The sequence below is a fragment of the Bradyrhizobium vignae genome (assembly GCF_900324035.1).
GTDB classification, from domain to species: Bacteria; Pseudomonadota; Alphaproteobacteria; order Rhizobiales; family Xanthobacteraceae; genus Bradyrhizobium; species Bradyrhizobium vignae.
The window spans coordinates 5,647,474-5,869,410 of sequence record NZ_LS398110.1 but is presented as its reverse complement, the minus strand read 5'-3'; the positions used below and the strand labels follow the sequence as shown (position 1 = coordinate 5,869,410).

The following is a 221,937-nucleotide window of genomic DNA, read 5'->3' as shown; positions in this document are numbered from 1 at the left end:
CCACCAATTACGACCGCAACCTGGAAACCGCGTTCGACGTGCTGAAAAAGCCTTTTGCGAAGATCAGCAACGCGAAGGAGATCGCGAGTGCGCGTGCCGGTGTCACCCACATCATCAAATTCCACGGCGACTTCGACGACGATGCCTCGCTGGTTCTGACCGAGACCGACTTTCTCAACCGGCTCGCCTTCAATTCCCCGCTCGACATCCGGTTTCGCGCCGATGCGCTGGGAAGCACGCTCCTGTTCGTCGGATACAGCATGTCCGATCCGAACATCCGGCTGCTGCTGCACCGGATCTGGCAGATCTGGGACGAGTCCGGGCACAGCCAGGACCGGCCGAGATCCTTCGTGTTCGTCGCGCAGCGCAACCCGGTGCAGGAGGCCGTACTCGCGAACTGGGGCATCACGACCATCGCCCCGCCTGACGTCATGGCTGCCGATGACGGTCTCAGGCGGCTGCTGCGCGACATTCGCGAGCGGCTCGGCGGCAGGACAACGCGCAGCTCGGGTCCTGACACCAAGAGACGTTGCCAGAGCATGATCCGGAAAAGTGTGTAGCGGTTTTCCGAAAAGATCATGCTGAAACAATACCTAAAGCGCGATGACGACTCATTCTAATCGCATGGCGCTTTAGGTTCGCCGCACGCTGTAGATGTCGTTCGGGTCTGGTGTGAGGCTTGCGGCATATTGCACGTCGAAAGGCGAACGCATGGCCGCCCGCGTGCGGCACGTCGGCGGGATTGCTTGGCGCATGCCAATAGCTGCGCAGATTCCACACGATCGTCACGCGGGCTCCCCCGCGATCAGCGCGGCGGTGATGGCTCCTCGACGAACCGGTCACCCAGTCGATCGGCAGCAGAAGAGAGGTGAGTGCTTCGAACACCGCCATGATAGGCCGAGGCCAACACCGCCGGAGAACGCGATAGCGGTGAGAGGGCGGTCGGCTGCGCTCGTGCCGCCCGGTCCAACTGCACGGTCAGCCAAGATGGGCGCCGGTTGCCAGTCTGGAGGTCCGGGTGCACCGGTAATCCCTGTGTTGGTGTGCATAGCGGCAGCGGAGATTGACCACGAGAGCGGCGGTAGCTGTGAGCAATCGATATCTCCTCTTAAATCTCCAATTTCGACATTGAAATCGGCTCTCAATGCGGGTGTTCCAAGGGCTGAGGCGGCACGCATTTTCGCCTTTGCGGCGAGCCGTTAACCTGTGTGAAGCCGGCTGCCGCGCATCGCGGCTAAGCTGAGGGCTGCGCCATCTTCGATCGGAAGCAGGATGCCAGAACAATCTCCGAGCCTCAGAAACTTCACCATCAATTTCGGTCCTCAACATCCCGCCGCGCACGGCGTGCTGCGGCTGGTGCTTGAGCTGGACGGCGAGGTCGTCGAGCGCGTCGATCCGCATATCGGCCTTCTGCACCGCGGCACCGAGAAGCTGATCGAGGCCAAGACCTATCTCCAGGCCATTCCCTATTTTGACCGGCTCGACTACGTCGCCCCGCTGACGCAGGAACATGCCTTCTGCCTCGCCATCGAACGTCTCATGGGAATCGAGGTGCCACGGCGCGGCCAACTCATCAGGGTGCTCTATCACGAGATCAGCCGCATCCTCTCGCACCTTCTAAACGTCACCACTCAGGCCATGGATGTCGGCGCCTTGACCCCGCCCCTGTGGGGCTTCGAAGAGCGCGAGAAGCTCATGGTGTTCTATGAGCGTGCCTCGGGCAGCCGGATGCATGCCAATTACTTCCGGCCCGGCGGCGTGCACCAGGATCTGCCACCCAAGCTGATCGATGACATCGAAGCCTGGTGCGAACCGTTTCTGAAAGTCGTTGACGATCTCGACCGTTTGCTCTCTCTCAACCGGATCTTCAAGGCGCGTAACGTGGACATCGGCAGGGTGACGCTCGAGCAGGCCTGGGCCTGGGGATTTTCGGGCGTGATGGTGCGCGGCTCGGGGGCCGCCTGGGATTTGCGCAAGGCGCAGCGCTATGATTGCTATGCGGAAATGGACTTCGACATTCCCATCGGCAAGAACGGCGACTGCTACGACCGTTATCTCATTCGCATGGAAGAGATGAGACAGTCCGTCCGGATCATGAGGCAGTGCATCGACAAGCTGAAGGCGCCTGACGGCGGAGGCCCGGTGCTCGTACAGGACAACAAGGTCGCGCCGCCTCGGCGTGGTGAGATGAAGCGCTCGATGGAAGCGCTGATCCATCACTTCAAGCTCTACACCGAGGGCTTCCATGTTCCTGCCGGCGAGATCTACGTCGCGGTCGAGGCGCCGAAGGGTGAATTCGGCGTGTTTCTCGTCGCAGATGGGACCAACACGGCCTACAAGTGCAAGATCAGGTCGCCCGGTTTCGCCCATCTGCAAGCGATGGATTTCCTCTGCAAAGGACATTTGCTGGCGGACGTCTCGGCCATTCTGGGCTCCTTGGACATCGTGTTTGGCGAGGTAGATCGTTAAGAGATCGTGTTGCATTAGAACGAACGTCTTGAGCCAGTGCCTTGTCGAATAGATATCGCTTTGGCCTTCACTTGGATACGACATCACTTTGAGCCAATTCCGATCCAAAGGATTCTCGTGTTGCGAAAGGCTCCCGAACCTTCTTCGGCTCGTTGTTCCGAGCAGTGAAGTCGCCGGTCTCTGTCGAAGTCCTTAGCCATTTCGTCACGTCGCCGATCGCTTCCCGCGGCGAGCGGCCGAACTTGCGCAAGCCGCGGAAATATTCGAGCTGAAGGTGTGCCGACGTGCCGCGCTTGGGGATCGACATCAGATGCTGGATGTCGTCCTCGATGCCGAGATGATCGACGTGGGGTGCCACCATGGCGATCACCGAATCGAGCCAGCTTCTGAATGAGACCGGCTCGAACGACACCAGATCGATATAGGTGCCGTCGGTTCCGTAGCGCTGGGCGCGCCAGCGGTTCTCCTCGACCAGGGCGCGGTGCACGGCCGAATAGGTGGCGTTCAGCTCAGGATGGTGGATGGCGTGGCGGACCAGCGCGCGGAACAGCGCCGCGATCGCCACCGAATCCGCAATCGCCGTGCAGCAATCGGTGATGCGCAGCTCGAGCGTCGGATGCTGTAGCGAGGGCCGCAGCGCCCACCAGACATAGGTGGCGTTGGGGACAATTCCGGCATCGACCAACGTCTTCACATAGGTCTCGTATTCGGAAAGGTTCCGAAACATTTCGGGAAAGCCCGTTCGGGGCAGGGCGTCGTTGGCGGCATTGCGGTAGCCGAGCAATCCCGTCGGGTAGCCGCACCAGAACGGCGACGAGGTCGAGAGCGCCAGCAGCAGCGGCAGGAACGGCACCAGGCGGTGCATGATCTCGACGCGCAAATCGGGCTCGGGCACCTCGACATGGACGTGCAGTCCGCTGATCGGATTGCGGAGGCCGACCATGCCGAGGTCGCTGATGACCTTGCTGTAGCGGCGCTTGCGCGTCATGCGCTGCTGCTGCGGCTGCGCCAGCGGGTGTGTGCCGGCCGCGATGATGCCGACGCCGTGGTCCCTGCCGACCTCGGTGAGAACCGAACGGTAGCGCGCGAGCTCGGCCAGCGCATCGGCTGAAGACGTCAGCGGCGGGGTTGCCACCTCGATCTGCGATTGCAGGATCTCGGTGGTCAGGCGTTCGCCGAGCCGCTTCTGCGCCGCCGCCATGTAGGGCTTGGGCAGCTCGGATCGCGGCGCCGCGGACTGGCGGTTGACCAGAAAATATTCTTCTTCGATCCCGAAGCGGTAGCGATGCATGCCTATGCCGCCCGTTGCGCCTTGGCGTGGTGGCGAACCGCGTCGCCAAAGGCCGACAAAATCCGCGCCGATGCGTGGTCGGAGCTTGCCCAATAGTCCGGATGAAAAAGCGTGCCGAGCGCAAACGCGCTCGCGCCCTCGACGCTGGCGGCCTCGATCGAGCCGTCCTCGGCCACGGCTTCGGCGATCAGCCCCGGCGCGAGATCGGCGATCAGGAAGCTGTGCAGCGAATTCACGGTGATGGAGTCCGCGCCGCAGATCTGTTGCAGCACGCCGCCCTTGCGCAAGGTCACCTTCTGCCGCAGACGGTAGCGGGCGTCCTCGTTGTCTGCCTTGGGCGTGCCATGGCGCCGGTCCTCCGGCAAATCATCCGGCTCCTTCGCCAGCGTGCCACCGAAAGCGACGTTCAGCTCCTGGAAGCCGCGGCAGACGAAAAGAGCGGGGATGCCGCGCGCCAGCGCCGGCGGGATCAGGCGCAGCGCGACCTCGTCGCGGAATTCATCGAACGGGCCATCGCGCTTCTCGTCGACCGTTTGTCCATAGCGGGACGGATGGACGTTGGTCTGTCCGCCGCCGACAAAGAGGCCGTCGAGCCCGTCCAGGTAGGCATCGATATCAGCCTCGGGCGCTGCGGGCAGGATGCGCGGCACGGCGCCGGCGACGAGGCCGATCGCGTTGACGCAGACCATCGAGACCGAGGCGAGCTGCTCGCCGCGCGCGACCATGGAATCGGAGAGAATGCCTACCTGCGGTGCGCCGCTGCGGCCTTGCCACTGCCCGCGCGAGGCGCTGCGCCGCCACTGCTGCAGGCCGTACGCCACGGCATCCGCCGCGCTGCCGAATTGATGAATCGCCGCCTTGAGCTCTTTGACGTTTGTCCCTAATCGAAGTGCCCAGCGGCTGCAGGCAACGGGATCGTACGGATCAATTCTGGAGCGGGGCTCGTGCAATTGCTTCGGCTGCTTCTATTCGTGTGTCTGTGCTTGATAAAACAGCAATTGGGCAGAATGGTTGCTCTGCTCAAGTCTATTGCTCTGTCACGACGTTAACTTTTGTTATGAAGCGGATGTTCGGGCAAAGCCGAGGTACGCTCAAGGACTCCAAAGACGGGGCCAGCTCGTCGGAGCAGGCTGAGTAAGCAACTGAACACGCCCAAGATGACCGACAGTCCTCGCGAGTCGTCTGCCGATTCATCAATCGTGCGAGATTAACCTTTGTTGTGGGCGCCTCCTGCCCAATTGCATATTTTCATCTGATCAAGAAAAGGAAAACGCGATGGGATTGAAGCGCAGGCGGATCAAGCACACAACCTCTCTGGAAGATCGCTTGGCTCAATTCGCGGAGCACATGAGGAAGCGAGCCGACGACAAGCCGATCGGCGCTGAGAAGAACGAACTTCTCAAGAAGGTCCGCAACGCAGAGCAGGCTTTGGACATAGAGCGGCAGCTCCGGCAGCCGCACTGAAGTTCACTCGGGCGGATGTACGCCAGTGAGCCAGAAGGCCTCCGGTCCGAGCCCGGAGGCCTTTTGCTAGTGTTTAAGTTGAAGCAGATCAGCGGCCCGCTATTGGACTTCAGCTCAGCGCATTCGTCACGGGCGGCTCGTTCATCTGCTCCACCTGAGCGCCGCTGTCTGGCCGTGCGGGTCCAAGCACCGGCTCCTGGCCCAGCGGCTCGAACCCGCCGCGGAGCGTGAACGTCCCCTTGCCGTCGAGGGAAGGTCCTTCGCAGTAGCGACCCGTCTGCAGCGAGAGGCCGCCATAAACATGTTAGCTGAACTCGGTCGCTTCCTTGCTGCGATCGAAGCTGTTCGGGATCGGCAGCGACGCCTCGGCTCGCAGCTCCTCAATCACGGCGAGCCATTGCTGCTGATGCATGGTGTCGCGTGCGATAAGGTAGCTGAGCATGTCCTGCATGCCCGGTCTCTCGTCGAGTTGTAGAGACGTACGGATACCGTGCGTCCGGTGGATTCGAGTGCGACGTTGCCGTACATGTCGACCACAAGATTGTCGCTGGCGTAGATGCATTCTAATTTGCGGAGAAGCATTTTGCAGAAACGAATGCGGCCCCGGCGCAAGGGAGGGTCTCGCCGGGGCCGCTCGCGCGCACGTCTGGAAGGAAACGGCCCGAGGCGCGCGTTGACGTCTTTAGTGCCGCGGGAGGTTGCCATTCTATGGTGGGGCCGTTTTCGCCATGAGGACTACCAGACTTGTCTTACGCATGTCGCTCTCCCGAGGTTCGGCTCGGACCAATTACCTGTGGCCTTCACCCTTCCTCGCGGTTGCATCATCAGCGGCAATGTTGTGGGGAACGGCGACATCGTCAAAACGCGCGGCAAGCGTCTCCAGCGCGCCCCGCATCTCAGGCCCCTGCATCGCAGCGCCATGTCCCGTGATGACGATGTCCGGCGCGAGCGCGGCCAGTTTACACACCGAGGCCTTCGCGCTGGTCCAATCCGGCGTGAAATACATAGGAGGCCCGTGCATCTCCGGCGCTTGCGTCACCGCCGAGTAAACGGACTCCTGGCGCGTGGTGATGAACGCGTCGCCCGCGATTAGCACACGATCGCGATCTCGCCAGAGCGAGACGTGTCCCGGCGTATGGCCGGGCGTGTGGATCCATCGCCAGCCTTGCATGAATGGCACGCTTTGATCGCCGGGAAGATCATACAGGTGCGATGCGACGTTGACTGGCCTGGTCGGAAACAGCGGCGAGATCAGCGCGAGCAACCCGCCACCGACACCCGGATTTGCCCGCGGATACGAGCGACTGCCATCGAGATAGGGATGTTCGGCTCCATGCGCGTAGACCGGCACGTCCCATTCGCTCGCAAGCGTCTCGAGCGCGCCGACGTGGTCGAAGTGACCATGCGTCATGACGATGCAGGCGGGCCTGCCGCTGCCACCAAAACGTGCGCTTGCCGCGGAGCGGATCGCCTGGGCCGAGCCCCGGATACCCGCATCCACCAGCACCCATTTGCCGTCCCCGGCATTTTCACAGCCGACGAAAATCACATTGACGATGGCAAGCTGTTTGTAGGCGATGTCGGCGACGATCTGACGCGTATTGTCGTCGCGGTCCAGATCGAATTTTGGGTGCTCGGCGCTTGCCTCGGACGGTAAGGGAATTTGCGTCATTTCTTGCCAACCTGCTGTGGATCGTTTTATCGCTCGATGGTACCCATCCGCCGGATTTTCTTCTGAAGCAGCAGGACGCCATAGAGCAGTGCTTCGGCCGTCGGCGGGCAGCCGGGGACGTAGATGTCGACGGGAACGACGCGGTCACAGCCGCGTACGACGGAATAGGAGTAATGGTAGTAGCCGCCGCCATTGGCGCAGGACCCCATCGAGATCACGTAGCGAGGCTCCGGCATCTGGTCATAGATCTTGCGGAACGCCGGGGCCATCTTGTTGGTCAATGTGCCGGCGACGATGATCACGTCCGATTGTCGCGGCGAGGCGCGTGGCGCGAAGCCAAATCGTTCCGCGTCATATCGCGGCATCGACATCTGCATCATCTCAACGGCGCAGCAGGCGAGTCCGAACGTCATCCACATCAGCGAACCCGTGCGGGCCCAAGTAATCAGTTCCTCTGCTGTGGCCGTGAAAAAACCCTTGTCGGCGAGATCGTCACGAATTTGCATGAAGTACGGATCGGACGCGTTCGCTGGCGACCCGTCGCCAGGTCGCCTCAGATCGTGGCGAATATCGGTCTGCGGAGGAGTGTCACTCATTGGGCCCTCGGCAGGCAGTCGGCGCCAAACGCAAGTCACGCTGCGGAAAACAGGCGTTCCGCAGGGGGGTTCCTGCATCCGCCAATGTGTTTGATGTTCGGCTATCGCAGGTTAACCGCCGGGTCCTGCTTCAGAACGCGGAGGCTAACGGGCAGATCAGGGAGCGAATGCGGCTTTGGAACGATCGCTGCGGGCCGCGGTTGCGGCAAGGAAGCCAGTCAAAAGGAGGATTGCCCATGGCGAACGCCGCACGCGACACATTCGTGGTTGGACTACGCAATGCACATGCGATGGAGGTGCAGGCGAGGGAGCTGATGGAACGGCAGTCGGAGCGGCTGGACGAGTATCCGGAGGTCAAGGCGAAGGTTGCAGCTCACCTTCAGGAGACCAACGAGCAGCTGAAACGGCTCGAGCGGTGCCTCCAATCCTGTGGCGAGAGCACCTCCAGCCTCAAGGACACCGCGCAGTCCGTCATGGCCAACATGCAAGCGATGGCGCACTCGGCCGCCAATGACGAGATCCTCAAGAACACCTTCGCCAACAATGCATTCGAGAACTTCGAGATCGCGGCTTACAAGTCGCTCATTGCGCTGTGCGGCGCCGCCGGAGTCACCGAGGCCAAGGCGGAACTGGAGGCATCTTTGAAGGAAGAGCAGCGTATGGCTGCGTGGATCGACTCAAACGTCGAAAAGGTGACGATGGAGTTTCTGGCGCATCAGCGGCAGGCCGCATAGCAGCACGGCAGCGGTGAGATCGCCCGTTTACCTTGCGCCGATCGAGATCTCGTCATCTCCGCCCCGCCTCAGCAGCAGATCTCACCCGCTGCATTGTCCATCCCACTGCACGGAGATGACTTTCAGCACCCCGTCCAATTTCGGCAGTTGTCTCGAACGGGTACCTGCCTCCATATCCTTTCGGATGGAGAACCCCTACCGATAACAGACGAAGAGCTACGGCAGCATTAGCAATCGCTTCATACGCTTTGAAACCGAGAAATCCTTTGGAACGGCTCAGACGGCCGACGAAAACTTTAGAGTAGAGGTCAACAGAGGCAATGACGGTCGACCGCTATCGCGAACATTCATGGTGGAAATCCGCCGTCATCTACGAGATCGCGCTGATCTCCTTTCAGGACTCGAACGGCGACGGCAAGGGCGACCTTGCCGGTTTGATGTCGCGCATTGATTATCTGAAGTGGCTCGGCGTCGACGCAGTGTGGCTGACGCCGATCTACAAGAGCCCCTTCCGCGACCTCGGCTATGACATCTCCGACTATTGCTCGATCGATCCCGCCTTCGGCAGCCTCGAGGAGTTCGATCGCCTGCTCGAGGCACTGCACGCCGCGGACATCCGCCTCATTCTCGACCTCGTCCCCAATCACACCGCGAACGATCATGCTTGGTTCGTCGAGAGCGCGAGTTCGCGCAACAGCGCCAAGGCCGACTGGTACATCTGGGCCGACGCGGCCGAGAACGGCGGGCCGCCCAACAACTGGCTGAGCCGGTTCGGCGGCAGCGGCTGGGAATGGTGCGAGGCGCGGCGGCAATATTACTATCACTCCTTCCTGGTGGAGCAGCCCGACCTGAACTGGCGCAACCCGCAAGTGCGCGCCGCGATCGCCGATTCCATGCGGTTCTGGCTCGACCGCGGCGTCGACGGCTTTCGCGTCGACGCCAGCGCGGTCCTGATCAAGGACCAGCTGTTGCGCGACAACCCGCCGAATCCCAACGCCGAGGGCAAGCCGCCGCCGCAGCGGCACACGACTGTGTTTACCGACGACCGGCCCGAGACCATGGATTGCATCGAGTTCATCCGGGAGGTGATCGATACTTATCCCGGGCGGATGCTGTGCGGCGAGGTCCAGGGCAAGACCGATCGCATCGGCCATTTCTACGGCAATGACCGGCCGCGTCTGCATCTGCCGCTCAACTTCGCCCTGCTCGATTCCAAATGGGACGCCCTCTCGCTGCAGGCCACGATCGACGCCTATTTCAATGCCATCCCCGACGATGGGTGGCCGGTGTGGGTCATCGGCGGCCATGACAAGCAGCGGATCGCGAGCAAGATCGGCGAGGCGCAGATGCGCGTGCTCGCGATGCTGCTGATGACGCTGCGGGGAACGCCGTTCTTCTTCATGGGCGACGAGATCGGCCGCAAGCGCGTGCCGATCCCGCCCGACTGCGTTCACGATCCCTTCGAGAAGCTCGTGTCCGGGTACGGTTTGTGCCGCGATCCCGAACGCGCACCGATGCGCTGGGACGACAGTCCCGACGGCGGCTTCACCACGGGCCGTCCATGGCTGCCGCTGGAGCCGCCCGATGGAGCGGCCAACGTCGCCGGGCAGCAGCGCGACGAGCGTTCGATCCTGGCGCTGTTTCGTGCGCTGATGACACTGCGGCGCGAGCATGCCGGCCTGCAACGCGGCGAATACGAACCGCTGCGGTCGCAGAACGACGTTCTGGCCTACAAGCGGAAGGCTGGCCATCACGAGATTCTGGTCGCGCTCAACATCGCGGCTGACCCGCGGAAATTCCACTGGCAAGGACGCGGCAGCCTGTTGATGTCGACGCATTTGGATCGGCCGGCCGAGCCGGTGCCGGATGCGTCCATCCTGCTCCGGGGCAACGAAGGCGTGATCATCGCATTCATGCCCGCTGATAACTTCGGAACTCCGAACCCTTGATCGGCTCCTCTAGGCGCCATCCAGTCTCAGGCAGAGATCAGCCTTCTCCCAGGGAGTACGCCGTAAGTATCAAATTGAGTAGTTTCTGAACACTATTCTCTGCAAATGCGCCGACCATCACCGGCGGAGCCTCCGCGGTAAGGCTCTCGGCTGTCGATGTGGGCCAAAGTCAGCATTGGCCCAACCCCACCACTGCTGCTTGATCTGGTGACGTCGGCAAGTGAGAAATTGAGGTCCTAAGAGAAACCCTGCGCTATAGGCGACACCGATTTATGAGCTTGATGGCTCGGCCCGGGCCGCACCAGCCAAGAAATTCGAGCTTTTTGCTTTTGAGAGCGTTCGTAGCATCGAAGAACTTTTCCAATTGCTTCGGTCGCTGTCGCCGGTAGGTTACGAACGTCAGGCAAATCAGCAGCAAAGAAGGAGTGCTGAGGCACCGCAACAACTCGGTCGTTTCTTTTTCTTTTGCGTTCGGTCACCTGAAGGACCTTGAGAACGCCAATGGGCCTGCACCGAAGGACGGTACCTCGGTACGTGGCGCCATCGTGCATCACCAACACGTCCAAGGGATCACCATCATCTGCCAGAGTCGACGGGATAAATCCCCAATCGTAAGGATAAGTTAGGCCAGCCATCAACGCCTTCGAAAGCGTAAACACCCGCAGCTCGCGATCGAATTCCAATTTGCAGCAACTCCCGCGAGGAGTTTCAACCACTGTCAAAATATTCTCTTTGTCGGCCCAGGTAGGCAGCTTCAAATAGTTGGTCATCTCAGATGTCCTCTGTTTGAAACGTGCTGTCAATTTCTGAGTTCCTATTGACAAAGACACAGGCGGGAACCCGTAGACGCAGTGGTCCTTGCGACGCGAAGTGGGCGTCAGGGCAGGGCGGCGTCTCTTAGAGCCGGGACGATCCGCCAAACGACTTCATGTTAGTCCCAGTACGGGATAGCCGGGCGGGCGATCATCAGCCAGAAGATAGCCAGCACGGCTGCGAACGCCGGAAATCCGAAGGTGAACCACCACCAGAAGAGACGGTAATACTCGGCAGGCAGCTTGGAGTCGGTCTCGATGGCGCGAACGGCAAGGTTGCGCATTCGCATTTGCATCCACACCACCGGGAGCCAGAAGGCGCCTGTCACCACGTAGAGTGCGATGGACGCCGCCACCCAGCCGTCGCCGAGGGAATACCCGCTCGACCAGGCGAGCCATGTGCCGGTGATCGGCTGTAGGATCACGGCACTCGCCGTGAACAGGAAGTCGGCCAGCACGACCGTCCGCGCAACGCCGGCGATTTCGCGCGGGTCGCCGCGCAGATGTGCCACCAGCATGAAGAAGGCGATGCCGGCCCCGGTGCCGAGCAGCACCGCAGCGCCAATGATGTGCGCCATCTTCACGAGGAAGTAGAGCATCAGCGATCCTCCCGGATCGCCATCGCGACCAGGTTGAGCATGATCACCGGCCATATCTTCAGCATTGGTCCGAGCGGGTCGGCCCACAGTCGCGGCACCAGGACGGTGCCGATCACGGCATAGGTGAGCGAGATGATCAGTGCTGCCCAGAGTCCGTAGCGGCACAACGGCCGCCAGAGAATGGCAAGGCCAATGACGATGTCGGCGAGCGCGCCGGCGGTGACGACGAGCGCCGCGACGTTCCCTTGCAACCCGCCTTCAAGCAGCAACGACATCCCGATGTTCCAGCCCGCACTCAGCGAGATGATGCCTGTGGCGATCCAGAACAGGCCGAAGACGTCGAAGATCAGCGGCTTGAGCGCATACAGCCGTGCAAACCAGCGTTCCTGCACCGAGGCAGGCTCGCCGGCGAGTGCGGCTTCGAGATCGCGCGGTGCAGTGCCGGTCAACTGGCGCCAGGGCTCGGGATCGCCGGTCGCTCCGCGGCGCATTTCCGCCTGTGCCGTCGTGTTGATGGGCGTCCGCCATCCCAGCATCTGCGCGACGTCTCCCGCGCGGTAAGCAACCGAAGCCACCCAGGATGGCAGCTGCAGGCGGTAGGCCGGCCTCCAGCGCAGCCAGCCCCGAAACAGCGCGACCGCGTCGCTGAACGCGATTTGCCGTGGGCCGGCCAGATCGATGGCGATGCGGGAAGGCGCGCCCGGCTGCAGGAAGAACAGCACGGTCTCAACGACGTCGTCGAGATGCACCGGTTGAATAGCCGCCGTGTCGGGCATGACCGGCAGAACCGGCAGGGCCGCCAGCCCTCGCAGCAGCGCGCTGCCGCCATAGGCGGCGCGGCCGATCACGACGGAGGGTCGCAGGATGACCCAATCGAGGTCGCGCGCCATCAAGGCGGCTTCGCCCTCCCGCTTGGTACGCGAAAAATCGCTAGGGGCATCGACATTGCTGCCGATGGCCGAGAACAGGATCACGCGGCGGAGGCCTGCGCTCTCGCAGGCGCTGTAGAGTGCCGCGCTTCCGGCGACATGAACGGCTTCCATGTTCTATGCCGCGACTGCATTTAACAATTGCCACGGCGTAATCAGCGGCCGAAAGGATGGGATAGGAGGCAAGGATCATTAGCCACTGCTCTTTGGCTGCATGAAAGCCTCCCGGTTTGGCTGATACCGGCGCTCCATCGGCACCAACGACCGGGCGCATCAAAACTGAGGTACGCTGGCGCGGGATGCGTAAGGGGCGTCTACCGGTTCGCCGTTGGTGCCGATCATATCGACGAGCAAAATCCTGCCCCGCAGAAAATATCGAGCGTGACGACCCGCAAAGGGGCGTCCGTGAGCCTCCCGGGTGGTGTCGATTCGGATGCCAAGCTTGCGCAGTTTGTGGATGTATCCACCCCAATGCGGGGCGGGACAGTCAACGTAGGAGCAGCCGCCTTCGCCGCTTTCAATCAGCTTCAAGAGTGCCCATGCAGCCCGACCGCGAATCGTCACGATATCCACGCCATTGATGACTGCTTTAATCGAAAGGACTTCGCTCACTAGCGGTCCTCCCTGCGCGAGAACCCTGCATTAACCAGCAGAGTTGCGGCTGTGGCGAGTGACACACGGCAGCGACGCGCAATCCAACGAACGCGAGGATCGGCACCGCGACGTTCTTGGTCGGATGCCCAATCGAATAGATCAGGATGCTGGTATCGTGGTTTCGGATGGTGTAATTTCATCTTGTTCAACTTCATGGAAATGTGGGTGAACAAATGCCTCGGCGCGGTGGTCAAGACTGCTGCCGAGGCGCTTTCATTTCGCTTGTGTTGATTTCGGTAAAGCGGGCGGCAGCCCATTGAGCCATTCAACCAAGTCGGCCTGCAGAATTAAGGTGGACTTGCCGTTCTTGCGCGCGCGCAGTTCGCCGCGTTTGATCGCATCGTAAAGTTTGGTTCTTCCGATACGCGAAGCGGCGCACGCCTCACTTATTTTTAGGACCAATGGGGTCTGCATTGTTGTCTCGCCATCACAGCCGGGACGGTCCCAGCGACCGCACCTGCGTCCATGCAGGTTCATGACGACCAACCTAGCGACCACCCTCGGCGAAAAAAGGCGGCGATTAAACTATTCGGCCGTAATTACCTGTTCTTTTTTGCCCAACGGCTGTTAGGCGCCCCTATCAATTCCAGGGCCTCATCCAATACCAAAGTTGAATTCTTGATCCGCCGCTCGTCAGAGGCGGTTAGCTCCGATCCTCTTTCTACGTAACCCACACGCACAGCTTCCAGATACCCCTGTGCTACGAGGTCTCGACGCGCGCGCAGAATGTCATTTCGGTCCAAATCGAGAGCTAAGCGGTGACCGTGCTTTAGATAGCTCTCAGTCTTTCCATGGTACGGGGCTTTTCGCTTGATAAGAGATTGGTAGATTTCACTTTGCTTTGCAGATGGCTTATTCTGGCGAGCTTTACTGATATGGCGCAGTAGGTTGCAAAGGCTCTCGCCATCCCACTTTGCTGGTCGACCACGACCGATATGAGATTGTGTGTAATAGCCAAGCAATATTCGCCAACTGAAGGGGTCGCGAGGATCCAGATTGAAAGCTTTGAACGCGCCTCGCGGCGATCTATCCCAGCTGCTGATGAAGGGAGACTCTAAATCAAGTGCATCCTGCGCTGCAGCCAACCAGTCGGCCTGATTGCTGTAATCGCGTCGAAAAGGAAATGGTGTTTGGCTGACTTTTTTCCAATGGGCCAAACGGGAGGAGGGAGTCTCCGGCTTTTTTGGCATCGCCCGTTCCTGAAATCGACAGTGAACCGGCACGAACATAGCCGAACGGCGACGATTAGCCTCATAGCGCTTGTGGATTTGCACAACATTGCCCCGATCGCGCCTCCAAGAGCCCGCATCGATTGTCCAAGGCATCCCGGCGCGGCAGCGGGGTCAGCTAGAGTAGCACCCGTTTCTTCGAAGCGAGCTGTCATCGCGCGACTGCACGAATGGTGAGGCAGAAGCGTTCTCGCTCAAGTGGTGAAGAGCTTGAAACGCTAAGACACCGGACGATTTCGCAGGCGAAATCGTCCCACTCATGTATGCATAAGGCTTAGCTCTTGCGCAGAGCTACCACATTGGTGTGGCGGGTTCACACAGCCAAGGCCCGTGGCTGACAACAGCCCAGCGGGCGGCGATGTCCGCTTCCGAGAGATGACCCGACCAAGGGCATGCTGGCTACCGAGGGCAGCCTTTGACCCACAGCGGACTACGGGAAAGTCTGCCAGATAGCTTCCGCTTTACCGATTCAACCGGATAATATGTTTTCATCTGGGCAGGGGCGTCAGAGTATGAGACGGCGCAAATTCATTGGCTTGGCAGGCATCTCGGTTGCTGCTTGGGCAGCACGATTAGCCAGATCTCAAGCCACGGGCCAACCGCGAAAGATCGGTTACCTGCATCCCTTTACGATCGACCCGCGTCTTGTGATTTTGACGGGGTTGCTGAAGCGCGGCCGTGAGCTAGGCTATATAGAGGGTGAGACGATCCTGTTACGATCTGCGCAAGGGGACCTTTCACGGCTGCCGGACCTCGCTCGAGAACTCGTTGATCTCGGCGTCGGGGTGCTCATCGTGGTCGGTCTGCCGGCAACAACAGCCGCACTCTCCGCGGCTCCCGACTTACCGGTCGTGGCAATTGATCTTGAGACGGATCCGATCAAGGCAGGCTTCATCGACAGTTGGGCAAAGCCCGGGCGCAATTTGACCGGACTGTTCCTCGATCAGACCAGCTTGACGGGCAAGTTAGTCACCCTGATGGGGGAAGTGGTGCCCGGCTTGAGGAAGCTTGCCATTGTTTGGGATCCGAGCACACGGCCGGACCAATTGGAAGCAGCCAGAATCGCGGCCGGTGCTGCCGGCCTCGAGACCCAGACGCTGACGTTGAGCAAGCCGGAGGAATTTCGCGACGCCTTCGCAAAGCTGGAAAGCACGAGCGGCGTATTGCTTTTGATTTCTCCGACGTTGACGGCAAACCCCGGCCTTTTTGCCGCTGCCGCTCTTGAATTCAGATTGCCCAGCATCTCAATCTGGAAGCCTAACGCAAAAGCAGGTGGCCTTCTCACCTACGGCCCCGTGCTAGGGCCCTATTTCCCTCGCGCCATGACAATGGCCGATACAATCCTCAAGGGTACCAGACCAGGTGATATACCGATCGAGGGGCCAGACCGCTACGAACTCGTTATCAACCTAAAGACCGCCGGGCAGCTTGGGATCGAGGTGCCGCCGTCGATCGCGGCGACGGCGGACGAGACGATCGAATGACGTCGGGGGATTTTCGCTACTGCCAGTCTGAATATGCCAGCTCAGTCTGACTATGTCCGTTGTTCGAGGAAGACTGGAAGTCGCATTTCCGGGCCGCTAGGGCTGCCGATGACCCACAACGGATGTGGGCTCTAGAGCGGATCAAGTCGTCGGTAATTCGGTAGCTGTCCCCGCAAAGAGCTTGGGGCGGTTTGCGGCTGCGCGACGTTCTGGGAGCTCTTGGTGGCACGGCAGCGCGGCCGATGGCGGCGCGGGCGCAGTCGACAACCGGATTTTGCTCTATAACATACATGGGATACCCTGCCGCTCCAAAGCAACGCGCGCCATCTTGCGCCAGCTAAGATGACTCGAAGTGTTCTTACATGGAACGTCGCAAGTTTTTGGCAACGCTCGGCTCCGCAGCACTGATATATTCGCGATCCGCTCGCGCGCAGACGTCTGGTAGGAATTACTGTTTCGCTACACTTCATCCAGTAGCGCCGATGACCGATACCAGTGGTCTTGGAAAGATCCTGCTGAGAGGACTGGCCCAACGCGGTTATGTCGTAGGACAAAACCTGACCTACCTCGCGCGTAGTTCGATGGGCGACAACACTAGAATTCCCGAATTACTACGAGAATTGAAAGCCAGTGGCGTCGATGCAATCGTTGTTGTTGGTTTCCCCTCGGCACTGGCTGCGAAGTCGTTAGGCGTCCCGATAATCGGCGCGCTGGGTCTCGGTGATCCGGTCGAAACGAGATTGATCGATAGTCTGGCTCATCCTGGCGGCAATATTACCGGTATCTCCGACGTGGCCTCGGCACTCACGACCAAGCGCCTATCCTTGTTAAAGGAACTGTCGCCAAATCTCCGAAAAGTAGCGATGCTCTGGAACAAGGACGATCTTGGCATGACGCTGCGCTACGGGGCCTCTGCCAAAGTTGCGCTGTCGCTTGGAATTTCAGTGCAGCCTGTGGGTGTCCGCGAACGGGATGATTTCAAGGATGCGTTCGAGCTCATGAACAGCGATATGCCGGATGCGATATTAATGGTCGCCGACGCGTTGACCAATCTGAACCGCAAGCGTGTCTTTGAGTTCGCGATCGCCATGAAATTGCCGGCTATTTATGAATACGACTTCATTGTTCGTGATGGCGGCCTGATGTCATACGGGCCAGATCTGACAGAATCATTCGAACGTACAGCTGCCCTGGTTGCCCGAGTCTTCGAAGGTGCAAAGCCGGCCGATTTGCCCTTCGAGCAGCCTACCCGGTATCCCTTTTTTTTAAATCTTAAAACAGCCGGCAGCATGGGCCTGCAGATTCCGCCGACCATGCTCGCCCTAGCCGACGAAGTGATTGAATAGTTTGCCAGACTTCCGGTGTTGACCGATACTGTCGAAAAAGGGCTTGAGGAGCCGAGCGAACAATGATTCCTGCTCAGGAGGCGGCAGGAGAGTCGGCGATGATGGGGCGGCAGGACCGAGATCAGGGGCAGCTCTTTTATGAGTTTAGCCTCGACGAGATGATCCCGACTGACCACCTGTTGCGACGGATGAACCTGTTTGCGACGGCGGTTCTGGCCGATTTGCACCACCAGCTAAAGCCCTTTTACAGCGACATCGGCCGGCCCTCGGTTGATCCCGAGCTGATGATCCGGATGCTCCTGGTCGGTTACTGTTATGGCATTCGTCATGAGCGCCGGCTCTGTCAGGAAGTGGCGCTGCACCTTGCGTATCGCTGGTTCTGCAAGCTCGATCTCGACGACAGGGTTCCGCACCATTCGACGTTCTCGGTAAACAGGCTGGGGCGCTTCCGCGAGAGCGAGATCCTGCGCCACATTTTCGAGCGCGTGGTTGTGGCATGCATGGCCGCGGGCCTTGTCAAGGGCGAAGGGTTCGCGGTGGATGCGAGCGTGATGGAGGCCAATGCCAGCCGCTATCACGGCAAAGCGCCGGGCGAGCTGGACTGGACCGATGCGCAACGTCAGAAGCGTGCCGTGGCCGAATATCTTGCCGGACTTGAGGCCGAAGCGCAGGTCCAGGAAGGCGGGGACAGGGGCGCTGGCGGTTCTGATGGGACGCCGACCGCATCGTCCGATCGCAAGCCACCGAAGGTGATCTCGCCTTCTGATCCGTCGTCGGCATGGACGGCGAAAGCCAACAAGCGGGTGCAGTTCGGATACGGGCTCAACTATCTGATCGATGTTGAGCACGCGATCATTGTCGATGTCGAGGCGACGCCGGCACGCACCTATGATGAAGTCGCGTCTACCAGGACGATGATCGATCGCACCGAACAACGGCTTGATCTAAAGCCTGATTGGCTCACGGCTGATACCGCCTACGGCACCGGCAAACTGCTTGCATGGTTACTGGGCAAAAGCATCACGCCGCACATTCCCGTGTGGGAAAGATATCCGTCGTCTGACGGCATGTTCTCCCGTGGCGAATTCACCTACGACGCTGAGCGAGACGTCTATGTCTGTCCGAATGGCAAGCTCTTGCGAACCTCGGGAACGGTCCATGATGGCCGCGCCAGGAACTACCTGTCACAACCTCAAGAGTGCCGTGCTTGCACGCTCAAGCAACGATGCACGCGCGCACCGTTCAAGAAGATCGCTCGCGACATTAATGAGGATGCGCGCAACCATGCCCGGTCACTGAAGGGCACGCCGGAGTTCGAACGATCGAGCAACGCGCGCAAAAAGGTGGAGATGCGTTTTGCACACCTGAAGGTCCAGCATGGCTTTGAGCGTATGCGCCTTCGCGGTCTCACCGGCGCCCGTGACGAGTTTCATCTCGCTGCCATTGTGCAGAACCTCAAGACAATGGCGATGTGTTTGGTCGGCCCGCCAACAAAGGGTGCCTGTGCGGCGATCACCTAAGAGGCTCGCCAGCTGGTCGCGGGGCCTGCCGATCCGGCTCTGACGTCCAGCCAGGAACACGCCGAAAACGCCCCCGAGAGCAAAACCAACTATGCCACGGCGTTTTTCGACAGCATCGACCCAACTCGGACATGGACGCCCGCGCGAGCGCGAGCCAAATTGACGCTTTCGGGATGCTTGATTGGTTCGCTAAGATATCACCCATTGAGCTTGGGGTCGGACATGCGGCGGCGCGAGTTTCTAGGTGTTTTGGGGGGCGCTGCGGCGGCGTGGCCGCTCGCAGCGACGGCGCAGCAGGCGTCGCGAACGTTCCGCGTCGGTTACTTGGCTTTGGCGGGTGCAGACGATGCAATCTTCGTAAAGGAACGACTTAAACAACTTGGATACGCCGAAGGCAAAAACCTCATTTTCGACATTCGCTCCGCCAACGGAATACTCGAAACGCTCGGCACTCAGGCATCCGAGCTGATCAAGGCCGATCCGGATGTGATAATTACCGGTTTTGGAACGGCGACTGCCAAAGCAGCCCAAGCTGCCACTTCAACTATTCCCGTCGTGTTCAGCAATGTCGGGGATCCAATTGGATCTAATGTGGTCCAAAGTTTAAGCCGCCCTGGCGCTAACCTTACAGGACTGGCAGGGCAAGCCGCCGAGCTCGGCGGCAAAAGATTAGAATTGCTGAGCCAGTTCGTTCCGAACATCAGCACCGTAGCGGTGCTTGAGGAGCCAGCTGCACCATTCACGATCGCCGCCCTGCCGCGGCTACGGGAGGCTGCCAAGGCGAAAGGCCAGCAGCTTGCACTTTGTGACATTAGAAGCGCAGCTGACGTTGAAAGCAGCCTCGCGGCAGCAGCCAACGCGGGCGCCGGGGGCCTCGTAGTTCTGGAAACTCCAGTGTTGATTGGTTTACGTGAGCTGATCGTTGACGCTGCGGCTGCGCTTAGGATGCCAGCCATCTATAGTGTTCGCGACTTTGTCGACATGGGCGGCTTTCTTTCGTACGGCCCCGATGCCCGACAGCTTTATCGACGCGCAGCGGAGCTTGCCGACAAGATTTTGAAGGGTGAGAAACCAGCGGAAATTCCTGTCGAGCAACCGACACGATTCAATCTGATCGTCAATCTTAAAGCCGCCAAAGCATTAGGGCTCGCCATAGCCCCAACTTTGCTTGCGCTTGCGGACGAGGTGATCGAATAGCTATCAGCTTGTTGCAGCTGCTCACCACAGACATTGGCCCTAAACGGACCAATCGGGCTGGTTCGTTGATAACGATATTCGGGGCAGACCGGAAGTCGCGCGCCGGCGCCGCGAGGAACGTTTTTGACCCGCAACGGATATCGGGGACGCTCTCAACGGTAGCCATACGACCTTATTAATTCAGTCGCTTCAGTCCGCCGATGTGACGATGAAAACTGCGCGGGCTTGCAAGTGCAAGCCGCGTTTCTTGCGCGCGTGATCAAGTTTTGAATAGCGATCATGGCAGCTTTGATGCGGAAGCAGACTGACGCCTGTGCCTTCTATCGCGTGCTACGACCGTCTCTGTGGAAAATACGCGTCTCCCGGCGCTGGATTTGGATTACGAAAAGGCCAGAAAGTCTCCGAGGCGCAAACCGGCAACTTGGCCAACATTCCTAAGAGATTTCAGAGGATGAAAACTAATCAGGCATGTGGCTAGACTGCCGGCGGCCTAGTCTAATTGAATTCGGGCGCCTTTGGCACCATTGAGCAACCGCTTCAGGTGAAATCCAGCCAGCGCGTCGTCGGCGTGGGCGCCGACCAGCGCCGCGAAAGCTGGCATTGCTCCGACGTCGCCAGCCTCGAGCTTGGCGAACGCTTCCCCATATTGCGCGTTGGCCGTCGCCTTGAACGGAACGTCTTGCAGTGGTTCGAACGCGCGAAGCGGTTCGCTGCGGCCGCGAAGCAGGATATCGCCGACGGGTCGCCCCTGAAAATTGCCGGCGCGGTCGGCTGCCGCGGCGCTGACGCAGATGCGGGTGCCGAGATGCTTGTTGGCGGCCTCGAGCCGCGCAGCCGTGTTGATGGTGTCGCCGTATGCGGTGTAGTCGAAGAAACGGCTGCCGCCGAAATTGCCGACCAGCGCCGGCCCGGCATGAACGCCGATCCGCGTCGCACCGAAACTGACGCCTTTGTCCTTCCACCGGTCGCGGAACGCCTGGGCCCAGATGTCGAGGTCATGGGAGCAGGCAATGGCGCGTCTGGCATAGTCCGGCTGGTCGCCAGGCGCGTTGAACAGCACCTGAATCGCATCGCCGATGATCTTGGCGACCGTACCCTCATGGGCAAATACGACGTCGGTCATGCCGCCCACGTATTCGTTGAGCAGTGCGCCGAGCACATCGGGCGCTACCGTTTCCACCAGGGACGTAAAGCTACTGATGTCGGTGAAGATCGTCGCGATCTCGCGCCAATGTACCTGCATGCCGTCGCTGTCGCCGACCGCGGCGAGGCGGCTGGCAATCTGCGGCGAAAAATACCGCGACAGCGAGGCGTGCGCGCGCTCGGCCTCAAGCTGGCGGCGTCGGGCCTCCCGCATTGCCTCGACGTGGCGGATGGTCTTGTCGATCGTCATTTCGAGATCGCCGAAATCGATCGGCTTGGTCAGGAAATCGAACGCGCCACGGTTCATGGCGGTGCGGATGTTGCTCATGTCGCCATAGGCCGAGACGATGACGGTCGACTTCTTGTCCTCGGCTTCCTGCAGCTTGGCGAGCAGCGACAGCCCGTCCATCCGGGGCATGTTGATGTCTGATACGACCATGTCGACATGGGGGTGCTGCTCGATCGAAGCGAGCGCCTCGATACCGTCATGGGCGAATACGAACGCTACCGTGCCGTCGCGGATTTTCCGCCGGAATTTCTGCAGCACGAGCGCCTCGAGATCGGGCTCATCATCGACGACAAGGATGGTCGCGGTCATGCGGCCTGACCGAGGCGGTTATCGATCTCGAGACGTAGCAGCGCGAAATCGATCGGTTTGGTCAAAAGGCCGACGGCCCCGTTCTCGATCGCCTTACGACGCGTTTCGGCATCGCCATAGGCCGTAATCATGATCACGGGAACGTCGGGGCGCTCGGCGCGCACCTTCGGCAGCATTTCGAGCCCGGTCATCCCTGGCATGTTGATGTCGGAGAGGATCAGGATCAGCGAAGGATCCTTGATATCCGCCGCACGCTGAAGCGCCGCCGGCGCCGATGGGGCGAATTCCATCATGAAGCGGCCTGATTTCAGGTCGCGGCGAAACTGCTGACGAAACAAGGCTTCGACATCGGGCTCGTCATCCACCACGAGTATGTAAACGCTCAATTCCTGCCTCCGGTAATCGACTGTGCCGCCCCGGTTCTGGGCAGCGTAATGATGAATTCGGTAAAAGCGCCGGGCTCGGTCACGACGTCAATCGTACCGGCGTGTTGCTTCACGATGATGTCGTGGCTCATCGACAATCCAAGACCCGTCCCTTCGCCCGCCGGCTTGGTAGTGAAGAAGGGATTGAACATCTTCTCCTTCACCTCGGGCGGAATCCCGGTGCCGTTATCGCGGATCCGGATTTCCACCTTGTTGCCCAGGCTCCTGGTGGCCGCGCTCAGGATCGGTTCAAAGTCCTCGTCGCCGGCCTCCTTGCGCTTGGCCGCGGCATAGAACCCGTTCGAGATCAGGTTGAGGAAGACGCGGGTGATCTCTTGCGGATACAAGCTGACCTGTCCCGCGGCCGGATCGAAGTCGCGCTTCAGAGTGATGTTGAAGCCGGGCTTTTCAGCCCGCGCGCCGTGATAGGCGAGGTTGAGGCTTTCCTCGACGATGGCGTTGATGTCGGCTGGCCGGTGCTCGCCCGCGCCCTCGCGCGAATGCAGCAGCATGTTCTTGACGATCGAATCCGCCCGCTTGCCGTGCTGTACGACCTTTTCGAGGTTGCCCTTCAGCATGTGGGTGAGCTCGTCTATCTCTTCGCGGGTCTTGGCGTCCAGCGCCGCCGGTCTCAGCACGTCGTTGAGTTCGTCGATCAATTCGGCCGACAACGACGAGAAATTGTTGACGAAGTTGAGCGGGTTCTTGATTTCGTGGGCGATGCCGGCAGTGAGCTGGCCGAGCGAGGCCAGTTTTTCGGTCTGTACTAGGCGATCCTGTGCGGTGCGCAGCTCTTCCAATGAAGTCGCAAGTTCCTTGGTCCGTGCCTGAACTTCATCAAAGAGGCGGAGGTTCTCGATGGCGATGACTGCTTGGTCGGCGAAGGTGGTGACCAGCTCAATCTGCTTGTCGCTAAAAGCTCGCCTTTCCCTGCGAGTCAACACGAATACGCCCATCGGCACACCCTCGCGCAACAAGGGAATTGCGATCCTGCTCTGCGCCGGATTCGGATCTCCCGGCAGAGGCGACTGACCATCGACGAGGATGATCGACCTGCCTTCGGACAAGGCGCGTCCAACCGCTGTCGTCCCTCCCGGCTTGAAGATAAAATCCCTGAGAAATTGCTGTTTTTTGGGAGAGAGCCCGAAACTGGCGGCCAGCCGATAGGCGCCATCCCTGGGCTGGAGAATGATCCCCTCGTCCGCTTCGCACAGACGACCCGCCGACTCCACGAGCGTGTCCAGCACGGTCTGCAAGTCGAATGTCGAGCGGCTGATCACCTTGAGTACGTCCGCGGTCGCCGTCTGCTGCTGTAGCGATTCACTCAGTTCGGCTGTACGCTGCTCGACCTTGTTCTCGAGGTCGGCATATGACTCCTGCAGCCGTGCACCCATGTCGTTGAACTGGTTGGCAAGCCCTTCGAGCTCGTCGCCCGTCTTGATCGAGATGCGCTGGGTGAAATCGCCGCCGCCGAGCCGCGCGGCGCCGGCGCTCAGCGCCCGGATCGGGCCGACCATGCGCCGGGCGAGGAAGATTCCCGCGAGGACGGCGAAGATCGAGGCCGCCAGCAGCACGATCGAAAGGCGCTGCAACGCCTGATACAGCGACGCATAAGCCTCCGTTTCCGGCAGTTCGACGAACATGGTCCAGCCGAGCGGGGAGATCGGTGCGGAAGCCGTCAGCACTTTCTGGCCCTGAATGTTGAGAGAGCCTTGCAGCGCGTTGGCGTCGTTGGCGTTGCCGGCGCGCGCGGCCTGCACCTGCACTAGCTTGGACATGTCGGTGTTGCGCAGCACGAGGCTGATGTCGGGATGAGCGATCAGCCGGCCGCCCGAACCGACCACATAGGCATGGCCACGCTCGCCGACCTTGATCTGCGAGACCACGTCCCAGATCAGCTTCAGATTGACCTCGGCGATGCTGACGCCGGCGTCCTTGCGGGTCCCGGCTAGCGACAGCGTCATGTAGGGCTCGGACTCGCGGCGGAAATAGACCGGACCGTAATAGACCTTGTTGGCGACCGCCTCGCTGAATTTCGAGTCCTTGGAAAGGTCGAGACCCGAATCGACCACGTCCATAGCCAGCCGCGATACCCGCAGCCGCTCCTTGCCGGTCGAATCGATCTGGGACAGCTCGGTGATGGCCGGCACCTGCCGCAGCAGCCGGAGCGCATCGAAACGGCGGTCCTGCAACGAGCCGGCCGACCACGGCAATTGGGTGGTCCAGCCGAGCTGGCTCTCGATTTCTTTGATGAACTGGCTGATCTTGGCGGCGGCGGCTTCGGCCTGTTCGCGCTGAATCCGGATCAGGGACGCCTTATGCTCGCGATAATAGAAGAAAACCTCGAAAATCCCGTTGGAAAGCAGCGCCACGCTCACCACGGCCACGAACAGCGCGACATATTTGGCAAACAAACGGGCCCGGACCTTCGGCGCCGGGGCGGCCTGCACGGCCGGTGCATCCGCCGCAGACGACGCCGCCAGCGGTCGTCCTTGGGACGTGTCCGAATGCAGGGAAATGCTCATCCCGGCCAAGTTATCAAGAAGACTTGGCGCTGTCTCCCTGTGGATGACCAACTGAGACATGGGCGTTGCCGACTGCGGTGCTCTCGATATCAGTTTCTGCCCCTTCCGGCGCCGATCTTAGCCGCCGGGATGCCGTGGTGCGGTGCAACCAGTAAGAGCAAGCGAAGCTCCAAGCCTGCGTAAATTCGCGAGATTGAATGCGTCAAGTTATCACCCAGCGGGCTGCGACAGCGGGGTGATTTACGGAAAACTTTGCGCAGATTGCTGCGGGCCCGGAGGTTCTTGGAGGGGGAGCACAACCCCAAGAAGATTTTGTCGGATCGGTCAAGGGCACCTTTCAGATGTTGGGTTTGAACAGTTACACTGCCACATTCCAGCCTTGGGGGCGACCGTGCGAAGGCGTGAGTTTATTGGTTTGGCGGTGGGAGGCGCGGCGAGCTGGCCGCTTGCAGCACTGGCGCAGCAGGATGGGTCTCATCGCATGCCGACCATCGGCTTTATCGGATTTGCCAGCGCCGCCGCCGACGTCACGATTGTGCAGCCGTTCCGCAAGACTCTGGCCGAAATCGGATATGTCGAAGGGCGCAATATCACCGTCGAAATCCGCAACGCCGACGGAGATGTCGAACGCGGGCACGCGATCATCGACGAGTTTGTCGCGATGCAAGTGGACGTGCTGTTCGCACCTGGCCCCGCCGCCGCGCGGGCCGCGGCGCGCAAGACGAAAATCCCGGTCGTCGCGATCGCGCTGCCGGCCGTGCAGAGCGACCCCGAACTGTTCCAGAGCCTCGCCCGGCCCGGTGGCACCGTGACCGGCTTCTCGGCGTTCGGCGAGGAGATGTCGGCCAAGCGTATCGCGGTGCTGAAGGAAATTTTGCCGGGCCTGATTAAGCTCGGCGTGATGCACAACGCAACCGACCCGACCTTCAGCGCGTGGGGCGCGCAGACCATGGCGGATACCGGCAAGCTCGGCATCGAGCCGATTCGTGCCGGCCTCACGGCGCCGACGCCATCGCAGGTGACGGAGCAGATCGGGAAGCTTGCCGAGGCCGGTGGTACGGCCATGATCGTTATTCGCGACTACATGACCGCCGCGGCGATCAAGGACATCTGCCGCATTGGAGTTGAAATGCAGGTAGCCGTGGTCGGCGAGCAGGCTGAGTTTGCGCAAGCCGGCGCTTTATTTAGTTATGGCGCCGACATCGTCGACCTCTCGCGCCGTGCCGCAGGCTATGCCGACCAGATCATCAAGGGTCAAAAGCCGTCGGAGATGCCGATCCAGTTGCCGACCAAGTTCGAAATGGTCGTCAATCTCAAGACCGCGCGGGCGCTCGGGTTGACGATCCCTCCGACCGTCCTGGTGCAGACCGATCAGGTGATCGAATGAAGCTCCGGGACCTGCGGCGGCGCGAACTTCTCGGTATTTTAGCTGGCGCGGCAGCTGTACCTGTTGCTGCGCGCGCCGAGAAAGATCTGCCCGTTGTTGCCGTGCTGGTGCCGGGGCCGGCAAAAAATGCCGAGAATCGACTGGCGGCGATTCGCCAAGGCATGCGGGAGGCGGGCCTTACCGAGGGCGTGAACTTTACGTTCGCTTTGCGTTATGCCGACGGTTTTTTCGATCGATTGCCCGCGCTGGCCCTTGAACTCGCTGCTCTCAAGCCCCGCGTCATCATTGCTTCGGCCGCGGCGGCACCGGTCGCGCACAAAGTCCTGCCCGAGTTGCCGTTGGTCTTCACGTCCTATGCCGCCGATCCCATCAAGGCAGGGTTTGCGGAAAGCTATATCCATCCGGGCGGCCATGCGACCGGCAACGTGATGAATGCGGTTGGGGGCGAGGAGGCGCTGACCCAAAAGCGCATGAACTTGTTCAAGGAGCTGGTGCCTGACCTGAAGGCGATCGGCTTCATCGGTACATCCTCACTGCTTGCCACAGCCGAGCTCAACGCATTGCAAAGCGTCGCCGGTCAGTTCGGCTTTGTTGTCGTGCGTCATCCGCTTGGGCGGCTCGACGAGATAGAGGGCGCGGTTTCGGCGAGCATCCGCGATGGCGTTGGCGCTCTTTACGTCTCCGGCGAGCCGCTTCTCTACAACAACATGCCCCGGGTCTTGCCCTTGGTCATGGCGCCGGGAAAGCCGACGGTTGGCACCTATCCGGACTGGGGCCGGGCGGGCCTTCTGATGTCCTATTCGGCCGATCTGATCGACGACTTCCGCCGCGCCGGCATCTACGCCGCCAAGATTCTCGGTGGCGAAAAACCGGCGGACCTGCCCATTGAACAAGCCAGCAAGTTCGTGCTTGTGCTCAACCTCAAGACAGCGAAATCGCTCGGCTTAGCGGCGGCCGACCGCCTGCTGACGGTGGCCGACGAGGTGATCGAATGAGGGCGCGCGATGCCAGGTCTCGAGCAAAGTCCGGTGCCAAGTCTGCTCGTGCCAAGTCCGGCAAGAAACAGACCAGCGATGCCGGGACACGGAAGAAGGCTGGAAAGCCTCTCACCAAGACCGATGCCCGCAAGGCCAAGCCATCCCTCCATCCCGAGACCGCACTGCTGAAACGCCAGTTGAAAGCTGCGCGGATGCGAGAGGAGGCCGGCGCCGAAATCCTGCGCGCGATCGCCAACGCATCGGGGGATGCGGCGGGCCCGTTGCAGTTGATCACCGAGACGACCGCGCGTCTGTTCAAGGCATCCAGCGTCTCGCTTCAACTCGCCGAAGGGCGCGAGTTCACGCAAGAGTACCGCGTTGGAACCATCGCCAAGCGCGTCGGCTCGGCCTATCCGCGGTCCAATATCAAGGTCGGCGGCCGAAAACTGCCCGGCACGGTGGTGGCCGAGTCCAGGCAGATCCACATTCCGGACCTCGACCACCTGGATCCCTCGATGTCCGACTTTCCCGGTCTGCCCCATGCGCGGGCCGGTGGCGCGCGTACCGTTTGCGGCACGCCATTGCGACGCAACGACAAGGCCGTCGGCGCCCTGATCGTTTTCCGTGACAGGCTCCTGCCGTTCACCGTTGATGAACTGGCGCTGCTGCAAAGCTTCGCCGACCAGGCAATGATCGCGATCCAGAATGCACAACTGTTCAACGACACCCAACAGGCGCTGGAACGCCAGACCGCGACGTCGGAAATCCTGCGCGTTATCAGTCAATCGCCGACCGACGCCCAGCCGGTGTTCGACAGCATCGTCCAGACCGCGGTACGGCTGACGCGATGTGACCTCGGGTTCTTCCTGCGCTGCGACGGCGCCAGCTACGTGCAGGTGGCGAGGGCCACGCCGGAAGGACTGACTACCGTCACCAGGCCTCCCGAGCAAATCGATCCCGATGGCAATTTCCCGTCACGCGCCATCATCGGCAAGAAAACGCTGCACCTGCCGGACTGGTCGTTGATCGACCTGCCCAAGTTCGAGCTTTGGATCCACGAGACCTTCGGTATCGTATCGTCGCTCTACGTGCCGCTATTGCGGGCGGGCGAGTGCATCGGCCTGCTAGTGCTGGCGGGCAAGCGCAGCAATTTCCTCGGCGAACGTGAGGTCGCTCTGGCCGAGTCCTTTTGCGATCAGGCCCTGATCGCGATCGAAAATGTCCGCCTGTTCGACGAGGTGCAGGCGCGAACGCGCGAGTTGACGGAAGCGCTGACCTATCAGACCGGCAGCAGCAACATCCTGAGGGTCATCGCATCGTCGCCGACCGATGTGGCGCCCGTTCTCCAAGCCATTGTCGAGAGCGCCTGCGAGCTTTGCGAAGCCAAGGATGCAATTGTCTATTTGCGGGACGGCAACGATCTTCGCTTCAACGCCCAGCACGGTCCGCTCGAGTTCACGGTCGAGAAGTGGCCGATCGATCGTGCGACCGTCGCCGGGCGGACCTTCCTAGACCGGGCGCCAGTGCATATCCACGATATGCTTTCTGAGGAGGGTAACCAGTTTCCGGAAGGACAACGGGCGGCTCGCCGTATCGGCGTTCGAACCATGTTGGGTGTGCCGTTGTTGCGCGAGGGCGAGAGCATCGGAACAATCCTGTTGCGCCGTACAGAAGTGAATCCGTTCAGCGACAAGCAGGTCACCTTGCTGCAAACCTTCGCCGACCAAGCGGTGATTGCCATTTCCAATGTGAACTTGTTCAAACAGGTGCAGGAGCGGACCCGCGACCTCGAAGAGTCGCTGCAACAGCAGACCGCGACGTCGGAGGTTCTGCAGGTGATTAGCCGGTCGGTCTTCGATCTGAAGACAGTGCTGCGGACGTTGCTCGAATCCGCCGCCGGTCTCTGCGATGCCTCGATCTGCATTCTGTTCCAGTCGCAGGGGGATCTCCTCCATGTCGGCGCGAGTTACGGCGGCACGCCGGAATTTGTCGAATACCTGTCGACCCATCCGCATCGTCTCGATCGCACAACGGTCGCCGGACGTACCGCGGTCGAGCGCCGTACGGTCCACATCCCCGACATCGGCGCGGATACCGAATACGGGCTTCCCCAGTCGATCAAGCTTGGCGGCTGGCGGTCGATCATCGGCGTCCCGCTGCTTCGCGATGGCGAAGTGCTCGGCGTTCTCGATCTCGCCCGCCCTGTCGCCGGACCGTTCACGCCACGACAGATCAAACTGATCGAAACGTTTGCCGACCAGGCTGTGATCGCGATCGAGAATGCCCGCCTGTTCGACGAGGTGCAGCAGCGCACTAAGGAGCTCGCCGCTTCGCTCGACGAGCTTCGCACCGCGCAGGACCGCCTGGTGCAGACCGAGAAGCTGGCCTCGCTCGGTCAGCTCACCGCCGGTATCGCGCACGAGATCAAGAATCCGCTCAATTTCATCAATAACTTCTCGGCGTTGTCGGCCGAGCTCATCGAAGAGATGAACGACGTGTTCGAGAACCCGACGCTCGACGAGGCCGGCAGGTGGAAGGAGCTGGATGAGATCCGCGAACTGCTGAAGAGCAACCTGGAAAAGGTCGTTCAGCACGGCAAGCGCGCCGATTCAATCCTCAAGAACATGCTGCAGCATTCCCGGGAAGGTTCGGGCGAGCAGCGGATGGTGGATATAAACGCGCTGTTGGACGAGAGCCTCAATCTCGCCTATCACGGCGCACGCGCCGAGAAACCGGATTTCAATATCACGTTGCAGCGCGACCTCGATCCGGACGCCGGCGTGATCGAGCTGTTCCCGCAGGAAATCACCCGCGCTTTACTCAACCTGATCTCGAACGGGTTTTATGCCGCGAGCAAGCGTCGGGCCGATATTGGCGATGCGAATTTCGAGCCTGTGCTCAGTGCTGGCACCAGAAATCTAGGCAACCACATCGAGATACGCATCCGCGACAATGGCACCGGCATTCCGCCGGAGGTGAAGGAAAAAATGTTCAATCCGTTCTTCACGACCAAGCCGGCTGGGGAGGGCACCGGACTTGGTCTATCGATGAGCCACGACATCATCGTGAAACAACACGGCGGACGGATCGAGGTGGATACGCAGCCTGGACAATTCACCGAGTTCACGATTGTGCTGCCGCGGGCGGGCAACCTTACAAGCGCCCGAAAAAACTAGCGGCCGACACGACAATCGAAGCTGACGTGGATGCAAGACGGAAATGGAGAGTGGCAATGAAGCGACGCGAATTCCTTTCTCTGGCCGGTGGGGCATTGGCGTGGCCTTTGGCGGCACGCGCGCAGCCAGCGAAGCGAATCGCCCGCATCGGCCTTTTCCTCGTCCCGCCGCGAAATTTGGAGGTAGAAGCCTTTCTCGCCGGACTTCGTGATCTCGGTTGGGTTGAGGGCGATAACATTCATGTCGAATATCGAGATGCCGGCGGTGATAACGACCGTCTGCCGGCGCTGGCGGCTGAACTGGTCGCCCTCGATGTCGACGTTCTCGTGACAGCTACCTTTCAGGGGATTCTTGCCGCTCACCGTGCGACGGCAAAGATTCCCACTGTGATGATCACGGGCCCCGATCTGGTGACCTTGGGCCTTGCAGCTAGCATGGCTCATCCCGGGGGCAACATAACGGGACAAACCTTCTTCGTGACAGAACTGGCTGCCAAGCGTTTGGAGATTCTTGCGAGCCTTGCGCCCTCGATGACCCGCGCAGGGGTGCTTTTGCAACGAGGGAACCCCCTGAACGAAAGTACAATGAGCGCGATGACAACCGCAGCGCAGGCGATGAAGATAGAGCTGCGACCGATCGAGGTTGCCATCCCCGGCGACATCGAAAGCGCGTTGTCAGCCGTGAGCTCCACTCCTATAGACGGCCTCGCGATCACGGAGGCCAATGCGTTTGTCACCAACGCTTCCCTGATTGCTGCGATTGTCGACAAATGCCGCGTGCCGTCGATTGGCGCACCCGTTCTAGCCACCCGCGGCGCCGTGCCGGTGGGCTACGGTGTGGACTTCACCGCCATGTTTCGCCGCAGCGCTGTTTTCGTCAACAAGATATTGAAGGGCGAAAATCCGGCCGACATCCCGATCGAGCAACCGACGGCGCTCAAGACCGTCATCAACCTGAAGACCGCGAAGTCGCTCGGCTTCGAGATCCCGCCGGCGGTGTTGCTGCGCGCCGACGAGGTGATCGAATGAGGCGGCGGGCGTTCATCGCGCTTTTTGGGGCGACGGCGGCTGCATGGCCGCCGAAGGCGCGGGCGCAACAGCCGGTGCTGGTGGTGGGCTATCTCGGCAGCGCATCACCAATGGCTTGGGCGGCACGGCTGAAGGCCTTCAATCAAGGACTGAGCGAAGCCGGCTTCGACGACGGACGCAATATTGCAGTCGAATATCGGTGGGCAGAGGGCAATATCGATCGATTGCCGCAACTTGCGAACGAACTCGTTGGGCGCAACGTCGCGGTACTTGTCACGCCGGGCAGTGCGCCAGCCGCACTTGCCGCCAAGGCGGCGACCACAACGATCCCCATCGTCTTTGAGACAGGTGCTGATCCGGTCGAAGCCGGTATCGTGACAAACCTGAGGCACCCCGGCGGCAATATTACCGGCGTTGCGGCCCTGACGTTTGAGACCGGTCCCAAGCGGCTCGCGATCCTTCATGAGTTGCTGCCGTCGGCCGAACTGATTGCCGTGCTGGTGAATCCGGCTGCGGGCGAGGTGGTTGGAAGGCAGGTTAAGGACTTGCAGGCAACCGCTCTTCAACTCGGACTTCAACTTGTCATTCTGCGGGCGAGTAATGATCGCGAACTCGAAGCGGCATTCGTGAAAGCAAAGGAGATGCGCGTTAGCGCCTTGGTCATTGCGGCCGATCCTTTTGCCAACAGCCGTATCAAGGATATCGCGGACCAGGCGCTGAAAGCCGCCCTGCCGTCGATCTTCGTGAACCCGCAATTTACCGCACTCGGCGGGTTAATGAGCTATAGCGGGACCATCATCGAAACACACTATCTCGCAGGCGGTTATGTGGGACGTATTGAAAGGCGAGAAGCCCGGCGAGCTGCCGGTGATTCAGGGCACCAAAGTCGAGTTGATCGTGAACCTCAGAACCGCCAAAGCGCTGGGTATCGACGTTCCGATCTCGCTGCTCGCCCGTGCTGACCAGGTGATCGAATGAAGAGGCGCGAGTTCATTGGTTTGATTGGCGGTGCGTCGGTCACTTGGCCTCTTGTCCGGCCTCTGGCCGCGCATGCGCAGCAGGTGCCGATCATCGGCCTGCTCGGCGCCAACAGTTCATCGTCGCAGGGCAAATGGACCGAAGCGTTCGTGCAGCGGCTGCGCGAAGTAGGATGGATTGAGGGAAGCACCGTCGCAATCCATGCGCGTTGGGCGGAAGGCCAAAGCGAGCGCTATGCCGAGATTGCCGCAGAGTTCGTCCGAATGAAGGTCAGTATCATCGTGACGTCGGGAGGCTCGGCGGTGATGGCGGCCAAGCGGTCGACCACGGATATACCGATCGTCTTTGCCACGGCGGGAGATCCGGTCGTCAACGGTCTCGTCGCGAGCCTGGCGCGGCCCGGCGGCAACGCCACGGGCCTTTCGATTCAGTCGCCGGAACTCGCTGGCAAGCGGCTCGAACTGTTGCGGGAGGTTATCCCTGGTCTCCGCAGGTTGGCGTTCATGATCAATGTCGATAGTCCCGTCGCATTGCCGGAGGATGGCGGAGTCAAAGCTGCGGCCAGCGCGCTTGGTCTTGAAGTTGACAGGTTGGAGATTCGGCGCCCTGAGGATATTGCCCTGGCATTTGCGTCGCTCAAGGACGATGTTGGCGCGCTGTATGTCTTGGCGGAGCCATTGACGACCAGCAACGGCAGCCAGATCGCGGCGTTGTCGCGTGCCGCCCGACTGCCGACGATGTTCGGCAATGAGGCGAACATTCGGGTTGGCGGCCTCATGTCGTATGCGCCGCGCTTCTCGGATCTGTGGCGGCGTGCGGCCGATTATGTCAATAAGATCTTGCGGGGGGCGAAGCCCGGCGACCTGCCGGTCGAACAGCCGACAAAGTTCGATTTGGTCGTCAATCTCAAGACCGCCAAGGCGCTTGGTATTGAACTGCCGCCGACGCTCCTCGCGCGCGCCGACGAGGTGATCGAATGAAGCGGCGGAAATTCATCGCGCTTTTGGGCGCTACGGCTGCTTGGCCTCCGACAGCACGAGCGCAACAAGCGAAGTCACCGCGCGTCGGCGTGCTGATGCTCGGTAATCCCGATCCAGCATTCTTTCTGGGTACATTCCGTGAAGAGCTGCAGAAGCTGGGCTATCTCGAAGGCCAGAACCTGACGTTGGAGTCTCAATCTGCGGGTGGCTTCCCCGAGCGTCTCCCTTCGCTTGCCCGCGAATTGGTGGACCTGAACGTGGATGTGATTGTTGGCTATCAAACCCCATCCGTTGCGGCAGCAAAGCAGGCCACTACCAAAATCCCGATCGTCATGAGCCCCGCGGCCGATCCGATCGCGACCGGTTTTGTCGCCAGTTTTTCGCGCCCGGGCGGCAACATCACCGGCGTGGCATCCGCGACAGGCGAGGTAGCCGGCAAGAATCTGGATTTTATCCGCGAGATATTGCCGACGGTGCGCAAGGTTGCCGTGCTCGGCAATGCCATCGATCCATTTCACCAGCCATTCCTGGAAAGCATCGCGTTGGCCGCGCGGGCACTTCAGTTCGAGATCAAGCCTGTTCTGGTGCGAGGCAGCGACGAATTCGCAACAGCTTTTGGACAAATGGTGACGAGCGGCGCTGGAGCGTTGATCGTTCAGCCAAGCTTGCCGCGCCAGCCGGCCGCCGAGGCGGCGCTCAAGAGCCACCTGCCGCTGTTCGCACCGAGCGATGAATTTACGCGCGCCGGCGGCCTCTTGTCCTATTCGGCCGATATCATGTCGGTCTATCGCAAGGCCGCGATCTTCGTCCACAAAATCGTAAAGGGCGGCAAGCCCTCCGACCTGCCGGTTGAATTTCCAACCAAGTTCCAACTCGTCGTCAACATAAAGACCGCCAGGGCACTCGGCGTTACGCTGCTACCGACGCTTCTCGCTCGTGCCGACGAGGTGATCGAATGATGCGGCGGGATGTTAGTCTATCAGAAGATAGGCATAGGGGAACGAAATGAGGCGACGCGACTTCGTCGGTGTTGTCAGTGGTGGGATGTTGGCATGGTCGTCTGCAACCGGCGCGCAGCAGCCAGCAATGCCGGTGGTCGGGTTTCTCCACGGAGCGTCGCGCAGCTACCTCGAACAATTTCTCGATGCGCTTCGCGCAGGCTTAGGCGAAGCAGGATTTGTCGAGGGACAGAACGTGGCGATCGAATATCGCTGGGCGGAAGGGCATTATGATCGATTATCGGCGTTGGCGGCGGATCTGGTCAACCGTCAGGTGGCGGTGATCATGGCGATGGGGGGAACCGATCCGGCGCGTGCGGCTAGGGCGGCCACATCGACGATTCCAATTGTCTTTGTTAGTGCGGCTGATCCGGTGCAGACCGGTCTCGTTGCCAGCCTCAACCGTCCGGGCGCCAACGTGACCGGCGTTAGCCTGATCGCCTCAGCGCTCGACGCGAAGAAGCTCGGGCTTCTGCACGAACTGGTGCCCAAGGCGTCGGTGATTGCCGGACTGACCAACCCGAAATATCCCGGCGTTAAAGGCCAGATTGAAGAAATCCAGGAGACTGGCAGCAGTCTCGGACTGAAAGCCATTCTGCTTTCCGCAAGCGACGAAGATGAACTTGCCGCCGCGTTTGCCAGCGCCAAACAGCAAGGCGCGGGCGCGATTCTGGTCGCATCAGATCCCTTCTTCAACAGTCATAGCGGACGGCTAGTTGCGCTCGCTGCACAACATTCAATTCCCACGATCTATCCGCAGCGTGAATATATTCTCGGCGGTGGCCTGATCAGCTATGGTCCTGATTTTGCCGATGGCTATCGCAATGGTGGCCTGTATGTCGGCAAGATCCTCAAAGGAGCCAAGCCCGCCGAGCTTCCGGTCGTGCAGCCGGTCAAGTTCGAACTGGTCATCAACCTCAGGACCGCCAAGACAATCGGCCTGGAAGTGCCGCCGACGTTGCTCGCGACCGCAGACGAGTTAGTGGAATGAGGCTTGCCATGAAGCGACGCGATTTCATCGCCTTTGTCGGCGCGGCACTGTCGCGTGCCCTCGATGCGCATGCAGAGCAGGCCAAGTTGCCCGTCATTGGGGTTTTGGGCGCTGGCGCCGAGAAATCCTGGGCGGCTTCGATGTCCGCGTTCCGTCAGCGCCTCGGCGAGTTGGGCTGGATCGACGGCCGCACGGTGACCATCGTCATAAGGTGGGCCGAGGGAAGAAGTGATCGGTACGCGGAGATCGCGGCCGAGTTCGCCCAGGCAAATGTTGACGTTATCTTGACCGCGGGAAGCGCTATTCCGGCGCTCAAGCAGACGACCTCGAAGATCCCGATCGTATTTGCAGTTGCCGTGGATCCCTTGGCAAGCGGCTTTGTTGCGAGTCTGTCACGACCTGGAGGAAATGTTACGGGATTGTCGCTACAGTCAAATGAGATGGTTTCCAAGCGTGTTGGGCTCCTTCGTGAGATCATCCCTTCTCTTGCGCGGCTGGCAGTGCTGGCAAATGGGGGATACCTCAGTGCAGCGCATGAGACTGCTACGGCTGAAGCGGCTGCGCGCCAGCTTGGACTCGAAGTTGATATCCTAGATATCAGATCCGCAGGTGATCTTGCTCCAGCGATTGAAGCGATGAGGGACAAGACCAAGGCGCTCTACGTTTGCCAGGACTCTTTCGTCGTTGCCAATCTGGTCCGCATCAACGGCCTGGCGCGGGAGTCTGGAATAGCTACGATGTGGGGTGCGAGGGCATTCTGCAAGGCAGACGGGTTCATTTCCTACGGCGCAGACGAGGCCGACTTGTTCCGCCGGGCTGGCGACTATGTCGACAAGATACTCAAGGGCACCAAGCCGGCAGATATTCCAGTCGAGCAGCCGACCAAAATTGAGCTGGTTTTGAATTTAGCGACAGCCAAGGTCTTGAATCTCACCATTCCACCAAGCGTGCTGGCGCTGGCCAACGAAGTGTTCGAGTAATGTCGTCAAAGCACGAAGCGCAAGACACAGAAGATGCCATTTGGGGCAGGACGGTCGTTTATCCGAGGAACGCCACGCGGGAGGCGGATATCCAGCGCCTTCGAGGCCCCTACCGTTTAGTAGGGCTTCTCCAGTACGATGAGGCCTTAGGATGAAGGACATGAGACGACGCCATCTGCTGGGGATTTTGGGCGGTGCGGCCATTTGGCCGATCACGACGCGTGCGCAGCAGAGCGCGCAACAGCGCCTGATTGGTGTGCTCTCACAAGGATCAGCCCATACCCATCCAACTCCGCCGTTTCGAGCGTTTCTCGAGAGACTGCAGCAAAAAGGCTGGGAAGTGGGTCGCAATCTGAGCATCGAGTGGCGATTCTCCGAAGGAAGTACTGAGCCCTTGCCGCGCCTTGCTCGTGAACTTGTGGAAACTCCTGTCGAATTGATCGTGACAGCGCCGACCGAACCCACGCTTGCGGCCAAACAAGCGACTTCAAATATCCCTATCGTGTTTTTGCAGGTAGCGGATCCGGTGCAATCTCGCATTGTCACCAATTTGGCGCGTCCCGATGCCAACGTAACCGGAATGAGCGTTTTCGCTCCTGACATCGCCGGCAAGCGGCTGGCGTTGATCAAGGAGGCACTCCCCAGCACCAAGCTTTTGTCGGTCCTTTGGAACAAGCCGAGCAAGGGTGCTGTATTGGTCCGTGACGAGATTTTCACAGCAGGCGTTCAGTTGGGCATCGAAATTCAGGACATCGGTATTGATAGCGCTTCGGAAATTGACGGTGCTCTACGCAAAGCGGTCAGCACGCACGCGGCCGCCGTCGTAGTTATTGATGATCCGGTAATGCAGAGCCGCGTAGAAGCGGTGGTCCAGATTGCGTTGGGCTTGAAGCTGCCATTGGTTTCTCAATCGGCCGGGTACGCAAATAGCGGCGGCCTCATGTCCTATGGGCCCGACTTCAATGAGGTCTATCGGAACGGCGCCGAGTACGTGGACCGGATACTGCGTGGCGCCAAACCAGGCGACTTACCCGTCCAGCAGCCAGAAAAATTCAAGCTCCTTCTAAATCTCAAAACCGCGAAGACGCTCGAGATCGAGTTTCCTCCACAATTTCTTGCCCGCGCCGATGAGGTGATCGAATAGTCCCCACTCACGGCAGCAATTGACCCTCGCTGTGTGAAACGGCGAGCGGCTGTTATGATTCCCTGTTCTTCTTTTTGGAGGAATTGATTTGGCGCTTCGTTGAAGAGGCGGATCGTGGGCAGCGGACGCTGTTGCCTTAATGCCTCGATGACTTCATTGGCGAGTAACCAAGTTTGCGTGATCGACGTATTTGTCGATGCGCTCAGTTTGGCTGAGATGGGCTTTGCCGGTGCGGAGCCGGCGGCGACCGGTCGGCCATCGTACCATCCCTCGGTTCTCCTTAAGCTTTACATTTCAGGCTATCTGAACCGAGTGCAGTCGAGCCGGCGGCTGGAACGCGAGGCCGGGCGCCATGTCGAGGGCTGCTGGGTCGGCTTGCTCGCGACCACAAGACGATTGCGACTTCGCAAGGACGATGAGGTGACGAACAGCGGCTCAGATCGGGCACAACTTGCCAATATGGCTATGCAGGCGAGGCTGTTCTGAAGACTGAGGCGCTCAAGGCCGTCGCCGATCGCGGCTACTTCAGCAGCCCGGACATCCTGGCCTGCCACCAGGCGTCACGGTAACTCTGCCCGAGCCAATGACTTCGGGCGCCAAGTCGGAGGACGCTTCGGCAAGCAGGATTCGGCTATTTGCCTGAGGAAGACATCTATCTTTGTCCAGCCGGGGAGCGATTGCCGTATCGCTACACAAACCCAGAAGCCGACAAGATGCTGCGGCGCTACTGGACCAACGCCTGTAATAACTGTTCAATCAAGGCCCAGTGCATGCCCGACCAAGACCCAGAGCGGACTTCGTCTTTCCGAGCTGAATTGAATCTTTTGTCTCAGATCGCCTTTTTCCAAACCAATCGGTTGAAAGTTGTTTTGCCGCTGCCATCGTCTCTAGGCGGAGTCACCAGTGACAACGTGTCTTCATTTATAGAGACATCTCGCTTGAGAATGGTCCCCGTTTCGTAGGGGAGGAGCGAATTGACAACGCGATGTGTGACGACACGTGCTGCTTCGTCTACTTCAAACGTGCCATAATAGGCATAGTATTCATCAAACCAAACCGCACGATCTGCGGCCGAAAGCTTATAGAAGTCGGCGTGAGAAATCTCACCCGCTGGCGCACCTGCTATCTGCACGCTCATCCAGCCGTTTTCGTTGTAATTGATCATCCCCTTGATGGGAGGATGCCTGCCAAACCAAGGAACAGTCTCGTTTCCCTTCACCGTTACCGCCTCGGTGAGTGACCACATTCCGATCAGTCGAGAGCGTAGCGAAAGCTGCTCTGCAGTCGCACGGGAAGCAACCAAAACCCCGAGTGAAGAAATGAGCAAAGTTCGGCGGTCCATCCGGGCCTCCCACATATCCGCAAAATTTGGCAGGTCTGCAATCCGTCTTGTTGTCATGGCAATCAAAGATAAATCATATAAAGCTTAGCTGACCGCAGGCATTCGATCAACTCTACTTCTGATTTAGGCCCGGAGAGGACATCGCGCGCCTTGGAGCTGAGCCGAGAAATCCGTATGCTTGGATCGACGCATTAGGCGCGGATGAGCAATGAAGCGGCGGCGGTTTGTTCTGGGACTTTCAACGTCAGTTATTTTGCCCACGCTTGCCAAGGCACAGCAGCGCAAAAGAAGGCCACGTCTCGGCGCTCTGATTACGATTGGCTCGGAGGCACAGGATCGGATTGCTGCATTGAATAGAGGGCTACGCGTACGCGGATGGACAGACGGGGAGAACCTCGAAATCGAGTATCATTGGGCAGATGGCAGCAAGCAGCGGATCGCGGAGATCGCGAACGTCTTGGTCAACTCTCGACCCGATCTCATTCTGGCCCATAGCTCGCCTTCGGTCCCTCCTCTTTTGCGCTTAACGCAAGACATTCCAATCGTTTTTGTTCAGGTCTCTGATCCGGTGGGACAAGGGTTCGTGAAAAATCTAACGCGACCCGGAGGCAATGTAACCGGGTTCGCCGCGTTCGAGTTTTCGGTCGCGGGAAAATGGGTCGAATTGCTTAAGGAGCTATCGCCGAACGTCGATAGGATCGGGATCCTCTACAATCCTACAACCACGCCATATGATCAGTATGTCGTGCACGGGAAGGCGGCGGCCGACGCTCTTGGGATCCCTCTAACGCAGGTTGAGGTGCGCGATAGAGGGGAAATCAATCTGATCCTTGGCAAGTTTGGCGAGCGTCCGGGCGGAGGCTTGGTCTTGCTTCCTGATCCATTCACATCGATCCATCGCGAAGCGATTGTCGATACCGCTGCGCGTCTTGGCGTATCGGCGATCTATCCTTATCGAGCCTACGTAGATTCAGGCGGATTGTGCTCGTATAGCTACGATGTGTCGGACCTGTTCTTCAGGTCCGCTACCTACGTCGACCGTATCCTGCGAGGCGAAAAGGCCGGAGACCTGCCAGTCCAGCTCGTGACGCGCTATCAACTTGTATTTAATCTCAAGACTGCAAAGAGGATGGGCCTTACGCTGCCGCCAACGCTACTCGCCCGCGCCGACGAGGTAATTGAGTAGAGACGCTTTGCCCAGCTCAAGCGCCTCTTGTTGGCCCATCTGCGAAGTTAAACCGCGTTCGACGGAAGTCCGCTCATCGCGGCAGGGCGGACTAGATTTGCTCAACTTGAGCTCTTCGCGTTTTGACCCGGTGCTGCCGAAATGCGATGATGCAGCAAACGGGCAGTTGTCGGGGGTACACCAGTGGCGCTAGCCGATCCGGGAGGACGGCACGTCACCCGGAACGGCCATGGCTGCCTTGGACCTATGTCGAAAATTGCCTATTCTCCACCCGAGGATATGCGATTGAGATTGGCAATGAAACGACGGGAACTCATTATTCTGGTTGGTGGGGCATTGGCGTGGCCTTTGGTGGCACGCGCTCAGCAAGGTAAGCGAATCGCTCGGATCGGCCTCTTCCTCCCACCGCTGCGAAATTTGGAGGTAGAAGCTTTCCTCGCGGGGCTTCGCGATCTCGGCTGGGTTGAGGGCGAGAACGTTCATGTCGAATATCGGGATGCCGACGGCGATAACGACCGGCTGCCCGCGCTGGCGACTGAACTGGTCGCCCTCGATGTCGACGTTCTCGTGACGGCTACAACTCCGGGGATTCTTGCTGCTCACCGGGCGACCACAAGGATTCCGACCGTAATGATCGTGGGTCCAGATCTGGTGACCTTGGGACTTGCAGCCAGCATGGCTCATCCGGGTGGCAACATAACGGGACAAACTCAATTCGTTACAGAAATAGCTGCCAAACGTTTAGAGATTCTCGCGAGTCTGGCCCCCTCGATGACCCGGGCAGGGGTGCTCCTGCAACGAGGGAACCCCCTCAACCATAGTGCAATGAGCGCCGTTGCGGCTGCAGCGCAGGCGTTGAAGGTTGAACTGCGACCGATCGAGGTCGACGTTCCCGGCACCCTGGAAAGCGCGCTGTCGGCCGTCGGCTCCACTTCCATGGACGGCCTCCTGATTACGGAAGCCAATGTGTTTGTAACCAACTCTTCCTTAGTCGCCGCGGTCGTTGACAAATGCCGTGTGCCATCGATTGCCGCGCCAATTCTCGCGTCTCGGGGGGCCGTCCCGGTGGGTTACGGGGTGGACTTCACCGCAATGTTTCGCCGCAGCGCTGTTTTCGTCGACAAGATATTGAAAGGCGCTAATCCGGCCGATATCCCGATCGAGCAACCGACAAAGCTCAAGACGGTCGTCAACCTGAAGACCGCGAAGATGCTCGGTGTCGAGATATCGCCGGCCGTACTACTGCGCGCCGACGAGATGATCGAATGAGCCAGCCGACTTCCGCTGGGGTGTCGGCTCCGGCCCAGTAGGGATAGTCATGAAGCGACGCGAGTTCATCGGATTGATCGGCGGCGCGTCGGTCACGTGGCCTGTTGCTGTGCGCGCGCAGGAACTGCCTATCATCGGGCTGCTCGGTGCCAATAGTTCATCGACGCAAGCCTCATGGACAGAAGCGTTCGTGGAGCGGCTGCATGAACTTGGCTGGATCGCGGGAAGTACCGTCGCAATCGAAGCTCGTTGGGCGGAAGGACGAAGCGAGCGCTATGTCGAAATAGCGGCAGAGTTCGTTCGGATGAAGGTTGCTGTCATCGTTACATCCGGGGGTTCAGCGGTGCTTGCGGCTAAGCGATCAACCTCAGACATTCCAATCATCTTCGCCACGGCGGGCGATCCGGTTGCCAATGGCCTCGTCGCGAGCCTGGCACGGCCGGGTGGCAACGCTACCGGCCTGTCGATCCAATCACCCGAACTTGCAGGTAAGCGGCTCGAACTTTTGCTCGAGCTTCTACCTGGCCTTCGGCGCTTTGCGTTCATGGTCAATGTTAATAATCCCTCGACACCGGCAGAGGTTTCTGAGGTTCAAGCCGCTGCCAGAAAGCTCGGCCTAGAGATCGACAAGCTCGAAATCCGGCGAGCCGAGGATATCCAACAAGTGCTTGCGAGTCTCAAGGACGACGTGAGTGCACTCTATGTGCAGCCGGAGCCGCTCACGACCAGCAACGGCCCTCAAATCGGAGCCTTGGCCCAGGCCGCGCGGCTTCCGACGATGTACGGGAATGATGCGAACGTCCGGGTTGGCGGCCTCATGTCCTATGCGCCGCGCTTCTCTGATCTATGGCGGCGCGCAGCTGACTATGTTGATAAGATTTTGCGCGGAGCAAAGCCAGCCGACCTGCCAGTCGAACAGCCGACCAAGTTCGATCTGGTCATCAATCTCAAGACCGCCAAAGCACTGGGAATCACGGTGCCCCTCGGACTGCTTGCCCGCGCCGACGAGGTAATCGAATAAAGGCGCCGTATGCTGCGGTGCATGAGTCTCTTATTGGCCCAACTCGGAAGTCCAGCAATGTCCGCTTTTGCGCCGCTGTTTGGGGCGAAGCGGACATCGTCGTGTTATCGGGTCCATCGGTGCGTACCCTACGTAGCGCCTCAATGAGATTTCCGCCTGCGTATCGGCACAGCATTGGCTGCTGTTTTTGGCTCACAATACGCCGCCCAGGCCTCCATAAGTGCGCATTCCGACGAAGTCGGCCGCGGATTCCGAGCGAAGCCGGCCGCCTGTACCGATTGAAGCCGGCCAGGGATTCCGATGATCCCGGCCGCCTACCGAGGCGGGCTCTCGCGACGACGTCGTCATCAGGTCAGTTGGCGGGCTCGTCGTCAAGCGTCTGACGCTTGGCGGCGGCTTTGCGTAGGCTCTCGCCCTTGAGGGTGAGCCTGTGGGCGTTGTGCACGAGGCGATCGAGGATAGCGTCGGCAATGGTTGGGTTGCCGATGAGCTCGTGCCAATGCTCGACCGGGAGCTGGCTTGTCACCACGGTCGAGCCGCGGCCATGGCGATCCTCCATCATCTCCAAGAGGTCGCGTTGCTGCTCGGCAGTCATCGGGGCAAGTCCCCAGTCGTCGAGGACCAGAAGCTCGACGCGCGCCAAGGTCCTGAGGAGGCGAGCATGGCGGCCGTCGCCCCGCGCGAGGGTGAGCGCCTCGAACAGCCGCGGCAGCCGTTGATAGAGCACGGAGCGGTTATCCCGGCAGGCCTTGTGGCCCAAGGCGCAAGCGATCCAGCTCTTGCCGACGCCGGTTGGGCCGATGATGAGCAGGTTCTGATGCCGGTCGATCCATTCGCCGGCGACGAGCTTTTGGAACAGCGGCTTGTCGAGCCCGCGCGGCGCCTTCATGTCGATGTCCTCGACGACGGCGTTCTGCCGGAGGCTGGCGAACCGCAACCGAGCGATGAGCCGCTTGTTCTCGCGTTCGGTCGCCTCACGGTCGACCAGCAGTGCGAGGCGCTCCTCGAAGGCCAGCGTGGCGATGTCGGGCTGTCGCTGCTGTTCGTCGAGGGCCTTCGCCATGCCGTTAAGCCCGAGTGCGACGAGGCGGTTGTGGGTTGGATGTGTCAACATCGTCTCTCCTTTCTTCAGTGGTAGTAATCGGTGCCGCGGATATTGCCGTGGCGGATCGGTGGGTCGTCCGGCGGCCTCTCGTTTGCGTAAGCGCGATCGAGCCCGTGCTGCAGGATCGACTGATCGAGCCGTAGGAGGTCGCGCCGATGTCGTTACCGCGCCGGCAGGCGGCCTCGATGCGGGCCGCGCCGTAACTGCGCGCGAGCCGCAGAATGCCGAGACAAGCCCGGAAGCCCTGCTCGGGATGTGGCTTGGCTTTCATGATCGCCTCGAGGAGAGCGATCGTGGCGGGGCCGATCTTGGCGGCTTCTCGTTTGATCCGTGCTGGCGTCCATTCGGCATAGCGCCGGTGCGCGCTCGGCATGTGCTCCGGGATCGTGGTGTGGCGATGGGGCACGTCAGAGCGGGCGTGGCTGGCGACCCGGACTCCCTTGTGCAGGATCTCGATCGTCCGGTCGGTAATGCGCGCCTCAAGCTCTTCGCGGATCAGACGCGAAGGCACCGAGTAGTAGTGACCGGCGATCTCGACGTGATAGTCCGGCGCGACGCGGCACTTCTTCCATTCGGCGTACTGATACGGCAGCGGCGGCAAGGCTTTGAGCGCCGTCTTGTCGATCTGTGCGAACAACTCGTTGCGGCTCACACCGAGCTTGCGCATGATCCTGGCGTTGAGGTCGGCAACCGCCTCGCGGATGGCCGCGTTGAGCTCGTCAAGCGAGAAGAAGCGCCGGTTGCGCAGCCGCGCCAGCACGAACCGCTGGACGATTTGCACCGCCACTTCCACCTTCGCCTTGTCGCGCGGCTTCCTCGGACGCGCGGGCAGGATCGCAGTGCGGTAATGCTCGGCCAGTTCCTGGTAGGTGCGATTGATGCCCGGTTCATAGCGGCAGGTGGCGGTGACGCCGGCCTTCAGATTGTCGCAGACGATCGCCTTCGGCACGCCGCCGATCATGCGCAGGGCATTGACATGTAACCCGATCCAGTCGGCCAGCCCTTCCGACCAGCGCGCCTCGGCAAAGGTGTAGTTGGATGCTCCCAGCACCGCGACGAAGACATGGGCCAGCCGCTGCGCGCCGGTCGCGGCATCGAACACCGGCACGGTATCGCCCGCGAAGTCGACGAACAGCTTCTCTCCGGGCCCGTGCACCTGCCGCATGGTCGGCGAGATCGTCTCGCTCCATTTCCGGTAGAGATCGCAGAACCGGCTGTAGCCATAGCCGTCGGCGTGCTCGGCGCGATATTCCTCCCACAGCAGGAGCAGCGTCACACCGCGCCGCTTCAGCTCCCGGTGCACCGCCGTCCAGTCGGGCAACGGCCGCGCAGGTTTCTCCTCGAACGTCGGCGGTGTGAACAGCCGGCGCTCGAGCTCGCCGTCGTCCATCCCTTCCGGCACCGGCCAGGTGATGCCGATCACCGCAGCCCGCCGCAGATACTCGCCAACCGTCGATCGGCTGATGCCGACGGTGACCGCGATCTGCCGTTCGCTCACGCCAAGGGCGTGCCGCAGTCTCAAGACTTCTCGAACCTTCCGCATCGGCGCTCTCTCGGCGGGCATCAGACCTCCCCTTGCTTGACCGCAAAGGAGGGCTGGTCCGCGATTCGGTCGCCGTCTTCGAGAGCGTCAGGCTGGTCTCAACAGGGTGGCCGGCTTCGATCGGAATGGGTGGCCGACTTCCGTCGGAATCGGTGGCCGGATTGCCTCGGAATCAGTGGCCGGCTTGCATCGGATTACGCACCATAAGCTTCCGGCGCTTGTCCAAAGCGTCGCTGCGCCTGTAAGCCTGCTCTGCTTTGTCGCCGATGACGTGCGCCAGCGCCGTTTCCACGATTTCGCGGGGGAAGCTCGAAACGTTGCCGGCCCAATCCCGAAAGCTCGAACGGAAACCGTGAACGGTGACGTCCCCGACCTTCGTCCGGCGCAACATCATGTCCATAGCCATGTTGGACAGAGGCCTGTTGCGCTTCTGCCCAGCAAAGACGAAGTCGCTGGTCTTTAGTTTTTCAAGCTGGCGGAGGATTGCCACGGCGCGCGAGGAAAGGGGGACGCGATGCTGCCTGCCAGCCTTCATTCGTTTCGCCGGCACCGTCCAGGTCTTCTTGTCGAAGTCGATTTCCGACCACAGCATTCCCAAGACCTCGCCCGAACGGGCAGCAGTGAGGATGCAAAATTCCAATGCGAGCGCTGCGGTGGCCTCTCGGAGCCTCAGATCGGCGATGAAGGCAGGCAACTGCTCATAGGCCATTGCCGGGTGATGGCCGCGCGCCAGCTTAGAAGGCTTGGGCAACAGGTGGTCCAGATGGCCCCGCCAGCGAGCCGGGTTCTCACCTTCGCGGAAGCCCTTTGCTTTGGCCGCATCCAGTACCTTCTCGATGCGACCCCGCACTCGTGAGGCGGTTTCGGCCTTGGTGGTCCAGATCGGCTTCAACGCCGCCAGCACGTCGTCGGTGCTGATGGTGTCCACCGGCTTGGCGCCAAGGATGCGGCGTAGGTTTCGAGCGTCGACTTCCATTGCGCCTTGTGCTTCTCATTGCGGAAGCCCGCCGACAGCGACCCGCGGACGCTATCCGCCATTTCCCCGAACGTGGGGACGCCATCCGAGCGCTTTCGCTCATCGATCGGGTTAAGTCCCCTGGCGATCAGCCTTCTCGCATCAGCAGCCTTCTCGCGGGCATCCACAAGCGGGACATTCACGGCGCTGCCAAGCCCCATCTCCTTCGCTCGACCACGCCAAGTGAAGCGCAGAATCCATTTGCGAGCGCCCGTAGGCCCGACGATCAGATAGAGGTTTCCCCCATCGCTGTATTTGCCCGCCTTCGCCGTTTCGACCTTCCGCGCTGTCAGATTGCCTGCCATCGCCGCCTCCCGTGGTCCCCAAACCGGTCCCCAAACCTAGCACGGCTTGGGACGAACAGGTACGGTCACTTGCGATCAATGGTGAGAGGAGGAGCCTTATTTCGCGGCCTAACTTGAAGCAGTGGCGGCGAGAGGCGAACGTCGGCGAGGCATAGTTCTGCGGACACTCTCTCCGCCATACAGCCCGAAAAGTCCTTAAATTTCATCACCTCACGAAAGTAGCTGTTTGGCGGCCCATACCCTGGCCCATACTTCCGATCACACGAGCAACGAGCCCTTTGCTTGCGTCTGGCGCCCGGTCGCTAATCATCCATCCCGATTGGACGTCGCAAGCCTCGAGCGTCACCTTCAGCGACGGCGCCGCAATCGCGTGATTGTAGAATTCCAGTGAGAGCTTCCTCGCCATGGACGTCGGCACCCCTCGGTTTGGTCCTAGCGCCAGCGCGCAACCCAGGTGCCGAGTAGGAACGCGACGAAGAGCGAAGACAACGGGGCCTGCACCGTCACCTTGCGCAGCCGTTCGGCCCAGCGCGGCGCCGCATCATTTGAGAGCCGACGCAGCGACCTAGGGTCTCGGCTGACTCGGTCTGGCCGGTCGGCCGCGGTGCGCCAATGGCGTCCTAATCATCGACCAAGCCAGATGCTGTCATCGCTGAACCTTCTTTCATCTCCATGCGGTCCTCCTATTCCGACCTCAGGCTGACTTCCGCTGCGGCTTGGCCGCGGGCTTCTTCGCCGCCGCCTCCTTGGGCTTCTTGCCCTCGATCGGCATCAGCATCTCCTTTTGGCCGCTCGACGCCTTGCGCGGCTTCTTGCCTGATTTTGCCGCCGCTTTAGTCGGCGCGGCCTCTTTGCCGACGGATCGACGGAGCGCTTCCATCAGGTCAACGACGTTGGTCGATGCGGGGCGCTCTTTCGGCGTGATTGGCTTGCCCGCGCGCTTCTGATTGATGAGGTCGATCAGCGCGGTCTCGTAGTGGTCCTCGAACTTTTCGGGCTCGAACCGCCCCGCCTTCTGATTGACGATGTGCCTGGCCAGATCGAGCATGTCTTTGGTGACCTTCACGTCCTGGATCTCGTCGAAATATTCCTGCTCGCTGCGCACCTCATAGGGATAGCGCAGCAGCGTGCCGACAAGACCCTTGTCGAGCGGCTCGAGCGCGATGATGTGCTCGCGGTTGGTCAGCACCACCCGGCCGATTGCGACCTTGTCCATCTCGCGGATGGTCTCGCGAATCACGGCGAAGGCGTCGTGACCCACCTTTCCGTCCGGACGCAGGTAGTACGGGCGGATCAGGTAGCGCGGGTCGATGTCGGGCTTGTCGACGAACTCGTCGATTTCGATGGTGCGCGTGGACTCAAGAGCGATCTCCTCGAGCTCATCTTTGGTGACCTCGATGTACTGGCCCTTGTCCAATTCGTATCCCTTGACGATGTCCTCGTTCGGCACCTCGTCGCCGGTGTCGGCGTCGACCTTCAGGTACTTAATGCGGTGGCCGGTCTGGCGGTTGAGCTGGTTGAAGCTGATCTTCTCTGACTCAGAGGTGGCCGGATAGAGCGCCACCGGGCACGTCACGAGCGACAAACGCAGGAAGCCTTTCCAGTTGGCACGGGGCGCCATGTACGCAGAACTCCGGTTCGAGACGGCCTGGATTCAAGACGAACGGCGGACCATGGTTCCGACAACGGCTGCTTCGCCATAAGGCCCAATTTTTCGGTCCGGGACTCGACTCCTTTGTTCTTGTTATGTTCTAATTGGACATGACCGATCGACCCGCGAGCTGGCGCATGCCGACCCCCAAGCAAATGGAAAAGATGGCAGCTCTCGTCCGCAAAAACGTGTCCCGGGAGCGAGGATTGGCTCCGGGCGATGATCTGCCGCCGGAATACTGGGAGGCCCTTCTGGCTGACCCCCGCGGCGATGCCAAGCCGGCGAGCCCCTCAGGAGGGACGCTGCGCTTGAGCCAAATTCCTCAACATATTCTGAGGGTGGGCTGCCGCCGCTGCGCCAGGGTCGTCGAGATCCAGAAGGCAGATGCCGCCCGTCTCTACGGTCCTGACGCGCTCTGGAAAAACGTCGGACAGCGGCTGTTGGACAATACCTGCACCCAGCGGACGGGGCGCCATGAGGAAGACGGCTGTTGGCCTGCGTTCGAGTAGTCATCACCGGTGCGTCCGGAACTGGATGCTGCCATGGCACCGAAACATCACCCGACTCCCGTCAGCGACGGCGACCGCAAGGCGCTCACCAAAGAGCTCGGCCGGGCACGTGCGATGACCACGATCCTCGCAGGACAGGCAGCTGAAGCCCGGGCCAAAGGCGAAGCTCTCATCCGTCAAGCCGACAAGTTGCTCTGCGAATCCTGGAATGAGCGCATGTGGGCCGATGGCGGCCCCATCGACCCATCACCGACGGTAGACCAAGCCATTAACGGGGGCTTCGCCTCGCTCGAGATCGAATGCCCGCGATGTAAGACCCGACGGGACGTCGACTTGGCGGCACTGCGTCATCCGCCGACCACATTTGTCCACGACTTGGCCAGCCGGCTCCGCTGCAGCAAATGTGCTAAGGCCGGGCGTCGGCCGTCTGCGACGCTGCTGCAATTGATATCGCGCCCCCGTCTGGCTGCTCCGGAGAGTTGATCGTGTGCAATCTCTACTCGATGACAAAAAACGTCGACGCGATCCGTCGTCTTTTCGGTGCCCTCAACAACCACGTCGGCAACCTGCCATCGATGCCAGGCATTTTTCCCGACTACCCCGCACCGATCGTGCGCAATGGTTCCGAGGGACGCGAGATCGTCATGGCACGCTGGGGCATGCCGAGCTCGCAGCGTGCCCTGATGGACGCGACGAAGAAGCGGGCTGAGAAATTGCAGGCCAAGGGCAAGTCCGTCGATTTCAATGAATTGCTCCGGATGGAGCCGGACGGTGGCACGACGAACATCAGGAATGTCAGCAGCGCTCACTGGAAGCGATGGCTCGGGCTGGAGCATCGTTGCCTGGTGCCATTCACGTCATTTTCCGAGTACGACACGATCGACGGCAAGAAAGTGCCGGTCTGGTTCGCGCCGGACGAGAGCCGCCCCCTGCTCGCGTTCGCAGGGCTCTGGACCAACTGGACCTGCGTTCGGAAGGCTAAAGAGGGCGAGGTGACCTGCGACGCGTTCGGCTTCCTGACCTGCGAGCCCAATGCCGAGGTGAAGCGTGTGCATCCCAAGGCCATGCCGGTGATCCTCACCACCACCGAGGAATACGACGTCTGGATGCGCGCCCCTTGGGACGAAGCCAAGGCGCTGCAGCGGCCGCTTCCGGACGCGGCGCTGAAGATCGTCGCCACCGGCGAGAAGGAAGACAAGGCGCTCGCCGCCTGAGCTTCAGCCGCTGTCATGCAGTCCTTCAGCTTCTCCACCACCGCCGAGCTATCCACCACCTTGCCATCGCGGCTAAGCGGCACGTACGCCGCCTTGCGCCCTTCGACATCTGTCACCTCGATCACTTGCGGCATGGTGTCGGGGTATTCGCCGGCGTGTTCGCGGGTCTCGACACGATAGCCCTCGAAGCGCATGTCGCTTCCGTCCATCGCGGGATCCTGCGGTCGCTTGTCGCGAGGCATCGGCGGTAAGTCCGGTTCGACCGAATTCCGGGGCGGAGAGCTCCACGAAGGCGCGCTGCTCTTGAGCAGGCGCCGCAGTTCGTCGACAGCCTCTCCGCCTCTCGCGAGCTCCTCGACCGCGGCGACCACCTGGTCGCGATCGAGCACGTCCAGAAGATCGTTGATGGTCCGCTCGCAGTCCCGCTCCCCCGGTTCCACGTAGCGCCCGAGGATCGCCTGAGCCCGCTCCACGGCTTCCAGTACCTGCTTCTCGGCGCTCATCAAACCCACTCCACGCAACTGACACTTCTCGATTCAATCAAGGCGCAGGCGGCTTGTTCCGAAGCCGTACAGCGGGGAACACGTGGAAAAGCGGCGTCCCCACGATATCGAATCCCAGGGCTGTGGTAGCAGCGCGGAACGCACCGACGCCCTCAAGGATTCGTCGAGGGCACCAGGAGAGAATTCGATGCTGATGTTCAAGGAGCGGAGACCGCCGATCCGGACGCTGCGCCGCTGGGCCATCTCCGTGCTGCAGGAGGCCGGCGCGATCTGCGAGTGCGCGGAGCACGGCTGGATGCAGGACCGCGCAGACCCGCACGCCCGCGAGCGCGCGCTCGATCTCGCCCGCCGGGATCCGCCGCCTGGGCTCCCCGGACGAAGTGCTAGTGGAGGTGCGCGACGTTCTGGACTCGATTGGCGATACTTGTCCCGAATGCCCGCCTGAATAGACCTCAGCGACCCAGACGCTTCTCGACGCGCTTCCTGGAGCTTCCGACCTTCTTTACGGCCTTCTTCACCGCCGAAGCGGAGCGACCCGTCTTCTTGGCTTCGTACCGCACCTCGTAATCCTGCCCGCCGGCCACCCGAGCCCGGTCCTGATTGCGCCCGCGCGCCGTCTTCTTCTTCGCCGTCGCCATCTGATGCTCCCGTTGTAGATCGATGAAGGTCCAACGCGCCATTGGATTCACGGGTTCCGGAACGAATGCTTCTGTGCCAGTTTGAATCACCGTTGGTATTGTGTGGAGCTCGTGAGTGGCGTTGCCGCGAGGAAAACCGGCGATCGGCGTCAAGGCGCCGTTCCCCGGCTTCGTCGAACCGGCCTTGGCATCCTCGATCGAGAAGGTGCCGTCCGGAGCGCGGTGGATTCACGAGATCAAATTCGACGGCTACCGCGTCCAGGTCCACCTGGCGAATCAGGCGATCACGATCTTCACCCGGCGCGGGCACGACTGGACGAAGCGCTTCCGCAAAGCGGCGGACGACGCCTGGCACATCAAGGCCGGATCGGCCATCATCGACGGCGAGATCGTCGTGCCGGCGGCGGACGGCAGCACCGACTTCTCCGTGTTGCAGAACGAGCTCAAGGGCTCCTCGAAGAGCATCGTCCTGGTGGCTTTCGATCTTCTCTACCTGAACGGCCGCGACATCCGGAAGGAGCCGCTGCTTCGCCGTAAGGCCGAGCTCAGGAAGATCATCGCCGGCAGCGACGTGCAATTCAGCGAAAGCTTTGAAATCGACGGGAAGGCGATGTTCGCGCACGCCTGCAAGCTCGGCCTCGAAGGTGTGGTCTCGAAGGTGCGCGACAGCGCCTATGCGAGCGGGCGCGGCAACGCCTGGGTCAAGAAGACGTGCACGCAGCGGGAGACGCTGGCGATCGCCGGCTTCGCCCTCGACGAGGGCAAGTGGGACGGCATCTACCTGGGCCGGCGCAAGGGCGGCGATCTGGTCTACGCGGGCAAGGTTGACCACGGCTTCGACAAGGTCTCCGCCGCCGACCTGCAGAAGCGACTGAAGCCCTTGATCCGGAAGACGCAGCCCTATGCCAAGCGGATCGCGCACAAGGGAATCTGGGTCGAGCCAAAGCTCCTCGCCGAGATCGAGTACCGGGCGAAGTCTGCCGAAGGCAAGGTCCGGCACCCGTTGTTCAAGGGACTGCGCGAAGACCTTTGAGGTGGCCCCGTGCGGCTGAACTATCGGCGGGAACAAGCGTTTAGCGACATCATGTCAGACGCATTCGACTATTTCCGAGCCTACGCCATCCGAGCTCTTTGCAAGGCCCGATCGATGCCGCGAGGTAAATTGAAGCGCCTGCAACTGGTGGCGGCACGAATCTATAACCTCCTCAAGAAGGAGGCGGCGTATGGCCCGAACACGCAGCACCTGGAAGACTTCCGGGCAGCGCAGAAACTAGAAAGATCTCTGGATGGTCGCCCGAATGAGCCGGCCCCTCGAACTCGCTTTGCCACAACGAGTCCTCATCGCGCAGAGCAGGAGGTTCATTGAGTGGCCTCCCTCGACGCTCGCGCCGTAGCAAGTCTCCTGCGGGAATATGCGCAGCGCACCGCCTTGGGTGGCGGCAACCCCTACCGTGCAAAAGCCTACTCTCGGGCCGCCGACAGCTTGGCGGCCCTAGCCGTTCCTCTTGACGTGCTCGTCGCCGAAGATCGACTTACTGAGATCCCAGGCGTCGGCGATGCTATTGCCGACATCATCACCAAGGTTCACAAGACGGGCAGTCATCCCAGCCTCGAAAAGCTGCGGAAGGAGATTCCCGCGGGCGTGCTCGAGATGCTCGCCGTGCCCGGCCTTCGTCCGGAGAAGGTGCTGCGCCTGTACAAGGATCTCGGCATCGGCTCGCTCGCGGATTTGGAGGCCGCCGCCAAGGACGATCGCATCAAAAAGGCCAAAGGACTCGGTGCCGCGCTCCAGACCAAGATCCTGCAGAACTTGGCGATCGCCAAAAGCGGAGAAAGCCGCCTGCATCTGCATCGTGCCGCAGCCCTGCTGGCACACGCGAAGGAATCCATCCGGAAGGCCCGGCCCGAGCTCAAGCGGGTGACGATCGCCGGCGATTTCCGTCGGGGCTGCGAGCTCGTCGGCGACCTCGCGATCGTTGCGGAGGCTGCCAAGTCAGACAGGACCGCGATGCCATCGGCCGAAGGGCTGCAAGTCCGAGTGTCCGACCGCAAGCATTTCGGCGCCACCCTTCTCTTCGCCACCGGCTCCCCCGCCCACATCAAGCAGCTACAAGCGTTGGCAGCAGAGAGGGACCTTCGCTTGGACGCTAACGGTCTGCACAAGGGCCGCACGCTGGTCGCCGGCGAGGAGGCCGACATCTACCAGGCTCTCGGACTGCCCTTCATCGATCCCGAGCTCCGGGAGGGCCGCGGCGAGGTCGAGCTGGCTCTGAAGGGCAAGCTGCTGAAGCTCGTCACCGACAAGGACCTGCACGGCATCCTTCACTGCCACACCGATGCCTCCGACGGCACCGAGACGCTCGAGACCATGGCTAAGGCCACGCGCCAGCGGGGCTTTGAGTATTTCGGCGTGGCCGACCATTCCAAGTCCGCCCACTATGCCGGCGGCCTCTCCGTCGAGGGCATCGCGCAGCAGCACCGGGAAGCCGACCGCCTGAACAAGCGGTTCGGCAAGGATTTCCGGATCCTGAAAGGCATCGAGTCCGACATTCTGGCGGACGGCTCGCTCGACTACGAAGACGAGGTGCTTGAACGTTTTGACTTCGTCGTCGCCAGCATCCACGGCCGCTTCAAGCTGGATCGGAAGGCCCAGACGCAGCGACTGCTTCGGGCCGTTTCCAATCCCCACACAACCATCATCGGCCATATGACCGGGCGACAGCTGCAGCGACGGCCGGGCTACGAAATCGACGTGGAGAAGGTGCTGCGGGCCTGCGCCAAGCATGACGTCGTCGTGGAGATCAACGCGCACCCATGGCGTCTCGACCTGGATTGGCGCTGGCACCAGGCCGCCCTCGAACTCGGCTGCATGCTGAGCATCAATCCGGACGCGCACTCGATCTCCGAGCTCGACCACATGCACTGGGGCGTCGTGATGGCCCGCAAGGGCGGTGTCCCTGCCGAACGGGTCCTGAACGCGATGCCGCTTGCGGAGATCACGCGCTATCTGCGCCAGAAGCGGCGCTCGCTCGCCCGCGCCGCCTGATGCCGCTCGGGCACGATATGGCGCTCGAGGGGACAGTCGTGGCGGTCGCCGCCGACCGTGGGCACCATTTCAGCAAACCGATCCAGGACCGCATAGCTCTGGTGGAAGGCTATGGCGTCGAAGGGGACGCCCACGCCGGCGCGTTGGTCAGGCACCGCTCTCTCGCCCGTCGTCAGCCGCACCTTCCCAATCTGCGGCAGGTTCACCTGATCCCATCCGAGCTCTTTGCGACGCTCTCGGGTGCCGGCTTCTCAGTTGCAGCGGGAGAGCTCGGTGAGAACATCACCACCGCCGGCTTGGACCTAGAACGGATGCCGCTCGGGACGCTAATCGAGCTCGGGCCGGCCGCGGTCGTTGAGCTAACCGGCCTCCGGACGCCCTGCGTCCTCATCGACCGCTTCCGAGCCGGCCTTAAGCGGCAGGTGCTCTCGTCGGCGGAAAGGGGCCCTCCATACAAATCCGGTGTGTTGGGCGTGGTACGGACCGGCGGGACGGTCGCGGCTGGCGATGCCGCGCGGGTTCGCCTTCCGCTCTCCTCGTTTCGGGCCTTGCCAGCTCTTTAGAAAGATCCGGTCATGCCCCGAAAATCGACCCTGCCTCACCGCCTGCAGCCCATGCTGGCCACGCTGACCGATTCACCGTTCGACGATCCCAACGGGGTCTTCGAGGACAAATACGATGGTTTCCGCATGGTCGCGGAAATCCGGCGTGGCGGGGTCGCGCTCTACAACCGCAACGGGAAAATCATCAGCCACTCCTATGTCGAGGTCGCGAAAGCCCTTGAGGGCGTGACGGCGGATGCCGTGATCGACGGCGAGCTCGTCGCGATCGGGAAGGACGGCGTATCCCATTTCCAGTTGCTTCAAAATGCCCTGCGCCACGAGGCTAAGCTTTTGTACTGCGCGTTCGACCTGATGTTCGCAAATGGTGAGGACCTGCGCGCGCTGCCGCTCCTCGAGCGCAAGAAGCGGCTCAAGACCATCTTGCCGCGCCACAAGCTGATCGCGTTCAGCAACCACCGCAAGGTAAGGGAACAAAGTTCTTCGCAGAAGCCGAGCAGAGACATCTCGAAGGCATCATGGCCAAGCGCGCCGACAGCCCGTACGCGTCCGGACGCCGGACCGCCGATTGGCTGAAGGTAAAGACCGCGCAGCGGCAGGAGGTCGTGATCGCCGGCTTCACCGCCCCGAGGCGAGCCCGGCCTTTCTTCGGCGCGCTCGTGCTGGCAGTACGCGAAGGGGATGCATGGCGGTACATCGGCCATGTCGGCACCGGCTTCAGCCACCAGGTTCTCGAAGAGCTTCACGGCAAACTCATGAAGCTCCAGACAGCCAAGTCGCCCTTCACTGCAAAGGTAAAGGACGAGCGGGTCACGACCTGGGTGCGTCCTTCGTTGGTCGCAGAAGTGAAGTTCGCGGAGTGGACCAGCAAGGGCGAACTGCGCCAGCCTGTCTATCTCGGCCTGCGCTCCGACAAGAACCCGAAGGACGTCGTTCGCGAAAGGAGCCGGTCGCGAAATTAATGCCGCCCAGACGAAGCGTACGACTGAGAGTTCAGCCGGCGGTGCGCTCGGATGCCGAAGGCCACGGCGGCAGTGACGGTAGCCCGAGAGCCTTACGTACAGGTCCGAACGATCGCCGGTGAGCGGCGCATGCGCCGAGCCTGGCGAGTGCGTCGTAATGAGCCGGCACCGGGTAGCCCTTGTGATCGGCGAAGCCATAGCCGGGGTAACGCAGGTCGAGCGTCCGCATGACTCTGTCCCGCTCGACCTTCGCCAGGATAGAGGCGGCGGCGATGCTGGCGGACTTGGCGTCGCCTTTGATGATGGCCTGCTGAGGGATGTCGATTTCCTTCAACCGCTTCGCATCGATCAGCAAGTGCTGCGGCGTCAACCCCAGTCCCCAGACCGCACGCTGCATAGCTTGGATCCCCGCCCAATAGATATTGATCGCGTCGATCTCCTCGACTTCGACAAACGCCACAGACCAACTCTCTGCTTTTTCCTTGATCTCCTTGGCGAGTTCATCGCGAGCCGCAGCGTCGAGTTTTTTCGAGTCGTCGATGCCGACTATCCGTGTGCCTGGTTTCAGGATCACGGCACCGGCGGAGACCGGCCCGGCGAGAGGGCTCATTCCGGCCTCGTCCACGCCTGCCACGGCATAATGACCGCTTTCCCAGAGAGCGGTCTCGAAGCGGAGCATCTTGCGGAGGCGCTGCCCTTCGGAGCGATTTTCAAAGCGGCGTTTATCGATTGCGGCAAGGATGGCGCGAGCTCCCGCGCGGGTGTCGGCCCGTAAGATCTGCTCGACGTTGGCCTCCAGCGGTCTTCTCTCGATGACATAGCGCTGACGCAATGCATCGAGCGAATATTGGGACATAGCGGCCTCGCACACACTGACTGAGACCGCATGTCGGTGAAGTTTGTGGCGATTGTCTGAAGTCGAGCCATGCCATCTCTCACCGACCGGGTGCTTTACCGAAGGAACCGGCCTTCCGTCGCTGACACCGAGTTACACGTCGCTCCACCGACCTAAAACGGAACCAACCGGCGTCGTCATCCCTTGTGAAAGAGCGGAGCCTCGATCCCGGAGTGCTTCCGAGGGGACCGGCCCATGCTCCGACAGACCAGCAACGAAGACCAGATCCTGGACCGCACCGCCGAGGTCGCGGCGACCATTGCGGAAGAAGGCCTTCGTTACGTCAGCGACTCCACGCCCGGTTACACCCGCAAGCGGACGGGGACTACCTTCAGTTACTACGACAAGGACGGCAAGCGCATTACCGATGCCGCCGTCATCCGGCGCATCAAGTCCATCGGTATCCCGCCGGCCTATGAATCCGTCTGGATCTGCCCTTTGGCGAATGGCCACATCCAGGCGACTGGGCTCGATGCTCGGGGGCGCAAGCAGTACCGCTACCACGCAAAATGGCGTGAGCTGCGCGACCAGAACAAGTACGAACACATCGTCCAGTTCGCAGCCGCGCTGCCCGCGCTGCGCGACCGTGTCGCGGCCGACATGAGGCTGGAAGGGCTACCTCGCGAGAAGGTGCTGGCCACGATCGTCAGTCTTCTGGAGAAGACTTTGATCCGGGTCGGCAATGCCGAGTATGCCGAGAAAAACAAGTCCTACGGGCTCACCACGATGAGACGAAAGCACGTTGCGGTGGGCCGCGGCGTCCTTCGGTTCGACTTCACCGGCAAGTCGGGCAAACAGTGGAAACTCCGCGTCGAGGACAAGCGGATTGCCGCCATCGTGAAGCGCTGCGCGGAGATACCAGGACATGAGCTCTTCAAGTACCTGGACGACGACGGGCAGCCGCGCACTGTGGATTCAGGCGATGTCAATGCCTACATCAAGGACATCACAGGCCAGGACTTCAGCGCAAAGGATTTCCGGACTTGGGCCGGGACGGTTCTGGCGGCGTTGGCGCTGACCGAGTTCATGAAGTACGACAGCCAGGCCGAGGCGAAGCGCAACGTCGTCGCCGCGATCGAGCGCGTCTCCAAGCAGCTCGGCAACACGCCCGCAATCTGCCGCAAGTGCTACGTGCACCCTGAAGTCTTGAACGCCTACATGTCCGGCGACCTGGTGAGGATGATCGAAGCCAAAATCGCGCAGAAGTTCAAGCGGCAGTATGCCAAGCTCACCTCCGACGAGATCATGGTACTGGCATTTCTCCGCAAGCGTCTCGATTCACTAAAGGACTCAGCCTAGGGCTCTCGTCTGAGCGGCAAGGTGCGGCCGGTCATCTGGTCTAATCGATCGACAGCGGAATGATGCCGGACCAGAAGGAATCGCGCCACAACGACGCTGGTGGGGCCGGGACGGACAAAGCCTTCGATGCCGAGCAGTCCCTGATGCTGCGGCGGCGCCCAACCCTGTTCGGTCGCGGCCGCTTCGCTTAAGGCCAGAAAACTTTCGGATCAGCCCTTTCTCCACCTCGCCAACGAAAAGATTGTCGATGTGCGGTTTCACTGGCCCAGATTGGAAAGCGAAAAAGCAACCAAAAGCCCGATCACCACAAGCACGCCCGTGATCTTTTGCTCCACCTCGGTTGCTTCTGGGATCATCGTATTCACCACCATCGTAAGAAGCGCGCCGGCCGCCACCGCGTTTACCGTCGCAGTCAGCTGCGGCGAGGCGCCTTGCAGGAATGCTGCGCCGCAAAGAGAGCTCAGCCCCGACAGAACGGCGATCGTGATCCACAGCGCGAACACATAGGACGCACTCCGTCCGGCGTTGCGCATGCCGACCGCACTAGATAGGCCCTCGGGAAAGTTGGAAAGGAAGATCGCGCCGAGCATCGCGACGCTTACCCCTTTTCCACTCAATAACGAGAGACCGAGCACAACGCTTTCGGGTATGCCATCCAAGAGCGATCCGATCGCAATGGCCATTCCTCCGCCCTTGCCCGCCTGGCGCTGTCGGTTGCCGGACTGCTTGCGGTGATGCGCGCCACGTTTCGAAACGACGTGATCCGTGAAGGCATAGGCGACCGAGCCGACGAGAGCGCCGGCGGCTATCGGCAATATTCCCCCTTCTTGGTAACCGTCCTCCATAGGCCACCGCCGAGATCAAAACGCCGCAGCCGAACGACATGATGCTGGCGGTCAACCACCTGGGCAACGTTGGGAGATAGGCTACGGCGGCCCGACCACCAACGAGGAAGCTCCAAGCAGACCCCAGAGGCCAGCACTTACCCACACCGGCATCACTTGCCTGCTCCGTCATCGTCCAAATGCTTCGGCGAGCCCGTCCGCGGCACGTTCACCAAATCGTCCAGAACAGGATCGCAGCCAATGCGCAGACCACGAGCCCCGCAAGAAGAACGCTAAGCGTCGCCGTCGCCGAGCCGCCGACGTCTTCGCTAGGAAATCGCGTCGCGCCCGCGGGCCCTCTGCTTCCGGCCTGGTGGGACAGCTCTGGCCTCGGCAAGGCTGTCGTCGGAGCACCGCCGGAAGTGGTTCGATGGAGCAACTCCTCCCGCGTTGATGCAGGCCCGACCATCAAGCTCGGGTCGACCAAGACTTCGATGCCTCTTTCCTCGAGGTAAGCGACCGCCCGCGCAACTTCATCGTGGGTCATCCGATCGATCGGAAGCGCCTCCCGAATGTCCCCGATGGTCAGGGCACCTCGAAGCTGGCCCAATGTGGCGAGCTCCCGGAGCGTCGCATCGGGCGATTGTGCATCATTCACCCATCGCAGGTTCATGCTCGATCCCTTCGTCGGAGAGCAGCCCTTAGCGTGCACAACGCGGCTGGTGACGGGTCGTTCGCACGGTTTGTACGGTGCAGGACCGAACATACGACCTTTGCCTAAATCTTCCCGCTTCTGGTCAGCACGTCCGCTAGAGTAAGCGCGAACATCACCCCCACGAAGACCAGTCCGGCGAGGGCGGCAAGCCTGATCAACGCACGTGATCGGATCAGCTCCATGAAGAAGACGAGCACCAGAGAGGATTTAATGACGGCGATGGCCACGCCTGAAGTAACTGTAACCGGTCCCATCGGGATGTACGCAAGAAACATGCTGAGAACGAGCAAACCGAGCAGGGCAGCCCAGACCAAAGCGTTCCTGAGCCACAATCTCAATAGCCACCCCTCCTGACGACCGCGGTCCGCGCTCATGAGGCCCTCCCGGGCAGATAGATGAGGGGGTACAGGAAGATCCAGACCACGTCGACGAGATGCCAATAGAGAGCCGTCACCTCCAGTTCGGGACTGCCCCGCAGTCGAATTCGCCTGGCGGCTCCAAGCAGAACTAGCCTGACGACCAGCGCGATCCCGATCGTGAGATGGATGGCGTGGACGCCGGTAACGAGCCAATACAAGCCGTAGAACAACTGTGCCGACGGCTGCGACAGCGCGAAGCCTGTTCCGGGCACGAGATGCTTCTCGATGTCTTCCTTGTACTCGAAGCCCTTCACGATCATGAAAGCCACGCCCAGCGCAGCCGTGGCACCGAGGCAGGCGAGAACCAGCTGCCTAACGCGTCCCTTCTGAGCCGCAGCTTGCGAGGCTACGGCCATGGTAAGGCTGCTCGTGAGGAGGATCGCGGTGTTGATCGTGCCGAACCAGATGTTGGTCTCCCGCCCCGCGGCGGCGAAGGCGTCGGGATGCTCGATGCGGCAGACCGCATAGGTGAGCAAAAGCGCGCCGAAGAACAGGGTCTCGCTCGCGAGAAAGATCCAGATTCCGAACTTCCCGGCCTGCCGCTGGCGCTCCAAGCGTTGCCATGGTTCTCGAAGCAGTGCGGTTGCGTCACTCATCGGAGCGACCTCGCGTTCTGTACTTCCGGCGCGTCGCTCCCCGCCGACTCGCCCTCAGCGTGGTATTGATAAGGAGCTCGGTCGACCAGCGGCTGGAGATCGAAATTGTGCGGAGGTGGCGGCGAGGTCGTCGTCCACTCCAACCCGGTCGCGCCCCAAGGATTGTTGGAGGCACGCGCGCCGTGAAAAAGCGACCACATGAGATACACGAGGGGAAGGAGATACGCAGCTGCGAGCACGGCCGCACCGGCCGACGACATCACGTTGTAAACCTGGAACTCGGCCGGATAGGTGTGGTAGCGCCGCGGCATGCCCAGGTAGCCGGCCACGAACTGCGGCAGAAAGGTCATGTTGAAACCGAAATACATCGTGATGGCCGCAAACTGCGCCCATGACTCCGGGTACATTTTCCCGGTGATCTTCGGCCACCAGAAGTGTAGCGCGCCGAAGAACGCGGACACCGAACCGCCGACCATGATGTAGTGGAAATGAGCCACCACGAAGTAGGTGTCGGTCACGTGCACGTCGACCGGTATGGACGCCAGAAACAGACCGGAGAGCCCACCGGTAGTGAACAATCCGACGAAGCCAAGGGCGTAGATCATAGGCGAGTTGAAGCTGATCTGTCCGCGGTAGAGCGAGGCCGTCCAGTTGAACACCTTGATCGCGGACGGCACCGCGATGACAAACGACAGAAACGAGAAGATTAAACTAGCGTAGGGCGACTGTCCGGACACGAACATATGGTGTCCCCAGACGAAAAAGCCGATGCCGGCGATCGCGATGATAGCATAGACCATGAAGTCGTAGCCGAACAGCCGACGCCGGGCGAAACAAGGAATGATCTCCGAAACCACGCCCATGGCCGGCAGCACCATGATGTATACTGCGGGATGGGAGTAGAACCAGAACAGGTGCTGGAACAGGATAGGATCCCCCCGCGCACGGGATCGAAGATGGGCAGCCCCAGCCAACGCTCGGCTATGACGAGCATCAGGGAGATCGCCAGCACCGGCGTCGAGAGCACCATCACAATGGAGGTGGCGTAGATCGACCACACGAACATCGGCAGCCTGAACCAGGTCATCCCAGGCGCGCGCAACATATGCGTGGTTGCGATGAAGTTCACGCCAGTCGCGATGCTCGCGAAACCGACGACAAAGACGGCCGCGGCGGCGGTCAGAACATGCGTGTTGGAGAACATGGTTGAGAATGGCGTGTAGAACGTCCAGCCCGTATCCACGCCTCCGGCGACGAGCGTGTAAACGGCGAAGATCCCGCCGACCAGGGTCAGGTACCAGCTGAACAGGTTGAGCCGCGGAAACGCCACATCGGGCGCTCCGATCATCAGAGGTAACAGGAAATTTCCGAAAGTATTCGGGATCGAAGGCACCAGGAAGAACCAGACCATGATGATGCCGTGGAACGAGAACAGCCGATTGTAGGTATCTGAAGTCAGGAACCAGCCGTTCGGAACGAACAGCTCAACGCGGACAGCCGTGATCGCGGCGCCTCCCATGAAGAAGAACACCGTGATGGTCAGCGCATACAGAATGGCGATGCGCTTGTGATCCGTGCTGGCCAACCAGGACAGAAGGGTGCTCCCGGCGCGGAGATAGTCGGGGCGGGGCGGAAACGGCAGTTCGCCTGCGAGAGCCGCATCAGTCATGGCCGTGCTCCTGTCCAAGAGAGCGGATGAATGCGGTCAGGCTTTGTATGTCGCCGTCATCCAGCAGTCCGGCGAAGCTGGGCATGATCGGGTCGAACCCGGCGACGATGTCGCGCTTAGGTTGCAGCATTGAATCTCGGATATAGGCGTCGTCGGCCCTAACCTGCCGCCCGTCCGACAGCTGCACGGTCCGGCCGTAGAGACCCTCCAGCTTGGGAGCATGCACGGCTGAAGATGAGGCGTGGCAACCGGAGCAACCCTGGGAGACGAACAGTTTCGCGCCGACATGCGCGAGGTCGTCGCCTTCCGGCTGTGCGCTCAGCCAGCGGGCATAGTCTTCCTCGCGCATCACTGTGATCCGGCCGCGCATGGCCGAATGGTTGGTGCCGCAATACTCGGCGCAGAGCAGGTGGAAGACCCCGAGCTTGGTCGCTTGGAACCAGGTCTCGGTGTTGCGTCCCGGCAGGACGTCCTGCTTGATCCGGAAAGCGGGGACGAAGAACGAGTGAATGACGTCCTGGGAGGTCATGACGAGCCGAACGGGCCGTCCGACCGGAACGTGCAGTTCGTCGATTTCACGGGCGCCGTTCGCGTGTTGCGTCTTCCACATCCATTGCTTCGCGAGCACATGCACTTCCAGCGCGTTTGCCGGCGCCGTCAACGCGCCGACGTCGGCCGAGGCGGCCCACCAGAACAGGAATGCGAAGAGGAAGAATGTCGCGGCCGTCCAACCCACTTCGAATTCGCGATTGACGATCTCCGGCAATCGGCCCCGTTTGGCCTTCGAGCCGCGCCGGTACCGGATTGCGAAGGAGACGAGCAGGCCAAAGACGAGCGCAAGCGTGAGTGCCGAGACGATCACGAGAGCGGCGAGAATGCCATCCACTCGAACCGCCTGCGTACTGGCCTCCGGTAGCGCGAATATCGCGTTCATGGGGCCACCCCGCTGCCCGACCGGCGGCACATCATGGCTATCGCCGCGACCAAAAACACGAGAGTGACGGCGCAACCGAGCTTCAGCGCGAACCCTACCTGCGCGCTATAGACACCGTGCACCGCGTCGAATCCGTAGCAGAGCAGGGCGATGCGCCCCGCAAGGCCCCCAATCGTGCCACGTCCAGCTTCCAACAAACCCAGCCTGAGATCGAAGGGTTGCAAGCCCAGGCTGGAGAAGGCGCGCGAGACGTGACCGTCACGCGTGAGGGTGACGAACGCTGCGGGATGGGCGATCGCATCGTTCTGCCCATCAGTCTGAAAGTGATAACCGATGGATCTCGTGAGTTGGCCGATGGCAGCTTCGTTACCGATCAGAACGGATACTCCAGGTCCGCTGACCTGGCCGGCGATGAATCGCCGCGCCGCGATCGCGTCATCCCGCGGATCGATCCCGAACACCACCAGGCTATAGTCCCGACCGGCGGTCAATCCGGTCTCTTGGAGTGCGCCCGTAACAATAGTTAGCGCAGGCCCGCAGATCTGCGAGCAGGCGAAGTCGACCGGCAGCAACAAGGCGGGCCTCCCGCCTACAGCCTCGCCAATCGACCTACTGTTACCTTCAATGTCCTTGAATCCGAGCTCCATCGGCACCTGGGCTCGAGGAGCCGGGGCAAGTGCCAACTCGCCGAGTTGCTGTTCGGTCAGTCCGGCTAGAGCGGCCGACGACCAGGTGGTCAGAAGAAAAACGAGCGCAAGAAGCTTCATTGTTGCGCTCCCGGAGTAGTTTGGGCCGCCGGTGCGGGAGGAGCTTCGAGAGGGTCGTAGCCCCGCTCGCCTCGAGCGATCACGATGTCTATCGCCCTGTCGATAGGAATTCTCGCGAGGCCCTTGCTTTTGTCGATCCACCCGTACTGCGACAGAGACTGTCTCTTTTTCAGCAATATCTCGGCCAGATCCTGTTGCGGGGATGTCTGCAGTGAGGGTTGCGGAAATCGATGTTCGACTGGAGGCATGAAAGCTGTCGGCGCGTCCGCCTTGATGTAGAAAAACATGGCGATCATGCCGAGCGCGACGAAGCCGAGGTAGCCTCCGACGGCGACGAGAATGCGCCGTGTGGCAACGTCCGGCGATTGCGGCAGCGCGCGGTCCGCCATCTCACGATCGGACATGACTCGCCTCCGGGATCAGGGCGCTCCCGACGAGCATCGAACCGACGCTCAAGATGGCGAGAGCACCGGTGCCCACCACCACAACGTTCACCTGATCTTCAAATGCGGGTACGAGAAGCCAGTCGAAGTGGAGGGTCGAGCCGAACAGCACGAGCGCTCCGGCCGACTGGAGACCGTGGCGGCTCCGCCGTCCTTTGCGCAGCAAAAGGATGCAGAACGGCAAAACCGCACCTAGCACGAATGCGAGGACGATGATCGCTGTCCAGACGAATGAGCTCCGCTTCAAATACCAGGCCGCTTTGTCGGGCAGGTCCCCATACCATGCGACCAGATAAGTCATGAATTCCAGGTAGACGACACCGAGCAGTGCCGCGAGGAGAAGCGCCCCGATGTCGGATGCGACGGATTCGTCTAGCGATGGCGCCGCAAAGACCGCGACGAAAGCAAGAGCCGCCGCAAGCTGCTGGATGGCAATCGTCGCCGGAAATGCGCTGGCGACATAGCGCGGCTCCAAAGAAAGGTACCAGTCGACGGCCACGAGACTGATCATCGCGCCATAGAAGGCAAGCCCCAGGCCGGCCAGCAGGGGACGCATCTTGCCCAGCGCGAATGTCGTCCCCAGGATCCACCATCCGCACAGCGCGAGGGCGGCGCGGAAGGCATAGCCTTGCCCATTCAGATATCTCTGGGCGACGTCCTGCGCGAGCGATGAGGCGGCATGTGCCCATGGGTAAAGCTGACCGAAGTTCACGAGTATGGGAAGAAACGCGATGGCGACAACCGATGTGAGCGCCGCCGAAGCTCTCAAGATGGTTGCGCTCTCCTCGCCCCATCGGCCTCCGGTCAGGGAATGTATGAGCAGCAGCATCATGCTCCCCACCGGCACGCAGCTCCAGACGCCGAACGCAACGAGCCAGGCGCGGGAGAGAGCTGGACCTTGCCAAGCTGCTGCCGCGATCACCGCGCCGCCCAGCAGCAGAATTCCGCACACCGCCGGCCACCGTCGCAAATTCTGCAAACGAAAGGCGCTCGCATGCGCCGTCATGGCAATCTCGTCCGCAGTTCGGGAGTGTCTGCTACATTTGCTCTCTGAGACTCCTGGAGCGCCCGGATGTAGGCGACAATGCCCCATCGATCACTCGGGTCAACGCGAGCGGCATACGAGAACATCACACCGTGACCGTTGGTGATCACATCAAAGAAGTGTTGGGCGGATGCGGCCCGTAGGCGGCTGCCGTGATACGAAGGTGGCGCCGGGAAGCCTCGCTGGACGACCACTCCGTCACCGCTCCCTGACAAACCATGACAGGGAGAGCAGTAGATGTCGTAACGCTCGCGCCCGCGCTTGAGCAGCTCGGCATTGACCTGCGGTCTTTGCACAGACCTGCTTTGCCGCATCAGGTCGCCTTGGGCGACCACCCCATCCGGCAAGAGTTGTGCTTCAGTGCCGTTGTCGAACAGCGCGGCACGCGTGAAGGTTCGGTAGCGGTTCTGCTGGGTCATCGAGACGTCATCGCACGCGGACAGCAGCAATGCGGCGCAGATCGGGATCGCGAGCCGCTCGATCATGGCGCTCGTACCTCGGTAACTCTCAGCGCGCCGGCAGTTCGAAGAAGCTGCCGAAGGGCGTGCGTCCTCTCCTCGTTCTCTCCTTTTGCGAGCAGGAAATAGTGGTCCTGTGTCGAACGCTCGAAGCTCGGCACGTCGAACAGCGGCTGGTGCAATTGTGGCAGACCGGTCGTCCAGAGCAGGGCGATAAATCCGGCGAGCGCCGCGGCGAATATGCCGACCTCGAAGGGAACAAGGAGGAAAACCGGCCACGAGTTCAGAGGTCGGCCGCCGCTATTGATCGGATAGTCGATCACCGCGCTGTACCATTGCAGGCCGAAGGCGAACGCCGCGGTAGAGAAACCCGCCAGGAACATAGCGACCCGGATTCTTGGAGGGCCGACGTCGATGAGCTCATGGAGTTCGTCCACCGGGAACGGGGTAAAGGCATCGAGCACGGTGAAGCGCGGACTGCCTTTCAGCCTCCGGGCAGCGGCAATCAGGGTGGCCGGATCCTGGAATTCCGCGAGGAGAGGCCACGTCATGCCATATCCTCCCGGTGCGCGAGCTCGCGCATGTCGAACATGGAGACCGCAGGGATGAGCCGCACGAACATCAGGAACAGGAAGGCGAAGAAGCCGAGCGGCGCAATGACAAAGGCCAAGTCCCAGATCGTGAAGTGAAAGGCTCGCCACAAGCTCGGCATATAGCCATGCGAAAGCGTATTCCAGACGATCAGGATGCGCTCGAGCCACATTCCGACGTTGATCGCGACAGAGATCGCGAACAAAGCGACAAGAGACCCACGTACGCGCGGCAACCAGAGCGCCTGGGGCAGGACGACATTGCAGCCGAGCAATGCCCAGAACAGCGGAGCGTATGTGCCGGCAAACTCGAACGCCACAAGGCTCCGATCGCTGCGCGCCCCACCGTACCACCCCATGAACCATTCGCTGGCGTAGGAATAGCCCATCACGATCGAGGACATCAGCAGGACACGCGCGATCACGTCCAGATGCTCGCGTGTGATGATCGCCTGAAGGTCAAAGCCCCAGCGGATCGCTAGAGCCAGCACGACGACCATTGCGAATCCGGAGTACATGGCGCCGACCACGAAGTAGGGCGGAAAGATACTTTCCTGCCAACCCGGCATGAGGCTGGCCGCAAAGTCCAGGCCGACGATCGAATGCACCGAGCAGACAAGGGGCACGCCGAGAGCGGCCATTGTCGTATGGAGAATCTTCATGGCGCGCCACTGCCGCACCGAGCCGCACCAGCCGAGCGCGAACGCGCCGTACAACAACTGCCCGGTCCGCGATTTCGTTCTGTCCCGCATCGTTGCGAGATCGGGAATGAGGCTGACGTACCAGAACAGCAACGAGAACAGCAGATAGCTGATGATCGCCCAGAAATCCCACACCAGCGCGCTCCGCCACTGCGGCCAGAGCGACATGGTGTTCGGGTAAGGAGCGAGCCAGTAGGCGTAAATGGGACGGCCTAGATGCACGATCGGCATCAACCCAGCGATGGCCACGGCGAACAACGTCATCGCCTCCGCGAAGCGATTGATGGAAGCGCGCCACCTTTGCCGCGTGAGCAGCAGCATGGCGGAGATCAGCGTCCCGGCGTTACCGATGCCGATCCACCATACGTAATCAGCGATGGCGACACCCCACACGATGGTCGAGTTGACGCCCCAAACGCCGATACCGCGGTAAAAGACCCAGCCGAGGGCCGCCACGAACCAAGCCATAAAGGGCGCACTGAGAAGGAGGGCGAGCCACCAGACCTTCCCCGGATTCCTGAAGAGGGGAGTAGTCACTGCCTGGGTGATCTCCACGTCGCTTGCGCGATAGGCGGAGATCCAAGGCGCGGTCGCGGCCTCATCGGGCTCCAGGACGGCGGTCATTCAGCGTCTCCGTCGGAACGCGAAGAGGGATTCCGGACATCGGCGAGGTAGGTTGTGCGTGGGCGCGTGTCGAGATGAGCAAGCAGCGCATAATGTCGTGGATCAGACCTACTTCGATTCACCTTCGAGCCGCTCTGATTGAGGTCGCCGAATTCGATCGCGTTCGTCGGACAAGCGCTCTGACAGGCAGTCCGCACTTCGTCGGTGCCGATGCGGCGATCCTCACGTTCGGCCGCTCGCCTGGCTCCGCTGATCCGCTGGACGCAGTAGGTGCATTTTTCCATTACGCCGCGGGCGCGGACCGTCACCTCCGGATTCTTCTGAGCGCGGTAGGATTCCAGACCAAGGTTGGCGTATTCCTGCCCGTCGGCGTAACCGCGGAAATTGAAACGACGGACCTTGTACGGGCAATTGGCCTGGCAGAAGCGCGTGCCGATGCATCTGTTGTACACCTGCGCGTTCAGGCCTTCGCTATCATGCACGGAGGCTGCCACGGGGCAGACCGGTTCGCAGGGGGCGTGCTCGCAATGCATGCACGGGACAGGCTGGAAACCGAGTGCTGGACTGTGCGCCGTTCCGTGATCATAGACATCGACCCGCAACCAATGCATGTCCCGGCCCCGGGCAACTTCTTCCGGGCCGACGACGGGCACGTTGTTCTCGGCCTGGCAGGCAACGACGCATGCGTTGCAGCCGATGCACAGTGACGTGTCGATGACCATGGCCCATGCATATTCATCGCCGCTTCGGGGCGGAGCCGCAGGCAGCAGGCTGGAAGTGTTCTCCGGATCCGGAGATCCGACGGGGCGCGCGGCTTCCGCAAGCTTGCGCATTGGATAGAGTTCGGCGACGTAGTCCGCGGCGCGCACGATATTCTGGGTGGTGAGCGGGTCCTGTTTTCGAGCCGTCTTGCTGATGGAGGCAGCCGCCAACAGCCACGGGGTTTTGACGGCGCGCAGCCGGTTCGCATCGGCGCCAATTCCGTCGCCGATCGCACCCGCTCGCGTCCGGCCATACCCGAGCGTGAGGCTACCGACCCCGGCAGCGGCGGCCGGATCGATGAGCACCGGCGCCTCCACTGTGCCGTGCTCGGACCGGATCGAGACGACGTCGCCTCCTGACACGCCAAAAGGCTCGGCGTCGCGAGGATTGATCGTCAGAGCGTTGCCCCAGACCTGCTTCGTGAGCGGTCTCGGACATTCCTGCAACCAGGCATTGTTCGCGAATGAGCCGTCCCAGACGGCCGGATCGGGCTGCAGCACCAATGAGAAGCCCGGCGGCGCGCTCGCTCTCGGCAGCTCGGGTATTTTGGGCTCATGCGGCGTCACAGGCGGGCTGGCGCTGCCGGAAATCACTCCGTCGTGCAGCGCGCGCGTCCACCAGCCCTCGAAATCGGCTCCGGCGTTTGGCTGCCAGGTCTGACGTACTAGATCGCGCGGGCTCGCGTCGATCCCGTCCGCGAGGAGCGCGAGGAGCTCGTGATCCGTTCTAGTATGATAGAGCGGCCGGATCAGCGGCTGGACGAGACTGGCAGTTCCGTCTGGGCTGCGCAGGTCCGACCAGGCTTCGAGCGGATGAGTTTGCGGAAGGTGCCAGTTCGAGATCGCGGCCGTCTCGTCGGCATAGCAGCCCATGTGCAGGCGAAACGGCGCGTTGCGAGCCGCACGAGCGAAATCAAGGTCGGCGGGAGCATCATAAGCCGGGTTAACGCCGAGGATGACGAGCTGGTCGACCTGGCCGTCGTCCAGATCGCGAACAAGTTCGGCGAGCGTCCTCCCTTGACGCCCCGAGGGCGTGCGATCGATCCGCTCGATGAGATCGAGAGGCGCCTTGAGACGGGCGTTGATCCAATGGACGAGCGCGTGAGTTTCGGCTGAAAGGGATCGGCCGGCGATAACAATGGATCCGCCGGACGCTGAGCTGAGGTCCGAGCTGATTTGCCGCACGAGGCGCTGCACGTTTTCCGGCATCGCGGGCGCTCGCGCCCGGGAGCCGAGCGCGCCGGCGATCGCGATCGCAACTTCCTCGATGATGGCAGGCTGAAGGGCAAGCCGATGATCGGCCTTCGCCCCGGTCAACGTCGGAGCAGACTCCACACAGTACCAACGCGAGAAGCCGCCTGCCGGCTGCTTGCGGCCGTTCGCGAAAGCCCTGGCGTTTCTCAGTTGATCGGGACCATGGCCGATCGGATCCGAATCGAGAGCGACCACGATGTTCGCGCGCTCCAAATGCGGCACGAGGTCCAGCTCTCGCCCGTAAGCGAAGAGGGTTCCGGCGCTCGCCCCGGCACCGTCGATCGGATCATAGGCGTGCCAAGAAGCCTCGGGAAATCTAGCGAACAGATCGTCGATCTGCCGCAGCAGGGTAGGGGAAGTGACCTTACCTGTGAGGATTCGAAGTCCCTTGCCCTGGCGCTGCTTCATCAATTGGTTCTGTTCGAGCAGAGCTCTGCGAAATGCCTCTGCCGCAGAGATGGCCCCCTCGTGTAGTACAGCCCGCGACCGATCTGGATCGTAAAGAGAGAGTACGGCTGCCTCCATGAAGATGTCCGTTGCACCGAGACTAGCTGGATGCTTCGGGTTGCCCTCGATCTTGATCGGCCGTCCGTCCACCGAGGTGACCAGCGCGCCGCGGCCGTAGCCTGACAGCGCCAGCGTGGTCGCGAACTTCATCGGCTCTCCGGGTACCAGGCGATCCGGCATCGTCACATAGGGCACGATCTCTTCATCCGGCCGGCTGCAAGCGCTCAGACCTCCCGCGATCCCGGCAGCCAAGAGGCTCAAGGCGCGCCGACGGTCGATCCTCGGGCTGCAAAAGGAGGCGGTTTTTATGGGCAGCTCGTCTACCTGTGGCATATCGAGCAGTCCGTGAGGTGATCGACGCGAACGTGATACTCTGCCATCAGCTTCCGACCGAGCGCCTCCTGGTTTTGCGGCGGTGACCATTTTGGATCGAACACCGCGTCTCGCGGCCTCAGTGCCTTCTGCGGTGAGCGGTGACAATCGATGCACCACTGCATCGTCAACGGTGCCGCCTGGCGCGTCAGTCTCATCTGGTCGATTGGACCATGGCACGTGGTGCACCCGACGCCCTTGGCCACATGGATCGAGTGATCGAAGTAGACGTAATCCGGCAGTCTGTTGACCCGTTGCCAGGCAATCGGGGTGTTGCGCGCGAGGCTCGCCCTTACGGGCGCCAGCATCTCGGCGTTCGTCCAAAGCTGCGAATGACAGGTCATGCAGGTCTCGGTCGGGGGCAGGCCCGCAAACCGCGCCTTCTCCACCGAGGTATGGCAATATCTGCAGTCGAGACCTAGACCGCCAACATGATGTTCATGGCTGAAGGGAACGGGCTGGTTTCGCGTCACATCTTCTCCAGTGGCGTAGGGCGAACTCATTATGCTGTAGGCGAGTCCGACTAGAAGGATTGGGACTGCACCGCACGAGGCCAGGAGAACTTTCGCGATCGTGTCAGCGCCTGGGCGGAAAATCTGCATGCACCTGGCCCGGCTGGGAACATCTCAACGTCGCTTACGCCCGTCCGTCCATCTTCGGCCGCCGAAAGGTGCTGGTGTGGGAGGTCGAACCGGCGAAGCATGCATCCGTGACCCTTGCGCGCAAATGGTGCCGAAATGGCATTTGCGCCGACGATGTTGGACGACGGCTCTTTTAAGCGGCATGAGGTGACCCCAGGGTGATGGCCGCGGCGCCCCGCAGCCGAGGTGACGCTCAACGATTTCGAAACTGCTCCGTGCCTACCGCCCCCGGTCCGAGCATCAGAATCTTGGCGCGCTACCGTACAATTCTGTTATGCCCGCCGGCGAGGGCGCCACTGTTCGCTGACGTACCGACCATCACGTGCGACCGAGCCCTGCTGCCGGAACGTAACGCCAGGTCGATCACTATTTCAGGCATCTGTTCTCCCACTAGAAAGGCGCCCAAATGACACGCACACTCATGACTGCCTCGGCCGTGGCCGTACTTGCTCTCGCAAGCCCCGCGCTCGCACAGAACGCTTCGAAAGGGTCTCAAGCCGCATCACAACAGCCCAGCACCTCCTCTCAGCAGCAGCCCGGCACTTCGAACCAAAATCTCGCAGCCGCGCAGCAGATAAAGCAAGATCTCCAGAAGGCAGGCTTCACGGACGTCAATGTCGTTGCCGAGTCCTTCGTGGTTCAGGCCAAGAGCAAGGATGGAAATCCAGTGGTGATGACCATCGGTCCCCACGGGATGTCGGTCTTCGAAGCCATGAACGTCGACAGCAAAGGTGGTCAATCGGGTAGCTCATCCCAGAACACCACCGGCTCTACCTCACCTCACCAGGGCAATTCCAAGTAAGGCGTCGTGCTTTGATGGCCTGGTCAAATCGGGAAGCGGCATGAAGCGGTTGGCATGGCGAGGTCGCCGGAAGGGGACAAAACGGCGGCGTCGCCGCCGCACCGAAGCCTTGCTGCCGCTTCCCGAGCGGCTGAAGCAACTCGCCGAAAGAGCCAAGCAGGAAGCGCAAGAGCTGCCCCCTGGCAAAGAACGGGATCGCTGCCTCCTCAAGGCGGCGCAAGCACAGAACGTTTTTGAGTTCGTAGGCCTGCTTGAGGCCGACGTGCGCCGCAACTGACAGCATAAGCTGCCGGATCGGTCCGGAAGCGTACCGAATTTCCCCAGAACCCGCGGCAGCCGAGCGAACGTCGGCCTTTCCAGAGTGTTGATGCGGCCACACAGGGGTTCCGATCATGTCGACATCGAGAGGGACGAAGCGGGAAGTCAGTCGACGCGACCTGCTTACCGCGGGGCTTGCTGCTGGTACATCCTTGGCCCTTCCCACCGCCCCTGCAGCGGCAGATACAATCGCGCAGCAAGTCCCTTGGGCTCCGGGCGAGGCGAACAAACCATCTCCGGTCGCCGGGAGCGATTACCGGTTTTTGTCAGCGGACGAAGCGGCTTGGCTCGATGCCGCCGTGTCGCGTCTGATACCACAGGATGATATGGGGCCCGGCGCGCGAGAACTCGGCGTCACACTGTTCATCGATCGCCAGCTCGCTGGAGCCTACGGCAGAGCTGAGCGCTGGTATATGGCGGGACCATGGTCGAAGGGCACGGATAGTCAAGGCTACCAGTCCCGGATGACGCCGGCGCAGATGTACCGCGCCGCGATCAAGGCGATTGACGTCTATTGTCGCGGCAAATTCGGCGGGAAGCCCTTTGTTGAACTCAGCACCGAGCAGCAGGACACGGTCCTCGGAGAGCTCGAAGAAGGTAAAGCCAAGCTTCAGAACGTGGATGCCAAGGCATTCTTCAAGCAATTCCTCCTCAACACCCAGGAAGGCTACTTCGCCGATCCCATGTACGGCGGCAACAAGGATATGGCGGCTTGGAAGATGATCGGTTTTCCCGGTGCGAGGTACGACTATCGGGACTTCGTCGGTCAGCACGGCAAGCGCTACCCGTTGCCGCCCGTCGCGATCTATGGTCGGCCCGACTGGAGCTCGAAGGCATAGGAGATCGATATGGCCACCAAGTTGCCGGCGGTCGATGCGCTTCTCGTGGGCTTCGGCTGGACCGGCGCCTTGATGGGTCAGGAGCTGACCGATGCCGGGCTGAATGTCCTGGCGCTCGAGCGGGGAGGATGGCGCGACACCACCACGGATTTCGCCACCACGTTCATCCAGGACGAGCTCCGCTACTACTACCGCCATGAGCTCTTCCAGGAGCCCGCACGCGAGACGCTGACCTTCCGAAACTCCGCAAACGAAACCGCTCTGCCGATGCGTCAACTCGGCTCCTTCCTCCCCGGGACAGGCGTCGGCGGAGCGGGAATCCATTGGAATGGACAGAACTGGCGTTTCCTGCCGAGCGACTTCGTCGCGCGCAGCCACAACAGCGACCGCTATGGCGCAGCGGCGATACCCCAAGACATGGCCATCCAGGATTGGGGCATCACATATGACGATCTGGAACCTTATTACGACAAGTGGGAATACCTCTGCGGGATATCGGGCAAGGCCGGCAATATCAGGGGACAGATCCAACCCGGAGGAAATCCGTTCGAAGGTCCCCGAGACAGAGACTATCCGAACCCGCCCATGGCGATGACCTATGGTCCGACACTCTTCGCAGAAGCGGCACGGGATATCGGGTTGAAGCCGTTCCCCGCGCCATCAGCGAACATGTCTCGCGCTTACACCAACCCGCTCGGCGTGCAGCTCGGACCGTGCACCTATTGCGGCTTCTGCGAGAAATTCGGTTGCGGTAACTATTCCAAGGCAAGTCCGCAGACGACCATCCTCCCGGTCCTGCTTCGCAAGAAGAACTTCACGTTGAAGACCGAGTGTGAGGTCATCAAGATCAACCTGGACAGCGACGGGAAGAGGGCGGTCAGCGTCACCTACGTCGACACTCAAGGCGAAGAGTACGAGCAGCCGGCCGACCTGATCGTTCTCAGCGCGTTCGTTTTGCACAATGTCCACCTTCTGCTCCTGTCAGGAATCGGCACTCCGTACGACCCCAACACAGGAGCCGGGACGCTTGGCAAGAACTATGCCTATCAAATCGTCTCGAGCGTCGACGTGTTCTACGACGACAAGATCCTGAACCCGTTCATCGGCGCCGGCGCGCTAGGGACCGTGGTCGACGAGTTCAACGGAGATAATTTCGACCACACCAATCTGGGCTTCGTCGGAGGCGGTTACATAGCCTGCTGGAATACCAACGGTCGTCCGATCGAGACCCATCTCGTTCCGGATGGAACGCCCAAATGGGGCTCTAAGTGGAAGAAAGCGGTTGTGCAAAACTATCTGCGCTCGATGTCGATCTCTACGCATGGGGCGGTCATGAGCCACCGGGGAAACCACCTTGATTTGGATCCGACCTACCGCGACTTTCTCGGTCGCCCGCTGATGCGCATGACGTTCGACTACACCGACAACGAGCACAAGATGTCGGATTTCCTGACGGGAAAGGCCGAAGAGATCGCCCGCGCGATGAAGCCACGTGAGATCAGGAGCAATCCCCGAAAGGGGCACTATGACATCACGCCGTACCAGACGACCCATAACACCGGCGGCGCGATCATGGGCTCCAATCCGGGAGAAAGCGTCATCAACCGCTATCTGCAGCACTGGGACGTCTCGAACCTGTTCGTGATGGGATCCTCGGCGTTCCCGCAGAACCCGGGCTACAACCCGACAGGTACCGTCGCCGCGCTGGCGCTCTGGTCCGCTCACGCCATCAGAACGCAATATCTGAAAAGTCCCGGGCCGCTGGTTCAAGCGTAGGAGAGGCGCAATGTTGTTTGCTCTCGTCAGGTTGTCGTTGGCCTGCGCCTGTGCCGCAACATTCTGCGTTTTCCCCGCCCGGGGCGAGCAACTGTCCTTTGCTCAGGTCGAGCGAGGCCGCTATCTCGCGGCTGCCGGCGACTGCGAGGCCTGCCATACCGCGCCTGGAGGCAAGCCGTTCGCCGGCGGCCGCGCGATTCCGACGCCCTTCGGAACAATCTACTCTGCCAATATCACGCCCGACCGAACGACCGGGATCGGCGCCTGGTCCGACGATCAGTTCTACCGCGCCCTGCACCAGGGCATATCGGCCGATGGCAGCTATCTCTATCCTGCGTTTCCCTACCCCTGGTATACCAAAGTCACCCGCGAAGATGCCGACGCTCTCGAGGCCTTTCTGAGCTCGCTAGATCCCGTCGCCAACTCCCCTCCGCCGAACCAACTCGCGTGGCCCCTGAACGAACGCGTCGTCATGAAGGGGTGGAACGAGCTGTTCTTCCATGAAGGCACCTTCAAGCCCGACGATCAGAAATCACCCGAATGGAATCGGGGGGCCTATTTGGTCGAAGGCCTCGGACATTGCGGAGCCTGCCACACGCCCACCAACGTGCTGGGGGCTTCCGAGAAGCAGTCCGCGCTGCGCGGCGGGAAGCTCCAGGATTGGTACGCCCCAAATCTGACGGCCGACGTGCGGTCCGGTTTGGGAAACTGGTCAGTGGACGATATCGTGGCGTTTCTCAAGACGGGGCGCAATTCCCGCACGGTCGCATACGGCCCGATGTCGGAGGTCATCACCTTCTCGACTTCGAAGCTGAAAGACGACGATCTGAAAGCGATAGCGACCTACCTCAAGGACGTGCCTTCAGGTGCCGGAGAACACAAAGACGATCAGACGCAGCCCGATTCCAAGGTCCTGACCGTCGGGAAAGCGCTCTACGTGGACAATTGCTCGGGCTGCCATCAGGCTGAAGGTCAGGGCGTGCCTGCTATGTTTCCCCGCCTCCAGGGTGACAGCGCCGTCCAGGACCGGGATCCAACCATCATCGTGCGGTTGATCCTGAACGGAGCTCATGCGGCAACGACCGATGCAAGGCCTACGCAGGTCTCCATGCCCGCGTTCAAATGGAAGCTCTCGGACCAGCAGATTGCCGACCTCGCCACCTACATCAGGAATGCATGGGGAAATTCGGCGCCTCCGGTCTCGGCGTCGAAAGTTGGCGACGTGCGGCACTCGACGGCAGCCGACTCCGCTCAGGAAAGAGGAGAGACGAGATGATCCGTTTCGAACGCCTTGTACTGCAGACATGCGCGGCGGCCTTCGTGCTCGCTCCGGCAGCTCACGGGACGACGGACAAGTCGAAGGAGACGCCCGGGATTGCCGCCTATCAGGCGACGCAAGGCGCTTTCAAGCGGGACCGCAAGATCAGCCGACAGATTCTCCGGAGTGAGCACAAGAAGCGGAGCTCGGAAGCGGTCCATACCCGATGAATCCACAACCCTGTCCGGAAGCCGAAGGGACGTGACGCGCGGCGCGGTGCGGCCGTCAGCCCGGGCCGATGAAGAAGAAGCCGAGCGCGAACAGAACGTACACTCCCACGAGAAGCAGGCCCTCGAACCAGGTCGTCTCGCCGTCGCGCGCGACCGCGCTGACGATAAATGCCGTGCTCGCAATGGCGAACAGATAGAGTGGGTTGCCGAACACCAGGCTCATCGGACTATCCATAAAGGCTGAGATCAGGACCAGAACCGGGGTCACGACCAGGACCAGCTGGATCGCCGATCCGATGCAGATGCTCAATGCCAGCGTCATCCGATCGCTGCGTGCGAACCAGCTTGCCGCGAACAGGTCGGCGGATGTACCGACGAGCGCCAGCACAACGACTCCCAGAAACACAGTCGAAATTCTCAGGGTCTCGGCCGTCTGCGTCAGCACCTCCGAGACGATCTCCGCTTCGAGGGCAATGACCGCGGTGCAGCCCACGACGACGCCGATCGAGAGGCCCAGGCTCCACGAGCGATCGCCGTTAGCCTCCTCGTCAGCGAAGGCATCGCGGTGGGTGATCAGAGTATAGGCGAGGTTTCCGCCGTAGAGTACAAGCAGCACGATTGATGCGCCAAGGCTCAGCTCTTCGTCGGTCAGACGGACGTTATGCAGATGATCTTGCCGGGCAGTGTAGTCGAATATTGCAGGTAGAAGCAGCGCGATCACTGCCAAGATCAAAAGCGTCGACTGAAGGCCGGCCTTGCTGGAGCTGAACGTCTGGCGCCGTCGCGACAGCCCACCCGCCAGAATGGCGATCCCTAGGCCCAGAAGGCTTGTTCCGATAATCGAGCCCGTGATCTGCGCCTGGACGACGGAAGCCTGGCCATTCGCAAGGACGAACAGGGCCAGTACGAGTTCGGCCACGCTACCGAAGCTCACCATGACGAGCCCGCGGATGGTCGGACCCGCGTGTCTCGCCAGCTGCTCCGTTCCACGGCGGATCCACTCCGCGAGCACCGCAATGGAGCCGGCACTGGCAACGAATGTCGTCAGGACGGGCGCTTGCATGTATCTAAGACCCATCGAGATCGGGATCAGGACGAGTAAGGACGTGAAGACCATCGACGGTTTCTCGGTCTCGATCGTATTCGCGCTACTTGACATCGAGGCTCTCTCCGGCGCGCCGCGCATGGAAGAAGATGTGCGGCGAGATACCTTCATTCGCAGGTGCAAGGACCTCTTGCTTTGCTACGCGCTTGGTTCTCCATAGTGGCATAGACCATCACGGTGATCGGTGCCGCGAACACGACCCCTTGCAACCCGAAGAAGGCACCGACGACCAGGATTCCGAACAGCATGGTCGCCGGAGGGATGGCGACCAGCCGCCGCTGGATGACCGGAAGCAGCAGATTTCCTTCGATCTGCTGGATTGCAACGTAGGCCACGACGGTCCAAGCCAGGAGTGACCACCCTTGCGACGTAGCCACCAGAAGCGCGGGCAGTGCCGCTATCAAAGGACCGACGTAGGGGATGAATTCGGCAAGACCGGCGATGACGCCTAGGGCAACCGGCGATGGCAAGCCGATCAGCCAGACCGCAAGCGTGGTAAGCGCGCCGACGAGCAGCATCTGGATGGCTTGTCCGATGCACCATAGCTTGAGCGACGCCGCGATGTGGCCGGCGGTCATCTCCACCCACTCGGCACTTCTCCTTGGCAACAGCTTGCGGAATTCCGCCCGATACAGCGCCGGCTGAGCCACGATATAGCCGCCCATTCCGATCATGACCACTATCGAGGCGAACAGACTGCTGCTCACACTGACGATGTTTCCGGCCCAGCTCGCCAGCGAAAGCTGGCTCGCATCGATGCGCTTCAGGACGGCGGCACCCCATCGTGATCCTTGCAGGTCGCCCGCGATCGTCCTGGCAGCGAGATCCGCGCGATCGACCACGTCCTGCATCTCGTTCGACAGTGTAGTACCGAATACGTAGCCGGCCGCCCCCATCAACGCGAAAAGAAGGACCAGGGTTAAAGCGACGGAGGCTGCCCTGGGAAGTCTGCACCAGCGCAACGGCTGGCTCATCAAATCCAGCACCACCGACAGCAGCATCGCGCCCACTGCGACCAGGACCACCGACCGAAAGTACCACAACAAAAACGGAATGGTCGCGATCGCCACCGCGATCGCGACCCGCTTCATGAATTCGACCCTGTCCATTCGCGCGCCTCCACTCGGCTCGGTGTAGCCGCGCACCGGAAGCGCGGATGGGAGTGGCGGAACAGCCTATGGACAGGGATGACGGACGCCGTCGTAGCCGAGATACGTACCGGATGCGGGGTCATAGGACTTGTAGCGCTGCGCGCAGTATGCACCCGCGTCTGCCCTTGCCTCACTGTTCGCGATCGCGCTTCCGATGAGAGCTCCAGCGGCTAGACCGCCGACGACTGCGGCGCCCGGTGCGTAATCCCGGTGCCAGTAAGGTCGGTGCCACCCGTGATGCCAATGCCTGTACTGCACGGTTTGCACGGATGCGCCGACCTGGCGGATCGGGGAAGGAACGATCGGCGCAGCAAGCACGGCCGAGCCCGACGTGACCGAGATAGCCGCGACGGAGGTGAGAATCAGAATCGAACTTCGCAAGCTCATGCATGGCTCCTATGGTGTGCCGGTGAAACGGGCAGTCATGGAGTTGCGTTCCGATTGCGCGTTGCGCAGCACGAGCGTCAGACCGTCGCATGTCCGATTTCTCCAGACGCGCGAAGTTGTCCTAGCGCTACGAACGATTGGTTCTGTCCGCTAACGTACAATGCAGCGGGTTTTCCTGGCTCTGAGCGAGCTAAATAAGTCGTAACGGTGCAACGTTTGCGGAGAGTGCACGTTGGCTTCTCGTGCGAGTTTCGTCGCCCCGTCATCGAGATCAATCCAATGAACATCAGCGAATTCGTTTGGCATCGCCTGTCCGAATGGGGTTTGAAGCGCGTCTACGGTTATCCCGGCGACGGAGTGGGCGGCCTCGACGTGGCGCTTGAGAACGCCAAAGACGTGATCGAGTACGTCCAGGTCCGCCACGAGGAGATGGCCGCTTTCATGGCCTCTGCGCATGCCAAGTTCACCGGCGAGGTCGGTCTTTGCTACGCCACCTCCGGACCGGGAGCCATCCATCTTCTCAACGGTCTGTACGACGCCAAGATGGACCATGTCCCGGTCCTGGCTCTCGTCGGTCAGCAGGCACGCACCGCGATCGGTGCGAGCTATCAGCAGGAGGTCGATCTCCAGACCCTGTTCCAGGGCGTGACCGAATATGTCGCGATGGCGAGCGTTCCCGAACAGGTCCGTCATCTCGTCGACCGCGCGGTGCGTATCGCGCACACCAAGCGCGCCGTCACTTGCGTGATCCTGCCAAAGGACGTCCAGGAGCTCGACTATCAGGACCCCCCCGTGGCGCATGGCGCCACCCACACCGGCGTCGGGTATGCCGGTCCAGCCAAACTGCCGGATGAGGCCTTGCTTCGTGACGCCGCCGAAGTTCTCAACGCAGGCAGCAAGGTCGCCATACTCGTTGGCGCCGGCGCGTTGGAGGCAACGGACGAGGTAATCGAAGTCGCCCAGCGCCTGCAGGCCGGAGTCGCCAAGGCCCTGCTCGGCAAAGCGGCGGTGCCGGACGACCTGCCGTTCGTCACCGGTTCGATCGGGCTGTTGGGGACGCGGCCAAGCTGGGATCTCATGAAGAACTGCGACACGTTCCTGATGGTAGGCTCCGCGTTTCCCTACAGTGAGTTTCTGCCGAAGCCAGGGGACGCGCGCGGCGTGCAAATCGACATCGACGGCAGCCGACTGAGCCTGCGCTATCCTATGGAAGTCAATATGGTTGGAGACAGCGCGACGACGCTGCGCGCCCTCTTGCCGCTGCTCTCGCAGAAGAAGGAGTCGTCCTGGCGCCGCGACATCAAGAAAGGCATGGCCGATTGGTGGGACACGCTGAAGGAACGAGCGATGAATTCCGCCGAACCGCTCAATCCGCAGCGGGTGTTCTGGGAGTTGTCGCCTCGTCTGCCAGACAACGCCATCATCACCGCGGATTCCGGCTCGGTAGCCAATTGGTACGCGCGCGATCTCCGGATGCGGCGCGGCATGAAGGCGTCGCTCTCGGGTGGTCTTGCGTCGCTCGGCGCCGGGACGCCTTACGCGCTTGCAGGCAAGATGGCCTATCCCGATCGCACCGTCATCGCCTGCATGGGCGACGGCGCGATGCAGATGAATGGTCTCAACGTCATGATCACCATTTCCAAGTACTGGAAGCGCTGGTCGAACCCGCGACTCGTTGTGCTGGTGCTCAACAACCGCGATCTCAATCAGGTGACCTGGGAAGAGCGCATCATGCTCGGCGCCGGGAAGACCGAGTCGACTCAAAGCATTCCGGATTTCTCCTATCATCGCTACGCCGAGCTGCTCGGCCTGCAGGGCATCTTCGTCGACAATCCTGATCGGGTCGGCGCGGCATGGGACGAGGCGCTTGCAGCGGATCGCCCTGTCCTCCTCGAGGCCTATACCGATGCCAACGTGCCGCCGCTGCCGCCGCACATCACGCTGAAGGATGCCAAGAATTTCGTCAGCATGATCCCCTCGGAGCCGGAGCTGGGAAGCGTGCTCAAGAACAGCGCGAAGGAATTGCTGACGAGTGTTCTACCCGGAACAGACTGATGCGGTCCGAGGTCCCAATCCGTAGCGTGCGCGCCGAGGCCTATAGGGTGCCGACCGATCGTCCTGAAGCGGACGGCACCATCTCCTGGAACTCCACCACCATCGTGCTCGTCGAGGTCGAGGGTGGAGGACGGGTCGGCCTCGGTTACACCTATGCAAGCGCCTGTATCGTCGGGTTGATTCGGGACAAGCTCGCTGCTGTGATCGCGGGTCAGGATGCCCTGGCACCCGCGTCCTGTTTTGGGGCCATGCAGAGGGCGGTCCGCAACCTTGGCCGCGAGGGCCTCGCGGCAACCGCGATCTCCGCGGTCGATACCGCGCTGCATGACCTCAAGGCGCGTCTGTTCGATCAGCCGCTCGTCGTGCTTCTCGGTGCGCGCCGCACCTCTATACCGATCTATGGTAGCGGCGGCTTCACCACTTATTCCGACGCCGAGCTGGAGCAGCAGCTCGGAGGTTGGGTTGCGAAGGACGGCTGCGCATTCGTCAAGATGAAGATCGGGTCTGAGCCTGGGCGGGATCCCCATCGCGTTGCGGTGGCTAAGCGCGCGATTGGCGATGCGCTGTTGTTCGTGGACGCCAACGGCGCCTGCACCCCTAGGCAGGCGATCCGGTTGGCGAACATCTTCGCCGAGCGGGACGTCAGATGGTTCGAGGAGCCGGTATCGTCCGACGACCTGCCTGGACTGGCGATGGTGCGGCAACATGCACCTTGCGGAATGGACGTGGCCGCCGGCGAGTACGCCTACACCGTCGACTATGTGCGCACCATGCTTGCCAGTGGCGCGGTGGATGTGCAGCAGGCGGATGCGACGCGATGCGGCGGTTTCACCGGCTTTCTCGAAATCGCGGCGTTGTGCAATGCCTTTCACGTCGACCTTTCTGCTCACTGTGCGCCGGCGCTGCATATGGCTGTCGCCTGTGCCGCGCCCCGCATCCGTCATCTCGAATGGTTTCACGATCACGTCCGCATCGAGCACATGCTTTTCGATGGCGCGCCGCAGCCCCGTGACGGCCGAATTAGCCCCGATCTGACGGTGCCGGGGAACGGGCTGATCTTCAAGCGCGCCGATGCCGCTGCTTACGCCGTATCGGAGGCCGCATGAGGCTGCCGGGAGAACGCGACCTGATCGTGATGGCCGGAATCGCGGGATTCAGCATGGCCCTTGTCTCAATGTTATCGGCCGCATCCGCGCCGGCTGCCAGATCCGACACCCGTCTCGCGCCCCGTCGCAATCGCTCCAGCCAAGCGCAAACCGTCGAAACGGCGCGAAAGCTCAACCGGGCTGCAGGAATGCTCGCAGCCTCGGTGCTCGCCGACTCCAGCGTCGAGCATTACCGCGGCTCGTTCAAGAACAAGGCCATGTACACGCCGCTGCTTGTTTCTGCGCTGACGATGGCGACGAGCCTGCATGGGACCGCTGACATGCGCCCGTTCGCGCACAAAGCGCGCGATGCCACTTACCTGCTGGCCGCGGCGACGGGCCTGGTCGGTTCGGGATTCCATCTCTACAACGTCGGCAAGCGCGTGGGTGGCTTCAGCTGGCAAAATCTATTCTACGGAGCGCCGCTCGGAGCGCCGATGGCGATCCTGCTGTCGGGCCTGCTCGGCTTCTGTTCGGAACGGGTGCGTGAAGCGGGGCGAACGCGTCCGCGCATCTTCGGTCTCCCGGCGGGACGTGCGATCGCCGCGGTCGCGGGCGCAGGTCTGCTCGGCACGACCGGCGAGGCGGGCCTGCTGCATTTCCGCGGCGCCTATCATAATCCCTTCATGCTTCTGCCGGTGACGCTGCCACCGATCGGCGCAGCGCTGCTGCTCTCGGCAGCCGGGCACCGTTCCGGCAGGACGCATCGCGTCGCCCGCTCGTGGATGCGTCTGCTGACGGCCATGGGTCTGGCCGGTGTCGGCTTCCACGCCTACGGCGTATCGCGAAACATGGGTGGCTGGCGCAACTGGAGCCAGAACATCCTGAATGGACCGCCGATCCCCGCGCCGCCCAGCTTTGCCGGCCTCGCACTTGCCGGCCTTGCTGCACTCGGTCTCATGAGGGCGCATCCCGATGCATGAAAGTCGCGACCGCTATCCCGAATATGACGTTCTCGCCAAATGGTCGGGTCCATCCTGGAACGACAAAACGCGCGAGGTCATCGCACGGCGGCTGTCGATAGCGCCCGAGCCGCGTTACTTCACGCGGGAGGAATACGAGACCGTCGTGGCGATCGCGAACCGCATCGTTCCGCAACCGCGGGACCGTCCGCCGGTGCCGATCGCCGCGCTGGTCGATCGCAAGCTGGACGATCTGATCATGGACGGCTTTCGCAGGCCGGGCGTGCCCCGAGATGCGGATGCCTGGCGGCTGGGGCTTAAGGCGCTGAATGCCGAGGCCTCGGCCGCGTACGGCCAGCGCTTTGCAGCGTTGCCGGAGGGCTTGCAGGACAAGCTGCTTCGTGCCGCCGAGCATGGCGAATTGAAAGCGGCCGAATGGGGCGAGTTGCGCTGCAAGGACTTCTTCAAACATCGCATGGGACGGGACATCGTGCTCGCCTATTACGCACACCCGACAGCGTGGAGCGAGATCGGCTGGGGCGGTCCGGCAAGTCCGCGCGGCTATGTGCGTCTCGATCTCGACGAGCGCGATCCCTGGGAGGCGGCCGAGACGAAGGACGGCCATGATGCTGCAGCGCGTCGGAGCAATCGCCGTGTCCGATGATCCCCTCCATGTGCCGCGAGCGTGTGACGGCCGGGCGCCGGACGTGTTCCGTCCGGGCGGCTGGGTCCAGATGCGGCAATATCGCGAGAACGAGCCGGTCGATTTCGCCATCGTCGGGACGGGCGCGGGCGGCGGCACGCTCGCCTGCAAGCTCGCCGAATACGGCTTTTCGATCGTTGCGTTCGATGCGGGCCCCTATTTCAGGCCGCTGGAGGATTTCGCCTCCGATGAATCCGAGCAGACCAAGCTCTATTGGACCGACGACCGTATCGTCGACGGCGCCAATCCGCTGCAACTCGGCAGCAACAACAGCGGCAAGGCCGTGGGCGGCTCGACGGTGCACTTCGCAATGGTCTCGCTGCGCTTCCGTCCCGAATGGTTCAAGTCGCGCACCATGCTCGGTTATGGCGCCGACTGGCCGCTCGATTGGCGCGAGATGTGGGACTATTACACCGAAGTCGAGCAGGCTCTGAAGATATCGGGTCCGGTGATCTATCCCTGGGGCCCGCCGCGTCCGCGATACCCGTATCGCGCCCATCCTTTGAATGGCGCGGCGCGAGCGCTGGCGAAAGGTTGCGAGGCGTTGGGGATCAAATGGACCGAGACGCCGCTTGCGACCCTATCGGCGCCCCGAGGTCTGGCCCATCCTTGCGTCTATCGCGGTTTCTGCGTCACCGGCTGTTCGACCAACGCCAAGCAGAGCGCGCTGGTTACCTGGATTCCGCGCGCGATCGCCGCAGGTGCGGAGATCCGCGATCTCGCGATGGTCGGTCGCATCGAGGTTGAGCCGTCGGGGCTGGTATCGGGGGTTCATTATCATCGGGACGGCGCATGGCGCTTTCAGCGGGCGCGTAACGTCGTCGTCGCGGGCTATGCCATCGAAACGCCCCGACTTCTCCTGAACTCCGCGACACCTCGCTTTCCGGACGGCCTCGCCAACAGCTCGGGCTTGGTCGGGAAGAACCTGATGGCGCAGTCCAATCAGGCGGTGTGGGGCCGGCTGGAGCACGAGGTGCGCTCCTACAAGGGGCCGCCGTCGCTCGCCATCACCGAGCATTGGAACTACGAAGACAAAGGCAAGGATTTCTTCGGCGGCTATTCCTACATGAGCCAGGGTCCGTTGCCGCAGCTCTGGGCGAATACGCTGTTCAGCGCTCGCGGCCTGTGGGGCGACAGACTCGTCGAAGCCATGAAAGACTACAATCACGTCGTCGGTCTCAAGATCGTCGGCGAGATGCTGCCGCAGGAAGCCAACCGGGTGACCCTGGCTGACGAGGTCGACCAATATGGACTGCGGATTCCACGGGTTACCTATTCCTGGTGCGACAACGACAAACGTCTGATCGATCACTCCCTCAAATTCATGAGGCGTGCGCTCGAGGCGGTGGACGCAACCGATATCTGGATCCAAGACGATGACACCTGTCATCTCAACGGCACCGCGCGCATGGGCAGCGATGCCCACACCAGCGTCGTCGATGTGGACTGCCGCAGCTGGGATATTCCAAACTTATGGATCTGCGATGGCTCGGTCTTTCCAACCGTGGGGGGCGCCAACCCCTCGTTGACGATCCAGGCGATCGCCTGCCGCACGGCTGATCGCATCCGTGCGCTCGCGCGTCAAGGATCGATGCGGCGTGCGAATATCCTTTCAATGCAAAGAGGATGAAAATGAGACACAAAGTTCTGAGCAAGAACGGAGCCCAGCGGACCTTGGCCTTGGTGCTCGAGACCGGCGAAGAAGCGATGAGCTGCCTGTCGTCCTTCGCGATGGAGCAACGGATAGCGGCGGCACAGATCACCGGAATCGGAGCCTTCAGCGAGGTCGTCCTGAAGTACTTCGACTGGGAAAGGAAGGAGTACTTGGACAACCGTGTGGGCGAACAGGTTGAGGTCGCTTCTCTAATCGGCGATGTCGCCCTTGATCCCTCGGGCGAGCCTTCCGTTCACGTTCATCTGGTGGTCGGCAGGCGTGACGGGACTGCACTTGCCGGACATTTGGGGTCGGGCGTGGTGCGCCCGACGCTCGAGATCATCATGGAGGAAAGTCCGACACATCTGCGAAAGAGGCACGATCTAGAGAGCGGATTAGCCCTGATCAGGCTGGAGAAGTAAGATGCGAAAGATTGGCTGCACGGTCTGGGCCATCCCGGAAGGCTACATTCCCGGCAGCAGCGTCAGCGACGCGCATGATCTCGTCTCCCACGAAGCGGCGTGCTTCCTGAACCCGGGGGACCGGGACGTCGAGGTGAAGATCACCTTGTTCTTCGAGGCGCGCGAGCCGGTCGGTCCATATCTGGTCACGGTACCTGCCAAACGCACTCTCCACATGCGTTTCAACGATCTGACTGATCCGGCGCCAGTGCCGCGCGACACGAGCTATGCTTCCCTCATCGAGGCGAGCGCGCCCGTGGTCGTTCAACATACGAGGCTCGATTCCCGCCAGCCCGCGATGGCGCTGCTTACGACCATCGCATTTCCTGCCGCCCAGACATCGACCAGCACAGAGGGAGCCCAGGCATGAATGACTTGCCGGTCAAGCCGACCAAGGTGGTCGTGATCACCGGAGCGTCCGCAGGTGTTGGCCGTGCGGTCGCCCATCGATTCGCGCAGGCAGGCTTCTCCATGGGGCTCATCGCCCGCGACGCGGGGGCTCTCGAGGAGGTGCGAGACGAGGTCGAAAAGCTCGGAGGGACGGCAATCGTACTCGCCCTTGATGTGGCCGATGCGTGTTCGGTGTTTGCCGCTGCCGACCGCGTGGCCGGGATTTTCGGACATATCGACGTGTGGGTGAACGACGCAATGGTGACCGTCTTTTCGCCGACGTGGAAGATGACGCCGGAAGAATTCCGACGAGTGACGGAGGTCACTTACCTCGGCTTCGTTCACGGCACGATGGCGGCGCTCCGCCACATGCGGCCGGCCAATCGAGGATCGATCATCCAGATCGGATCGGCGCTGTCGTATCGCGGCATCCCGCTGCAGTCCGCTTACTGTGGAGCAAAGCATGCAATCAGAGGCTTCACGGATTCGCTTCGTGCCGAACTGATCCACGAACGAAGCCGGATCACGCTCACAATGCTGCAGCTCCCCGCCGTCAACACCCCCCAGTTCGACTGGGCGAGAGCGCACATAGCGCGAGCTCCAAGGCCTGTCGCCCCGGTGATCGAGCCGGAAACCATCGCGGAGGCCGTCTTCCGGGCGGCTTGCAAGCCGGCCCGCGAGTATTGGATCGGCTTGAGCACCCTGAAGGTCATTCTCGGCAATATGCTCGTGCCGGGGTTGCTGGATCGATATCTGGCCAAGGTTTGTGTCGATGGCCAGCAAACCGACGATCCTATCGGTCCCGATCGCGCCGACAATCTCTACGAGCCAGTGCATTCGCTTCACCGCACGCGCGGAAGCTTCAGCGCTGAATCCGCGTCCTCTGCCACAATGTCCTTCGGCACGCTCGATCGATGGGTGCCGTACGCGGCCACGTTGTTGGCAGGAACACTGCTTGGGGGGCTGTTGGTCTGGAGAACGAAGCTCAGCGGCCCGAGCGCAGCTCGTTTGCAACAGCGGCGCAGCAACGGGCTGGAGGCGCGCTGATCGTGCCCAGATTGATCGAAGACTACGGGATGATCGGAGATGGCCAGACCGCCGCGCTCGTCGATCGCAAAGGTTCGATAGATTGGTTGTGCTGGCCTCGATTCGATTCCGATGCTTGTTTTGCTTCACTGTTGGGTACCTCCGCGAATGGTCGCTGGAAGGTGGCGCCATGCACGTCGTATCGCTGTAGCTGTCGCCGCTATCAGGCCGATACCCTCATCCTTGAGACCGAACTCGATACGTCTTCGGGATGCATCAGGCTGGTGGACTTCATGCCTGTCCACGATGGGGCTTGCGCCGTCATAAGAGTGGTGCAGGGCCTTCGAGGGAAGGTGCAAGTCCGAAGCGAGCTGGATCTTCGCTTCGACTACGGATCGTTGCGGCCCGCGCTCGAGGTCGAAGACGCGCGAGCGGTCGCGTTCGTCGGACCGGACCTGGTCGTCCTGCATTCACCGACCCCGCTCCGACGCGAGAACTCCAGCGTTGTGACCGAGCTGGAGGTGAACGAGGGACAGCAGGTCGATTTTTGCCTGAGATATGGTCCCTCCAGGACTGATCCGCCGCCCCCATTGGGGGCGAAAAGCAGCTTGTCGTCAACTCAGCAATACTGGCGCTCCTGGATCCAGCAATTCCGGGTTCAGACGAAATGGCCGGATGCAGTCCGCCGATCTCTGCTGACCTTGAAGGCTATGATCTTTCGCCGGTCGGGGGGCATCATCGCCGCGCCGACGACTTCTCTTCCGGAGGCCCTGGCTGGCGATATGAATTGGGACTACCGCTATTGCTGGCTTCGCGACGCGACCTTCACTTTGAGTGCGCTTCTGGACGCCGGCTATCATGAGGAAGCCAAATCCTTTCGGGATTGGCTTCTCAGAGCGGTCGGCGGCGAGCCGGACAAGATGCGGATCATGTATCGCGTCGACGGTTCAAGACGCCTCGAAGAATGGGTTGCATCGTGGCTGCCGGGATGCAACTGGGCTGAACCGGTCCGTATTGGCAACGCTGCCGCCTCTCAGTTCCAGGTCGACGTCTATGGAGAGCTGGTGGATTCCGTTTCCGCGGCTGCGAAGGCAGGGATCAGCCCGTCCGAGCGGGAGGTCGCGCTGATCACTTCTGTCGTCGAACACGTGGAGCGGGTTTGGGAGCTTCCGGACCACGGGCTATGGGAGCTCAGGGGAAGACCGCGTCACTACACCTATTCGAAGGTCTCCGCCTGGGCCGCCGTCGATCGCTTCGTTAGGCGGCCAGACCTCCATTCTCTTTTGGACGCAGGTCAGCTCGATCGGATGCGCGCGCTGAGGGACAGAATGCATCGGGATATCTGCGATCGGGCCTTCGACCCCTCACTCGGCACGTTTGTCGCGTTCTACGGCAGCGAGAAGGTCGACGCGAGCCTACTGAATCTTCCCCTTGTCGGCTTTCTGCCGGTGACGGATGAACGCGTCCGCGAGACCATCGCGACGATCGAGCGCGAGCTGGTTCAGGACGGCTATGTGCACCGCTGGGGGCCGAAGGACGAGGTTAGGGAAGCCGCCTTCCTCGCTTGCAGTGGCTGGCTCGCCGATTGCCAACTGATGCAGGGCAGGAGGGCCGAGGCCGAGAGGACTTTTCAACGCCTTCTCGATGCAGCGAACGATCTCGGCTTGCTGTCAGAGGAATACGATGTGCATGCGGGACGGCTTGCCGGCAACTTCCCCCAGGGGCTCAGCCATCTCGCGCTCGTGCGTACGGCCCTCCGCTTCGACGAACAAGCCTCCGATCGGGGAGAGGGGCACGACATCGCGGCTACGGCCCATCAGGGAGCGGCGGGATAACAAGCCCAGCAGGACACCGACCAAACTTAATCGACCAAGCTTCACCCTATGGCTCCTTCACCTCTCGCCGGGAGCACCGGCCGACGCGTGCTATCTCGGCCGACATTGGAACTTGCTGCATCCCGTTCTGTTTGGATTCCCGACCTGGTCGTGGAACAGGGGAGATGATTGGCGATACTCAAAGTTCAATTCGGGGGGGCGCGGTCCGCAATCGGCTTCTACGGCTCATTCCAAATCACGAGCTGTCGGAAGTGCTGACCAGATCAGACTCGGTGCGGATCTTGCCCCGCCAGATCCTGCATCATTGGCGGTTGCCGATGGATTACGTCTATTTTGTAGAGCACGGATTGGTCTCGGTTTCCGCACGGGTAGATCAGGATCGTTTCATCGAGGCTTGGCTGATCGGCTCGGAGGGGATGATCGGCGCCCCTCTGGTTTTGACCGAGATTGATCAAACCCCTCCCCACCGCAGAGTCGTGCAAGTTGCCGGAACCGCCATACGGATGTCGGCACGTGAATTTCTTTCCATTTTGCCACAGCTCCCCACCCTAAGGAGGGTTCTTCTCAGATATATTGACGTGGTGTTGCTGCAGACCTCGCAATCGGGCGTTTGCAATGCCGTGCACCCCGTCAAGCAGCGGTTGGCGCGATGGCTTCTTGTGGCCAGCAGCGCTCTCGAGGAAGACAAGTTGCCGCTCACCCACGAAGTCTTAGGTCATCTTCTTGGGGTTCGACGGGCCAGCGTGACGGAGTGCCTTGAGGCGCTCGAGAAAGATGGGTTGATCCGCAGTTCGCGCGGGCTTGTGTGCATCCTCAACTTTCACGCGCTGCGGCAAGTCTCCTGCACGTGTTTTGACACGATCGCGAGGGAATATCGAAGACAGTTGAATCCGGATGAGGGTATTACAACCGCTTAAGCGGCCTCTCCATAGCGCCTATTCTCGGCGACCGGTTCGTTGTCGGTCCTTAAGTCAAAGTTTGATCTCGCAAATGTGCAGCCGGGCACCGGCGCATCGGGCCAGGATGCTCAAGCGCCCTGCAGGGCCTTTTCAACTCGCTGTTCCGGATGCATTGCCCCTTGTCCATAAGGAGGAGGGTTGGCGGCGGCTGCGATCTAAGGCCGGTAGCGCAAGGCATCGGTGGAAGCCGCCCTGCAATCACGTGGTTTAGCTATTTGACGGCGCCTCCGGTGATGCCAGCGATGAAGCGATCAAGGAAGAGATTATAGGCGATCGCCACTGGAACGGCCGCGATCAAGGCTCCGGCCATGATCTCACCCCAGAAGAACACGTCGCCGCGGATCAGGTCGGTCGATACGCCCAGCGTGATCGGCTTTTGGTCGGACGACGAGATGAATGTCAGGGCGTAAACGAACTCCTGCAGGGTCAGGGTGAACGTGAAGATCACCACCGTCAGGATCGCGGGGAGCGACAGGGGGACCGCCATCTTGATGAAAGCGCCAAACACGCTGCAGCCGTCGACAATGGCGGCTTCCTCGATCTCGATCGGCAGCGCCTTGAAGAAGCCCATCAGCAGCCAGGAGCAGAATGGGATAGTGAAGGTCGGGTAGACCAGCACCAGCGACCACATCGAGTTTTGCAGGCCGAGCTCCGTGACGATCCGGGACAGTGGCAGGAACAACAGCGTCGGCGGCACCAGGTAGGTCAGGAAGATCGCGATCCCGAGCGCTTCGCCCTTGCGGCTGGTCATGCGGGCCAGGCTGTAACCGGCCGGAACCGCGGTCACGAGCGTGATTGCGGTGACGCAGACGCCGATGATTAGCGAATTTGACAGCCAGCGCGCGAACAGGGTCTCCTTGAACAAGTACCGGATGTGTTCGAGCGTCGGTGGCTCATTAAACCAGAACGGAATGTTGGTGATGTCGTAAAGGTCGCTGTTCTGTTTGAACGCCGTGATCGCCATCCAGTAGAACGGAAACGCGGCCAGGATCACGAAGAACGCGACGCCGAGAGAAAACCCGGTTACGCGGAGCGAGCGGGCAAGAGGCTCGGGCATGTCAGATCTCCCGGCGACGGATAAAACGCAGCGTGAAGATCACCACGACCAGCAGCACCGGCAGCATGAACAGCGAAATCGCCGCGCCGTGCGCCACGTCGCCGGAAACGATACCGGTCTGAAAACCTTCAAAGCCCAGCACCGAGGTCGCGCCGCCGGGGCCGCCCATGGTCAGCAGGAAGACGATGGAAAGGTCAGTGAAGGTGAATACGATGCCGAAGATCAGGCCGATGGCCACCATCGGCAGGATCATCGGCAGGATGATCTGGTAGTTGCGACGCCAGAAACCCGCACCGTCGACTGTGGCGGCGTCGATCACGTCCTGCGGAACCGCGGTGATGCCGGCGAGAAAGATCACGATGGCGAAGGGAAAGAAGCGCCAGGCGTTGATGATGATAATGCACAACATCGCGAGGTATGGATTGCCGAGCCAGTTCGGCGCCTCCTCGCGCGTCACGAGACCGGCCGCAATCATGGTCCAGTTGATCACGCTGTAAAGCGAATCGAACATCCATTGCCAGGCAATGGTAGCCAGCGCGACCGGCACCGCAAAAGGCAGGATGATCAGCGCTCGCACGATCTTGCGGCCGGGGAAGGGTTGCAACAGCAGGAAGGCCCCGAACTTTCCGAGCACGAGGCCGAGCAGCTGCGAGCCGAACGTAAAGACGAAGGTGTTGCGCAGCGTGTCGAGGAAAGTTGGATTCTGCAGGATCTGCTCGAAATTGGCCAGGCCGACAAACTTCCAGGTTGGGTTGTAAATCGTGTAGGCGCTGAGCGAGTAAAAGACCGCGAGGAGGAGCGGCAGCCCGACCAATAGCAGGACGTAGAGGATCGCCGGCGCGACCATGACCGTTTCGAGCACATCGCGTCGATCCAGGACAAAGCGAAATCGTGAGATCGGCTTGGCAACAGGTTCTGCGATGACAGCCATCAGTGACTTCCGGCCCTCAGTGACGAGTGCTACGATTGCCGCTGGCCTCGAAGCGGCGCAGCTCGCTGTTTTTCACGGCAAAGCGATGCCACTCGCCGGGGCGAACGCTTCCTTCGGCGACGTGGGCCGGCGGCAACTTCGCCGTGATCGGCTGCTTCGAATCGAAACCATCCATCACGCCGTAAACGATGCGCTCGGACCCGAGATATTCGGAGCGGTCGACCCGAAAGGAAAACTCGGTCACCCCGTCGTCTCCGATCATGTCCCTGGGCAGGAAATTCTCCGGCCGGAAGCCTAGATAGCCGCCGCCATTGCAGGTGACGATGTTCATCGGCGGTGCGCCGACAAAGGTTGCGACAAAAAGATCGGCGGGATCCTGATAGATCTCGATTGGCGTTCCAACCTGCCGAACCCTTCCATGGTCGATGACCGCGATGCGGTCGCCCATACCCATCGCTTCGACCTGGTCGTGGGTCACGTAAATGGTGGTGAGGCCGACGCGCTGCTGAAAATTCTTGATCTCCTGGCGAGCCGAGGTGCGCAGTTTGGCGTCGAGATTGGACAGTGGCTCGTCGAGCAGAAGCGCGGTCGGTTCGCGAACGAGCGCGCGCGCGAGCGCCACTCGCTGACGCTCGCCGCCGGAAAGCTGGCGTGGCCGCCGGTCGAGAAGATGGCCGATGCCGAGCAACTGCGCGGCCCACCCGACCTTCTTCTGGATGTCCTGGGAGGGCATGCGCTGCGTGCGCAGCGGGAAGGCAATGTTGTTGCGGACTGTATAGTGCGGATAGAGGCCGTAGCTTTGGAACATCATCGCAATGCCGCGGGCGCGGGGCGGGATGTCGTTGACGATATTGCCGCCGATCAGAAGATCGCCGCTGGTCTGTTGCTCGAGGCCGCAGATGATGCGCAAGAGCGTCGTCTTGCCGCAGCCCGAGGGGCCGAGCAACACCATGAACTCGCCGTCCGGCACCCTCAGCGAGATGCCGTTGACGGCGTTGATTTCGTCGAAGGTCTTGACGATATCCCTGGTCAGTACGGCTGCCATCGATCCTCCCGAAGTTCATGCATTGCGCCCCGCGATCCGTCGCTGGGACAGGGCGCGTCAGTCGTGTTTGCCAATGAACTGCAACAGCGGCCGGGTCCCGGAGCGCAAAGTGAGGCTCCGTCCGGACGCCGTCTCAGGCCTTCTCGTGCCATTTCTTGAAGATGGCGTCAGACTGTTGGTGTGCCCATTTCACCGAGTCCTCCGCGGACATCTGGCCGCTCGCCGCCTTAGCCATCATGTCGCAGATGACGAAGTCGTTGTAGACCTCGTCGACGGCAGGCCAGGATGGGCCGGGATATCCCGGGGAGGCCGACCATTGCTCGGAATCCTGCAGCACCGTAAGTTTGTCTGATGGTGTCGAAGTCGGATCGTTCGAGAGGATCGGCATCGGCTTCGGCACGAGGTTTGCGAAGCAGGGGTTATTGTAACCTTCGCTAGCCTTGAATGCCTCCGGCCAATGATCAGCGTAATATTTGAGGAACTCGATCGCGCCCTCCTTGTTCTTGGCGAACTTCCAGATGCCGTAGAATTCGGAAGCCCCACCCATGATCTGGCGGACCGGTCCCTTTGGCGGAGCAATCACGAACGTGTCGTCGGCCCCCTTCGTGTTTGCCTTCTGGAACGTCCTATAAGCGGAGATCGGATTGACGATCAGAGAGCCGATGCCCGAAACAAGGTAGCGATTATTGCTGGAGTCGTCCCACGACAGCACTTCCGACGTCATCGCCTCCTTGTACAGCGCAGTTACGTATTTAACGGCTTCGACCGTTTCCTTGCTGTTGAGCACGACGTTCTTGCCTTCGGCGTCCTGAAGGGCACCGCCAAAGCTCCACAGCAGCCCGCGCCAGGTCGTGTTGGGGTCGTTGCTGTGTCCAAGTGAAATGCCAACCGGGTGGCCTTTGGCTTTCAGCTTGGCGCCGCCGACGCGAACATTGTCCCACGTGTCCGGCTTCATCCCGATCTCGTCCCACATGCTCTTGCGATACATGGCCGGGAAACTGATGTAGAAATCGGGAAATGCAGACCAGGTCTTGTCGTCTTGGTTATAGCCGATCTGCCGGCCGATCGTGCTGACCTTGCCGTATTTCTTCTCGGTCGCCTCGACGAGGCTCGTCACGTCGACGAGGAATCTGCGGTAAAGATGCGCCCCGCCTGCGCCATTCCAGCCGAACAGATCGTGACCTGATTGGGCCGAGGCTTCCGCGGCCGCCCGCGCAGCGACGTTGGCGACCGGGATGTGGTCGACGGCGACTTCGACGTTGTTTTTTGTGCCCCAGTCCTTTGCGAACTGATCGAACCATTTGTCGTACTCTGGAACGAAATGGCTCCATTGGACGATCGACAGTGTCTTCGTGTCCGCCATTGCGCGGGACACGAATGGAGTAGAAAGCATCGGGGCCGACCCAGCCGCAATGAGGGTAAGACCTGCCTGCTTTAGAAAGCGGCGCCTTCCAATACGCATTCTGTTGTTCCTATTCATTTGGGCTCTTCCTCGAATTCGAATAGGGAATTTGAGAGAGCAGCCGAACAGTGCTATCGTCGTTCTGGACGGTGCTCCAATGGCCAAGATCGCTGCGTTGTTTCGGCCGTATTAGCCGTCAGAGGACGTCCCATCGGGGTGAGCCGACGACCACCTGGCCAAAAGTCAGCGCCGACAAGGCGATGTCTTGATCTGAGTAATAATTCGCTGGAAACGAAAGTGGATTGGTCATTAGGCGAATGTTCGGCGCGGCAAGAAGCAAAAGCTCGTACGTTCGCGTACATAGAGCCGCCCGCAGCCTCGCTCTTGCCCGCTCAGAAAGATTGCTAAACGCTTCTCGCTGCTTGACGACTGGCCCACGTCGCTTCCGAGGTCGTTCCATCAACTTCATGAGCTGCAGCAAAACGCCGGCAGAGACGCTGATGCATCCTGTGGATTGAAAGCGCCAGGGGCGGCCGCTGGATCCGGTTGGATGGAAGCCACGTTCCGACCAGGCTCGGGACGCGCCACTGTGCAGCTCGGCTCGCTAAAGCGCACGTACGTTTTCGTACCGTCAGCGGTAATGTTAGCCGAAATGCCAATGGTGCCGCAAAATCGAGATCCTAAAGTTCGGCGTTAGGAGGCACGCCCGACAAAGGAGACGCGAAATGATGCGCGGTCATACCGTCACTGTCTGTGCAACCCTGATACTGTTTATGGCGCCGGGCATGGCTGGCGCTGCAACCGACAAAGTCGTCATCGGTGACATAGACGACATGTCAGGCGTTTATGCTGACATCATTGGGCCGGGCGGAGAGACCGCGGCTAGGTTGGCGATCGACGACTTCGGAGGCAGTGTACTGGGCAAGAAGGTGGATCTGCTTGTCTCCGATCATCAAAACAAGCCCGACCTCGGATCACAGAAATTCCGTGAGTTCGTTGATAGAGAGAACGTTACGATGGTGCTTGGCGGGTCAAACACCGGCGTAAATTTGGCTATGGCGAACATTGCCAAGGAGAAGAAGACACCTTTCTTCTCAATCGGAGCGGCTGGTGCTTCTCTTACTGGAAAGGACTGCACACCATACACGGTACATTACGCCTACGACACCACCGCGCTGGCGAACGGGACGGCCAGCACAGTCGTCAAGCAGGGCGGCAAATCTTGGTTCTTTGTCACGGCCGATTATGCTTTTGGCACGCAGCTCCAGGACGCAGCCTCGAAGGTGGTTGAGGCAAGCGGAGGAAAAGTGATCGGGTCGGTCCGGGTGCCCTTGGCGACCTCGGATTTCTCGAGCTACTTGCTCCAGGCGCAGAGTTCGGGAGCACAGGTCCTCGGTCTGGCCAATGCGGGCGACGATTTTACTAACTCTATCAAGGCTGCCAATGAGTTCGGAATTGCCAGAACAATGAAGCCCGCGGCTCTCCTGGCCTTCATCACAGACATTCACGCGCTTGGACTGAACACAGCACAAGGATTATATCTTACAACCGGCTGGTACTGGGATCTGAATGAAAAGACCCGCGCCTTCGCCAAGCGGTTCCTCGAACGCACTGGCCGTGAGCCAACCATGACACAAGCCGCATATTACTCGGCCACGTTGACTTATCTCAACGCCGTTAAATCGGTTGGATCGACCGATTCTGACAAAGTCATGGCCCAGCTTCGTAAAGCAAAGATCAATGATATGTTCACTGCCAACGGCGTGATCCGGCCCGACGGCCTGATGGAGCACGACATGTACATCATGCAGGTCAAAAAGCCTGAGGAATCTAAGTACCCGTGGGATTATTACCGGCTCGTCCACACGATGTCAGGTGATCAGGCCTTTGGTAAACTCTCGGACAGCGCATGCCCGCTGGTGACGCACTAGCACTACTTTGGCAGATTGTGTTTTCGCCGCTGTTTTTCACGGATTTGCCTTCGGCAATATGGGCAATGCTGAGACGGCGGCCGAAGGATGAGATCGACGATGGCGTGACGTACGGCTGGCATGGTTGGCTGAGGCGGAGGCCCGTAGATTCTTTTTTTTCCGCCCCGCGTGTGCGAGGCGACGATATGTTGCAGGAAGGCGTAGGCAATCATTGTCATCAGGGCGTGGCGATGAAGGCCTTGCCATGATCGCCCTTCGAAGTGATCAAGTCCAAGTTCCTCCTTCAACTGCTGATGCGCCTGCTCACAAATCCACCGTGCCTTGATGGTGGCGGCCAGCGTGCGCAGATCCGCCGCCGCCGGAAGATTGGCCAGATAGTATTTCTTCTCCCCGGACGCACGTTGCTCGCCAATGAGCCAGGCTTCGTCGCCTGGGAGATGCTGCTGACCTTTATCCCATATCCGCTGCGGAGGGCCGTCGGCGGTCCGGACACGGACAGCAGCAAATTGGGCTTTAAGCCGACCTTTCGTCCCGCTGACCTGCCACCGAACTTTCATCCGGCCGCGGTTAGAGCCTCGGGGTTTTGTACGCCAAGTGGCGCGGTTGTAGCAACGGACGATCGGCGGAGCTGGTCGGGGTTGCGTAGCCGATCGTCCGTTGCGGTGAGGTGGGCGGCATAAGCCGCGGGGGTCATGTATTTCAGCGACGAGTGAGGCCGCTGAAGATTGTAGTCGGCAACCCAATTGGCGATCTTGGCGCGGGCGTCGTCGAGATCGAAGAACAGAGTCTCGTTGAGCAGCTCGTCGCGCATCCGGCCGTTGAAACTCTCGAGAAGCCGTTCTGCATCGGCTTTCCCGGTGCAATGAAGTGCCAGTCGATGGCTGCGTCCCTGCACCAGGCGAGCATGGCATTGCAGGTGAACTCGGTGCCGTGGTCGGACACGATCATTCCTGGCTTGCCGCGTCGTTCGACGACGGCCGTCAGTTCGCGGGCGACGCGTCGTCCTGAGATCGACGTATCCGGAATGGCGCCCAGACATTCCTTGGTGACGTCGTCGACGATGTTGAGGATGCGGAAGCGCCGACCGTTGGCGAATTGGTCGTGGACGAAATCCAGCGACCAGCGCGCGTTGGGCATCGCCTCGACTAGGATTGGGGCACGGGTCCCCACGGCCTTGCGGCGAGCCCGCCGCTTGCGGACGGTGAGCCCTTCTTCGCGATAAAGCCGGTAGATCCGGTTGATCCCCGATGGCTCCCCCTCCCGCCGCAGCAGCACGAACAGCGGCGGTAGCCGAACCGCCGCCGCTCGTTGGCAAGGTCACGCAGCCGGCCACGGAGAGTCGCGTCCGGAGAACGGCTGGAGCGATAGCGGATCATCTTCCGATCCGCTCCGACAATCGAACAGGCCCGCCGCTCCGACAGGCTCATGACGGCCCGCAGATGCGCGACCGCAGCGCGCTTGGCGGCGGGCCCTACCATTTTTTTGAAAGCAGCTCGCGAAGGGCGGCGGCGTCGAGCATCTGCTCGGCTAGAAGCTTCTTCAGCTTCGCGTTCTCGTCCTCCAGCGCCCTCAGCCGCTTCGCCTCTGAAAGTCCATGCCGCCGAATTTGGCCTTCCAATTGTAGATCGTTGCTTCCGAGACCCCGTGCTTGCGAGCCAGGTCGGCCGTCTTTGCTCCAGCCTCATGCTCCTTCAATACCGCGATAATCTGCTCTTCCGTGAACCTTGCTCGCTTCACCTGTCCGTCCTTCTTCGGGCCGGACTCTAACTCCATCTGGAGGAAATACGCAGGGGCAGGTCACCGCTACGCCAACTCACGGTTTTCCATTTGGCGCTGGCCAGCATTTGCTCGGCCCCAATTGATAAGATATCGGGCACGTGGTGCTTTCGTGGTTTCCCGCGGACTTTGGTGATCGGCCAAATGAGCTTCACATCGACCGGATACACCTTCAGGTGCCGAGGGATGCCGACAGCCCAAGCCAGCCCGCGCTCTGTTAGCCCTTGTCGAAATGGTGCGCTAAGTCCGTATCCTGCATCGGCCAGCACACATCCAAAGCGCACGTTGGCTGCCATCGCGCGGTCAATCTCGGCCAAAGCAATTTCCGGCTTGGACCGTGACGTTCGGTGTTCGAGTGGCACGCGAGCACGCTTCAAACGAGACACGTCGCTTGTCCAACTGTCAGGCAGAAAGAGACGTAACGCGACCATCACTGGCACTTCGCCGCGCGCAAGCGTCAAAGACACCAGCGTTTGGCAATTTGCCGTTTTGCCGAGAGCTGACGCGTATTGAGGCGCAACACCAACCGAGCGTTCGCCTTTCTTCGGCAGTGAGGTGTCATCAATAACGAGCACCGCATCCCTGCCGCCCACAAGTCGGTCCGCCTGGTTGAGCAGCTCCGTCTCCAGCGGCGTCGCGTCCCAGACACCGTCCGCTATAAAATGTGCAGCTGGTCGTAGTTGCCCGTGGCAAGGCGCTCCGCCATCGGCTGAACGCTCTTGCGATCGCCAGGACCGATCAGTCCCGCAACATACAGAGGACACATCCGCTGCCGAGTCTTATGACCCAGCCGGTCCAAGAACGGCATCAGCCAGCGTTCAAGTTCGTCTTCCCATCCCGGCATGGTCAGCCCTCCAAGAGCCGACCACCCATGAATCATTGAAAAATTGATTCGGGAATCCTATAAAGCGCGCCAAAATCAGCAATCTGCCAAAGTAGTGCTAGCACTACTTTGGCAGATTGTGTTTTCGCCGCTGTTTTTCACGGATTTGCCTTCGGCAATATGGGCAATGCTGAGACTGCGGCCGAAGGATGAGATCGACGATGGCGTGACGTACGGCTGGCATGGTTGGCTGAGGCGGAGGCCCGTAGATTCTTTTTTTTCCGCCCCGCGTGTGCGAGGCGACGATGTTGCAGGAAGGCGTAGGCAATCATTGTCATCAGGGCGTGGCGATGAAGACCTTGCCATGATCGCCCTTCGAAGTGATCAAGTCCAAGTTCCTCCTTCAACTGCTGATGCGCCTGCTCACAAATCCACCGTGCCTTGATGGTGGCGGCCAGCGTGCGCAGATCCGTCGCCGCCGGAAGATTGGCCAGATAGTATTTCTTCTCCCCGGACGCACGTTGCTCGCCAATGAGCCAGGCTTCGTCGCCTGGGAGATGCTGCTGACCTTTATCCCATATCCGCTGCGGAGGGCCGTCGGCGGTCCGGACACGGACCGCAGCAAATTGGGCTTTAAGCCGACCTTTCGTCCCGCTACGCCAACTCACGGTTTTCCATTTGGCGCCGGCCAGCATTTGCTCGGCCGCAATTGATAAGATATCGGGCACGTGGTGCTTTCGTGGTTTCCCGCGGGCTTTGGTAATCGGCCAAATGAGCTTCACATCGACCGGATACACTTTCAGGTGCCGCGGGATTCCGACAGCCCAGACCAGCCCGCGCTCTGTTAGCCCTTGTCGAAACGGTGCGCTGAGGCCGTATCCTGCATCCGCCAGCACATATCCAAAGCGCACGTTGGCTGCTATCGCGCGGTCAATCTCGGCCAAAGCAATCTCCGGCTTGGACCGTGGCGTTCGATGTTCGACTGGCACGCGAGCGCGCTTCAAACGAGATTCGTCGCTTGTCCAACTGTCAGGCAGAAAGAGACGTAACGCGACCATCACGGGTACTTCGCCGCGCGCAAGCGTCAAAGACACCAGTGTTTGGCAATTTGCCGTTTTACCGAGAGCCGAGGCGTTATTGAGCCGCAACACCGACCGAGCGCTCACCCTTCTTGGGAAGTGAGGTGTCATCAATAACCAGCACCGCATCCCTGCCGCCGACAAGTCGGTCCGCCTGGTTGAGCAACTCTGTCTCCAGCGGCGTCGCGTCCCAGACACCGTCCGCAATGAAATGGTGCAACTGGTCGTAGGTGCTGGTGGCAAGGCGTTCCGCCATCGGCTGAACGCTCTTACGATCGCCGGGACCGATCAATCCCGCAACATACAGAGGACACATCCGCTGCCGGGTCTTATGACCCAGTCGGTCCAAGAACGGCATCAGCCAGCGTTCGAGTTCGTCTTCCCATCCCAGCATGGTCAGCCCTCCAAGAGCCGACCACCCATGAATCATTGAAAAATTGATTCGGGAATCCTATAAAACGCGCCAAAATCAACAATCTGCCAAAGTAGTGCTAGGCCGTGTATCCATAAACCCGGCGGCCTCGATCTACGTTCGCTTTGCTCCGAAACCGACGAAGTTCGGGCAGCCAGGGCGTCGATTGCTGCAACCTCGAACATCGTCATTGCTACTTGTCGCCGAGACCACATGTGCGTCGCGAGTCGCCGCGGCTCGAGTCTTTGAGCGGCTGCTTTGCTATTTCGGCAGCCGCTGGCGCAAGGCGAGATCATCCAAATCGGGGAATGACGATTTCGCCGCGCGACCACTGAGTACGGCTGCCAGCTGTTCGCATCGCTAAGCTCCTGATCAGACCCAGCTGTTCCTCACTCGGCGTATGTTTGCCGTGGGTTGAGAGCACAGCCAACGGTGTTGATCTCACTTTCACTCTGCGTATCCGGCTTGCCAATCAAGCCGAGACGCTCAAGACGATGAGCGTCACCAGAGAGATCAAGCCGGAGAGATAGCCGAACACACTGACGGAGAGGCGCGCCGAGTCGCTAGTCTTCGCCGACTCCAAGGTGCGATGTGCTCGGTATCGGCATCATCGGCCGCGTCGTCGTGCGAGCCCGCAGAGATTGCTGAAACCGGCAGAAACGGCTGGCGCGCTGGCGAGGCCATCGCGGGGTGACATGAAAGGAAACGGAGGGGCATCAAGCCACCCGCCGTTGGCGTGGCGTCAACACTCCGCCTGCTGCTTCCAATTCTCAATGAGTGCGACAGTGCGGGTGGCTTGCTCGCCGGGCAATGTTTGGCATTCCAAATAGAGAGATACGAGGGCGCCGCCGAAAGCGCTCACGCGACTCGTGTGCGCCACCACGTTGTCGCCCCTCGTAGAAAATGCAGTTCGCGCCGCCTTCATAATTCCTTTGGCCATCTGCGCCTTTTGAGCGTTGCTTAAGGCATCAGGCATTTCTGACGTCATTGCCTCGAAGGCCGACACAACAAGGTGCTGATCGAGGGCGTTCATCGCGTACCAACGCCGCAGCGTGTCCTCAACTTCTTTTCTCGCCTCCGTTGCCCTTGCCTCTGCCCATCGCCTCTTGATCCCTTCGAACACCGTGCTCCTCCCAAATCATCTTTTGAAAAAAGCGAGGATGCCGAAGATGCTGCCGATCAGAGCTAGTCCCAAGGTAACTCTGTTCGCCCAGTAATCCCAATCAGCCTTTTGCTCTGCCCGGATATCAGCCCGCAGCTTTTGAGCTGCCCCCGCCGTGAGGTAGCGATTCTCGTAACTGTAATCCGGCGGGAACGAATCCCAGTCCTCTTCTCGATCTGTAACGGGGACGTGGAATCTATGGGCCTGATCTAGAAGATAATCCGATCGAAATTTATCTAGCATGCGAGCTTGCAAGTTCAGGGCTTTGCCTGCGTGGAATTTTGGAAAATTCGTACCGTCTGCTTCGGGCTCATCAGTCACCTGATCGTAGGATCGACGCGCCAAATTATGTTCTTTCAAAAACCTCCTCAGCGCCCAACGATACCGAAGCTCATCGAACATTTGCGGATCACCCTCTGACAGTCGAGAGGTCAACCGTCGTAGGAAGATCGCGCCCCCGCTCGTAAACCAGCCGCCAGAGGTCTTCTGGAGCCAAGGCTCTTCCCTTCGCATCTGCCAAGACGTTTGCAATGGCGACAGCAAAATCGCTGGCGTATGGCGGACTGCTTGAAATGATCCGGTATAGGTCTTCCTGTATTGGCTCGTCGCTCCCTTGAATCCCCGATAAGAGAGGGTGGCCTCGGTCGGTTCGCCCGCTTCGAAATTGTAGCCGAATGTCTCGCGCTTCTTGTCAGTTGGGCGGCGAAAAAAGCGGCGATTGCGATACAAAAGGTCATAGAGGAACATTTCGGCGACTGGATCGAGCTTGAAGGTACGCCGAAGGTGTCCGCCTTGCTTCATCGCAAACACGCGCTTTTGTGGCAGAAAGTGGTCCGAGTTCGATTTGGCGTACTCGACGAACTTCTCGAACGCGGCTTCGCCCAAGACTTTGTTGGTACGCAATGGGAATAGCGTTTTGCCTAGATCATTCAGAAAGAAGGATTTCCCGCTGAAGGGCAGCTTTGGCGGTAGCGGAGGAGCGGGACGCGGCGGCGGTAGCTTAGGCTGGCTGGCGGGGGCCTTTGATGGCTTCTTCATAACGGCGACTCAGCTCGGCAGGATCAACCAACTGCCTGAGTTTAGACCCTAGGTCGCCCAACCACTCAAGAGCTATCGCGGCTTCGCGCGACGTACTCCTTCGCCCGTCTTGTCACTCGCGAAGGTGAACTCGATGTCGCATTCGACTTCGAGATATTGCCTCAGCGTCCACAGCACTGCCTTGCGGCGCGGATCGATTCGATTGGATGGCTCGGCCGTCTCGAACGTTGCGATGGCCTTCCGCGACACGCCAGCCTTCTGCCCCAGTTCGGCCTGACTCCATCCGAGCAGCGCGCGCGCTGCTCGAAGCAGGGAAGGGGTGAGCAGGTGGTCGTCCATCGCGGCGCTGTTTATGTGATGCAGGATCTATCAGTTCTTTGGCTAGGCCTCCGAATGGAGCGAGCTAAGACCGACTAAGTGAATGGTTAGACTTTTACCTTTCCTGTTAACCGACCGTTAAGGTTAACGAAAATTTTTGAGTTTTCGGGGACAATTTGTCCCCAAACCAGAAAGATTGTGCTACACCGCCCCTCAGGAAACTGACCGGGGACGATGTCCGATGGTGAATTACGAGAAGCATCTGCGCAGCGCCGCTTGGCGGGAAATTCGCCAGCGCGCAATCGCGGCCGCCGGCCATCGCTGCGTGCTCTGCGCGGCGACCGAGCAGCTCGAGGCGCATCATCGCACCTACGACAATCTCGGCGACGAGCGCGACGGCGACCTCACGGTGCTGTGCCACGAATGCCACGAGGTGGTGACCAGCATGCTGCGCGCCCGTCGCTACGCGGCCAAGCCGGCTTCGTACGCCAACATTGTCCGCAGCATCGCCGAGACGGCGCCGCTCTTCGATCCCACCGAGGGGGACATCTGATTATGGCGGTGGAGATGATCACGCTGCGTCTGGTCGGCGTCGGCCCGATGTTGATGCACTCCAGCAGGCTCGCCGACCCGTTCGACCCCACCGCGAGGGCGCTCAAAAAGCTCACGAGAAAGCAGCATAAGACCGACGCCGACCATCACCGGATTGCGGAGCTCGAGTGGCACGGATCGCTGTGGCTTCACGAAGGCCGGCCGTGTCTGCCGCCCTCCGCGATCAAGGGTGCGCTCGTCAACGGCGCCAAGACGGTCCGTAAGGGCAAGGCGACCAAGGCGGCCTTCGTCGCCGAGGGTCCCGCGATGCTCGACTACGACGGCCCGAAGACGGTCGAAGAGCTCTGGGAGGACCCCCGCTTCCGCCACCGCGAGATCGTGCGCGTCGACGACTCGCGGGTGGCGCGCACGCGCCCGTGCTTCGACGGCTGGAGCGCGACCGTGCGCGGGTCCTTCATCACCACCATCATCAACCGCGAGGACGTCGTCAGCTACTTCCGCATGGCGGGTCCCTTTGGCATCGGCGACCACCGTCCCGACTTCGGTCGCTTCCTGATCGAGGAGTCGCAGCTCGAATAGTTCTTGGCTTGGCTCGACACCGCGAGGCTAGGCGTGGTCCGGCACGGCGTGACGTGACGGGGCGTGTCCCGGCGAGGCAGGGCAGGGTCCGCCAAGGACCCTCCCTCGCCTAATCTCTTCTAACTCCGCATTTCGACATCACGCGCGGCCTTCCGCGCGAACGACGGAGCTTTCCCGATGAACGAACGCGCAGGCATGTGCGGCGAGGGCATGCCCCCGGTGCTCTTCTACTGGCGGACGAAGACCGCCGAATCCTTCGACGAGCATGCGCGCGCCGAGGTGGCCACCTTCGTCGCCGGGATCTCCGCGACTATGCCCGAATGGCGGGCGGCGATCCGCGGCGATGCCGCCGCGGCAATCGGCCTCGTCGTCGGCCGCCGGATCCCCGGGCGCATCAGCCTGCGCGTCGATCTCAGCATGACGGTGTTGCTGGCCTGCGCCTTCTTCGATCCCGCCGCGGCGATGGTGCTGTCGCACACGCTCGCCCGCATGCCGATCGAGCCGCGCGAGCGCATGCGCCTCTCGGCATCCTGGTCGATGCACAAGATCTGGCTTGGCAGCCGCCGTACCGGCGCCCGTGTTCCCAAGACGCCGCCCCGGCTGACGGGAGGTGGGTCGTGACGGTGCAGCCGACGAGCGACCTGCATGCCGATTTTTCCGGCTTGGGCGCGTCATTGATCGTCGTCGCCAGCGACAACGAGCAGGACTTCGCCGCGGCGCTTGGCTACCCGAACGAACGCCTCGGGTCCGATCCTCTCATCGAGGTCTAGACATGAACGAAACCACGAGCATGCCGAGTGTCATTGGACCCCATGATGGCGATACGCACCGTCCGGTGTCCTTCGCCGGCACCGGCATTGGACCCATCGAGCGGCGGGCTTACGGGCAGGCTTGGCGCGATGCGTTGCGCTTCAGGCAGGACCTCGCCACCGACGCCGATCGACCGCATATCGCACGCTCGGGCGGCTTCGCCAGTCTGACGCGCTCGGCGGATGTCGATGACGACACTGGCTTCGAGGAGAATGCAAGCCGCGAGGGATGCCCCCCGAGCCCGGCGCGAATTGCCGCGGCGCTGCTGCTCGCCCGCGCTTTCGACGCCGCGCCGGACGCTGCGCGGGACTTGATCTGCGGCGGCGCTCCCGTTGTCGTCGACGTCGCCGACGGCGCGATGCTCGACGCGCTTAAAGGCGTTTGGCGCGGGATGTTTTTCGACGACGCGCTGCGTATGATCGACCTGGTCAAGACCGCTCCCGGCCGTCGCGACGGTCTCGACGGCGCCTATATCGTGCTGAAGGAGCCGCTCAAAGGCTCTGCCAAACAGCGGCTGGAGCGCGTCGCTGCCGACATGTGCGCCTACGCGCTGCCCTTCGTGGCGTTCTCGTCCAACGGCCGCGCCTGCCTTCCGAAAGTGCTGAACGAAGCGGCGGGGCACCGGATCGAGTTGCCGATGCTCGATCCTACGACGGTGTCGCGCACCATCCGCGCCGTCACCGGCATCAGGACGGCGGTCGATGTGCCGGCGGAGACGATGCGCGATGTCGGTGTAGGCGACCTCGCAGCCGCGATTCGGTTCGACCGCACGCCGGAAGAATGCGTCGACGAGCTGCGCCGTCTCGCCGACTCGAAGAGGGCCGAACGGCCGTCGCGGGGGCTGGTGCTCTCCGAGATCCATGGCATGGCTGGTGCGCGCGCCTGGGCTGACGATGCGATCGCCGATCTCGCCGCCTGGCGACGCGGCGAGATCCCCTGGGATGCGGTCTCGAGCGCCCTGATGCTCGCCGGCCCCCCCGGCGTCGGCAAGACGCTGTTTGCAGAGGCGTTCGCGCGTAGCGCGGCAGGCAAGGATTCGAAATCCGGGATGCCGTTGATCGTCTGCTCGTATTATTCCTGGCAGGCAGAGGGGCATTTGGGCGATTTCCTGGCGGCCATGCGCCGTGACTTTGCCTCCGCCCGGGCGCAGGCGCCCTGCGTGATGCTGCTCGAGGAATGCGATAGCTTCGTCGACCGTCGCGCGGTCAAGCACTCGCACTCAGACTACGTCAGGAATTGCATCAACGCGCTGCTTGAGGAGGTTGATGGTGTGCGCCGGCGGGAGGGCGTGTTCCTGATCGGCTGCACCAACGAGGTCGAGGCCTGCGATCCCGCGTTGCTGCGCGCGGGCCGCTTCGAGAACGTGGTGCGCATCAGTCCGCCCGATCAGGACGAGCTCGAGAAGATCTTCCGGGTTCGGTTGAAGGGCGATCTCGTCGGCGCCGACATCTCCACCGTCGTGATGTCGGCAGCCGGCATGACCGGCGCCGACGCGGAGCGCGCGGTGAAGGACGCACGCCGTATGGCGCGGCGGGAGAACCGCGAGCTCACTCTCGACGACCTCCGTCACGCCGTCGTCGGCGACGACAATCTCTCCGACGAGCAACGCTGGCGGACGGCGGCCCACGAAGCCGGACACGCCTTGGTCGACGTGCTTCGCTTTGGCGCCGACGGCGTCGTCGCCAACACGACGCACACGGACCGGCGGCTCGGGATGTCGATGCGTACCACCCGCCAGCTCTTCGAGGGCACGGCGAGCGACTATAGGTCACGCATTGAAGTCTTGCTTGCCGGCCGTGCCGCCGAGGAAGTCCTGCTTGGTGAGGCGTCCCACGGCGCCCAACAAGATCTGGCGGAGGCCACCAGGCTGAGCTGCGCGATGTTGGGCGGACTGGGGCTGTCGGGGCCGTCGCCCTTAACGCATCTTGGCGACCTGCGTCGGGCCGAGGAGTTCCTCCGCTTCGCCGATATCCGAGCGGCGGTCGGCATCGAGCTCGCCGAGGCGGATCGCACCTGCCGCGGACTACTGGAGGCTAATCGAAGCGTGTTGATCGCGACCGCGCGCCACCTATTGGAGCGGGGAAGCCTCAACGGGGCCGACATCGCCGTCTTGCTTGAGGCACAGCGTTCCGATGCTGCAGGAGCAGAGGGCGTCCAGACAGAGGATGATGCTCCGACCTCAACTGTGATCGCCTTCCCGCAGCTCCGCCCCGACTGATTTCGCCGCGATTTAGGAGTGCTGGGGCCGATCGGGATTCACCGGCCGCCGTGAGTGTGACGAACAGGGCCGGAACGAGGCGAGGCCAAGATCGGAGCCGTCTCGTCGCTGTGCTTTGGTCCTAATGGTGCGCCGCCACCCCTGATGAGGATGCAAATCTCTTCGCTGCATCGGCGCGCACGCAATCGGTCGTCGAAAGGCATGCTGCAGGTTACGGCGGAACTCGAAATTGGCGGAGGCTCTCAACGAGAGGCCGACGCGCGCTCCTTCGCCTCAAGCTCCCCCATGACCCTTCGCAGCTCACGGACAATAATGGGGTGCATCTTAGTGCGATGCCGATGTGCGTAGTCACTGATTCGCCAGTACAGCTCCTCATCGAGGTAAAGACCCATTCGCTTTATCGTCGTATCCGGTTTAGAAGTGCTCCTTCGCTTTCGATTGAGCGCCTCAAGGGACTCACCGTTGTTGGCGAGCTGAGCACCGGGGGCGCGCGCCGGTAATTGCGACAAATCGTGAGATATACCGGCGTCTGTTCCTTCGAGCGCTCGCTTTTGCCCCCGCGGTTGTCTGTCCTGAGATGCCTCAACAAGCTCTGCCAGGTGCCTGATTTTGGCGCGTTTGGCCATACCCTGATCTCCATTACTTCACGTGAACACGCTCTCACGTGATCATTGCTTCATGCGATCACTGCTTCACGTGATTGCAGTATCGCGCGAATGGTTTCGAAACAGTCCAATTACGGTTAGCATTTTGACTCAAAGTCTATGGTTATAGGTCGACGTTTTGAGCAACGGAGCGCGATCTACCCGATCGGCGACCTCGTGGTTCGTCGACGCTGCGGCAAGTGTCGCCCGTATCTGGCGCACCTGCTCAACTATGAAATTGATCACATTGCGGGTGCGAGGCGCCAAATGGCGACGCGACGAGTACACCACGTTGAACGGAAGTCTCGGCGAAGGAGTGAGCGATCTGGAAGCCTACCTTGCCCGGATCAGATCGCGTCACCGCACCGGAGTCGCGGGCGGTAGGGCAAGTCGTCGGTTTGGGGAGGGCAGGCGGCAACTGATTGATCCGGCTAAGGACCAAGTGAGCAAGCTTGCTAGTTAATAAGCTAGCTAGTTACCTAGGTTTGCGAGCGAGAGGCGTCAGCAAGCTAGCAAGCTGATAAGCAAGCAGGCCGGCGATTTGCTAAGCTAATAGGTTTATCCAGCAGCAGGACGACGGCGTCGATCAAATGACGCGGCATTGGATTGTCACGGAAGCGGTATCGGCAAACGCGGGTGTACAGTCGCAGATGAAGAGCGGAGCGAGTTGTTGTCCCGACCTGCCATCATACCCCGCGGACTATTTAGCTAATCTATTGAAGCGGCGGGATAATTTCTGCGCGATTTGGAGTGTCAAGCTATGCGAAGCGCGCCTTTGATGACGTGGGCCGACGCTTCATCCCCAGTGGAATTTCATGACCTGTTGCGTTGTGATGGCGCGCGAAGCCCTGTGGCATAAGCGCTCGTAAGCCTAAGCCCTTTTCGAACCTTACCTCAGCTTTCTGTCCACAAATGAGCGCTCGCAAAATGCGCTGCGACGTGAAAGCGTTAGAAGTGAACGGTTTCAGCACCCGTTCTGTGTCGGCCCAGATGGTCGGCCAAGCAAGCGAGGAGAGTTATTGAGGTGCACGAGCGGGTTGCCGGCTTGCGGGTCGCAGCACGGCCACAGGCGGGATCGGGGTCTGTTCCGACTTGCGCCTCCGCGAGCGCGCGCGTGAAGAGAGCATCACTTCTCGCAACGGTCGCCTTCGTTGGCAAAGGCGGGTCGGGCAAGTCCACGACTGCGCTCAACATCGCCGTTCTTGCCAGGATGGCCGATTTTAAGGTCGGCGTGATAGATGCCGACCTCCAACAATCGGCGTTCGTCTGGAGGTGCGTCCGCGAGAGCAACGACATACCCGTCTGCCGTTGCGGTCCCGGATCCCTCGACGATACGATAGAGGCGGCCAGGCGTGCGGGTCTGCAGTTCCTGGTGATCGACATGCCGCCAGCTTTGCGCCACGTGCCGGCGGTAGCCCACCGCGTCGATTTAACCGTGGTCGCCATGCGTCCCACCCTGTTCGACCTCAGGGTCACGCGGACCGCGATCCAGCTTTTGCAGTCGGAGGGCGCGCGGTATGCGGTAATCTTTAACGCGGCACCGCCGTATCGAGGCACATGTGCCTCGCCCATGGTTCGCGATGCCCGGCAGGCGCTCGCCGACATCGGCTCGCGTCTTTGGCCGCATCAAATTACGCACCGGCTGAGTGTTCCCTATTCCACCGTGAGGGGGGCGGGCGTCGCCGAGGTCGAGCCCGAAGGGCATGCCGCTGCGGAGTACCGCGCTTTGTGGCGAGCCATCTGTCGCGACCTGAGGCTGGATGGAGGAGCCAATGAAGAAGCATAAGGCGAGCTTGGGCGACGCCATGATGGCCGACACCGGCAAAGCGGGCGACGACCATTTCGGCGTCTTGACGCCCGGGCTCGAGGCGCAGCCCGCCCGCCGTGGCGTTTTGGTCCGCGTGAGCCCCGAACTCCGGCGCGAACTCAAGAGGACCGCGATCGCTCGCGACACGACCGTTCAAAACCTCATGCTCGAGGCAATCGCCATTGTCCTTAGGAGCACGACCGACACCACCACGGAGCCGTAGGCCGGCTCCATTGCGGCCCACGGGCTGGGCAGAGGGACACGTATCCCGGCAATACGTGGGGCACTGGTTGGCGGCCGATCTCTACCTCGGTCTCGGACATTCTAGATGCGACTAGGTTATCGTTTCGCGATAGTCGTTGAGGGGACATTGCGGCTTACCGCCGGGCATGGAAAATGAGTTCGCAACGGAGCCAAAAATGTTGATCCAGTCTCTACACTTGAACGGTTACGGTCGCACCCCCGGTCGCGGTCAAGCGGCCTATGCGACGATCGAAGGGATCGTCGCCGAAGCCAGGCGGGTACCGGCAAATTCTCCTCACGTCGCCCATCCCATTGAGCCGAACCTCGTCTATGGTGTCGACCCCATAGAAGTTGGCGAGCAGGCCGTCGCGCTATCGCTGCAAGCCAAGGATCGGACGGGGCGGAAGTTGCGCTCCAACGGGATTGTCCTGTTGGCGGGTGTCGTATCGTACCCGATGCCCATCTCCTGCATGGGTGAGTTCGTGTCAGATTACGACGCCTACCACCTCTGGCGCGGAATGGTGGTAGATTGGCTAAAGCTGGAACACGGTGATCGCCTGAAGTCCATTGTCGAGCATGTCGACGAGGACATGCTGCACCTGCATTTCTTCTCGTTGCCGATCCTCAGTGTCGACAATCGCTTGGATTTTGCAGGGGCTCATCCGGGGCGCTGCGCGCTCAATGATGCCGTTGACAGGGGAGTTTGCAAGGCAGCGCAGCAGGCTGCCTACACCCAAGCGATGATCGATTACCAGGACAGGTTCCACTCTCAAGTGAGCGCGTTGTTCGGACATGAGCGTCTCGGTCCCCGTCGGCGACGGATCGAGCGGGAGCGCCACAAAGTCATTCGTCAGGCCGAGAAGGATATTAGTCGCTTGCGCGCCGAGCTCGAGCTCGAATACTGGGCGACCGTGTCGGAGAACGAGGCCGATCAGCGGTCGCGCCATGTGAGCAAGCGAGATTTCATCGCGGTCGCTGCCGAAGAGCAGCAAAAGCTCCAGGCCGAGATCGCCCGCCTCAAAAATTTGCTCAACGAGCACGGCATCGATGATCGTCCCGACTCGGCGTCCATTCCGCAGCCTCAGACCTGGCCGGATGTCGATGAGGATTGGGATCCGGGGGCGTCCTCGTTGCCTGGATATCATTAGCGGGGGCTTCGCCGACAGGCTGAGGCCATAAAAAAAGGGATTCCGCGGAGCCCGCGTTCAAGATGGTCTATTCATTGGCGAGTAGGGGCGAAATGCAGATCTTGGATTGCGAGATTTCCGCCAAGTCTTTAGTCAGAGCGGCGCGATCCGACCCTTCTTGTGCGCGGGCGACACTTAAGGATGGCGGGCGTCCGGGCGGCTTTGCTCTACCGAGCTACACCACCATAAGGGGCACGACCCGGTGGATGGTAGTGTGCGGGAGGTTCTGCAAAAGCTGAGAGGCTGAAGCGGTCATGGTAAGTCCGGTGATTGCGAAGATCACCGCTCGTAGAGGAGCTTGGACCCGCCATGACCGTGACGAAGATTAGGACGGATGTCTCTGCAGTCAAAGAGTTGTTGAGGTCGGACAAGGAGTTCCTGAAGCCGCTGATCCAGGGTGCGGTGCAGGACATTCTCGAAGCCGAGATGACGGAGACGCTGGGTGCGGAGAAAGGGGAGCGCAGCGAGGGGCGGCTTGGCTATCGCTCCGGCTACTATTCCCGCTCGCTGATCACCCGGGTCGGCAAGATCGAGCTGAAGGTGCCGCAGGACAGGCAGGGACGGTTCTCGACCGAGCTGTTCGAGCGCTACCAGCGCTCGGAGAAGGCGCTGGTGGCGGCCTTGGCCGAGATGTACGTGCAAGGGGTCTCGACCCGGAAGGTGAAGCAGGTCACCGAGGAGCTGGTGGGCCATGCCTTCTCGGCCTCGGCGATCAGCGCGATCAACAAGCGGCTGGATGCGTCGCTGAAGGCGTTCTGCGAGCGCAAGCTCAAGGAGCCGTTCCCTTATCTGATCCTGGACGCCCGTTACGAGCGCGTCAGGGACGATGGCATCATCGCGAGCCAGGCGGTGCTGATCGCGATCGGGGTCGACTGGGAGGGCCGGCGTCAGGTGCTCGCGGTTGAGCTTGCCAACCGAGAGAGCCGATCGAGCTGGAAGGAGTTTTTGGAAGGCCTGAAGGCCCGCGGCCTGCATGGCGTCGAGTTCGTCGTTTCCGATGATCATCCGGGCTTGAAGAAGGCCATTCCCGAAGTTCTCACCGGCGTGTTCTGGCAGCGCTGTTATGTGGGGTCGTTGAAAAAGCTGCAATTGGCTGATTCCGTTCTCGTCGGCGATTCGCGATCGGCGGAGCAAACGAGATGCTGGGGCGCAAGGAGCGGGATCAGTTGGAGCTCTTCATCACTGGCTCGCTCAGACAGCTCGTCCCAGATGAGCACGTGCTAGCCCGGGTCGATCGCGTGCTCGACCTATCTTGGCTAAGGGAGGAGGTCTCCGACTGCTATTGCGCGAGCGACGGTCGGCCAGGCATCGATCCGGAGGCCGCGGTCCGCCTGATGCTCGCGGGTCTGCTCACCGGCATCGTACACGATCGCAAGCTGATCCGGGAGGCTCAGGTTAACATCGCCATTCGGTGGTTTACTGGTTATGGCCTGCACGAGCAGCTACCGCACCATTCCAGCCTGACGCGCATCCGCCAGCGCTGGGGCGAGGAGCGATTCCGTAGGATCTTTAAACGCACGGTCCAGGCCTGCCTGAAGGCGAAGATCGCAACAGCCGAAGTGGTTCACATCGATGCGTCGCTGATCCGCGCCAACGTGAGTTGGGACAGCCTCACCGAGCAGCATGTGGCGGATGTGCTGAGCGAAAATCAAAGCGAAGATGAAAGCGAGGATGAGAGAAAGGGCCGGCAAAGCGGGAAGTACAAAAAGGTCTGCACGACTGATCCCGATGCGACAATGGCCACCAATGCCCGAAACCGGCGGCTGGAACCCGCTTACAAGCAGCACACGGCCGTCGATGACAAGGTCGGTATCATTCTGGATGTCGCGGTCACGACTGGACAAACGAACGAAGGAGAGATGATCGAGCCGCAAGTCGATGAGGTTGAAGCGACTACGGGCATCGACATCAAGGTGGTCACCGCCGACGCGGGCTATGCCTACGCTAAAGTCTACGGCGCGCTCGAGCGGCGCGGCATTGATGCCCTCATCCCAGCTAAAGCCGAACCAATCAAGAGTCGCGTACCGCTCAGACGCTTCCGGTACGATGCCAAGAACGACATCTTGAAGTGCCCGCGAGGACGTATCTTGCGCCCGGCGCGGCCCATCAAGCACGGCCGTTTCTTTTACTCGAAGGCGAAGGATTGCGCCCGGTGTCCGCTCAAGGGCGATTGCCTATCCAAAGGGCGGGTTAACAAAGCGGTCGTTGTCGGTGACCATTATCCGGCACTGCTGCGCGCCCGCCGCCGTCGCGAGCGATGGAGTAAGCAGGATCGACGTCTGTATCAACGCCATCGCTGGCGCTCAGAGGGCTTCCACGGCGAAGCCAAAACTTGGCATGGACTGGCGCGCGCCATACGGCGCGGTCTACCGAATATGAAGATCCAGGCCTACCTGACGGCCGCTGCCATCAACCTCAAGCGGCTGGCAACCGCTCTCCTTGCGTTTATTCTGTCTTGGATTGTCCCTCATAATGCGTTTGCGGCTTCAGATCGCACCGTGGCGCGAGCTTTGACGCGAGGGCCATGATAGGGCCGATCGCTGCATCGCGCGAAATCTATTGGTCACTTCTTCAACGACCCCTATGTGCACTTCCTCAGGAACGCGCTCGACTATGTGCCTCGGAAGGTCGATGACGATTGCCTGCTGGAGCTCAGATGGATGTACGACCGGCGCGACCTCTCGGAGGTCCGGCGCGATCTGGCCGCCTGGCTCGGCAAATGGGGCGGCAAGTACCCCAAGCTCACCGGCTGGGTGGAAGAGAACATCGAGGAGACGCTCACCTACTTCCGCCTGCCGCTGGCGCACCGCAAGCACATGAAGTCGACGGATGAGATGGACAAGCGATTTTTACGGATGAGATGGACAAGCGATTTTTAATGATCGCCCCGATGACGATTGGGGAAATCGCGTCCATTCTTTTGTTCGGCCGCGGCGGGGCCATTCTTCCGTCCCGGCCACCGATCTCGCAGCCGCCGCGCGCAGGGTCGGTCAAGGCTGGCCGCGTTTGCGGCTGGTGCGCGCCTTGACCGTCGAGCGTCACGAGACCTGGCTCGAGGATCATCGCTATCTCAACATGGACCTGCTCAAGGAACACAAGAAGGAGGCGTTACGCCAGGCGGCCTGACGATGCTCAGGCCCACCAAGGGGATGCACGCCACCCCTCTCCGCCGCCGTCGCTCGCCAGCGCTGCGCTTTTGGGCAAGCGAGCGACGGCGGCTCCGAGGGGATGGCTCCCGCTCGAACATATCGATACATGCTTCTGTGAGCCCGATTTCAACGCACCAGCTCTCGCCACCAAGCTCGGCATTTCTCCCCGTTATCTCCACCGGCTGTTGGAGCGCTCCGGCCTGTCATTCACCGCAAGAGTCAACGAACTGCGACTGCAGCGCGCGCACAAATTGCTGGCGGAGCAGTGTAGCAGCAAGCGCGTGTCCGACATAGCTCTCGTCGCCGGCTTCTCCGATGTCTCCTATTTCAACCGCCTGTTCCGGGCGCGTTTCGGCGACACGCCGCGCGAGGTGAGGCGGCGTGGGGTACGGCAGGACGATAGAGAGTAAGGCCTCGGAACCTGTTGCGGCCGCCATCGGCGGGCGGCTAGAGCCCCGCCGTCGGATTGAAGAGATAGTTCACGCCCAGCTTGAACAGGTTGAGCTCCTGGGTGACCGTGTTGGTCGTGACGATCGTTGACTTGAGCGTGCTGCCACGGAACGTCTCGCTGAATGGCCCGGCGAGCGTGAAGTTCTGCGCCATCATGCGCACGTAATCATACTCCCCCTTGATCGACCAGTTGCTGTTGAGCGCGTATTCGGCTCCGCCACCCAGGACAACGCCGGAGTGAACCGCTCTACCGGAAAGCGCAACGGTATCGATGATCGGCGCGCCAAATCCCGCGATTGAGCTGCCGGCCAGTTTCACTGGCAACGGCGAGCCCGCCTTTGCCGTAGACCAGAAGATGGTCGCTAATGGCAAACCCGGCGCGCCCCGTGGCGAGCGCCAGCCAATCGATCCTGCTGTTGAGACTCGTGGTCGCGGTGCCGTGTAGGATCGGGAAAGCAAAGGTCTGGCTGCCCTTGATTCCCGTCCACATCAATTCGCCTTCGACGCCGAGGACAACGATTCCGGACTGGATGTTCGCGCCGCCATCGAGACCACCGAGCCAGCCGCGGAGATCGTAGCTGCCGCTGCCAGTAACGTCCGGGGTGGTCTGGTCGGGCCAATCATTGCGTCCGAAGCCGTATCCGCCCTCCACGCCGACATAGGCTCCGGTCCAGTTTGTTCCGGACGCTGCGTTCACCGCCGGGTATTTTGGATCGATCGCGGGCGCGAACATTCGGTAGTTCGCGCCGACTTTGACGAGGTGGATCGCATCCTGCGTGATGGGCTGAGGGAATGACGTGGGAACCGTAATATTCAGGGATGTTGATGTCCCGCTCAGGGTCGGCGAAGCGGTGCCGAAACGCAGATAGTCATAATCGGCTTTGAGCGACCAGTTACCCGTCGGCGCAAATTCGGCGCCGAAGCCTGCCATGGTGCCCCAACGGTATTCGCCGGCGCTGGTGCTGGCACCAACCGGGCCGAAGCCGAGATCCCCAGCGGCAGTGAAGGCGTGGCGTTCCCAGGCTCCCGCAAAGCCGCCCTTGGCGTAGACCAGCCAGTGGTCGGCGGCGAGTCCGAGCCGGCCAGCGGCGGTCGCGAGGGCCTCGATCCTCGAACGTCCCGTTCCGACGAGCGTGAATGCCGAAGCGGTGTACGGACTGTTGGTCTCCGACCCGCTGATGTTGGCCCACGAGCCGTCCAGTTCGAGACCGAAGACGAAGCTTGCGATCTGCTTATTGATGCCGATTTGGGCGCCGGCGAGCGCGCCGCCGGTGGCGTAGTTGAAGGGTGGAAAAGAGCCCAACCAATCATTCATGCCGCCGCCATAGCCCGCGTGCAGGCCGACATATACGCCGCTCCAATCGATAACGGCAGGCGCGGGCAGCCCAGCCTTGACCGGCAAGTCGGCGGCCAGAGCGGAACACAGGGGAAGCGCTGCCCCGATCACGATCAAAGTCGCTTGCGCTCGGGTCTGGCCCATGCCCGTCGCCCCGAAAGGATTCCCTTTGCAAGATGCAAGGCCGATAACGCTGACCTCGCCTGGGACGGCCGTAGCATGCGCGTTGACGGGCTTTCTTGGACTCGCGAGAGCTGACGAGCACGAAGTGTGCTCAATGGTCCAAACGGAGCGCCGTCAGGCGCTGAAATGCCATCGCATGTGGCTCACGCGACACAGCGAGGCTTGGCAAGAGGGCAGTACTCGCGCTCGACGATTCGCTGCGCCACGGCGCACAATCTAGAATGAGACTTTTGTGCATCATGCGGTCTCGCCCGGCCGTTCCCTCGAGTCCAAGAACCAGAGAGAGCACTTTGATACCTTGCGGCGGTTTTCGCTTTCCCATTTGGAGCCTCGAAGCCATGTCTGCACATAACGATAGCTTTTCGTTCTCGACCGGAATCTCCATTGCCGCCTCGCACGTGCCAGTCTTGAGCGAGCTGATCGCGAACGACCACGCTTATCTCCTGCCGCCGCCCACTCACTTTGCGCCCACCGAACCCTGCTTTCCCGTGATCGAGCACCTGTTTGGCGAGGTGGTCGCGCCTCCGCCCGGGGACGGCTGGCTCTTCACGTGACTGGGTCAAGCATGGCTCTCGACGAAGCAAGGCGGTCATGCCCGCTTGCCGCATCGGAAAGGAGCGGAGAACGTAGCCTTGCGCGACCCGGATAGAGCCCACGAGCACGAGCTTTTCGATATGACCGATGTCAAGAACAAGGCCAGGTTCAGGGCCGCAAGCCATCCGACACCTGGAGGCCTGCCGCAGCCGACACTCGCCCAAGCGATGCTGATGGCCGTGGCGATCGCCTACGGCCTGCACGCGCTGTTCATGTCCGGACCTGCGATGCGCGCGGCAGCTCGGGAGCAGCTCGAGCGCATCGTCGCGGACGAGGATCGCGACGTCTGTAGTCAGTTCGGCATTCGCCCCGGGACCAGTCAGTTCGACGTCTGCAGCCGCGAGCTGGCAAGCGTCCGAAAGAAACAGGTCGAGCGCGACAAGGCGGCCGCGCAGGGAATTCCATAGTGATCCCAGTGTGGATCCGGGCGCATGAGTTGACCTGGGTGCTCGGTCGCCGTGCGAGGCGAAACGCAACGCGCATACTGACCGGACTTGTTTCGCTCGTGTCCGCGCAGTCTATAGCGGGCGAACTGCCACAGGAGATCAGGGTGGCGATCGAGAGGATCGGGCCGGTGATCAACGCGCCGGACACCGCCAGGCTCATCGCACCTCTGCAATAAAGGAGCCGTATGCCGGCGTGCGGGTGACACACGACGAGAAGTACGGCGCCGACGAGCGCAATCGCCTCGATGTGCTTCGGGCCGAATGAATCCGCCTCGCTGCTGCCCGTGCTGCTGTTCGTTCACAGCAGCGGCTACGAGCGGAAGACAAGCACGCGCGGGCAGCCCCTTCTACGAAAACGTGATGCTCTGGGCGGAAACGACGATCGGCGTGAACATGATCTATCGCTTGGCCCCTGCGAATCCTCGGCCGGCGGCCGGACTTCGGCTCACGCTCCAGATCGGAAATGCCGCGGCTGACCGCCGACGGCGTCAGGTGCCTGGTCCGCGCAGCGGACGCGAAGCTGCCCGCACCGGCAGCACGGACCAGCATTCAGGCCGCGACTGCGATCCACGACGCATTCCCATCCAACCAAGGCATCCATTCGTGATAATAACTCACGACTAAGTTTCAACCAAGTTGCTCGACGCCATCGACCCCGCCGCCTAGGCTGCACCTCGAAACTGCCCTGTGGGAGACAATGATGAGGACGCCGGTGTTTGCTGCAATAGCCGCGTTGGCCGCCACGATAGTGACAACGTCCAGCCTTGCTCAGACCGCTTCAATGTGTAGTGGCCTGGCAGACGCTGCGGCTTGGGCAGAAAGCCGGGAGGCAGTGACCGCAGCGCCACGGAATCACAAGGTGATTTACGAAACGGCAAACCTGCGCGTGTTGGAGGTGACCGTTCTTCCCGGTGAACGCGAAGCCTCGCATCACCATCGATGGCCCAGCGTGATGGTGGTGGACTCGCGTCCGACCTACACCAATTATGACAAGGACGGTAAGGTGTTCCAATCGGTCGTGCAAGGGCAACAATCTGTCGAGTTGCCGCTGATGGTGCGCCTCCCGGCTCAAGCTGAGCATGCGATCGAGAACACCGGCAACAAGCCGTTCCACGCCATCCGCATTGAATACAAGCGGTTGTGCGACCAGTGACTTGGAGAACGCTCGTTAAGAGGAATGCCCGACTCGCTGCCGCGGCTCGGTGGCATCAGCGCCCCATGCCCATGCGGCAGCGAAGCCGAGTGCGTCGCTGCGGGCGGCAAAGGCAACGAACTTGAGTCTACGGCGCAGGCTCCCACGAAGCGGGAGCGCGCCTGATATGCGCGTTCGCAGAACAGGAGGCGATGAAAATGTTGCGGCGACAACCAACGGTCTCGCGTTCGCGTGGCGTTTGTCGGACGTGGATTTTCGTGCCGCACGACGGGCGCGATTCGTCTTCTTGTCTCGGTTTGCGCTACGGTACTTGCCTGCTCAAGCGCCGCGCGGGCGGAGTGGCCCGACCGCCCGGTGAAGCTGATTGCAACGTTTCCGCCTGGAAGTGCCAACGACGCCGCGGCTCGGATATTCGCGGACGCGCTTTCGAAGAAATGGGGCAAGCCCGTCGTCGTGGAGGATAAGCCTGGCGCTGAAGGCACCATCGGGGTGGGGTCCTTCGTCTCAAGCCAGGATGACCACACGCTGCTGTATACCGTTGCAGGTTCGGTAACCGGGGGCGGCGGCACCGAAGGACGCGCCACGAGAAGCGCGAAGACGGATGACCAGACAAGGCGGCCACCTACCCGCCGCTCTTAGCGTCGGACCTGCCCTTCGCCGAAAGTCTATGCCGCCGAAATCCCTCAGCCGGAACCCAAGGGCGAGACGCCCATTGGTCCGACTGGGTACGTTGAATGGCTCGGATCGAAGACTACGCGTTGATCGGCGATTGTGAGACCGGAGCCCTGGTTGGGCGCGACGGGTCGATCGATTGGCTCTGCCTCCCTCGTTTCGACTCCGATAGCTGCTTCGGACGGCTCCTCGGCAACGAAGAGAACGGATACTGGAAGCTTTGCCCGGTCGATAAACATCCAAGCGAGCGCTGCTACCGGCCCGGGACGCTGGTCCTAGAGACGGTCTTCACGACCAACCAGGGGCGTGTCCGCCTCATCGATTTCATGCCTCCAAAGACAGACGTTTCAAAGGTCGTGCGGATCGTCGAGGGCCTCGAGGGCAAGGTCGACATGCGCAGCGAGCTGGTCGCGCGCTTCGACTACGGCATCAGCGTTCCGTGGGTCAGTCGCATTGAAGACGGAGCGCTCAGCCTAGTTGCGGGGGACTCGATGCTGCTGCTCAGAACCGAAGCGCCCATGCGCGGCGAGTCAATGAAGAGCATCAGCGCGTTTTCGGTCAAGAAGGGCCAGCGCGTCGCTTTCGTTCTTTCCTATCAGATTTCGTACCAGGAGCCTGCGGCTGCCGAGGATCCAAGCGCCCTATTGGAGGCAACGGAGCGCTTCTGGCGCGATTGGTCCAGTCGCTGCGAAGCGGCGGGCGCCTACTCCGAGGCGGTTCTGCGGTCGCTGATAACCCTTAAGGCGCTGACGTTTGCCCCGAGCGGCGGCATGGTTGCCGCGGCGACCACCTCCCTTCCCGAGCAGATCGGGGGCCCAAGAAACTGGGATTATCGGTTCTGCTGGGTGCGCGATGCCACGCTGACCCTCTTGGCCCTCATGGGAGCGGGCTACTACGATGAGGCGCGGGCCTGGCGAGATTGGCTCGTCCGCGCGGTGGCGGGAAGCCCCAAGCAACTCCAGATCATGTACGCGGTCACGGGCGAACGCCGACTGATCGAGTGGGAGGTGCCGTGGCTCTCAGGATATGAAGGTTCGAAGCCGGTGCGCATCGGAAATGCGGCGCACACCCAGCTTCAGCTCGACGTCTACGGCGAGTTGATGGACGCTCTCTATCAGGCGCGCCGCGGCGGCCTTCATGAGAACAATCGAGCATGGGCGATCCAAGGCGCCCTGCTCGATCATCTCAAAGACATCTGGACCGAACCGGACGAAGGCATTTGGGAGGTCCGCGGCGGCGCAAAGCATTTTACCTACTCGAAGATCATGGCGTGGGTCGCCTTCGATCGTGCCATCAAGTCGGCGGCCGAATTCGGCATGCATGGGCCAGTACAAGAGTGGGAAGCACAACGCGCCGCGATCCACGAAGATGTGTGTCGGCACGGTTACGATGAACGGCTGCAGAGTTTCGTGCAGGTGTATGGCGAGCCGCAGCTCGATGCCAGCCTCCTGCTCATTCCGGCAGTCGGATTCTTGCCGCCCGATGATCCGCGCGTGATCTCGACCATCAAGGCGATAGAGCGGGAACTGCTCCAAGACGGCTTCGTCCGGCGGTACGACACTGGCGCGACGAAGGACGGACTCCCGCCCGGTGAAGGCATGTTCCTCGCCTGCAGCTTTTGGCTCGCGGACGCGTATCACCTCACTGGCCGCGACGCGGATGCCAGGGCCTTGTTCGAGCGGCTCCTGGCGCTGCGCAACGACGTTGGACTTCTCTCAGAAGAGTACGACGTCGCACGAAAGCGTCTCGTCGGAAATTTCCCGCAAGCGTTCTCGCATATCGCGCTGGTGAATACCGCCCATAACCTTACGCACCGCGAGAAGCCCTCTGAGCACCGCGGCAGCAAGAAGCCAGTTCCCAGCAAAGGACAGCAGGCGCAGAACTCGCTTTAGGAGGCAACCATGGCAGAGACCACGATCGACCCGACAGCGCCAGCCCTCCCCGGCGAGCGTCCTCGAACCGCAGCCCGCTTTCCGGTCGTGCTGGAGGGCCAGCCAGCCCTCGTCACCGGCGCAAACTCAGGCATCGGCCGTGCGGTGGCCTTGGGTCTCGCCGCCTCTGGCGCCGACGTCGTCGTCAACTACGTCGTGGACCCGCAAGCGGCTGAAGACGTGGCCCACCGGATCGAAGCGTTGGGCCGGAAGGCGATGACGGTCAGGGCGGACGTCAGCAGTGAGGAGGACGTCCAGTCGATGTTCGCCAGCGCTGTCGAGCACTTCGGCACGTTGCACATCGTGGTGAACAACGCCGGCTTGCAGCGCGATGCCCCCTTCCACGACATGACCCTTGAGCAGTGGAATAAGGTCATCGGCGTCAACCTGACCGGCCAGTTTCTCTGCGCCCGGGAAGCCATCCGCGAATTCAAACGCCGAGGTGTCGTGAAGCACATCTCCGTCGCGGCCGGCAAGCTCATCTGCATGAGCTCGGTCCATCAGGAGATACCCTGGGCGGGGCACGCGAACTATGCAGCCTCGAAAGGCGGCGTCATGCAGATGATGCGAAGCGTGGCCCAGGAGGTGGCTCCGCTCGCCATTCGTGTCAACGGGATTGCGCCGGGCGCCATTCGCACGCCCATTAACCGGCCGGCCTGGGAGACCAAAGAAGCCTACGAAAGCCTGATGACCTTGGTTCCTTATAAGCGCATAGGAGAGCCAGACGACATCGCCCAGGCTGTCGCGTGGCTGGTGTCGGATGCCGCCGACTACGTCACAGGCGCAACACTATTCATCGACGGCGGCATGATGCTCTTCCCCGGCTTTGCGACCGGAGGCTAGGTCGTACCGCTGATGCGCATGTCTCGGCCGCCTCGAGGCCTGAGTTCCCCGACATGCCGGCAGCAACCGGCGACCGCTTCGCGCGTTACGCATCTGCTTCCTGGGGATCGGGTAGAGGGAGTTTCGGCTATTCCAACTGGCAAGCGCTTGCACGATAAACGAGGCAAATGACTCAAGCGGTCGTCAACATCGTCGATCTTTGCGTCCGCCGCTGGCGAGTCACCATCCTCGTGGGAGCGCTCTTGCTAGTTGCCTGCGCGTTCTACGCCGCAACGCGGTTTTCCATCAACACGGATATCCAGACACTCGTCTCGCAGAACCTTCCTTGGCATCAGCGCCAGGTCGAGCTCTCGAAAGCGTTTCCGCAAAAGGGAATCTCCGTCGTCGTGACGGCGACGACGCCGGAAAATGCTGACGTTGCGACCGACGAGCTTGCCCAAAGGCTGAAGGAAAATCCGGGGCTGTTTCGCGACCTCGTCCAGCCCGACAGCGGCGAGTTCTTCGAGCGCAATAGCCTGCTGCTTGGCTCGACCGCAGATGTGCAACGGACAGCCGAGGGGCTGTCTCGTGCCCGCCGCTTCCTGGAGGCCCTTGCGGCCGATCCGACCTTGCGCGGCGCAGTCGACGTACTGGGCTCGGCTGCGCAGGCCGTTGCGGCAGGTCGACTGAAGCTCGAGCAGCTCGGCTGGCCACTTTCGCTCACGCGAAAAGTCTTGGATGGCGTCCTCGCCAACAAACCTGCATTCTTCTCCTGGCAGGAGCTTCTGCAAGGGCACGCTCTGGCCGAAAACCAATCGCGACACTTCATCGAAATTGCCCCGAAGCTCGACTTCAAAGCACTTCAACCCGGCCGGGCGGCAACCGAAGCAATCCGGAAGGCAGCCTCCGATCTTCAGCTGAAGCAGCGTTTCGGAGCTGAGATCAGCCTCACGGGCGAGGTCCCGATGAATGACGATCAGTTCTCGGTGATCCGCTCCAGCGCGGTGCGCGACACCCTCACGGCGTTGATTGGCGTGCTGGTGATCCTTTGGCTTGCACTCCGTTCCTTCAGGCTCATTGCCGCGGTGTTCTTCAGCCTGGCTGTCGGGCTCGCCGCAACCGCCGCTCTGGGACTTCTCATGGTTGGCTCCTTCAACCTGATCTCGATTGCGTTCTTTGTGCTGTTCGTCGGACTCGGCGTCGATTTCGGCATTCAGTTCAGCGTGCGTTATCGGACCGAACGGCACGAGCTGGATAACCTCCGTCACGCGCTGCGCTGCGCCGCCCATAAGGCGGGCGCGCCGCTGGCGCTCGCGGCGGCCGCCACCGCGATCGGCTTTTTTGCTTTCTTGCCGACTGACTATCGCGGTCTGTCCGAGCTCGGATTGATTGCCGGCTTCGGTATGCTGATCGCTTTCGCCTGTAGCATTACGTTAGTACCGGCGATGCTGACCGCGCTCAATCCGCCAGGCGAATCCGCCGCGGTGGGCTTCAAATGGCTTGCGCCGGTCGACGCATTTCTGCAGCGCCACCGCATCGCGGTGATCGTTGGCACCATTCTTGTCGTCTTAGCCGGCACGCCACTGCTGTTTCACCTCCCGTTCGATTTCAACCCCGTCGACCTTCAGAAATCCAATTCTCCATCGGTGGTCACCTATCGGAAGCTGCAATCGGAGCCCGAGACCAACGGAAACGATGCCGAGGTGCTGGCGGGATCGCAACAGCAGGCGGATCTGATCGCTAAACGGCTTTCGTCGCTTCCGGAGGTCGCGCGCGTGATGACGCTGACGAACTTCATTCCAACCGATCAGGAGCAGAAGCTCGCTGCCATCCATGCCGCCGACCGCGCGATCGGGCCAGCGCTCAATCCACGCGGCAAGAGGCCCGCACCGAACGACGAGGATACCGTGAACGCGCTTCGCAGCACGGCACAGACGCTCTTGAAGGTGGCAACCGGCGCTAGTGGCGCGGTGGGGGACGACGCACGCGCCGTCGCTTCGCAACTCGATCAGCTGGCAAGTGCCTCGGCCGACATTCGCCGCAAGGCCGATGCGGCGGTGGTTCCCTCCCTGAACCACGATCTGGACCGCCTTCGCAAGACTCTTTCGGCTCAACCGGTGACGCGCGAACGCCTCCCTGCCGACCTGGTCCGCGACTGGCAGTTGCAAGACGGTCGCGCGCGGGTGCAGGCGCTCGCCAAAGGCGATGCCAACAACGTCGACGTGCTGCGAAAATTCGCCGAAGCTGTTCTTACCGCCGAGCCTGCCGCTGCGGGGGCCGCGGTCAGCTATTACGAGTCCGCCAGAACAGTAACCCGCGCTTTCGTGGAGGCTGGAATCATGGCTCTGGTTGCGATCGCCATTCTCCTCGCGATCGCTTTGCGACGCATCACCGACGTCCTGCTCACGCTGATCCCGCTGCTTGTCGCGGGGGCGCTTACGCTGGAGCTGTCCGTCCTGCTCGGTCCGCAACTCAATTTCGCCAATATCATCGCGCTTCCGCTGCTGCTCGGCGTCGGGGTGGCGTTCAAGATCTACTACATCATGGCTTGGCGCGCCGGCAAAACCGGACTGCTCCAGTCGACATTGACGCGGGCCGTGGTGTTCAGCGCCATGACTAATGCGGCGGCTTTCGGCAGCATGTGGGCCTCCAACTACCCGGGCATGTCGAGCATGGGAAAGATGATGGCGCTGGCGCTCGCCTGCACCATGGCCGCCGCCGTGCTGTTTCAGCCGGTTCTGATGGGGCAACCACGGCAGATCAAACCGCATGCGGAGGTGCCTCCATTGCGCGAGGCGGCGGAATAGCAGCCCGGTGAATGGATTCGAGTGTGGACAGCGTTCATCGCTGGGCCAGCTGAGAGACGTCAGCGATGGACAACTTGACGCTGCGGGTTTGTCCTGCGCGGTCGAGGGTCAATTCGATCTGCTTGCCGATGCCCTCATCTTCAAGGATCGAAGTCAATTCTTCCATGCTGTGGACGGACTTGCCGTTCACTTCGGTAATGACATCCCCGATCACTCCGTCCTCACTCACGCCTTCAATCCCGGCTTTAGCGGCCGGAGAGCCAGGCAAGGTTCGGAGGACGATGACGCCGTCAATTCCGAGACTTGTTGCCTCGCCCTGCTTGGCCGCCACGATGCCGACCCCCGACAAGGGAACGTGACCACTACGGATCAACTCGGCTGCGACGCGGTTGACGATGTCGACAGGAATAGCGAATCCGATTCCGGCCGATGCGCCCGAGCCGGAGATGATCGCACTGTTCACACCGATCAGTCGGCCGGCACTATCGAGCAGCGGACCGCCGGAATTTCCCGGATTGATGGGCGCGTCGGTCTGGATCATCCCCTTCACCTCGCGCGCAGTCACCGATGGTAGGGTTCGACCAAGTGCGCTCACGATCCCAGAGGTCAGAGTCTGGTCGAGACCGTAGGGGTTGCCGATCGCGAATGTGCTCTGGCCTACCTGCAGATCTGCCGAACGGCCGACAGCAATCGGATGCAGTGCCGACCTTGGCCGCTCCAATTGAAGAATAGCGAGGTCGTAGTTGGGAGCGGCGCCGACGACATGCGCCGCGACGAATTCGCCTGACGTCAGCCGAACCCCGATGTGAGCGGTGCCGCTGATGACGTGATTGTTCGTGATCACATGCCCCGCGAAATCCCATATGATGCCTGACCCAGATTGCACAACACTGTCCTGTTCATCGGAAAACACGGACGGGCTAGGCCTGCCACGTGCAAACACATGCACGACGGACGGAGAGACCTCCTTGAAGAGGCGGACAGTCGCCTGCTCGCTGGCGGCGAGCTCGGCGCGAGGTGTTACAGTCCGAGGAGTAGAGGCAGAAAACCAGAGTGCAGACAGGTAGGGCTGCATCACCCAGAGGGTTGCCAATACGAGCAACCAAACAATCACCACGCGCAGGAAACGAATGGGCACGTGACGCCTCCTTACAGGACCCCCCTCCCTTTTGCGACCGTTTAGCGCGTCTGGCGATGGCTCAGTGCCTCTCGCAAATGACGTGACGCGCTTCTGGGAACAGGGGTCGGGTGAGGCCGCACGTACACCGCGGCCTCACGCGACCTTACTTTTGCGCTCCGGAACCGTTGGAATTGCCGGGCGCGGCGCTGCCCGCACCCGATCCCACGGTGCCTGAGGAGCCGCCCGACGTCATGGCCTCGAAAACCGACATGCCATGCGGACCAATCGTCATCACCACGGGATTCCCGTCCTTCGATTTTGCCTGCACGACGAAGGACTGGGCCACGACCTTCACATCGGTAAAGCCTGCGGCTTGGAGATCCTTCCTGATGCTCTCGATCGCCGACTTGTTTTGGGCACCGCCATTGGACTGGGCAGCATCGGCGGGGCTCTTCTGATCGTGGCTGGCGGACGCTGCGTCCATCTGCGAGCTGTTGGCGGGCGCCGTGGTTTGGGCAAAGGCCGGGACCGCGAAGCAGGTGAACAACGCAGCTGCCATAGCGAGCGTTTTCATGGAGCTTCTCCTAAATTGATACGCGTTCGCGCTCATGCGGCTTCCTGAGCCGCAAATCAGAGAAGCGAGCTGCCGGTCTGATCGTTCCAAACACACCACAATTGATGACCGCGCTGTTCGCGAGATCGAGGCGACGCCAATAGGAACGCTTCTTTTCTCGGCGCCTTCTGATTTTGAGGAGAAACTGGCATGACCTATCCGAACGACAATCGACCTGTCGGCAACCTGAATCGGCGAAACAACTGGGGAGGTTGGGCTGCTTTGGCCATCTGCGTGATCGTGATCATCGTGGGTGGGTTTTACTATTCAGGCCGGCACAACACGACCGCATCGAATCAAAGCGCGCCGCCAGCAACGACGACAGGATCAAACGAGACTGGTCCAGCAGCGCCGAAGAAATAGCGGCAACAGCGCACGGATCATCGGCCACATGACGGGGCGGCAGCTCCAGCGACGGCCCGGCTATGACATCGACATCGAGAAGGTGCTTCGGGCCTACGCCAAGCGCGACGCCTGGTCGAGATCAACGCCCACCCGTGGCGCCTCGACCTGGATTGGCGCTGGCACCAGGCGGCGCTCGAATTCGGCCACATAATGATCATCAAATCCGGACGCGCACTCGATTGCCGAGCTCGACCGCATGCAACTGGGGCGTGAGATGGCCGGGGAGGGCGGCGTACCCCGGAAAGGGTGCTGAATGCGATGACCTTGCTCGAATTTACGCGCTATCTCCGCCAGAGGAGGCACTCGCTCTCTCGGGCCGCCTGATGGCGGCGGCACGCGATATCCCGCTCGAGGGGCGAGAGAGCGGTCGCCACCGATCAGGGCTGGTTGCGCCGTCCACGCAATCGTCGGGCGGCCAAGCGCTTTCGCGTCAAATGCCAATTGATCCAAGTGCCGCCAAATCCTTGGTTTGAACCGATTGCGCCCTTTGAGTTCGGCATCTTGTGACGGGGGTAGCAGCCGCCCGTGCCCGAGCGAGTCCCAATCGCAAGCCCTGCTTTGCGAGCGATTGAGCTCCAAAGGATACAGGCGCTCCCGGCGCGCGTGCTATGGTCCGATTAGGGCTTTGTCGCATGGTAGATCGCCTGCGACGCGAGCCGCTTGAAGAGACGTTCGGAAACGGCCTGACAGGTTCGGAACATCGAGCTTGGAAGGCACGTTCTTCCCGAATGGAAGCCTTTCTGCACCGCCTCTTCACGGCCAGGTCGGACTTTCCGATCTGGGTGCGCTACACGTTGACGCTCGGCCTGGTTGGCATCGCGTTCTTCGCCCGGGTGATGCTGGACGATCACCTGCGCTCCTACCCCGTTCTGCTCTTCATCCCGGCCATCTTCCTGTCCTCTGTCCTCTTCGACCGCGGCAGTGGTATCCTGACCACCGCGGCAGGGGCCGCGCTTGCTGCCGCGTACTTCATCCCGGGCCCCCCCATCGTCTGCGGCGATCCCGCTCGTCCTATTCGTCTTGACCGGCATCTGCATTGCGGCCGTCACCGAGCTCCTGCGGCACACTCTGCAGAAGCTTGCCGAAGCCAACCGATATTCGGAAGTTCTGCTGCAGGAGCGCGCGCATAGAACGCGGAACGACCTCGCCACCATAGTCTCCGTCCTTAGGCTTCAAGCCCGCTCGGCGACGGACCCTGCGGTCCAGGCAGCAATTGCCTCAGCGGTGAGCCGGGTGGACGTGGTCGCCAAGGTCCACGACCGTTTGCGCGATACTGCTGACAGCAACCGCATCGACCTCGCAGCGTACATCGAAGCGCTATGCGGAAGCCTCGCCAATTTTCATCGTGGCGTACGCACGATCTCGATCGGTGTCCACTGCGAGAACATAGAGGTGCGGAGCTCGCAGGCGGCGTCGATCGGGCTGATCGTGAACGAACTGGTGACGAACTGCTTCAAGTACGCCTTCCCCGAGGGACGCCGCGGCGCGGTGGAGGTGGACGTGCGCGCCAAAGACGACAGCATCCTCGTGACCGTACAGGACAACGGTGTCGGTTGTCCGCTCGAAGGCAAGAGCGGGCTCGGCACGCGCTTGATCAGCCTGCTGGCGTCCCAGATGAAAGGGGCCGTGACGAGAAGGCCTCTTTCGGAAGGCTGCGAGGTGCAGGTTTCACTCGCGCGTGACGCATGAGCGCCACAGGACGATGCTCGCCGCGCCTAAAACGAGATCATGCGACGTATGTTCCGTTACCAGGAACCACCGGCAGGCTGCCGTCGTTCTTCTCCCGGAGGAGCATGCATGAACTTAAGAAGGTCGATCGAAGGACTCGGTCCCTACCCGTCGCTCTTCTTGCTGGCTCTCCCGACAGCTACCGTAGAGCCCCTGAAGCTCGTCGCGGCAGCGGTGGCAGGAGAGGGCCATTGGATCACCGGGACGGCGATGATCGTGGCGTGCTACGCATTTAGCCTCCTAGTGGTCGAGCGGCTTTTCGTGATCGTGAAACCGAAGCTGCTCACGATCTCTTGGTTCGCGAAACTCTGGAAAGCATTCGTTTCGGCTCGAGCGCGCCTGTTCGGGGTCTTCCATGTCGGCAGCACCGAGAGAATTGTCGATCGGCAATCGGCTTCGAAATGAGCCGAAAGTCAACGCTCCCTAAGCGCTTGCAGCCGATGCTGGCCACGCTCACCGATGCCCCTTTCGTTGATCCTCATGGGGTGTTTGAGGACAAGTACGACGGATTTCGGATGGTCTGCGAGTGATATCGGATCGAGCCCTTCAAGGCCGCCGAGATAGTGCTGCAATTTCATAAGCGGTTTCCCCTCGCTTGATTAGGCCGTAGCCCGGCGCGTGGCCAGAACGTCGGCGAACTTCTCGGAAACGAAGCCGAACGCGGCTCCGACCAGTATGGAAAATGCTGCAGTCAACGCCGGGTTAGTGATACTCGCATCCGTGATCGGACTTCCCGTAGCGGCGACCGTTCCGACGGTCGAGGCAAAGCCGAAGACGATGGCGGGCGGAAATCCCAATGCCCGATGGGAGGAGGCGAGAATCATCGCGCCACTGCCCAGACCGACGCTCACTGCGGCAAACGCGGCCGACCCCGGAGCCGCCGCAATGGCGAGCAGGCAAAAGCTGGATATGATGACCCCAATCCAGTTCGACGCGACCGATTTGACAAAGCCCGCCGACGTGCCGCCGCAAGCGAAGAACGAAGCCCAGGCGATGAATGTCACCCAGACCGGAATGGGCAGGACGGTTGCAGTCAAGTAGGTGTCCACACCACCGAGCACGGCGATGCTTATCGTTAGGGCGAGCAGGGGCGTCATCGTCATTTTCTCCCGTTGAAATTGGATTGGCGGGTCGCTAAGCGACCAGACTTGTGCCGGGTCGAGCCAAATCGGCGATGCCGCTGCGAATTTGAACAGCATCGAGCCCTCTTCCGATGAAGACGATCGCGCTGAATCGAGGCTCGTTCGCCGCCCAAGGCCGGCCCGGTCTACCCTCAAGCGTCATATGGACACCGTGAAACACCCAGCGCCGCGCTTCCCCTTTCAGCCAAAGAATGCCCTTCGAGCGCAGTAGCGTTTCGCCGTTCTGTTGAACAAAGGCGTTTAGCCACCGGAAGAAGCGCGGGCCGTCCAGCGGGCGATCCTCACGAACCTCAACGCTGACGACGGAGAGATCGTGCTCGTGCTCGAATTCGGAGAGCAGCAACGGTTCGATGGCCAGGCAGTTCTTCAAGTCGAAGGCCTTGACGTCGATGATTGAGCCGATGTCGACGCGGCCGTTGATGGCCGAAACGATGCGCGCCATCGGATTGATGCCTCGAACAGTTGCTTCGCGTGCGGCAAAAGCGGAAGCGTCAACCAGATCACGCTTGCTGATCACCACGACGTCGGCGAACGCGATTTGCTCCGCGGCAACGTTTTCGCCCGAGCTCTGGTCGGCGAGCCAATGGTCGATATGGACAGCATCGATTACGGTGACGACCGCATCGAGCGTAGTGGCGTCCGACAGGGTTTCGTCGACGATGAAGCTTTGAATGACGGCTGCGGGATCGGCAAGCCCGGTCGTCTCGATGAGGATCCGACGGATCGTTTTCTCGCCGGAGAGCAAATTGGTGATCGTTGAAACGAGGTCCTTCCGGACGGTGCAGCAGATGCAACCGTTGTTGATCTGCAGGATCTCTTCGTGGACGCCGACGACCAATTCAGCATCGATACTGATCGATCCAAACTCGTTCACGATGACGGCGGAATCCGCCAATAGATCGCTTTCGAGCAGTTGGTTGAGCAGAGTTGTTTTCCCCGATCCCAGAAAGCCGGTTAGAACCGTGACTGGAATTTTCCGCGATGATGTTGTTGGCATAGCTCGCTCTCCCTACGTTGGCAGGACGCTAGGTTTGGCGTTGGCGAGTCACAACAGTCCCTGACGCGAGAATTCGGCCAAACAGGTTCAAAGCAATGCAGCATGCCGGGAGTTGCTCAATTCCGCTTCAGATGATGCCTAAAGAAGTGGCGCGATATCACCCCTAGTCATCGCGCGAACCGTAGCTCGGAACGTGGGTCGAAGGACGGAATTCGCGTTAAGAAGACGGTGCGAAAGCTCGAGCCGCTCGGCGTCGGATTCAAAAGGGAAAATCGTCGGTTAGAATCGCAAGCTGGGTGACCAGGCTTCTGCCATCGTAGCAACAATTGCGTCTGCTTGACGTCGGACATGCACACCCGGACCACCATCATGCTCAGCGGTATCCCTCTCCTGGAGGTAGAGCGAACTGAAACAAGGCGCCCCGGGGGTCATTCGTGCTCGCCCAAAAACGTCCGCCGTGTGCTTCGACGATCGAACGACAGATCGACAGCCCAGCCAGATGCTTTGGTTGTGTAGAAGGCCTCAAAAATGCGTTCGAGTGTTGCCGGCGTAAATCCAGGACCCGAATCTCGGACGGCCACAAGCACGTCATCCGACTCTGTTTTGGCCGTGGTGATCTGCAATTCTCGGGCACCATCGCTGACGCCACTCATGGCTTCGATGGCGTTTATGATGAGATTCAGCACGACTTGCTGAGTTGAACACGATCGCCACGAATGAGAGGCAGGCCTTCGGGCAGATGCGCGCTCACGGACACGCCATTCTTGGTCGCCTCGCTGCGGGTGAGTTCGATCACTTCGCGGATCGGGCCGTTGATCTCCAGCAAGTCCTGCCGGGGGGCACTTTCTTAATGATATCCCGGATCCGTCCAACGACCTCGCCGGCTCGCGCGGCATTCCTGACGACCTGGGTGAGCAACTCCCGCACCTCTCCAAGATCTGGCGGCTCGCGTCCGAGCCAGCGCAAGGCTGCCTGCGCACGGATGACCGCAGCCGTGATCGGCTGGTTTACCTCGTGGGCGATTGACCCTGTGATCTGGCCCATCGTCACCACGCGATTTGCATGCGCCAGTTCCGCCTGCACTTGCCGGTACCTGCGTTCACTTTCGCTCGCTGCAAAGGGGTCGCCCACCTCTTTCCGTCAGTTCGCGAGTCGGCGATGGTCCGCTCGAGTGATCCGACGACGGTGATCCGAAACTTTCTCCGGGGCGCCCGCAGTGCAAGCACGCAAGCCGAGCCGACAGCGCCGGGTATGCCGCCGTATGGCCGGCAACTCGATGATCGCCAGATCGCAGCGGTGCTCAACTACGTGAGAAATAGCTGGGGAGCTGCTTCTCCTGCCGTTGAGGTGAAGGATGTCACCCGAGTTCGGTCAGAGACGGCATCTCGCGCCGACTGAGATTCGGCCGGACCGGCACGATGCAAGCGCCTTCCTCGGCAGCGACGAGGCCGACCGCAATCTGAAGCTCGCGCGCTTCATGTGCGATCCGGGGTTCGAGTCCGCGATCGTGGAAGAGTGCGATGACCTGATCGGCGTAGCCCGGGCGGGGCGCGCGGGGATAGAGAATGAGGCGCTCTTCGGCGAGTTGCTCGAGCGACACAGGACCGCTCTGCTTATCCAACGGGTGATCCATCGGCAGGGCCGCCACCAACTGCTCTTCGCGCAAGATGATGCGACGAACCTCGTCATCGTCGAAGCGCACGCGTCCAAAGCCAATGTCGATGCGGCCTTCCTTGAGGGCGGCGATCTGTTCAAGAGTGACGAGTTCGACCAGATGGAGCTCGACCTCCGGCGCCGCGCGGCGGAACTCCCGGATCAGTTCGGGCAGGTGCCCGTAGAGCACCGAGCCCACGAATCCAATAGTGAGCCGTCTCTTCTCGATCTTGAGCGTGCGCTTCATCATCGTGCGCATCTCTTCGACACGCGCGAGCACCTGGATCGACTGTTCGTAGAAGAGCCGCCCCGGCTCGGTGACCTCCCGCTTGCGAAAATTGACGAAGCCCAGGCTGTGGTCGCACACGGACCCGGTGAACGAATCGTCGGGTTTGATCGTGAATTCCCTTGGGTCGCCCATGCTCTATCCGACTGACCAATGTACGCGTCCGCCAGGAATCGCGACTCCTGTCAGCTCGCGCAATTCCGCGATGAGCCGATCCTGGAATTTTTTGCGGCCGGATAGGACCGGAAGATGGGATCGGAAAGCTCGCTCTTACGACCGGTAGGTAACGCTGGTCGATGCCGGCTATCGGGACTTGGGGAGGGATTGGTCTGTAAGTCCATGAAATCTTTGACGGGACTTCGCTTAGCGCCGGCCATGAGGGGCTATTGCATAATATTGCATGTCACCTGATAATCTTGCATTATGATGCATATATCGGGCTATTTCCGTGTTTACACGGCCCAAAAGCAACTCAAAGCGAGCAGTCCATGGGCAGTCGCATGCTGGAGCCGAGGTTCGCAAGCCTTCGGGTAGATCCTCAAAAAAATAGGCCCCTTCACAAACAACTCTGTGACCGGATTAAACAAGCTATTGCGTCGGGGTCTCTGCCACCGGGAACGCAACTCCCATCCTCACGTAGCTTGGCGTCTCAGCTCTTCATTTCTCGCGCCACCGTCGAACTTGCCTACGGGATCCTGGCCAGCGAAGGGCTCGTGATCCGCCGAGGCGCCGCAGGCACGCGGGTTGGATCCTGTCCTCTCGGCCAAACTCCACGGCAGTCGCCTCGGTTGCCGCGCCCGTTGCTGCCCGGGTTAGCCTCGGAAGCTGCTCAAGCCCCGCGCCTTTTCCAGATGGGCCTGCCGGCACTCGATGCATTTCCACGCAAGCTGTGGTCACGACTGGCGGCGAGTCATGCGCGATCTCTCTCGTTTTCCAAGATGGTCTACCAGGGTGCAAGCGGCTATCCGCCCTTGCGGCAGGCAATAGCGAATCGCTTGACGATCTCTCGCGGCATCTCATGCAGCGAAACCCAGGTGTTTATCACCGCGGGATTCCTGGGCGCCTTGACATTGATCGGGCGGACTTTGCTTGCGGCCGGCGATAAGATGTGGGTCGAAGACCCGGGATTTCCGCCGGCGCGTCATGCATTAGAACTAGCCGGCGTCGATCTCGTTCCGGTTCCTGTTGACGGCGATGGGATTGACGTTTCGGCCGGGATCGCACTTGCTCCGGCAGCTCGCCTCGCTCTTGTCACGCCGGCAGCCCAGTTTCCGCTAGGAATCGCACTGTCGGCCGATCGATGGTCACAGTTGGTCTCTTGGGCCACCGCAGCGAAGGCTTGGATTGTCAACGACGACTATGACGGCGACTTCAGTCAATCGGATCGCTCGCTGCCCGTGCTCAAGCATCACGATCGAGCCGAGCGGGCGCTGCATGTCGGTTCGTTTAGCAACCTTCTATTTCCCGGACTGCGGTTGGGCTACCTGGTCGCGCCGATTTCGCTGATCGGCGAGTTCGAGAGTGCATCAGCACTGTGGCCTACGCAGCAGTCGCTACTTGATCAGATGGTCGTCTCGGATTTCATCACTCAGGGCCATCTGGGCCGCCATCTGGCGCGGATGCGAAGATTGTATAGCGAGCGGAAGCTTACCCTCGTCGAAGCGTTGAAAAACGTCCTAGGCGATTCGATTCACGTAGCGGAAACGGGAAGCACTCACCTGGTGTTGCATCTGCCTGCAGATACTGATGACGTTGCTTTAGCCAATCGGGCCCGAGCGCTGGGATTGGCGATAAACGCGCTATCCCCAATGGGTTTACGCACCAGGACTGGTCCGGGCTTGCTGTTGGGGTTCACAAATGTCCCCGCCGACATAGCCCAAGAAGCGACCCAACGATTGAAACGCGCCCTTTTCACGTCGAACGTGCGGAGGCCGCCTCACGGCCACGCGTCCCCCTCCAATCGCATAGCAACGCCGATTGCGTCTCCTTATCCGACATAAGTTGGCCAGGCCCAACCGCCGACGCGATCATAGTTCGCTGGTGTTGCAAATAGATTGGACCTGCTGTCGCGGCGCCCATTGCTATTTTGGAAATGTTGTTGCGTGGACTGAACGATTGTCAGTCTGCGCCGTCGTGTACCAAGCGAGCCAGTGAGCACTTGGTCTGGTTCTTTTGGTCATTCTTGGCCATGGCCTGCGTTGCAGGCAGTACTAAACCTCAGACGTCCATGAGGTTCTCGCAAAATGCGTTCAGCGTGCTTTGCGCATCGTGCTGAGAAGCGAACCTACCGGTCAAGCCGCAACGATCTGCGCCTGGCGTGCGGTCGCTCGGCCCTACACCCAGTTTGAGAGAAAGCCGACGATGTTATCATTTTCTCTTCATAAGAAGATTCACCTTGCCGGTCTTACGACGGTAATCGTTCTCGCGGCAACCGCCGCGTTGTCGCAAAACGCGAACACGCCAGCTCGGGGGCGCTCGGTCACGCAGGTGCGCACCGAAAAGCTGCCAGACATCAAAAACAAGGTTCTGACCGCCGTCGTTGTCAATTACCCTCCCGGCGGCGCTTCCAAGGCGCATCACCATGACGCGGATGTCTTCGCCTACGTACTCTCCGGTGAAATCCGGTCGCAAGTCGAAGGGGAAGACGCGAAGATCTATCACGCCGGCGAAAGCGTGTTCGAGCCTCCAGGCGAACACCACGTGATTAGCGAGAACGCAAGCAAGACCGAGCCAGCGAGCATGTTGGTTGTTTTCGTGGCGAATGACGGCGCCGAGCTAACAACATTCGACAAATAGCAAGTGCGGATCAGGTCTTTCGAATTGCTTTCGACCGCAGGACCAGAGGTTCCAGCAGCTTTTGGAAGGAGCGCGTTCGTTATTCTTGGCGGTGCGACGTATCGCCAACGGCCGAGAACTCAGAAAGATAAGCACAGCTATATAGGGGGAAAGGGATGACTTATGGCACTCTTGCGGCCAGGCTGGTGGCGCACGCGGCACCAATGCTGATCGTTGTAGGACTCGCGTCGTCTGGTGCTGCCGCGCAGAGCGCCGGGTCGATCACGCCGGCCGGCGATGCTACAGCGTCCGCGCCGCGTTCAACCGGCGGTGCAGCGATAAGGCTTCCCGGGACAGCTGATACGACTCAGTTCGGATGGTATGACAACGCCCAGCGTCCAGTGCTCCGCATCCGATCGGGCGATACGGTAGCAATGGAGACGTTGATCCACGGGCATCAGCAAGTCATGCTGGACCTCTCGATCGAGCAAATGACGCAGCGCGCGAAATCGGAACAGGCGGAATCGCCGGGTCGAGGCCCTCACTCAATTACCGGGCCGATTTATGTCGAAGGCGCCAAACCCGGCGATACCCTGAAGGTCCATATCGGTCGAATAGTGCCGACGTCATACGCCTTGAATTTCAATTATCCTGGCTTTGGAGGCGCGTTTCCCAGCCGGTTCTCTCAAGGTCAGGTAAAATATTTTTATTTGGATATTGCCAAGCAGCAGCTGGAATTCGCGCCCGGCATCTTCGTTCCGTTGCGACCATTTCCTGGCATCATCGCCGTTGCTCGCGCGGCACCTGGCCCCTACAGCACTGTGCCTCCGGGCCCCTTTGGTGGGAATCTCGATATCAACGAGATGGTCTCAGGTACGACGCTCTACCTCCCGGTATTCGTAGATGGAGCGTTGCTTTGGTCGGGGGATTCTCACGCGGGGCAGGGTAACGGCGAGATCAATCTGACAGCCATCGAGACCGCGTTCAAGGAGCTCGATCTCACGATTTCGGTGCTCAAAGACATCAAGCTGACTTGGCCTCGCATTGAGACACCCACGCATTGGATCGCTATCGGATACGACCGGGATCTCAACGTCGCGTTTAATTTGCTGCAGGAGCAAACGACCGAACTTATCGCTGAACAGAGCAAAGTGTCGTCCGAGGTTGCGCGAAAGCTCATGTTAGCAAATTGGGACTGTCGCATTTCCGAAGTTATCAATGTTCTCAAAGGGACATACTGCATGATTCCCAAGGCGACGAACGTACCGGCGCCACAGCTGCCCCGCGACGACAACCCGGACTACCTTGTCACGTATGCCAAAGATACTGATTTGAACAAGGCGATGGATACGTCTTCAATGGCCATGGTCGACAAGCTGGCAACCGAGAAGCATCTAACACCACTTGACGCCTATTCGCTCGCGAGCATAGCCATGGACTGTCGGCTTGGTTCTCCTGAAGGTTCCGACCGCGAAGTGCACTGTCTGATGCCAAAAAGCCTGTGGGCGAAGCACTAGCGAGCCCGCTCATGGTTATGGCGAGCCGAGCACGACTAATCGCAATTGTGGCGCTCTGCGTTATGACCGCATCGATGCATGCAGCTTTTGCCTCCACGCGGATAGTCGTGGTGGCTACGACAAGCGATGTTGCAAGCCTCGCTTCCGCAGTCGGTGGTGACGTCATTGAGGTCAAGACCATTGTGCCGCCGGGGACCGATCCGGAGCCATTCGAACCTCGGGTGAGCGATCTCTCGACGCTAAGCGATGCCGATCTCATTGTTCGGGTCGGCTTGGGCTATGATCTCTGGATTGACAAGTTGATAATTCAACTGCATCGCCCGGAATTCCAAGCGGGGGGCGGGCGCTTGGTGGATGCGTCGATCGGGGTCCCGCTGCTGGAAGCGAGAGGCCGAACCCCCGTCACTGAGGATGGTCATGCGCACGGTCTAGGCAATCCGCACTACTGGCTTGATCCGGCCAATGCGGAGACCGTGACGGCGACCATAGCGGAGAGGATCATTCGGCTCATGCCCGCCGCTCGTGACACCATCGTGGCCAACCGGAATCGATTTCTCGCGACACTGCACGAGCGCATTGTGGCCTGGATGCAGCGGCTGGCGCCCTACCGCGGCGCGTCCCTGGTCGCCTATCATAACAGCTGGCCGTATTTCGCGCGCCGCTTTCATTTGAACCTTGTCGGCTTCATTGAGACGAAGGAAGGAGTCGCGCCGAGCGTCGCGCATCTCTCCTCGTTAATTGCAGAAATGGGGCAAAACGGCGTGCGCGCCATCCTGCAAGAGGCATATGAGCCGAAGAACTTCTCCGAAATGTTGTCGGCACGCACCGGCGCACCTCTTGTCGTGCTCGCGCCAACAGTAGGCAGCGTTCCGGAGGCAAGAGACTACCTGAGTCTCATGGACTTCAATGTTGGTGCTCTCGCACGCACGCTTGCGACGGGCAGCCACTGATCCGGCCGCGGCGATGTCTCATGATATTATCATGCTACTCGCGGCGCCTTTCGCAGCCAGCGCACTATTCGTAGCCATACATACCAACTTCGGCCTGCACGTTTTGAGGCGTGGCATCGTGTTCGCCGATCTTGCTCTGGCGCAGATGTCAGCGCTTGGAGCTACCGTCGCATATGCGGCTGGGCACGCTCCGACGAGCGCCGCGGGAATCGCCTACACCTTTCTGTTCGCCGCCATCGGCGCCGCACTGTTGACGGCTTCCCGGGTCATGCCAAAAGAGGTTCAACCGGAAGCTTATATCGGCATCATCTACGTTGTGGCTACCGCAACGACTATCGTTGTCGTCGACCGCTCGCCGCAGGGAGCGGAACATGTGAAACAAATACTCGTCGGTAGCATCCTCGCCGTCTCTGCAAGCGACCTGCCTAAGTTTGCGGTTCTCTATGCGTTCATCGGGGCCATTCATTGGCTGGCCCGGCGCCCGCTCTTGGCAGTTAGTGAGGCAGTACATAGCAAGACGCGTCGCTCGCTGCTCTGGGATTTTGTCTTCTATTCGTCCTTCAGCGTGGTCGTCACGAGCTCGGTAGCGACTGCAGGAGTGCTTCTAGTCTTCTGCTTCTTGATTATCCCGGCAATCATTGGGTCGTTGTTCACGCGCCGCATCACCTACGCGCTTGGCATCGGTTGGCTTGGAGGCGTCGCGGCCAGCGCCGTCGGTCTGGCCGCGTCATTCGAATTCGAACTGCCGACGGGCGCTGCAATGGCCCTCGCTTTCACGCTGATGCTCGTGATCGGGGCCGTGCTGCGTGGACTGATATTCGCCCCCGCAGGCGGCCGACGGATCTGCATTCGCATTTTCCTTCGCGCGGCTTCTGCAATGATTTTCATGACTGTGTTGCTATCCGCTATTTGGCTCATGATCATGCCGCGTGCTGATCAGCCGATGTTTGATCTGCTACAGTCCGCTACCGGCATCGGTCCAGCGACATTCCTGGCGGTGCAGGATCGAGTGGTCTACGCTGATGCGCTAAAAGACGCGGGCTACCGGCGCTCGCAGGAAAGTCAGCTGACCGCGTTGGAACAGCAGTCCCGATGGCAGGGGGGCGGCCTTTCCGATACGGAGGTGCGCCGCATCGGCTCCTTCCAGCAGACCTTCAACGAGATGGCGCGTGGCGATGATTTTGTGGTCAAGTCGCTGTCCGGCCGTGCTCGCGAGCGCGAGCGCTGGTACGTCGGGCTACCTTTGCTGATAACTAGCCTCCTCGGACTCCTGACCCTGCTGCCCGACAAATGGCGTGCCGATCCTGCTCGTTCGCGGACCGCGTGCCTGACGTTCCTGCGAGCTTTCCTGCACGTTGCTGATTTTGTTCGGCGTCTAGGTGGAGAGAAGACCGAGTCGGCAGGAGACGCTATGATCCGTCGCAGCATCAACGGCGGCACTGTGTCTGCCGGCCCTAAGGCTCTGACGGGTCGTTGTCAGAAAACGACGTACGGCTGTCCTGATCCGTAGGATCCTGCTCGTTGTCCCGGGCACGACTCCTTGCGACATACGGATGAGCCCGTCCCATCAATCGCCCCGAACGGTCGACGGCAAGCATGACGAACTGAGCGCAAGGAGCATGAGATGACCCCCAGTAGCATCGTTCAAGTTGGTGAAGAGCGAACTCATTCAACAATGATGGCCTGGCGCGTGCACGAGTTTGGGTCACCGGAGACCATGAAGTTCGAGCGCGTGCCACGACCCGAGCCAGGTCCCGGCGAGGTCCTGGTCAAGGTTGCGGCCGCTGGAGTTGGCCCATGGGATGGGTGGATCAGGTCCGGCAAGAGCGCTTTGCCGCAACCGCTCCCCCTCACACTGGGCTCGGATCTGTCCGGCGAAATCGTCGCGATGGGGCCCGGAGTCACCGAACTACGTGTGGGAGATCAGGTGTATGGTGTTACGAATCCGCAGTTTGTCGGGGCCTACGCCGAGTACGCTCTAGCCTCCGCGGGCATGGTCTCGAACAAGCCAACCTCGCTAACCCACGTTGAAGCTGCGTCCGTTCCTGTTGTTGCCGTGACGGCATGGCAGGCGTTGTTTGATCATGCCCATCTCAAGGCAGGTCAAACGGTGGTCATTCACGGCGCGGCCGGTAACGTAGGATCCTATGCGGTTCAACTGGCTCGTCAGGCAGGGGTGCAAACCATCGCAACCGTATCGACGGGGGACATTTCCGCCGCGCGCAACCTCGGCGCAAACACCGTCATTGATTATCGGACTCAGCGCTTTGAAGAGGTAGTACGCGATGCGGACGCCGTTATTGATCTGGTCGGCGGCGAAACCCAAACCCGCTCGTTTCAGGTCCTTCGTCGCGGTGGCAAGCTGGTCTCCGCAGTGTCCCGTCCGGATCAGGATCTAGCTACGCGCTATGGTGTCGATGCCAGCTTCTTTCTGGTCAACGTCACGGACCAGTATCTCAGGGAGATCGCTCGCCTGGTCGATGGTGGAAAACTACGGACAAAGGTGGGGGCGGTCTTACCCCTCGCCGATGCGCGCGAGGCGCATTTGATGCTGGAGCGCGTGCGGCCTCAGCCGAAAGGAAAGATCGTGCTCGACGTCGGAGCAAGGTGATCAGGATCATTTCGTCGTTGCGCTCGCGCGCAACGCGCAGCCAAGCCACTAACTGTTGAAAGGACACAACGATGACAACCCGAAATCTCGCCCAGGCTCTCGTCATTCCCGATTCCTTACTCGCGAAAGAGGCGACAGAGATCCTGCGGGAACATTCCACCGATCTGCTGTTTAATCACTCGATCCGCGTCTACCTGTTCGCTGCTGAACAGGGTCGTCAGAGGAATCTGCGCTTCGACCGTGAGCTCCTTTATGTCGCCGCGGCATTTCACGATCTCGGCCTGATCAAGAAATTCTCGAGCCCAGACGAGCGCTTCGAGGTCGATGGCGCAAATGCCGCACGGCAGTTTCTTAGCACCCACAACATCGCTGAAGATCAGGTCCAGACCGTCTGGGAAGCAATCGCGCTGCACACCACCCCCGGCATCCCGAAGCACATGGGTCCCGAGGTCGCGCTCCTCAATTCCGGCGTGCTTCTCGATGTCATCGGGGTGGGGTTCGACCAATTTCCCGCGGAGCTGCGCGAGGAAATTGTCGCCAAGTACCCGCGCACGAACTTCAAAGAAGGCTTCATTCAGGAGTATTTCGCCGGTTTTGCGCACAAGCCGGCGACGACGTATGGCACCGTCAACGCCGCCGTCTGCGAACGTTTCATCCCGGGGTTCAAGAGCCCCAACGCCTGCGACCTGATCGCTGCGTCGCCCTTCCCGGATTCCCAGCACAAGGCTCACCATCATGACTAGGACCTATCCTGTGCTCCAGGAACTCAATCCCGGTCGCGCGCAAGCTACCAGCGCCGACTCGCTGGCCTCTCTCATCTGGCTAACCCTCGGCGCTTTTGCCATCGGCACCGAGGGGTTCATGATCGCCGGGCTGCTCCCGGCGCTGGCGCGAGACCTGAACGTCGGTCTGCCAGCCGCCGGTCATCTGGTCACCGCCTTCTCCCTCGCTTATGCCATCGGCGCGCCGGTCATGGCCGTGTTGACGGCCGGGCTGGAGCGACGTCGGCTGCTGGTCGTCGCCATGGGCGGCTTCGCCCTGGGCAACCTGCTCGCCGCGCTGGCGCCGAGCTATGCCGGGCTGTTGGCCGCGCGGCTGCTGTTGGCCCTGTCCGCAGCAAGCTTCATGCCGGCAGCCAGCGGATATGCCGCCGCGCTGGGCGGTCCGGAGCGGCGTGGCCGTGCCCTGTCCACGGTCACCACCGGGTTGACCTTGGCGATCATCGCTGGCGTGCCATTGGGCGTACTGGTGGGGCAGGGCTTCGGCTGGCGCGCCACCTTCTTCGGCGTGGCGGGGCTGGCGGTGTTCTCGCTGTTAGGGATTCTCATCCGGCTGCCGCGCCAACGGCCCGGTGTCACGGCTGGCCTTGGTGAGCGTCTGGCGCTGGCCAAGCGCCGCGATATCCTGGGCGTGCTGGTGACCAGCGTGCTGACCGTGGCCGGCACTTTTACCGTCTACACTTATCTCAGTGTGTTCATAGCCGGCGTCGGCGGCCTTGGTCCGCAGGCACTGGCGCCGATCCTGCTGGGCTTTGGCCTGGCCAGTGCAGTCGGCACCCAGCTCAGCGGCAGCGCGGCGGACCGTTGCGGCGCACGAAGTATCGTGATCGTTGGTGGTGGGCTTGCCCTGCTGGCCTATCTTGCCTTCTCGCTCAGCGCGGCTCTCGAGCCGGCGCGGGCAATGCTCGTCCTGCTGCCGGCCATCCTGATTTGGGGATTTGCCAGTTGGGGGCTGATAACGGCGCAACAAGCGCGGCTGGTGGCGTTGGCTCCGGCACTGGCGCCGATCAGTCTCTCGATGAATTCCTCGGCCATCTACCTCGGCAGCGCGATGGGTGCCGCGGCGGGCGCTGTGGTCATTGCCAATGGCGCGGTGGAGCGGCTCGGCTGGGTAGCTGCGGGATTCGCTGTGGCAGCTCTGTTGTCGGTGCTGCTCAGCGGCAGCAACACATCAGCCGAAGGTAATGGCGGCGGCGATGGCTTCTCATCGGAAGCTTCACCATGACCATCGGTTCGGCCCTGAGTCCTGGTTTCAGGCAGTTGCGTGAACTCGTTAGAAGAGGAGATGCGATGATGTCGATCAGTGGATTTGCCTATCGGATTGGTGCTGTATCAAACCCTCGACGTAAGTCGGCAAAAGCAGCGAGAGGAGCACTGCGAACGGCCGCCGTCCCGCTGATAGCAGCAGCGATCGTCCTGGGAGCCTCCGAGGCGATCGCGCAGGACCGGGAGCAGGTGAAAGTCGCCTTCGCGCACGCACTGCCGAATGTCGAAGGAAAGAGGCTGGTTGCGGTGACGGTGACTTATCCTCCCGGAGCCAAATCACTGGCTCATCACCACGCAGCGTCAGCTTTTATCTACGCCTACGTGCTATCCGGGGCAATCCGTAGTCAAGTCGGCGACGAACCCGCGAAGATCTATCACACCGGCGAAAGCTTTTACGAAATGCCCGGTTCGCATCACAGGGTCAGTGAGAACGCGAGTGACAAGGAGCCCGCCAGCTTACTGGCGGTCTTCGTTGTGGATTCCAAGGACGAGCCCTTGACGACGCCGGACAAGGCGCCTGGATCACAATAATGGCGCGAGGAGCTCGCCACTGGCCCCGACGGTCCTTTTGGGGAGCTGCAAGGACCGCTTGGTTGGCGGCTACGCCAGCGAAACCAACCGCTAGAAGTCTATAGCCCCTGGTGATCCCGGATGCGCGGATGTTCGTTCTGTTGCCTCCCGGATCGCGCCAGGCCTTTTACAGGGTCCGGACTACCTGCATAATAAGGCTCCAGGGTGGAGAGGCAGTAGCAGGTGCCGGTACAAGCTGTCGCGATCGTCGTCTGTGATGGGGTCCAGGCCCTGGACGTGGCGGGGCCGATGGATGTGTTCAGCGAGGCGAACACGTTTCTTGGCAGCGCGGATCGCTACGAAACTGTATTGGTTGCTGCTCACCGTGATCCGCTGCGCGCGTCGAACGGCATACGCATGGTCGCCGACATGACCTTCGAGGAGGCGGCGGGCGGCTTCGACATCGTTCTGGTGGCCGGCACTCCGACGCCACCGGAAGCGGAGCCCGAACCGTGCCTGCTTCAGTGGGTCAAGGAGCTGCCGTGGCGCTCGAGCGTCTATGGATCGATCTGCACAGGGGCTTTTGTCCTCGGCTATGCCGGCCTCCTCGATGATCGGCGAGTCACGACCCATTGGCAGGATGCACAGGCGCTGGCGGCGAGATTCCCGAAGGCAAAAGTCGAACCGGATCTGATTTATGTGCGCGATGGACGGCTGATCACCGCGGCCGGTGTGACGGCGGGGATAGATCTGGGCCTGGCGCTCGTCGGGCAGCGGCACGGTGCCGAAACGGCGCTCAAGGTCGCCAAGCGGTTGGTCGTGGTTGCGCAGCGGCAGGGCGGACAGTCGCAGTTCAGTCCGTATCTCACAGCACCTGCCGATCCTGAATCGCCGATCGCACGCATCCAGGACCACGTCATGGCCAATATTGGGGATCGCCACACGTTGGAGTCGCTTGCCGCTGTCGTCGGAATGAGCCCCCGGAATCTGGCCCGGCATTTCGGGCAGGTGACCGGAACCACGCCGCACGAATTCATCGAGCGCGCCCGCGTTGATGCCGCGCGCATGATGCTGGAAGCGAGCGACCGACCGCTGAAGGCTATCGCCTTCGACTGCGGCTTCGGATCGGCGGACCGGATGAGGATCGTCTTCAGCACTCGTCTCGGCGTGACCCCTGTCCAATATCGCGCCAGCTTCCGGCGAGCAGAACCGGAATAGTTCGCGAGCTACCCGAGCACGAGACTGCGGGTTCCTACTGCTCTGAAGGCTCCGAGCGGCCTTTTGTCAGGAAACGACGTACGGCTGTCCTGATCCGTAGCATCCCGCTTGTTGTCCGGAGCAGGGCTCTGTTGCCTAATCCCGATAAGCAACCAGTCCGTTATCCAACCGAGGAGATTGCTCGATGTCCGAGATCATCGCCGGCATCCGCGTGCCTGACAGCGCCATTGCGCGCGCCGCCACGCAGCTTGTGCGCGAGACCGAAGACGACCTGCTCTACAACCATAGTCGCCGTGTCTTCCTGTGGGGCGCGCTCACGGGCGAGCGCCGCGGGCTGAAATACGATCCGGAGCTGCTTTACCTCGGCGCCATGTTCCACGACATGGGCCTCACCGAGAAATATTCGAGCCCTGATCTGCGCTTCGAGGTCGACGGCGCCAATGCCGCCCGCAAATTCATGAAAAGCTACGGCGTGCCCGAGCGTGACATCGAGGACGTCTGGACTGCCATCGCGCTCCACACCACGCCGGGGATCCCCGAGCATATGCGCCCGACCATCGCGCTGGTGACCGCCGGTGTGGAGATGGACGTGCTCGGCATCGCCTATCACGACTTCACGCATGAACAGCGCGACCATGTCTGCGTCCATCATCCGCGCGAGACAAACTTCAAGGAGAACATCATCGATCACTTCGCCAGCGGTATCATCAAGAAGCCGCTGACGACGTTCGGAAATGTGAAGGCCGACGTCCTGGCGCTGAAGGACATGAACTATGTCCGTCAGAACTTCTGCTCGATCATCCTTGGCTCAGCCTGGCCGCACTGAGCGCTCGTTGCTCCGAGCCGAGGAGGCCGAGATGGATACCAGCCATGCGATGATGTCCGGTCCTGAACGAGCCGCCATCGGCACGCGTGAGGGAGATGTCGTTGTGCAGACCCCGATCGATCAGATCTTGGCCGGGCGGTTTGCGTGCCGCGAGTTTTGCAGCACTCCAGTCCCGCGACGCACAATTGAGCAGATTCTCCGTATTGCGCGGTTCGCCCCCAGCGGTGCGAACATCCAGCCTTGGCGCGTCTACGTGCTGGCTGGCGCGGCCAAGGACAGAGTCTCGACCGCGCTGTTGGACGCGCACGAAAACTCGCGTGACGAGCACGTCTCGGAATACAAATACTACGCCAGCGATTTACCGGACCCGTACCTCAAACGCCGGCAAGAATTTGGTCGGTTGTTCTACGGATCGCTCGGAATTGCTCAAATCGATCTCGAGGCGAGGAGCAGACAAACCGCGAAGAACTACACATTCTTCGGCGCGCCGGTGGGATTGATCGTGACCATCGACCGTCGCCTGGAAGTCGGAAGCTGGCTCGACCTCGGAATGTTCGTGCAGAACGTGATGCTCGCGGCGGCGGGACGCGGACTTCAATCGTGCCCGCAGGAAACGTTCGCAAAGTACCATCGAATTTTGCGCCCGCTGCTGTCAATTCCGGCGGAGCAGATGGTGGTGTGCGGTATCGCCGTCGGCAAGGCCAAGGTTGAGCGGCCGGGTAGATTGATGCCGCGGGCGGACATTGATGAGTTCGCTACGTTCGTAGGGTTCGAAACGTAGTAGTCGAAGAGGAGAGATCGCAATGGGAAGCCGGGAAGAACTGATTCAGCGCAGCATTCCGTTTCTCCGGGAAGTCAAGGACATGACGCCTGGCGCCGAGATGGAACGTTGGCTCAACGAGACATATGGCGAAAACAGCGCGCTCTACCAGGATCTGGCGCGCCTGGTCAAAATCGGGGTCGAGGAGGGATGGGCGGCGAACCAGGAGGTGGACGGTCCGAACTACCGGCGCAGCCGCATCCTGGAGCCGACTCCCGAAACGTTCCAGTTCAGCATCACCGCCGTGTACATGAACAGCGCCGATCCACGCCGCTTCAAGGACGAGGACGATCACGACGTGTTGCGTGGACAGTACCATGGCCATCCCTATGGCGAGCTCAACCTCGTCGTGCCCCTGGACAAGGGCGCGGAGTTGAAGGGATTGCAGGGCTGGCAGGGACCGGGCTGGACGGCGCCCGATCCGGGCAGCAGGCACTATCCCGAGGTCAGGGGCGGCGCGGTGATCGCGCTGTTCTATCTGCCGGCCGGACGCATTTCATACGATTTCAAGGCTCCGTCTGATCGGTAACGGAACTCCGAGGTGGCTCGACACGATGGCTCCTCCGCCAGCAAAGGACATGGCGCCAGTATCCGCAGGCGGTCAAAGCCGATGACCCGATGCCGACCCAGCTGTCCGTCGGAAGGCGGTGCAACTCTCGTCACCGCACGGAGCTCGGGTCCGGTATTGCCGTCCACAGTCTCGACGTCGATCCGTAGGGCGACTGGGAGAACGTGTTCTTCGGCCCCCTTGGCCGGCAGAAGCCGGCCGGTGCGTTGAACTATGGCTCGAGAACGGTGGTCAATTCAGCTCCCTCATCAGCGACAAAGGCAGCTATCAGTTCGGCCGGTTCGGTGTTGCTCGCGTTGGCGGAGACGAGATGCGTCGCGCCGGGCGGTTCGAAGAACGATTGCCCTACCTCGAACGTCTCCAGCGGGCCACCGCTCAGCTGTGAGCGGACCTGACCTTTGGTGATGCAGGCGGTCACCGAGCCGCCGTGGCGGTGCGGCGGCGTGAAGGCGCCTGGCCCGTAGCTGACGCGCACCACCGTGACGCGCTTGCCCGGTAAATTCGGAAGCGCGTGCGAGGAAATCACCGCGACCTTGTTGAGCGACGTGCCCGACGAAGACATCTCGGCGCAGAGGGCGCCGGGAATGCTGTTGTTGCGCTCATCGTCAGCGCAATGATCTTGGCGATCCCCACCGCGCAGGCGAAGCCGCTGATAAGGGCCAGTAACAGCGGGCGCCAGTCGCGCTCCGCGAACGGCGCCAGGGCTGCGATTGCGATCCGCATGAGGTTCTCCTCCCTCAGGTCTTGACGTTTGGCGTGAACACGGACAGCGGCGCGGGATCGCGGCTCGGCGGCGGCGGGACCTTGCCGTCGACATCGGTGAAGCCGTATTCGGCCGCCAACTCCGAGGCGAGCAGAATCTGGCCGCTTTTGGCAATCACGCCGGGATCGGCGGCGAGCGCGGCGACCGCGCGCCCGGCGAACACCGGCGTCTCGCCGCGCTCGGCAATCAGTTTGGCGAGCGCTGGCGGCACGCGGTCGGGCTGCGCCGCAAGCTTCTCGCTCTTGATGTAGCCGGGCCAGATCGAGACCGCGGCAATGCCGAACGGCTTCAGCTCATGCGCCATGTCGCGCGCCATCCGGTCGACGCCCGATTTCTGCACGCCGAATGGAACGTTGAACGTGTAGCGGACGCCGCCGCCCGAGGACGTATTGACGATCAGGCCGCGCCGCTGCGGCAGCATCAGCGGCACGGCGAACTGGCTGGCGACGAAATGCGAGCGCAGGCCGACGCGATGCATGGTGTCCCATAGCGAGGCCGGCACCTGCCAGAACGGGACGTTGACCGGCATCGCGTTCGGCGCCGCAAACACGTTGTTGACGAGAACGTCGAGCCGGCCGTGGTCGCGCCGGACGAGGTCGAACACCTCGCGCACTGCTGCATCGTCCGAGTGATCGCACAGGACGCCGATGCCGCGGCCGCCGGCTGTGTCGATCGCGGCGATGGTCTCGTCGAGCGAGCCCGGCCATTCCGATCCGCCGCTATTCCGCGTGCGCGCCGTGACGATTACCGTCGCGCCGGCTTCGGCGAGGCCGATGGCAACACCCTTGCCGACCCCCCGGCTTCCTCCTGTCACCAGCGCGACGCAGTCCCCAAGCCGTCCCTTGGTCATGCGATTCCCCGATATGGCTTTCCTGGAAGACAACTTGACAACAATCTTCCTAGGAAGATAGTAGATCAAGAACGCCGGAGGCGTCAACCAGGGAGGTTCGCGATGGTCACGAGGGAAGAGAACGAATTGCTGTGCCGCGTCACGGGCGACGCGCCGATGGGACGGATGTTGCGCCAGCATTACTGGCTGCCGGCAGTGCTCTCGGTGCGAGTGCGCAAGGGCGAGGCGCCGGTGCGGGTCAAGCTGTTTGGCCGCAACTTCGTGGCGTTCCGGGGCAAGGACGGCACGGTCGGATTTCTCGACGAGGCCTGTCCGCATCGTGGCGCCTCGCTCGCGCTCGCGCGCATCGATGACTGCTCGCTCACCTGCCTGTTTCACGGCTGGAAGATCCGCGCCGATGGCGCGGTGCTGGACGTTCCCAACGAGCCGAACAATCCGAAGGAGTTTGCCAAGACCGTCAAAGCAAAAGCCTATCCGACGCGCGAGGGCGCCGGCTTGATCTGGGTCTGGCTCGGCGAAGGCGACGCGCCGCCCGCGCCGGACTTTGAATGGATGGATCTGCCGCCGGACCAGGTCTACGCCGCCGGAATCGAGCTGAAGGCAAACTGGCTGCAGGGCGTCGAGGCCACCATCGATTCCTCGCACGTCGCGCTGCTGCACCAGAGCTGGACCGCGACCTCGTCGACCGACTTCGGCGCAACGCGGGTCAACACCGAAGTCGCCTACGAGTTCGAGAAGAAGCCCTATGGCTTCCGTGCTGCGGCATTGCGCACCGCGCCCGACGGATCGTGCCTCGCCCGCGTCACCGAGTTCGTTATGCCGTACTACGGCTTGATCGCGCCGATCTTCTCCGGACCTCAGCAGGATCGCACTGCGATCATCGCGGTGCCGATCGACGATGAGAACCTGATCCAGTGGTACATCTTCTACAATCCGGAGAAGCCGGTAGATTCCTGGCGCAAGGTGCAGCGTGCCAACCAGTGGCCGATGGCCGGCGGCCTGCCGGGCGATCAATCAAACAATTGGGGCCAGAACCGCCAGATCATGGATGCCGGCAACAGCACCGGCTTCCATGAGATCGTCATCGAGGATTTCGTGGTCATGGTCAGCATGGGCCCGATAGTCGACCGTTCGCAGGAATATCTTTGCTCGGCGGACCAGGCGATCGTCAGGGTGCGTCGCCAGCTGCTCGACGAGGTGCGCGGCTTCATGGCGGGAAAGCCGCCGAAGAGTGGGCAAAGCGAGACCATGTCCTACAAGGACATCCGCGCGGTGGGCGGTCGGCTCGCCTCCGCCTCCGAGGATTGGCGGCAGATTCCCCGTTGACCGGATCGAAAGTAAAGGGCGCGGACTGCATGTCCGCGTCGATTCCCCAGCTCTGATCGAGGAGACGTCCCATGATCTGGCACCGCCTGTGCGCCGTCGCGAAACTGTCTGAGGGAGAGCCGTTGGGCTTCAGGGTGAGCGACCGGCGCATCGCACTCTTCAAGGTCGGCGACGAGGTCTTCGCAACGGATGACGTCTGTTCGCACGCATTTGCGCTGCTGTCGACGGGTTTTCTCGAAGGCCATGTGATCGAATGCCCGCTACATGGGGCGATGTTCGATGTCCGTGACGGAAAATGCCAGTCCGGCGCCTACAAGGACATCAAGGCGTTCAAGGTCGAGATCCGTGACGGTGAGGTCTATGTCGAACTCGACGGCGACGCCGCCCTGCAAGCCGCTGATGACGGCGGCGTGGACGTTAAGCCGTGAGCGGACTTGTCGTCATCGGCGCATCCTATGCCGGCATTGAGGCCGCGCTCACGGCGCGGGACGCCGGCTATGCCGAACCGGTGACGGTGGTCGCCGACGAGACGTCGTTGCCCTATCAACGGCCGCCGCTTTCGAAGGAGTTCTTGCTTGATCAGGTCAGTGCCGAGAGGCTCATTCTGCGCGATGAGGCTGTTTTCGCGAGCAAGCGGATTGAACTGCTGCTGGGTCGCCGTGTTGTCGCGATTGACCGCCATGCAGCAAGAGTCGCGCTGGCCGACGGCGCCGTACTGGACTTCGACAGGCTGGTCATCGCTACCGGTTCGCGCGCGCGGCGGATAGCGGTCCGCGGGGCCGAACTCGACGGCGTCTGCTATCTCCGATCGGTAGGAGATGCCGCCGATCTCAAGGCGCGGCTCGGCCGGGCGAGCGAGATCGTGATCGTCGGCGGCGGCTTCATCGGGCTCGAGGTGGCTTCGTCGGCGGCCAAGCTCGGCAAACGGGTTACCGTGATCGAGCCTGCCTCCCGGCTGCTCGAGCGGGCGGTGTCTCCAGTGGTGTCGTGCTTCCTGCTCGACATCCATACCCGGGCCGGCGTCGCGGTGAAGCTCAGCACATCTGTTTCGGCAATGGTCGGCGATGGGGGACGAGTGGTGGCGGTCGAACTGGACGGCGGCGTCCGCCTCGGCACGGACCTGGTCGTCGTCGGCATCGGCGGCATCCCGAACCACGAGCTCGCCGCCGCTGCCGGGCTCGGATGCGCCAATGGCATTGTGGTGGATCAGAACGGGCGAACCGCACGCGAGAGCATCTACGCCGCGGGCGACTGCACCACGCACTTCAACCAGTTTGCTGAGGACTGGATCAGGCTGGAGTCGGTTCAGCACGCGCAGGACCAGGGACGCACCGTCGGGCTTGCGATCGTGGAAAGCCATGAACCATACAACAGCGTGCCGCGGTTCTGGTCGGATCAGCACGATCTCAAGCTTCAGATCGTCGGTCATGGCGCGCGCAGGGACCGCATTGTGATCCGCGGCTCGATCGAAGCTGGCCGGTTCTCCGTGTTCAATTACCGGCAGGGCAGGCTGGTCGGCGTCGACAGCATCAACAATCCCGGGGATCAGATGGTGGCGCGGCGCCTGATAGCAGCGGGCATTTCGCCGGCGCCGAGCCAGGCCGAGGACAGTTCATGCGATCTCAGATCGCTGCTGAAGGCGGGTGTCGGGGCCGTCGTGTAGCAGGTGCCGCAGCTAGTCCACCGCCGTAAGCCGGCCGGACTTCTTCGGCGTTTTCACCGTCCGCACCGCCAGCAGCTTGCGCAGGCAGCGGTCGAGCATCGCGATCTCCGCCTTGGTCAGCCCGCTTGCCTCGATCGTGCGCGCGACGACCCTTGCCACCTCGGCGATGCCGCGGTCGGCGGTCGCGAGACCCTTGGCGGTGAGGCGGACCAGCTCGGAGCGGCCGTCGTCGTTGGCGGAGACGCGCAGCACGAAGCCGCCTTCCTGCAGCCGCGCTACGCGCTTGGTCATCGCGCCCGATGTGACGAGCAGGGCCCGGAACAGGTCGGTGGGACGCAGCTCGTACGGTTTGCCCGAGCGCCGCAGCGCCAGCAGCACATACAGCTCGCCGGTCTGCAGCCCGACCGCCTTCGCTATGTCCTGCAGGCGCCTCTCGTGGAGCTGGTTGACGCGCTCCAGCCGCAGCAAGGTGCAGGCGGCGGCGAGGTCGAGGTCGGGCCGTTGCTCCAGCCACGCGGCCTCGATATCGTCGTAAAGGGTGCTGTCAGGTGATGGCGACTGCTTGATCGCGGGTTCGCCGCGGTGTGACACGCTGCTCTTCTTCATTCCCTTCCAGTCCCCTTCACCGCGGGCCAATTGCGCCGGCATCATGCGTCGCAGCAATCTAGCACCGCCAAATTCAGGTGTCGCCTCGCAAGTTCCTGGTCTCGCTCCAGCCCCGTGCATGGCCGCGGCGCAGCGGCCAATTGCGGCCGCGTAGCGCGGGTTGACAAATAGCTTCCTAGGAAGAATATTCCAGGTAAGAAAAATCGAGGGAGGAGCGCAATGCACGGACTTTGCGCGACATTGATGTTGGCGGCTGCACTGGCTGCTTGCGGTTCGGCCAGGGCGGCGGACTCTGAACTGGTTCTCGGGCAGACCATGCCGTATAGCGGGCCGGCATCGGCCCTGAGCGCCGTCGGCAAGGTGCAGACCCGCTATTTCCAGATGATCAACGATCGCGGCGGCATCAATGGCCACAAGGTCAAGCTGATCTCGCTTGACGATGGCTATAGTCCGCCGAAGGCGGTAGAGCAGACGCGCCGGCTGATTGAAAATGACGAGGCGGTCGCGATCTTCGGCAGCATGGGAACCGCACAGAACGCTGCGGTCCAGAAATATCTCAACGCCAAGAAGGTCCCTCAGCTGTTCGTGTTCGCGGCCAGCGAGCGCTTTGCCGATCCGAAGACCAGTCCCTATACGATCTCGGGGATGACGCTGTTCAGCACCGAGGCTGCGATCTACGCGCGGTTGGTGGCCGAGCACACGCCCGGTGCGCGCGTGGCCGTGTTGTACCAGAACGACGACTACGGCCGCGAATATCGTCGCAGCTTCAAAACCGAACTGGCCCGGCTCGATCCCAAGGCCGAGATTGTCGCGGCGTCGCCTTACGAAGTCACGTCGCCCACGGTCGATTCGCAGGTCGTGGCGCTGGCGAGCACCAACGCCAACGTCTTCCTCAATGCGTCGACCGGCAAATTTACCTCGCAGGCGATCCGCAAAGCGGGCGAGCTCGGCTGGCGCGCGCAGCAGTTCCTGCCGATCGGCAGCAACTTCGTGCCGACGATCCTCAAGCCGGCCGGGCTCGACAACGCCAAGGGGGCGATCTCGGCGACGCCGACCAAGTCGGTCGGCGATCCCGAATGGGCCAACGATCCCGCATATCTGGAGTGGCTGGCTTTCATGAGGAAGTATTATCCCGAGGGCGATATCGAGGATCAGCTCAACTTCACCGGATGGAACGTCGCTGTTCTCATGACCAAGGTCATCGAGGCCTGCGGTAACGATCTGTCCCGGCAGAACATCATGAAGCAGGCCACTGCGCTGAAGAACGTGGCGCTGCCGGGCCTGATCCCGGGCATCACCGTCAATACCAGCCCGGATGATTATCGCCTGATCACGTCGCTGCGCCCGCAGCGTTTCGACGGCGAGCGCTGGGTTCCGATGTCCGGTACAATGGCCGCGCAATGAGGGCCGCCGATAGTGTGGCGAAGCGGGGCCGGCCACTAGCGGCCGTGCCTGAGCTCTCTGGTGGCGCGGCGGAGCACCTCGTGAAGCCATTCGTGCCAAGTGCTCGTTCTCGACGCGGTGCCAAGGCAGCCGAACCTTGGGCGAGTCATTGGACATCGCGAACGCGGTCCACTTTCTCGCCTGCAATCCCTTCTCGACCGGTTCGATCGTCGTCGTTGATGGGGTGCAACGATCGCGGCGTGCACGACCCTGAATCGGTGGACCGCTTTGACAGGCGGGGTATCATCGAGAAAAGGGAAGATGTTCGTCTATTGAACACAACGATCGGGAGGTTGGAATGATCTGCAGGTCGGCGGCGCTCGCGATGCTCGGTGCAGGAGTTCTATTCGCGGGCGCAGCGCCCGCTGCTGCCCAGCAAGGCAATGTCAACTCGCCCGATCTCGTCCTCGTCAACGGAAAAGTTCTGACCCTCGACGAACGATCCAGCGTGACCGAGGCGATCGCCGTTCGAGACGGAAAAATTCTTGCGACCGGTAGCAGCGCATCCATCCGGGCGCTCGCCGGAGCGCGCACGCAAGTGCTCGACGTGTCCGGCAAGACCGTGATTCCCGGCCTGATCGATACTCACGCTCACTTCAAGGCGGCCGGTCTCGCTGATTATGTCGTCAACATGAGCCGCGCCAAGACGGTCGCCGAAGCGCTCGAGGCGATCAAGACGTTCGTGGCCAAGAAGAAGCCGGGCGACTGGATTGTGGGCGGCGCGTGGCACCCGCCGTCGCAACTCGCCGAGAAACGGTATCTAACGAGGCAGGAGATCGACCGCGTCGCCCCCGACAATCCGGTCTATCTGCGGACCGTCGGTCATTTCTCCATGGCGAACACGATGGCGCTGCAGAAGGCAGGCGTCGACAAGACCACCGCGAACCCGAGCGGCGGTTCCTTCGAGCGCGACGCCGCCGGGGAACTGACCGGCGTCCTCTCCGAGACGGCGATCGACCGGGTCGAGCAGGCTGTTCCGCCGTGGACCGAAGACGACGAAATCAGGCAGTTCACGCTCGCGGAGGGGGCACTGAACACTTTCGGGATCACGAGCGCAGTCGAGGGCGCCACGGAAGCGCGCGACGTCCGCACACTGCAGAAGATCGCCGCGTCCGGACAGGCGACGTTGCGGACGGGATTGATGTTCAGACCCGAGCCGCCCGCCGAGCTGACCGCTTGGGAGGCGATCATGTCGGGCAACGGAGCTTCGTCAGGCTTTGGCGACGACTGGGTCAAGTTCGCCGGCATCAAGATCTTCTACGATGGCGGCATGACCCTGAAGACGGCGCTAATGCGAGATGTCTATCCGGACTCGCACGATGACTACCATGGCATGGCCCAGCAAACGCCCGAACGGCTCATGCAACTCGTCTCGATCTGCAATCGCTACGGTTGGCGTGTAGGTGTGCACGTCGTCGGCGATCTCGGCATCGACCAGGTACTCGATGCTTTCGAAGCTGCCGACAAGGAAAGGTCCATCCGGGACCGTCGTTTCGTTCTCATTCACGCGAGTCTGATCAGGCCCGAGCAGATGGAGCGCGCTCGCAAGCTGGGGGTCAGGGTCGATTTCCAGAACGTCTTCATGTGGGATAAGGCCGCGACCGTCGAGCGCTTCCTGGGACGGCCGACCGCCGATCGCGCCGTGCCGACCAAGACCTTGATCGAAAAAATGGGGCTGGACAGCCTCGGCGCCGGAACCGACTTCCCCGTCAACCCGATCAACCCGTTCCTCAACATGTACATCATGGTGACGCGGAAAGATCCCAATGGAAGCGTGTACGGCGCCACGGAAGCTATCAGTCGCGAACAGGCGCTCCGTCTCTACACGTCGGCAGCTTCGCGCTACACGTTCGACGAAGCACGCAAGGGTACGATACAGCCGGGCAAGCTTGCAGACCTCGCGGTCCTTTCCGCGGACTACATGGCCATTCCGGAAGAGCAGATCAAAGACATCAAGGCGGACATCACGCTGGTCGGAGGCAAACTCGTCTTTCAACGCTGACCCAGAGAGGAGACGAACGCCGAAGCGTGCAATGTCGACGTCGCCAGCAATCGCCGACGCTTGGGTCGGAGGACGGCGGGGAGCGGGCTCTGGCGACGGAAGTGTGTTCCTGACATCTGACGGTATTTGAAGAGTTGTGTCAGTCGAGCACACTGTCAGTGTTGGTGGCGCGCCATCCAGTCGATAGACTCCGATAGATAGCGAAATTGCTAGTGTGAGGGACCTAGCGGCCGAGACGCTTCTCGACGCGCTTGCGGGAATTCCCGACCTTCTTGACGGCCGATGCCGAGCGGCCGGTTTTCTTCGCTTCATACCGGACTTCGTAGTCCTGTCCCGTGGCCACTCGGGCCCGGTCCTGTTTGCGTCCACGCGCTGTTTTCTTCTTCGTTGCGGCCATCGGCTCCTCCTGTTGCTTATGGCGATGCAACGCCGCAAGAAATCGCGGGTTCCGCGTCAGCTGCAGTACGCGACTCAGAGGCCATAGGGATGGCGAGAGACGATGGGAGTCCATCCATCGAGCAACAGGCCGTCCCAGGTTACGACGCCGTCATCCCCATTCCGACGCGTGCTCTCGGTACAACGCAGCTCACTGAGGGCTCCATTTGATGATCTGGTCGTTGAGTCCAGCGTGAACGCGACACATCGGGATCGAACGTGGCCATCGAATTCATGCGGGATGCGCGGGGTCGACGTCCTTTGGCGTTTTCTTCGGTTCGGGCATCATTCAATCCGCGCCTTGTCTTTCAGGTCGCGGATCCGGATCTCGGCTTCTTCCTTCGAAGTCACGATCTCCGATTCGTCCGGGACCCGTGCGATCGCACTGAGCCTCTTGAGCTCGGCTATTTGCTCTGCAGTCGGTTTTTCCATCTTTGATTCCTTGAGCGCCTGCACGACGGTCTCGTCGTCGAGCACGTCAAGCAGCTGATTTATGGTTTGCTCGCAATCTCTGTGGCCGGGCTCGACATATCGGGCCAGAATGCCCTGAGCGTCTTCCAAGGCCTTCGCAACTCGCCGTTCCGGATCCATGGCCGGTACTCCACATACTCTCGGGAAAACGCGGCTATGAACGGCGTGTTCCTCTGCTCAGCCCCTTGAACGAGCTGGCCCGCAGGAGGCCTTCGGAGGTGATGTCGCGGTACTCGATGTCGGCATAGAACTTGGGTTCGACCCATGTTGCCTTCGGCTTCCTGATGGTCCTCGTCAGCCTCTGCTTCGGACTAACTACGGTGTCGAGCGCCTTGCGGATCTGCGCTGAGGTCGTCCGGCTCCATCCCGTACCGACCTTGCCCATGTAGACGAGGTCCGGAACATCGTAAGGTGACGCGTCCTCGCTAGTAGGAGCGAGCTGCTTAACCATTTTGTTAAACCTCGCGAAGGCACGGGCCCAAGGGCGATCCCGTCCTCTGACGGGTTCTCCACTGCGCGGGACGAGAGGCGCCCGATCGCCATTTGCACCAACAGCGCACTGATCCGTGCAAGAATTGCCAGGAACGCAAGGTGGCTAAAAAAGCGACGATTACCCGCACAGTAACGGTCGGCAACCAACTAGGTACCTTGCGCAGGCGCATAGCCGTGCGACGACGCGACATCCGGTGACGGCAACTGATGCGCTAAGGCCAACTAACGCGCGCGCCTCAGCTCCTCGGTCGCGCGGCGGAGTACCTCGTGAAGCCATTCGTGCGATGGCTCGTCCGCGATTCGCTCGTGCCACAGCATCCGCACCTCCACAGGGGTCGTGCTGTAGGGTAGTTCATAAATCGTGATCGCATGCGCTTGCTCGAAGGCACGCGCCAACGGCCGCGGAACGATGGCCGCCAGCTCGGATTCGGCCAGGAGCGCGGGCAAGGCAAGGAAGTGCGGCAGCGAAACCGCGATTCGCGGGGGCCGGTCGGTCTCGGACAACGCCCGTTCAAGCGCGGCGCGGTCATACATCTCCGACCGCCTGGCCAGCCCGCGCTCTGAGATGAAACCACCGATCGCGCCTTCCTGCTCTCCTCCGAAGGAGACGACGACTAGCGGAAGGGCGGCGAGCTTCGCGTTGTCGAGCCGGCCGAGCTTACGCTTTCCGCCGACGATCAGCACATCGTCATACTCGAACAAGAAAGCTGTGCGGAAGCGATTCGGCGGAGACGAGAACACGCCGATGGCGACGTCGATGCGTCCTAGGTCGATCTGCTGGGCGAGATCGATCCGCGTTACAGGCTTGATTGTGAGGTCGATCGACGGAGCCTCCCGGCTCAATATCTTCAGCAGCGGCGGCGCAAGCGCCATCGTCGTGAAGTCATTGGCGGCAAGCGTGAACGGCTTGGTGGATACCGCCGGAGCGAAGGTCGGCAGCTCGACCGCAGCCTCGAGCGATCGCAGCGCCTCGCGAACCTGCGGCGCCATCGTCAGCGCCCGCGCCGTCGGCTGCATCCCGGCGGCGGTGCGGACGAACAGTTCGTCCTCCAACATCTCGCGCAACCGCGCCAGCGAGTGGCTGACGGCGGACTGACTCAACGCGACCTTCTGGCTGGCGCGCAGAACGCTCCGCTCCTCCATGACGGCGTCGAAAACCTTAAGCAGGTTCAGGTCCAATGTCTTGAAGGAAACCGGCACGCCGGGAGCCCTCTCTGTAGCGGATCGCAGCCGTGGCAGGGTTTTGCGACTGAACGCAGTTAAGGCCAGACGTTCGGCGGATGCAACCGATTGGATAAGCCATGGGCGTATTGCTGTGGCGCCACCGGCCATCTGAAGCCGGTTCAGGATCATCCTGAAAGACTTTCACTTCCGTAACGCGCCGTCCTGGTCAAGATTGTCGGTACCGGGTTGGGAGGAGAAAAACGATGATGGCCTGGGTGAGATCGGCTCGAAGCCGCGTACACAAATCTCTTGGACTGGCCGCGGCGCTCGTGGCGCTCGCGACCTCGGCGATTGCACAAAACGGCCCGATCAGGCTCGGCGTGCTGACGGACATGTCGTCGCTCTACGCGGACAATGGCGGCCGGGGCTCGGTCGTCGCGGCGCAAATGGCGGTGGACGATTTCAACGGCAAGGTCCTCGGGCGCCCGATCGAGATCGTCGCCGGCGATCATCAGAACAAGGCGGATATCGGCGCGGCGATTGCCCGGCGTTGGCTGGAGAACGACAATGTCGAGGCCATCCTGGACGTCCCGAACTCCGCGGTCGCGCTGGCCGTGCAGGGCATCACGCGAGACAAGAAAAAGGTGTTTCTTGCCACCGGGGCCGCTACGTCCCGGTTGACTGGTGACGAGTGCTCGCCCACCGGGATCCATTGGACCTACGACACCTACGCACTGTCGCAGGGGACGACGAGGGCGATTTCGCGTCTCGGCGCCAAGTCCTGGTTCTTCCTTTCTGCGGACTATTCGCTCGGTGCGCAGCTCGAAGCCGACAGCCGGAAGGTGATCGACGCCACCGGCGGCAAGGTCGTTGGTGCAGTGAAGCATCCGATCAATACGCCCGATTTCTCGTCCTTCCTGCTGCAGGCGCAGGCCTCCAAAGCCGACGTGATCGCGCTGGCCGATGCCGGCGGCGACTTCATTAATGCCGTCAAGCAAGCCGGCGAGTTCGGTGTGACGCGCAGGCAAAAGCTTGCCGGCTTGATCGTCTTCATCGCCGACATTCACAGCCTCGGACTGCAGAGCGCGCAAGGCCTAATGCTGAGTTCGGCTTTCTACTGGGACCTCAACGACGAGACGCGCGCGTGGTCTAAGCGGTTCATCGAGAAGACAAAGAAGGTGCCTACCATGATCCACGCCGGCACGTATGGCGCGGTGATGCATTATCTCAAGGCGGTCGAAGCCGCAGGCACGCTCGATGGACCGATTGTGGCGGCCCAGATGCGTGGATTGCCCGTGAACGATTTCATGACCCGCAACGGCAGGATCCGGCAGGACGGTCGGCTGGTTCGCGACATGTATCTGTTTCGCGTCAAGTCACCGGAGGAGTCCAAGTACCAGTTCGACTACTACGAACTCCTGGCCACCATCCCGGGGGACGAGGCTTTCAGACCGATGGAGGACGGCGGATGCTCGCTCGTGAAGAAGTCGTGATCGACATGGACCCAGCGTACGGAGTCGCGCGTAATCCGATCGACGAGGTAATCGCCGGTCGGCTCTCGTGTCGCGAGTTCTCCGGTCGACCCGTCTCGCGGACGACCGTCGAGCAGATCCTGCGCGTGGCGCGGTTCGCGCCGAGTGGCGCTAACATCCAGCCCTGGCACGTTTACGTGCTGGCAGGCGCCGCTAGGTCCGAAGTGTCGGCCGCGCTTCTGCATGCGTATGAGAACGAGCCGAACGAGCACTTCTCCGAATATCAATACTACGCCACCGCATTGCCTGAGCCCTATCTCGGCCGTCGCCAGGAGTTCGGGCGATTGTTTTATTCCTCGCTCGGGATCGGTCAGTTCGATGCTGCCGGGAGGAGTCGGCAGACCGCAAAGAACTACACGTTCTTCGGCGCCCCGGTTGGATTGATCGTCACCATCGATCGGCGCCTGGCCATGGGAAGCTGGCTCGATCTCGGCATGTTCATCCAGAACGTGATGCTGGCGGCGGTAGGACGTGGGCTGCAATCCTGTCCGCAAGAAACCTTCGCCAAATTTCACCGGATTTTGCGTCCGCTGCTGTCCATCCCTCCCGAGCAAATGGTGGTCTGCGGGATCTCGATCGGGCACCCCAGGGAGCAGGCGAGCGGGCGGCTGATGCCACGCGCGGATGTGGAGGCATTCGCCTCCTTCAAGGGTTTCGAGGACTAAAACAGGAGAAAGTCATGGGAAGCCGTGAACAGCTGATCGAGCGCAGCATTCCTTTTCTGCGCGAGGTGAAGGATATGACGCCGAGCGCGGCGATGGAGCGATGGCTCAACGAGACTTATGGAGAGCACAGCGCGCTCTACCAGGATCTCGCTCGTCTCATTAAAATTGGAGTCGAGGAGGGTTGGGCGGCGAACCAGGAGGTGGACGGACCGAACTATCGACGCAGCCGCATCCTCGAGCCGGTCCCCGAGACGTTTCAGTTCAGCATCACCGCAGTCTACATGAACAGTGCCGATCCGCGCCGCTTCAAGGACGAGGACGATCACGACGTGCTGCGCGGGCAATATCACGGCCATCCTTATGGCGAGCTAAACCTCGTCGTTCCTCTCGACAAGGGGGCGCAGCTGAGGGGATTGCAGGGCTGGCAGGGGCCAGGCTGGACAGCGCCGGATCCCGGCAGCCGGCACTATCCGGAGGTGAGGGGCGGCGCGGTGATTGCCCTGTTCTATCTGCCCGCCGGACGCATCTCGTATGACTTCAAACCTCCGTCCGATCGCTGAGTTCGCATCGCGGGCGCGTCATCTGAAGGCGTTTGACTTGGAGCCCAGCTGCTCCACGTAATAGGGACTACCTAGCCGTCCGATGATAGATATGTAATGACTGATGCAAAACAATCGTGAGGCTGAGAATAAATTGAAAGGCATCTTTGAGAAGTATCCGACGCGCCAGGAACGATATCAGGCCGCAAGCAATGCGTTCGCTATCAGGGCGGGGTCAATGCAGGACGCGGTCTTTCGTCTCTGGTTTGACGAGCGGCATAAGGAATTTGAGCGGAACCAAAGTACATAAATCGAACTAAATGCTTTCGCGCGGTCAGCGGAGTGTCGACCTTGCCCGCGATTTGGCGCAGTCGCCTGTCCGTTGCAAGGCGCGGTCCAACTTTCACGACCGGCAACACGCTTATGCGGAGATGTCAATCTGAACTATTGCCGATTTCATGTGGAATGCGATCGCTGCCTTGTCGTACGTTATACAGGATCGTATCGAGCTAATTACCGCGAGTGCTGCGGGTTGCCATCTCTGTTCATGACGCGTCAGCGGACGGGGCATGCCAAATTAGACCGTCGCGATTTTGTCTTTAGGGCTAATTGCGGACGATCGGAGGCCGGAAACAGGGCGGGCAAGCTCGGCAGATTGCGAGCGCGAAGATTGAGAGCGCGGAACTGTTCGCCCTCGCGAACAGGCGCTGGTTCTAAGGCATGACCTCAACGGCAGCTCGGGTGATGCAGCGCAGCTGAGTGGATGCGGATTAAATGCGCGCTGCACAGCGGCACCAACTCGGTTGAAATAAAAAATAGATTTTTGGACGCATTTTGAGATTCTATCCTAATTTTGCTCGATGGCGCCGTGAAGTTTGAGAAAACGCTCCACATTGGAGGGCTTATCTTGCAGGTTGGGAAAGCCGACCATGCAACAGAAAACAATGCCGCCGCGATCAACGTCGTCACACAGGATTGATCTCGTTCGGCGCATCGACCTCACCACCTTGCGGCTGTTCATCGCCATCTGCGAAGAGGGTAATCTGACGCGCGCCTCGCAACGGGAGGCGATTGCCGCATCCGCAGTTAGCAAGCGCATGCATGATCTCGAGGAGGCGCTCGAGGTTGCCCTGTTCGAGCGGCACCCGACCGGGATGGCTCTGACGCCTGCGGGAGAATCGCTGCTGCATCATGCGCGCGTCACCCTGCTCAACGTCGAGAAGATCGCGGTCGACATGGCCGAGCACGCCCGAGGCGTGCGCGGACACGTGCGGATGCTGGCCAATCTGTCCTCGATCGTCGAATTCCTTCCCGACGATCTGCCGGGATTCTTTCGGTCGCACGAGATGGTGCGCCTCGATTTGCAGGAGCGGGCAAGCGCCGAGGTGGTTCGCGGTGTCGAGGAGGGCGTAGCCGAGATCGGCATCTGCTCAGCGGATGTGTCGACCCGCGGGCTGGAACGCTTCTCATACCGCAGGGATCGCCTCGTCATCGTGGTGCGGTCCGATCACCCGTTGACGAGGTCCGGCAAGGTCACCTTTGCCGATACGCTGGACTACGATCATGTCGGCCTGTTCGCGACCAGCTCGATCTATCTGCGCTCGCAATACACCGCGCAGCAGATCGGCAAATCGATCAGACTGCGTGTTCATGTCCCCGGCTTCGATGCGGTTTGCCGCATGGTGCAGGCAGGCATGGGCATCGGTCTCATTCCGGATCGTGCGTTCGAGGTGCTGAGCCACGGCATGGGTCTGGCGGCGGTTCCGTTGCGCGACGACTGGGCCGACCGCGAACTGGTGCTGGTTGCGAGAGATCCTGCGGGCTTGTCGGCAACGAGCCATCTGATGCTCGCGCATCTGCGCTCTCCATCGGTCAGCGCCCACTAATTTTGCGGCGTTCGTCATCCGCGAACGCTCCTTCATCAACGACTATTGGACTCAACACCTCCTGGTCGGCGACATCTCGACGAAACAGATCGTCGAGGAGCGCCTGCCATGGATGGACCGCTGTCCGGAATTCGAGTCGTCGAACTCGGAACTTTGATTGCCGCGCCGTTTGCCGCGCGGCTGCTCGCCGAGTTCGGCGCCGAGGTGGTCAAGATCGAGCAGCCCGGCACCGGTGATCCGCTGCGCAGCTGGCGAAAGCTGCATCAGGGCACCTCGCTTTGGTGGTACCTGCAATCGCGCAACAAGAAGTCGATCGCGATCGATCTGAAGTCGCCAGAAGGCCGCGAAGTGGCGCTTCGCCTTGCGGCTCAGGCAGATGTCGTGATCGAGAACTTCAAGCCGGGCAACCTCGAGAAGCTTGGCCTCGGCTGGGATGTGCTGTCCAGGCTCAATCCCGACCTGACGCTGGTGCGGATCTCCGGTTACGGCCAGACCGGCCCTTACCGCGACAGGTCCGGCTTCGGCGCGATCGGCGAGGCCATGGGGGGCCTCCGCTTCACCACGGGCGATCCGGAACGTCCGCCGGCTCGTGTCGGCATCAGCATCGGCGACAGCCTTGCTTCGCTCCACGGCGTGATCGGCGCTCTGATGTCGCTGCTGCGGGTCAAGACCGGCCAGGGGCGTGGCCAGGTGGTCGACGTCTCGCTCTACGAGAGCGTGTTCAATCTGATGGAGAGTCTCGTCCCCGAATATGACCTCATGGGGCATGTCAGGACCCGCACCGGTGGCGCTCTCCCGGGTATCAGCCCCTCCAACACCTATCCGAGTTCGGACGGTCAGCACGTCGTCATCGCCGGCAATAGCGATGCGATTTTCCGGCGCCTGATGCAGGTCGTCGGCCGGCCGGATCTCGCCGACGATCCATCGCTCGCCAGCAATGACGGGCGCGTTCGCCGCAACGCCATCCTGGACGCCGCCATCACCGCGTGGACGACGACGCGGATGATGGAGGAGATTCTGGCGGTCTTGGACGGCGCCGACGTTCCCGCAGGACGGATCTACTCGGTCGCAGACATCGTCAGCGATCCCCATTATGCGGCTCGCGAGATGATCCTGCCGACCGAGCTGCCGGGTGATGTCACCGTAAAGATGCCGGGGATTACGCCAAAGTTCTCCGACACGCCAGGCGCCGTCAGATGGTCAGGCCCCACCCTCGGTCAGCATACGGACGAGGTTCTGTCGGGTCTCGGTCTCGAGGAGGCTGACATCGCGCGGCTGCGCCGCACTGGAGCGGTGCAATGACCGCCGCACTACCCGCCATCGTCATTCAGGAGGTTGCGCCGCGCGACGGATTGCAGATCGAGCCGAAATGGGTCGGGACGCCCGACAAGATCAAGCTGATCGATTCCCTGTCCGCGATCGGCTTCGCCCGCATCGAGGTGTCGTCCTTCGTCTCGCCAGCGGCCGTTCCGTCGCTGCGCGACGCTGCCGAGGTTTTCGCCGGCATCACGCGGCGGCCGGGTACGGTCTACACCGCATTGATCCCGAACCGGCGCGGCGCCGAGCTGGCGCTGGCGGCACGCGCCGACGAGCTCAACTTCGTGATGTCGGCGAGCGAGACCCATAACCGCGCGAACATGAACATGACGCATGCGCGCTCGCTGGCGTCGCTCGCCGAAATCTCAGGGCCCGCACACGAAGCTGGCGCTCTGCTCAACGCCACCGTCGCGACGGCGTTCGGTTGCCCGTTCGAGGGGGCGCAGCCGATCAACAAGGTGCTGGACATCGTCAGCCGCTATCTCGCTCTCGGCGCCGACGGCATCACGCTCGCCGATACGACCGGCATGGCCAATCCGAACCAGGTCTCTCAACTAGTGGCCAGGACCTTGCTGCTGGTGCCCGCGGACAAGCTGACGCTTCACTTCCACAACACCCGCGGCCTGGGGCTAGTCAATGTGCTCGCCGCTCATGATGCTGGAGCGCGACGCTTCGATGCGGCGCTCGGCGGCTTGGGCGGATGCCCGTTTGCACCCGGGGCTACCGGCAATGTCTGTACCGAAGATCTTGTCAATCTCTGCCAGGAGATGGGCCTCGCGACCGGCCTCGATCTGCGAGGCCTGATTGACGTGTCATGCCGTTTGACCGGACTGGTCGGGCATGACGTGCCCGGTCAGGTCGCCAAGGCCGGCCCCGCCTCGGACCTGCATCCGCTTCCGGAGCGATTGCGGCACTCGGGCTGAACATCCAACAACTCAGAATCTCAAATAACATAAGGAGGAAACCATGACCATGACAGCGGCGGCCATCGGGCATGTGGACACCGGGATCTCCGAACATCGGGTCATCAGGAAGATTGCCTGGCGGCTGATGCCGCTGATCATAGTCTGCTACTTCTTCGCGTTCTTCGACCGCGTCAACATCAGCTTCGCCAAAGCCGCGCTCCAAGCCGATCTCGGGCTCAGCAACACGGCCTATGGGTTGGGCGCAAGCCTGTTCGTCGTCGGCTACGTCCTGCTGGAAGTGCCGAGCAACATGCTGCTGTATCGCTTCGGCGCGCGGCGCTGGATCGCCCGCATCATGATCTCCTGGGGCATCGCCACCGCGGCCATGGTGTTCGTGCGCAGCGAATGGCAGTTCTACTCACTGCGGTTTGTGATCGGCGCCATGGAAGCAGGATTTGCACCCGGCATTCTCTACTATCTGACACTTTGGTTTCCGAAGTCGCACCGTGGGCGCATGACGTCGGTATTCTTCCTCGCGACCGCCTTCTCAGGGATCATCGGTGCGCCGATCTCCGGCCTCATTCTCAACTATCTCAACGGACTGCATGGTCTCGCCGGCTGGCAATGGCTGTTCGTGGCTGGCGGTCTGCCGTGCGTTGCGCTCGGCCTGGTCGTCCTGTTCCGCTTCGATGACGGCATCGAGCAGGCGAAGTGGCTGAGCGACGACGAACGTCGTATCATCTCGGTGCAGCTCGACCGGCAGAAGAGCGAGGTCGACGAGCGCTCGGCGTGGCGCTCGCTGCTGATGCCGGGCGTGCTGCTGCTGGGCTTCATCTACTTCCTGATCCAGGTCTCATCCTACGGGCTGAATTTCTGGGCGCCGGATCTGATCAAGGCCGCGGGCGTTGGCAGCGCGGCGGCGATCGGTTTCCTGACGGCCGCTCCCTATGTGTGCGGTGCCATCAGCATGTTGGTGGTCGGGCGGATGTCCGATGCCTCGGGCGAACGTCCGAAGTTCGTGGCCGCCTTGATCCTGGCCGCAGGATTCGGCTTCTTCGCCAGCGGAGCCTTCGACAAGAATGTCGTGACGCTGGTGGGGGCGCTTGCCGTCCTCGGCGCCGGCGTGGTTGCAGCGATCCCAACGTTTTGGACCCTGCCGCCAAAGATCCTGACGGGAGCGGGCGCAGCGAGCGGCATCGCACTGATCAACACGCTCGGCCAAGTCGGCGGAATCGTGAGCCCGGTGATGGTCGGCTCGGTCAAGGACTGGACCGGCAGCACCACACCTGCGCTTTACGCGATCGGTAGCGTCTGCGTGCTCTGCGCGATCCTGCTGCTGACCTCGCTGCCGCGCGGGTTGAGGGCGAACGATCTGCCCGAAGCGGACGCGGGCGCACTCGGCCCGTTGAAGGCCGAGAACGTGTTACGGACGCCGACGATCCGACCATCCTAGTCGAACTTGACCATCCCGAGCCCGATGATCTCGTCCTTGGCGTGATCGAGGCTGGTCGTCTCGGTGTCCAGAAGGATGCCGGTCCTGCAATCCTGCCCGACGGTCCGCTGGGATGCGGACCGCGGCACCGGGCGACGCAGCACCCTGTAGTCCGCCGACCGGCTCAAGGCCTCCGCCATCGTTGGGAGCATTGTGCTGGAGCCACTTGTCGGCGGCCTGCTTGGAGGCGAAGAGCCTGGCCCAGGAAGTGTCGCCGATCGCTCTGGAATTCTCATCGGCGAGATAGATCCAAACGGAAGTTTGCCGCTGCCCGCCTTCGATCTCGTATTCCCACGCAACGCCCTCGGGATCGTGCTTGTCGAACCATCTATCGGCCGCCTCTGCGGACGCAAACACCTTTACCCATTCCTGGTCGCCGACGTTCCGCTGTTTTCCACTCTCGTAGTCGTTGAGATAAACCCACGCCGTCCTTCGGGTCCGACTCAGCTCAGCCCGATGTTCAACTGCGGCATTGACCTTCTGCCGATCGGCGCGATCCTCTCGCGGGAGCGATCGAAGGGTGGCGTGGATTTCGGACGGAAGCCCGGGTCTTTCGCCGGGCGGTTTCTTGGCCCATTCGATCCAACGGTCGAACGCGTCCGTCATGGGGGCCTCCTTTGCTTTACCCGAAACGGGCTATCCATCGTGAACGCGTCCGGCCTGATGCCCTTCTCCAGGCTCGCCCAGCTCACGGGTGCGGCGATCGGAAATCCTTCCCGCGCCCGCGGCGAATAGGTGCCGACGGCCGTCGTGCCGCGTCCGTTGCGCAGATAGTCGAGGAAGATCCGCCGAGCGCGCCTTGCCTGCGCTGAGAGGATGTAGCGATCGGGATTGCGCGCGGCGAACTCGGAGCACAGTCCGCGCGTGATCCGGTGCGCCCGATCGTGCAGCATCGGCTCATCGAGCGGCGCCATCAGATGAACGCCCTTGCCACCGGTCAGCTTCGGCCAGGGGTCGAGCCCTTCTCGCTTCAACAGGGCACGAAGCTCGAGCGCGGTGTCGGCGACCTCCTGCCACTCCACGCCTTCGCCCGGATCGAGGTCGATCACGATGCGGTCGGCATGCTCGAAGTCCTCGACCGTCGAATTCCAGGGGTGCAGCTCGACGGTTCCGATCCGCACGAGGCCGAGAAGGCCATCAAGACTGTCGACCCAGAGGCGCGTCCCTTGCCCGCCATCGCGCTTCTGGATGCGGAGCTGGTGCACGGCTTCCGGGACGTCCTTCGGAAGCGGCCCCTTGTGGTAGAAGGTGGTGCCGTGCACGTGCCGCACCAGCTTGAGGGGCCGGTGGCCGAGGTGCGGCAGCGCCTTGTTCCATACCCGCCTCCAATAGTTCGCAAGTTCTTCCTTGGAAGGGACGACCGCGTCGGGAAGAAGCTGGAGGATGTTTTCCTTGGGCACCCCGAGCTTCGGCCATCCGGCGGAGGATGGCGCCGACCGCGGCGCCTTCACCGTCCGCACTGCTAGGTCGCCCCGAAGACCTTTGAACACCGCTTCCCGCAGCAGGCCGTCGTCCGTCAGCGCACCATACTCCACCTCAGCTTCGACGGCCGGTTCGACCCATGTCGCCTTCGGCTTCCTGATCCGGACGTCGAGCGGGGAGGTTCGTCGGATCAGCGGATCCAGCCGCTCGCGCAACTCGCGCGCGGTCGTCTCAGTGTATCCGGTCCGAACTTTGCCGGCATACACGAGCTTGCCGTCCTTGTGGCGGCCCACATAGAGCGAGGCGATCTTGCGCGGATGGGCTCCCAGCTTTTCCACGAAGGCGACGATCGGAAAGGTCTCGCTCTTCTTGCACTTCAGCTTGATCCAGGTCTCCTGCCGGCCCGAGCGGTATGGGCGGCCGAGCCGTTTGGCGACCAGCCCTTCCAGTCCGAGCTGACAGGCCTTCGCGAAGATCTCATCGCCGTCCGCCTCGAGAGCCTCGACATAGACGAAGGTTTCCGGTGCGTTCGCGAGGAGCTGCTGCAGCAGACGCTTGCGATCCTCATAGGCCGCGCCACGTAGGTCGTAGCCGTCGAGGTACAGGAGATCGAAGGCGTGGTAGCGCACACGCTCGCTCTGCTTGCGGCCGAGCTCGCGCCGGAGCCGCTGGAAGTCGGGCAGCCCGCCGCTGCCGTACACGACGGCCTCGCCGTCGATGATCGCGCTCTTCGCGTTCACCTTATGAGCCGAGGCTGCAATCGAGGAGAACTGCTCCGTCCAGTCGAGCCCCGTCCGCGAATAGACTGTGATATCGCCATCATGGAGATGCAGCTGTGCGCGATATCCGTCCGCTTTGATTTCGTAGACCCAACCCTCCCCAGGGGGCGGTTTCTCGCGCAGCGTGGGGTCGCACGGCTCGATGTAACCTGGAATAGCGGTTTTGCGGGCGCCGGTGACGCGCGATACTTCCGAACGAGACTGACGCAACGCCACGGCACACATGCGGATTCAACCTGGCAGGCCTGAATCGTTCCCTCACGCCAGTCGCTGGTGAGCCTGCTTCCGCCTCGTTCTTGGGCCGGCGCACTCGCTAAGTTTTTGCGATGCATCTTAATTTTCCTGAATCCGGGAACGCGCGGCGCCGGTTATCCTCATTCTCCAACGACTGAGGGGCTCTCTGCGATGTTCGACGCCCAGACCACCGCGCTGCTGCGCGCGGTCCTCGACGATGTCTGTCAAACCGTGTCGCGTTACGAAACCGGCACCCGCACGCACGTAGCCGCGAAGATCCTCGAAGCGGCCAGGCAGGGCGAGGCGACGGCGGACAGCTTGATGCAGGTCGGCCGGAAGGCGCTCAGCGACGCGCCGAAGATGTGGCGGTGATGAGCCATGATCGGCGCTCGTCACTGGTCATGGGCGAGCGCCCTTCCGCCGGAGGCCATCAGGAGAAGTCCGACTGCGATCAGTATCAGAGCCAGCCTGAATTCACCTCCGAGAACGATCCGACGTCGTCGCATCGCTGGCAACGCAAGTGCGTGCCGTCGGCTCCTATTCGGCGGAGGAAAGTTGGCTCATGGGGGCGGAGTCTCCGTCCCTCGCCTCTGCAAGTCGTGCACTTGCCGGCATAGATCTTGCGGCCCGGCGCCGGCTGGCGTACCGGCGGCGGAGCCGGTGCCGTTGCAAGCCTCGCACCTGATCTCGCCGACCTGGCCGGTGCTCATGCTTCGCCCGAGCCGGAGAACAGCACGTTCGGCGGCGTTGCGCGCGGCGGCGGCGTGCGTCCGTAGCTTGATCCGCTGCTCTTGAGTTCGTACCGCTTGGCCAAATCGAGCAGCCGCCGCTTGGTGAATGGATCCGCTTTCTCCGCCAGATCGCGCGCCCGCTGCGCGAAGCCCCTGTAGAACTCTTCCACGACGCCACCCCCGCAACAATCACTGAAAACTGCATTTCATTATTCGGCGGCGGTGAGGTCAAGGACTTCGGCAGTCGCGTACAACTTTCCGCGACGCTGTTGCGCCCGCGGGTCGGATGGAACTACGCTGTAGCCGGCAGGGAAAATCCGATGACTGTGCTCTTTCCGAACCGGAAGCTGTGCCCGACGTGCGGCAAACCGATGACGGCTGTCGCGGACGGTAAGCGGGGCTGCAGCGGTATGTTTGCGTGACTTGCGATGGCGACCCGATGCGTTCGCCGACGGTTCGTGGCTGGATCGAAGGCCCCCTGAAGCCGCCGAACGAGTCCTAGTCCGGACCAGTCCGGTCGCACTTTGGGCATCGCCCATCGGCGGTGAGCGAGAGCTGGCGGCCGATTTCCTCCCTGAGTACCTCTGGCTCGCAGCTCGTCCCGTCGCTTTTGACGATGCGCTTGGCGCGCTCGAGCGCGTGGCTCTCGGCTGCATCGTCGCCGACGCGGATGGTGACGTCGTCGTGGAGGGGCAGACCGTGGTGGCGCGCGTGGTGTGGAGCGCGTAGTGCACGAGCGCAGCCAGGTCATCCGACGGTATGTTCGGCGACATCTCGGCTCTCCTCTAGCGCTCCTTCCTCGGCGCCCTGACGGAAATCAGCCCCGGCGTCCAAAGGATCGCCGGGGCCGATTGTCCGCTTTTCTAGCCAGGGGCTGTGACCCTCCAACCCGCGGTCCCGGCCTTCGTTCCATCGAACTGCCGGCGAGCCGCTCTCCGGAGCCGGCCCGTCCTCGCGGTCGGTGCCCTGATGCGAAGCGGGGTCCGGAGCGCCTAGGAGTCCGGGCTCCGCTCGTCACGGCGCCAGCGCGCTTCGCGCCAGCGTGCACAAATCCTAGGGGAGAGACAGCTAGGCGCCTTGAGCCATCTCAAAACCCAGTCCCGCTTCCTTAGGGGAGGACCTTAGGTAGTCGACCGCAATTTCGCAGGCTCGCGAGCGGGCGCATGCTCGCTTCATGGAGCGCCAGGTTTTGTTCAAGTGTCCGCGCACCGGCATGAACGTGCAGCAGCGGCTGGAAGACGATCGGCCGGAGGCGCCGCCGCAAAACACCTACATGCCCGTGCGGTGTCCCGCCTGCATGGCGCTTCACTTCGTCAACAGCACGACCGGCAAGCTCCTCGGAGGTTTAAGCAGCAGTCAGCCCGGTCGAGATCGGCGCTCCGCCTGATCCATCAAGCGACTTGTGCAGACGTCGATGCTGAGGGAAATACCATCGCATGACTTCTCGCAGCTTGTCGGAATCTCCCCGCGCCCAGTTGCGCATGATCTCGCAACCGAAGGAGATCGCCGTGATCGGCCTTGCCCCGGCCTGGATCATTCGGTCGAACGCGCGTTCGTGCGCGGCCGGCGAGATGCCGCCCACCGCGTCGGCGACCGGATAGACCTCGTAGCCTTCGGCCAGCATGTCGAGCGTCGGAAAGGCGAGGCAGACCTCGGTCCAGAGCGCTCCGATGACCACCTTGCGTCGCCCGGTGTCCTGGACCGCCTTGCGGAAGTCATCGTCTTCCCATGCATTGACGCCCGTGCGGTCGATTTCTTCCACTCCCGGCAGAGCCGCGCGGATCTCCGGAATCGTGCCTTCGTTCACGCCCATATCGACCGCCACCGTCGAGAGCACCACAGGGATGCCGTAGGCCTGAGCGAGTTTGCACAGCGCAACCGCATTGAGGGTGATCTCCTCACGGGAGGATGAAGTCACGCTGGAATACTGCTCAGGCTGGTAGTCGATCAGGACCAGAACGCAGTTTTGCGGGGTCAGAAGATGATCGGCCTTCGGATCGCGGACAGGTTCGGGCTGGGTCTTTGCCACGTTGTTCCTCTTTCGAATGGAAGTGAAGGATCCGCCAAATCTATATCAGGAAGATCTGCTGATGCGCGAGCTTCCACGGTCGACGAGCCGGACGTCGGCCAGATCATGAAGGAGCACGACGTCAGACGTAGGCCCTCACAGCGCGCTGAGGTCGTCGGGCACCTCGCCGCACTTCCGGATCAGCTTGGCGTGCCTGAAGTCGCCGCTAGAGGGGTCTCCGGTCCGACTGAACGCGATTGCGCCGGCGTGACCGGGCTTCCGGGACAGCGCCTCCGCCCGCATGACTGCGGCGTTGGCGCTGAGGCACTCCGTCGCCTCGCTGGCGGCCAGGCCCTCGTCGGAGAAAACGAACGGTAGAGCGACATAGTAGGTCGCATCAGCCATTTGCCTCGTCTTTGCGTTCTCGGGCTCCTGGGAGCCGTCCCCGCGAGTAGCCGGTCGACACCTTCGTCCGGAGCTCGTCGAGCTGGGCCTCGAGGAAGTCGTTGGCGACGATCAGGGCCTTCACGGCTTTGTGCGCATCGCCGCCGCAGGCCGTGATCGCCTGGTCGGCGGCGAGCTCCACGTCCCCCTCGACGCGCGTTGTGGCTTCTGGCGCAGCGGGCATGCGCTATGTTCCCTTTTTGTTCACGTGGGTTTTAATGCCGGACCAGCTTGCCGTTGGAGTAGGCTGCGCGGATGGACCCGCTGATGGCGCACCGGCACCTTGCGGAAGCGGAGCGTCACGTCGCGCTTGCGGAGGACCATGTCGCCCGGCAGCTCGCAATCGTGGAAGAATTGGAACGGGCCGGACATCCGGCTGGGCTGGCCAATGACGTGCTCGGCACGTTCCGGATGCTGCTGGCCTCGCACATCGGACACCGCGATCTGATCCGCCGGGAAATCGATGCCTAGAAGGCCGTCGCGAGATGTCGGAACCTAGGCGTCCCGTTCGTCTTGAATCGAGGCCCAACGGAGTTCTGCGTACATGGCACCCCGCGCCAACTGGAAAGGCTTCCTCCGTCTCTCGCTGGTCACCTGTCCCGTGGCGCTCTACCCGGCCACCTCCGAATCCGAGAAGATCTCGTTCAACCAGCTCAACCGGCAGATCGGCCATCGCATCATGTACCTGAAGGTCGACGCCGATACGGGCGACGAGGTGCCGAACGAGGACATCGTCAAGGGCTACCAACTCGAGAAGGACCAGTTCATCGAGGTCTCGAAGGAGGAGCTCGAGAAGATCGCGCTTGAGTCGACGCGCACCATCGAGATCGACGAGTTCGTGGACAAGGCGGACATCGACCCGCGCTATTTGATCCGCCCGTACTACATCAGGCCGGACGGCAAGGTCGGGCACGACGCCTTCGCGGTGATCCGCGAGACCATCCGCGAAATGAACAAGGTCGCGATCGGTCGGGTGGTGCTGACCAACCGCGAGCACATCATCGGGCTCGAGCCGCTGAACAAGGGGCTCGTCGGCACGCTGCTGCGCTACCCTTACGAGGTGCGCAGCGAGCAGGAGTGTTTCGACGACATCCAAGACGTGAAAGTCACGAAGGACATGCTGGATCTCGCAAGCACATCATGAATCAAAAGGCGGGGCGCTTCGATCCCGATAAGTTCGAAGACCACTACGAGACTGCGCTGATCGACCTCATCAACCAGAAGCGCGCCGGCAAGCCGATCACACCCAAATCCAAGCCCGCTGCGACGAACGTCGTCGACCTGATGGAAGCGCTGCGCCGGTCTGTCGGTCAGGAGACCGCGCCGGCGAAGGCGGCCAAGCCGGCCAAGAAGCCGAAGAAGGCGTCCGCCGGAGGCCGCAGCGGAAGTCCGCATAGCCCAAAATATTCGCAAAGCGTACGCCACGACCAATGATCGGCTGATCAATTTGAAGGCTGCCATGTTGGTCGGGCGCTGCCCTTGTGGCGTCGCGAACCTTTTTCTGCATAATGGCGTCTCTCTTGCATAGTTCAGCACTCAACCGAGATGAGGGCGTCAGTTTGGATCAGCGATTGCTCCGTTCCCGAAGCAATACTGCGAATCCGTCTGGCCTGTCCCGGGTGGAAGCCGACCACCTCGGCCCCGATGCGGCCGCCGAGATGGCGCGTATCTTGGACGAGCCGCCCATATTGCTGTCCGAGGTTCTGAAGGGCGATGCGCGCCTGACGCCGAAGTGGGCGCACGGAGGCCTGAAAGAGGATTACATGCGCGGCGTGACCGGACACATCGCGGTCGGCTGCTACGAAGGGCAGCATCGGATATCCTGGCGGGTCGAGAACAAACTCCTGGACTCCAGGACAAACCCGAGAGCGTTCACTTTCATTCCGCAAGGCGTAGATGGCCACTGGAACATCGCAGGGCCCGTCGTGGTTTCGCACGTGTACCTCACGCAAGAACGCCTTCAGGCGTGCGCGGATGAGATCGCGGGCGGAAGGCGCGTCGAACTTCTGCCGCGTGTGGCTTTCGCCGATCCCGCGGCGGCGGGGTTGCTCGATGTCCTGAGCCATGAGGCGGAGCGGGACAGCGCCTCGTCCCGCCTGTTCGTGGAGCAAGCGATCGACCTCCTGTGCTTGCGGCTGGTCCAGGAGCATTCGTCTTTTGGCGGGTTGCCTGCTCAGGACAGAAGGGGTGGGCTCGCCGATTGGCAGGTGAAGCGCGTCACCGCATTCATCGAGGAGAATCTCAACCGCCACGTCGGGCTTGATGAACTCGCCGCCCTCGTCGGTCTCAGCCGGTTTCACTTCTGCACAGCCTTTCGGCAGTCGACCGGCCAAACCCCGCATGCATGGTTGACCGGGCAACGAATGAAATGCGCGCGCGAACTTCTCGCCCACTCGAGGCTGAGCGTCACAGAGGTCGCGCTTGCAGTCGGTTACGAAACTCCATCGGCTTTCGCTGCGACTTTCCGAAGGAGGGTGGGAGTAACCCCTTCCGCATTCCGGCGAGCGCTGTAAGCGCCCGGCGGCAATTTATCGCAAGAGTGCGATAGCCGCCGCAATATCCGAACGGTACTTCTCTTGGGAACATGCCCATTTGCAGGCTTATCCGAGGGATGGCAGACCACCATGACCAACCATGAGCCGTTCATCGACGGCGCCGTCGAGACAGAAGAAACGTCGGGCGGGGTATCACGCCGTTCGCTCCTGCTGACCGTCGGGGGAGCGGCATCCCTGGCGGCCGTGCCGCAAGCTGCCGCGCGAACCGCATCCGAAAGCAAGCCCGCCGTGTCGAAGGCACGACGGGTTTGCGCTGATGCCGTCCGGCCGGCGCGCCAGTAGCTGCTGCAAGGTTCGCCTTCCGCATGTGGAGGGGCAGGGTCCGCAAATCATCGCGGCCCATAGCGCGGATATTCGACTCTGATGCTACGGTCTGGCAGTCAGCGCTAGTCTTCCATTTCGATGCCGGTCAGCTCCGACGTGAAAAACTCGTTACGCAAGTGTTGCTTAATATTGTCCGGCCGACGCTCGCCTTGGGAAGCGAGCTTGAGAATGCGCTCAGCGACCTCCAACGCCGACCGCTGCTGCTGGAGCGTGAATGGCGGGCTGGAAAGAACCTCATCAAGAACGTCGCGAAGCATTTGCACCGTGACGGCATCGTAGGCCATAGCCGAGGCTCCGAATTAAGAGAACCAGCAAAACAGCGGTGCCGAGCTCAAAATACGTGTCTCGGCAGCGCCTATTTTCAAACTGAGCACTGAAATCCCAGTTGCCGTTTATTATGCAACGGCTATGCCACAATCCTATGACAGGCCGGAACGAGCCGAACGTCCGGTCCTCGCCCGCTGCTTGTCGACGACCGCGACTAGGCGGGCAAGGATGAGGGAGACAGTTAAGGCCGCTCTGGAGGCGGCCTTACTTTTTGTTAGAGGCTTTTCCCTCAACCGCGCATCGCTGCACCACCTTGTTGAAGCAGGCGCGTTGCCGCTGCGCGGAGCCTTCGTCGCGAGTTGGCCAAGCAGAACTCACATCGTTTGCAACAATATCACTCCGACGACGGTCACAAAGAAACCGATTGCCGTCACTGCGGCGAAGCACCGCTCTACGCTATCCATGAACCCAACCCCCGCCAAAAAAATAGTTCAGCTTATTTCGTGATGTACTCTGCTATTCCAACCGCTGACTCGCTCGTACCCCGCGAGGAAGTTCGAGACCTCCTCCGTCCAGAACAGAACGCTTTTAAAAGTGAGAGCTGTGTTTCGTCGAGCGACTTGAGCACCGAAAGCGCTCATGCCGCCATACCGTGCGCCGATTGCGTGGTGCTCGCATCATCTCCGATTGCTCGGAGCGAGAAGCCAGATGTGCACGGTTTGAAGTGATCGCGCAGCGCACCGTTCGCTAAATGCTCCCAATACTCAGCTTCGGCGAGCAGTTTCCAACTTCTATCGGGATTACGCGCGGCGGTCTGACGGCACAGCGATGCCATCGCGCGCAGGCGACACACAGTATCCATCTACTCCTCCCACTCTTTTTTTGTTTTTTGCACCCTATTTTCTATTTTTGCGTCGGAGTCATTATAGTTATGACTCAGAACCAAATTTAACTCCACGAAGCGCGATTCGGCGTTCGTTGCGCCTGCAAATCGCGCATCGATCACAATCGGCGCAATCCAGTACATTCATTCGGCGATCAATGATCGGCCCCCGCGAGTAAAGCGTTCTTGTCGAGCATGCACCATTTGCACTGCAAAAAGTCCGTCATGCCCGTAATCCTACGACATTGCGCACCCGTAGTGTTTGGCGCCTACTCTTCCGATTGTTTTTATTGACGATTAGCTTTTAGCGAGAGGTCATGAGCGTTAAAGCCATGATGGCGACAATCCTCCACAATCAACTGACGTTGCGCGGCGTGCATTCCCTCACGCCATCTGACTACGAGGAGATCGTAGAACATTTGCTCGAACAGCTCAGAGAGCTGGAGCTTAGCTTGGCCGCGCGCGAATTGGATGGCAGGCAAGAGCCGAAGTAACTTCATAGAAGCCAAGACGCCCACTTGGTTGGTCGGCACGGCGACTCAATGTATCTCTCGCCACCATGAAATACACATCTGCTGGCCCCTTAGCCGACCCCGAGACTGGCGCCCGAAAGCTAATCGAGATTGCCAGCGGCATTCAACCCGTGCAGGACGGACGCGTCTTCATCGAGCTGATCAATGTCCCTTTCTTGAAGCAGGGCGGGACTGGCGAAAAATTCCGTAGCGCAATCGCGTCGGCGCAGGAGCGAGGCTGGCTGGAGCTGCATGAGTCCGGGATCCGACCATACTCCCGGCAGCGACGACCGCCGCGATCCGACGTCTCCATTTCGTCATTTCGGCTTCCTCCAAGATGGAACTGCATCACGCCGCCAGTTCTCGTCGTCGCCGGCGACGCGACTAAGTCTGTCTTGGAGCTACCCGCAACAAACGACTTTGCGCCCACGGTCCTGCGTTTCGTCCCGCGCGACGACGGGATGGACCCGCAGGCCTGCGGCTATCCCAATTCATCCGCAAAGAATGATTTAAGAGGCTCTGTCGCGTCGTCCCGAGGGATGCGATCGGTCTTCTGAAGACCGTCGCTTGGCTTCGAGAGAAGGATGAACTTGAAATCGGTGATGAAGTCGTCGCCCGAGGTGTGAGTTTGGAATCCGACCATTCGACCTCGAGCGACTCCCGGCGCAGTCGGAGTACCTGGCATTCCTATGCCCGACGCGGGTTCCGGCACCTCTTGATGCGAATAGACCTCAAAGGTAATCGCTTTCCCTATTAGGCGGACGTCCCTCCGGAAGCGGCCATGGCCGAGGTGCGCGATGCGCTGAACTCGATTGGCGACACCTGTCCGGAGTGCCCGCCAGAGGGCAATTAGGCGGGCTCGCTCGACCTGCAGAGTTCACGGACGGCGGTGGCTCTCAAACCCGTAAGCTCGGTCCACGCTAAAGCGGCCCGGATCCAGTTCAGCCGCTTGTCGCCGCTGGCTTCCGCAGCGAGCTACATCGCCGCGACCGCCTCGCACTCGGGATCGTGCTTGAGATTCATGGGTCGAAAATATAACCACAGATCGTCCATAGCTTTTCCCGTGGGAAACATTCCTATCCCCGCGGGGCGCCAATGCAAAGTCTCAGGCCGGCGCCCTGCTGTGGTCTGCCCAGGACATTCGCAGCACCGCCAAGGCCATCGACACGATCCCGGCCGCTTGCGCCTCTATCAGGTGGAAGGGTGACCCGGCAGGTCCGCCGGGTGAAGCGCCGCTTGACCGGCACGCCCGCGGCCGTGCGCGACAGCGCCGGCGACCGCATCGTCTTCCATTCGACGACCTGCTCCTGCAGCTTGCGCGCGAGATCGCGCTCCAAAGCGTCCGGAGTCACTCCGTGTGACTCGATCGTCTGCATCGTCCTCCTCCTAGGCCGCAGCACGTTCGACCTGTACGGGCTTGGCGCGGGCCAAACCCCGGGAGCCCTCATCCAAGGCGCACAACGTCCCAACGATATCGTCGATAGATACTTGCCCTATTACTCCTCTGCTGCAGGGCCGTGCGGGACATAATGACCGAGCCGTCGGAGGCGGACTAGGCGGCGCTCCTTTCGGTAACACAGAGAATCTGTTTCGACACCCGCTGGTGCTCGAAGACGCTGACGCGGACGAAGGATGGCGCTGAGATCGATACTGTCGCGCTTGGTACCGGGACTCGAGCAACCAAACACTGCTTAGCTAGGCAATGCGGGATGCTGGCAGCCATAAGCCGACAAAACCTTAGCGTTACACGCCCGTGGAAGCCGCCTGCTCCGGGCTCCGCGGATGCGAAACGATACGAAGCGCCGAGATCCCGAACGATCTCTAACAATCCCAGTATCTCGTCGTGTGCCACGGCCGGCTTGATGCCAACTATATGCGGCAGCAACGAGTGAATGTCAGGGTTGCTCATCACGGCTTCCCATCGGCCCGCGGCAGCGGAAAGGCTTGTAGGAGATGAGCGCTTCTCCATCGATATGGCGTTTCGCCGGTAAAGCGCTTGAATACCGTCGTGAAGTGAGCCTGGGTCTGAAACCCCACGGCCAAGGCGATGTCGATGAGCGACACGTCGGCCCGCTGCATCAACTCCTTCGCTCGGTCGATCCGCCGCTTCAGGAAGTAGTCGTGCGGCCTCATGCCCACGGCCGCGCGGAACTGCGCGGCAAAATACATCCGGCTCAAGCCAGCCACAGCAGCCAGATGCTGCAAGGTGACCTTAGCGTCCAGATTGTCTTCAATATATTCGAGCACGCGCTTCAGACGCCATTTCTGCAGCGACCGCACTCTCCGAGCGGCTTGTCCTTCTCGGTCTTCCGGGGCTCGCGTGTCCCGGGGCCGACTGACAACCGTCCCCCAGCTGGCCTTGCGGGTCAGCATGGCTAGACGCAACGCGTCGAGAAGGATGGCGTAATCGGGATGGTGCATGGCTCTCGTTGCTGCGAGCGCATCAGACAGGCGCTGCATCACCGGGTCTGTGATCTCCTCGCCGGCAGTGCCCCGATCAGAACAAATGGCTGCTCGCGCAAGAGGCTTGGCGGATACCCTGAAGCTCGGCTCGCCGAGGACAGATGTGCGCATATCGGGTGCGGGCGGCTCGATGGCTAGGGAAACATCAAGATGCACAAGGGAGAACATCATTGCCTCGGCCCCCGAACGCGGATCCGGTGATCTCGGGCTGCGACGTGACAAGACGTCTGTTGCGGCGGTGACATGATTGTTTTGCGAGTATGACCTCTGCAGCGACATCGTCGGTGCTCCTTGTCTCACTACGTGTTCTCCAGATCGCCTCAAGGTGCGAGCCGCGTGAAGACGTAGTCTTGGCTCTTTGCGCGAGCTTCGTGACAGGCAAAGCAAGTGCGATGCTGGGCCTCGTCGACCGGCTTGCCGTCGACAAAGCGGCCAAAGCCCCAGCCGCCGGTCGCGACATATTTTTTGGAATCCTTAACCATCACCTGAACCGTCGTGGCCGAGCCGGGAATCGTGGCGGACGCGAACTCCGGCGATTGCTTTCGCTTCCAGGCGCGCTTGACCAGAACGGTGCCGTCCGGGAAAGGCAGCTTGCCGGCCTTATAGGTGTCGATGGCGATCTGGTTGCCGACGACGGCGCGAAGCTCGTCAAGCGGAGCCGCCTCCTCGGCAGGGGCGATCAGCTCCCACTGCTTGTAGCTGGGCGGAATGGTGACGCCGAAGATTGGCGAGGCATCGGCGTGCTCTGTCGGTCCCTCCGCGAGCGCGATCGCGACGAAGTAGGGCGCGCAGGTCAGGAGAACGGCAAGGACAATCACGGCGAGTACGATGGCCGTGGCAAGTGGGGACGTCTTCTTGTTAGTTTCAGTCGAATTCATGATTCTTCACCGGGCTGGGAGCAGAAAACGAACCTCGGCCAGCGGGGCTGAACCGAGGAAGTCAAGCGATGCTCAGGCGCCGTCAGCCTCGATCACAGCCTTGGCAAAGGCTTGCGGCGCTTCCTGCGGCAGATTGTGCCCGACGCCGCCGGTGATGAGACGAAACTCGTAGCGGCCCGAGAACTTCTTGGCATAGGCGCCCGGCTCGGGATGCGGCGCGCCGTTCGCATCGCCTTCCATCGTGATCGTCGGCACGTCGATGACCGGCGTCGCCGCCAGCTTCTTTTCGAGATGCTCGTATTTCGCCTCGCCCTGGGCAAGACCGAGCCGCCAGCGGTAGTTGTGGATCGTAATCGCGACATGATCCTTGTTATCGAGCGCCGCCGCGCTGCGGGCGAAGATGGCATCGTCGAAGTTCCATTGCGGCGAGGCGAGCTTCCAGATCAGCCTGGCGAAGTCATGCGTATATTTCTCGTATCCGGCGCGGCCGCGCTCGGTGGCGAAATAAAACTGGTACCACCATTGCAGCTCGTCCTGCGGCGGCAGCGGCGCGCTGCCGGCGGCCTGGCTCGAGATCAGATAGCCGCTCACCGAGACCAGCGCGCGGCAACGCTCCGGCCACAGCGCAGCGATGATGTCGGCGGTGCGCGCGCCCCAGTCGAAGCCGGCGACCACGGCCTGCTTGATGTCGAACTTGTCCATCAACGCGATGATATCGAGCGCCATCGCGGCCGGCTCGCCGTTGCGCAGCGTCTCGCTGGAGAGAAAATGCGTGGAGCCATAGCCGCGCAGATACGGGATGATGACTCGGTACCCGACCTTGGCCAAGATCGGCGCGACATCGACGAAGGCGTGAATGTCATAGGGCCAGCCGTGCAGCAGGATGGCCACGGGACCGTTCGCGGGGCCCGCCTCGGCATAACCGACGTTGAGAACGCCGGCGTCGATCTGCTTGATCGGTCCGAAGGACGCATTCGATGCGGACGATCGCGATGCCCCCGATTGGGCGCGAGCGAGGCCGACGGCGCCGAGGCCGATGGCGAGGCTTCCCGCGGCGATGCCGAAGAACTTGCGGCGGTGCTGGTCGATGATCTGCTTCATGTGCAGGGTCCCTGAGATTGTTAGTGGTGCGTCAGATCAGCGCGACCGTGACGTCGATATTGCCGCGGATGGCCTTGGAATAGGGGCAGGTCTGGTGTGCTTCATCGATGATGGTGTGCGCGATCTCGGGATCGAGACCCGGCAGGCTGACGTTGAGGCGCGCCCGAAGCAAGTAAGCACCTTCGTCGAGCACGAGATCGATCTCCGCATCGATCGCGCTCTTCCTCGGAAGCTCGATCTTCCGCTTGCTCGCCGCGATTTCCATCGCGCCTTCGAAACACGCCGACCAGCCAGCCGCGAATAATTGCTCCGGATTGGTGCCGATGCCTGCGCCGCCCGGCGGCGACAGCATGATGTCGAGGCGACCGTCGGAACTGCGCGATGTGCCGTCGTGTCGCCCACCGCAGGTGTGGGTCCTGGCCGTGTAGAGTAGTTTAGCCGTTTGCGTCATTGTGGTCTCCTTGCCGTCGCGAGCCGACTAGCAGCGACGCGCACAAGGCACCCGTTTGGACTTGTGAGAATTTGTGAGGTCCAGCTTTGCAAGTCTCACAACGGCCCCATGCGACCCGGCGGTCGCGACCGGGATGGCCTTGCCGGACCACAATCAGCTGGTTATCGGATCCTGTCGGAGAAACCTAAGATCTTGCCATGACCGAGCCAGCCGGCGCTGCCACCCCCACATTGTCGTTTGGGCCGTTCACCGTGACGCCGCATGAAAGGTTAGTGACGCGAGACGGTGTTACGGTGCCGCTGGGCGCGAAGGCTTTCGACGCGCTGATCGCGCTGATGTCGCGACCGAACGAGGTCGTCAGTAAATGGGATCTGATCGCGCAGGTTTGGCCCGGCATGAACGTCGATGAAGCCAACCTGCGCTTTCATGTCGCAGCACTGCGCAAGGCGCTCGGCGACGGCAAGGATGGTGCCCGCTACATCACCACGCTGTCCGGCCGCGGCTATTGCTTCGTGGCCCCGATCTCGCGCGGAGACATTCCGGCCCTGCGGCGCCCCGCGCCAGCGATGGAGCTGCCGCCCGTCAAGCTGCCGAACCGGCTGCAGCGCATGATCGGACGCGACGAGGTGGTTGCCGCCATCTCCGACAAGCTTCTCACCTCGCGCTTCGTCACGATCATCGGTGCTGGGGGCGTCGGCAAGACCGCAGTTGCGATCGCGATCGCGCACGACCTGCTCGAAACCTTCTCCGATGCCGCACATTTCGTCGATCTCGCCGCGCTCAGCGATCCCGATCTCGTGATCACGTCGATCCTGCTGATGCTGGGGCTGCCGGCCCAGAGCGACGATCCACTGCCCGCGCTACTGGCGCATCTGCGCGACAAGCGGATGCTGCTGATCCTTGACAATTGCGAGCATGTGATCGGAGCGGCGGCGTCGCTGGCTGTGGAGATCTTCCATGCCGCGCCGCACGTCCATATCCTCGCCACCAGTCGCGAAGCCCTGCGCGTCGAGGGCGAGCAGGTCTATCGATTGGCGCCGCTCGCCGTTCCGCCCGAGGACTCTAGATTGACGGCTGCTGCAGCGCAGAGCTATCCCGCGCTCCAGCTCTTCCTCGAACGCGCTTCAGCCGGCGGCGCGCGGATCGTGCTCGACGATGCCAATGCCGCGATCGTCGCGCAGATCTGCCGCAAGCTCGACGGCATGGCATTGGCAATCGAGCTCGCCGCCGGCAGGGTCGAGGCCTACGGCCTGGCGCAGACGGCCGCCCTGCTCGACGACCGCCTGAATCTGCTCTGGCACGGACAGCGCACGGCGCCGCCCAGGCAGAAGACGTTGCAGGCCACGCTCGACTGGAGCTACGGACTGCTGTCGGATGTTGAACGGCTCGTGCTGCGCCGGCTCGCCGTCTTCGCCGGGCATTTCACCATCGACGCAGCGCTCGAAGTGGTGCCAGACGAGCATATTGATCGCGGCAGGCTGTTCGATGCCGTCGACAGCCTCGTCGCCAAATCGATGGTCGCACCACGGCCGATCGGCGCCATGATGCGTTATCGGCTGCTCGACACCACGCGCGCGTATCTGCTCGAGCTCGAACCCTATGACGCGGCACTCGCCGCGCGTCACGCACTTTACTATCAGCGCTGGCTGGAACGGGCCGGCACGACATGGGCAATCGTGCCAAACGCCGACGAACGCGCCGTCCATTTCTCCGCGCTTCACAACGTGCGCGCGGCGCTGGAGTGGTGCTTCGGCGCGGGCGGAGATGCCAGCATTGGCGTCGCGCTCGCCGCTGCGGCGGCGCCGATCTTCCTCGCGATGTCCCTGCTGATTGAATGCCGGCGCTGGTCGGAACGGGCGCTGGTTGCGATCGATCGGGCCTCGCGCGACAGCGGCGAGGAGATGCACCTGCAGGCCGCCCTCGGCCTGACCCTGATGTTCACGCGGGGCGGCAGCGAAGCGGCGCGCAGCGCCTTGAGCCGCAGCCTTGCCATCGCGAGGGCTCGAGACGATGAGATCAACCAGCTCCAGCTGCTTGGGCGTATGCATATCTTCCATGAACGGATGGGCGAGTTCGATGCTGCGCTCAACTACGCGCAGCAGAGCGTCTCGGTCGCCAAGTCGCTGGGCGATGCTGCCTCGATCGCGCTCGCCCATTCGCTCCTCGGCGTCTCGCTGCATCTGGCCGGCGAGCACCGCGATGCGCTGAAGGTGGTCGAGCTCGCCTGGAACGGTCCGGGAACGGAACGGGTCAGCACGGTATATGGCTTCGATCATCGCAACCGCGCGGGCATCACGCTTGCGCGCGAGCTTTGGCTGCAGGGCAGTCCAGCGGACGCGCTGACACTGGCGCGACAAACTGTTGCGGAAGCCGCGCAAATGGACCACCCAATCACGCTCTGTATTGCGCTGATCTGGGCGGTATCGATCGATCTGTGGAGCGGTGATCTCGAGGGCGCGGAAGAAAACATCGACCGCTTCATTGCACATGCCCAATCGCGCTCGATGGGACCTTATCTCGCCGTCGGCCGGGGCGTCAAAGGCGAGCTCGCGATCCGGCGCGGCGATGCCGCAGGCGGGGTCGAGACGATCAAGGCTTCCCTCCGCGAACTCCACGAGGCTGGCTACGAGCTGCTGACCACGACCTTCAACATCGCGTTGGCTCAGGGCTTGTTGAAGCTTGGACAAATAGAGCAGAGCGCAATCCTAGTCGATGATGCTATTCGCCTGGTCGAGCAAAGCGGTGATCACATCTACATGCCCGAGCTGCTGCGAATGAAGGGCAACGTCCAATTGCATATGCCGGAGCCGCGGATCGATGACGCGGAAGCTTGTCTACTGCAATCACTGAAGCTGAGTCGCAACAAGGGCGCGAAAGGGTGGGAACTGCGGTCGGCGATTGATCTTGCGCAGCTTCTCGCTGAACGGCGTCGTAGCAGGAACGCAAGGCTATTGCTCGAATCAGCGCTGGAGGGCTTTGCCGAAGGATCGGACACGGCGGATATCAGGAGCGCCGCTGACCTGCTGGGCAGGCTGGCGCGGGAGTAGTGAAGCGCCTCGTCGTTGGCCCAGCCGCCACGATGTGCGCGGGGACGATCACCGCTCAGCCTGGCATGGCCGAAAGCGGCAGCGCCTCGATGCTCGGCGTGGCTCGGGCAGCCTCAAGCGATCAACAAAATTGATGCAGGCGCTAGTCGTGGTCTGCACGCGATCGCAGCTCGGCAATAAGGCTGATATCGAGCGCGCCTTTGCGCATCTCATGTACGAGTCAGACCCGGAGAGCGGTTTCGCGGACGTTCAGGAGAACACCCAAAGCTCATACCAGGACTGGCTGAAGATCATTCGCGAGACGATCGGAATTCGCCGGATCGACGCGCTGACCGCGAAATACTTGCTACAGGGCTTGGCGGGAGCCGGCCTCGCCCGGCGAGGAGCCGCGGGTGCGTCGTGCCTACGGCTGCATCCAGATGATCAAGATTCTGCTCGGCTATGACTCACGTACACCGCGATTTCATAGTAGGCGGCTTGTTGATCTCGCCTATCGTCGCGTTCGGAGTAATGGCGCTGCTGCTTTTGCTGCTATTGCGGCCGCTATTATCCGGGCTGGGATTTGAACGGCTATTCAGCAATCCGCCACTCGCCGAGTTCTGTCTATACATCACGATGTTCGGATTGCTTGTGCTGTTCTTCTAGGAAATCTCCATGGAAGCGGCTGCTCCTAAAAAACCCGACAGCCCTCGCGACGAGGATCGCCGAGCCGGCTCTTTCAACGGTCCGCGGAAACAGGTCCGGATCCTGACATGTCGCCAGCTGCGACGCGGGATGGCATCAATCTGTGCGCTGAGAGCGAGAATGAAACTTGGCGAGTGGTGGATGCCGAGCCCATGCTGCACGACGAGGTCAGACGGATCTTCGTCTCAGCATGTAGGCGAGTAGCCACGTTCATATTGGTGTTGATCGCAATCTTTATCTCTTTAGTCGCATGGCACTACTACGTGACCGCTCCTTGGACCCGAAACGGAAGCGTCCGCGTCCAAGTCGCAAACGTGGCGCCGCAGATCTCTGGGAAAATCGTCTCAGTCCAGGTGGCAGATAACCAGTTCGTCCACCGAGGTGACGTTCTTTACGTCATCGATCCTTTCGATTTCGACATAGCCGTGCGCACGACCCGGTCATTGGTTGAACAAAGAGCTGCGGACCTAGAAGTCAAACAGGCAGAAGCAGCCAGACGGCAAAATCTGTCGAGCTTGGCCACGACGCCTGAGCAGCAGCAGATCTATGCGGGGAGTGCAGCGGAGGCAAGGACGGCGTACGACGCCGCTCAGCACCAGTTGGCCCAGGCAGAACTGAACCTCCGACGTACTAAAGTGCTGAGTCCCGTCGACGGCTATGTCACCAACCTCCTGCTGCGGGCCGGAGACTATGCAGTCGCCGGCGCAAGCAATATCTCGGTGATCGATACGAACAGCTTTTGGATAGACGGCTATTTCGAAGAGACGAAGATGGCACGTGTCTGCATCGGGGAGCGGCTAGAAGCTCACCTTATGGGATAAGCGCAGCCGATTCTGGGTCATGTGAAGACCATCACTCGAGGTATCAGCGTTTCGAATGCGGCAAGCGGACCGCAGGGATTGCCGAACGTAGACCCGATCTACACGTGGGTACGCCTAGCACAGCGAGTACCGGTCCGCGTTGCCATCGACCAGGTCCCCGAAGGCGTACCGCTCATCTCCGGTATGACGGCCACCGTTACGGTTTTGGATTCGACCCCCGAGGATCGCGCGGATTTGTTCGGGCGAGCGCGGGCTATTATCCTTAGTCCGCTAACAGAGTTGTCGGGCGAAGCTCGCATTGCGCGGCCAGATTGCCTTCGATCTGGGTCCAGTGCGTCCGGTGAAGTGGACGCAATTCCGTACTCGAAGGTGGCTCCTGTACCGTCTCCGGAAACGGTCGAACCTGGCCTCGCTCCGGGTATTGACGTTTCTCCACGTCTTCCTGGATCAGCTGAGCCGGCAGGCCGATCTCTGTGCGCAGGCCCTCTCGTAAACTTGATGAAATTATGATCGTCATTGCATTGATCGAACGAGGCTTCGCAACCAAATGAGTAGTCAGCATGTTCGACAAAGGAGAACCCGATGACCACGCAATTTGCCAAGTCCCATCGCTACGAGCTGGTGCACGGTGAGGATAGCGACTTCATTGCCTATCAGCTACATTTCGGCGATGGCGTCTGGCGAACGGTTTCGACATGGATGATTCCGCGTACGACGTTTGCTGCATAACGCAGGAGTCTCTTCTCGTCACGAGAACTCGTGGAAATGCTCTGCATGAGCGCACAAGCGGAAGTTATGAACGCATCTTAGGCATCGTCATCGATATGGCCGAAGTGGCGAAGGAAACTGATCGCTTGCCCAGGGGATCGCCCAGGACGCGTTCTGATCCCGGTCGGTTCGGCTCTTTTATTTGACGCGGGTTCGTATCAACCAAGTCCGTGGTGGCGACCCGCATTGCGATGATGAAGCAAGCCAGCAAGGAGGCCAAAATGCCAACATATGTGTGCTCACTCGCGGAAGGCTTCGTGAACGACAGCCAAAAAGCCGCGATCGCCGAGGCCGTGACACGGATTCACAGAGGAGACCGGCGCGCCAAGTTACTTTGTACAGGTCGTCATCGAGGAAAAGAAACCTGCTGATCGTTTCCTTGGCGGTTCGCGCGCCGCAGGACAGATCTGGATCCGAGGCGATATCCGAGCTGGCCGAACCCAAGCTCAGCGGAAGGCGATGATGTTGCGCATAATGAAGGAGGTTGCGCGGATCACCAATGCAAAGGAGGAGGAGATCTGGGTTTACCTCTGCAATCTGGAGCCGACGGATATGCTGGAATACGGTCACGTGCTGCCGCAGCCGCGTGAAGAGGCCGATTGGTTTAACCGGCTACCGAAGCCGCTGCAGGATTACCTGGCGCAGCTTGGGATAACCAAGGACACGTTTACTCTTTGACCGATGTGCTATTCCGGATCGACCGTGCGCGCTACGAGCTCGCACTTAAGCCGACACAACCAGAGCAGCGTATTGGGCCAACCGAGGGTTGGTTTTCTAGTCGATCTGCATCCGCTATCTGCTCCTCGCCCGCGGGTGTCATTCCTTTCCATCCCTCCGGTTCCGCATAGCGCTGATGATTGAACAACTACATCTCGAAGATTGGGCGTGGCAACTTTCGACAGAAGTGTACCGTCTCAATCTGTATAGCCACCTTACGAGACAAACAGAGGTAAATCGAACATCGGTCACCGAAGCAGAGTTGGCCGAAGCAATCCGCGACAGTTTCACTCAAGTGAACGAGGCTGCCTACCGCGAAATGGTCCAGTTGGCGACGGAGGCGGCGCTCGAAACCTATGATCGGGTCGTATCGTCCATTATAAAACGTTCACGTGTTCAGCTACGTAGCTGAACTCTCCTCTTTGCACGCTCAGAAGTCCCAGGCTCAACTCGATGGCGCACGTTCCCGTTGCGGCGGGGATGCACATCAGCTTTGGGGTATGGCTGCGGTGCAGGCCGGCGCTTACATCAACGTTCTCTTCACTGTCGATATCATCGTCATTGGTGTGAATCGGCGAGGGGTCCCGACGCCGATCGGCAGGATAAGCCTCTGCTTCACATCACATTGGACAGGTCATGCTTCGGTGCCGATTCACAGCGATGGCAGCATCGTCGACCAGCGGGCCGACATCGTCGCGGATGAGCCGCCCGGTCCGATCGGTTTGGGTGCCCGTCGCTGCGAAGATAGGAGCCCCTAGCTCAACTCCCTTTCGGCTTGGGCCGTCGACTTCTTGGGATCACGGCTTTATGGCCGCCGCCACCAGACCTGTCACCTGGGCACGGCCACGTACTTGTCCGGAATGAGCAACAGGCCGGCGTCGAGCGGCGGCTTGATGTCGAACATCTCGGCGCCGTTTTCGAAGTGGAAGACCCTCCGGATGCGGTAGGTCGACGGATTCTGGGCGGCAACTTCGTACTGGCGGGACAGCCAGAACCGCGTCCGCGCATGCCCGTTGGTGGTCTTGATCTCGAGAAGGCTCTCCTCACCGTCCGGTTCGAAGGACCGAATGTCGTAGCCCTTATCGTCTTCGCCGCGATCCGCGGGCCAATCCATCTCCTTGGCCAGGTCACGACGGCCAGCCTGGCAGAGCCGGTCGTACTCGAACTTGAATACCATCTCCTCGCCGGCGCGCCCCAGCGAGCGGTTGAAATCGTCCCTGGCTGCCGGATCGTACTTGCCGAGCAGCCGCCGGAGCACGGGCTGGCGGTCCTGCGGGTCCGAGTTCAAAAACGCGGGCGGAGGCACCAGGACCGGCCCTTCCGCCGACGTGAAGCGCGGCTTCACCGACACCGGGTCCGTCAGAATCGGATGTAAGCCCAACTAGACCTCGACGGACTGCACCAGGGAGTCCTGATAGTTGTGGGCCGGCAACAGGCCCGGGATCCAGGCGATCCCGAGCTCCTCCAGGACAGTCGACACGTTGCGGAGCTTCCACTCTATCGACTTCTCGGACCGTCCTACCTCCCGCCCCAGCCGCCGGTAAAGTTCGGCCTTGTTGATCTTGTTGCCGACGCGCTCGCGCTCGAGCATCAGGAAATAGTTGGCGACCACGACGGCGACCTGCTCGGCCGTCCAGTCGGTCCCCTTGGTTCCCGGCGCTGTACCATCGGCGTCCACAGGTCGCTGTCCCTGTTCGCACATGGAATCCTAGCAGGCAGCAGCCGATCCGTCCGCAAAGACGTAATCGGACACTGGAAGGGTTTGAAGCGAAGGCTGGTCAGGACTTCCGGTTTGCCCCGTTCAAATCCTGAATTCTCGGGCGAATGGAAAAGATCGTTGCGACCTCGCGGTTCATCATGGCGAAGTGGAGATCGCGCCATGCGGCATTTTCTCGAGAAATTGTATTGGCAAAACCTGCGTGCCAGCGCCAGGGGGAATGAGCAGGTGGTCCTACGTGCTGCTGGCGGGCATGGTCGCGTTGCTGATCGTCTCCGTCGTGATGGCGACGCTGGGTTGGAATGCCTCCGATGGCACCGACGTGCCGCCGATCGGATATGCCGCGATGGCGGCCGGCATCCTGTTCTCGCTGCTTTTCGGCGTGGGGTTGATGGCGCTGGCGTTCTACTCCAGCCGCGCCGGCTATGACGAGCGGGCAAAGGTGATCGTGCGGGAGCGTGACAAGACCTCTGAATGAGCGGTGCCGCCAACACGTTTCGGGGAGTTTGGCGAATCGCCGACACAACTCCGTGACTCCGCGTAACAACGCCCCTGCATTTTCGAATTTTATGTCGAGCCACGAAGATTGGCCTTATCATGAAAAGGAGAATGCAATGACGATGACCAGACGCACATTCGCCGCCGCGCTTGTCGCAGGGAGCGCGGCCTCGCTGATGGCCAAACGCGGCTTCGCCGCAGGCACAACTCCACTTAAAGCCCGCAATGTCGTGCTGGTGCACGGCTTGTTCGCCGACGGCTCGTGCTGGCTGGAGGTGATTCCGCGCCTGCAGGCCGCAGGCCTCAACGTCACCGCCGTGCAGAACCCGCTGACTACGCTGTCCGAGGCGGTAACCTCTGCCGAGCGCGTACTGGCAAGGCAGGACGGTCCGACGGTGCTGGTCGGCCATTCCTTCTCCGGCATGATCGTCACCGAAGCCGGCGTGCATCCGAACATCTCGGCGCTGGTCTATGTGGCGGCGCGCGCGCCCGATGCGGGCGAGGATTACACCGGGCTGGCCAAGACTTTTCCGACGCCGCCGGCGAGCGCGGGAATCGTTTTCGATGGTGACGAGGGCCGCCTGTCGGAAGAAGCCTTCCTGCACGATTTCGCCGGCGACCTGCCGCCTGCGAAAGCAAGAGTGCTCTATGCGGTGCAGGAGCCGTTCCACAAGGCGCTGCTCACGGGCAAGACCTCCAATGCGGCCTGGCGCTCGAAGCCGAGCTTCTATGCGGTCTCGACCGAAGACCGCACCATCAATCCGGACCTCCAGCGCTTCATGGCCAAGCGCATGGGCGCAAATACCATCGAGGTGAAAGGCAGCCATCTCGCGCTGATCTCGCACGCCGACGAAATCGCGGGGTTGATCCTGGAGGCCGCGCAGGTGGGGGCGTAACGTGGAAATCAGACAGGAGCGACCCGCCACGAAGGACCACTGCGAGCCGCGGCCTTACTGCGAGTTCTGGCGGCGCCATGGCCGGACCAAGCTGGTGCAGTCATCGACGAACCGAGGCTGGTCAGGCCTGTCGGCCGAGTTGCGCGCGCATTACGAGAGCATCGTCGCCTTGGCGGGGTTCCCAATCCGAATCGAAATTGCCGTCGATATCGCCGGGGACCATGCATCGCCGATCACGCGTCGCTTCCGGGATCGCAAACCGGACCGTCAGCCGCCGCGATACGGTTTGGCTGTGCCCTGCGGGGTGGCGAGAAGGTTCGGTCGATCGCGCAGGCGACCAACCGGAGATCGTGCATATCTATCTTCCTCCGAGCGCGTTCTCTCCGGACAAGCTCGGAGTCGGCGTCGATGGCTTGCCGTCCGGTGCCCTGAGATTTGAAAGTGCTGTCGAGGATCCGCTGCTGGGCGAGATGGCGAGGGCAGTCGCATCGGAGCTGCGGGCGGAAAGCTGTACCGGCAGGCTGCTGGTGGAGACGCTTGCCTGCAGCATGGCGGCGAGACTGGTGCAAAGATACGTCAGCGTATCCGCCGCGCAATCGGGTGCTTTTCTTGCTAGAGCAGGGCTCGATCGGCGCAGGGTTTTCCGCATAGGTGTTAAGTTTGTTCTTGAGTGTTGGAATCACACGTGATTCCAAGGCGGGATGGCAGACGAATCGCTTCTGAACGAGGACTGGACGAGAGTGGTTACGCAGCTCGGCGGGGCTGCGCAGCTTGAAATAAGTGCGCGCCAGACGAAGGCTTTCGTGCGGCGGCGCCAAATTCCAGATGCGGTGTCGTTACTTCGGCTGATGCTGGCCTATTGTCTGGGTGAAAGAGGGTTGAGATCGACAGCCGCGTGGGCCGCTTCTGTTGGCCTTGCCGACCTCAGCAGCGTGGCGTTGTTCTATCGCCTGTGTCAATGTGGCGATTGGTTTGCAGTGCTGGTGGAGGGCTTGCTCGCTGCGGCAGCCCCGAAAGCGAGCCGAGGCCGCCTGATCCGCATTATCGATGCGACGACAGTGCCTCAGGCAGGACCGGCTGCGCGCAGGAACAGTGAGCTTTGGCGCGTTCATAGTGCATTCGATCTGCCATATGAGCGCTTTGGTCACTTCGAGCTGACAGATCAGCAAGAAGGCGAAACGTTTGACCGGATACCGGTGGTCAAGAACGAGATCCGCATTGCTGACCGCGCTTATCTACAACCTGACCGCATCGCCGCTGTGCGCGACGCCGGGGCAGACGTTTTGATCCGAGCGGGCTGGAAGAACGCACGTTGGCTTGATGCCAAAGGCCTGCGTTCGATCTGATGGCCCAATTGCGTGCGGCGAAGGCGCACGGACTGATCGATCGGAGGATTGGATCAAACGCAAGGACGGTGCGCCTCTGGCTATGCGTCTGGTCGCAGTCAAGAAGCCCGCCGGTGCAGTCGCGGCTTCGCGCCGTAAAGCCCGGCGCGACGCACAAGACGAAAACCGCGTCATCTCCAAAGAAACTCTGGAAGCCGCGGATTGGGTCATTCTGGTCACGTCGCTCGCGCGGGACGAGTTCTCCACCAAGGATGTACTCGCGCTCTATCGACTGCGATGGCGCATCGAACTTGGCTTCAAGCGACTGAAGAGTCTGATTGGTCTCAAGACGCCACCTGGAACCGATCCGCGCTCCGCCAAGCCCTACTTGCTGGCACACCTCTTGATCATCCTGCTGCTCGAGCCGCTTGCCCGCGACTTCGAGGACTCTCCCCGCTGGACGCAGGCCGCCTGACGGCACCTGGCGCTTGGCGTGTTTTGCAACAACTCGTTGCATCCTTGCTACAAGCGATCATTCCACAACCAACCATCCGTTGCTTTCGCCGCAGAAAGCGAGCGCTTGGGCGGCACCTGCGCGAGCCTCCTCGAATACGTCCGTATCAATCGATGCTCGCGCTACCTTAACGCCTATGGGGTTTTCCGGGTGCTGGATTACGTCGAAGCCAATCTGGAAAGCGAACTCAGCCTGGACCAGATGGCATCGATTGCATGCCTCAGCCGCTATCACTTTGCCCGTGCCTTCAAGAAAGCCGTCGGGCAATCTCCTCATCGCTATGTCAGCGCCAGACGCCTCGATCGCGCCAAAGCCCTCTTGATGGCGGGTGATCGGCCGTTGGTCGAGATTGCGCTGGCGCTCGGCTTTTCGAGCCAGGCCAATTTCACGCGCGCCTTCACGCAGGCGACGGGATAGGCGCCCGGTCGGTATCGTCAACAGCCTGGATTGTGAACGTCGGCTGCCGGCAACAGCAATCGCTGACAAAGGCGCGGCAATCCCTGCGAAGCCGGGCCTCGCCGAATGTCATAGTTGTCGAATAGCCAAGCCGCCCGGATCGCTTCGATCCTGGTCAAGGTGAGGACATTGCCGCGCGGTTCGGCGCGACCTGAAAATGTACAGGAGCTTACATGAGCGACCTTTTGACTCTGGCCGTCTTCGCCATTGCCGCCCTGCGTTTCGCGCTGCTGGCAACCATCGTCAACCTGACGAGCAGAGCCGCACCCGACACGTGCAATCCCTAAAGCTCGGCGCAATCCGGAAGATGAGCGCGTGAATGCACTGCAAACTGAGCAGGCCGAAGACGGAAGCCGCCGCGTGAGGACCAAGCGCAAGTCGAAGGAGGCAATCCGATGAGGAACTCGACGTGGCCGCCACAATAGCCCAGCAGCCGTTCACCATCGCGAAGATTCCGGCGAGTTCCTGGAGCTTCGCCGTCCGCGTTTGGCTGGCCATCGTGCTGGCGCTGTTCGTCGGTCTTTGGCTGCAACTGGACGCGCCGTTCACGGCGGCGGTGACGGTGGCAATCCTCGCAGAGCCGACCCGCGGTCAGGCCCTCGAGAAAGCCGCCTTTCGATTGCTCGGGACTGCCGTGGGCGTGACGGCGTCGATCGCACTAACCGGAATCTTCTCACAGACGAGAGATCTGATGCTTGTGGCGTCGGCGGTGTGGCTCGGTCTTTGTGTCTTTGCGGCGAAGCTGCTGGATGGCTATCGTGCCTATGCGGCGGTACTGACCGGCTATACCGTTGCGAACATCGCTATCCAGCAGATCGACCATCCTCAGAATGTGTTCGACGCCAGCCTGGAGCGTGGCGCCGCCATCGCCGTCGGCGTCATCTCGATCGCCGCCATCAACGTGGTGATGTCCGCTCCCAATCATCATCCGGCGCTTGCGGCGCAGCTGGCGGCGATTCATGCCCGCGTACGCGCGTATGCAAGCGCGGCCTTGCATGGCGCAAGAGACAATTCGGCGCTCTTCCTTGCGCTGGTGCGCGACATCGTGGGACTTCATTCCGAAATAGCCGGCATCGATCTCGAATCGAGCAGCGGTCCAGCCAGGAGCGCCGCCGCCCGCAGCGCGGCGGTCGGTCTTGTCGTGCAATTACAGGCTGCACGGCTCCTCAACACGATGTTTGTTGGCGCGGTGATGCCGCGCCAAAAGACAGCATTCGCTTCGGACGAATGGAAGACCAAAGCTCCGGCGACGCAGCCAGTAGCAGCTACACAGCACTGCAGGAAACGGCTCATTTGTCTGATCCCGGTGAGACGTTGAACCCTGGCCGATGTTACGCGAGCCGCCGGGTTTCATCCACACCCACGACAAGCAGTATGCCGCTCCGGGAGATCGGCCGAGGCTTTGGGCTGTAGTCCGCCGCCTGCGCTCAAGATCGCTCGGGGACTACTTCTTCAACAGCAATCCCAACGTTCGCGCCATGCGCCTCAACGATCCGGCGTGGCGGCCAAGTTCGCCGGCTATCCTCGATGTGCTAACTCCTTGCCGGGCCAGTCGCATTAATCGTTGGACCTCTTGGTCGCCCATTGCTTCGGCTTCGGTGTTTTCATGGTGCGGCGCTCGATCCGCACCACTTAACCAGTGTGCCGAGCAGCCAACACTTGGGAAATTTACGGGTGGTGCAGCACACAGCCGGGCGTAGGACCGCTCACGCCTTATCCACGCCCACGATTGCGAGTAGCTCTGCCCGGTACCCTCGCTCCGGCGACTGAGGTCCCGCACCGGGGTGGTCCCGGAGATCGATCCTGACGGACGAGGAGCGCGAAGCATGGATGCCGTCTGACAGCGTTCCTAGCGACGTTTACAGGTCGCGAACCATCAGAGCTGTGTCAAACCCCTTCCAGTTAGTGCGATCAAGGACCGACCACCCGAGCCTCGCATAGAACCCGGCGGCATCTGTGGTGTAAAGGTAGAGCCGCGAAAACTCTCGCTGTCGCGCTTGATCCTCGATCGCTGCGACCAATGCGGCGCCTGCTCCTTTTCGCCGATACTCAGGGACGACGAACAAGCCTGCAAGCCATGGCGACACATCATGGTTAGGCTCGATCTCGGTCTCGACGAGAAGGCACGTTCCGATCGGTTTGCCATCGGCCTTGGCGATCAGCGCCACACCGTGTGCTTGATCGGATGCAAATAGCTCCAACGACCTCAGTTCATCCTCAAAGGACGCTTGGAGTACTGGAAAGGCATTTGCGCGCCATCGTGCGCAGATCGCCAATTCCGGTGTGCCGGGCTCCACGATGAAGGTCTGTACGTTGGTCATCGGAGCCCTCCTACGCTGCCGCCGATCTTCCTTGTCTGCCCGTGCATCACAATCTTGAGCGCTTCATCGGCAAAAGCCGCTACAACGCCTTCGCCCCATCCCGTGGCGCTCGCATCCAGACATTGCGCCCGTTAAGGAACTGGTTACGAGTAGCTGTCACCATTTGCATATAGGTCGTCGTCATATGCGGCAGCGCATTCTGAGAACGGTTGAATATTTCGACACGCCCGGTTGGCGGTCTCTTTCAGGAGAGGCCCAATGTTTAAGGGCTTCACAGTGGCAGTTGTGGCGCTGATTAGCACAGCGCAAGTGGATCGATGCCTCACCAACGGTCGGTATACAGACGCGGCCATGGATATGCTGCGGCCAATCAGGCACGCATTTGGGTTTTAGACAATTTGTTTAGCGCGGAGCCGCGTGATGGACATCTCCTGGGCTGATCTCGATAGCGATGAACAGCGCACCATTGCGGTGTTGGGAGCGGGGCTTTCGATTGAACTGTGCGACCCTGTTGCCCTCCAGACGTTAAGGCGGCTCGGTCTCATCATAGCGTCCCATTTGACCGCTGCCGGCCACAATCTGCGAAGGGATGCCGTTGTGAAGAGTGTCGCGGACTAACCGTTGCGAAGTGGGTCTTGGGACTAGGGGCGAGGGATGCCAAGCGCAATCGAGCTTATTGTGAGCGGATACGTCAGCCTGAACGATTTGCGTATGCAGCGCCGGAAGCAGGCCATGGAGCTGAAGGCACGCACCGGCTTTGATTGGCGAACAACCATTCAGCAGATCGAGGAAGATATCATAGTGATCGAGGCTGGGCTGGCGCAGTTGGATGGCGCGGCGACGACCTAAGTCGCCGACCTAGATCATCCGCCTTGGTAACGCGCAAGCTGCGAACGTAATAGCCTTGTCTCTGAACGGCCGCCTTGATTTCGTCGCTGACTTTGAGAACTCGTTTTCTACTCTTGCGCCACTTATTTTGAGAGCAAACTGCGGGTATCGCAGAGCCTGTGCTTAGAACGAGAAAGTCGCGTTTCTCATTGCGATAGACATCAAACACTTTGCGGCCCCGCTGTTCCCATTAAGTAAGCGTGAAATATGTTTCGATCGTCGCAATGGACGGGACGAGCTTAGTATCTTGAATGGCGAAGCGGGTTGTAAATCTGCAACGGCCGCGAGTTTACTTCACCTCGGTTCCGAATTTGGAACGAGCGCAAGTGCGGACCGCGCTACCGAATTCCGCCACAACTACGTGAGCAAATGCGCGGGTGCACAAAATCCCCCGCTGCGACCATTGCGAAGAAGAGTTCGCGCCAGAAGAGCTAACCGTTCTTGCGCCACCGGCCGGGGACGGCGAGCTGATCTGCGCTCGGTGCATCGAGGTCAACCTCCGTCGAGCTGTCGCGAAGTTGGCGCGCGGTGGAAACTGATAGCACCCAATAGAGACCGGACGTTTTTAGTGCGCGTCGGCTACTCGTTGTCTCTGGCTACTGCGGCAAGAACGTTTGCTGACTTAGGCCGCCTGAACCTACTTAAGTCTCACGAAGCCCTGTTGAACGCTCGTTAAATCATAGACGAACCCTCGCCAACCCGCACGTTCTCGCAGTCAGAGAAAGTGGTTTGCGCGGTTTGAACATGGTTGGGGGTTTGCAAGTCTGCTGAGAGGTAGAATACCGAATACTGCTTCCCCCTAACAAGCACCAGAAAAAGCGGAAAGTAGATCGCGGCGGCCATTCTATCCCTCTGCGGCCCCACGCTGCTCCCAAGACCGAAGGCGGCACAGTATCGATGCTACGCACGCTGGTGGCCTTCACTTGCGCCAGATAGGTTTTCAGGGAGATAGCCGATACGGAGCAGGTCATGCTTGAGCGACACGTCTCAACCTTTCTCTCTTGTCCGAGGCGCTCGCTCCGGCGGGCAAAACATCATTGTCCAAAGAGCACCGAAAAGAAGGCTTGGTTTCGCTTCTTTGCATTTTCAAGCAGGGTTTCGTATCCGAATGCCTGAATGAACACGCGTTGATTGGCGTGGCAGCGAACGAACACTTTAGGGTTCCAATCATTTATAAAATCGTGCTGCTGGAGAACGCCAATTAAGCTAGGCGCAAATCAGCAACTACATACGCCAGCCTACGTACTACGCCGGCGAACGAAAAATGTGTCCCGCCTGTTCTTGCTACGCCGGTAGCGGTCGCCTTGGCTACTGTATTGATCACTTGCAGTGCGGGGTCGCTCTTTTCCGACCCGAAGACATAATCGTTTCTGCTCGGTCTTTTGAACTCGACCACGTCAAAGTCGTCGCATTCTCGTCGCCGAGCACCATACTATCATCGAAGAAGAGAAGATCGGTGACTTTGTCACCGCTACGTCGCCGCCCGCCATGCAGAATTCTATCGCTGGAGATGTAAGGCATAAACGCCAGGGCGTCATCGACGAGCCAAAGATTATGCTCGAAGTAGTTCAACGAGACGTTGTCGTTGAAGCGCTTGAATACAAGATTGTGAATTGCATCTTCGGGAGCGTGTCGTCCGTCACCTTGGAATTTGCGTGCGGCCTCCACTAGGTCGATTATGTTCCTGCGATGGATTTACATATTCCGCCAACGCTTCTTTCTTGCTTTCGTCAATCTGCGTCTCAACAGCGCGAGCGAGCTGCGCCTGCGCGCAGGATGCGTTGAGCGTCGGCTCGGTGGCGTGTGGACGGATGCCGGGCTTTCGCTCGCCGATATTGCCCACCTCGCATATCTCGATCCGCTGCGCCTGCCGCCGGGCACGGAGCCGGGACTCGAAGCGCATCGCGCCTATGATCCGCCGCCGATGACCTTCTCCAACTCAACGCACGCGTGCGAGGTGCGGGTCGACATGGAGACCGGCCATGTCGCGATCGATCGCTATCTGGTCGTTGAGGATTGTGGCACCGTCTACAACCCTGCGATCGTGCGCGGTCAACAGCAGGGCGCCATCGCGATGGGCATTAGCGGCGCGCTGTTGGAAGAGGTCATCTACGACGAGACGGCCAGAATCGCACCGGCAGTTTTGCCGACTATCTCTTGGCCACGGCGGTCGAAATTCCCCCGATCGAGGTGATCTCGCAACATACCCCGAGCCGGCGCACTGCGACCGGCAGCAAGGGATGGCCGAAGGGGGCGTGATGGGCGCGCTCGGTGTGCTGCCAAGCGCCGTGAATGACGCGTTGGCGCCGTTCGGCGTCATCGTCGATCGACAGCCCCTAAGCCCAATGTATCTGCGCGAGCTGTTGCGCGGCAGGACCAACAAGGAGCAAACATGACCGACCCCCGCGCCCCTGTCGCCTTCATAGGCCTTGGCCTGATGGGCGCGCATATGGCGGGCCACATCCTGGCCGCCGGCCATCCGCTGCATGTCTACAATCGCACCCGAGCCAAGGCAGAAGGTCTGTTGGCGCGTGGCGCGACTTGGCACGACGATCCGGGTTCAGCGGCGGCCAAAGCCGACGTGGTGATCACAATGGTCGGCCTGCCGAAGGACGTGGAAGAGATCTATTTGAGCTCGCGCGGCATCATCGCGCAGGCGCGGCCCGGTGCGATCCTGATCGACATGACCACCTCGAGTCCCTCGCTGGCCAAGCGCATCGCTGCCGCGGCGCGCGCGCGAGGCGCGGGCGCGATCGATGCGCCGGTCTCCGGTGGCGATATCGGTGCGAGAGATGCCAAACTCTCGATCATGATCGGCGGCGAGGAGGCCGATGTTGCCGCCGTGACGCCGATCCTGCAGCTGATGGGCACCAATATTCGTCGTCAGGGCGTCCAGGGGCGGGACAGCATACCAAGCTCGCGGCGCGCTATGCTGCATCCACCGAATCCTCCACAGAAGGGAAATTCCATGCCGGGAGTGCTGGAACGTAACAACGTGAAGGTTCGCGGAGCCGGCGAGTAGCCGATGATGTTCGCCCACGGCTATTTCAAATCTTTTTCCCTGACATGATCGCGATCTGCGCCGACGGCAGATCGCCACTATGTGTGGTCTGAATTCATCTTCTTAGTATTAGATTGTCGGATTTTGGTGGGCACCGCGATCAAGACCTCGCAAGTGTTTGGACGCCTTGGCTTGCCACAGAAGCCCATACGGAATGATCAGTGCGTCGAGGTCGTTTTCGAACCGTGAGAGCTCGACACCCGACCATGCGACGGCATCGAGTTCGGTCAGTGCCTCCAGCAAGTCGAGCGCCTGGAGTTCTTCCGCCGCCTGATGGCGCGATGGAGCGTTCGCAAATTGTCGCACAACGCCTTGGTCACGGCACTATGACAATACTGGATCGCACGATCGACATTTCGCGCCTGGTTCGGATTGTCGGCTGCAACGAACACGCGCAGCAACGCGCATGCGCGAAGTCGTTTGGAATTGCGCGCCAGACGGCTATGGACCTCCTCCTGGAGACCGATGGGGGCAGGCGCAAACTGGATTTTGGGTCGATCCATTGGAAATTCGACCAGCCTGAGCGGCTCCCGGTTGAATGCCGCATTCTGATCTGGGCGGATTGCGCGCGGTTGGGGGAGGGCGCGGGCCACCTGAGGCCGAGCGGCCGAGGCGATTTCCTCGGCAGAGGCATCCGTCCGGGCTGCCTCGAGTTCGCGCTCCAATTGGCGGCACTCTGCTTCCAGGCGAGCGACATTCGCGCGGGCAGCGCGTTCCTCATCGCGCTGCTCCATCGCGCGGGTCTTTTGCCCTGTGCGCTTGTAGTGGAGGATATGCCAGTGCGGCAGCCGGATTTCGGCCGGGGGCAGACCGCGCTCGGCATTGGAGCGGGGATCGACACGGTAGTCCACGCCTGCGATCCGACAAAACTCGTTCAGGATCTCCGCCATTTTGTGGCGGAAAGCTTTGGCATTGCCGTGGAAAATCTTGTTCCAGTGGCGCGCCTTCTTGCGCGCAAACTCGCCGTCCACGATCTCGCGCATGGTGGCCATGAAGTGGATGTGCGGATTGATGTCGCCGTCGGATGCAAGCGGACAGTGAATGCCAACTTGTACCACCATGCCGTGATCGGCAAGAGTGCGGGCAACGTGTCGACCAAGCGTCACCCAATGCTTCCTTGGAAGAGCGCGAGGGATCGTCAGCTCGAAGAGCCGGGCTTCCTGCGCATCGGCCCGCTTCTCCGCCGCGACCGCACGCTTCCACAGTTGCGCATACTCTGCAGCCCAGGCCGGCATGCCTTCCGGCTTCACGATGAAGCTGGCGATAACGTCATTTCGTTTTGAAAAGTCCACGACCGAGCCGTCGGCGAGGCGCGCCGTACCGCCGCACACGTAGGCGGAATGCCACAGCGCATCCCCGCCTCGCGAGCGTTGAACCAAACTCATATCGAAGCCGAGGCTACCGATCATGTGCCAACCCGATGTATAGATGAAGCCGGTTTCTGGATGCCGGGCAAACTAGGCCAACCGGCAGCAAGCTCCAAGCGGACCGACCACGCAGCAATTTAAGGGGCAGGGGAGGCGCCTCTGACCGTCGGACATCGGCTCTAGCCTGCTCCCAAGGGGCCAACCCTTTGTCCTTGCGTAGAGGCCCGCCTGGCATGGCAGCGGGCAGGGCCTGTTCCGCTGCCAAAGGATCGCCGGCATGGTCGCCACAGCCTGAGATCGGGCCCTGCCATCCCGTCGAGGCGTTCGGGAAATGGCGCCGGCACTGTCTTCAAAATGATCCCTCACGCGGGGGCTTCCGATTTACCGGTCCAGCTGGATAATGAGCTGCTCCGGTAGCCCATCAAGGAGCCCTTCATGTCTGCCTTCCCCCGCCGCCCGCTCAGCTATGCCGCGGTAAACACAGATCCCAACCCGCCCGAGCGGCCGCGCAGCCGGGTCGAGATCGCGGAAGAACGCCTTGCGGCTACTCGCCGTCAGCTCGCCGTTGGCAAGCGCCGCCTGCGCGACGCTTCGGTGCGGGAGCAGGGCATTCGCGATGGCGAAGTGGGGCGGGCGATGTGGCATCTGGCCAGCCAGGGCCAGTTGGCGGATGCGGTGATTGAGCTGATCCGCGCCGAACTGCGCGGCCATCTGACCCCGGCGCAGGCCGCTGCCTTCCGCGGCACCGTCTTCGAGCCGTAGCGCGCCTGGCAAGTCGCTTGACCAGACGCCCTTCAGCCAACGTCGTGGTGTACGTTCGCTTGCATGCTAGTCCCGCTCCCTGAGGGGGTCCTTCGGGTTGAGGGCCCCGCGCTTCCTGCCCCCATTTCCGCGGACGTCAAGGCCATCGCCGAGGGCGCAAGGCGGAGCCTGCTGCCGCGCCAATCGTCAGCGCTATCGGCCTGACGGCGTCTTCCTGATCATTGTGAGCGCCAACAAGCGCAGCTATCCGACGCCACGTCGTGTTGCCGATTGCGGTGTCGTTGACGGGATCTTCATCGTGGCCGCGCAGTTCATGGCGCGGATCATTTGGCGCTCTTGATGATGTCGCACGTGGATGCTACACACAGCTCGATGTCGCCCGAATTTGTCTGATCTTTCAGTGGTTTGCGGTGGAGCGTTGGCTGGCTGAGTACCCTCCCGCCCCAGCCAGCACTCAAGCTGCTGAGTTCGTTATGTAGGTAGCTCCGTTCCAGCCCAATCTTTGGGGTGCGTTTGGAAACGGAGATGGTTATGGCGCTGCGGGTGGTCCCGATCTCCATGGCTTTCATCTCAGCATATGCCGTGCAGACTTTTCGGTGCAGCTTCGCTACGTGCCATCGTAGAATAGGATGTTGCAGCGAGCAAAACGGACAAGTACTCGAATGATGAGCTTTTCCGTTCGGCAATTGCTTCGCTTCACCAACAGCGCGCTCGGGTAGGTCCACCGGTCCGGGCCTTGCAACGAGAAGAAAGCTGAACCTGCCGAGAAGAATCAAACATGGGCAATCTCGGCGAGAAGTATTGAACCCGTCGACGATTCGGTTATTGCCAATGTATCGCCAGCGGCATTCAGTCCGACGTTGGTACAGCTCGGACCCGCGCAGGATTTGATGCGGCCAATGCATTCGCCATTGCCCTGCATGACAAAGACATGACCGAGCGAGGCGTGGGCTACGAAGAGACGACCATTGGAGTCCATCGTCAACCCGTCAGGGCCGCTAGTTCCGAAGAAAGAGCTGAACCGCCCGACTTTTGCGACTCCTCCATCATTCGTCAGTGGAACGCGCCAGATGCTATTGTCGCGTGTCATCGCGACGAAAAGAACCGCTTCTTCGCGATCGAGCACGAGACCGTTGGGGCTTGGTCCATTTGCGATCAGGCAGTCCAGCCGACCATCCGGACGCAGGCGATAGACGCGGCCCGTCGGATCATGCAACCCCGTCTGCCCCTGATCGGTGAAGTAGACGTCGCCGTTGGAAGCGATGTGAAGATCGTTGCATCCCCTGAACGATTCCGAATTGCGATGCCGCAGCAGGGGTCGGATCGCGCCCGCTTGCGCATCGACCTCCATCAAGCCGTTCATGTAATCGGCGACCAGCATGCGGCCATCAGGGGCAATCTTCAGCCCGTTGGGCCAGCCGTCATACTCAAGGAAGAGGGACCAGGTTCCCTCGGGCGAAATCCGGAAGATGCGTCCGAACGGGATGTCGACGACGTAGAGATTGCCGCAGCCATCGAACGCCGGCCCCTCGATGAAGCAGTCGACGGGTGCGCCGCCCTTGTTGGCATCCGCCCAGGCGGAGCGCACGCCGCGGCGACGGAATTCATCCGGCATGGCCGAGAATAGCCGCGTCGGGACGAGCTTCGGTGGCTGCTCCAGATACATCATGGCGCGACATCCAGATGGCGGCGCTGCTGGCCCTCATATTCGTAGCCAAATAGCTTGGGCATCGGACCCTTGTTGCGGTCCTTGCGGCCGGTCTGCTCCCAGGCATGGGACAGAATACCGACGGCGCGCGACAGGCAGAAGATGCCCCGGGCCAGCGGCGCGGCGAATCCGAGCTCGCCATAGATCACCGCGGTGGCGCCATCGATGTTCATCGGAATGAGCCTGCCCTTGCGTTGCTGCAGCACGCCTTCGATGGCACGCGCCGTCTTGGCATACTGCCCGTCGACGCTGCCGGCTGCGACCGCTGCATCCACCAGTGCCAGAAGCGGCGCCGCGCGCGGATCGACTGGATGAAAGCGATGGCCGAAGCCGGGCAGGTATTTGCTGCGCGTCGCGATGAAGTCATCGATGGCGGCTGCCGCGGCTGCGTCGATATCCTGTCCGCGGCTGCGGCGAAGCACGTCGTCATAGAGTTCGATGGCCTGCTCACCGGCGCCGCCATGCACGTCATCGAGGGTGTTGATCGCTGATGCCATCGCGCCGTTCAGCGGCAACCCGCAGCTCACCGCCATCTGCGCGATCGCGATCGAGGGCGCATGCGGTCCATGGTCGACAGATGCGACGAGCGCGGCCTGCAGCAGCTTTTCCTGCTGCGGCGTCGGCAGCTCGCCGCGCAACATCAGCCAGATCATCGCCGGAAACGAGATGCGGCCGATCAATTCCTCGATTGGATAGCCTCGAAAAGCGATGCGCCCGGGGGCAATGTCGCAGATCGAGGTCCGCCACCAATGCGCGGCGGCCTGCTCCAGTGTCGATGCGTCGGTCATCGTCGATCCTTTATTTCACTGTCCTGCCGGCCTGGTCGGCGAGGGGGTGCGGGACACGTTAGGCGCTTCTTTTCGGGACGGTGTCCGCCGTCGACGGGAGGCCGATGGCCCCGTTCAACACGAGGCGCTCGGTGTCCTCCTGCGAATAGCCGAGGCGTGCCATCCAGAGCACGGTATCGGCGCCGAGCGCGGGCGGCGCAGGCGGCGAGGGAAACTCGTCTTCCAGGCGAAAGCCCGGCCGCGTCACGCGCAACGCCTCGCCATCGCCGCGTGCGGCCGGCAGCGTTTCGATGAAACGGCGTCCAACAACCTGCGCTTCGGCGAGGACGTCGGCGACCTTGAGCACGCATCCGGCCGGCACGCCGGCCGCATTGAACTCTGCCTCCCACTCCTCGGCGGGCCGTGCCGAAAGCGCGCGGTTCAACTCTTCGCTGAGCGCGCTCCGGTTGGTCTTGCGTGCCTGACGGTCGGCAAAGCGAGGATCGGATTTCAGTTCCGGCCGCCCGATCAGGTTGCAGAGGGTCTCATATTGCTTCTGCTCGTTGGCGGCGATGTTGAGCGGCCCGGTCGCGGTTCTGAAAGTGCCAGAAGGTGCCGCGGTGAAGTTCTCATTGCCCATCGGCAGCGGATCGATGCCGGCATTGAGATGGTTCGAGACCACCCATCCCATCGCCGCGATCGTGGCTTCCAGCAGCGAGACATCGATGAATCGGCCGCGGCCGGTCTGGCGCTGCTCGACCAGCGCCGCGGCGATGGCGAAAGCCGCAGTCAGACCCGCGATAGTATCCGAGATCGGAAAGCCGGTGCGCAGCGGCGCGGAGCGCGCATCCCCGGTTACGCTCATCGCGCCCGACAGGCCCTGCACGATCTGGTCATAAGCGGGACGTCCGGCCCAGGGGCCGGTCTGCCCAAAGCCGGAAATCGCGCAATAGATCAGGCGCGAATTGTGCTTTGCGAGCGTCTCGAATCCGAGCCCGAGCCGCTCCATCACCTTGGGCCGGAAATTCTCCAGCACGACATCGGCAGTGGCGACGAGGCGCAGGAAAACCTCCTTGCCATCCTTCGATTTCAGATCGATCGCCACCGACTGCTTGCCGGCATTGACGGCGACGAACGACAGCCCCTGGAGGCGCTCCGACATTCTGGGGTCGGCGCCGAGCCGGCGCGCAAGATCGCCGCCCTTGGGATTCTCGATCTTGATCACCTCGGCGCCGAGCCGGGCGAGGTGATAACCGCAGAACGGGCCGGCCAGCACGTTTGAAAGGTCGAGGACACGAACGCCGGAAAGCGGCAGGGACATTTGATCAACTCCGGAAGATAGGGCGAGCCGCGGCGCGGCGTCACTTCAATTGCCGTGCCGCCCGCTCGACGAACTTGTTTGTGAAGGTCTTGGTGAGGTCGATCTTCGCGGCAGCGATCTTCGGATCGTAGTCGCTGAGGACAGCGAGCGGCACTTTCGCGGACTCCGGGTCCATCAGTCCGGTCTGCGAGAATAGATCCTTCGACGCCTTGAGGATCTCCATGCTGATCTCGGTATTGTCGGTCTTGTACCCGGCGGGGATCGCCTCGACCAATTGTTCAGTCGGCACCGAATTGATCCAACGATGGGTTTTCAGCAAGGCGTTGACGAGCCGTTGCACTGTCTCCGGATTTTTGTCGATGAAGGATTGCTGCAGGTAAAGGCAGGCGGTCGGATAGGTACCACCGAACGCCTGCTTCGAACCCTCGTGGGTGCGGGCGTCGAACAGCGGCACGGCGGCCTTCTTGCGCGCGAGCATCGTGGCGATGGGGTCGAAGTAGACCAGCGCGTCGATGTTCTTCGCCTCGAGCGCAACCATACCCGGCGCGCCGCTGCCGACCGCGATGATGTTGACGTCGCGCGGGCCGAGCCCGGCTTTCTTGATGTAGTAGCGCGCCATGGTGTCGGTCGATGAGCCCGGTGCCGTGATGCCGAGTTTCAGCCCCTTCAGGTCGGCGCCTGTCTTGACCTTGTCGGCGAGGTCGCTGCGTACCCCGATCAACACGCCCGGAGTGTCGTTGAGCAGGAACACGCAGGAGATCTCCTTGCCCTGCGCCTGCATCTGGATGGTATGGTCGTAGAAGCCGACGGTGCCATCGACCGAGCCGCCGATCAGTGCCTGCAGCGCCTTCGAGCCGCCGGCCTGAAAGTTCTCGACGGTGACGTCGACCCCCTCCTGCCTGAAGTTGCCGAGCTTCACGCCGAGCTCCAGCGGCATGTAGTTGAGGATCTGGGAGCCGACCGCGATCTTCAGCTTGGTCTTCTCGGGCTCCGCAGCATGAGCGGATGCGATCGCGAGACCGGCGAAGGCGATTCCGAACATCAGTCGTGTCAGGACGCGCATGGTGATTTCTCCAGGGAAGCTGTTGTGCAAATCAGGATTCGTGAGCGGGGGACGGGCGCCAGACCAGCAGGCGGCGTTCGACCCGGTCGACCATGGCGTCGAGCGCCACGACGAAGACCGAGAGCACGACGATCCCTGCGAACACGCCGGTGGCGTCGAGCACGCCTTCGGCCTGTGCAATCAGGTGCCCTAGGCCCGCGGATGAACCGAGATATTCGGCGACCACCGCGCCCATTACGGCCATGCCGACCGAAACGCGGAGGCTGGACAGGATCCAGGTCGTGGCCGACGGCAAATAGACGTGACGAAGCAGCGAGGACTTCGACGCCCGCAGCAGGCGGGCGTTGGCAAGGACAATCGGGTTGACTTCGCGCACCCCCTGGAAGGTGTTGAAGAAGGCGACGAACAGCACCAGCGTGACGCCGAGCGCGACCTTCGAGGTCAAGCCGAGGCCGAACCAGATCACGAAGATGGGCCCGAGCAGGATGCGCGGGATCGCATTGAACATCTTGATGAAGGGTTGCACGACGTCGGCGGCAAACGGGCTAAGGCCGAGCCAGATGCCGAGCGCGGTCCCGATCCCAATGCCGACCGCAAAGGACAGCACGGTCTCCAGCAACGTGATGCCGACATCAGTCCAAAAATCCGGCGTCGAGATCCACTCCTTGATTCGTGCGATCAGGGCCGAGGGTGCCGGGAAGAAGAATGAATCGATCAGGCCAGCCCGCACGCCGAGCTCCCAGGCGAGCAGCAACGCGAGCACGATCGCGACCTGGGTGAGAACGATCTTACTTTTGCGTTGCATAGCTCTTCTCCACTTCGGCGCCGAGCAGCGACCATATCTCGCGGTAGAGGGCGACGAATTCGTCGGTGGTCTGCAGCGCGGAGACGTCGCGCGGCCGGGGCAGGGTGATCCTGACGTCGCCGACCATGCGGCTCGCAGGCCCCGCCGACATCACAACGACTCGATCGGCGAGCGTGATCGCCTCGTCGAGATCGTGGGTGATGAAGATCAGCGAGCGGCGGTCGGCCTGCCAGAGATCGAGCAGGATGCGGTGCATCAGCCGTCTTGTATGGACGTCGAGCGCCGAGAACGGTTCGTCCATCAGTACGATCCGCGGCTCCATGATCAGCGTCTGAGCCATCGCAACGCGCTTGCGCTGACCACCGGAGAGCTGATGCGGATAGCGTTCCTCGAATCCCCTTAGCCCAACCTTGGCAAGCCACGGCCGCGCGCGCTCGCGCGCCTCCTCGACCGACCTGCCCTGAAACACGAGCCCGAGGCCGACATTGTCCTGCGCAGTCTTCCAGGGCAGCAATCCTTCCTGTTGCAGCATGTAGCCGGATTGATCGTTCAGCCCGGCGAGCGGCTTGCCGAAGATACGAACGTCGCCGGCGGCAGGCTTCAGCAGCCCGGTGACGGTGTTGAGAATGGTGGACTTGCCGCAACCGGTCGGCCCGACCACCGCGACGAACTCGGTCTCGCCGACCGTTAGGTCCATGCTTTTGACGGCGGTGAACTCGCCGAAGCGGATCATCACGTCACGCAAATCAACGGCTGTTGCATGCCCTTCCATTGTTTCACTCCGTAGAACTAATTCTGTTATGTGAAACTTTCAAATCATGCCGAGGGCGAGGAGTCAAGACTGTTCTGTCCTAGAGAACCGATCCAATTCGCCGTTTGTTGCGCTTGGCCGCAATTTGTGAATACTGGTTCTGTACAGTAGAACAGGATGGCAGATGACCAAGACTGGTGTGGATGCCGTGGCGCGCGCGCTCGCCATTCTCAAGACGTTCGGGCCTGAGCGTCGGGAAATGACTCTGACCGAGCTCGCGACTGCGACCGATCTCTACAAGAGCACCGTGCTGCGGCTCGCAGCGACTCTGGAAGAGGGCGGTTTCCTGACGCGCGGCGATGATCGACTGTACCGACCGGGGCCGGAGCTCTGGCGCCTAGGCTCGCTATATCGCCAGAGCCTGGATCTCGGTGATCTCGTTCGGCCGACGTTGCGCCGGCTGGTCGAGGCCACTGGAGAAACGGCGTCGTTCTATATTCGTGACGGCAACGAGCGCATCTGCCTTTACCGCGTAAACTCGCCGCGCGCCGTCAGGCATCATCTCGACGAGGGGCAACGACTGCCGCTCGATCGTGGCGCAGCCGGGCATGTGCTCACGGCCTACGGCGATGGCATAGCGGCGAGCCGGAAGAAGGTGCTGGCGCAGGGCTATTACGTCTCGCTCGGCGAGCGCGATCCGGAGGTCGCGGCCGCCGCGGTGCCACTCATTGACGGCCAGGGCAAATTGCGCGGTGCGCTGTCGGTTTCAGCCATCCGGACCCGCTTCGACGCGCAGGCGCAGAAGACCGCACTGAGCGCGCTCAAGTTGGAGGCGCAGACGCTCGCCGAGCTATTGCCCGCAAGCGAAGGGTAACCGCCGTGTCTGCTATTCCCCCGCATCCCTTACCCGGAACTGTTCCTACTGCGAGAGCTGGTCTCATCTGGAAACGACTGCCAACCTATTGAAACTGCTAGAGCGGATTTCCGGCATTTTTTCCAAACGCGCACTGCAATCGTTGAATAATCAAACTGATTTTGATTGCCCGTGCAGGAGATGTACGCGATGGTTGTTCATGATGGTCTCCGGCATCTGTTGCGTTGTTTTTCATGAGGTTGCCAGTGCGAGCTCGGCACGCTGCGCCGGGGCGGCTTCGTCCCGCTGCGGCTCGATCCTGAACCAGGCGACATAAAGCGCCGGCAGGTAAACCAGCGTAAGCAGGGTCGCCACCACGAGGCCGCCCATCACGGCATAGGCCATCGGGCCCCAGAACACCGTCGGCGCGATCGGGATCATGCCGAGGATGGCCGCGGCCGCCGTGAGCAGGATTGGCCGCAGGCGGTGTTCCGTGGCGCTGATGACGGCGGACCAGGGATGCTCGCCGTCGGCGATATGCTGGTCGATCTGTGAAATCAGGATCACCGAATTGCGGATCACCATGCCGATCAGCGAAATGATGCCGAGGATCGCCACGAAACCCAGCGGCGCCCGCGAGATCAGCAATGCGCCGGCCACTCCAATCAACGCCAGCGGTGCGGTGAGGAACACCAGCACGAGGCGCTGGATGCTCATCAGTTGCACCATCAGGATGGTTGCCATCAGGAACAGCATCAGCGGCACAGCGACGGCAATGCTCGCCCGTGCCTTCGCGCTGTCCTCGATCACGCCGCCGAGCGCCACCTTGTAGCCGGCGGGCAACCGGGTGCGGAATTGCTCGATTGCCGGCGCAAGCTGGCTGGCGACGGCGGCGGCCTCGATGCCCGGCGCGACCTCGGCCTGCACGGTGACGGTCGGCAACCGCTGGCGCCGCCAGATCAGGGGCGGTTCGAGCTGATAGGAGAGGGTCGCGATCTGCTCCAGCGGAACATGGCGTCCGCCCGGCGCGCCGATCATGAGATTGCGTAACGTTTCGAGCTTGGCGCGTTCCTCAGGCACGGCGCGGGCGACGATGTCGATCAGGTAGACGCTGTCGCGCAACTGCGTGATCCGCGTTCCCGAGAGCACCGCATTGATGTTGTTCGACAGTTGCTGCGAGCTGATGCCGAGCGCCCGCGCGCGGTCCTGGTCGACATCGACCTTGATGACCTTGGCATTCTCGTTCCAGTCGTAGTTGATGTTGCGCGTGTTCGGGTTCTTGCCGAGCACCTGCGCAAAAGACTGCGCCAGCTCCCGCGTCTTGTCCGGATCCGGACCGCTGACGCGAAACTTCAGCGGCCAGCCCACGGGCGGGCCGAGTTCGAGCGGGGTCACGCGCGCCATCAGCGCGTCGAAGTCGGTCGCGAACGCCTTTTCGAGGCGTGCCACGACGTTGCCCCGTACCTTCGCTCCCTTGGTCACCACGACCGCCTGCGCGAAATGATCGTTGGCCAACTGCTGGTCGAGCGGCAGATAGAAGCGGATCGCGCCCTGACCGACGTAAAAGCTCCAGCGCTCGACGTCGGGATCGGCCTTGAGCAGATCTTCAACCCGGGCCGCAACCTTCTGGGTCGCCTCCAGCGAGGCGCCATGCGGCAAGGTCAGGTCGACCAGCAGTTCGGCACGGTCCGACTTCGGGAAGAATTGCTGCGGAACGAACCGCATGGCGCCGACCGAGCATACGAAGAGAATAGCCGCCGCACCCAGCACGACCCACTTGTGGCGCAGCGCGAGGTCGAGCGCGGCGCGGAACTGCTGCGAGAACCACGATGCGCCGTGCTGGCCGTGTCCGGCGAGCTTGTCCGGCAGGATGGCGACACCCGTCAATGGCGTGAACAGCACCGCCACCAGCCAGGAGACGAGCAGCGCGATGCCGACGACGGCGAACAGCGAGAAGCAATATTCACCGGCGCCGCTTTGCGCGAAGCCGACCGGCACGAAGCCGACGATCGTCACCAGCGTTCCCGTCAGCATCGGGAAGGCCGTGGACGTATAGGTGAAGGTGGCGGCCTTTATCTTGTCGTGGCCTTCCTCCATCTTGGTGATCATCATCTCGACCGCGATCATGGCGTCGTCGACGAGCAGGCCGAGCGCGATGATCAACGCGCCGAGCGAAATCCGCTGCAGCGAGATTCCGGCGAACTTCATCGCAACGAAGGTGATGGCAAGCACCAGCGGGATCGCGATCGCGACCACGATACCCGGCCGCCAGCCGAGCGCGAGGAAGCTCACCGCAAGCACGATCGCGATCGCTTCCATCAGACTCTCGGTGAACTCGCCGACCGCCTCATGCACAATCGCCGGTTGGTCGGCGACCAGATGCAGGTCGACGCCGACAGGCAGGTCGCGCGCAAGCTCCGCGGCGCGCTCCTTGACGTTATGCCCCAGCGCCAGCACGTCGCCTCCCGCGGCCATCGAGATGGCGAGCCCGATCGCGGGCTGGCCGTCGAAGCGGAACATGGGTTGCGCGGGCTCGGCATAGTCGCGCCGGACTGTGGCGATGTCGGTCAGGCGGAAAAACCGATCTTGGAAGCGGAAATTGATCTCCTTGAGGGCCTCCTCAGAGGTGAAGCTGCCGGAGACGCGCACGGCGATCCGCTCCGGCCCCGCATCAACCGTGCCGCTTGGCACCAACGCGTTCTGGGTCTGCAGGGCCTGCACCAGCGAATTTGAATCGAGCCCGAGCGCCGCGATCTGCTGGGTGGAGAATTCCAGATAGATCTTCTCGTCCTGCACGCCGACGAGCTCGACCTTGGCGACGTCGCGCACCCGCAGGAGGTCCGCGCGCAACCGATTGGCGATATCGTGCAACTCGCGATGGCTGAATCCGTCCGAGGTCAGCGCGAAGATCAGCGCATAAGTGTCTCCGAACTCGTCGTTGAAGAATGGACCTGCGATGCCGGAGGGAAGGGTAGCCCTGATGTCGTCGATCTTCTTGCGAACCTGGTACCAAAGCGGCTGCACGGCCTGGCCGCTCACCGTGTCCTTCAGATTGACGAACACCACGGATTCGCCGGGCTTGGTGTAGCTGCGGACGAAGTCGAGGTTGGGGACTTCCTCAAGCTTCTTTTCGATCCGGTCGGTGACCTGCTCCAGCGTCTCGGTTGTGGTGGCGCCCGGCCATAGCGTCTTCACCACCATGGTCTTGATCGTGAAGGGAGGGTCTTCCTCGCGCCCGAGCTTGCCATAAGCCCACAGACCGGCGACCGCGGCGACGAACATCAGGTAAATGACGAAGCTCTTGTGGCGCAGTGCCCAGTCGGAAAGATTGAAGCCCTCCATCACGCGTCTCCCCCAGCAAGACGAACCTTCTGGCCATCGCGAAGGCGGTTGACGCCGGCAGTCACGACGATGTCACCCTTGTTCAGCCCGTCCTTGAGAATGACCCGGTCGGTCTCATAGCGCTCGACGCTCACCGTCTTGAGCTGCACCGATTGACCCACGGGATCGACGATCCACACCGCCGGCGTCCCATTCTTGTCGAACAGCGCGCTGCCTGGCAGCACGACGACCGGCGTGGTCGAGGCCTTGATCCGGCCGACCACACTGCCGCCGAAGCGCATCTGCTCCGGCGCGTCTGCAAGCGTCACCTTGACCTGATAGGTGCGCGTGGCGGGATCGGCAATCGGAGAAACCTCGCGCACCACACCTTCGGCCGTCACTGCGGCGTTGCTCAGCAGCAGAACCACGACCCGGCTGGGCTCGCGCCGTTCGCTGCCGAGCCGAAAGGCGGCTTCGGCCACTGCGAAGACCGCATCCTTGTCGTTGGGCCGCGCCACGCGCACGATCATGTGTCCACTGTTCACGACCTGGCCGGCTTCGGCGCCAACGGCGGTGACGACGCCGTCAAATTCGGCGTGCAGTTCGGTATAGGCGAGCTGGTCCCGGGCCATCTCGACGGAGGTCAGCGCCTGATCCCTCCTGGCCTCGGCGGAACGGAAGTTCTTCAGCGCCGAATCGTACAGTGCGCGCGTGGTGGTGCCGGTGGTAAGGAGCTGCCGTTGCCGCTCCTCCGTGCTCTGTGCCTCCACCAGGACCGCTTCGGCCGCCGCGAGGTCCGCCTCCGCCGACTTTAGCTTGTTGCGGTAATCCTGTTCTTCGAGCCGCGCCAGGACATCACCCTTTCTGACGGCCGCGCCGACATCGACGCTGCGCGCCACCATCTTGCCGGCCACGCGGAAGCCGAGCTCGCTCTCATAACGCGGCTTGATTTCGCCGACGGACCGGCGGTCGTCATCGAGCGGCTTGGGATCGATCACGACGGTGCGAACGGCCCTTACTTCCGGCGCGTTTGGCGCGGTATCGTTGCATGCCGCGAGCGGCAGCATGCAGGCAAGCAACAGCGTTTGTCGACGAAGCGACATTGGAGTTCTCCTGAAGATGTAACGAGACAGTCGGGCGTGATCAGCAAAAGCTCCGGGGATGCCTTACGGCCGCATCTCCGAGCTCCGCCGGGACGCGATCGCGTGCCGCCCGCCCAGTCTGGTCGCGCGACAGGCCGATATCTCTCAGCATGTGATCATCGAGTCCGCCGATAATCCTGACCGCCTCGCGGCGATCATGGTAGGCTGTAAGGCTTTCTGCGCAACTCCGAACCCAGCTCAGAAGGCTGCGGATTTGCCTGGTTGCGAACATCAAAAGCGTGAGCGTGATCATGGGGTGTTCCGTCCGTTAACGAAGGGGTGATGGGAGTGATTGCGGGCTTGCGCTGCATCGATGAAAAGTATAGTACACACTATACCAGTCAGTAAAGTGATCACTATACACAAGATAGTGAACACTATACTCAAGCGAGAAAAGCAGAGGTTCTCAAAATCATGGCAAGGAAGGCGCGTCCGTCGCTGCGCGACGTCGAGCAGGAAGCCGAAAAATTCTCCACGCCGAAAACCGAGAAGGAGAAAGCGATCATCGACGCCGCTGTCGAGTTGTTCGGCAAGCAGGGTATCGACGGCGCCACCACGGCGCAGATCGCAAAACAAGCCAATGTCACGGAGAAGACGCTGTTTCGCTACTTCCCGACCAAGAAGGATCTGGTGAGGCGGGTGTTCTTTCCGCTGCTGCTCAGGATCGGGCTGGTGCAGAACTGGGAATCCTTCAAGGCGCTGTTGCGGGAGAAGGGAAGGGATGCCGGCTTCCGCGGCTGGTACGTGGCGCTCGCGACTGACCGGCTCGCTACCGTCTCGCGCAATCCGCAGCTTGCCCGCACTGTGCTGCTCGAACTCGTTCAGAACGAGGAGCTGCGCGACGTCATGGAGCGCGTATGGCGGCAGTATATCTGGCAGCCGATGCTGGAGAGCCTCACCGAGCTCAAGGGGGAGGGCGCTATCCGCAAGGACGTAGACGTCGAGGTGCTCGCCCGCGCCGTGCATTGCTTCCACATTGGCTACTTCCTGACACGCTTTGTGTTCGCTCCCCACGTGAAGTGGGACGATGCCGAGCAGATCGAAATGATGGCCGATCTTCTCGAGAGTGGTGCGGGCACGCGACGTAATGTCGTGCAGAGATGAGGCGTTGAGCACATTCCGTGAAATATGCGATAGTTCAAGACCGCGCCGAGCCGCGCGACCAGGGTTGGGCATGGCGCCGATCTCGGAAAATTGCGTGGACATCTCAGACACGATGAATCTCCTTGTGCGGCGCTTTGGTGCCGAACTTTCAGGGTGAGTGCTCATCCAACACCTTCGAACGTGAGGACGAGGCCCTGGGCAAGGCTGATGGCCGCAATCGCCGCGATTAGCCACCGCGACCACCGCGCGAAGGTGGCGTCGCTCAGGGCGTCGAGCAGGGACCGCGACAGCAGCGTACCGAGCACCGCCGCGGCGGTGGCAAGCAGCACGGCCGTCGGCGAGATTGCGCCGCCCTCGATCAGCAGCAGCCGGCCGAAATAGATCAGCTTCAGCACGTGCCCAATCGACTGGATCGCGGCCTTGGTCGCGATGATCTCCTTGCGGCCGAGCTCGGTCTTGACGAAGAACACGTCGAGGATCGGCCCGGACACGCCGGCAATCAGTTGCAGGGCGGTGCACAACGTGCCGCAGCCGACGGCCTGGCTGGGCACCATCACGGTGGGCGTCAGGCGATGCGGCAGATGGAGCCCGGCGAATGAGACGAGGCCGATCAAAATTAAGGCTAGTGGCTTGCTGGGGGCGACCACGCCGGAAACCACGATGAGGCTCGCGATCAGTGCGCCAATGGTGTAGCGCAATACCACCGGCCGCACGATGTGCTGCCGCCAGCTCCAGGCCCGCGCCAGATTGGCCGCGATCTGGGAGAGGCCGTGCAGCACCATCGCAGGCGCCAGCCCCGTGAATGACAGCAGCAAGCCCATCAGGATCATGCCGCCGGCCATGCCGAACACCCCCGAGATGAAAGAGGTGGAGAGCACGGAGGCGGCAAGCGCGACGGCGAAGGGTAGGGTGATCATGGCAACCCCCAGATTTCGGTTGCCCCTTCATCACGGATTTGACAGCCCTCTCGCAAACGGCTTTAACTGGGCCATAGGCTAAGGAAAACTAAGTCTATGCCGATCCGACGCCTGCCATCGCTGAACGGCCTGCGCGCCTTCGAGGCCGCCGCGCGCCATGGCAGCTTTGTCGCTGCCGCCGACGAGCTGAACGTCACGCAGGCCGCGATCAGCCGCATGGTGCGGTTGCTGGAGGAGCGTTTTGGATTCCAACTGTTCGAGCGCCGGCCGAACGGCCTCGATCTCACCGCACAGGGCAGGGCGCTGCAGCCTGGACTCACCTCGGCCTTCGATGCGATCGCAGGTCTCGCCGAACAGGTCAGCCTGATGCGGACGACGCCGGTGCTGACTCTCGGCGTGGGTCCGACCTTTGCGGTGCGCTGGCTGATCCCGCGGCTGCGCGGCTTCTACGAGCAGCATCCGGAAATCGATGTCCGCCTCTCGACAGGAGGCGCGCTGAATCCGTTCCGCGATGACTGGACCTGCGGCATCCTGCTCGGCGACGGTCACTGGCCCGGCTACGAGGCCGAGCTTCTGTTCGCGACCGATCTGTTTCCGGTCTGCACCAAGGCGGTCGCCCAACGGATCCCGCATCCATCAAAGTTGACCCGGCAGGATATGCTGCAGGTGGCGCACTCGCCGGAGGATTGGGATCTCTGGCTCGCCGCCGCCGGGGTGAAGCCGCGCGGAAAGGGGGTCGGGCCGACCTTCGGCAATTACACGATGGCGCTGCAGGCCGCGGTCGACGGCATTGGCGTCGCGATCGGCCTGCGACCCTACGTCGAAGAAGATCTCGCCAAAGGCCGGCTGGTTGCGCCGTTCTCGGTCACGGTGCCGAAGAAGCGTGCCTGGTATCTGCTCTATCGCGCCTTCCGCAAGGACGATCCAGGTCTTGCGGTGCTGCGCGCTTGGCTGATCGACTCGCTATCATCAGAGCGGCGGAGCGTTGCACCGAAGGCGCCTCGAAATGAGCCGTGATCGGTGGCGGGGCGGTCGCTGCCGCGCTACCAGGGACCGTTACGATTGCAAATCGCGCGGCCTTCGTTGCCTTGGCCGGCCGGAACGATGCAGACCCCGCACTTCCTGCTGTTGAAAAAGCTCCCCGCATACGTCACGCAACCATTGGCTTGCCGGGTCGTGATGAAAGCGGGCGTGCCAATATTGCTTCACCGTGAAGCCGGCGATCGCCAGCGGGCAGTCGAGCACGCGCAGTCCGTAGTAGTGAGCCAGCGTTTCGCCGATGTGCCTTGGAAGAGTGGCGATCAGGTCGGTCGTCCCGATGATGGCGGGCAACCCCAAAAAGCCCGGTAGCTCGAGCGCAACGTCAGGGACTATCCGCTGCTCCCGTAGCGCATCCGCGAGCAATTGATGTCCGGTGCCGGAGCGAATGAGGACGTGCGCCTCACGCCGGAAATCCCTTGCCGTGATGCGCTCGTGGATCCGGGCATGCTTTGCGTTTGCCAGGCAGACCCAATCCTGCGGAAAGAGTGCCTGTTGGAAGTGCCCGGCGTCGAGGTCCGAGATGTAGCCGAGCGCCAGATCGGCCTCGCCAGACTGCAGCATTCGTGGCGTATCGCTGCCGATCTGCGCCGCCTCGATGCGGATGCCCGGAGCAACGCGACGAACGTAGGCGAGGATGGCCGGAAGCAGCGTGATGTGGCTCGCATCCGTCATGCAGATGATGAAGCGGCGCTTTGCAGTCGCCGGATCGAACTCAGGACGAAGCTCCGCCAGACGCCGCAGCATCTCCAACGCCTGCCTGGCCGTGCCGATGAGAGCCTCGGCGCGCGGAGTCGGCAGCATTCCCTCAGCCGACCGAATGAAGAGCGGGTCGTCCAGTTCTTTTCGCAAGCGCGCCAGCCAGATCGAAATGGTCGGCTGACTTTGACCGAGTTTCTCGGCTGCTTTGGTGACGCTGCCCGTGGAGAACAATGCGTCGAAGAGCCGGAGCAGGCGCGGCTCCAAAAGGTTCGTCTCGGAGAGGTCCCGGTGCTTCATTGCGATCCGCAATAATGGATATAAGAGTCATAGCATATCCAAATACAGGGTGGCCTGCTAGTACGCCTCCAACGCCAAAACGGGCGAGGGAGAAGCGTTCGGATGAGGATCTGCTTTATCGGAGCGGGAGCCTTGGGCTCGACCATCGGCGGGACGCTGGCGCGCGGTGGGGCCGAGGTTTGGCTGATCGATCCGTTTCAGGCCCATGTCGACGCGATCAATGCGGGCGGCCTACGGATGCTCGAAGGTGACGCCGAGACCGTTGTGAGGGTTTCGGCCTGCACCTCCGCGAACCAGGTCGGCATCGTGGCGGACCTCGTCATCGTTCTGGTCAAATCCTACCACACGCGGGATGCGATCCGGGCGGCCACGCCGATCATCGGGCCGCAGACGGTCGTGATGTCGCTTCAAAACGGTCTTGGTCACGAGGACATCCTTTCGGAGGAGGTTGGTCGTGACCGCGTCATGGCAGGCAAGACCTACGTTGGCGGCGTGCTGCTTGGTCCCGGTCATGTTCGCTCCGGAGTCATCGGCAAGGAAACCATCATCGGCGAACTCGATGGACGCTTGACCGAGCGCGCACAGCGAATTTCCGAGACTTTCAATCGTGCCGGCATTCTCACGCTGCTCAGCGACAACATCTTGGGCACGATGTGGGACAAGTTGTTCATCAACGTCGCCGGAGGAGGAATTACCGCCGTTACCGGGCTGACTTATGGTGGTCTCTATTCGCTACCAGTCCTGGAAGATTGCGCTTTGGCCGCAATCTCGGAGAGCATCGCGGTCGCACAAGCTGCCGGCGTGAAGATCTCGATTGCCGATCCGCGCCGTGCCTGGACGATGGCATCCGCTGGTCTACCGCCCGAGTTCAAGACGTCCATGTTGCAGAGCTTGCAGTCCGGCAATCTGACCGAGATCGATTACATCCACGGCTCCGTCGTGCGTTGGGGCGCCAAGCTCAATGTGCCGACCCCCGTCAATTCCACACTCGTCGCGTTGGTCAAAGGGCTCGAATACGCCCGCAGCGATTATCCAGGAAAGGCCTGAGACAATGTCGTTGCCCCGCGCTTATGTCGAACACGTCGCGATCCGCGTGCCTGACGTCGATCATCACGTCGATTTCTTTCGTGAGGTGCTTGGTCTTGCCATTCGCGACGAGCAACCCGCCGATGGTTCACGCCCGCGTCAGGTGTGGGTGCTCGGAAGCGTGCAACTCATCGAGGATCCGAATTTTACCGGTCCGGAAGGGCGTCTCGCCCATCTCGGCATCATGGTCGACGATTACGAAGGTGTGCTCGCTCGTGCGGCCGCGTGGGGCGCCAAGGCGTTGCCCGCTGGGCCCAACTGGCTCGAACTGCCGGGCGGGCTGAACGTCGAAATCTTGCAAGCCAGCGCAGGCGCCGTGGAAGCCGCCCTGGCGATCAATCCCCGTGCCTAGAGGAAGACGCGATGACCGATGAACGCTACTGGGACGATGCCAGGGTCGGCGACGAATGCGTCACCCCTTCGGTGACGGTCACCGAGGCGATGGTGAATGCCTATGCCGAACTGACGGGTGATTTCACGCCGGTCCATGTCGACGAGGAATACGCCAAAACCACACCATTCGGCACGCGCGTCGCGCATGGACTGTTTGGCCTGTCGCTGGCCGACGGTTTGAAGACCCGCGCCGACTATCGCTTCCTTCCGGGAATGTCGCTGGGCTGGACGTGGGATTTCAAGCTGCCGATCAAGCTCGGCGACACCGTGCACGTGAAGTTTCGCGTCGGCTCGATGCGCACCACCAAGCGTGATGGGTGGGGCATCGTAGTGTTGCCCTCGGAGCTGATCAATCAGCGCGGCGAGGTGGTGCAGCTCGGTGAGCATCGGCTGATGATTCCGATGCGCCCGAAGACCAGTGCCAAAGGAGAACAGGCATGACCGCGCAAGATCTGCCGCTCAAGGGCATTCGCGTCATCGACTACAGCCATTTCCTGGCAGGCCCGTTCATGGGCCGCTGCCTCGCCGCGATGGGCGCGGAAGTCATCAAGGTGGAGCGTCCGAAGGCAGGCGATGCGGGCCGCGCCCATGGCTATTTCAAGGACGGACAATCCGGCTACTTCCTGCAGCAGAACATGGGAAAGCAGGGATTGTGCATCGATCTGCGCGACACGCGTGGCCTCGACATGATGATGAAGCTCATCGACACGGCCGATGTCTTCATCGAGAACTACCGCCCCGGCGCACTCGAGCGCCTCGGGCTCGGCTACAAGGCGCTGTCGGCGCGGAATCCCACACTGATCTACTGCTCCGTCTCCGCCTATGGCCATACCGGTCCCTATGCCGACCGTCCGGGCTTCGGCCTGATCGCGGAGGCGATGTCGGGCGCCCTGGCGCAACTGGGCTCCCCCGGCGAAGCGCCGCCGCTGCTGCGGATGCCACTGGCCGACATGTACACCGGCATCCACGGTGTGGCTGCCATCAATGCGGCGCTGGTCGGCCGCGCGTCGTCCGGGTGCGGCCAGCATATCGATCTCGCGCTGTACGACTGCATGGTGTCGATGCACGACTATGCGGTGCAGCGCTACTTTCTCTCCGGCGGCACCGACCTGCCGAAGCAGACCGGCAGCGGTCAGCCGGATTCGACCGTCTACGGAGTCTTTCCGGCCAGGGACGGCAATCTTGTGATCGCCGCGCAGGTCGATGATGCGTGGCGGCGATTGGCGACGCTGATCGGAGGAAGCAGGTTGTCGTCCGACGAACGCTTCACCACGCCTGCCGCGCGCAACGCCCATTATGCCGAAGCGATGGAGATCGTGCGCGACTGGACGCTGTCGCAGCCGTCTCGGGATGCTTGTCTTGCCGCACTCGAGGAAGCAGGTGTGCCGTCCGCTCCCGTGCAGACCATCGAAGAGGTCGTGAAGGATCCGCAGATCCACGCGCGCGGCATGCTGGTCGAGCAGGAGCATCCGGTGCTCGGCAAGGTGACGTTGCCGAACTTGCCCTTCCGCTTCTCCGGCTGCGACACCACGGTGCGCACGCCGGCGCCACTGCTCGGCCAGGACAATCGCCGCATTGCAGAGTCGCTGGGACTGTCGACCGAGCTCGTCGAGGCGATGGTGCGCGATGGCGTGCTGTACAACGAAGCCGCCGTGCAGGAGTGAGCCATGAGCGATCGTTACGCGGTGATAGGCAATCCGATCGGCTTCAGCAAATCACCTCTCATCCATGGCACTTTCGCCAGAATGACAGGACAGGACCTTGTTTACGAGGCGATCGAGGGTCCCCTCAATGGCTTCAGCGAACGGGTCGATCAATTCCGGACCGAGGGCGCCAGGGGGCTGAACATCACCGCCCCGTTCAAGCTCGATGCCTTCGCCTATGCAAACGAGCTTTCGGAGAGCGCCAGACGAGCAGGCGCCGTAAACTGCCTGAAGTTCGAGGGCGATCGGATCATTGCCGAGAATTTCGACGGGATCGGCCTGGTGCGTGACATCACCGCCAATCTCGGCGTCAAAATGGCCGGGCGGCGCGTCCTGATGCTCGGCGCTGGGGGAGCGGCACGCGGTGCGCTGCTGCCGTTCCTGCGCCAGGAGCCGTCCGAGCTGGTTCTGGTCAACCGAACGCTGTCGAAAGCGGTGGCATTGGCCGAAGAGTTTGCCGGCTGTGGCCCCCTGATCGTCAGCGGCTATGCTGAACTGGCCGATCTTGCCGAGGGTTATGAGGTCGTCGTCAATGCGACGTCGGCCAGCCTGCGAGGTGAGATGCCGCCGCTTCCAGGCAATGTCTTCCGCGGTGCGGAGCTGGCGTACGAACTCGCCTACGGCAAAGGGCTGACCCCCTTTCTGCGGGCGGCTCGCGCCGAAGGCGTCACCAAGCTGGCCGACGGTGTCGGCATGCTGGTCGAGCAGGCGGCGGAAGCTTTTGCCTGGTGGCGCGGCGTTCGACCGAGCACGGCTCAGGTCATCGCCGAGCTGACCGTCCCATTGAGCTGAAGGCGATGCCGAGCATGCATCCGAAGTCCAGCTTTCTCGTCGGCCTGATCGGCAGTGGCATCGCCGCCTCCCGCACCCCGCCCATGCACGAAGCGGCCGCTGACGCCGCCGGCATCCGCTATATCTACAAGAAGATTGATCTGGCCGAATTGAAGCTCGGCGTGGAGACATTGCCGGAGTTGCTCACGGCGGCAAGGCGAATGGGCTTTGACGGGTTGAACGTGACCCATCCCTGCAAGCAGGCGATCATTCCACTCTTGGATGAGCTTTCGCCTGACGCAGAGGCGCTTGGTGCCGTGAACACCGTGGTCCTCAGGAGTGGCCGCATGACCGGCCACAACACCGACTGGTTCGGCTTTGCCGAGAACTTCCGCCGCAACATGCAAGGTGCACCACTCGGACGGGTCGTCCAATTCGGCGCGGGCGGCGCAGGCTCGGCGGTCGCTTTCGCGCTCATGAAGCTCGGCGTGCGGGAACTGACTATCATAGACGTCGACCTGGCCAAGGCGCAGAGTCTGGTTGACGGCCTGTCCCCTCAATTTGCAGATGGGCGCCTGGAGGCCGGCCAGGATGTCGCTGCGGCCGTGGCTGCCGCAGACGGAATTGTCAACGCGACGCCGATCGGCATGGACAAATATCCGGGCACGCCGTTGCCGACGGCCCTGCTGCGTCCCGATCTGTGGGTCGCAGAGATCGTCTACTTCCCGCTGGAAACCGCGCTGCTGCGCGCGGCGCGTGCCCTCGGTTGCCGCACCGTCGATGGCGGTGGCATGGCGATCTTCCAGGGCACCGAAGCATTCCGCCTGTTCACGGGTATCTCACCCGATCCGGACGTCTTCTTCGCCACTTTTGCATCCCTGGGAGGGTGACACCCGGCCGATGGGCGAGCGGCACGGACAACGCCCGAGAGGAAACGCAAGATGGGCTACACGCTCGATTTCTCGGTGGTTTGGCACGCGATGCCCGCGCTGCTGTGGGGATGCGTGGGTACGCTGGGCCTGGCGCTTGCCGGGATGACGCTCGCAATGATGATCGGTGTCGCGGGTGTCGCGGCGCGCGATTCGAAAGCTGCGTGGTTGCGTGCTCTCGTGATCGGCTTCGTCGAGACTGTGCGCAACACGCCTTTCCTGGTGCAAATCTTTTTTCTGTTCTTCGCTCTGCCGCTGATCGGATTGAAGCTCAATCCGACCGCCACCGCCATTATCGCACTCGGTGTCAATGGCGGCGCCTACGCCATCGAGATCATTCGCGGCGGGGTGCAATCCATTCACAAGGGCCAGGTGGAGGCCGGCTACGCGCTCGGCCTGCACAAAGGACAGGTATTCCGGTTCATCGTGCTCAAGCCTGCGCTTCGCGCGATCTATCCCTCGCTCACGGGGCAGTTCATCATGCTGACGCTGACCTCATCGATCTGTTCGGCGGTATCGGCCTACGAATTGACGTCGGTTGCGCAGCGCATCGAAAGCGACACGTTCCGCAGCTTCGAGGTCTACTTCTTCGTCACCTTCCTCTACCTCGCGATCTCCTGGCTGTTGATGCTCGGCTTCGCGGTCGTCTCTCACCGCTTCTTCTCATATCCGACACGCTGAGGGGGCGATCATGACACCGCATTTTGGTCTTCCCGAGTTCGGCTTCCTGCTGCGCGGGCTGCAATGGACGGTGCTGCTCACGCTGGTCGCGTTTGCGGGCGGCTGCACGGCGGGGCTGGCCGTCGCCTTGCTGCGCACCTGTGGT

219 protein-coding genes and 18 pseudogenes (2 of these 237 cut by a window edge) are annotated in these 221,937 nt (G+C 61.5%); 137 read left to right on the top strand and 100 right to left on the bottom strand.

What is annotated here, in order from left to right; all coding sequences use genetic code 11:
• On the top strand, positions 1-560 hold the 3' portion of the coding sequence (locus BRAD3257_RS28545) for an SIR2 family NAD-dependent protein deacylase (RefSeq protein ID WP_122404641.1). 361 nt of this gene lie to the left of the window's left edge; the window shows 560 of its 921 coding nt (coding positions 362-921); its start codon lies off the left edge, out of view; its stop codon occupies positions 558-560.
• A 712-nt stretch (positions 561-1,272) separates the two neighbouring features.
• Positions 1,273-2,469 (top strand): NADH-quinone oxidoreductase subunit D, encoded by a 1,197-nt coding sequence (locus BRAD3257_RS28540; protein ID WP_122404640.1) that lies wholly within the window; start codon positions 1,273-1,275, stop codon positions 2,467-2,469.
• A gap of 67 nt (positions 2,470-2,536) precedes the next feature.
• Here BRAD3257_RS28540 and BRAD3257_RS28535 read toward each other — a convergent pair whose 3' ends face one another.
• Together BRAD3257_RS28535 and BRAD3257_RS28530 are read right to left on the bottom strand one after the other, a co-directional pair.
• The gene (locus tag BRAD3257_RS28535) at positions 2,537-3,760 is read right to left on the bottom strand and encodes a carboxylate-amine ligase (RefSeq protein ID WP_122404639.1); all 1,224 of its coding nucleotides are present in this window, start codon (positions 3,758-3,760) and stop codon (positions 2,537-2,539) included.
• 2 nt (positions 3,761-3,762) lie between these two features.
• Positions 3,763-4,581 (bottom strand): gamma-glutamyl-gamma-aminobutyrate hydrolase family protein, encoded by an 819-nt coding sequence (locus tag BRAD3257_RS28530; protein ID WP_244607727.1) that lies wholly within the window; start codon positions 4,579-4,581, stop codon positions 3,763-3,765.
• Positions 4,582-5,035: 454 nt separating this feature from the next.
• Between BRAD3257_RS28530 and BRAD3257_RS28525 the strand changes: the two genes are divergently transcribed.
• Entirely contained in the window at positions 5,036-5,224 is a 189-nt protein-coding gene (locus BRAD3257_RS28525) for a hypothetical protein (protein ID WP_122404637.1), read from the top strand.
• A 109-nt stretch (positions 5,225-5,333) separates the two neighbouring features.
• Here the strand turns inward: BRAD3257_RS28525 and BRAD3257_RS42035 are convergent.
• The 3 genes and pseudogenes from BRAD3257_RS42035 to BRAD3257_RS28510 form a co-directional block, all read right to left on the bottom strand.
• Positions 5,334-5,782, bottom strand: a pseudogene (locus tag BRAD3257_RS42035) (manganese catalase family protein); the annotation flags it as partial.
• 229 nt (positions 5,783-6,011) lie between these two features.
• Positions 6,012-6,896 carry an MBL fold metallo-hydrolase gene (locus BRAD3257_RS28515; protein WP_122404636.1) on the bottom strand — a complete coding sequence of 295 codons (885 nt, stop codon included), beginning with the start codon at positions 6,894-6,896 and terminating at the stop codon, positions 6,012-6,014.
• Positions 6,897-6,922: 26 nt separating this feature from the next.
• Positions 6,923-7,492, bottom strand: a complete 570-nt coding sequence (locus BRAD3257_RS28510; protein ID WP_283809900.1) for a NuoB/complex I 20 kDa subunit family protein — start codon at positions 7,490-7,492, stop codon at positions 6,923-6,925.
• A 236-nt stretch (positions 7,493-7,728) separates the two neighbouring features.
• Here BRAD3257_RS28510 and BRAD3257_RS28505 point away from each other — a divergent pair, with 236 nt between their 5' ends.
• Complete coding sequence (locus BRAD3257_RS28505) at positions 7,729-8,226, top strand: ferritin-like domain-containing protein (RefSeq protein ID WP_122404634.1); 498 nt, start codon at positions 7,729-7,731, stop codon at positions 8,224-8,226.
• A gap of 320 nt (positions 8,227-8,546) precedes the next feature.
• Complete coding sequence (locus BRAD3257_RS28500) at positions 8,547-10,175, top strand: alpha-amylase family glycosyl hydrolase (RefSeq protein ID WP_122404633.1); 1,629 nt, start codon at positions 8,547-8,549, stop codon at positions 10,173-10,175.
• 236 nt (positions 10,176-10,411) lie between these two features.
• Here BRAD3257_RS28500 and BRAD3257_RS28495 read toward each other — a convergent pair whose 3' ends face one another.
• The 6 genes from BRAD3257_RS28495 to BRAD3257_RS39380 form a co-directional block, all read right to left on the bottom strand.
• The gene (locus tag BRAD3257_RS28495; protein WP_244607726.1) at positions 10,412-10,945 is read right to left on the bottom strand and encodes an inorganic diphosphatase; all 534 of its coding nucleotides are present in this window, start codon (positions 10,943-10,945) and stop codon (positions 10,412-10,414) included.
• A gap of 161 nt (positions 10,946-11,106) precedes the next feature.
• Positions 11,107-11,586 carry a DUF2269 family protein gene (locus tag BRAD3257_RS28490; RefSeq protein ID WP_122404632.1) on the bottom strand — a complete coding sequence of 160 codons (480 nt, stop codon included), beginning with the start codon at positions 11,584-11,586 and terminating at the stop codon, positions 11,107-11,109.
• A complete protein-coding gene (locus tag BRAD3257_RS28485; protein ID WP_347338404.1) occupies positions 11,586-12,476 on the bottom strand; it encodes an SDR family oxidoreductase in 891 nt (296 codons plus the stop codon). The genes BRAD3257_RS28490 and BRAD3257_RS28485 overlap by 1 nt, the downstream gene beginning before the upstream one ends.
• Before the next feature lie 312 nt (positions 12,477-12,788).
• A complete protein-coding gene (locus tag BRAD3257_RS28480; protein WP_181956125.1) occupies positions 12,789-13,127 on the bottom strand; it encodes a winged helix domain-containing protein in 339 nt (112 codons plus the stop codon).
• 255 nt (positions 13,128-13,382) lie between these two features.
• Entirely contained in the window at positions 13,383-13,583 is a 201-nt protein-coding gene (locus BRAD3257_RS28475; RefSeq protein WP_122404630.1) for a helix-turn-helix domain-containing protein, read from the bottom strand.
• A 125-nt stretch (positions 13,584-13,708) separates the two neighbouring features.
• A complete protein-coding gene (locus BRAD3257_RS39380) occupies positions 13,709-14,359 on the bottom strand; it encodes a hypothetical protein (protein ID WP_145987037.1) in 651 nt (216 codons plus the stop codon).
• Positions 14,360-14,910: 551 nt separating this feature from the next.
• On the opposite strand from BRAD3257_RS39380, the gene BRAD3257_RS28470 reads away from it, so the two are divergent.
• The 4 genes from BRAD3257_RS28470 (at position 14,911) to BRAD3257_RS28455 (ending at position 19,945) form a co-directional block, all read left to right on the top strand.
• Positions 14,911-15,882, top strand: a complete 972-nt coding sequence (locus BRAD3257_RS28470) for an ABC transporter substrate-binding protein (protein ID WP_160118865.1) — start codon at positions 14,911-14,913, stop codon at positions 15,880-15,882.
• A 482-nt stretch (positions 15,883-16,364) separates the two neighbouring features.
• A complete protein-coding gene (locus tag BRAD3257_RS28465) occupies positions 16,365-17,228 on the top strand; it encodes an ABC transporter substrate-binding protein (RefSeq protein ID WP_160118864.1) in 864 nt (287 codons plus the stop codon).
• Between the two features lie 98 nt (positions 17,229-17,326).
• A complete protein-coding gene (locus BRAD3257_RS28460; RefSeq protein ID WP_122400721.1) occupies positions 17,327-18,748 on the top strand; it encodes an IS1182 family transposase in 1,422 nt (473 codons plus the stop codon).
• Positions 18,749-18,970: 222 nt separating this feature from the next.
• On the top strand, positions 18,971-19,945 hold the full coding sequence (locus BRAD3257_RS28455) for an ABC transporter substrate-binding protein (protein ID WP_129144365.1): 975 nt from the start codon (positions 18,971-18,973) through the stop codon (positions 19,943-19,945).
• Positions 19,946-20,435: 490 nt separating this feature from the next.
• On the opposite strand, the gene BRAD3257_RS28450 is transcribed toward BRAD3257_RS28455, so the two are convergent.
• From BRAD3257_RS28450 to BRAD3257_RS28440, 3 genes are read right to left on the bottom strand one after another with little or no spacing between them, the layout of a single operon-like run.
• Positions 20,436-21,686: an adenylate/guanylate cyclase domain-containing protein gene (locus BRAD3257_RS28450; protein ID WP_122404626.1), complete on the bottom strand. Its 1,251-nt coding sequence runs from the start codon at positions 21,684-21,686 to the stop codon at positions 20,436-20,438.
• Positions 21,683-22,072 (bottom strand): response regulator, encoded by a 390-nt coding sequence (locus BRAD3257_RS28445; protein WP_122404625.1) that lies wholly within the window; start codon positions 22,070-22,072, stop codon positions 21,683-21,685. Before BRAD3257_RS28445 ends, BRAD3257_RS28450 begins: the two co-directional genes overlap by 4 nt.
• Entirely contained in the window at positions 22,069-24,636 is a 2,568-nt protein-coding gene (locus BRAD3257_RS28440; RefSeq protein WP_122404624.1) for a sensor histidine kinase, read from the bottom strand. Before BRAD3257_RS28440 ends, BRAD3257_RS28445 begins: the two co-directional genes overlap by 4 nt.
• Before the next feature lie 379 nt (positions 24,637-25,015).
• On the opposite strand from BRAD3257_RS28440, the gene BRAD3257_RS28435 reads away from it, so the two are divergent.
• The 12 genes and pseudogenes from BRAD3257_RS28435 to BRAD3257_RS42270 form a co-directional block, all read left to right on the top strand.
• The gene (locus BRAD3257_RS28435; protein ID WP_145987036.1) at positions 25,016-26,023 is read left to right on the top strand and encodes an ABC transporter substrate-binding protein; all 1,008 of its coding nucleotides are present in this window, start codon (positions 25,016-25,018) and stop codon (positions 26,021-26,023) included.
• Positions 26,020-27,018 carry an ABC transporter substrate-binding protein gene (locus BRAD3257_RS28430; protein WP_122404622.1) on the top strand — a complete coding sequence of 333 codons (999 nt, stop codon included), beginning with the start codon at positions 26,020-26,022 and terminating at the stop codon, positions 27,016-27,018. The genes BRAD3257_RS28435 and BRAD3257_RS28430 overlap by 4 nt, the downstream gene beginning before the upstream one ends.
• A complete protein-coding gene (locus tag BRAD3257_RS28425; RefSeq protein ID WP_244607725.1) occupies positions 27,015-30,176 on the top strand; it encodes a GAF domain-containing protein in 3,162 nt (1,053 codons plus the stop codon). Before BRAD3257_RS28430 ends, BRAD3257_RS28425 begins: the two co-directional genes overlap by 4 nt.
• Before the next feature lie 56 nt (positions 30,177-30,232).
• The gene (locus BRAD3257_RS28420; RefSeq protein ID WP_122404621.1) at positions 30,233-31,204 is read left to right on the top strand and encodes an ABC transporter substrate-binding protein; all 972 of its coding nucleotides are present in this window, start codon (positions 30,233-30,235) and stop codon (positions 31,202-31,204) included.
• Positions 31,201-32,182: pseudogene (locus BRAD3257_RS28415) on the top strand (ABC transporter substrate-binding protein). The gene BRAD3257_RS28420 and the pseudogene BRAD3257_RS28415 overlap by 4 nt, the downstream one beginning before the upstream one ends.
• Positions 32,179-33,162 carry an ABC transporter substrate-binding protein gene (locus BRAD3257_RS28410; RefSeq protein ID WP_122404620.1) on the top strand — a complete coding sequence of 328 codons (984 nt, stop codon included), beginning with the start codon at positions 32,179-32,181 and terminating at the stop codon, positions 33,160-33,162. Before BRAD3257_RS28415 ends, BRAD3257_RS28410 begins: the two are co-directional and overlap by 4 nt.
• Entirely contained in the window at positions 33,159-34,121 is a 963-nt protein-coding gene (locus BRAD3257_RS28405; protein WP_122404619.1) for an ABC transporter substrate-binding protein, read from the top strand. Before BRAD3257_RS28410 ends, BRAD3257_RS28405 begins: the two co-directional genes overlap by 4 nt.
• 46 nt (positions 34,122-34,167) lie before the next feature.
• A complete protein-coding gene (locus tag BRAD3257_RS28400; protein WP_122404618.1) occupies positions 34,168-35,151 on the top strand; it encodes an ABC transporter substrate-binding protein in 984 nt (327 codons plus the stop codon).
• An 8-nt stretch (positions 35,152-35,159) separates the two neighbouring features.
• Entirely contained in the window at positions 35,160-36,131 is a 972-nt protein-coding gene (locus BRAD3257_RS28395; protein WP_160118863.1) for an ABC transporter substrate-binding protein, read from the top strand.
• Positions 36,132-36,282: 151 nt separating this feature from the next.
• The gene (locus BRAD3257_RS28390; RefSeq protein ID WP_122404616.1) at positions 36,283-37,275 is read left to right on the top strand and encodes an ABC transporter substrate-binding protein; all 993 of its coding nucleotides are present in this window, start codon (positions 36,283-36,285) and stop codon (positions 37,273-37,275) included.
• Between the two features lie 86 nt (positions 37,276-37,361).
• Positions 37,362-37,647: pseudogene (locus tag BRAD3257_RS42275) on the top strand (transposase); the annotation flags it as partial.
• A 341-nt stretch (positions 37,648-37,988) separates the two neighbouring features.
• Positions 37,989-38,042: pseudogene (locus BRAD3257_RS42270) on the top strand (hypothetical protein); the annotation flags it as partial.
• Between the two features lie 62 nt (positions 38,043-38,104).
• Here the strand turns inward: BRAD3257_RS42270 and BRAD3257_RS28375 are convergent.
• Complete coding sequence (locus BRAD3257_RS28375; RefSeq protein WP_160118862.1) at positions 38,105-38,617, bottom strand: lipocalin-like domain-containing protein; 513 nt, start codon at positions 38,615-38,617, stop codon at positions 38,105-38,107.
• A gap of 208 nt (positions 38,618-38,825) precedes the next feature.
• Between BRAD3257_RS28375 and BRAD3257_RS28370 the strand changes: the two genes are divergently transcribed.
• The 3 genes from BRAD3257_RS28370 to BRAD3257_RS28360 all read left to right on the top strand — a co-directional run bounded on the left by BRAD3257_RS28370 (position 38,826) and on the right by BRAD3257_RS28360 (position 42,093).
• Positions 38,826-39,803: an ABC transporter substrate-binding protein gene (locus BRAD3257_RS28370; protein WP_122404613.1), complete on the top strand. Its 978-nt coding sequence runs from the start codon at positions 38,826-38,828 to the stop codon at positions 39,801-39,803.
• A 297-nt stretch (positions 39,804-40,100) separates the two neighbouring features.
• Positions 40,101-41,072, top strand: coding sequence for an ABC transporter substrate-binding protein (locus BRAD3257_RS28365; protein ID WP_122404612.1), 972 nt, complete (start codon positions 40,101-40,103; stop codon positions 41,070-41,072).
• Between the two features lie 49 nt (positions 41,073-41,121).
• The gene (locus BRAD3257_RS28360; protein ID WP_122404611.1) at positions 41,122-42,093 is read left to right on the top strand and encodes an ABC transporter substrate-binding protein; all 972 of its coding nucleotides are present in this window, start codon (positions 41,122-41,124) and stop codon (positions 42,091-42,093) included.
• Between the two features lie 352 nt (positions 42,094-42,445).
• Here the strand turns inward: BRAD3257_RS28360 and istB are convergent, their stop codons facing one another.
• The 5 genes and pseudogenes from istB to ku (BRAD3257_RS28335) form a co-directional block, all read right to left on the bottom strand.
• Positions 42,446-43,207, bottom strand: coding sequence for an IS21-like element helper ATPase IstB (gene istB / locus BRAD3257_RS28355; RefSeq protein WP_122404610.1), 762 nt, complete (start codon positions 43,205-43,207; stop codon positions 42,446-42,448).
• 14 nt (positions 43,208-43,221) lie between these two features.
• Positions 43,222-44,762, bottom strand: a pseudogene (gene istA / locus BRAD3257_RS28350) (IS21 family transposase).
• Positions 44,763-44,913: 151 nt separating this feature from the next.
• Complete coding sequence (locus BRAD3257_RS28345; protein ID WP_347338403.1) at positions 44,914-45,669, bottom strand: tyrosine-type recombinase/integrase; 756 nt, start codon at positions 45,667-45,669, stop codon at positions 44,914-44,916.
• Positions 45,630-46,061 carry an Arm DNA-binding domain-containing protein gene (locus BRAD3257_RS42030; RefSeq protein WP_347338402.1) on the bottom strand — a complete coding sequence of 144 codons (432 nt, stop codon included), beginning with the start codon at positions 46,059-46,061 and terminating at the stop codon, positions 45,630-45,632. The genes BRAD3257_RS28345 and BRAD3257_RS42030 overlap by 40 nt, the downstream gene beginning before the upstream one ends.
• A gap of 694 nt (positions 46,062-46,755) precedes the next feature.
• Entirely contained in the window at positions 46,756-47,682 is a 927-nt protein-coding gene (ku, locus tag BRAD3257_RS28335; RefSeq protein ID WP_122404608.1) for a non-homologous end joining protein Ku, read from the bottom strand.
• A gap of 140 nt (positions 47,683-47,822) precedes the next feature.
• Here ku (BRAD3257_RS28335) and BRAD3257_RS28330 point away from each other — a divergent pair, with 140 nt between their 5' ends.
• The 4 genes and pseudogenes from BRAD3257_RS28330 (at position 47,823) to BRAD3257_RS41260 (ending at position 50,387) form a co-directional block, all read left to right on the top strand.
• On the top strand, positions 47,823-48,221 hold the full coding sequence (locus BRAD3257_RS28330; RefSeq protein WP_122404607.1) for a hypothetical protein: 399 nt from the start codon (positions 47,823-47,825) through the stop codon (positions 48,219-48,221).
• Positions 48,222-48,254: 33 nt separating this feature from the next.
• Positions 48,255-48,704 carry a zinc ribbon domain-containing protein gene (locus tag BRAD3257_RS28325; RefSeq protein WP_122404606.1) on the top strand — a complete coding sequence of 150 codons (450 nt, stop codon included), beginning with the start codon at positions 48,255-48,257 and terminating at the stop codon, positions 48,702-48,704.
• Between the two features lie 2 nt (positions 48,705-48,706).
• Positions 48,707-49,435: an SOS response-associated peptidase gene (locus BRAD3257_RS28320; RefSeq protein ID WP_122406801.1), complete on the top strand. Its 729-nt coding sequence runs from the start codon at positions 48,707-48,709 to the stop codon at positions 49,433-49,435.
• A gap of 690 nt (positions 49,436-50,125) precedes the next feature.
• Positions 50,126-50,387, top strand: a pseudogene (locus tag BRAD3257_RS41260) (hypothetical protein).
• A gap of 3 nt (positions 50,388-50,390) precedes the next feature.
• On the opposite strand, the gene BRAD3257_RS28310 reads toward BRAD3257_RS41260, so the two are convergent.
• A complete protein-coding gene (locus tag BRAD3257_RS28310; RefSeq protein ID WP_122406800.1) occupies positions 50,391-50,576 on the bottom strand; it encodes a DUF3606 domain-containing protein in 186 nt (61 codons plus the stop codon).
• Between the two features lie 115 nt (positions 50,577-50,691).
• On the opposite strand from BRAD3257_RS28310, the gene ligD (BRAD3257_RS28305) reads away from it, so the two are divergent.
• From ligD (BRAD3257_RS28305) to ligD (BRAD3257_RS28285), 4 genes and pseudogenes are all read left to right on the top strand, one after another.
• Positions 50,692-51,609: a non-homologous end-joining DNA ligase gene (gene ligD, locus BRAD3257_RS28305; protein WP_122404605.1), complete on the top strand. Its 918-nt coding sequence runs from the start codon at positions 50,692-50,694 to the stop codon at positions 51,607-51,609.
• Positions 51,610-51,942: 333 nt separating this feature from the next.
• The gene (locus BRAD3257_RS28295; protein WP_122404603.1) at positions 51,943-53,622 is read left to right on the top strand and encodes a DNA polymerase/3'-5' exonuclease PolX; all 1,680 of its coding nucleotides are present in this window, start codon (positions 51,943-51,945) and stop codon (positions 53,620-53,622) included.
• Positions 53,622-54,185: an MOSC domain-containing protein gene (locus tag BRAD3257_RS28290; protein WP_122404602.1), complete on the top strand. Its 564-nt coding sequence runs from the start codon at positions 53,622-53,624 to the stop codon at positions 54,183-54,185. The genes BRAD3257_RS28295 and BRAD3257_RS28290 overlap by 1 nt, the downstream gene beginning before the upstream one ends.
• Before the next feature lie 12 nt (positions 54,186-54,197).
• Positions 54,198-55,144 (top strand): annotated as a pseudogene (gene ligD, locus BRAD3257_RS28285) (non-homologous end-joining DNA ligase).
• A 31-nt stretch (positions 55,145-55,175) separates the two neighbouring features.
• Here ligD (BRAD3257_RS28285) and rnhB read toward each other — a convergent pair.
• A complete protein-coding gene (gene rnhB, locus BRAD3257_RS28280; RefSeq protein WP_122404601.1) occupies positions 55,176-56,000 on the bottom strand; it encodes a ribonuclease HII in 825 nt (274 codons plus the stop codon).
• A gap of 234 nt (positions 56,001-56,234) precedes the next feature.
• On the opposite strand from rnhB, the gene BRAD3257_RS28275 reads away from it, so the two are divergent.
• On the top strand, positions 56,235-57,338 hold the full coding sequence (locus BRAD3257_RS28275) for a DNA topoisomerase IB (protein ID WP_122404600.1): 1,104 nt from the start codon (positions 56,235-56,237) through the stop codon (positions 57,336-57,338).
• Between the two features lie 257 nt (positions 57,339-57,595).
• Here the strand turns inward: BRAD3257_RS28275 and BRAD3257_RS28270 are convergent, their stop codons facing one another.
• The 15 genes and pseudogenes from BRAD3257_RS28270 to BRAD3257_RS39375 form a co-directional block, all read right to left on the bottom strand.
• Entirely contained in the window at positions 57,596-58,183 is a 588-nt protein-coding gene (locus tag BRAD3257_RS28270; protein ID WP_244607723.1) for a ZIP family metal transporter, read from the bottom strand.
• Between the two features lie 208 nt (positions 58,184-58,391).
• Positions 58,392-58,835 carry an RNA polymerase sigma factor region1.1 domain-containing protein gene (locus tag BRAD3257_RS28265; RefSeq protein ID WP_160118861.1) on the bottom strand — a complete coding sequence of 148 codons (444 nt, stop codon included), beginning with the start codon at positions 58,833-58,835 and terminating at the stop codon, positions 58,392-58,394.
• A gap of 104 nt (positions 58,836-58,939) precedes the next feature.
• Positions 58,940-59,251 carry a cytochrome C oxidase subunit IV family protein gene (locus BRAD3257_RS28260; protein WP_122404598.1) on the bottom strand — a complete coding sequence of 104 codons (312 nt, stop codon included), beginning with the start codon at positions 59,249-59,251 and terminating at the stop codon, positions 58,940-58,942.
• Complete coding sequence (locus BRAD3257_RS28255; protein WP_122404597.1) at positions 59,248-59,892, bottom strand: cytochrome c oxidase subunit 3 family protein; 645 nt, start codon at positions 59,890-59,892, stop codon at positions 59,248-59,250. The genes BRAD3257_RS28260 and BRAD3257_RS28255 overlap by 4 nt, the downstream gene beginning before the upstream one ends.
• Positions 59,889-61,561 (bottom strand): annotated as a pseudogene (locus tag BRAD3257_RS28250) (cytochrome c oxidase subunit I). The gene BRAD3257_RS28255 and the pseudogene BRAD3257_RS28250 overlap by 4 nt, the downstream one beginning before the upstream one ends.
• Positions 61,554-62,495 (bottom strand): cytochrome c oxidase subunit II, encoded by a 942-nt coding sequence (gene coxB / locus BRAD3257_RS28245; RefSeq protein WP_122404596.1) that lies wholly within the window; start codon positions 62,493-62,495, stop codon positions 61,554-61,556. Before coxB ends, BRAD3257_RS28250 begins: the two are co-directional and overlap by 8 nt.
• Positions 62,492-63,262: an SCO family protein gene (locus tag BRAD3257_RS28240; RefSeq protein WP_122404595.1), complete on the bottom strand. Its 771-nt coding sequence runs from the start codon at positions 63,260-63,262 to the stop codon at positions 62,492-62,494. Before BRAD3257_RS28240 ends, coxB begins: the two co-directional genes overlap by 4 nt.
• Entirely contained in the window at positions 63,259-63,666 is a 408-nt protein-coding gene (locus BRAD3257_RS28235) for a hypothetical protein (RefSeq protein WP_145987034.1), read from the bottom strand. The genes BRAD3257_RS28240 and BRAD3257_RS28235 overlap by 4 nt, the downstream gene beginning before the upstream one ends.
• On the bottom strand, positions 63,653-64,711 hold the full coding sequence (locus tag BRAD3257_RS28230; RefSeq protein ID WP_244607722.1) for a hypothetical protein: 1,059 nt from the start codon (positions 64,709-64,711) through the stop codon (positions 63,653-63,655). The genes BRAD3257_RS28235 and BRAD3257_RS28230 overlap by 14 nt, the downstream gene beginning before the upstream one ends.
• Entirely contained in the window at positions 64,708-65,235 is a 528-nt protein-coding gene (locus tag BRAD3257_RS28225; RefSeq protein WP_122404593.1) for a c-type cytochrome, read from the bottom strand. The genes BRAD3257_RS28230 and BRAD3257_RS28225 overlap by 4 nt, the downstream gene beginning before the upstream one ends.
• Complete coding sequence (locus tag BRAD3257_RS28220; protein WP_122404592.1) at positions 65,232-65,759, bottom strand: DUF3341 domain-containing protein; 528 nt, start codon at positions 65,757-65,759, stop codon at positions 65,232-65,234. Before BRAD3257_RS28220 ends, BRAD3257_RS28225 begins: the two co-directional genes overlap by 4 nt.
• On the bottom strand, positions 65,756-67,123 hold the full coding sequence (nrfD, locus tag BRAD3257_RS28215) for an NrfD/PsrC family molybdoenzyme membrane anchor subunit (RefSeq protein ID WP_122404591.1): 1,368 nt from the start codon (positions 67,121-67,123) through the stop codon (positions 65,756-65,758). Before nrfD ends, BRAD3257_RS28220 begins: the two co-directional genes overlap by 4 nt.
• Positions 67,120-69,978 (bottom strand): 4Fe-4S dicluster domain-containing protein, encoded by a 2,859-nt coding sequence (locus BRAD3257_RS28210; protein ID WP_122404590.1) that lies wholly within the window; start codon positions 69,976-69,978, stop codon positions 67,120-67,122. The genes nrfD and BRAD3257_RS28210 overlap by 4 nt, the downstream gene beginning before the upstream one ends.
• Positions 69,966-70,619: a cytochrome c3 family protein gene (locus BRAD3257_RS28205; protein ID WP_122404589.1), complete on the bottom strand. Its 654-nt coding sequence runs from the start codon at positions 70,617-70,619 to the stop codon at positions 69,966-69,968. The genes BRAD3257_RS28210 and BRAD3257_RS28205 overlap by 13 nt, the downstream gene beginning before the upstream one ends.
• 541 nt (positions 70,620-71,160) lie before the next feature.
• Positions 71,161-71,397, bottom strand: a complete 237-nt coding sequence (locus BRAD3257_RS39375; RefSeq protein ID WP_145987033.1) for a hypothetical protein — start codon at positions 71,395-71,397, stop codon at positions 71,161-71,163.
• Between the two features lie 103 nt (positions 71,398-71,500).
• Between BRAD3257_RS39375 and BRAD3257_RS39370 the strand changes: the two genes are divergently transcribed.
• The 5 genes from BRAD3257_RS39370 (at position 71,501) to BRAD3257_RS28180 (ending at position 75,881) form a co-directional block, all read left to right on the top strand.
• Positions 71,501-71,737 (top strand): hypothetical protein, encoded by a 237-nt coding sequence (locus BRAD3257_RS39370; protein WP_129145456.1) that lies wholly within the window; start codon positions 71,501-71,503, stop codon positions 71,735-71,737.
• A 304-nt stretch (positions 71,738-72,041) separates the two neighbouring features.
• A complete protein-coding gene (locus BRAD3257_RS28195; protein WP_244607721.1) occupies positions 72,042-72,617 on the top strand; it encodes a gluconate 2-dehydrogenase subunit 3 family protein in 576 nt (191 codons plus the stop codon).
• 9 nt (positions 72,618-72,626) lie between these two features.
• Positions 72,627-74,393, top strand: coding sequence for a GMC family oxidoreductase (locus BRAD3257_RS28190; protein WP_122404586.1), 1,767 nt, complete (start codon positions 72,627-72,629; stop codon positions 74,391-74,393).
• Between the two features lie 13 nt (positions 74,394-74,406).
• Positions 74,407-75,669, top strand: a complete 1,263-nt coding sequence (locus BRAD3257_RS28185; RefSeq protein WP_197711512.1) for a c-type cytochrome — start codon at positions 74,407-74,409, stop codon at positions 75,667-75,669.
• Positions 75,666-75,881 carry a hypothetical protein gene (locus BRAD3257_RS28180; protein ID WP_122404584.1) on the top strand — a complete coding sequence of 72 codons (216 nt, stop codon included), beginning with the start codon at positions 75,666-75,668 and terminating at the stop codon, positions 75,879-75,881. Before BRAD3257_RS28185 ends, BRAD3257_RS28180 begins: the two co-directional genes overlap by 4 nt.
• A 55-nt stretch (positions 75,882-75,936) precedes the next feature.
• Here the strand turns inward: BRAD3257_RS28180 and cax are convergent, their stop codons facing one another.
• From cax to BRAD3257_RS28165, 3 genes are all read right to left on the bottom strand, one after another.
• Complete coding sequence (gene cax, locus BRAD3257_RS28175) at positions 75,937-76,998, bottom strand: calcium/proton exchanger (RefSeq protein ID WP_160118860.1); 1,062 nt, start codon at positions 76,996-76,998, stop codon at positions 75,937-75,939.
• 95 nt (positions 76,999-77,093) lie between these two features.
• The gene (locus BRAD3257_RS28170) at positions 77,094-78,095 is read right to left on the bottom strand and encodes an AI-2E family transporter (protein WP_122404582.1); all 1,002 of its coding nucleotides are present in this window, start codon (positions 78,093-78,095) and stop codon (positions 77,094-77,096) included.
• Between the two features lie 66 nt (positions 78,096-78,161).
• Positions 78,162-78,524, bottom strand: coding sequence for a BA14K family protein (locus tag BRAD3257_RS28165; RefSeq protein WP_122404581.1), 363 nt, complete (start codon positions 78,522-78,524; stop codon positions 78,162-78,164).
• A 279-nt stretch (positions 78,525-78,803) separates the two neighbouring features.
• Between BRAD3257_RS28165 and BRAD3257_RS28160 the strand changes: the two genes are divergently transcribed.
• The 10 genes from BRAD3257_RS28160 (at position 78,804) to BRAD3257_RS28115 (ending at position 89,612) form a co-directional block, all read left to right on the top strand.
• Positions 78,804-80,579, top strand: coding sequence for a thiamine pyrophosphate-requiring protein (locus BRAD3257_RS28160; protein ID WP_122404580.1), 1,776 nt, complete (start codon positions 78,804-78,806; stop codon positions 80,577-80,579).
• On the top strand, positions 80,579-81,685 hold the full coding sequence (locus BRAD3257_RS28155) for an enolase C-terminal domain-like protein (RefSeq protein WP_122404579.1): 1,107 nt from the start codon (positions 80,579-80,581) through the stop codon (positions 81,683-81,685). The genes BRAD3257_RS28160 and BRAD3257_RS28155 overlap by 1 nt, the downstream gene beginning before the upstream one ends.
• Positions 81,686-81,873: 188 nt before the next feature.
• A complete protein-coding gene (locus BRAD3257_RS28150; RefSeq protein WP_244607720.1) occupies positions 81,874-82,647 on the top strand; it encodes a hypothetical protein in 774 nt (257 codons plus the stop codon).
• Entirely contained in the window at positions 82,640-83,290 is a 651-nt protein-coding gene (locus tag BRAD3257_RS28145) for a gluconate 2-dehydrogenase subunit 3 family protein (RefSeq protein ID WP_122404578.1), read from the top strand. Before BRAD3257_RS28150 ends, BRAD3257_RS28145 begins: the two co-directional genes overlap by 8 nt.
• Positions 83,280-84,959, top strand: coding sequence for a GMC family oxidoreductase (locus BRAD3257_RS28140; RefSeq protein WP_122406797.1), 1,680 nt, complete (start codon positions 83,280-83,282; stop codon positions 84,957-84,959). The genes BRAD3257_RS28145 and BRAD3257_RS28140 overlap by 11 nt, the downstream gene beginning before the upstream one ends.
• Complete coding sequence (locus BRAD3257_RS28135) at positions 84,956-85,405, top strand: PPC domain-containing DNA-binding protein (protein WP_488225961.1); 450 nt, start codon at positions 84,956-84,958, stop codon at positions 85,403-85,405. The genes BRAD3257_RS28140 and BRAD3257_RS28135 overlap by 4 nt, the downstream gene beginning before the upstream one ends.
• Before the next feature lies 1 nt (position 85,406).
• Positions 85,407-85,814 (top strand): sensory rhodopsin transducer, encoded by a 408-nt coding sequence (locus BRAD3257_RS28130; RefSeq protein WP_122404576.1) that lies wholly within the window; start codon positions 85,407-85,409, stop codon positions 85,812-85,814.
• A 5-nt stretch (positions 85,815-85,819) separates the two neighbouring features.
• Positions 85,820-86,881 carry an SDR family oxidoreductase gene (locus BRAD3257_RS28125; protein ID WP_122406796.1) on the top strand — a complete coding sequence of 354 codons (1,062 nt, stop codon included), beginning with the start codon at positions 85,820-85,822 and terminating at the stop codon, positions 86,879-86,881.
• A gap of 2 nt (positions 86,882-86,883) precedes the next feature.
• A complete protein-coding gene (locus tag BRAD3257_RS28120; protein WP_122404575.1) occupies positions 86,884-88,695 on the top strand; it encodes a glycoside hydrolase family 15 protein in 1,812 nt (603 codons plus the stop codon).
• Positions 88,696-88,859: 164 nt separating this feature from the next.
• Positions 88,860-89,612, top strand: coding sequence for a Crp/Fnr family transcriptional regulator (locus BRAD3257_RS28115; RefSeq protein ID WP_122404574.1), 753 nt, complete (start codon positions 88,860-88,862; stop codon positions 89,610-89,612).
• Between the two features lie 253 nt (positions 89,613-89,865).
• Here the strand turns inward: BRAD3257_RS28115 and BRAD3257_RS28110 are convergent, their stop codons facing one another.
• The 4 genes from BRAD3257_RS28110 to BRAD3257_RS28095 form a co-directional block, all read right to left on the bottom strand.
• Positions 89,866-90,711, bottom strand: coding sequence for a carbohydrate ABC transporter permease (locus tag BRAD3257_RS28110; RefSeq protein WP_122404573.1), 846 nt, complete (start codon positions 90,709-90,711; stop codon positions 89,866-89,868).
• Position 90,712: 1 nt separating this feature from the next.
• Positions 90,713-91,642: a carbohydrate ABC transporter permease gene (locus BRAD3257_RS28105; RefSeq protein WP_122404572.1), complete on the bottom strand. Its 930-nt coding sequence runs from the start codon at positions 91,640-91,642 to the stop codon at positions 90,713-90,715.
• A gap of 16 nt (positions 91,643-91,658) precedes the next feature.
• Positions 91,659-92,687, bottom strand: coding sequence for an ABC transporter ATP-binding protein (locus BRAD3257_RS28100; RefSeq protein WP_122404571.1), 1,029 nt, complete (start codon positions 92,685-92,687; stop codon positions 91,659-91,661).
• A gap of 133 nt (positions 92,688-92,820) precedes the next feature.
• On the bottom strand, positions 92,821-94,050 hold the full coding sequence (locus tag BRAD3257_RS28095; protein WP_160118859.1) for an extracellular solute-binding protein: 1,230 nt from the start codon (positions 94,048-94,050) through the stop codon (positions 92,821-92,823).
• Positions 94,051-94,817: 767 nt separating this feature from the next.
• Between BRAD3257_RS28095 and BRAD3257_RS28090 the strand changes: the two genes are divergently transcribed.
• Entirely contained in the window at positions 94,818-96,020 is a 1,203-nt protein-coding gene (locus tag BRAD3257_RS28090; RefSeq protein ID WP_122404569.1) for an ABC transporter substrate-binding protein, read from the top strand.
• A gap of 36 nt (positions 96,021-96,056) precedes the next feature.
• On the opposite strand, the pseudogene BRAD3257_RS28085 reads toward BRAD3257_RS28090, so the two are convergent.
• From BRAD3257_RS28085 to BRAD3257_RS28055, 7 genes and pseudogenes are all read right to left on the bottom strand, one after another.
• Positions 96,057-96,571 (bottom strand): annotated as a pseudogene (locus BRAD3257_RS28085) (transposase); the annotation flags it as partial.
• Positions 96,572-96,573: 2 nt separating this feature from the next.
• Positions 96,574-97,757: pseudogene (locus BRAD3257_RS28080) on the bottom strand (IS3 family transposase).
• A gap of 62 nt (positions 97,758-97,819) precedes the next feature.
• Positions 97,820-98,676 (bottom strand): annotated as a pseudogene (locus BRAD3257_RS28075) (IS701 family transposase); the annotation flags it as partial.
• A 101-nt stretch (positions 98,677-98,777) separates the two neighbouring features.
• Positions 98,778-100,128: pseudogene (locus tag BRAD3257_RS28070) on the bottom strand (IS701 family transposase).
• Between the two features lie 724 nt (positions 100,129-100,852).
• Positions 100,853-101,233 carry a hypothetical protein gene (locus tag BRAD3257_RS28065; RefSeq protein WP_122404568.1) on the bottom strand — a complete coding sequence of 127 codons (381 nt, stop codon included), beginning with the start codon at positions 101,231-101,233 and terminating at the stop codon, positions 100,853-100,855.
• Between the two features lie 15 nt (positions 101,234-101,248).
• Positions 101,249-102,310: a hypothetical protein gene (locus BRAD3257_RS28060; RefSeq protein ID WP_145987032.1), complete on the bottom strand. Its 1,062-nt coding sequence runs from the start codon at positions 102,308-102,310 to the stop codon at positions 101,249-101,251.
• Positions 102,311-102,382: 72 nt separating this feature from the next.
• Positions 102,383-102,649 carry a helix-turn-helix transcriptional regulator gene (locus BRAD3257_RS28055; protein ID WP_122404566.1) on the bottom strand — a complete coding sequence of 89 codons (267 nt, stop codon included), beginning with the start codon at positions 102,647-102,649 and terminating at the stop codon, positions 102,383-102,385.
• 220 nt (positions 102,650-102,869) lie between these two features.
• Here BRAD3257_RS28055 and BRAD3257_RS28050 point away from each other — a divergent pair, with 220 nt between their 5' ends.
• The 12 genes and pseudogenes from BRAD3257_RS28050 (at position 102,870) to BRAD3257_RS41800 (ending at position 114,227) form a co-directional block, all read left to right on the top strand.
• A complete protein-coding gene (locus BRAD3257_RS28050) occupies positions 102,870-103,181 on the top strand; it encodes a hypothetical protein (RefSeq protein WP_122404565.1) in 312 nt (103 codons plus the stop codon).
• Between the two features lie 2 nt (positions 103,182-103,183).
• The gene (locus BRAD3257_RS28045; RefSeq protein WP_122404564.1) at positions 103,184-103,759 is read left to right on the top strand and encodes a hypothetical protein; all 576 of its coding nucleotides are present in this window, start codon (positions 103,184-103,186) and stop codon (positions 103,757-103,759) included.
• Between the two features lie 177 nt (positions 103,760-103,936).
• A complete protein-coding gene (locus tag BRAD3257_RS28040) occupies positions 103,937-104,380 on the top strand; it encodes a hypothetical protein (RefSeq protein ID WP_122404563.1) in 444 nt (147 codons plus the stop codon).
• Entirely contained in the window at positions 104,377-104,529 is a 153-nt protein-coding gene (locus BRAD3257_RS39840; RefSeq protein WP_160118858.1) for a hypothetical protein, read from the top strand. Before BRAD3257_RS28040 ends, BRAD3257_RS39840 begins: the two co-directional genes overlap by 4 nt.
• Positions 104,530-104,531: 2 nt before the next feature.
• The gene (locus BRAD3257_RS28035; RefSeq protein WP_122404562.1) at positions 104,532-106,787 is read left to right on the top strand and encodes an AAA family ATPase; all 2,256 of its coding nucleotides are present in this window, start codon (positions 104,532-104,534) and stop codon (positions 106,785-106,787) included.
• A 1,758-nt stretch (positions 106,788-108,545) separates the two neighbouring features.
• Entirely contained in the window at positions 108,546-109,217 is a 672-nt protein-coding gene (locus BRAD3257_RS28025; protein WP_160118857.1) for a ParA family protein, read from the top strand.
• Entirely contained in the window at positions 109,204-109,461 is a 258-nt protein-coding gene (locus BRAD3257_RS28020; RefSeq protein WP_122404559.1) for a ribbon-helix-helix domain-containing protein, read from the top strand. Before BRAD3257_RS28025 ends, BRAD3257_RS28020 begins: the two co-directional genes overlap by 14 nt.
• A 196-nt stretch (positions 109,462-109,657) precedes the next feature.
• Entirely contained in the window at positions 109,658-110,629 is a 972-nt protein-coding gene (locus tag BRAD3257_RS28015; protein WP_145987031.1) for a plasmid recombination protein, read from the top strand.
• 348 nt (positions 110,630-110,977) lie between these two features.
• Positions 110,978-111,748 (top strand): annotated as a pseudogene (locus tag BRAD3257_RS28010) (IS256 family transposase); the annotation flags it as partial.
• A gap of 59 nt (positions 111,749-111,807) precedes the next feature.
• Positions 111,808-113,196, top strand: coding sequence for a transposase (locus BRAD3257_RS28005; RefSeq protein ID WP_430648802.1), 1,389 nt, complete (start codon positions 111,808-111,810; stop codon positions 113,194-113,196).
• Between the two features lie 54 nt (positions 113,197-113,250).
• Positions 113,251-113,500 (top strand): annotated as a pseudogene (locus BRAD3257_RS28000) (transposase); the annotation flags it as partial.
• A 364-nt stretch (positions 113,501-113,864) separates the two neighbouring features.
• Entirely contained in the window at positions 113,865-114,227 is a 363-nt protein-coding gene (locus tag BRAD3257_RS41800) for a helix-turn-helix domain-containing protein (RefSeq protein ID WP_283809899.1), read from the top strand.
• A gap of 37 nt (positions 114,228-114,264) precedes the next feature.
• On the opposite strand, the gene BRAD3257_RS39835 is transcribed toward BRAD3257_RS41800, so the two are convergent.
• Entirely contained in the window at positions 114,265-114,423 is a 159-nt protein-coding gene (locus tag BRAD3257_RS39835) for a hypothetical protein (protein WP_160118856.1), read from the bottom strand.
• A 91-nt stretch (positions 114,424-114,514) separates the two neighbouring features.
• Positions 114,515-115,747 (bottom strand): outer membrane protein, encoded by a 1,233-nt coding sequence (locus tag BRAD3257_RS27985; protein WP_122404556.1) that lies wholly within the window; start codon positions 115,745-115,747, stop codon positions 114,515-114,517.
• A gap of 377 nt (positions 115,748-116,124) precedes the next feature.
• Here BRAD3257_RS27985 and BRAD3257_RS39365 point away from each other — a divergent pair, with 377 nt between their 5' ends.
• Positions 116,125-116,340 carry a hypothetical protein gene (locus tag BRAD3257_RS39365; protein ID WP_145987030.1) on the top strand — a complete coding sequence of 72 codons (216 nt, stop codon included), beginning with the start codon at positions 116,125-116,127 and terminating at the stop codon, positions 116,338-116,340.
• Between the two features lie 120 nt (positions 116,341-116,460).
• A complete protein-coding gene (locus BRAD3257_RS27975; protein ID WP_122404554.1) occupies positions 116,461-116,787 on the top strand; it encodes a hypothetical protein in 327 nt (108 codons plus the stop codon).
• 195 nt (positions 116,788-116,982) lie between these two features.
• On the opposite strand, the gene BRAD3257_RS27965 is transcribed toward BRAD3257_RS27975, so the two are convergent.
• Entirely contained in the window at positions 116,983-117,375 is a 393-nt protein-coding gene (locus tag BRAD3257_RS27965; protein WP_122404552.1) for a LysR family transcriptional regulator, read from the bottom strand.
• A 310-nt stretch (positions 117,376-117,685) separates the two neighbouring features.
• Between BRAD3257_RS27965 and BRAD3257_RS39830 the strand changes: the two genes are divergently transcribed.
• The 4 genes from BRAD3257_RS39830 (at position 117,686) to hpnN (ending at position 124,211) form a co-directional block, all read left to right on the top strand.
• Entirely contained in the window at positions 117,686-117,979 is a 294-nt protein-coding gene (locus BRAD3257_RS39830) for a cupin domain-containing protein (RefSeq protein ID WP_122404551.1), read from the top strand.
• Positions 117,980-118,713: 734 nt separating this feature from the next.
• The gene (locus BRAD3257_RS27950) at positions 118,714-120,543 is read left to right on the top strand and encodes a glycoside hydrolase family 15 protein (RefSeq protein WP_122404550.1); all 1,830 of its coding nucleotides are present in this window, start codon (positions 118,714-118,716) and stop codon (positions 120,541-120,543) included.
• 9 nt (positions 120,544-120,552) lie between these two features.
• A complete protein-coding gene (locus BRAD3257_RS27945; protein WP_122404549.1) occupies positions 120,553-121,425 on the top strand; it encodes an SDR family oxidoreductase in 873 nt (290 codons plus the stop codon).
• A 167-nt stretch (positions 121,426-121,592) separates the two neighbouring features.
• Positions 121,593-124,211 (top strand): hopanoid transporter HpnN, encoded by a 2,619-nt coding sequence (gene hpnN, locus BRAD3257_RS27940; RefSeq protein WP_122404548.1) that lies wholly within the window; start codon positions 121,593-121,595, stop codon positions 124,209-124,211.
• A 34-nt stretch (positions 124,212-124,245) separates the two neighbouring features.
• Here the strand turns inward: hpnN and BRAD3257_RS27935 are convergent, their stop codons facing one another.
• Together BRAD3257_RS27935 and BRAD3257_RS41245 are read right to left on the bottom strand one after the other, a co-directional pair.
• A complete protein-coding gene (locus BRAD3257_RS27935) occupies positions 124,246-125,349 on the bottom strand; it encodes a S1C family serine protease (RefSeq protein ID WP_244607719.1) in 1,104 nt (367 codons plus the stop codon).
• A gap of 145 nt (positions 125,350-125,494) precedes the next feature.
• Positions 125,495-125,941 (bottom strand): hypothetical protein, encoded by a 447-nt coding sequence (locus BRAD3257_RS41245; RefSeq protein ID WP_244607718.1) that lies wholly within the window; start codon positions 125,939-125,941, stop codon positions 125,495-125,497.
• Positions 125,942-126,094: 153 nt separating this feature from the next.
• Here BRAD3257_RS41245 and BRAD3257_RS27925 point away from each other — a divergent pair, with 153 nt between their 5' ends.
• The 5 genes and pseudogenes from BRAD3257_RS27925 to BRAD3257_RS41235 all read left to right on the top strand — a co-directional run.
• A complete protein-coding gene (locus BRAD3257_RS27925) occupies positions 126,095-126,307 on the top strand; it encodes a hypothetical protein (protein ID WP_122404547.1) in 213 nt (70 codons plus the stop codon).
• A gap of 674 nt (positions 126,308-126,981) precedes the next feature.
• A complete protein-coding gene (locus tag BRAD3257_RS39825) occupies positions 126,982-127,479 on the top strand; it encodes a DUF4118 domain-containing protein (RefSeq protein ID WP_160118854.1) in 498 nt (165 codons plus the stop codon).
• Positions 127,370-128,038: a sensor histidine kinase gene (locus tag BRAD3257_RS39820; RefSeq protein ID WP_209295178.1), complete on the top strand. Its 669-nt coding sequence runs from the start codon at positions 127,370-127,372 to the stop codon at positions 128,036-128,038. The genes BRAD3257_RS39825 and BRAD3257_RS39820 overlap by 110 nt, the downstream gene beginning before the upstream one ends.
• Positions 128,039-128,086: 48 nt before the next feature.
• Positions 128,087-128,482, top strand: a complete 396-nt coding sequence (locus BRAD3257_RS27905; protein WP_244607717.1) for a hypothetical protein — start codon at positions 128,087-128,089, stop codon at positions 128,480-128,482.
• Positions 128,479-128,604 (top strand): annotated as a pseudogene (locus tag BRAD3257_RS41235) (non-homologous end-joining DNA ligase); the annotation flags it as partial. The gene BRAD3257_RS27905 and the pseudogene BRAD3257_RS41235, both read left to right, overlap by 4 nt.
• A 72-nt stretch (positions 128,605-128,676) precedes the next feature.
• Here BRAD3257_RS41235 and BRAD3257_RS27895 read toward each other — a convergent pair.
• From BRAD3257_RS27895 to BRAD3257_RS27880, 6 genes and pseudogenes are all read right to left on the bottom strand, one after another.
• The gene (locus BRAD3257_RS27895; RefSeq protein ID WP_347338399.1) at positions 128,677-129,276 is read right to left on the bottom strand and encodes a DUF1097 domain-containing protein; all 600 of its coding nucleotides are present in this window, start codon (positions 129,274-129,276) and stop codon (positions 128,677-128,679) included.
• Positions 129,212-130,216, bottom strand: a complete 1,005-nt coding sequence (locus tag BRAD3257_RS27890) for a CobW family GTP-binding protein (RefSeq protein ID WP_122404543.1) — start codon at positions 130,214-130,216, stop codon at positions 129,212-129,214. The genes BRAD3257_RS27895 and BRAD3257_RS27890 overlap by 65 nt, the downstream gene beginning before the upstream one ends.
• Positions 130,217-130,589: 373 nt before the next feature.
• Positions 130,590-130,869 (bottom strand): annotated as a pseudogene (locus BRAD3257_RS41230) (ATP-binding protein).
• Between the two features lie 26 nt (positions 130,870-130,895).
• On the bottom strand, positions 130,896-131,042 hold the full coding sequence (locus BRAD3257_RS41225; protein ID WP_244608067.1) for a hypothetical protein: 147 nt from the start codon (positions 131,040-131,042) through the stop codon (positions 130,896-130,898).
• Entirely contained in the window at positions 131,009-131,260 is a 252-nt protein-coding gene (locus BRAD3257_RS41220) for a histidine kinase dimerization/phospho-acceptor domain-containing protein (RefSeq protein ID WP_244608030.1), read from the bottom strand. The genes BRAD3257_RS41225 and BRAD3257_RS41220 overlap by 34 nt, the downstream gene beginning before the upstream one ends.
• Positions 131,261-131,573: 313 nt before the next feature.
• Positions 131,574-132,290 carry a LysR substrate-binding domain-containing protein gene (locus tag BRAD3257_RS27880; protein WP_122404542.1) on the bottom strand — a complete coding sequence of 239 codons (717 nt, stop codon included), beginning with the start codon at positions 132,288-132,290 and terminating at the stop codon, positions 131,574-131,576.
• A gap of 353 nt (positions 132,291-132,643) precedes the next feature.
• On the opposite strand from BRAD3257_RS27880, the gene pdxR reads away from it, so the two are divergent.
• The 13 genes from pdxR (at position 132,644) to BRAD3257_RS27815 (ending at position 145,956) form a co-directional block, all read left to right on the top strand.
• Positions 132,644-134,155, top strand: coding sequence for a MocR-like pyridoxine biosynthesis transcription factor PdxR (gene pdxR / locus BRAD3257_RS27875; RefSeq protein ID WP_197711510.1), 1,512 nt, complete (start codon positions 132,644-132,646; stop codon positions 134,153-134,155).
• 268 nt (positions 134,156-134,423) lie between these two features.
• Positions 134,424-134,951, top strand: a complete 528-nt coding sequence (locus BRAD3257_RS27870; protein WP_244608029.1) for a cupin domain-containing protein — start codon at positions 134,424-134,426, stop codon at positions 134,949-134,951.
• A 155-nt stretch (positions 134,952-135,106) separates the two neighbouring features.
• The gene (locus BRAD3257_RS27865) at positions 135,107-136,447 is read left to right on the top strand and encodes an acetamidase/formamidase family protein (protein WP_122404541.1); all 1,341 of its coding nucleotides are present in this window, start codon (positions 135,107-135,109) and stop codon (positions 136,445-136,447) included.
• 62 nt (positions 136,448-136,509) lie between these two features.
• Positions 136,510-137,397 carry a metal ABC transporter substrate-binding protein gene (locus BRAD3257_RS27860; RefSeq protein WP_160118852.1) on the top strand — a complete coding sequence of 296 codons (888 nt, stop codon included), beginning with the start codon at positions 136,510-136,512 and terminating at the stop codon, positions 137,395-137,397.
• A gap of 31 nt (positions 137,398-137,428) precedes the next feature.
• Positions 137,429-138,907 (top strand): metal ABC transporter permease, encoded by a 1,479-nt coding sequence (locus tag BRAD3257_RS27855; protein WP_160118851.1) that lies wholly within the window; start codon positions 137,429-137,431, stop codon positions 138,905-138,907.
• Between the two features lie 114 nt (positions 138,908-139,021).
• A complete protein-coding gene (locus tag BRAD3257_RS27850; protein WP_122404538.1) occupies positions 139,022-140,008 on the top strand; it encodes an NADP-dependent oxidoreductase in 987 nt (328 codons plus the stop codon).
• A gap of 71 nt (positions 140,009-140,079) precedes the next feature.
• Positions 140,080-140,751 carry an HD domain-containing protein gene (locus BRAD3257_RS27845; protein WP_122404537.1) on the top strand — a complete coding sequence of 224 codons (672 nt, stop codon included), beginning with the start codon at positions 140,080-140,082 and terminating at the stop codon, positions 140,749-140,751.
• A complete protein-coding gene (locus BRAD3257_RS27840; protein ID WP_122404536.1) occupies positions 140,744-142,012 on the top strand; it encodes an MFS transporter in 1,269 nt (422 codons plus the stop codon). The genes BRAD3257_RS27845 and BRAD3257_RS27840 overlap by 8 nt, the downstream gene beginning before the upstream one ends.
• Before the next feature lie 149 nt (positions 142,013-142,161).
• The gene (locus BRAD3257_RS27835; protein ID WP_162500623.1) at positions 142,162-142,584 is read left to right on the top strand and encodes a cupin domain-containing protein; all 423 of its coding nucleotides are present in this window, start codon (positions 142,162-142,164) and stop codon (positions 142,582-142,584) included.
• Between the two features lie 222 nt (positions 142,585-142,806).
• The gene (locus BRAD3257_RS27830) at positions 142,807-143,781 is read left to right on the top strand and encodes a GlxA family transcriptional regulator (protein ID WP_122404535.1); all 975 of its coding nucleotides are present in this window, start codon (positions 142,807-142,809) and stop codon (positions 143,779-143,781) included.
• 184 nt (positions 143,782-143,965) lie between these two features.
• Complete coding sequence (locus BRAD3257_RS27825; protein ID WP_122404534.1) at positions 143,966-144,607, top strand: HD domain-containing protein; 642 nt, start codon at positions 143,966-143,968, stop codon at positions 144,605-144,607.
• Positions 144,608-144,638: 31 nt separating this feature from the next.
• Positions 144,639-145,388, top strand: coding sequence for a nitroreductase family protein (locus BRAD3257_RS27820; protein WP_244607714.1), 750 nt, complete (start codon positions 144,639-144,641; stop codon positions 145,386-145,388).
• 22 nt (positions 145,389-145,410) lie between these two features.
• A complete protein-coding gene (locus tag BRAD3257_RS27815) occupies positions 145,411-145,956 on the top strand; it encodes a 4-hydroxylaminobenzoate lyase (RefSeq protein ID WP_122404533.1) in 546 nt (181 codons plus the stop codon).
• 250 nt (positions 145,957-146,206) lie between these two features.
• On the opposite strand, the pseudogene BRAD3257_RS27810 reads toward BRAD3257_RS27815, so the two are convergent.
• Positions 146,207-146,718 (bottom strand): annotated as a pseudogene (locus tag BRAD3257_RS27810) (cupin domain-containing protein).
• A 14-nt stretch (positions 146,719-146,732) separates the two neighbouring features.
• Positions 146,733-147,608, bottom strand: coding sequence for an SDR family NAD(P)-dependent oxidoreductase (locus BRAD3257_RS27805; RefSeq protein ID WP_122404532.1), 876 nt, complete (start codon positions 147,606-147,608; stop codon positions 146,733-146,735).
• A 102-nt stretch (positions 147,609-147,710) separates the two neighbouring features.
• Between BRAD3257_RS27805 and BRAD3257_RS27800 the strand changes: the two genes are divergently transcribed.
• The 3 genes from BRAD3257_RS27800 to BRAD3257_RS27790 all read left to right on the top strand — a co-directional run bounded on the left by BRAD3257_RS27800 (position 147,711) and on the right by BRAD3257_RS27790 (position 150,597).
• On the top strand, positions 147,711-148,934 hold the full coding sequence (locus BRAD3257_RS27800) for a Rieske 2Fe-2S domain-containing protein (protein WP_122404531.1): 1,224 nt from the start codon (positions 147,711-147,713) through the stop codon (positions 148,932-148,934).
• Positions 148,935-149,005: 71 nt separating this feature from the next.
• Positions 149,006-149,362 (top strand): Rieske (2Fe-2S) protein, encoded by a 357-nt coding sequence (locus BRAD3257_RS27795; RefSeq protein ID WP_122404530.1) that lies wholly within the window; start codon positions 149,006-149,008, stop codon positions 149,360-149,362.
• Entirely contained in the window at positions 149,359-150,597 is a 1,239-nt protein-coding gene (locus BRAD3257_RS27790; protein ID WP_122404529.1) for an NAD(P)/FAD-dependent oxidoreductase, read from the top strand. The genes BRAD3257_RS27795 and BRAD3257_RS27790 overlap by 4 nt, the downstream gene beginning before the upstream one ends.
• Before the next feature lie 12 nt (positions 150,598-150,609).
• On the opposite strand, the gene BRAD3257_RS27785 is transcribed toward BRAD3257_RS27790, so the two are convergent.
• The gene (locus BRAD3257_RS27785; protein ID WP_160118850.1) at positions 150,610-151,203 is read right to left on the bottom strand and encodes a MarR family winged helix-turn-helix transcriptional regulator; all 594 of its coding nucleotides are present in this window, start codon (positions 151,201-151,203) and stop codon (positions 150,610-150,612) included.
• 219 nt (positions 151,204-151,422) lie between these two features.
• Here BRAD3257_RS27785 and BRAD3257_RS27780 point away from each other — a divergent pair, with 219 nt between their 5' ends.
• Together BRAD3257_RS27780 and BRAD3257_RS27775 are read left to right on the top strand one after the other, a co-directional pair.
• Positions 151,423-152,607 (top strand): ABC transporter substrate-binding protein, encoded by a 1,185-nt coding sequence (locus tag BRAD3257_RS27780; RefSeq protein WP_122404527.1) that lies wholly within the window; start codon positions 151,423-151,425, stop codon positions 152,605-152,607.
• A gap of 337 nt (positions 152,608-152,944) precedes the next feature.
• Positions 152,945-154,648 (top strand): amidohydrolase, encoded by a 1,704-nt coding sequence (locus tag BRAD3257_RS27775; RefSeq protein ID WP_122404526.1) that lies wholly within the window; start codon positions 152,945-152,947, stop codon positions 154,646-154,648.
• Between the two features lie 223 nt (positions 154,649-154,871).
• On the opposite strand, the gene BRAD3257_RS27770 is transcribed toward BRAD3257_RS27775, so the two are convergent.
• The 4 genes from BRAD3257_RS27770 to BRAD3257_RS27755 all read right to left on the bottom strand — a co-directional run bounded on the left by BRAD3257_RS27770 (position 154,872) and on the right by BRAD3257_RS27755 (position 157,399).
• Positions 154,872-155,045: a DUF3606 domain-containing protein gene (locus BRAD3257_RS27770; protein ID WP_122406789.1), complete on the bottom strand. Its 174-nt coding sequence runs from the start codon at positions 155,043-155,045 to the stop codon at positions 154,872-154,874.
• 323 nt (positions 155,046-155,368) lie between these two features.
• Complete coding sequence (locus tag BRAD3257_RS27765) at positions 155,369-155,674, bottom strand: hypothetical protein (RefSeq protein ID WP_122404525.1); 306 nt, start codon at positions 155,672-155,674, stop codon at positions 155,369-155,371.
• A 34-nt stretch (positions 155,675-155,708) separates the two neighbouring features.
• A complete protein-coding gene (locus BRAD3257_RS27760; protein ID WP_244607712.1) occupies positions 155,709-156,005 on the bottom strand; it encodes an ATP dependent DNA ligase in 297 nt (98 codons plus the stop codon).
• A gap of 263 nt (positions 156,006-156,268) precedes the next feature.
• On the bottom strand, positions 156,269-157,399 hold the full coding sequence (locus BRAD3257_RS27755; RefSeq protein WP_244607711.1) for a LysR family transcriptional regulator: 1,131 nt from the start codon (positions 157,397-157,399) through the stop codon (positions 156,269-156,271).
• Between the two features lie 74 nt (positions 157,400-157,473).
• Here BRAD3257_RS27755 and BRAD3257_RS27750 point away from each other — a divergent pair, with 74 nt between their 5' ends.
• The 7 genes from BRAD3257_RS27750 to BRAD3257_RS27715 all read left to right on the top strand — a co-directional run bounded on the left by BRAD3257_RS27750 (position 157,474) and on the right by BRAD3257_RS27715 (position 165,507).
• Positions 157,474-158,703: an ABC transporter substrate-binding protein gene (locus BRAD3257_RS27750; RefSeq protein ID WP_244607710.1), complete on the top strand. Its 1,230-nt coding sequence runs from the start codon at positions 157,474-157,476 to the stop codon at positions 158,701-158,703.
• Entirely contained in the window at positions 158,679-159,407 is a 729-nt protein-coding gene (locus BRAD3257_RS27745; RefSeq protein WP_244607709.1) for a nitroreductase, read from the top strand. The genes BRAD3257_RS27750 and BRAD3257_RS27745 overlap by 25 nt, the downstream gene beginning before the upstream one ends.
• 14 nt (positions 159,408-159,421) lie before the next feature.
• Entirely contained in the window at positions 159,422-159,967 is a 546-nt protein-coding gene (locus BRAD3257_RS27740) for a 4-hydroxylaminobenzoate lyase (RefSeq protein WP_122404524.1), read from the top strand.
• A 908-nt stretch (positions 159,968-160,875) separates the two neighbouring features.
• On the top strand, positions 160,876-161,832 hold the full coding sequence (locus BRAD3257_RS27730) for a LysR family transcriptional regulator (protein WP_244607708.1): 957 nt from the start codon (positions 160,876-160,878) through the stop codon (positions 161,830-161,832).
• 108 nt (positions 161,833-161,940) lie between these two features.
• Positions 161,941-163,134: a CaiB/BaiF CoA transferase family protein gene (locus tag BRAD3257_RS27725; RefSeq protein WP_122404521.1), complete on the top strand. Its 1,194-nt coding sequence runs from the start codon at positions 161,941-161,943 to the stop codon at positions 163,132-163,134.
• Positions 163,131-164,072 carry a hydroxymethylglutaryl-CoA lyase gene (locus BRAD3257_RS27720; protein ID WP_122404520.1) on the top strand — a complete coding sequence of 314 codons (942 nt, stop codon included), beginning with the start codon at positions 163,131-163,133 and terminating at the stop codon, positions 164,070-164,072. Before BRAD3257_RS27725 ends, BRAD3257_RS27720 begins: the two co-directional genes overlap by 4 nt.
• Positions 164,073-164,121: 49 nt before the next feature.
• Positions 164,122-165,507 carry an MFS transporter gene (locus BRAD3257_RS27715; protein WP_122406785.1) on the top strand — a complete coding sequence of 462 codons (1,386 nt, stop codon included), beginning with the start codon at positions 164,122-164,124 and terminating at the stop codon, positions 165,505-165,507.
• Here the strand turns inward: BRAD3257_RS27715 and BRAD3257_RS27710 are convergent.
• Entirely contained in the window at positions 165,478-166,152 is a 675-nt protein-coding gene (locus tag BRAD3257_RS27710) for a hypothetical protein (protein ID WP_122404519.1), read from the bottom strand. The two genes, BRAD3257_RS27715 and BRAD3257_RS27710, sit on opposite strands and share 30 nt — an antisense overlap.
• On the bottom strand, positions 166,149-167,972 hold the full coding sequence (gene ligD / locus BRAD3257_RS27705; protein ID WP_122404518.1) for a DNA ligase D: 1,824 nt from the start codon (positions 167,970-167,972) through the stop codon (positions 166,149-166,151). The genes BRAD3257_RS27710 and ligD (BRAD3257_RS27705) overlap by 4 nt, the downstream gene beginning before the upstream one ends.
• A 180-nt stretch (positions 167,973-168,152) precedes the next feature.
• Here ligD (BRAD3257_RS27705) and BRAD3257_RS27700 point away from each other — a divergent pair, with 180 nt between their 5' ends.
• Positions 168,153-168,353 (top strand): hypothetical protein, encoded by a 201-nt coding sequence (locus tag BRAD3257_RS27700; RefSeq protein ID WP_122404517.1) that lies wholly within the window; start codon positions 168,153-168,155, stop codon positions 168,351-168,353.
• A 334-nt stretch (positions 168,354-168,687) separates the two neighbouring features.
• Here the strand turns inward: BRAD3257_RS27700 and BRAD3257_RS27695 are convergent, their stop codons facing one another.
• The 4 genes from BRAD3257_RS27695 to BRAD3257_RS27665 all read right to left on the bottom strand — a co-directional run bounded on the left by BRAD3257_RS27695 (position 168,688) and on the right by BRAD3257_RS27665 (position 171,348).
• Positions 168,688-168,882, bottom strand: coding sequence for a hypothetical protein (locus BRAD3257_RS27695; RefSeq protein WP_122404516.1), 195 nt, complete (start codon positions 168,880-168,882; stop codon positions 168,688-168,690).
• Positions 168,883-170,057: 1,175 nt separating this feature from the next.
• Positions 170,058-170,741 carry a hydrolase gene (locus tag BRAD3257_RS27675; RefSeq protein ID WP_122404514.1) on the bottom strand — a complete coding sequence of 228 codons (684 nt, stop codon included), beginning with the start codon at positions 170,739-170,741 and terminating at the stop codon, positions 170,058-170,060.
• A gap of 135 nt (positions 170,742-170,876) precedes the next feature.
• A complete protein-coding gene (locus tag BRAD3257_RS27670; protein WP_122404513.1) occupies positions 170,877-171,125 on the bottom strand; it encodes a hypothetical protein in 249 nt (82 codons plus the stop codon).
• On the bottom strand, positions 171,118-171,348 hold the full coding sequence (locus tag BRAD3257_RS27665; protein WP_122404512.1) for a hypothetical protein: 231 nt from the start codon (positions 171,346-171,348) through the stop codon (positions 171,118-171,120). Before BRAD3257_RS27665 ends, BRAD3257_RS27670 begins: the two co-directional genes overlap by 8 nt.
• 71 nt (positions 171,349-171,419) lie before the next feature.
• Between BRAD3257_RS27665 and BRAD3257_RS27660 the strand changes: the two genes are divergently transcribed.
• From BRAD3257_RS27660 to BRAD3257_RS27645, 4 genes and pseudogenes are all read left to right on the top strand, one after another.
• On the top strand, positions 171,420-171,635 hold the full coding sequence (locus BRAD3257_RS27660) for a hypothetical protein (RefSeq protein WP_122404511.1): 216 nt from the start codon (positions 171,420-171,422) through the stop codon (positions 171,633-171,635).
• 73 nt (positions 171,636-171,708) lie between these two features.
• Positions 171,709-172,598 (top strand): annotated as a pseudogene (ku, locus tag BRAD3257_RS27655) (non-homologous end joining protein Ku).
• A gap of 185 nt (positions 172,599-172,783) precedes the next feature.
• A complete protein-coding gene (locus BRAD3257_RS27650; protein ID WP_244607706.1) occupies positions 172,784-173,677 on the top strand; it encodes a helix-turn-helix domain-containing protein in 894 nt (297 codons plus the stop codon).
• Positions 173,678-173,788: 111 nt separating this feature from the next.
• Positions 173,789-174,001, top strand: coding sequence for a hypothetical protein (locus BRAD3257_RS27645; protein WP_122404510.1), 213 nt, complete (start codon positions 173,789-173,791; stop codon positions 173,999-174,001).
• Between the two features lie 104 nt (positions 174,002-174,105).
• On the opposite strand, the gene BRAD3257_RS27640 is transcribed toward BRAD3257_RS27645, so the two are convergent.
• The gene (locus BRAD3257_RS27640; protein ID WP_122404509.1) at positions 174,106-174,327 is read right to left on the bottom strand and encodes a hypothetical protein; all 222 of its coding nucleotides are present in this window, start codon (positions 174,325-174,327) and stop codon (positions 174,106-174,108) included.
• Positions 174,328-174,538: 211 nt separating this feature from the next.
• Here BRAD3257_RS27640 and BRAD3257_RS39815 point away from each other — a divergent pair, with 211 nt between their 5' ends.
• Entirely contained in the window at positions 174,539-174,817 is a 279-nt protein-coding gene (locus tag BRAD3257_RS39815; RefSeq protein WP_160118849.1) for a hypothetical protein, read from the top strand.
• A 130-nt stretch (positions 174,818-174,947) separates the two neighbouring features.
• Here the strand turns inward: BRAD3257_RS39815 and BRAD3257_RS27635 are convergent, their stop codons facing one another.
• Entirely contained in the window at positions 174,948-175,172 is a 225-nt protein-coding gene (locus tag BRAD3257_RS27635) for a hypothetical protein (protein WP_122404508.1), read from the bottom strand.
• 338 nt (positions 175,173-175,510) lie between these two features.
• Between BRAD3257_RS27635 and BRAD3257_RS40430 the strand changes: the two genes are divergently transcribed.
• A complete protein-coding gene (locus BRAD3257_RS40430; protein ID WP_164937167.1) occupies positions 175,511-175,687 on the top strand; it encodes a hypothetical protein in 177 nt (58 codons plus the stop codon).
• A 1,094-nt stretch (positions 175,688-176,781) separates the two neighbouring features.
• Here the strand turns inward: BRAD3257_RS40430 and BRAD3257_RS27625 are convergent.
• The 5 genes from BRAD3257_RS27625 to BRAD3257_RS27600 all read right to left on the bottom strand — a co-directional run bounded on the left by BRAD3257_RS27625 (position 176,782) and on the right by BRAD3257_RS27600 (position 180,598).
• Positions 176,782-177,081, bottom strand: a complete 300-nt coding sequence (locus tag BRAD3257_RS27625; RefSeq protein WP_145987026.1) for a hypothetical protein — start codon at positions 177,079-177,081, stop codon at positions 176,782-176,784.
• 532 nt (positions 177,082-177,613) lie between these two features.
• Positions 177,614-178,447: a helix-turn-helix domain-containing protein gene (locus tag BRAD3257_RS27615; RefSeq protein ID WP_122404506.1), complete on the bottom strand. Its 834-nt coding sequence runs from the start codon at positions 178,445-178,447 to the stop codon at positions 177,614-177,616.
• 41 nt (positions 178,448-178,488) lie between these two features.
• A complete protein-coding gene (locus BRAD3257_RS27610) occupies positions 178,489-179,046 on the bottom strand; it encodes a cytochrome P460 family protein (RefSeq protein WP_122404505.1) in 558 nt (185 codons plus the stop codon).
• A 72-nt stretch (positions 179,047-179,118) separates the two neighbouring features.
• Positions 179,119-180,147, bottom strand: coding sequence for an alpha/beta fold hydrolase (locus BRAD3257_RS27605; RefSeq protein ID WP_122404504.1), 1,029 nt, complete (start codon positions 180,145-180,147; stop codon positions 179,119-179,121).
• A 31-nt stretch (positions 180,148-180,178) separates the two neighbouring features.
• Positions 180,179-180,598 carry an organic hydroperoxide resistance protein gene (locus BRAD3257_RS27600; RefSeq protein WP_122404503.1) on the bottom strand — a complete coding sequence of 140 codons (420 nt, stop codon included), beginning with the start codon at positions 180,596-180,598 and terminating at the stop codon, positions 180,179-180,181.
• Between the two features lie 197 nt (positions 180,599-180,795).
• On the opposite strand from BRAD3257_RS27600, the gene BRAD3257_RS27595 reads away from it, so the two are divergent.
• The 9 genes from BRAD3257_RS27595 (at position 180,796) to BRAD3257_RS27565 (ending at position 187,393) form a co-directional block, all read left to right on the top strand.
• The gene (locus BRAD3257_RS27595) at positions 180,796-183,645 is read left to right on the top strand and encodes an ATP-binding protein (protein WP_122404502.1); all 2,850 of its coding nucleotides are present in this window, start codon (positions 180,796-180,798) and stop codon (positions 183,643-183,645) included.
• A gap of 133 nt (positions 183,646-183,778) precedes the next feature.
• On the top strand, positions 183,779-184,090 hold the full coding sequence (locus BRAD3257_RS27590; protein WP_122404501.1) for a hypothetical protein: 312 nt from the start codon (positions 183,779-183,781) through the stop codon (positions 184,088-184,090).
• Positions 184,087-184,290 carry a DUF1656 domain-containing protein gene (locus BRAD3257_RS27585; protein ID WP_122404500.1) on the top strand — a complete coding sequence of 68 codons (204 nt, stop codon included), beginning with the start codon at positions 184,087-184,089 and terminating at the stop codon, positions 184,288-184,290. Before BRAD3257_RS27590 ends, BRAD3257_RS27585 begins: the two co-directional genes overlap by 4 nt.
• 107 nt (positions 184,291-184,397) lie before the next feature.
• Complete coding sequence (locus BRAD3257_RS42025) at positions 184,398-185,150, top strand: HlyD family secretion protein (protein WP_347338398.1); 753 nt, start codon at positions 184,398-184,400, stop codon at positions 185,148-185,150.
• Between the two features lie 21 nt (positions 185,151-185,171).
• A complete protein-coding gene (locus tag BRAD3257_RS42470; RefSeq protein ID WP_488225960.1) occupies positions 185,172-185,660 on the top strand; it encodes a hypothetical protein in 489 nt (162 codons plus the stop codon).
• Positions 185,661-185,732: 72 nt separating this feature from the next.
• A complete protein-coding gene (locus BRAD3257_RS40425; RefSeq protein ID WP_174221595.1) occupies positions 185,733-185,879 on the top strand; it encodes a hypothetical protein in 147 nt (48 codons plus the stop codon).
• Positions 185,880-186,392: 513 nt separating this feature from the next.
• Positions 186,393-186,596: a hypothetical protein gene (locus tag BRAD3257_RS41215; RefSeq protein ID WP_244607705.1), complete on the top strand. Its 204-nt coding sequence runs from the start codon at positions 186,393-186,395 to the stop codon at positions 186,594-186,596.
• Between the two features lie 175 nt (positions 186,597-186,771).
• Positions 186,772-187,047, top strand: coding sequence for a hypothetical protein (locus BRAD3257_RS27570; RefSeq protein WP_244607704.1), 276 nt, complete (start codon positions 186,772-186,774; stop codon positions 187,045-187,047).
• An 88-nt stretch (positions 187,048-187,135) separates the two neighbouring features.
• Positions 187,136-187,393: a hypothetical protein gene (locus BRAD3257_RS27565; protein WP_122404498.1), complete on the top strand. Its 258-nt coding sequence runs from the start codon at positions 187,136-187,138 to the stop codon at positions 187,391-187,393.
• A 71-nt stretch (positions 187,394-187,464) separates the two neighbouring features.
• Here BRAD3257_RS27565 and BRAD3257_RS41210 read toward each other — a convergent pair whose 3' ends face one another.
• Together BRAD3257_RS41210 and BRAD3257_RS41205 are read right to left on the bottom strand one after the other, a co-directional pair.
• The gene (locus tag BRAD3257_RS41210; protein WP_244607703.1) at positions 187,465-187,986 is read right to left on the bottom strand and encodes a protein NO VEIN domain-containing protein; all 522 of its coding nucleotides are present in this window, start codon (positions 187,984-187,986) and stop codon (positions 187,465-187,467) included.
• A gap of 30 nt (positions 187,987-188,016) precedes the next feature.
• Positions 188,017-188,313: a hypothetical protein gene (locus tag BRAD3257_RS41205; RefSeq protein ID WP_244607702.1), complete on the bottom strand. Its 297-nt coding sequence runs from the start codon at positions 188,311-188,313 to the stop codon at positions 188,017-188,019.
• 259 nt (positions 188,314-188,572) lie between these two features.
• On the opposite strand from BRAD3257_RS41205, the gene BRAD3257_RS27555 reads away from it, so the two are divergent.
• The 7 genes from BRAD3257_RS27555 (at position 188,573) to BRAD3257_RS27525 (ending at position 193,359) form a co-directional block, all read left to right on the top strand.
• Complete coding sequence (locus BRAD3257_RS27555; RefSeq protein ID WP_122404497.1) at positions 188,573-188,830, top strand: hypothetical protein; 258 nt, start codon at positions 188,573-188,575, stop codon at positions 188,828-188,830.
• Between the two features lie 136 nt (positions 188,831-188,966).
• The gene (locus BRAD3257_RS27550) at positions 188,967-189,746 is read left to right on the top strand and encodes an alpha/beta fold hydrolase (protein WP_122406783.1); all 780 of its coding nucleotides are present in this window, start codon (positions 188,967-188,969) and stop codon (positions 189,744-189,746) included.
• 350 nt (positions 189,747-190,096) lie between these two features.
• Positions 190,097-190,435 (top strand): hypothetical protein, encoded by a 339-nt coding sequence (locus BRAD3257_RS39810; protein ID WP_160118848.1) that lies wholly within the window; start codon positions 190,097-190,099, stop codon positions 190,433-190,435.
• A gap of 12 nt (positions 190,436-190,447) precedes the next feature.
• The gene (locus tag BRAD3257_RS27540; protein ID WP_122404495.1) at positions 190,448-191,092 is read left to right on the top strand and encodes a transposase; all 645 of its coding nucleotides are present in this window, start codon (positions 190,448-190,450) and stop codon (positions 191,090-191,092) included.
• A gap of 82 nt (positions 191,093-191,174) precedes the next feature.
• On the top strand, positions 191,175-191,546 hold the full coding sequence (locus tag BRAD3257_RS27535) for a transposase (protein WP_145987098.1): 372 nt from the start codon (positions 191,175-191,177) through the stop codon (positions 191,544-191,546).
• Between the two features lie 18 nt (positions 191,547-191,564).
• Positions 191,565-192,002 carry a helix-turn-helix domain-containing protein gene (locus BRAD3257_RS41200; protein ID WP_244607701.1) on the top strand — a complete coding sequence of 146 codons (438 nt, stop codon included), beginning with the start codon at positions 191,565-191,567 and terminating at the stop codon, positions 192,000-192,002.
• A 448-nt stretch (positions 192,003-192,450) separates the two neighbouring features.
• Positions 192,451-193,359: an FUSC family protein gene (locus BRAD3257_RS27525; RefSeq protein ID WP_122404493.1), complete on the top strand. Its 909-nt coding sequence runs from the start codon at positions 192,451-192,453 to the stop codon at positions 193,357-193,359.
• 541 nt (positions 193,360-193,900) lie between these two features.
• Here the strand turns inward: BRAD3257_RS27525 and BRAD3257_RS27515 are convergent.
• The gene (locus BRAD3257_RS27515) at positions 193,901-194,362 is read right to left on the bottom strand and encodes a GNAT family N-acetyltransferase (protein ID WP_122404492.1); all 462 of its coding nucleotides are present in this window, start codon (positions 194,360-194,362) and stop codon (positions 193,901-193,903) included.
• 420 nt (positions 194,363-194,782) lie between these two features.
• Between BRAD3257_RS27515 and BRAD3257_RS27510 the strand changes: the two genes are divergently transcribed.
• Positions 194,783-194,980: a hypothetical protein gene (locus tag BRAD3257_RS27510; protein WP_122404491.1), complete on the top strand. Its 198-nt coding sequence runs from the start codon at positions 194,783-194,785 to the stop codon at positions 194,978-194,980.
• Positions 194,981-195,016: 36 nt separating this feature from the next.
• Positions 195,017-195,211, top strand: coding sequence for a hypothetical protein (locus BRAD3257_RS27505; RefSeq protein ID WP_122404490.1), 195 nt, complete (start codon positions 195,017-195,019; stop codon positions 195,209-195,211).
• Here the strand turns inward: BRAD3257_RS27505 and BRAD3257_RS41195 are convergent.
• On the bottom strand, positions 195,159-195,419 hold the full coding sequence (locus tag BRAD3257_RS41195) for a hypothetical protein (RefSeq protein ID WP_244607700.1): 261 nt from the start codon (positions 195,417-195,419) through the stop codon (positions 195,159-195,161). The two genes, BRAD3257_RS27505 and BRAD3257_RS41195, sit on opposite strands and share 53 nt — an antisense overlap.
• Positions 195,420-196,570: 1,151 nt before the next feature.
• Entirely contained in the window at positions 196,571-196,918 is a 348-nt protein-coding gene (locus BRAD3257_RS39355; protein WP_129144767.1) for a hypothetical protein, read from the bottom strand.
• A gap of 10 nt (positions 196,919-196,928) precedes the next feature.
• Here BRAD3257_RS39355 and BRAD3257_RS27485 point away from each other — a divergent pair, with 10 nt between their 5' ends.
• Genes BRAD3257_RS27485 through BRAD3257_RS27480 form a run of 3 tightly spaced genes read left to right on the top strand, consistent with a single transcriptional unit; the run spans position 196,929 to position 198,272 of the window.
• A complete protein-coding gene (locus tag BRAD3257_RS27485) occupies positions 196,929-197,444 on the top strand; it encodes a molybdopterin cofactor-binding domain-containing protein (protein WP_197711508.1) in 516 nt (171 codons plus the stop codon).
• A 46-nt stretch (positions 197,445-197,490) separates the two neighbouring features.
• Positions 197,491-197,646: a hypothetical protein gene (locus BRAD3257_RS40630; protein WP_197711507.1), complete on the top strand. Its 156-nt coding sequence runs from the start codon at positions 197,491-197,493 to the stop codon at positions 197,644-197,646.
• Positions 197,643-198,272, top strand: coding sequence for an NAD(P)-dependent oxidoreductase (locus BRAD3257_RS27480; protein WP_197711506.1), 630 nt, complete (start codon positions 197,643-197,645; stop codon positions 198,270-198,272). The genes BRAD3257_RS40630 and BRAD3257_RS27480 overlap by 4 nt, the downstream gene beginning before the upstream one ends.
• 108 nt (positions 198,273-198,380) lie before the next feature.
• Here the strand turns inward: BRAD3257_RS27480 and BRAD3257_RS39805 are convergent, their stop codons facing one another.
• A complete protein-coding gene (locus BRAD3257_RS39805) occupies positions 198,381-198,554 on the bottom strand; it encodes a hypothetical protein (RefSeq protein WP_160118847.1) in 174 nt (57 codons plus the stop codon).
• Positions 198,539-199,720: a MobA/MobL family protein gene (locus tag BRAD3257_RS27475; RefSeq protein ID WP_122404487.1), complete on the bottom strand. Its 1,182-nt coding sequence runs from the start codon at positions 199,718-199,720 to the stop codon at positions 198,539-198,541. The genes BRAD3257_RS39805 and BRAD3257_RS27475 overlap by 16 nt, the downstream gene beginning before the upstream one ends.
• A 393-nt stretch (positions 199,721-200,113) precedes the next feature.
• Here BRAD3257_RS27475 and BRAD3257_RS27470 point away from each other — a divergent pair, with 393 nt between their 5' ends.
• The gene (locus tag BRAD3257_RS27470) at positions 200,114-200,440 is read left to right on the top strand and encodes a hypothetical protein (RefSeq protein WP_122404486.1); all 327 of its coding nucleotides are present in this window, start codon (positions 200,114-200,116) and stop codon (positions 200,438-200,440) included.
• A 772-nt stretch (positions 200,441-201,212) separates the two neighbouring features.
• On the opposite strand, the gene BRAD3257_RS27460 is transcribed toward BRAD3257_RS27470, so the two are convergent.
• From BRAD3257_RS27460 to BRAD3257_RS27435, 6 genes are read right to left on the bottom strand one after another with little or no spacing between them, the layout of a single operon-like run.
• The gene (locus tag BRAD3257_RS27460) at positions 201,213-202,109 is read right to left on the bottom strand and encodes an SMP-30/gluconolactonase/LRE family protein (protein WP_174221594.1); all 897 of its coding nucleotides are present in this window, start codon (positions 202,107-202,109) and stop codon (positions 201,213-201,215) included.
• Positions 202,106-202,936 carry a citryl-CoA lyase gene (locus BRAD3257_RS27455; protein ID WP_122404483.1) on the bottom strand — a complete coding sequence of 277 codons (831 nt, stop codon included), beginning with the start codon at positions 202,934-202,936 and terminating at the stop codon, positions 202,106-202,108. Before BRAD3257_RS27455 ends, BRAD3257_RS27460 begins: the two co-directional genes overlap by 4 nt.
• Positions 202,937-202,994: 58 nt before the next feature.
• Positions 202,995-204,236, bottom strand: a complete 1,242-nt coding sequence (locus tag BRAD3257_RS27450; protein WP_122404482.1) for a CaiB/BaiF CoA transferase family protein — start codon at positions 204,234-204,236, stop codon at positions 202,995-202,997.
• Positions 204,237-204,276: 40 nt separating this feature from the next.
• Positions 204,277-205,299: an ABC transporter substrate-binding protein gene (locus tag BRAD3257_RS27445; RefSeq protein WP_122404481.1), complete on the bottom strand. Its 1,023-nt coding sequence runs from the start codon at positions 205,297-205,299 to the stop codon at positions 204,277-204,279.
• 31 nt (positions 205,300-205,330) lie between these two features.
• Positions 205,331-206,104, bottom strand: a complete 774-nt coding sequence (locus BRAD3257_RS27440) for an ABC transporter permease (protein WP_122404480.1) — start codon at positions 206,102-206,104, stop codon at positions 205,331-205,333.
• Positions 206,088-206,876 (bottom strand): ABC transporter ATP-binding protein, encoded by a 789-nt coding sequence (locus BRAD3257_RS27435; RefSeq protein WP_122404479.1) that lies wholly within the window; start codon positions 206,874-206,876, stop codon positions 206,088-206,090. Before BRAD3257_RS27435 ends, BRAD3257_RS27440 begins: the two co-directional genes overlap by 17 nt.
• Positions 206,877-207,039: 163 nt before the next feature.
• Between BRAD3257_RS27435 and BRAD3257_RS27430 the strand changes: the two genes are divergently transcribed.
• On the top strand, positions 207,040-207,729 hold the full coding sequence (locus BRAD3257_RS27430; protein ID WP_122404478.1) for an IclR family transcriptional regulator: 690 nt from the start codon (positions 207,040-207,042) through the stop codon (positions 207,727-207,729).
• Between the two features lie 231 nt (positions 207,730-207,960).
• Here the strand turns inward: BRAD3257_RS27430 and BRAD3257_RS27425 are convergent, their stop codons facing one another.
• The 3 genes from BRAD3257_RS27425 to BRAD3257_RS42260 form a co-directional block, all read right to left on the bottom strand.
• Positions 207,961-211,050, bottom strand: a complete 3,090-nt coding sequence (locus tag BRAD3257_RS27425; protein WP_122404477.1) for an efflux RND transporter permease subunit — start codon at positions 211,048-211,050, stop codon at positions 207,961-207,963.
• On the bottom strand, positions 211,050-212,096 hold the full coding sequence (locus tag BRAD3257_RS27420; protein WP_244607699.1) for an efflux RND transporter periplasmic adaptor subunit: 1,047 nt from the start codon (positions 212,094-212,096) through the stop codon (positions 211,050-211,052). Before BRAD3257_RS27420 ends, BRAD3257_RS27425 begins: the two co-directional genes overlap by 1 nt.
• A 76-nt stretch (positions 212,097-212,172) precedes the next feature.
• Positions 212,173-212,424: a DUF1127 domain-containing protein gene (locus tag BRAD3257_RS42260; protein ID WP_430648801.1), complete on the bottom strand. Its 252-nt coding sequence runs from the start codon at positions 212,422-212,424 to the stop codon at positions 212,173-212,175.
• Between the two features lie 161 nt (positions 212,425-212,585).
• Here BRAD3257_RS42260 and BRAD3257_RS27410 point away from each other — a divergent pair, with 161 nt between their 5' ends.
• Entirely contained in the window at positions 212,586-213,275 is a 690-nt protein-coding gene (locus tag BRAD3257_RS27410) for a TetR/AcrR family transcriptional regulator (RefSeq protein ID WP_122404475.1), read from the top strand.
• Positions 213,276-213,436: 161 nt separating this feature from the next.
• Here the strand turns inward: BRAD3257_RS27410 and BRAD3257_RS27405 are convergent, their stop codons facing one another.
• Complete coding sequence (locus BRAD3257_RS27405) at positions 213,437-214,192, bottom strand: TSUP family transporter (RefSeq protein WP_122404474.1); 756 nt, start codon at positions 214,190-214,192, stop codon at positions 213,437-213,439.
• Between the two features lie 96 nt (positions 214,193-214,288).
• Between BRAD3257_RS27405 and BRAD3257_RS27400 the strand changes: the two genes are divergently transcribed.
• Positions 214,289-215,209 (top strand): LysR substrate-binding domain-containing protein, encoded by a 921-nt coding sequence (locus BRAD3257_RS27400; RefSeq protein WP_244607698.1) that lies wholly within the window; start codon positions 214,289-214,291, stop codon positions 215,207-215,209.
• Between the two features lie 39 nt (positions 215,210-215,248).
• On the opposite strand, the gene BRAD3257_RS27395 is transcribed toward BRAD3257_RS27400, so the two are convergent.
• The gene (locus tag BRAD3257_RS27395) at positions 215,249-216,229 is read right to left on the bottom strand and encodes a LysR family transcriptional regulator (protein WP_122404473.1); all 981 of its coding nucleotides are present in this window, start codon (positions 216,227-216,229) and stop codon (positions 215,249-215,251) included.
• A gap of 102 nt (positions 216,230-216,331) precedes the next feature.
• On the opposite strand from BRAD3257_RS27395, the gene BRAD3257_RS27390 reads away from it, so the two are divergent.
• The 8 genes in view from BRAD3257_RS27390 to BRAD3257_RS27355 are tightly spaced (at most 51 nt apart) and all read left to right on the top strand, a layout consistent with a single transcriptional unit that may run on beyond the window.
• Positions 216,332-217,276 (top strand): ketopantoate reductase family protein, encoded by a 945-nt coding sequence (locus BRAD3257_RS27390; RefSeq protein WP_122404472.1) that lies wholly within the window; start codon positions 216,332-216,334, stop codon positions 217,274-217,276.
• A gap of 4 nt (positions 217,277-217,280) precedes the next feature.
• Positions 217,281-217,667 (top strand): VOC family protein, encoded by a 387-nt coding sequence (locus BRAD3257_RS27385; protein WP_122404471.1) that lies wholly within the window; start codon positions 217,281-217,283, stop codon positions 217,665-217,667.
• 11 nt (positions 217,668-217,678) lie between these two features.
• Entirely contained in the window at positions 217,679-218,149 is a 471-nt protein-coding gene (locus tag BRAD3257_RS27380; RefSeq protein WP_122404470.1) for a MaoC family dehydratase, read from the top strand.
• Positions 218,146-219,372, top strand: a complete 1,227-nt coding sequence (locus tag BRAD3257_RS27375; protein ID WP_122404469.1) for a CaiB/BaiF CoA transferase family protein — start codon at positions 218,146-218,148, stop codon at positions 219,370-219,372. The genes BRAD3257_RS27380 and BRAD3257_RS27375 overlap by 4 nt, the downstream gene beginning before the upstream one ends.
• A gap of 3 nt (positions 219,373-219,375) precedes the next feature.
• Complete coding sequence (gene aroE, locus BRAD3257_RS27370; RefSeq protein WP_122404468.1) at positions 219,376-220,203, top strand: shikimate dehydrogenase; 828 nt, start codon at positions 219,376-219,378, stop codon at positions 220,201-220,203.
• Between the two features lie 14 nt (positions 220,204-220,217).
• Positions 220,218-221,072 (top strand): shikimate dehydrogenase, encoded by an 855-nt coding sequence (locus tag BRAD3257_RS27365; protein ID WP_122406779.1) that lies wholly within the window; start codon positions 220,218-220,220, stop codon positions 221,070-221,072.
• 51 nt (positions 221,073-221,123) lie between these two features.
• Positions 221,124-221,792 (top strand): amino acid ABC transporter permease, encoded by a 669-nt coding sequence (locus BRAD3257_RS27360; RefSeq protein ID WP_122404467.1) that lies wholly within the window; start codon positions 221,124-221,126, stop codon positions 221,790-221,792.
• Between the two features lie 10 nt (positions 221,793-221,802).
• Positions 221,803-221,937, top strand: the 5' end (the start) of a protein-coding gene (locus tag BRAD3257_RS27355; protein ID WP_122404466.1) for an amino acid ABC transporter permease. The gene runs 522 nt beyond the window's last position; only the first 135 of its 657 coding nucleotides appear in the window; its start codon is at positions 221,803-221,805; its stop codon lies off the right edge, out of view.

Excerpts from the sequence above, each read along its gene's own strand:
- BRAD3257_RS28095 (WP_160118859.1), bottom strand. The coding sequence starts at position 94,050 with ATGGCGGACACGAAGACACTGTCGATCGTCCAATGGAGCCATTTCGTT.
- BRAD3257_RS27645 (WP_122404510.1), top strand. The coding sequence starts at position 173,789 with ATGACCAACCATGAGCCGTTCATCGACGGCGCCGTCGAGACAGAAGAA.
- BRAD3257_RS27965 (WP_122404552.1), bottom strand. The coding sequence starts at position 117,375 with ATGCTGGTCCGTGCTGCCGGTGCGGGCAGCTTCGCGTCCGCTGCGCGG.
- BRAD3257_RS28160 (WP_122404580.1), top strand. The coding sequence starts at position 78,804 with ATGAACATCAGCGAATTCGTTTGGCATCGCCTGTCCGAATGGGGTTTG.
- BRAD3257_RS27600 (WP_122404503.1), bottom strand. The coding sequence starts at position 180,598 with ATGACGCAAACGGCTAAACTACTCTACACGGCCAGGACCCACACCTGC.
- BRAD3257_RS28515 (WP_122404636.1), bottom strand. The coding sequence starts at position 6,896 with ATGACGCAAATTCCCTTACCGTCCGAGGCAAGCGCCGAGCACCCAAAA.
- BRAD3257_RS28090 (WP_122404569.1), top strand. The coding sequence starts at position 94,818 with ATGCGCGGTCATACCGTCACTGTCTGTGCAACCCTGATACTGTTTATG.
- BRAD3257_RS28370 (WP_122404613.1), top strand. The coding sequence starts at position 38,826 with ATGAAGCGGCGGCGGTTTGTTCTGGGACTTTCAACGTCAGTTATTTTG.
- BRAD3257_RS27615 (WP_122404506.1), bottom strand. The coding sequence starts at position 178,447 with ATGTCGCTGCAGAGGTCATACTCGCAAAACAATCATGTCACCGCCGCA.
- BRAD3257_RS28310 (WP_122406800.1), bottom strand. The coding sequence starts at position 50,576 with ATGGCGACGGCGAAGAAGAAGACGGCGCGCGGGCGCAATCAGGACCGG.
- BRAD3257_RS27905 (WP_244607717.1), top strand. The coding sequence starts at position 128,087 with ATGTTCCGTTACCAGGAACCACCGGCAGGCTGCCGTCGTTCTTCTCCC.
- BRAD3257_RS27925 (WP_122404547.1), top strand. The coding sequence starts at position 126,095 with ATGACCTATCCGAACGACAATCGACCTGTCGGCAACCTGAATCGGCGA.
- BRAD3257_RS28015 (WP_145987031.1), top strand. The coding sequence starts at position 109,658 with ATGTTGATCCAGTCTCTACACTTGAACGGTTACGGTCGCACCCCCGGT.
- BRAD3257_RS28225 (WP_122404593.1), bottom strand. The coding sequence starts at position 65,235 with ATGATCGAGCGGCTCGCGATCCCGATCTGCGCCGCATTGCTGCTGTCC.
- BRAD3257_RS27420 (WP_244607699.1), bottom strand. The coding sequence starts at position 212,096 with ATGCTGCCGCTCGCGGCATGCAACGATACCGCGCCAAACGCGCCGGAA.
- BRAD3257_RS27865 (WP_122404541.1), top strand. The coding sequence starts at position 135,107 with ATGACTTATGGCACTCTTGCGGCCAGGCTGGTGGCGCACGCGGCACCA.
- BRAD3257_RS27725 (WP_122404521.1), top strand. The coding sequence starts at position 161,941 with ATGGATGGACCGCTGTCCGGAATTCGAGTCGTCGAACTCGGAACTTTG.
- BRAD3257_RS28255 (WP_122404597.1), bottom strand. The coding sequence starts at position 59,892 with ATGAGTGACGCAACCGCACTGCTTCGAGAACCATGGCAACGCTTGGAG.
- BRAD3257_RS27555 (WP_122404497.1), top strand. The coding sequence starts at position 188,573 with ATGAGCAGGTGGTCCTACGTGCTGCTGGCGGGCATGGTCGCGTTGCTG.
- BRAD3257_RS40425 (WP_174221595.1), top strand. The coding sequence starts at position 185,733 with ATGACCACGCAATTTGCCAAGTCCCATCGCTACGAGCTGGTGCACGGT.
- BRAD3257_RS27405 (WP_122404474.1), bottom strand. The coding sequence starts at position 214,192 with ATGATCACCCTACCCTTCGCCGTCGCGCTTGCCGCCTCCGTGCTCTCC.
- BRAD3257_RS27760 (WP_244607712.1), bottom strand. The coding sequence starts at position 156,005 with ATGGTTAAGCAGCTCGCTCCTACTAGCGAGGACGCGTCACCTTACGAT.
- BRAD3257_RS27820 (WP_244607714.1), top strand. The coding sequence starts at position 144,639 with ATGGATACCAGCCATGCGATGATGTCCGGTCCTGAACGAGCCGCCATC.
- BRAD3257_RS28005 (WP_430648802.1), top strand. The coding sequence starts at position 111,808 with ATGCTGGGGCGCAAGGAGCGGGATCAGTTGGAGCTCTTCATCACTGGC.
- BRAD3257_RS28400 (WP_122404618.1), top strand. The coding sequence starts at position 34,168 with ATGAGGCGACGCGACTTCGTCGGTGTTGTCAGTGGTGGGATGTTGGCA.
- BRAD3257_RS28100 (WP_122404571.1), bottom strand. The coding sequence starts at position 92,687 with ATGGCAGCCGTACTGACCAGGGATATCGTCAAGACCTTCGACGAAATC.
- BRAD3257_RS27435 (WP_122404479.1), bottom strand. The coding sequence starts at position 206,876 with ATGGAAGGGCATGCAACAGCCGTTGATTTGCGTGACGTGATGATCCGC.
- BRAD3257_RS27720 (WP_122404520.1), top strand. The coding sequence starts at position 163,131 with ATGACCGCCGCACTACCCGCCATCGTCATTCAGGAGGTTGCGCCGCGC.
- BRAD3257_RS28405 (WP_122404619.1), top strand. The coding sequence starts at position 33,159 with ATGAAGCGGCGGAAATTCATCGCGCTTTTGGGCGCTACGGCTGCTTGG.
- BRAD3257_RS28475 (WP_122404630.1), bottom strand. The coding sequence starts at position 13,583 with ATGCAGACCCCATTGGTCCTAAAAATAAGTGAGGCGTGCGCCGCTTCG.
- hpnN (WP_122404548.1), top strand. The coding sequence starts at position 121,593 with ATGACTCAAGCGGTCGTCAACATCGTCGATCTTTGCGTCCGCCGCTGG.
- BRAD3257_RS27365 (WP_122406779.1), top strand. The coding sequence starts at position 220,218 with ATGCATCCGAAGTCCAGCTTTCTCGTCGGCCTGATCGGCAGTGGCATC.
- BRAD3257_RS39825 (WP_160118854.1), top strand. The coding sequence starts at position 126,982 with ATGGTAGATCGCCTGCGACGCGAGCCGCTTGAAGAGACGTTCGGAAAC.
- istB (WP_122404610.1), bottom strand. The coding sequence starts at position 43,207 with ATGTTGACACATCCAACCCACAACCGCCTCGTCGCACTCGGGCTTAAC.
- BRAD3257_RS27585 (WP_122404500.1), top strand. The coding sequence starts at position 184,087 with ATGACTCACGTACACCGCGATTTCATAGTAGGCGGCTTGTTGATCTCG.
- BRAD3257_RS27785 (WP_160118850.1), bottom strand. The coding sequence starts at position 151,203 with ATGAAGAAGAGCAGCGTGTCACACCGCGGCGAACCCGCGATCAAGCAG.
- BRAD3257_RS27710 (WP_122404519.1), bottom strand. The coding sequence starts at position 166,152 with ATGACGGACGCGTTCGACCGTTGGATCGAATGGGCCAAGAAACCGCCC.
- BRAD3257_RS28365 (WP_122404612.1), top strand. The coding sequence starts at position 40,101 with ATGAAACGACGGGAACTCATTATTCTGGTTGGTGGGGCATTGGCGTGG.
- BRAD3257_RS27385 (WP_122404471.1), top strand. The coding sequence starts at position 217,281 with ATGTCGTTGCCCCGCGCTTATGTCGAACACGTCGCGATCCGCGTGCCT.
- BRAD3257_RS27845 (WP_122404537.1), top strand. The coding sequence starts at position 140,080 with ATGACAACCCGAAATCTCGCCCAGGCTCTCGTCATTCCCGATTCCTTA.
- BRAD3257_RS27445 (WP_122404481.1), bottom strand. The coding sequence starts at position 205,299 with ATGCGCGTCCTGACACGACTGATGTTCGGAATCGCCTTCGCCGGTCTC.
- BRAD3257_RS27410 (WP_122404475.1), top strand. The coding sequence starts at position 212,586 with ATGGCAAGGAAGGCGCGTCCGTCGCTGCGCGACGTCGAGCAGGAAGCC.
- BRAD3257_RS28290 (WP_122404602.1), top strand. The coding sequence starts at position 53,622 with ATGCCGCTCGGGCACGATATGGCGCTCGAGGGGACAGTCGTGGCGGTC.
- BRAD3257_RS27640 (WP_122404509.1), bottom strand. The coding sequence starts at position 174,327 with ATGGCCTACGATGCCGTCACGGTGCAAATGCTTCGCGACGTTCTTGAT.
- BRAD3257_RS42025 (WP_347338398.1), top strand. The coding sequence starts at position 184,398 with ATGTCGCCAGCTGCGACGCGGGATGGCATCAATCTGTGCGCTGAGAGC.
- BRAD3257_RS28260 (WP_122404598.1), bottom strand. The coding sequence starts at position 59,251 with ATGAGCGCGGACCGCGGTCGTCAGGAGGGGTGGCTATTGAGATTGTGG.
- BRAD3257_RS39835 (WP_160118856.1), bottom strand. The coding sequence starts at position 114,423 with ATGATGGCGCAGAACTTCACGCTCGCCGGGCCATTCAGCGAGACGTTC.
- BRAD3257_RS42260 (WP_430648801.1), bottom strand. The coding sequence starts at position 212,424 with ATGATCACGCTCACGCTTTTGATGTTCGCAACCAGGCAAATCCGCAGC.
- BRAD3257_RS27825 (WP_122404534.1), top strand. The coding sequence starts at position 143,966 with ATGTCCGAGATCATCGCCGGCATCCGCGTGCCTGACAGCGCCATTGCG.
- BRAD3257_RS27715 (WP_122406785.1), top strand. The coding sequence starts at position 164,122 with ATGACAGCGGCGGCCATCGGGCATGTGGACACCGGGATCTCCGAACAT.
- BRAD3257_RS28265 (WP_160118861.1), bottom strand. The coding sequence starts at position 58,835 with ATGAACCTGCGATGGGTGAATGATGCACAATCGCCCGATGCGACGCTC.
- BRAD3257_RS27510 (WP_122404491.1), top strand. The coding sequence starts at position 194,783 with ATGGACATCTCCTGGGCTGATCTCGATAGCGATGAACAGCGCACCATT.
- BRAD3257_RS27950 (WP_122404550.1), top strand. The coding sequence starts at position 118,714 with ATGGCTCGGATCGAAGACTACGCGTTGATCGGCGATTGTGAGACCGGA.
- BRAD3257_RS27975 (WP_122404554.1), top strand. The coding sequence starts at position 116,461 with ATGACCGATGTCAAGAACAAGGCCAGGTTCAGGGCCGCAAGCCATCCG.
- BRAD3257_RS28240 (WP_122404595.1), bottom strand. The coding sequence starts at position 63,262 with ATGAAGCTTCTTGCGCTCGTTTTTCTTCTGACCACCTGGTCGTCGGCC.
- BRAD3257_RS28395 (WP_160118863.1), top strand. The coding sequence starts at position 35,160 with ATGAAGCGACGCGATTTCATCGCCTTTGTCGGCGCGGCACTGTCGCGT.
- BRAD3257_RS27380 (WP_122404470.1), top strand. The coding sequence starts at position 217,679 with ATGACCGATGAACGCTACTGGGACGATGCCAGGGTCGGCGACGAATGC.
- BRAD3257_RS27485 (WP_197711508.1), top strand. The coding sequence starts at position 196,929 with ATGTTCCTGCGATGGATTTACATATTCCGCCAACGCTTCTTTCTTGCT.
- BRAD3257_RS27775 (WP_122404526.1), top strand. The coding sequence starts at position 152,945 with ATGATCTGCAGGTCGGCGGCGCTCGCGATGCTCGGTGCAGGAGTTCTA.
- nrfD (WP_122404591.1), bottom strand. The coding sequence starts at position 67,123 with ATGACCGCCGTCCTGGAGCCCGATGAGGCCGCGACCGCGCCTTGGATC.
- BRAD3257_RS28230 (WP_244607722.1), bottom strand. The coding sequence starts at position 64,711 with ATGACGGCGCATGCGAGCGCCTTTCGTTTGCAGAATTTGCGACGGTGG.
- BRAD3257_RS27425 (WP_122404477.1), bottom strand. The coding sequence starts at position 211,050 with ATGGAGGGCTTCAATCTTTCCGACTGGGCACTGCGCCACAAGAGCTTC.
- ligD (WP_122404518.1), bottom strand. The coding sequence starts at position 167,972 with ATGTGTGCCGTGGCGTTGCGTCAGTCTCGTTCGGAAGTATCGCGCGTC.
- BRAD3257_RS27475 (WP_122404487.1), bottom strand. The coding sequence starts at position 199,720 with ATGATCGGTAGCCTCGGCTTCGATATGAGTTTGGTTCAACGCTCGCGA.
- BRAD3257_RS28470 (WP_160118865.1), top strand. The coding sequence starts at position 14,911 with ATGAGACGGCGCAAATTCATTGGCTTGGCAGGCATCTCGGTTGCTGCT.
- BRAD3257_RS28430 (WP_122404622.1), top strand. The coding sequence starts at position 26,020 with ATGAAGCTCCGGGACCTGCGGCGGCGCGAACTTCTCGGTATTTTAGCT.
- BRAD3257_RS28050 (WP_122404565.1), top strand. The coding sequence starts at position 102,870 with ATGGTGAATTACGAGAAGCATCTGCGCAGCGCCGCTTGGCGGGAAATT.
- BRAD3257_RS41220 (WP_244608030.1), bottom strand. The coding sequence starts at position 131,260 with ATGGGCCAGATCACAGGGTCAATCGCCCACGAGGTAAACCAGCCGATC.
- BRAD3257_RS28375 (WP_160118862.1), bottom strand. The coding sequence starts at position 38,617 with ATGGACCGCCGAACTTTGCTCATTTCTTCACTCGGGGTTTTGGTTGCT.
- BRAD3257_RS27855 (WP_160118851.1), top strand. The coding sequence starts at position 137,429 with ATGCTACTCGCGGCGCCTTTCGCAGCCAGCGCACTATTCGTAGCCATA.
- BRAD3257_RS27850 (WP_122404538.1), top strand. The coding sequence starts at position 139,022 with ATGACCCCCAGTAGCATCGTTCAAGTTGGTGAAGAGCGAACTCATTCA.
- BRAD3257_RS27375 (WP_122404469.1), top strand. The coding sequence starts at position 218,146 with ATGACCGCGCAAGATCTGCCGCTCAAGGGCATTCGCGTCATCGACTAC.
- BRAD3257_RS27860 (WP_160118852.1), top strand. The coding sequence starts at position 136,510 with ATGACCGCATCGATGCATGCAGCTTTTGCCTCCACGCGGATAGTCGTG.
- BRAD3257_RS28145 (WP_122404578.1), top strand. The coding sequence starts at position 82,640 with ATGCATGAAAGTCGCGACCGCTATCCCGAATATGACGTTCTCGCCAAA.
- BRAD3257_RS27440 (WP_122404480.1), bottom strand. The coding sequence starts at position 206,104 with ATGCAACGCAAAAGTAAGATCGTTCTCACCCAGGTCGCGATCGTGCTC.
- BRAD3257_RS28420 (WP_122404621.1), top strand. The coding sequence starts at position 30,233 with ATGAAGCGACGCGAATTCCTTTCTCTGGCCGGTGGGGCATTGGCGTGG.
- BRAD3257_RS27390 (WP_122404472.1), top strand. The coding sequence starts at position 216,332 with ATGAGGATCTGCTTTATCGGAGCGGGAGCCTTGGGCTCGACCATCGGC.
- BRAD3257_RS27765 (WP_122404525.1), bottom strand. The coding sequence starts at position 155,674 with ATGGATCCGGAACGGCGAGTTGCGAAGGCCTTGGAAGACGCTCAGGGC.
- BRAD3257_RS27665 (WP_122404512.1), bottom strand. The coding sequence starts at position 171,348 with ATGCCCGCTGCGCCAGAAGCCACAACGCGCGTCGAGGGGGACGTGGAG.
- BRAD3257_RS28460 (WP_122400721.1), top strand. The coding sequence starts at position 17,327 with ATGATGGGGCGGCAGGACCGAGATCAGGGGCAGCTCTTTTATGAGTTT.
- BRAD3257_RS27635 (WP_122404508.1), bottom strand. The coding sequence starts at position 175,172 with ATGGATACTGTGTGTCGCCTGCGCGCGATGGCATCGCTGTGCCGTCAG.
- BRAD3257_RS28325 (WP_122404606.1), top strand. The coding sequence starts at position 48,255 with ATGGCACCGAAACATCACCCGACTCCCGTCAGCGACGGCGACCGCAAG.
- BRAD3257_RS28330 (WP_122404607.1), top strand. The coding sequence starts at position 47,823 with ATGACCGATCGACCCGCGAGCTGGCGCATGCCGACCCCCAAGCAAATG.
- BRAD3257_RS27750 (WP_244607710.1), top strand. The coding sequence starts at position 157,474 with ATGATGGCCTGGGTGAGATCGGCTCGAAGCCGCGTACACAAATCTCTT.
- BRAD3257_RS27505 (WP_122404490.1), top strand. The coding sequence starts at position 195,017 with ATGCCAAGCGCAATCGAGCTTATTGTGAGCGGATACGTCAGCCTGAAC.
- ku (WP_122404608.1), bottom strand. The coding sequence starts at position 47,682 with ATGGCGCCCCGTGCCAACTGGAAAGGCTTCCTGCGTTTGTCGCTCGTG.
- BRAD3257_RS39370 (WP_129145456.1), top strand. The coding sequence starts at position 71,501 with ATGAAGCGGTTGGCATGGCGAGGTCGCCGGAAGGGGACAAAACGGCGG.
- BRAD3257_RS28455 (WP_129144365.1), top strand. The coding sequence starts at position 18,971 with ATGCGGCGGCGCGAGTTTCTAGGTGTTTTGGGGGGCGCTGCGGCGGCG.
- BRAD3257_RS27780 (WP_122404527.1), top strand. The coding sequence starts at position 151,423 with ATGCACGGACTTTGCGCGACATTGATGTTGGCGGCTGCACTGGCTGCT.
- BRAD3257_RS27590 (WP_122404501.1), top strand. The coding sequence starts at position 183,779 with ATGCAGGCGCTAGTCGTGGTCTGCACGCGATCGCAGCTCGGCAATAAG.
- BRAD3257_RS28220 (WP_122404592.1), bottom strand. The coding sequence starts at position 65,759 with ATGACGTGGCCTCTCCTCGCGGAATTCCAGGATCCGGCCACCCTGATT.
- BRAD3257_RS27595 (WP_122404502.1), top strand. The coding sequence starts at position 180,796 with ATGACCGAGCCAGCCGGCGCTGCCACCCCCACATTGTCGTTTGGGCCG.
- BRAD3257_RS27455 (WP_122404483.1), bottom strand. The coding sequence starts at position 202,936 with ATGACCGACGCATCGACACTGGAGCAGGCCGCCGCGCATTGGTGGCGG.
- BRAD3257_RS28540 (WP_122404640.1), top strand. The coding sequence starts at position 1,273 with ATGCCAGAACAATCTCCGAGCCTCAGAAACTTCACCATCAATTTCGGT.
- BRAD3257_RS28060 (WP_145987032.1), bottom strand. The coding sequence starts at position 102,310 with ATGAAGAAGCCATCAAAGGCCCCCGCCAGCCAGCCTAAGCTACCGCCG.
- BRAD3257_RS27795 (WP_122404530.1), top strand. The coding sequence starts at position 149,006 with ATGATCTGGCACCGCCTGTGCGCCGTCGCGAAACTGTCTGAGGGAGAG.
- BRAD3257_RS27985 (WP_122404556.1), bottom strand. The coding sequence starts at position 115,747 with ATGGGCCAGACCCGAGCGCAAGCGACTTTGATCGTGATCGGGGCAGCG.
- BRAD3257_RS28235 (WP_145987034.1), bottom strand. The coding sequence starts at position 63,666 with ATGTCCGATCGTGAGATGGCGGACCGCGCGCTGCCGCAATCGCCGGAC.
- BRAD3257_RS28180 (WP_122404584.1), top strand. The coding sequence starts at position 75,666 with ATGATCCGTTTCGAACGCCTTGTACTGCAGACATGCGCGGCGGCCTTC.
- BRAD3257_RS28055 (WP_122404566.1), bottom strand. The coding sequence starts at position 102,649 with ATGGACGACCACCTGCTCACCCCTTCCCTGCTTCGAGCAGCGCGCGCG.
- BRAD3257_RS27535 (WP_145987098.1), top strand. The coding sequence starts at position 191,175 with ATGCGTCTGGTCGCAGTCAAGAAGCCCGCCGGTGCAGTCGCGGCTTCG.
- BRAD3257_RS40430 (WP_164937167.1), top strand. The coding sequence starts at position 175,511 with ATGAGCGTTAAAGCCATGATGGCGACAATCCTCCACAATCAACTGACG.
- BRAD3257_RS27400 (WP_244607698.1), top strand. The coding sequence starts at position 214,289 with ATGCCGATCCGACGCCTGCCATCGCTGAACGGCCTGCGCGCCTTCGAG.
- BRAD3257_RS27430 (WP_122404478.1), top strand. The coding sequence starts at position 207,040 with ATGACCAAGACTGGTGTGGATGCCGTGGCGCGCGCGCTCGCCATTCTC.
- BRAD3257_RS27610 (WP_122404505.1), bottom strand. The coding sequence starts at position 179,046 with ATGAATTCGACTGAAACTAACAAGAAGACGTCCCCACTTGCCACGGCC.
- BRAD3257_RS27395 (WP_122404473.1), bottom strand. The coding sequence starts at position 216,229 with ATGAAGCACCGGGACCTCTCCGAGACGAACCTTTTGGAGCCGCGCCTG.
- BRAD3257_RS27625 (WP_145987026.1), bottom strand. The coding sequence starts at position 177,081 with ATGCAGACGATCGAGTCACACGGAGTGACTCCGGACGCTTTGGAGCGC.
- BRAD3257_RS28270 (WP_244607723.1), bottom strand. The coding sequence starts at position 58,183 with ATGGAGGACGGTTACCAAGAAGGGGGAATATTGCCGATAGCCGCCGGC.
- BRAD3257_RS27815 (WP_122404533.1), top strand. The coding sequence starts at position 145,411 with ATGGGAAGCCGGGAAGAACTGATTCAGCGCAGCATTCCGTTTCTCCGG.
- BRAD3257_RS27565 (WP_122404498.1), top strand. The coding sequence starts at position 187,136 with ATGGCTGCGGTGCAGGCCGGCGCTTACATCAACGTTCTCTTCACTGTC.
- BRAD3257_RS28155 (WP_122404579.1), top strand. The coding sequence starts at position 80,579 with ATGCGGTCCGAGGTCCCAATCCGTAGCGTGCGCGCCGAGGCCTATAGG.
- BRAD3257_RS28020 (WP_122404559.1), top strand. The coding sequence starts at position 109,204 with ATGAAGAAGCATAAGGCGAGCTTGGGCGACGCCATGATGGCCGACACC.
- BRAD3257_RS27730 (WP_244607708.1), top strand. The coding sequence starts at position 160,876 with ATGCAACAGAAAACAATGCCGCCGCGATCAACGTCGTCACACAGGATT.
- BRAD3257_RS27470 (WP_122404486.1), top strand. The coding sequence starts at position 200,114 with ATGTCTGCCTTCCCCCGCCGCCCGCTCAGCTATGCCGCGGTAAACACA.
- BRAD3257_RS27515 (WP_122404492.1), bottom strand. The coding sequence starts at position 194,362 with ATGACCAACGTACAGACCTTCATCGTGGAGCCCGGCACACCGGAATTG.
- BRAD3257_RS27895 (WP_347338399.1), bottom strand. The coding sequence starts at position 129,276 with ATGCTGTTCAAATTCGCAGCGGCATCGCCGATTTGGCTCGACCCGGCA.
- BRAD3257_RS28425 (WP_244607725.1), top strand. The coding sequence starts at position 27,015 with ATGAGGGCGCGCGATGCCAGGTCTCGAGCAAAGTCCGGTGCCAAGTCT.
- BRAD3257_RS40630 (WP_197711507.1), top strand. The coding sequence starts at position 197,491 with ATGGCCGAAGGGGGCGTGATGGGCGCGCTCGGTGTGCTGCCAAGCGCC.
- BRAD3257_RS28190 (WP_122404586.1), top strand. The coding sequence starts at position 72,627 with ATGGCCACCAAGTTGCCGGCGGTCGATGCGCTTCTCGTGGGCTTCGGC.
- cax (WP_160118860.1), bottom strand. The coding sequence starts at position 76,998 with ATGGTCTTCACGTCCTTACTCGTCCTGATCCCGATCTCGATGGGTCTT.
- BRAD3257_RS27880 (WP_122404542.1), bottom strand. The coding sequence starts at position 132,290 with ATGGGCGACCCAAGGGAATTCACGATCAAACCCGACGATTCGTTCACC.
- BRAD3257_RS28170 (WP_122404582.1), bottom strand. The coding sequence starts at position 78,095 with ATGGACAGGGTCGAATTCATGAAGCGGGTCGCGATCGCGGTGGCGATC.
- BRAD3257_RS27890 (WP_122404543.1), bottom strand. The coding sequence starts at position 130,216 with ATGCCAACAACATCATCGCGGAAAATTCCAGTCACGGTTCTAACCGGC.
- BRAD3257_RS28500 (WP_122404633.1), top strand. The coding sequence starts at position 8,547 with ATGACGGTCGACCGCTATCGCGAACATTCATGGTGGAAATCCGCCGTC.
- BRAD3257_RS28130 (WP_122404576.1), top strand. The coding sequence starts at position 85,407 with ATGCGAAAGATTGGCTGCACGGTCTGGGCCATCCCGGAAGGCTACATT.
- BRAD3257_RS28510 (WP_283809900.1), bottom strand. The coding sequence starts at position 7,492 with ATGAGTGACACTCCTCCGCAGACCGATATTCGCCACGATCTGAGGCGA.
- BRAD3257_RS28440 (WP_122404624.1), bottom strand. The coding sequence starts at position 24,636 with ATGAGCATTTCCCTGCATTCGGACACGTCCCAAGGACGACCGCTGGCG.
- BRAD3257_RS27450 (WP_122404482.1), bottom strand. The coding sequence starts at position 204,236 with ATGTCCCTGCCGCTTTCCGGCGTTCGTGTCCTCGACCTTTCAAACGTG.
- BRAD3257_RS28210 (WP_122404590.1), bottom strand. The coding sequence starts at position 69,978 with ATGCCACAGGTAGACGAGCTGCCCATAAAAACCGCCTCCTTTTGCAGC.
- BRAD3257_RS27700 (WP_122404517.1), top strand. The coding sequence starts at position 168,153 with ATGTTCGACGCCCAGACCACCGCGCTGCTGCGCGCGGTCCTCGACGAT.
- BRAD3257_RS27945 (WP_122404549.1), top strand. The coding sequence starts at position 120,553 with ATGGCAGAGACCACGATCGACCCGACAGCGCCAGCCCTCCCCGGCGAG.
- BRAD3257_RS27755 (WP_244607711.1), bottom strand. The coding sequence starts at position 157,399 with ATGATCCTGAACCGGCTTCAGATGGCCGGTGGCGCCACAGCAATACGC.
- BRAD3257_RS28360 (WP_122404611.1), top strand. The coding sequence starts at position 41,122 with ATGAAGCGACGCGAGTTCATCGGATTGATCGGCGGCGCGTCGGTCACG.
- BRAD3257_RS28150 (WP_244607720.1), top strand. The coding sequence starts at position 81,874 with ATGCTCGCAGCCTCGGTGCTCGCCGACTCCAGCGTCGAGCATTACCGC.
- pdxR (WP_197711510.1), top strand. The coding sequence starts at position 132,644 with ATGGGCAGTCGCATGCTGGAGCCGAGGTTCGCAAGCCTTCGGGTAGAT.
- BRAD3257_RS41215 (WP_244607705.1), top strand. The coding sequence starts at position 186,393 with ATGAAGGAGGTTGCGCGGATCACCAATGCAAAGGAGGAGGAGATCTGG.
- BRAD3257_RS28410 (WP_122404620.1), top strand. The coding sequence starts at position 32,179 with ATGAAGAGGCGCGAGTTCATTGGTTTGATTGGCGGTGCGTCGGTCACT.
- BRAD3257_RS28115 (WP_122404574.1), top strand. The coding sequence starts at position 88,860 with ATGATTGGCGATACTCAAAGTTCAATTCGGGGGGGCGCGGTCCGCAAT.
- BRAD3257_RS28110 (WP_122404573.1), bottom strand. The coding sequence starts at position 90,711 with ATGCCCGAGCCTCTTGCCCGCTCGCTCCGCGTAACCGGGTTTTCTCTC.
- BRAD3257_RS28275 (WP_122404600.1), top strand. The coding sequence starts at position 56,235 with ATGCTCCGACAGACCAGCAACGAAGACCAGATCCTGGACCGCACCGCC.
- BRAD3257_RS28525 (WP_122404637.1), top strand. The coding sequence starts at position 5,036 with ATGGGATTGAAGCGCAGGCGGATCAAGCACACAACCTCTCTGGAAGAT.
- aroE (WP_122404468.1), top strand. The coding sequence starts at position 219,376 with ATGAGCGATCGTTACGCGGTGATAGGCAATCCGATCGGCTTCAGCAAA.
- BRAD3257_RS28535 (WP_122404639.1), bottom strand. The coding sequence starts at position 3,760 with ATGCATCGCTACCGCTTCGGGATCGAAGAAGAATATTTTCTGGTCAAC.
- BRAD3257_RS28105 (WP_122404572.1), bottom strand. The coding sequence starts at position 91,642 with ATGGCTGTCATCGCAGAACCTGTTGCCAAGCCGATCTCACGATTTCGC.
- BRAD3257_RS27540 (WP_122404495.1), top strand. The coding sequence starts at position 190,448 with ATGGCAGACGAATCGCTTCTGAACGAGGACTGGACGAGAGTGGTTACG.
- BRAD3257_RS27605 (WP_122404504.1), bottom strand. The coding sequence starts at position 180,147 with ATGAAGCAGATCATCGACCAGCACCGCCGCAAGTTCTTCGGCATCGCC.
- BRAD3257_RS28205 (WP_122404589.1), bottom strand. The coding sequence starts at position 70,619 with ATGCAGATTTTCCGCCCAGGCGCTGACACGATCGCGAAAGTTCTCCTG.
- BRAD3257_RS28485 (WP_347338404.1), bottom strand. The coding sequence starts at position 12,476 with ATGGCGCGCGACCTCGATTGGGTCATCCTGCGACCCTCCGTCGTGATC.
- BRAD3257_RS39380 (WP_145987037.1), bottom strand. The coding sequence starts at position 14,359 with ATGCCAAAAAAGCCGGAGACTCCCTCCTCCCGTTTGGCCCATTGGAAA.
- BRAD3257_RS28505 (WP_122404634.1), top strand. The coding sequence starts at position 7,729 with ATGGCGAACGCCGCACGCGACACATTCGTGGTTGGACTACGCAATGCA.
- BRAD3257_RS27740 (WP_122404524.1), top strand. The coding sequence starts at position 159,422 with ATGGGAAGCCGTGAACAGCTGATCGAGCGCAGCATTCCTTTTCTGCGC.
- BRAD3257_RS27670 (WP_122404513.1), bottom strand. The coding sequence starts at position 171,125 with ATGGCTGATGCGACCTACTATGTCGCTCTACCGTTCGTTTTCTCCGAC.
- BRAD3257_RS27660 (WP_122404511.1), top strand. The coding sequence starts at position 171,420 with ATGGACCCGCTGATGGCGCACCGGCACCTTGCGGAAGCGGAGCGTCAC.
- BRAD3257_RS28495 (WP_244607726.1), bottom strand. The coding sequence starts at position 10,945 with ATGACCAACTATTTGAAGCTGCCTACCTGGGCCGACAAAGAGAATATT.
- BRAD3257_RS28040 (WP_122404563.1), top strand. The coding sequence starts at position 103,937 with ATGAACGAACGCGCAGGCATGTGCGGCGAGGGCATGCCCCCGGTGCTC.
- BRAD3257_RS42030 (WP_347338402.1), bottom strand. The coding sequence starts at position 46,061 with ATGGCAGGCAATCTGACAGCGCGGAAGGTCGAAACGGCGAAGGCGGGC.
- BRAD3257_RS39815 (WP_160118849.1), top strand. The coding sequence starts at position 174,539 with ATGAGGGAGACAGTTAAGGCCGCTCTGGAGGCGGCCTTACTTTTTGTT.
- BRAD3257_RS28490 (WP_122404632.1), bottom strand. The coding sequence starts at position 11,586 with ATGCTCTACTTCCTCGTGAAGATGGCGCACATCATTGGCGCTGCGGTG.
- rnhB (WP_122404601.1), bottom strand. The coding sequence starts at position 56,000 with ATGTCCCAATATTCGCTCGATGCATTGCGTCAGCGCTATGTCATCGAG.
- BRAD3257_RS28390 (WP_122404616.1), top strand. The coding sequence starts at position 36,283 with ATGAAGGACATGAGACGACGCCATCTGCTGGGGATTTTGGGCGGTGCG.
- BRAD3257_RS27805 (WP_122404532.1), bottom strand. The coding sequence starts at position 147,608 with ATGACCAAGGGACGGCTTGGGGACTGCGTCGCGCTGGTGACAGGAGGA.
- BRAD3257_RS28450 (WP_122404626.1), bottom strand. The coding sequence starts at position 21,686 with ATGACCGCGACCATCCTTGTCGTCGATGATGAGCCCGATCTCGAGGCG.
- BRAD3257_RS27800 (WP_122404531.1), top strand. The coding sequence starts at position 147,711 with ATGGTCACGAGGGAAGAGAACGAATTGCTGTGCCGCGTCACGGGCGAC.
- BRAD3257_RS27840 (WP_122404536.1), top strand. The coding sequence starts at position 140,744 with ATGACTAGGACCTATCCTGTGCTCCAGGAACTCAATCCCGGTCGCGCG.
- BRAD3257_RS27360 (WP_122404467.1), top strand. The coding sequence starts at position 221,124 with ATGGGCTACACGCTCGATTTCTCGGTGGTTTGGCACGCGATGCCCGCG.
- coxB (WP_122404596.1), bottom strand. The coding sequence starts at position 62,495 with ATGAACGCGATATTCGCGCTACCGGAGGCCAGTACGCAGGCGGTTCGA.
- BRAD3257_RS39365 (WP_145987030.1), top strand. The coding sequence starts at position 116,125 with ATGTCTGCACATAACGATAGCTTTTCGTTCTCGACCGGAATCTCCATT.
- BRAD3257_RS41245 (WP_244607718.1), bottom strand. The coding sequence starts at position 125,941 with ATGAGCGCGAACGCGTATCAATTTAGGAGAAGCTCCATGAAAACGCTC.
- BRAD3257_RS28045 (WP_122404564.1), top strand. The coding sequence starts at position 103,184 with ATGGCGGTGGAGATGATCACGCTGCGTCTGGTCGGCGTCGGCCCGATG.
- BRAD3257_RS28135 (WP_488225961.1), top strand. The coding sequence starts at position 84,956 with ATGAAAATGAGACACAAAGTTCTGAGCAAGAACGGAGCCCAGCGGACC.
- BRAD3257_RS27480 (WP_197711506.1), top strand. The coding sequence starts at position 197,643 with ATGACCGACCCCCGCGCCCCTGTCGCCTTCATAGGCCTTGGCCTGATG.
- BRAD3257_RS27460 (WP_174221594.1), bottom strand. The coding sequence starts at position 202,109 with ATGATGTATCTGGAGCAGCCACCGAAGCTCGTCCCGACGCGGCTATTC.
- BRAD3257_RS27770 (WP_122406789.1), bottom strand. The coding sequence starts at position 155,045 with ATGGCCGCAACGAAGAAGAAAACAGCGCGTGGACGCAAACAGGACCGG.
- BRAD3257_RS28035 (WP_122404562.1), top strand. The coding sequence starts at position 104,532 with ATGAACGAAACCACGAGCATGCCGAGTGTCATTGGACCCCATGATGGC.
- BRAD3257_RS27745 (WP_244607709.1), top strand. The coding sequence starts at position 158,679 with ATGCTCGCTCGTGAAGAAGTCGTGATCGACATGGACCCAGCGTACGGA.
- BRAD3257_RS27570 (WP_244607704.1), top strand. The coding sequence starts at position 186,772 with ATGATTGAACAACTACATCTCGAAGATTGGGCGTGGCAACTTTCGACA.
- BRAD3257_RS27550 (WP_122406783.1), top strand. The coding sequence starts at position 188,967 with ATGACGATGACCAGACGCACATTCGCCGCCGCGCTTGTCGCAGGGAGC.
- BRAD3257_RS28465 (WP_160118864.1), top strand. The coding sequence starts at position 16,365 with ATGACCGATACCAGTGGTCTTGGAAAGATCCTGCTGAGAGGACTGGCC.
- BRAD3257_RS28165 (WP_122404581.1), bottom strand. The coding sequence starts at position 78,524 with ATGAGCTTGCGAAGTTCGATTCTGATTCTCACCTCCGTCGCGGCTATC.